The following is a 230686-nucleotide window of genomic DNA, read 5'->3' on the forward strand; positions in this document are numbered from 1 at the left end:
GGTCCACGATGCTTTCGAAGGTTTCCGGAGTGACCGCATAGGCGAGGTTGAAGCCGTCCACACCGGTCTCCTCCACCCAGGCCTGCAATTCGTCCGCAACCGTCTTGGCAGAACCGACGACCACCGGACCCATGCCACCGATACCGCCCCATTCCGCCAGTTCGCGAATGGTCCAGCGCTTGTTCGGATCACCTTCCGAAAGGCTTTCGATGGCGGAATGGATCGCGTTCGTCTCCACCTTGCGCACCAGATCCTCCGGTGCGTATCGGGAGAAATCGACACCGGTCCAGCCGGACATGAAGGTAAGAGCCCCATCATAGGAGACGTAATCGAGATAGTCGCGGAACCGGTCGCGCGCCTTCTCGTCCGTTTCGTCCACGATGACCGTCAGCAGGTTGTAGATGCGGATGTCGGCCCGCGAACGGCCGGCCACCAGCAAACGCTCCTCGATATCGCGGATGTAATTGCGCAGGATGGTCTTGGTCTGGGCCGCGACGAACACGCATTCGGCATGGTCGGCTGCGAATTTCTTGCCCGGGCCAGAAGCGCCCGCCTGATAGAGAACCGGCGTCCTCTGCGGCGAAGGTTCGGTCAACGCATAGCCCGGCACGTGGAAATGCTTCCCGTGATGGCCGATCTCGTGCACCTTTTCCGGAATGGTGAACACCCGGGCGTCGCGATCGCGCACGACCGCGCCTTCCTCCCAGGAGCCTTCCAGCAGCTTGTAGACCACCTCCAGATATTCGTTGGCGATCTCGTAGCGATTGTCGTGGCGCTGCAGGCCCGTCTGGCCGACATTCTTGGCCCCGCTTTCGAGATAGGAGGTCACGATGTTCCAGCCGATGCGGCCCTTGGTATGGTGGTCGGCCGTCGCCAGACGGCGCGCGAAGGTGTAGGGATGCTCGAAGGAGGTCGACGCGGTAATGCCGATGCCGAGATGTTCGGTTGCCAGCGCAATCGGCGCGGCAAGCTGGATCGGATCATTGACCGGGATCTGCGCTGCCTGATGGATCGCGTGGTAGTTGTTGCCCTTGTAGACGTCGTAATAGCCGATCACATCGGCGATGAAGATGCCATCAAAAATACCGCGTTCAAGGGTTCGCGCCAGGTCCTGCCAATAGTCGAGATCCTTGTATTTCCACGATCTGTCCCGCGGATGGGCCCAAAGGCCGGGGGACTGGTGGCCAACGCAGTTCATGTCGAAGGCGTTGAAATGAATCGTCTTTGTCATTTCTCTCTCCACGCCGGCCAAGGGCCAGATGAAGAGAGCATGCCAGAAAAATAATAAGTCTATAGGAAAAGTAGATTAATCAGCGCCGAAGGGGAGGAAGATTTTTGCGCCGGACGCGCGGACCGGGGAAACAGGGAATGGCTCTCCGAGCCCCTCCCCTTTTCCAGATCACGGCCGTGGTGTTGTCATCCGCCGTATTCGATGATTTCCAGCCCGGCATTGTAATCGGTCGCGTAGATCAGCCCCTTCGCATCGACGAACACATCGGCGGACTGGATGACCTTGGGCCGGCCGGGGCGGCGATCCGTCATGACGGTCGGCCCGGCCGGGACGAGCGCTCCGGTCTCGACCGGATGATAGGGATCGGAAATGTCGAAGGCGCGAATGCCGGCATTCTGCCAGGTGGCGAAGATCAGGGTTTCCGACTGGAAGCTGCCCGGGCGGTTCTCATGCAGGTTGTGCGGGCCGAAGTGACCGCCCTTCGTGACATAATCCGCTTCGTTCGGGATGGGGAAGGTCGAGATGCTGATCGGGTTTTCCGGCACGCGGATATCGAAGACCCAGGTGTGCTTGCGGCCATCCTCCTCGTTGTCGAGCACGGCTTCGTCCGCCACCACCAGCAGATCGCGACCGGGAAGCGGCAGCGGCGAATGGGTTCCGCCGCCGTAAGGGGGGCACCAGTTGTGATGCTTGATCAGCTTCGGCGCCGCATGATCGGTAATGTCGATGAGCGTCAGCCCACCGTCGCGCCAGCAGGCATAGGCAGTGTTGCCGTGAACTAGGGCATGATGAAGTGCATAGCGGCGCCCCTCGCCCCAGTTCGGCTCTTCGCCTGCTGCGCGGTTCATGCCCGGCAGCCACCAGCGACCGACCAGTTCCGGCTTCGTCGGGTCCGCCATGTCGATGGTGACGAAGATATAGTCGGAGAAGCCATCCAGCAAAGCCGAGGCATAGGCATAGCGTCCGCCGACATACCACAGGCGATGGAAGCCGACGCCCTCCACATCCAGCTGGCCGATCTTGCGGGGACGATCCGGCACGGAAATATCGTAGACCGTCATGCCGGCCGTCCAGGCCCTTTCCCGCTTCGTCGCGGCCACCGTCTCGCCGACCGACTTCGTGTAATAGGCCTTCTCGTCAGTGAAGGTGTCCACGTCCGCGAAAAGATCCAGCGCGTTGATGACCAGCAGCAGATCGCCATGGGTCTGCAGGTGGATGTTCCAGGTGTTGGCCGGCGCCTGCACGTAATTCACGGTCTTCGGGTGGGCCGGATCGCGCACATCCACGATGGAGAAGCCTTGCGACCAGGGATGCGCCACATAGGCATGGCCGCGATGCACCATCAGTTGCAGGCCATCGCCACGGCCGCCGATATCGCTATGGCCGATCAGTTTCATGTTGCGGGCATAATCGGGGGTCGGCAATTCGGTCTGGGCCATGACGTTTCTCGTATCGCGGTTATGAAGACGCACCGCCTCTCCGCGAGGCGGTGCTGAGGGCTCGGTTCGCGGTGGTCAGTTCTTGGCGGCCGGAATCCAGCTCGCCGTTGCGGCATCGCTCTTCTGGAAGGCCGGGAACTTCTTCTGCAGATCCTCGATCGTGCCGATGGAGTTCCTGGTGAGATCGTCGCGGGTAATCAGCGTCGGCTTCAGCAGCACCGACTGGCCCGGGAACTGGCCGGCGATATCCAGCGAAACGGCGCGGACGGACACTTCGCCCACGACCGCAGCATTGGTGGCCGCCGTTGCGACCCAGGCACTGTCCGGCTCGATCATCAGCTGGATGTCGGCGGTGGAGGTATCGACGCCGTAGATCTTCACCTTGCTTGCAACGCCAAGCTCGTCGATGGCGAGCTTCACGCCCTTGGCAAACTCGTCCCAGGGGGTAAAGATCACGGAAATATCCGGGTTGGCGCGCAGCACGGCCTTGGTCTGGTCGGCGACAGAGGCCGGAACGGTATCGTTGACCACGCCCCAGACGGCCTTTTCCTTCAGGTTATGCTTGGCGACATAATCCTTCCAGACGGCATAGCGACGGTCAAGCGGCGCAAAGCCGGCCACGTAGACGGCACCGCCGGTAAAGCCATCGCCCTTGTCCTTGATCGCCTGATCGAGAACGAGCGTCGCCATGTCCTTGTCGCTCTGCTCGATCTGGGCAATCTTGGGATTGTCGAGGTTGACGTCATAGGCGACGACCTTGATGCCCTTGTCGAGCGCCTTCTGGGCGACGTCCTTCAGCACTTCGGGACGGCCATTGTTGATGATGATGCCATCGACGCCGAGATTGATGGCCTGCTCGACCAGATTGCGCTGCGTCTCGTTGTCGTTGCGCGCCTGCGAGACGGTCAGCTTTACGCCGAGCGCATCGGCCTGACGCTTCACGCCGGCTTCGAAAGCCTGCAGCCAGTCGCCGCTGCCGAGGAAGCTGACGACGGCAATGTTCACCTGACGCTTGTCGAAAGGCGCCGGCGCACCGGCAATGCCCGCCGCCATGGCTGCCTGGGCGAGGAAGCTTCCGCCGATCACGGCGGCGGCAAAAGTCTTGATCAGTCTGTTCATGGATGTCCCCATAGCTGTGAAAAGGAATGTGTTTACGTGCGGGCGCGGCTGAAGCCGTAAGTGAGCGCCAGGGCCCCGACGAGCACGGCGCCCTTGATGAAATCCTGCGTGTAATAGGGCGCGTTCAGCATGGTGAGCCCGTTGAGAAGCACGCCGACGAAGACCGCGCCGACCGTGGTACCGAGCACGTTCGGGCGCTTGAGGCTCAAAACCGCAAAGCCGATCAGCGAGGCGGCCACTGAATCCATCAGAAGCGACGCGCCCGACGAGACATCGCCGCGCCCGACACGGGCGGCGACGATGATACCGCCCAGCGCCGCCAGGGTTCCGGAGAGGACATAGGCAATGGTGCGGATGCGGGCCGTGTTGCCGCCGGCCAGCCGGGTCGCGATCTCGTTGCCACCGGTCGCAAACAGAAGGCGGCCAAACCGCGTGTGTTCCGTGAGCACGTAAAGGGCAATGGCCACCAGAACCATCAGGATGACCGGCAGCGGCACCGTTCCGAACAGGCTGGAGCGGCCGATCAGCAGGAAGGCCGGATCATATTTGCCGGTGGCCGTCGTCCCATCCGGCAGGATCAGGCCGACGGAGATGGAGCGTCCGGCCGTCGGGATGAGTTGCAGGCCGGTCAGCAGGAACATGGTCGCAAGGGTCGCCAGCAGATCCGGCACCTTCAGTTTGACGATCAGGAAGGCGTTGACGAGCCCGACCAGTGCGCCGAAGGCCAGCACCAGCGGCACGGTCTGCCAGGCGGAAAAGCCGAGTACGATCATCGCATAGCTGGCCGCCATGACGCTGGAGGCCGCCACCGCGCCGACCGAGAGATCGAAGCCGCCGATCGCCAGCGTCACCGTGACGCCGGCGCCGATGATCGCCACGACGGAGACGGCCTGCAGCACGCTCATCAGATTGTTGAGCGTCAGAAAGGCCGGCTGTGCCGCGGTGAACAGCACGAACAGAGCCGCGAGCAGCAGGAAAACAGCACCGCGGCGGACGATATCCTTCAACACGTCGCCCGTGAATCGATGATAGGAGGCCGCGACGGCCTCACCCTGGCTGATCTCGCTCATGCATGTTCCTCCAGCAGTGCAGGCGCACTGCCTTGATGTTCCGGTCTGAGGCTATGGTGGTCCATCACCAGAACCCGATCCGCGACCTCGAGGGCCTCCTCGGTATCGGATGTGGCAATCAGGGTGGCGCGGCTGCGGTCGGCACGGATGGCGGCGATGATGTCCTGGCGCGCGCCGACATCCACCCCCTGGAAAGGCTCGTCCAGCAGCAGGAGACGGCTTGGCTCCGCTTCCCAGCGCGCCAGAACCACCTTCTGCTGGTTGCCGCCCGAGAGCGCCCAGATGGATTGTCCCGGCGATTGCGCCTTGATGCCGAGGCGAGAGATGGCCTTGCCGGCTTCCCGCGTCTCCCGGCCGGACAGCATCAAGCCCTTTGGATACCAGCGCGGCAGGTGCGGCAGGCTGATGGTGGCCGCGATCGTCTCTCCCGGCCAGTCGCGCGGCATCAGGGAGGAGCGATGCCGGTCCTCGGCGGCCATCACGACGCCCGCGGCAATCGCGTCGGCCGGATCGCGCGGCGCATAGGCGCGCCCATCCAGCACTACCTCGCCGCCGGCAAGATGATGCGTGCCAAACAGCGCGGACAACAGGCGGCTCTTGCCGGCCCCGAGCACGCCGGTAATGGCGACAACCTCGCCTTCCCGCACCTGAAGGTCGAAGGGTTGGGCACGCCGATGCAGTTGCACCGCCCGCAGCTCCAGCACGACCCGGCCGCGTGAAGCCCTCGCTTGTGGACGTGCCGCGTTGAGCGGCCTGCCGATCATCGCCGCAATCGCCTCATCGAAATCGATCGGTCGCGTGAAGGTGGCCACATCCCTGCCGCCGCGCAGTACGACGGCGCGGTCGGCCAGTGCCGCGATGTCGGCCGTCCGGTGCGAGATGTAGAGAACCGAAATCCCCCTTGCTTTCAGGCCAAGGACGGTCTGATACAGGCGGCCTGCCTCTTCCGTCGAAAGGCTGGCGGTCGGTTCGTCAAGGATCAGCAGCTGCGCCTTCATGGAGAGAGCGCGGGCAATCGCGATCAACTGCCGGTCCGCAGGCCCGAGTTCCGAAAACCGGCGCTCAAGCGGCAGATCGAAACCCGCCTCGCTGAGGATCGTTGCGGCGGTCCGGCGAACACTGCGGCGCGTGAGGAAGAAGGGTTGGCGGCCATCGACGAAATGGTTGAGCAGCAGCGCATCCGCAACCGTCAGATCCGGGATGCCGACCAGATCCGTCGACTGATGCACGGTGACGACGCCGAGAGCCGCGGCCGCTGCCGGTGTCTGCGGCGCATAAGCCCGTCCGTTCATGCGGATCGATCCGCTGTCTGACGTCTGGACGCCGGACAGGATCTTCACCAGCGTCGACTTGCCGGCGCCGTTCGCCCCCATCAGCGCGACGATTTCGCCCCGCCCGATGCCTAGAGACGCCCCGGCCAAGGCCCGGGTGGAGCCGAAGGATCGGTGAATATTTTCGATCTCGATAAGAGACATGGCGCGGCCTGTGATTGATGCGTGCTGAGTGGTAATCGCAACAGGCTTACGTTCAAGAACGCGACTTGCCTGCCAAAGCGAAACTGTAGAAAAGATTTCTCATTTCAGACGCTTGCCCGTTTTCGTCGCGCGTAATGCCGGCGCTCGCGCAACCACAGCAAGCCATGACTTGACGATAGCCAGATTTTCTCCTGAGCCATCGGCTTCTGAGCAAGAAAACCCGCCTTGCCTCACCAAGACGCAACAATCCGCACTCATTAATCTATAAAAACTATGGATTAATAGGAGCGCCGCTGAGGATAGAGCGGCATAGCCGGTTTTCGCGTCTCGATCGGGCATGTCCCCAGACAGACGCCTCACAAGGGATCGTTCCATGACATCGCTTTTCCACGCATTGAAGTCCCCTGCGGGCGCTGCACTCGCGCTTCTGGCAGCGTCACCGGTCATGGCGGCCGGATTGACCGGGGCGCCCGCGCCGTTCGACAAGGGGGGCGTAAAGATCGCGCTCATCAGCTACATTTCCGCCGGCGACTTCTTCCAGGCCTACCAGGCCGGGGCGCAGTCGCAGGCCAAGGCGCTGGGCGTCGATCTCCAGATTTTCCCCGGCCGGCAGAATGCGGCCGAGCAGCGGGAACAGATCCTGCAGGCAATCAATCTGGGCGCCAAGGCGATCGTGATCGACCACGGACAGCCGGAAGCGCTCTCCGACGTGGTGCAGCAGGCGCTCGACAAGGGCATCAAGGTGGTGGCCTTTGACGTCAACCTCAACAATCCAAAAATCCCGCAGATCGAACAGAGCGACCACAGGCTGGCGGAACTGGCTCTGCAGCAGGCGCTGAAGGATAATGGTACCAGCTTCAAGGCCGGTTACGTCTATGTCGCGGGCTTTGCGCCGCTCGACCGCCGTAACGAGATCTGGGAAAAGGTGAAGGCGGAAAACAAGGGTATTACAGAGACGGCGCGCTTCGGCACTGTCAGCGATACGACGGCGACCGCCACCGCCGATCAGGCAAAGGCCGTCTTCCGCGCCAATCCCGACATCACGGTGGTCTTTGCGCCCTATGACGAATTTGCCCGCGGTGTGAAGCTGGCCGTCAACGATCTCGGCATCGCCGACAAGGTGAAGATCTATTCCGCCGACATCTCGACGGCCGATATCCAGGAAATCACCGAAAAGGGCAGCCCCTGGGTCGCGACCGCCGCCACCAATCCGGCCGTGGTGGGCGCCGTCTCCATCCGGGCTGCCGCCCTTCAACTCGCCGGCGAAAACGTGCCGCACCAGATCGTCGTCGATCCCGTTCTCGTGACGCAGAAGGATCTTCGTGAAGCGGGCGTCAACACCATCGAGGAACTGGCGAAGAAGATCCCCGCCTTTTCAACCAGTACGGCGGTGACCGCCAGCTGGATTCCGTCTGCTGCGTTCTGAGCCGATCCTCCCCGGCACGAGCGCACACGACGGCGGGGGCGGAGACTGGATCATTCCGCCCTCGCCGTCCGGATCACGCCTCCGGATGAGGTCGCGGGGGTTACACCGCGCGCGTTCCAAAATGTTTGTGCAGATCACTCCCCGGCAGCGCACTGAGCGTCATCAGCAGCCAGCGCAGGCCGCTATCGCCTCACGACGTGCCGGCTGCACGATGATCGCAAACCTGCCCTCGATCATCTGCCCTGGCGTCAGCATTCCAAATCCATGACGGATTGCATTTTCCGGGTCGCCGAGAACCCCGGCTCGGTGGGAGACCGGCTCGATGCAGATATAGTCCTTCATCCGGTGGACAGACAGATGTGGCACCCCCTCAAGGGCTTTCACTTCAACCTCCCACCCTGTTGCCATGTCTATTCTGGCGGTCTGCCACCCGGCGAGATGGATGGTATAGGCCGTGGCGGCCGGCAGCGCGCCCGGGGGCCGCGGGATTGCATCTGAAGCTGTCGGAAGGTCTTTGCCATCAAGGGGAAAGGCAAGAGACGCATCCGTTTCCGCTCTTTGGTCCGTAGCGGCCCGGAAATAGGGATGCCAGCCGAGCCCACCCGGCATGTTGCCCTGACCATTGTTGCGCAGACGCAAGGTGACCAGGAGCCGATCCGGGGCGATCGCAAAATGCTGCTGCGCAGTAAAATCGAAAGGCCAGTCCGCATCGGCTTGATGTGCCAGTTCCAGCGACAGGCTGTCGGCACTGTGCTCTACGGCGGTCCACGGCCGTCGATGGGCGGGGCCATGGATAGCGTCCGGCGCCAGGGCCGGATGTGGCGCAATCCGATATTCACATCCCTCAAACGCAACAACACCATCGATCACGCGGTTATGGAAGGGAAACAGGGGATAGGCCCCTGCCTTTGGCCAGTCGAACGGAGCAAAACTCCGGGTGTCCATCGGCACGACAACGTCACCGATAGCCGGATGCACCAGACGGCTCATGCGTCCCCCTGCGCCTGGACGAAAGGCTGCCACAAAGCCGCCTGCTCCGATCTCCAGATCCGCGGGCCCCTGCGCATCAGGCAAAGGCATAGGAACCGTCGGGCCGCTTCGGCACGCGTCGCTGCCAATGGACGTAGCCATCGTCCTGCATCGCCTTTTCGTCCATCTCGACGCCCCAGCCCGCACGCTCAGGCCTCAACTCAAGATAGCCATCCTTCGGCAGGTAGGGATCCACGACGTAGCGGGTCTCGTCCTCGCGGCTTTCCACCTGCGTGCCGCCATAGACGTAACACTGGCCTCTGGGCAGGCGGTATTCGAGAATGCGGAAGTTCTGCGTCGCCGCAGCAAAGTGAACGTTGACCGCCGTGGCCAGCGGCCCCATCGGGTTGTGCGGGGCCATGCTGACGAAATGCGCCTCCGCCAGAACGGCGATCTTGCGCATTTCCGAAATTCCGCCCACGACGCAGATATCCGGCTGAATCCAGTCGGCGCCCTTCACCTGCAGCAGGCGCAGGAATTCGAAGCGGCTGTAGAGGGATTCCCCCGTGGCGAGCGTGCAGTTGAGCCCCTGTTTCAGGTCGCCCCAGGCCTCGATGTTTTCCGGCCGGAGCGGTTCCTCGAAGAACAGCGGGTCATAGGCTGCCAGCGCATTGCCGAGCTGGCGTGCGGCTGCCGGCTCGAAAATCTTGGCATGGGCATCGAAGGCGATCTCGTAATCCGCGCGCACGGTTTCCCGAAGGGAGCGGAAATAGTCGGCCGAGGAGCGGATGACCTCGCCCCAGCGATGGGTGTGGATGTCGATACGCCAGGGGCTGAGCTTGAAGGCGGTGAAGCCCCATTCCTCGTTCAGGCGGTCGAACTCGTCTCTCGCTGCCGGTGCATCCGGCGCCGTGTAAACGCCTGCATAAACGCGGATCCTGTCGCGTACCGCGCCACCCAGCAGCTTGTAGACCGGCACGTTAACGGCCTTCGCCGCCAGATCCCAGAGGCAGTGGTCGATGGCGGAGATGGCAGCAAGTCCCAGAGCGCCCGGCGGAAAGCGGCATTGCTGGATGAGCAGGTTGACGAGGTATTCCACCCGCGCCGGGTCCTGCCCGGCAACAAAGCCGTAGAGGTAGTCGAGCAGCGGCGGCAGCGCGAGATCCGGGCCGTGATTGTAGCATTCGCCCCAACCGGTCAGGCCATCATCGGTGTCGAGGGCAACGATCACGCGCGGACGATCCTTGTCGCGCGTGACGTAGACCCGCATGCGGTCAATCTTCATGTCCCTGCCTCATGCACTGAAATAGGTGCGGCGCTGCAGGCGTGTCTGAACATAGAGACGTTCGCCATAGGTGCCGGGATTGTAGGAATTGGCGCTCTCCTGCACGGGCACGGAGAGATTGCCCTCGCTCGGGAAGCGCGCCACGAACTCTTCATCGATATCGCAGCCGAGACCGGGCGCATCCGGAACGGTCAGGAAGCCATCGCGCTGCACGGGGTGCGGCACGATGGTGTGCGGTCGCCCTTCCCAGTCGTCATCGATCCGCTCGAGGATCAGCGCATTCGGAATGGAGGCCAGCACGTGCAGGGCAGCATATTCCGCGACGGGACCAAGCGAGCCGGAATGCGGCGCCATCTGGATGTGATGGGCCTCCGCCATGGCGGCGATCTTCTTCATCTGCGTGATACCACCGGCTCTGCCCGTATCCGGCTGGATGACATCCACCAGTTCCTGTTCGATCAACTGGCGTTCGCCGAAGATGGTTGCGGTGCGTTCGCCCGACGCCAGCGGAATGTGGGCGGCATCGCGGATGCGGCGGTAACCCTCCACATTGTCGGGGGCGATCGGGTCTTCCACCCACAGCAGTTCGTAAGGTTCAAGAGCACGTACCAGACGGCAGGCGTCAGCGGGCGTCATCCACGGCGGGCCGTGCAGGTCGATGGCAATGTCGATCTCGTCCCCCACGGCCTCGCGGAGTGCGGCAACCTTCCTGACCGGATTGGACACGCCGCCGCACTTGATGGCCTTGATGCCGCGCGCCTTGACGGCCAGTGCCCGCTCCGGTGTATTCGCATGCGAATAGATCGGGATACGGTCGCGCACCTTGCCGCCGAGCAGCATCCAGACAGGCACGCCGAGCGCCTTGCCCTTGATGTCCCAGAGCGCCATGTCGATGCCAGTCATGGCACCGGCCCCCACCGTGCCGAGCATGCCATGCCCCATCATGGCGATCGCCATCTTCTGCCAGAGTTTTTCGATATGGGCGGGATCCTCGCCGATCAAGAGGGGCGCCAGGTCCTTGATGGCGGTTTCGATGACGCGCGGCCAGCCGGAGCACTCACCGATCCCGGTGACCCCCTCGTCCGTTTCGATCTTGAGAAACAGCCAGTTGCGGGTGCCCTCCAGCTTGTGCTGGGTGATGTGGGATGTGTGACCGTCAGATGCCCATTTGGAGGGATCCGGCTGACCGGCATGCATGAGAAAGGTGCGGATCGCAGTAATCTTCATCGGGCGGAACTCCCATTTCTGACAGGGGTGGGTTCGGTGTAGCGGAAACGGCGGGAGCGATCCCGATCGCGCGGATCGGGCCTCGGAATGGCGGAGAGAAGCGCCTGGGTATAGGGATGATCGGGTGCATTGCAGACCTTGTCCGCATCGCCGACTTCCACGATCTTGCCGCGATACATCACGCCGACGCGGTCGCACATGTAGCGGATGACACCGATATCGTGGCTGATGAAGATGTAGGCGAGCCCCAGTTCGTCCTGCAGTTTCATCAGGAGATCGAGCACCTGGAAGCGCACCGAGACATCCAGCGCGGAAGTTGCCTCATCGGCAACGATGATGCGAGGGCTGAGCGTGATCGCGCGGGCAATGCCGATGCGCTGGCGCTGACCGCCGGAAAAGGCATGGGGGTACCGTTCGCGCCCGCGCGGATCAAGCCCCACCTGTTCCATCAGATGGCTGACCCGCTCGTCCAGTTCCTTGCCCCTGGCAATGCCGTTCACCAGCAGCGGCTCGCCGATGACCTGGGCAACCGTCATGCGCGGATTGAGCGAACCGAACGGATCCTGGAACACCATGCGCAGTTCCCGGCGCGCCTCCTTCAGGGCCGCACCTTCGATCCGCGCCAGATCGACCACGCCGCCATCGGCCTTGCGATAGAGCATCTCGCCGGCCGTCGGATCATAAAGCCGCATGATGGCGCGGCCCATGGTGGTCTTGCCGGAGCCGCTTTCGCCGACGATGCCGAGCGTCTCGCCGGGCAGCAGCGAGATCGAGACATCGTCCAGAGCCTTCAGGCTGCCGAAGTGCTGCGAAAGGTTGCGCACCTCAAGGATCGGTTGGGCTGTTCGGTCCAAGGGCGCGCGGGCAAGCCGGATCTCCGCCTTCTGCTCCAGCTTCAGCACCGAGCCGATCAGCATCTTCGTGTAATCGTCCTGCGGCGCGTGGAAAATCTGCTCGACCGGACCGTATTCCCTGGCCACGCCGTGATGCATCACCAGCACGTCGTCGGCGATCTGCGCGACCACCCCCATGTCATGGGTAATGAACAGCACGGCCATGCCCGTCTGCTTCTGAAGCCTTGCAATCAGGTCGAGGATTTCCGCCTGCGTCGTCACGTCGAGCGCCGTCGTGGGCTCGTCGGCAATGAGAAGCTTCGGCTTGCAGGCAAGCGCCATGGCGATCATCGCACGCTGGCGCATGCCGCCGGAATACTGGAAGGCGTAGCGATCGATGGCCTGTTCGGGATTGGGTATTTCCACCTGCCGCAGCAGGTTGATTGCCTCGGCGCGCGCTTCTGCCTTCGTCATCTTCATGTGCAGGCGAAGGGCCTCGGTGATCTGGTCACCGACCGTATGAACCGGAGAGAGAGATGACATCGGCTCCTGGAAGATCATGGCGATGTCGCGTCCACGCACGGCGCGAATGGCCTTGCTGCGGGGATGGAGCTTCGCAAGGTCGACGGACAGACCGTCGGCTGTGTTGAGCATGATCGACCCGGAAGCGATCCGGCCGGGTGCATCGACAATCTGCAGGATGGAGCGCGCCGTCACCGATTTACCAGAGCCGCTTTCCCCAACCACGCAGAGCGTCCTGCCGGCGTCGATCGAGAAAGAAAGGTCATTCACCGCCCGGAATACACCGGTTCTGATTGGAAATTCGGTAACGAGGTTGCGTACTTCGAGCAGGGGTTTGCGGGCCGGCATCGGGAGTATATCGGACATCATCCGGCCCTCACTTGTTGTAGGGATCGGCTGCATCGCGCAGACCGTCGCCGAGCAGATTGAGCGCCATGACGGCGACGACGACCGCCAGTCCCGGCATGAACAGCCAGGGGGCCGTGGCAATCGAGCGGATATTCTGCGCCTCGCGAAGCAAGACCCCCCAGGAAATGGTCGGCGGCTGCAGGCCAAGGCCGAGGAAGGACAGCGACGTCTCGGCCAGGATCATCGCCGGAACAGCAAGCGTGACGGAGGCGATGATGTGGCTGGAAAAGCTCGGCAGCATGTGGCGGAAGATGATGCGGCCCTCCGAGACGCCGTCGAGACGGGCGGCCGCCACGAATTCTTCCGTGCGCAGCGACAGGAAACGGCCACGCACCACGCGGGCAAGCTGTGCCCAGCCCGTGAGCGACAGGATGATGGTGATCATCATGTATTGCAGTGTCGCCGGCCAGCCCTGCGGAAGTGCTGCCGCCATGGCCAGCCAGATCGGAATGGTTGGCAAAGACAGCACGAAATCGATGATGCGCTGCATGACGAAATCGAGGCGCCCGCCATAATAGCCGGAGATGCCGCCGAGGATGATGCCGAGCATCAGCGAGATGAACACGCCGACCAGACCGATCGACAGCGAGATCTGTGCCCCCTGAATCACGCGGCTGTAGACATCGCGCCCCAGTCGGTCGGCGCCGAACAGGTAGATCGGCTGGCGCGGATCGGACGAGGCAAACAGGTGAATGCTGGTGTTGAACAACCCCAGAACCGAATAGTCGTACCCTCGTCCCAGCAGGCTGATCGGCACCTTGCGGCTCCGGTCTTCTGCAAAGATCGCGGCGAGCGTCTGCGGATCGCGCGTCAGCTTCAGGGGATGGAAATAGGGACCGATCGAAAAGCCGTTGCTGGTATCGATCAGATGGATCGGTTGCGGCGGATGGAACGTCGCTCTGGCGTTCTGCTGGTTCGGGTCGTTGACGGCGAAAAAGCCGGGAACGAGGGCCACGAGATACATGGCAACGGTGACCCAGAGTGCCACCATGGCAAGGCGGTGGCGACGAAAGGCCCACCAGATCAGCTGCCATTGCGAGGCAACGGCGGCACGATCCGGCTGGATGCTGGTAATGGCGATATCAACCATGGTCGCGTGTCCTATTCGAGCCGGATGCGCGGATCGACCAGCGCAAGAAGAATGTCGCTAATCAGCGAGCCGATCAGGGTGAGCGCGCAGATCAGCAGCACGAAGGCGCCGGCGAGATACATGTCCTGCGCCATCAGCGACTGGAGCAACAAAGGCGCGGCGGTCGGCAGGTTGAGCACGATGGCGACGACCACCGAGCCGGAGATCAGGTTCGGCAGCAGCCAGGCAATGGTGGAGATGAAGGGATTGAGCGCAATGCGCATCGGGTACTTGGTGAGCAGCCTGAATTCCGAAAGCCCCTTGGCACGGGCCGTCGTCACATAGGGCTTCGGCAACTCGTCCAGCATGTTGGCACGCATCACGCGGATCAGGCTTGCGGTGGACGAGACGGCGAGAATGATCACCGGCAGCCAGAGATGCGCGAGAAGGTCCAGCATCTTGGCGATGCTCCAGGGGGCCGCCTCGAATTCATGGGAAAACAGCCCGCCGACATCCTGCCCGAACTCGACGGCCGCGACATACATCAGCACCAGCGCCAGCAGGAAGGACGGGACGGAAAGCCCGAAAAAGCTGAAGATGGTGAAGGCATAATCGCCGATGGAGTATTTGCGCACGGCCGAGTAGACACCGATCGGCAGCGCGATCGCCCAGGTCGCAAGCAGGCTGGCGATCGCCAGCACCAGCGTCAGTGCCATGCGTTCCCAGATAAGGCCGGAGACCGGCTGCTGCCATTCGAAGGAAATGCCGAAATCGCCGCGGGTGACGATCCCCCAGATCCACTTGAAATACTGAACCAGCATCGGATCGCCGAGCCCGAAGCGCTCGCGCAGGCTGGCGGCCGTATTCTGGTCGATGATCTCGTTGGAGGCCGCCAGCGTGGCAATATAGGTCGTGACGTAATCGCCCGGCGGCAACTGGATCAGCACGAAGGCCAGGAAGCTGACGGCGAACAGGGACGGGATCATCCACAGCAGCCGCTTGGTGATGAATTTCAACATGGCATGCACTCGCAGACATCCGTCCGGTCAAACGGCTCACGGACAAAGCCCGGGCAGCCGATGAAGCGGTGTTGAATGGGGCGCCGCCCGCCTGCGGACGGCGCCGGCGTGTCAGGCTCAGCTCGTGAAGGTGAACTGCTGCGGAAGCGCAGGACCGGGGTTCGGCCAGGACCAGCTGTCCGGCTGCTTTTCGGGCACGTTGCGCAGATTGTTGCGGATCACGCCGAAGCCGCCGACGGCGAGGCAGACGCCGATGGTTTCGAACTCGTCTGCGGTGATATCGAAGAGCTGCTTCATGATGGCGCCGCGCTTGTCGAGATCGGCCGTGGAGCGGGCCTCGTCGAACAGCTTGAAGCGCTTCTTCTGGCTTTCCGGCGGCTCCTCGCCCTTGGCGCCGTTGGAGGTGTACCACAGCGTCCACGGAATGGCGTAGCGGCTGCCCTGCGGGTGAAAGGCGAAGAAATCGCGCGGATCGAGCATCGGATCGAGCCCGCCCGGACCGGGCCATACGGCGGCGTCGTGCGCGTTATCATCGCCGCGCGTATAGTAGAGGGCACGCTCGATGGTGTTGACCTTTACGTCAACGCCGATATTCGCCCAGTGCGACTTCACCAGTTCCAGCGTATCCACGAGGTCGGGATAGAGCGTCGGGATCACGTCGATGGCGAAGAAGACCGGCTGGCCATCGGGACGCAGGCGAATGCCGTTCGCGCCCTTCTTGTCAAAGCCCGCCTTGTCCAGCAGGGCATTGGCCTTGTCCGGAGCGAACTCGGTAAACTGCCGTGCCAGCTTCTCGTGATACCAGGGATGGCTGGGGCGCGGTCCCGCCTGATAGGGCTCGCTTTGCCCGAAATAGACGATATCGATGATTTCCTGCCGGTTGATGCCGAGCGAAAGCGCCTGCCGGAATGATTTGTCGGCGAACATCTTGCGTATCGCCGCGTCCTTGTGGGTGATGTTCAGGTAGATCTGGCACTGCTGCGCAGCGGATGGCACCAGCGACAGCAGCCGGTAACCGCCCTTCTGCATGTTCTGCGACAGGGTCGGCTTGTTGGCCAGCACGCTGATATGGCGCTCCTGGATATCGATCTTGCCGGAAATCACGTTCAGCATCAGCGATTCGACATCCTGGCTGATCCCGAAGTTCAGCTCGTCGATATAGGGCAACTGGTTGCCTTCGGTGTCGACCTGCCAGAAATACGGATTGCGGGTCATCACCACGCGCGTCGCGCCACCGGAATAGGGCTCCTTGACAACCCAGGGATCGAGCACCGGCTTTTCTGGATTGGACCAGCGCGACGGGATTTCGATGTCGCCGCACTTGGCGCGGAAGAGCTCCGTCCAGCTGGAAACGCCGGCCGCCTTCACCTCCGCATCGAGGCTGGCATTGTATTTCGGCAGGAACTTGCTGCAGTAGTGCTTGGCAAACAGCGTCGGATGCTGGCCAAGCGGCGTCGCCAGATTTTCCAGATAAAGCGCGTTCGGCGCGGCGAAGGTGAACCTGACGGTATGGTCATCGACCTTATCGACCACCACCGCCCTGCCGGCGACCGAAAGCTGGGCAGGCGTCGCGCTGTACAATTCCTTGTTCTTCACGCAGTCCTCGATGGCGAAAACGACGTCATCGGCCGTGAAGGGATGGCCGTCAGACCATTTGACCCCTTTCAGCAGATGAAAGGTGAAGACCGTGGCGTTGTCGTTCACTTCCCATTTTTCGGCAAGGTTCGGCAGAACCTCGGTGAATTCCATGTTCCAGCGCACCAGCCCCTGATTTCCGACCATGCGCAGGATGCCGTTGTGGTCAGACGAACCGCGCAGGCCGCGGCGGAGACTGCCGCCATAAGTGCCGACCTTCTCGAACGGTTTCACGACCAACGGACTGGCCGGAAGGCGCTCGGAGAGTGGCGGCAGCTTGCCGTCCTTGACAAGAGCTGCCAGCTGCGGCGCCTCCTTTGCCGCTGCGGCAAATGCACCGCGCGGGGCAATCGAGAGGGCTGCTGCGGCCCCCATACCGGCCAGAACGCCACGGCGCGTGACGCCGCCTGCGTGTGAATCCTTTTCGTGCATCGCATTCTCCTCCCGCGATCCCTCGATAGGCCAGACGACAGGACGGCTCTCCCAAGCCATCGTCCGGCACGGCCCCTCCAAGGCCGGCGGGTGGACCATAGACAGCTTTTCAGATGATGACAAGTATTGACAGATTTTTACAGGATGAATATGCGTAAGCACCAACAGGGTCCGGTTGAGAGGGCCTGCGGGAGGAAAGACATGCCATTATCTGCCAGCGCTCGAGACAAGCTGAAGGCTGTTTCCACGGCGACACTGACCACGGTTCTGTTGAAGCGTGGGCTGCGCAATGTGTTCATCCGCGGCATTCACAAGATTAATCCACAAGCCCCTCGCATGGTCGGCGAAGCCTTCACATTGCGCTACATTCCGGCGCGCGAGGATCTCGATCACGTCGGCGCCTTCAACGACAGATCGCATCCGCAGCGCCGCGCCATCGAGGAATGCCCGCCGGACGCGGTTCTGGTCATGGACAGCCGCAAGGATGCGTCCGCAGCATCGGCAGGCGGCATTCTGGTCACCCGTCTGTGGAAGCGGGGCGTGGCCGGGGTGGTGACGGATGGCGGTTTCCGGGACACGCCCGATATTGCCAAGCTGCCGTTTGCCGCCTATCACGCGGCGCCATCGGCGCCCACGAACCTGATCCGCCATCATGCACTCGACATCAACCAGCCGATCGGATGTGGCGATGTCGCCGTCTATCCTGGTGACGTTATCGTTGGCGACGACGAGGGTGTCGTGGTGGTTCCCTCGGCGATTGCCGAAGACGTCGCCAACGAGGCCTTCGAACAGACGGTGTTCGAGGATTTCGTGGAGGAGAAGGTGAAAGCGGGACGCGGCATCTTCGGTCTTTATCCGCCCAACGCGGAGGCCGAGGAAGAGTATGCCGCCTGGCGGCGGGAAAAGGGACGGTAGATGGACAAACCGGAGTTGATCGCCCCCGCGCGCAACCAGACGCGCTTCAGCGACATCATCTACGAAAAGATCGTGGCGATGATTGCCGATGGGCGTTTTCCCGTGAATGAGCGTCTGCCATCCGAAACCAGTCTTGCGGGCATGCTTGGCGCCTCGCGCCCCGTCGTGCGCGAGGCACTGGAACGGTTGCGCAACGACGAACTCATCGTGTCCCGCAAGGGCTCCGGTTCCTATGTTCGCCAGCGACCAGACTCCTCCGTATTGACCCAGGTGCCCGTTGGTTCTCTGGCCGATGTACAGCGGTTTTTCGAGTTTCGCGCCGGTCTTGAAGCGGAGGCGGCAGCGCTTGCGGCGCGCAACTGGCAGCCGCAGGACAAGGCGCGGATCGAAGCAACCTTCGAGGCGCTGGAGCGATGTCTCCAGCGCAACGATCTCGGAGCCGATGAGGACCAGGCCTTTCACGATGCAGTGGCTCTGGCAACCGGCAACCAGTTTCACACGCTGGTGCGCGAATGGTTCAAGCCCCATATCGCGATCGGCATGTCGGTGACCCGGACCTTGAGCCTGAAGCGGACAACTGCCCATGTGCGTGCGGTCCAGGACGAGCATGCGGCCATCGTTGAGGCCATCTTCGATCGTCGGGAGGCAGAGGCGCATACGGCAATGAAGACGCATATCCTGAATGCACGGGCACGCATGTTCCAGGGTGTGTGACACCAACTCTTGATCACAGGCAGCAGCCGGGAGGGCTGCTGCAGGACCGGCGGCGCCAGCGCCGTACCGGATGGGGGGAAGTCATGCCGTCAACCATTGTTCATCCAGAAGCCCGCCATGTGCTGCGGACGCCACTGCATGTGGGAGAGTCTCCCACCTGGGATGATCGCACCGGCGATCTGTGGCTCGTCGACATTCTCGCCCCGGCGGTCGTCTGCATCCATGCTGATGGTCGCGAGTCCTTCTTTCGCATGCCGGCGCTGATCGGATGTCTTGCCCTGTGTGACAGCGGCCGGATCGCCGTTGCCCTTCAGACCGGTGTGCACCTGATGGACCCGGCCAGCGGCGCGCTCGAACTTCTGTGCAACCCGGACGGCGGACGGCCGAAGAGCCGGCTCAATGACGGCAAGGTGGGGCCGGACGGTCACTTCTGGGTGGGAACCCGGGATGAGACCATTCCGCAGACGACCAATGGACGCCTCTACAGGATTGCCCCCGACGGCCGCTTCACGCAGGCCCTCGACGGACTAAAGACCTCCAACGGCCTTGCCTGGAGCCCGGACGGGCGCACGATGTTCCATTCCGACAGCAGCCAGCAGTTCCTGCAGAGTTTCGATTTCGATCCCGAAAGCGGCAGCCTCGGGCCACCCCGGCGCCTTCTCGATTTTACCAATGCCGAGGGGCGGCCGGACGGGGCGGCAACGGATATGGCCGGCTTCTACTGGAGCGCTGGCGTCCTGGACGGCAAGCTCAACCGGATTTCGCCCGATGGAGAGATTGTCGAAGTCTATCAACTCCCGGTCAGCGGCCCGACAATGCCATGTTTCGGGGGACCGGACATGCGCACCCTTTATGTGACGAGCCTTCGCCGCAAGGACGGCCTCATCGACGAGGAAGGCAGCGTGATTGCCTTCGAGGTCGAGGTTCCCGGCGTTCCTGTTCCCCGCTTTCCCATTTGATGCCGCAGAGCAACGAGAGGACTTCAATGAGCATGGACATGATCAAGGCCGCGCTTCAGGGCATCTCCGGCGTTCCCGTGACAGCCTATGATGCGCAGGGCAATGTCGAGCCGGCAGTAACGGCGAAGGTCTACCGGACGGTGGCGGATGCCGGCATCCACAATATCGTCGCCGCCGGAAACACCGGCGAGTTCTACGCGCTGACGCCCTCGGAAATTCTTGCGGTCTACAAGGCCGCGATTGCTGGCGTCGAGGGCAAGGCGCCGGTCACAGCCGCGATCGGTCGCTCGCTGCGTGAGGCCGCGGAGATGGCACGGCAGGCCAGGGATCTGGGAGCGGCCGCGGTCATGTCGCATCAGCCGGTCGATCCCTTTGCCGCGCCCCATGCGCAGATCGACTATTTCCGGAACCTCGCAGACCTCTCGCCGCTGCCGCTTGTCGCCTATGTCCGCGCGGAGGGCTTCTCCGTCGACGACATGGTGCGACTCGCAGGCCACGCAAACGTCGCGGGCATCAAGTTTGCCACCACCGATCTGATCCTCCTGTCGCGGGCCATCGCAGCAGCGGATCCCGCCGGCGCGATCTTTGTCTGTGGCCTCGCCGAAAGCTGGGCGCCCGCGTTTGCGGCCGTCGGCGCCAGGGGCTTCACCTCCGGCCTCGTCAATGTCGCGCCCCAGTTCTCACTGATGGTCCTGGCGGCATTGCAGAAGGGCGATTTCGAGGCTGCACGCGCGACAGTCTCACGGATAGAAGCTTTCGAGCGCATGCGCACCAAGTATCGCAACGGTGCAAATGTGACGGTGGTAAAGGAGGCGGTGGCCATGATGGGTGTACCGGTCGGGCCCGTTCGCGTCCCTGGCCTGCCGCATCTGGATGCCGCCGACCGCAAGGAACTGGCGGGCCTTCTCGAAACCTGGGGCTTGCTCGGCTGATCACATTGCAACGGCCAAACGGGCGGGGAACCTTGAACGGGTCGGTTCTTCGGCCTTGGTCATGCCTGCAACGCAAACGCCCGTAAGCCGGTCAACGCACTGCCAGGCAAGGCAAAGCCCCCCGCCAGGGCGATGGTGAATGTGGTCCGGTTCACGGGTTCAGCCCCGCGCAGCGGGCGGTGTTGCGGATATGCGTTTCCATCGCGTGTCTTGCCTCCGCACCGTCATTGGCGCGCAGGGCCTCGATGATGCGGCGGTGCTCCGCGATCGATTCGCGCATCCGCTCCGGATCCGTCATCGGGATCGGTTGGCGCTGCGTCTCGGTGATCAGGTCCCGCACGGTCTGATACAAGGCCTGCAGCATCTGGTTCGAGCAGGCGGACACGATGGTCGCGTGAAACGAGAGATCGGCCTCGACGTTCGAGAGAACATCCTGCTTCGCCCAGCATTCCTCCATGGTTTCCGTTGCCGCCTCCATCTCGCTCAGCTGCCGCTGGGTCAGGCGGCCGGAGGCAAGCCGGGCAATTTCCCCCTCGAGAAAGATACGGGTCTGGAATACGTCGAAGGCCGAATAGCTTTGCGAGTAGCGCCACGGCGCCATGTGCGCGGAGGGGCCGGCGGCCCGGTCGGCAGGCGAAGTCACAAAGGTGCCCCGCCCGGCCTCCGTCTTCACGAGCCCCAATGTTTCAAGCGTCAGCAAGGCTTCCCGCAGGGAGGCGCGACTTACGCCGAACCGCTCCGACAGTTCGCGCTGCGACTGGATCCGCTCCCCCGGTTTCAGGGCACCGGTCTGGATCATCGTCTGGATTTCCCGTGCCACCGTCTGCGGCAAAAGCGTCTTGTTGAGCATGTCCTGCCGTTCCCGCAGCCCGTCTCTCGTGTCGGAGCAATCTATTTTCTACAGACCATCTTGCAAAGCGCCAAGAGCCGTGCTTGTCTGGCCTTACTGGTCTGACCAGTTAGACCAATGTATGTGACATCGCGCATCAAATAACAAGGGGAACCTCATGACACGCGTGACTACATTCGCCGCCGCCCTCGTGGCCGGCCTCACCTCTCTCTTCGGCCTGCAGACGGCGCAGGCTGCCGATCTCACCGTCGGCGCCAACATCGGCAACGTTCCCTGGGAGTTTCAGGATGCCAGCGGCAAGGTGGTGGGCTTCGAGATCGATCTCGTCACCGAAATTGCCAAGCGCCTCGGCAAGTCGGTGGAATTCGTCAATACGCCCTTCAACGGTCTCTTCCCGGCCGTCCAGTCGGGCCGCATCAACATGGCCGTATCCTCGATCACCATCACCGAGAAGCGCCTGCAATCCGTCTCCTTCGCACAGCCCTATTACGACAGCGACCAGTCGCTGACGGCGACTGCGAAATCCGGGATCAAGAGCCTGAAGGACATGGGCGGCAAGGTCGTCGGTGTCGATACCGGATCGACCGGCGACATGTGGGCGGAAAAGAACAAGGGCGAATACAAGTTCGGCGACATCCGCCGCTTCGAAGGCCTGTCGCCCGCCATGCTCGACCTCGTCGCCGGCCGGATCGACGGCTATATCAGCGATATCCCGGCGCTTCTCTACTACGTCAAGGACAAGCCGGAATTGAAGGTCGTCGAGCGCATCCCGACCGGCGAGAAATATTCGATCATGTTCAACAAGGGCGATCCGCTGGCCACCCAGGTCAACGACGTCATCACGTCGCTGAAGAAGGAAGGCTTCATCGCCAAGCTGCACGAGACGTGGTTCGGCGCCAAGGCGGAAGCCTCGACCTCGACCGTGATGGTCGCCGACATGCCCAAGGGCAAGTAAGGGCTTGATGCGCCGGCGGATCCGCCAAGGGTCCGCCGGCTTTATGGAGCCAGAACGGCATGAATCTCGTCAATACCTTCTTCAATGCGGGGGTTTTCCTCGAAAGCCTGCCCCAGCTTCTGTGGGGTCTCGTCGTGACCCTGGAAATCGGGCTGGTCAGCATCGTTGCCGGCCTGATCGGCGGGCTCGTGCTGGCGGTGGCGCGCCTCTATAGCCCGGCCGTGATCCGGCTCTTCATCCGCGCCTATGTGGATGTGTTCCGGTCCATTCCACTGCTCGTCCTGCTGATCGTCGTCTACTATGCGCTGCCGTTCGTCGGCATCCGCCTGTCCCCCTTCTTCTCGGCGGTCACGGCGCTGTCGCTTGTATCCGCCGCCTATACCGCGGAAATCTTCCGGGCCGGGATCGAGGCCATCCCGCATGGACAGTTCGAGGCATCGGCGGCGCTCGGCCTGTCGAACCGGCACACCATGGTGGATGTCATCCTGCCGCAGGCGATCCGCATCGTCATTCCGCCGCTGACCAATAACTGCATCAACGTGCTGAAGGACACCGCGCTCGCCTCGGTGGTGGCCATGCCGGACCTGCTGAAGCAGGCAACGCAGGCACAGGCGCTTGCGGCCAACCCGACGCCGCTGATCGGCGCTGCCGCAATCTATGTCCTGCTTCTGTGGCCCATGGTGGCCGTGGTGTCGCGGCTCGAGACGCATTTCAGCCGGGGGAAACGCTGATGACCGTCACCGCACGAACCATCATCTCCGTCCGCGGACTGGTGAAATCCTATGGCACGTTCACCGTGCTGCACGGCATCGATCTCGATATTGCCGAGGGCGAGGTGGTCTGCGTCATCGGGCCGTCCGGATCGGGCAAGTCCACCCTCATCCGCTGCATCAATCACCTGGAAGCCTTTTCGCCGGAGAGCACCATCACGGTCGACGGCATCCGGGTGGAGCCGGGTGCTGCGCTGGCAAAGGTGCGGGCAGAAGTCGGCATGGTGTTCCAGTCCTTCAACCTGTTTCCGCACATGACGGTACTGAAAAACGTCATGCTGGCGCCCATGCGGGTGCGCGGCATGCCGGAGGCCGAGGCCGCCCAAAAGGCCCGCGAGCTTCTGGCGCGGGTCGGCATTGCCGAGCAGGCCGACAAATATCCCGGCCAGTTGTCGGGTGGCCAGCAGCAGCGCGTCGCGATTGCCCGCGCCCTTGCCATGCAGCCGAAGGTCCTTCTCTTCGATGAGCCGACATCCGCACTCGATCCGGAAATGGTCGGCGAAGTTCTCGATGTCATGCGCCGCCTGGCCGGAACGGGCGTCACCATGGTCGTCGTCACGCACGAGATGGGCTTTGCCCGGCAGGTCGCGGACCGCGTCATCTTCATGGATGGCGGACGTCTGGTGGAGATGGGATCGCCATCGACCATCTTCGACACCCCCCGCGAAGAGCGCACCCGCAGTTTCCTGCGCGCCGTACTCAATCACTAGAAACAATCAGGTCCCCGGAGGACAACATTCCATGGCAGAAACCCCATCCCTCGATCTCGGCTTCGTGCGCAGCCAGTTTCCGGGCCTTCACAGAGGCTGGACCTTCTTCGACAATGCCGGCGGCTCGCAGATCCTCAAGGGCGCGCTGGAGCGGATCAACAGCTTCCTGATCGAGCGCAATGTCCAGATCGGCGGCTCCTACGAAGTCTCGCAGAACGCGGCCAAGGCGCTCTACGAGGCGCGCACGGCCGCCATGCATCTCGTCAACGCAAGGCGGCCGGAAGAAATCGTGTTCGGCAGCTCGACCACCGCCCTCCTGCAGAACCTGGCGCGCGCCATGCAAAGCCAGCTTGCGGAAGGCGACGAGATCATCGTGACGATCAGCGATCATGAATCGAACATCGGCCCCTGGGATCGCCTCCAGGCCAATGGGGTGAGGCTGAAGGTCTGGCCGCTGAACAGGGACACGCTGACGCTCGACCTTGCCGATCTCGAGCCTCTGATGAGCGAGCGCACGCGCCTGGTCTGCGTCACCCACGCCTCCAACATCCTGGGCTCCATCAATCCCATCCGCGAGATTGCCGATTTCGTGCATGCACGCGGCGCCCGGCTGTGCGTGGATGCGGTAGCCTATGCGCCACACCGGCTGGTCGACGTGCAGGCCTTCGATGCGGATTACTACGTCTTCAGCCTCTACAAGACCTATGGGCCGCACTATGCGTTGATGTACGGTCGCTACGAGCATCTGCTGGAACTGGATACGCTCTATCACTATTTCTACGGCAAGGATAAGGTTCCGGGAAAGCTGGAGCCGGGCAATCCGAACTACGAGCTGGCCTATTCCACCTGCGGGATCGTCGATTACCTTGCGACACTCGGCGCCATGGCCGGAAATGACGGCAGCATTCGCAGCCGCATCGAAACGGCCTTCACGGCAATCACCGCCCATGAGGACAGGCTGACAGAACGGCTCTTGTCCTATCTGCGCTCCCGCAACGACTGCCGCATCATCGGCCAGAGCCGGAATCGCGGAAGCCTGCGCGTTCCCACGATCGCCTTCCGATTCGACGGGCGCAATGCCGCAGATCTCTGCGCTGCCATGGACCGGGAAAACATCGCCATGCGTTTCGGCGACTTCCACTCGCGGCGGCTGGCCGAATATCTCGATCTCACCGACCACGGCGGGATGCTGCGCGTCTCCATGGTGCATTACAATACGCTGGAGGAGGTCGATCGCTTTACCGCGGCGCTCGACCGCATTCTCTCCGGGGATACGGGGCTTGCCAAGGCCGGTTAAGAGGGACCCTGACCCATGCGTTTCGACACGATCATCCGCAATGGAACCGTTGCAACCGCAAGCGATACCTTCGTCTGCGATATCGGCATAAGAGATGGCCGCATCGTGGCTCTTGCCTCAGGGCTTGAGGACGCGACAGACATCATCGATGCCGCCGGGCTGTTCGTGCTGCCCGGCGGCATCGACAGCCATGTGCACCTCGCCCAGCCCTCCGGCGAGGGGATCGTGATGGCCGATGATTTCGACACTGGCACGCGATCCGCCGCCATCGGCGGCAACAGCACGGTCCTGGCCTTCTGCATGCAGGAAAAAGGCCAGACGCTGCGCGAGGCACTGAAGGCATATCATCGCAAGGCGGAGGACAGGTGCCATGTGGATGTCGCCTTCCACCTGGTGATCACCGATCCGACCCCGGACGTACTTGGACAGGAACTGCCGGCCCTTGTCGAGGACGGCTACACGTCGCTGAAGGTCTTCATGACCTATGAAGGCCTGCGGCTGCGCGACGACGAGATTCTCGCCACACTCGATGCTGCCCGTCGCACCGGCGCCCTGGTGATGGTTCACTGCGAGAACGAGGATGCCATCCGCTATCTGATCGGCCGCCACGAGGAGGAAGGCAAGCTCGCTCCGCGTTATCATGCGACAACGCGCCCGATCCCCGCGGAACGGGAAGCAACGCACCGCGCTCTGTCACTTGCGGAAATCGTCGACGTCCCCATCGTCATCGTGCATGTGTCCAATCGCGAGGCAATGGAGGAAATCCGCCGGGCGCGGCAGCGCGGCCAGAAGATCGCCGGGGAAACCTGTCCGCAATATCTGATGCTGACCGCCGACGACCTCGACCGCGACGCCCTGGAAGGCGCCAAATATGTCTGCTCGCCGCCCCCGCGTGACAAGGCGAGCCAGGAAGCCTGCTGGGAGGGGCTGGAACAGGATGTGTTCGACCTCTTTTCCTCTGACCACTGCCCGTTTCGCTATGACGATGCCGAGGGCAAGCTCAACGAGAAGGGCAAGCGGCATTTCCGCTGGATTCCGAACGGCATTCCGGGCGTTGCAACCCGCCTGCCCATCCTGTTTTCCGAGGGCGTCATGAAGGGTCGCATCACCCTCAACCAGTTCGTGGCGCAGACATCCACCAACCACGCCAAACTCTACGGGCTCTATCCGCGAAAGGGAACGATCGCCGTTGGCGCCGATGCGGACATCACGCTGTGGGACCCGGACAAGCGGGTCCGGATCACCAATGACCTTTTGGCCCATGGCGCCGACTACACGCCCTATGAGGGCCTTGAGGTCAGAGGCTGGCCCGTCCGCCTCCTGGTCCGCGGCCGTACCGTCATGGCCTCTGGAGCAATGGTGGCGGAGGGCACGACAGGCATCTATCTGCCGCGAGACAGATCCGTCCTGGTGCGTCAGCAGAAGCCGGACGCCTCGGTCTGACGCCTCTTGCACAACCCACGGCGGCACAGCATGTCGTGAGGGGCTGGATCAGATGCGTTAACGCGACGGGAATGACAGTTTCCCGTCGTCGCCTGTCGATGCTGGAGCGGACCGTTCCGCTGCCACAGCGGCAGTCCGCTCGGCCTCGCGGCTATTCCTCGACGACCATGTTGCGCAGCGTGCCGAGCCGGTCGATCTCGACCTCGACGACATCGCCGGGCTTCATCCACAGCGGCGGATTGCGCTTGGCGCCAACCCCGCCCGGCGTGCCGCTGACGATCACGTCGCCGGCTTCCAGCCGGGTGAAGCTCGAGCAGTATTCGATCTGGCGGGCAATGTCGAAGATCATCTGCGCGAAGGTCGCATCCTGCACCACCACACCGTTCAGGCGTGTCTGCAGGCGAAGTTCCGGCAGGGGACCAAGCTCGTCCGGCGTCATCATCCACGGACCGAAGGCGCCGGTATCGGGGAAATTCTTGCCCGGCGTGAACTGGTGGGTGTGATACTGGAAATCGCGGATGCTGCCGTCATTGTAACAGGCATAGCCCGCAACATGGTCCATGGCGTCGGCGCGGGAAATGTAACGACCCGGCTTGCCGATGATGACGGCGAGTTCGCCTTCAAAATCGAGATGGGTCGAGACCTTGGGACGCACGATCGGCGCCAGATGGCCTGTCTGGCTGTTGGCGTAACGTCCGAAAATCGTCGGATGCTCAACCTCGGCGCGGCCGGTTTCCTTACGGTGCATCTCGTAGTTCAGGCCGACACAGATGATCTTGTCCGGGTTCGGAATGACCGGCAGCCACGTGACCTCGGAAATGGGTGTCGTTGCAGCCGACGCCACGGCCTCTGCGACCCCCTCCAGACCGGCAGTGACGGCGGACTTCAGGTCAGGGTAGCGCGCGGCCAGAACGGCTCCGGTGTCGTGAAAGGTGTCGCCCTCGACGACGCCCCAGGTGGGGCGTCCCGCAAGCGTGACGGTCGAAAGTCTCATGGAAGTCTCCTTTGTCGGAACGGTGAGGGGCGTCGATCACGACCGCTGCATCTGGTCGGGAAGGTGGCTGATCCGGCGGAAGCGCTCGATCGTCCGATCCGGGAAGATGAGAGCGAATGCGGAGATCGCACCGAGGATCAGGATGGCGGCCGTGAACAGCATGGCATTGGCATAGCCTGCCGAAACATGATCCGGCCCCGCCGCCTGGACGATGGTGCCCGTCAGCGCATTCGAGACGAGTGCCGACGCAGCGTTGGCCGAATAGATCACCACAATCAGGCGGCCGCGCTGCACGGCCGGTGCAATCGCCCCGAGCGTGATCGGGCCATAGATCGTCGTGAGGCTCGGCGCGGCAAAGGCAATGGCGATGCAGGCAAGCTGCAGCGGACCGCTGACATAGCACGAGGCCGCCAGCGCCAGGCCGCTGATCAGCAGCGCATAGCCGGAGGCGCTGCCGAGGGTCACCCGCTTGCTGACACCCTTCTGCAGCATGCGCTGGGCAATCCACGAGCCGAGCAGGAGGAGCGGCGACTGGAAGACGTAGACCGCCGAGATGATCGAACCGGTCTGCGTCTGCGAATAGCCGAGGCCCTGCTGCAGGAAGGGGGGGAGCCAGGTGGCGGACATCCCAACGATCCAGTAGGACATCGTCGACATCAGGATCACGCCGATCACGGTCGGATCGAGCCACAGTTTTGCGGCGGGAACCGGCGACTGGTCAGATTGAGGTCCCTTCTCGACATGCGGCGTGGCATGCGGGCCCTCGCCGCCGATCATCAGCCAGGCGACGATCCAGACAAGGCCGATCAGGCCGCAGAACAGGAAGCCGGTGCGCCATCCATAGGTGACGATGATGTAGGTCAGCAGCGGCCCACCCGCGAGCAGACCGACGCTGATGCCCTGCAGCACGATGGCACTCGGCACGGAGCGCTTGTCGGCCGCAAACCAGTTGTGGCAGGCATGCAGCGCCGTGGGAAGGCCAGGCCCCTCGCCGAGGCCGAGCAGGATGCGGCAGGCCACGAGAACGGTGATGGAACTCGTGAAATAGATCGGGATCTGCGTGAGGGACCAGATGGCGGCGAGGGCGACGAGGATCCATTTGACCGGCACGCGACCGATGACGAACAGACCGACCAGCACACCCGAAATCGAGAACAGCAGGAAGAAGCTGCTGCCGATCAGGCCGAACTGCTGCGGCGAAATGGCCAGTTCCTTCATCATCGGCACGGCGGAAAGGCCGAACACCAGCTTGTCGAAGAAATTGAGCGTTTGAAACAGGAACAGAAGCAGAAGCACGGCGTAGGGACGCCATGTCTGGGTCTGTGATATCTGCGTGTGCGGAATGGTCGTCATGTTCTCCTCCAGAATGACGGATCACACCTTTTGAAGCCGCTCAGGCCGAGATGGCCGTGCAGGCAGCTTCGAGCAGGTCTTGAATGTGCGTGAGATCGGATGCGGCGCCGTAGACGTAATGGTCCGGGCGCACGACGGCGGCGATGGCCCCATGCCTGTCGAACCAGGCAGCCAGAACGCCGTCGCGTTCGCGAAGGACGGCGGCGTCAGTCGTTGCGGCATCCGCCGGCGCGATGAGCCGCGTATCGATGTCCGGGAAACGGGGCGCATGGCCGGCAAGATCGGTTGCCGTCACGTGGCGAGCATCGAGCACGAGGCGCCAGACGGGTCCGGTCAGCCTGTCGAGCAACTGGTCACCGTCCTCCGTCAGCACCGCCGGCTGCGGGAACAGCAGGCCCCGCGCCGGAACCCCTTCGGCGGCGATCAGGCCCTCCTCCAGCGGCGGTACGATATCCTGCCGCGTCAGCCTCAGCGGCTTGCCGCCGCCATCGGCCAGAATGCGCGCGTCGCGCTCGGCGGCGGCCTGCGGATCACGCTCGCAGATCGCCTGACCGATGGCCTTGATCCTGCCGGTCAGCGTCTGCACGTGTTTCTTGCGCTCGACGGTATAGGTGTCGAGCAGCGCATGGGAGGAAGCACCCTTCAGGATGCGGTCCAGACGCCAGACGAGATTGGCGACATCCCTCAGCCCCTGGCACATGCCCTGACCGATGAAGGGCGGCTGCTGATGCGCGGCATCACCGGCGATCACCACGCGACCCTTGCACCAGTCATCAGCGACCAGCGCATGGAACCGGTAGGCTGCGGCGCGCCACAACTCACCCTGGTCCGGCGTCAGCCAGCGCGACAGCAGGCGCCAGACATTCTCCGCTTCGGTCATGACGCGCGGATCCTCGCCCGGCAGCAGCATGATTTCCCAGCGACGATGGTTGCCCGGCCCCATCACATAGCTTGCCGGGCGCGAGGGATCGCAATATTGCGCCGAGCTTTGCGGCAGCCGTTCAAGAGCCTCCTCGTGGACCTTGACGTCGATGACGAGCCAGGGTTCGTCGAACACCAGATCTTCGAGCGTGATACCTGCAAGCTCCCGCACGCGGCTGGAAGCACCGTCGCAGCCGATGAGATAGCGCGCAGCAACATTGCGCGTCGCGCCCTCCGCCGTCTTCAAAGTCACCGTCACGCGCTCGGTACCGGCATCGAAGGCCGTCAGTTCGGTTCCCAGTTCGATCGTCACGTTGTCGAAGCTGTCCGCATGCCGGCGCATCACCGCCTCGACCGGCGGCTGGGTAAACACCATGCTCGGTGTGTAGCCGAGCGGATAGGGCGGTGGCACCATGTCGATGTGGCGGATCAGTTGTCCTTGCGCGCCGAAATGTTCGGAAGCGGTGAAGGGGGCAATGAAGGGCATCACCTCCTCGGCAATGCCCATATTGTCGAAATGCCGGAGGATTTCGTGGTCGATGGCAATGGCTCGCGGCTTGTCATAGATGTCCGTCAGACGGTCGACCACGAGAACCCGGTGTCCGCGGGCGCCGAGCATGCCGGCAGCCACCGCGCCGGCCGGGCCGAAGCCGGAAATGAGGACATCATAGGTCTCGGGAGAGAGGGTATTGTCAGTCACGGCAAGGATCTCTTCAGCGAATAGGGCAAGGCATCAGGCGCGGGCGAAGGGAACGGCAAGCTGGGCCTTCTTGCAGGCCTCGCTCTTCGGCGGGGCGATGCCCCAGTGATCGGTACGGCCAGGCGGCCAGACCCATTCGTCCGGTCCCTTGACGCGGTAGTCATCATCGACCTGCAGCACTTCGGCGGTGTATTCGATGACAACGCCATGGGGATCGACGAAATAGGCAAACACGTTGTCACCCGGACCGTGGCGCCCGACGCCCCAACCGATGGGATGACCCTTGTCGACCACCAGGCCGGAGCCCCGCATGACGGATTCGAGATCAGGCATCAGGAAGGCAATGTGGTTGAGGCCATTGACCGGCGCCTCAGCCAGCACCACGGCATGATGATCGTCATTGCAGCGCAGGAAGGCCATCATCTTGGACCGGTCGGTCAGGCGGAAGCCGAGAACATCGCGATAGAATGCCGAAAGCGCTTCGATGGCGGTGCTGTTGATATTGACATGCGCCAGCCGCTGGACCCGGTTGGCCACGCCCCTGCCCTCCCGCCGCCTGTCGCCATGCACGAATTCCAGAACCGAGCCCTGCGGCTCGCGGATCACAAGGCGGATGCCGCCCGCCGGACCGTCCGCCGGACCGATGTCGCGCAGGATCTCGCACCCCGAATCCGCCGCGCGGGTCCGCAACGCCTCAAGCTCGTCCCGGGCACGGACGCGGAAGGTGATCTTGCGCAGTTCGGAAGCGTCGCCGGCCTTCAGTTCCAGGACATGGAAATCGTCGCCGGTTGCCGCCAGAAACACCTTGCCCTGATGTTCGCCGACCTGTTCCAACCCCCAGATGCGGGTATAGAAATCGACGGAAGCGGGCAGATCGGGCGTTGAGATCTCCACGCTGCGCAGCGCCGTGATCGGAAAGTCTGTCATCGGGATGCCTCTTCGAGCGCCAGGAATGCGGATGCGTTGTCAACGGTGAGCTTTTGCCGGAGGTCAGGCCGATCGAAGGCTTCCTCCAGCCGGGCGAGAGGGTCAGCCTCCCGGAAATTGAAGGGATAGTCCGTGCCGATCACCACGCGGTCCTCGCCGAAAACGGCAACGAGGCGTCGCAGCGTTTCGGTGTCGAACACCAGACTGTCCACGTAAAACCTGCGCGCCAGCTCAACGGGAGAGGATGCCATGCTGTCCTTGAGCGCCGGGAAGCAGGCATGCGCCTGTTGCAGCCGGGGCAGCAGCGACAGAAGTGTGCCGCCGCCATGGCTGAACGCAATCCTCAATCGAGGAAACGTGGCAAGAAGCCCGCCGGTGATGGCAGAGGCCGCGGCAAGCCCGACATCCGTCGGATAGGCGAGCGCCTGCTGCAGCGCGGCAGGCCCCACCAGCCGATCCATGCCGGCGGGACGCACCGCATGGACGAAGACGGCGGCTCCCAGCCGTTCGGCCTCGGCAAAGAAAGGGAAGAACCGGGGATCGCCGATCACGGCGCCATTGATGTTGCTGCCGATCTCCACGCCGCGAAGGCCGAGTTCGCCCATGGCGCGATGCAGTTCGCGGATGGCAAGGTCGATATCCTGCAAGGCCACGCCGGCAAGACCGACAAAGCGGCCCTGCCCTTCCACCACCAACGCGGCAATCGTGTCGTTAACATAGCGGACGAGATCATTGGCGGCATGCGGATCGAGCCAGTAGCCGAACAGTTCCGGCATCGGCGACAGGGCCTGCACCGCGATGCCCATCCGGTCCATGTCCTCGATCCGGCGGCTTGCCACCCAGCAGGCATCGCTGATCGTGCGATAGGGCTTGTCGTCGATGACGACCGTCGCATGACAGGCATCAGCAGGCACAACAGACGGCCAGCCGCGGGTGGGCTGACCGAGCGACGGCAGCGGAAACCGGCCCGGCACCACATGGCAGTGAATGTCGATCCCACGGCATGCGCAGCCACCCGTATGGATCCCGCTCTCCTTCAACCTCTCCGCCATCATCTCCGCCTCCCAGCTTTCCTTCGTCATATTCTGGATATTTCTTCATCGCAAGGCAAAATTTATAAATTTTTTTTGGAACGACAAAGATGTATAGAAAGAGTGGCGAAATGGAATGGGGAAACATGACGACGGAGCTGCAAGCCAAATCCAGCGAGAGCCCGGCAACGCTGGCGACCAGCGTTTACGAACGGCTGAAGACGGACATTCTTGAAACGCGTCTGGAACCCGGCCGGAAGCTGCAGCTGCGCTTTCTGACCGAGCATTACGACGCCGGCCAGACGCCGCTTCGGGAAGCGCTCAACCGGCTGACGACCGAAGATCTCGTCATCGGCAAGGAGCAGCGCGGCTTTTTCGTGAAACCCGTCAGCCTCGAGGAGCTTCGGGAACTGACCAAGACGCGACGCTGGGTGGAAGGCTTGGCACTGAAGGAATCCATGGCCAATGCAACCCCGGAGTGGGAGGAAGCGCTGCTGGTCGCCCACCACCGCCTGGAGCGCACCCCGCGTTCGCTCGATCCGGAAAAATTCGAGAACAGTCCGGAATGGGAGCGTCTTCACCGGATCTTCCATGCGCTTTTGATCGGCAATTGCGGGTCACGGCCGCTGATCGGCTTTTGCGAACAGCTGGCCGACCGGCTGCAGCGCTATCGGGCGCTTTCCAGCCGCAAGGCCTTTCGGGTCCGCAATGTGGCGCAGGAGCATGCCGACATCCTGAAAGCCGTGCTGCAGCGGGATGTCGGCGAGGCCGTGAGACTGTTGGAACACCATTACAGCCAGACCGCCGATTTCATTCTGGAGGATCTGAAGAACGCCGCTGCGCTGCACGGCAAGGCAGCGGCGCTTTAGGATTGAGCGCCGTCAGCCTGGCATGTTTTCCTGAATGAATTGCAGTATGTCGGGTCCGAGGCTTTCATCTGCGGTGCCGACATGCTCGATGATCGAGATGTGGTTGTGCCCTAGTGCCGTCTTGAAGGCCGGCAGCCTGCCGTCGCGGGCAAACAAGGCATCGATCAGACGTTTGTTTTGCCGCTGGATCTGCGGCATGTCGAATTCGGCAACAGCGAGAAAGATCGGCAGCCTGCGATCGCTGACGTGGCGGAGGATCGACATGGCGGGATATCGGCTCGCGTCGTCGCCGTAATAGGCCTTGTCTGCAGGCGAAAGATCCTCGGTATCGGCGGTCGGCACCGAGATGAGGATCAGACCCCGAACCCCGTCATCGGGCTTGCCGGCGGAGGTGATGACGCCATAGGTGGCCGCGTGGGTCGCGCCGGCCGAATTGCCGGAGACGAAGATGGCCGAGATGTCTCCCGGATGCTGGTCCGGATGCTCCCGCAGCCAACGGACAGCCTTTCCGATATCCTCACCGCCGGACGGGAAACGGGCCTGTGGCGCAAAGCCATAATCGACCAACACCGTTTCGATGCCATGGCGGGCAAAATAATAGCCAACATGCGCCACGTCCGCCTTGTCCCCCCGCACGAATCCGCCGCCATGCGCGAAAACCAGAATGGGTGGCTTGGTGCCCGCCGGTACGGTCTGCGGCAGGTAGAGATCCAGCCTCTGCCTCTCACCTTCGCCGTATCGAACATCGCGGACGACGCTCACCCCGTCCTTCGGCGCGGCGTCGTGCAGCGGCCGGTAGAGGTCGCTCACGCCCTTGACCACATCCGGACCGAGCCTGTCGCCGAAGGCACGCACAGCCGCCCCCACCGAGGGCGGATTGGCCGCCATCTGGGCCCGAACACCTCCGCCACCAAGCAGAAGGCAGCCGAGCGCCACCGCCGTTACACAACGTCGCAACATCACGTCTCCTCCTCAAACGGGTTGCGCACCGGCCTCCCCGCCGGTTGCGCAACCGCAAAGCCGAGCACTCCCCTCGGCAGAGCCTTCGAACAGCCTCTGGCCGCAGCGTCAGGCCGGCATTCCCGGCGCGGCGCGGAAACCCGCCTTTTCAATGCCGGCGATTGCGCAGGCCTCGTCCTTGTCGCCGATGTCCCCGGAAATCCCGACGGCCCCGATCACCGTGCCGTCAGCGTCCAGAATAAGCACACCGCCCGGCGAGGGCACCATCCGGCCGGCGCTGACCGAGGCGAGAACAGTGATGAATGTCGGGTTCTTGGCGGCGCGCTCGGTCAGCTCGCGGGTCCCGAACCCCATGCCGAGCGATCCCCAGGCCTTTCCGTAGGCGATGTCGAAGCGCACGATGCCGGCACCATCCTCGCGCTGGAAGGCAACCAGATGGCCGCCGGCATCGAGAACGGCCACGACCAGCGGCGCAAGCGAACGGGAGCGGGCCTCGGAAAGGGCGGTTTCGATGATGGTGATCGCATCGGAAAGTTTGAGCATGTCGGAATGTCCTTGAGAAATGAATCAGCGGTGAACGGCCTGCCAGCGCAGCAGGCGCCGCTCGGCCATGGAAAGAAGACGGCTGCCACAAAGCCCGATGGCACCGAGGATGACGATGCCGGCGAAGAGATCGGCGGACCGGAAGCTGCGGCTTGCCGCAAGAATGCTCTGCCCGAGTCCCGCGCGGCTTGCCAGCATTTCCCCAACCACCGCCAGAACGAGCGAGATGGTGAGGCCGAGCCGCAGGCTGGCAAGGATCATCGGCATAGCGCTCGGCAAGGCCAGCTTCCAGATCACCTGGAACCGGCTGAGGCCCAGCACCGCGCTGACCTCGTAGAGGCGCGGCTCCATGGCGGCAAAGCCATGGATCGTGGCCAGCAGCATCGGCCACAGCGCCCCGAAGGCAATGACGACCAGCACCATCTGGTCGGAGAAGCCGAGAAAGGCGATGGCAACCGGGATCATCGCCGAAGCAGGCAGCGGACGCAGCAGTTCCAGCGTCGGCGCAATGAAGGCGCGTGCCCGGCGCGAAATGCCAATGAGCGCGCCGAGCAACACACCGACGGCGGAGGCCAGCAGCCAGCCATACAGCATGCGTTCCACCGTCTCGACGGTCTGCGCCAGAAGCGGACCACCGGACAAGCCCTTGACGAGCGCGGCATAGGTGCGCTCCGGTCCCGGAAAGAAGATCGGCGAGATCAGCCTGGCGTCGGTCACCAGCTTCCAGCCCAGGATAAAAAGCACGAGCGTAAGAACCCCAAGTGCAAGCTTGCGGAAGGAAAGGCGGTTCATCGCGGCTCTCCCCGTCCATGTGCCGGGAACAGTCGACGCTGGGTCGCATTCAGCAACAGGCTGAGCAGCCAGCCAACGGCACCGATCCACAGCAGGTAGGCAAACATTTCTGCCGGTCGCAGTGCCTGCTGCGCCATCATGATGCCATAGCCGAGCCCCTGCGGATTGGCGGTGATCTCCACCGTCACCGCCACCACCAGCGCATAGCCGGCGGCAAGCTTCAGCGACATGAAAAGTTGCGGCAGAATGGCCGGCAGCACGATCTTCACCAGCCGCGCCGCAAAGCCCAACTGCATGACTCTGGACACCTCCATCAGGCGCGGCTCCACCTCCTTGACCGCCGCCCGCGCCAGCACCACCGAGGGCCACAGCATCCCGAGGGTAATGATGACGATTTCCATCTGCGCTCCGAAGCCGAGCAGCATCATGGTGACGGGAATGAGCGCAACGACCGGCACGGGGCGCAGCAGTTCGATGGTGAGGTCCAGAAGGTCATCGGCAATGCGGAAAAGGCCAAGCAGGATGCCGATGAACGAGCCGAGGCCGACGCCGAGCGCGCAGCCGGCAGCCGCCGCCTTCAGCGTATCCAGCGTCGCCCGTGCCAGCGATCCGTCGGTGAGGATTGCCGCAAGGGCCCGGGCGATGTCGGCAGGGCTGGCCAGGGTGTCGCTCTCAAGCTGCGTCGCGGTTGCGGCAACCTGCGCGGCAAGGATCAGGCCGACGGGCAGCAGGGCCGCACGCCAACCGGTGTGCATAAGACGAGCTACCCTCATTGATGATCATCCTTGATCAGATCGTAGAGATCGCGCCTCAGCCGCAGGAATTCCGGATCCTCGCGGGTCAGCAGCTGGTCGCGCGGCTTTGGCAGGCGCACGTCAACAATGCGGCCGATCCGGCCCGGATTGGGCTGCAGGCAGACGATGCGATCGCCGAGATAGATCGCCTCCTCCAGATCATGGGTCACGAACACCATGGTGGCCCCGGTTGCGGCGGTCAGTGCCAGAACCTCGTCCTGCAAGGCCTGCCGGGTCATGGCGTCCAGCGCGCCGAACGGCTCATCCATCAGGAGAACCTTTGGCTCCTGGGCGAGGCAGCGGGCAATCTGCAGGCGCTGCTGCATGCCGCCCGACATTTCCGAAGGATATTTGTCGGCATGGCGCGACAGGCCGATCTTGGCGAGAAGATCGCGAATGATCTCCGGCCGCTCGCGCGCCGGGCAACCGCGCGCCTCAAGCGCCAGTGACACATTGCCGGCCGCCGTTCGCCACGGCAGCAGCGCCTTGCCGTAATCCTGAAACACAATGGCAACCGAGCGGCTCGGCCCGCTGACCGGCTGACCGTCAAGCACGATTTCGCCGGTGGTCGGCCGGGCAAGACCGGCCAGCATGCGCAGAAGCGTGGTCTTGCCGCAGCCGGACGGACCGATGATCGACACCGTCTCGCCGGGCGCTATGTCGAGGCTGATGCCGCCGATGATCTGCAGCGCTCCGTAGGAGAGGGTCACGTCGCGAATGCCGATGCGAGACTGCACGGCTGGCGAAGCCTGTTCTTCGTGCGGGCGCGAAACCGAGGGGGACAGGCGCGAAACACTCATGTCAACCTCCCTTGACCATGGCGGCATGCGGGCCGCCACTGCCCTGGGCGAAGCCGAAGGCATTCATCCGCGCGAAATGGGGCATGCTCGGATGTGCCTCGAACCGCACGCGACAATCGATGACCGCCGGCAGACCCGAGGCTGCGGCGCGCTCCAGTGCCGGCGCCAGTTCCTCCTCGCGGCGCACCACCTCGCCATGGCAGCCAAAGCCACGGGCGACCTGCGCATAGTCGATGCCCTCCAGATCGGTGCCGAACGAGAAGTCGTAGGTCTTTCGCTGCCCCATCTGGATGACGCCCCAGGAGGCGTTGTTGTGGATGATATTGACGATCGGCAGGCCATAGCGGCGCGCAGTATCGAGTTCGGCCAGCGTGAAGCCGAAAGCCCCGTCGCCGCAGATATTGAAGACCTGCCTCTCGGGATGAAGAAGCTTCAGGGCAACCGCATAGGGCGTGCCGAACCCGAGCTGGCACATGCCGGGTTCATGGAAGCGGGTTCGCTCCTCCAGCGCAGGCGTCAGGTCATTGCTCCAGAAGGAGGTGTGGCCGCCGTCATAGGCCACCAGCGCATTCTCGGGCATCAGGCGCCCCAGTGCCCGCCCAAGCCTTGCCGGATGCATCACGGCGCCCTCATCCTCGCTCATGCGATCGAGCTTGCCGCAATAGCCTTCATAGACCGCACGCATCTCTCCAAGCCATGCGGAACGATCGGGCATCGTCCTTCCCTCAAGGGCGGCGATCAGGTCCGTCAGCGCATGCTTCGCGTCGGCCCAGATGCCCAGTGCATGGCGTGCATTGGCGCCGAGGCTCATCGGATCGATATTGATATTGATGAGATCGGCCGCACCATTGGTCAGCGCCCCCTGGTCGTTCCAGAGCCAGGAGGAAAAGCGGCAGCCTACGGCCAGCACCAGATCTGCCCTCGCCAGCGCCGCAGGAATGGCATCGCCGCCGATGATGCCGCCCTGGCCGATGAAGAACGGGGACGCGGAGGAAACGAGGCCAAGCCCCATCTGGGTGGTCAGCGCCGGGCCCTGGACCCGCTCCATCAGGGCGCGGAACAGGTCGCCGGCACCCGACGCAACCACACCGCCGCCGCCGATCAGAACGGGACGCTCCGCCCCAGCCAGCCGCTCGGCGGCCTGGAGAATGTCGCCCGCGGCCGGCCGCGGCCCCTCCAGGGTCCGGTAGGCCGACGGCGGCAACGCCAGTTCCTCTTCCTCGAAATCGAAGCGCGCCGTAAAAATCTCCTGCGGCACATCGAGATGCACCGGGCCACGCCGGCCGGTCAGCGCCTGGCGGAAGGCCTCGCGCACCAGATCCGGCAGGCGGCGCCCGTCATGCACCACAGCACTCCACTTGGTCAGCGGCTTCAGCAGCGCATGGGTGTCGAGATCCATGAACATGCCGCGATTGGGATAGGACGCGGCATGATGATTGTTGGAGGTGATCAGCAGCAGCGGCAGGCTGTTGTTGAAGGCGGTTCCGAGCCCGCCGACGAGATTGGCCGAGCCCGGCCCCATCTCGCCAAGCGCCACGCAGATGCGCCCGCTCGCCGCCGCAATCGCAGCCCCCATCAGCGGGCCGCTCGCTTCGTGGCGCACGCCGAGGTAACGGATCGACGGCTGGCGCGAGATCGCATGCAGCAGCGGATTGAGCTTGCCGCCGGCAATCCCGAAGACATAGGGAACGCTCTCGGGCAAAAGCAAACGGGTCAGCGCTTCCGCGCCAGTCATCTGGGCCATGATTTTCACCTGTGGATGGACATGGAAGCCGGGGCGAGACCACCCCGGCCATGAAGGCTCAAGGCGCGATCAGCCCTGCCGTGTCGATCTTCGACTGCAGCATGCCGGCATCGCGCATGGCCTTGTCGAAGTAATCGAGGGCGGCCACGGTCGGCACCGTGCGGCATTCCGGCAGCTCGATCTTGTTCAGCACCTCGACAGGCAGGCGCGTATACTTGGAAACGATCTCGCGCGTCTTGTCCGGGCTCGCGGACACGAATTTGGCGGCATCGGCCATCGAGGCGCGGAAGGCCTTCACCGCCTCCGGATTGGCCTTCGCCCAGTCGCGGGTTGCGACGAAGGTGGTGTAGGGCAGGTTTTCCGGCAGATCCGCCATGAAGTTGAATGCAACCTTGCCATTCGACTGGCTGACGGCGCGGCCGAGTGACGGTTCACCTGCAATGATCGCGTCGATCGTGCCGCCCTTCAGCACATCCGCCGTATTGGGGATCGGCACCTCGATGAAGGTCATGGCCTTTTCGGAGACATTCTTCTGCTTCAGCCACTGGCGGAAGAGAATGTCCAGTGTGCCGCCGATGCTGGGCGTTCCGATCTTCTTGCCCTTCAGGTCTTCCGGCGCAGCCAGTTCCACGCCGGAGCGCACGGCAAGGCCTGCGTTTTTGGCGGTGCGCGGCGCCGTGACGCCGCAGTTGGCGATCACCACGAGATCGATGCCGCTATCAACCGCCTGCAAGAGCACGGTGGGCGAGACCGAGACGATCTGGTGCGAGCCGGCAACGAGGGCGGCCACCAGGGTCTGGTTCGATCCCGTCGGCAAAAACTCGACCGCCAGACCATTCCTGGCAAATAGCCCTTCGTCCTTGGCAATGAAGGCCGCCTCCACCTCGGCGATGGGCGGCGTGCCGACGGCAATCTTGGTGTCCGCCCAGGCGGAAGCGGTGCTTCCGGCCAGGATGGCTGCAAGCAGAACTGCCCGCTTGAACATGATGTATCCTCCTCTAAGGCTCCTCAACCTTGGCTCCACTATTTTCCGTCGCTTGACGATCATCAATAGACAGAACGGCAGTTCAGCTATAACCACGAGGTTATAACGCTGTTGGGAGGCGGCCATGAATCTGCGAAAGTGGGAGTATTTCCTGAAGGTCGCCGAATTCGGCAACCTGTCGCGGGTGGCGGAAAAGCTCGATATTTCCCAGCCCGCCTTGTCCCGCCAGATCGCAGCGCTGGAACGGGAGGTCGGCGCCCCCCTCTTCTTCCGCAACGGCCGGGGCCTGACGCTGACCCCGGCGGGCGAAATCTTCCGCACCCGCGCGGAAGCCATCCTGGAGGAGATCGCCCGGGTTCCGGGCGAGGTCATGCACGCGGTCGACACGCCCTCCGGCCGGCTCGCCTTTGGTGCACCACCCTTCATGGGACGCATCCTGACGGGCGAACTGGTGGCGAACTATGTGGAGGCCTATCCGCATGTGCGGCTTCGCGTGCGCGGCGCCCATTCGTTCCAACTGCGCGAGGCGATCTTCTTCCGCGACATCGACATCGGCATTCTGGCGGCGCCGCTGACGGAACCGGATCTTCATACAGAGCCGCTGCTGCAGGAGCAGCTCTATTTCGTCGGCCCGAGCGACAGCGGCCTGTCACAGGATGTTCCGGTGAGCCTGGAGGACGTCGCCGACAAACCGCTCATCCTCACCCCGCGCCCCGACGGCCTGCGCACGCTGATCGACACCGAATTCGCCAGGATCGGCCGTCGGGCGAAGGTGGCGGTGGAAACGGAATATGCCCCGATGGACGACCTGATCCGGCGCAAGGTCGGCTATGCCATCATGCCTCATTGCGGCATGATCAATTCGCCCCTCACCCAGTTTTCCTGGGCGCCTATCCGCGACCTCTACGTCCAGTGGCTGATCGCCTCGCTGGAAAACGTCGAGCGATCACTTGCGGCACGCCGGCTGATCGAGATGCTGAAGACCTCCACACGCGCCAGCATCGCGGCCGGCCGCTGGAAGGCAACCGCCAGCTTTATCCCATAAGCGATCGACCGGAGAGCGGCGCGTTCCGGATCCGCCCGGCGGTGCTTGCTGGCCGTTGCTTGTATGGCTTCCAACCACACGCCTGCGCCGGTGATCGGGTGACTGGCTGCAGGGAGAGCGTCAGAACGCCTCGCGATAGAGCGCCAGCGCATCCTCCTCGCCGAGCGCGACCGGGTTGTTGACGAGAAGTCGGGTCTGTTTCATGGCGTCGCGCGCCAGGACAGGCAGCATGTCCTCCACCACACCGACGTCCCGCAAACGTCGCGGCGCGCCGCTGTCGTTCATGAGCCTTTCCATATGCGCGACAAAAGCGTTTGCGCGCGCAGATGTATCGCCCTCGCCTGCAACGCCGAGCACGGCAGCAAGTTCGGCGTAGAGCGGTGCGGCTTCCCGTGTATTGAAACGCAGGACCGGCCCCAGCATCAGCGCATTGGAGAGGCCATGCGGCACGTGGTAGTGGCCACCGAGCGGATAGGCGAGCGCATGCACCGCCGCGACCGGTGCGTTGGCAAAGGCCTGCCCGGCGAGCATCGCTCCCAGCAGCATGCTTTCGCGTGCCTGCCGGTCCGCGCCATTGCGGCAGGCAGGCACCAGATGGGCACCGAGCAGGCGCAGGGCCTCGCGTGCCAGCGCATCCGACAATGGGTTTTTCCGGATCCGGCTGGTATAGGCCTCGATTGCATGGACCATCGCATCAATGCCGGTGGCGGCTGTATGAAGTGGCGGCAAGCCAAGAGTAAGCTCGGCGTCGAGCAGCACGAAATCGGCGTAGAGCTGCGGCGCGACCACCCCCATCTTGGTGGTTTCGCCGGTCGTGATGATCGCGATGTTGGTCACTTCGGAGCCGGTTCCTGCAGTGGTGGGTACCAGCACCAGCGGCAGGCGAGGTCCCCTCACCTTGTCGATGCCATAGATCTCGGACAGCGGCTGTTCGGACACAAGCAGCACTGCCACCAGCTTGGCGATATCGAGCGACGAACCGCCGCCAAGCCCGACGACGATATCGACACCGGCCTGCCGGGCGGCAGTGACGCAATCGGTGACAACCTGCTCGGGAGGATCGGCGACCACGGCATCGAACACCGCCACGCGAAATCCGGCCTGATCCAGTCCCTCGACAATCGGCGCAATCAGCCCGGCCCGCACGAGCCCCCTATCTGTCACCAGCAGGACATTTCGGGCGGCAAAGCGGCCGCAGAGCATGGTACCAAGCCGTCCGGCACCACCCCACTCGACCTGAAGGGCAGACACCGTGCGAAATTCGAAGGGGTTGATCATGAGGGCTCCTCCCAATCTGCGTCTTGCCAGGCTTCGGATATCGAAAAGGTGAACCGGCATCACGACTGTCACGACACGGCAAATCTTCACGCTTCGCCACGCAAAGCAAGCCCGGTTTCATGTCCACCTGCCGGTCTGCCGTTCAGATATAAAGCCGAGGCCGGGAAGGAAAACACGGCATGTTGCCGGACACAGAGCCTGCAACAACCGCCTTCGGACGCCCCAGTCGGAAACTTCCCTTCATTACGCTCTTGTAATTGGTATTTTTTCGGACTTGTGATTGGTTTGTCGTCTGTTCGTCAGGCAGCGCGGCTACTTGACGTCCACCGGATGCGCTTGCTTGCGGCGCGCGAGGTTGCTTCACCCCACGCATGAGCGGTCATTGATGAGAACACGTACCAAAATCGTCCTGTTCGGCCTCGTGGTTGCCGCAGCAGGGCTTGTCTATGCCGCGCAGCAGCCGCAGGTGAAAACGATGGTTTCCGGCTGGTTCGGCGTAAAGCCGGCAGAGCGACAAGGGGCGCGTGATCGCGCCATTCCGGTGGTTGCCGCGCCCGCCACCATCGCGGATGTTCCCGTCTATTCCATGGGCGTGGGTACCGTTCGGCCCGCCAATTCAGTGGTGGTGCGGGCACAGGTCAGCGGCCGCATCGCCGAAATCCTGTTTCAGGAGGGGCAGGATATCCGCAAGGGCGAGATCATCGCCCGGCTGGACGACGCCCTCTACCGGGCGCAGCTCGATCAGGCCGTTGCGAAGAAGGCGCAGGATCAGGCGCAGCTGGACAATGCCGTGGTGGAGTTCGAGCGCCTGCAGCGACTTGCCGGAAATTCCGCCACCACGCAGCAGCAGGTGGACAATCAGCGCGCGCTGGTCGCCCAGTACAAGGCGCAGGTGCAATCTGACCAGGCGGCGATCGAAGCTGCGCAGGTGCAACTCGACTATACCACGATCCGCGCGCCGATCGACGGGCGCACCGGCATTCGCAATGTGGATGTCGGCAATATCGTTTCCAGCGGCGATTCAAATGGCATCGTGACCCTCTCGCAGATCCGTCCGATCACCGTGGTCTTCTCCGTACCGCAGCAGGATCTGGCCCGCGTCAATGCCGCGAGCGCCAGAGGGCCGCTGAGCGTGGATGCCTTTGCCGATGACGGCAAGACGGTGCTGGCCAGCGGCCGGCTGACCGTTGTGGACAACCAGGTGGACGCGACCACCGGCACGGTGAAGCTGCGCGCCGAATTTGCCAACGAAACGCTGGCGCTGTGGCCCGGCGCCTTCGTCAACGCCCGTCTTCTTGTCGAAACGAAAAAGGGCGTGCTGACGGTACCGTCGGCCGCAGTGCAGCGCGGCCCGGGCGGCACTTATGCCTATATCGTCGAGAACGACGATACTGTTCACATAGAGGCCATCGAGGTGGCAATGCAGGATGACCGCATGGCGGTCATCGCCAAGGGACTGAAGGATGGCGACCGGGTGGTCACCACGGGCTTTGCAAGGCTGCAGGATGGCGCGCAGGTGCGCGTCTCCACCCCGGAGGAGGCCGATCCCTCCAGAATGGCCGTTCCGCTTTCGGATGAAAGCCGCTCACAGCGCCGCAAGGGCGGCGGCAACAGGAACAACCAGAACAAGCCGGCATCCGGAGACCACGCCCCCCAGCACGGCCAGCGGCCGGAACCCGCTGCTCCGGCGCAGGAGGGGGGAGAACAGAGCCCCGGCCACCACCGGCAGAACGGTACCCCTCCTTCGGCCTCCACACCGCCGGAGGCTGGTGGCGGCGACACCCGCAAAGCGGCTGACGCAACGAAATGAGCATCTCCACCCCCTTCATCTCACGGCCGGTGGCAACCTCTCTTCTCGGGGTCGCAACCTTGCTCGGCGGACTGCTCGGCTTCTTTTCGCTGCCCGTCGCGCCGCTGCCGCAGGTGGATTTCCCGACCATCCGCGTCACGACGCAACTGCCGGGCGCCGATCCCGATACCATGACCGCACTCGTCACCGCGCCGCTGGAGCGACCGCTTGGACAGATTCCGGCGATTGCGGCGATGACGTCCTCCAGCGCCTTCGGCATCAGCCAGATCACGTTGCAGTTTAATCTGGACCGCGACATAGACGGGGCGGCGCAGGATGTGCAGGCCGCCATCAACGCTGCCGCCGGAAGCCTGCCGAAGACGCTGCCTTACCCGCCGACCTACGCCAAGGTGAACCCGGCCGATACACCGATCATCACGCTGGCGCTGCATTCGGATACCTATCCGATCCGCGATCTCAGCGATTTCACTGACACCGTGATGTCACAGCGCCTCAGCGAAGTCTCCGGCGTCGGCGACGTCCGCGTGCAGGGGGGCGTCAGGCCCGCCATCCGCGTGCAGGCGGATCTGACGCGGCTGGCGTCCTACGGGCTTTCGCTGGAAGACCTGCGCAGCGGGATCTCCAATGCCAATGTGTCCGGCGCCAAGGGCGCGGTGGACGGCACCTACCAGTCCTTCACACTTTCGGCCAACGACCAGATCCACGATCCCGAAGTCTACCGCCAGACGATCATTGCCTATCGCAATGCCGCCCCGGTACGGCTGAAGGATGTGGCCGATGTGATCGAGGGGCTGGAGAACAGCCGGGTCGGCGCCTGGTATCAGGGCCGCCCCGCCGTCATCGTCGACATCATGCGCCAGCCCGGCGCCAACGTGATCCAGACGGTGGAGGATGTGCGCCGCCAGTTGCCCCGCCTGAAGGCCGCCCTGCCGGCCGGCGTCTCGCTCGACATCGTCAACGACCGTACCGAAACCATCCGTGCCTCGATCCACGATGTGCAATGGACGCTGGTGCTGTCCATCGCGCTGGTCATCCTCGTCGTCTTCCTGTTCCTGCGCACGCTGACGGCCACCATCATCGCCGGCGTCGCGCTGCCTCTGTCTCTCATCGCCACCTTCGGCATCATGTGGTTTGCCGGCTTCAGCCTCGACAACCTGTCGCTGATGGCACTTACCATCGGCACCGGCTTCGTGGTGGACGATGCGATCGTGATGATCGAAAACATCGCGCGCCATATCGAGGAGGGCGAGCATCCGATGCAGGCGGCGCTGAAGGGTGCCGGCGAAATCGGCTTCACCATCATCTCGCTGACGGCATCGCTGATTGCCGTCTTCATTCCACTGCTCTTTATGACCGGCATTGTCGGGCGCATGTTCCGCGAGTTCGCGCTGACGCTGACGATTGCCGTCGTTGTCTCTGCCGTCATCTCCCTGACGCTGACGCCGATGATGTGCGCGCGCATCCTGCGGGCGCCGAAGGAGCGCAATTCGGGTCTTCTCGGTCTCACCGACCGCTTCATGGACTGGATGAACGAGGGCTACCATAAAAGCGTGGTCTGGGCGGTGAACCGTGCCTGGCTGATGCTGTCCCTGACGGCCATTACGCTCGGCGTGACGGTGGCGCTTTATCTGGTGATTCCCAAGGGTTTTCTGCCGGTGCAGGATACCGGCCTGATCACTGCCGTTGTCGAGACGGAACCGACCAGTTCCTTCGACGCCATGAAGGCCACGCAGCAGACCATCGGCGACCGGTTGCGGCAGGATCCGGCGGTGGAAAGCGTGATTGCCGTGATCGGCACCAGCGCCAGCAACCTGACACTCAATACGGCAAGCTACACGATCGTGCTGAAGCCGCGCGAAGAGCGAGACAGGTCGGCAACGGACCTGATCGAGCGCCTGCGTGCACGCGTCGACGGCATTCCTGGCGTGCGCGCGACCTTCCAGAGCGTGCGCGACATCTCGATCAGCACGCGCGCCAGCCGTGCGCCCTACCAGTACACGCTGACCGGCACCAATACCGCAATCGTGGCCGGCTGGGCGGACAGGCTGGCCCGCCGGCTGCAGGCCAATCCGCTTCTGGTCGACGTGACCTCGGAAGTCGAAATGGGTGGCGGCCGTCTCGCCATCGAGGTCAATCGCGAGACGGCGGCCAGGCTTGGCGTCTCGATGCAGGCAATCAGCGACACGCTCTATGATGCCTTCGGCCAGCGGCAGATCAGCACGATCTACGGGCAGGCGAACCAGTACCGCGTCATTCTCGAGGCGGCAGCGCGCTTCCAGGGCGACCCGAAGGCGCTGGAACAGCTTTATGTGGAAGGCGCCAGCAATGCCATGGTGCCGCTGAGCACCGTGGCGACGGTGCGTTTCACGACAGGACCTCTGGTCATCAGCCGCAGCGAGCAGTTTCCGGCGGTCACGCTGAGCTTCGATCTCGCGCGCGGCGCCTCGCTCTCCGAAGCGGTCGATGCGATCAAGGCCGCCGAAAAGGAGATCGGCATGCCGGCCTCCATCCAGCGCCATTACAGCGGCGATACGGAGGAATTCGACCGGTCGCTGGCTGGTGAACCCTGGCTCATCCTTGCAGCGATCATCACCATCTACATCGTGCTTGGCCTGCTCTACGAAAGCACCATCCACCCGATCACGATTCTCTCGACCCTGCCATCCGCCGGCGTCGGTGCCCTCCTGGCGCTGATGCTGTTCGGCCAGGATCTGTCGATCATCGCCCTGATCGGCATCGTGCTCTTGATGGGCATCGTGAAGAAGAATGCGATCATGATGATCGACTTCGCACTCGATGCGGAACGGCAGGACGGGCTTTCGCCACGCGATGCCATCGTCAAGGCGGCCGCCCTGCGTTTCCGCCCGATCATGATGACGACGCTTGCCGCCCTGTTTGGCGCACTTCCCCTGGCCCTGGCGCAGGGCACCGGTGCCGAGCTGCGCATTCCGCTCGGCATTTCAATCATTGGCGGCCTGCTGCTCAGCCAGTTGCTGACGCTCTATACGACGCCGGTGATCTATCTGGCGCTGGACGGTCTGCGTGCGCGCGCAACGGGACGCGCAAAGGCACAAGCCGGTCAGTCGGGCAAGCCCGCATGAATATCTCCGGCCCCTTCATCAGCCGTCCGGTCGGCACCACGCTTCTCGCCATCGGCCTGATGCTGCTGGGGCTGGTCGCCTATCATTTCCTGCCGGTGTCCAGCCTGCCGGCCGTGGATCTGCCGACCATCCGCGTTTCGGCCAGCCGCCCGGGAGCGGACCCGGAAAGCATGGCCTCCAGCGTGGCCGCCCCACTGGAACGTCATCTCGGCGCCATTGCCGGCGTTACCGAAATGACCTCGACCAGCGGGCTCGGCACCACCAACATCTTCCTGCAGTTCGACATTGCCCGCAATGTCGACAGTGCCGCGCAGGACGTGCAGGCCGCGATCAATGCCGCGGTGGCCGATCTGCCGAGCGACATGCCGGGCCTGCCCTCCATGCGCAAGGCGAACCCCGCGGCAGCACCGATCCTGACCCTCGCCCTGACCTCCCCGACACTCCCGGCCAGCGCCATCTTCGATGCGGCCGATACGGTCGTCGTCCAGCGCATTTCGCAGGTAGAAGGGGTTGGCGATGTCAGCGTCAGCGGTGCCGACCAGCCGGCCGTCCGCGTCCGCCTCGATCCGGACCGTCTGGCGGCCTTCGGCCTTTCCGCCAATGATGTGCGCAATACGATCGTGAACGGCAATGCGCTTGCCCCGATCGGCGCGATCGACGGCCCGAACGCCTTCTATGCGCTGTCCGTCAATGCGCAGCTCTCCCGCCCGGAGGATTACGGCCAGCTGATCATCCGCTCCGGAGATGGCACCGCAACGCGCCTTGCCGATATCGCGACGGTGGAGGAAGGCGTCCGCAATCGCCGCTCCGATGCCTGGTTCAACGGCAAGCCGGCGGTTCTGCTGAACATCACCAAGGCGGCCGATGCCAATGTCGTCTCGACCGTCGATTCGGTGCGGGCGCTGATCCCGGAACTCAAGCAGCTGATCCCGGCCGGCATCGAGATCAACGTGCTGAACGACCGCACGACCACCATCCATGCCAGCGTCGAGGACATGCAGTTCACGCTGCTTGCCACCATCACGCTGGTGATGGCGGTGGTCTTCGTGTTCCTGCGGCGAGTGGTGCCGACGATGGCGGCCGGCATGACCGTTCCCCTCTCCTTTGCCGGCGCCTTTGCCGCCATGTGGCTGACTGGCCTGTCCATCGACAATCTGTCCCTGATGGCGCTCGCCGTTGCGAGCGGCTTCGTGGTCGACGATGCGATCGTGATGATCGAGAATGTCTATGCCAATCTCGAAAAGGGAATGAGGCCGCTTGACGCTGCCCGCGAGGGGGCAAGGCAGATCGGCTTTACCGTCATTGCCATCAGCGTCTCCCTGATGGCCGCCTTCATCCCGCTGTTCTTCATGGGTGGCGTGGTGGGCAAGTTCTTCCTCACCTTCTCGCTGACGCTTGCCTTTACCATTCTCGTCTCGACCGTCGTCTCACTGACGCTGACGCCGATGATCTGCGGCCATCGGCTGACAGCGCATGATCCGGCCGACCGCGGCAACCGGTTCGACCGCATTGTCGAACACACGCTCGAAGCGACGGTCGCCTTTTACGACCGGACCCTCAGCAGCGTCCTGCATCACCGGTTTCTGGCGGTGCTCAGCACCGTCACCTGCATCGTGCTGACCGGCTATCTCTATGCCAAGGTGCCGAAAGGCTTCATCCCGCGCGACGACACCGGTTTCGTGATGGGCAACAGCCAGGCCGCAAGCGATATTTCCTATCCGGCCATGGTCGCGCTGCAGCGGCGGGCGCTCGCCATCGTGGAAAAGGATCCGGCGGTGGAGAACATCGGCGCCAGCGTCGGCGGCGGCTTCCTCGGCACCGCCAATCGCGGCCAGATGCAGATCTCGCTGAAACCGCCCGCCGAGCGCGATCCGACCGACGTAGTGATCGAGCGCCTACGGCGGGCGACCGCCGTCATTCCGGGCCTCGACACATCCTTCTTTTCCCCGAGCGACATCCGCATCGGGGCCCGGTCCTCCGATTCCGAGTACCAGTTCACGCTCTGGGATGCCGACTACAACGAGTTGATCACCTGGGCACCGCGCATTCTGGCGCGGCTGCGGCAGGAGCCGCTTCTGACAGACGTCAACAGCGACCGCCAGCCGAACGGTTTGCAGGCGAATGTGGTGGTGGATCGTACCGCCGCAGCCCGTCTCGGCGTCAAGATGAGCGCCGTCGATACAGCCCTCAACAATGCCTTTGCCCAGCGGCAGGTGACGATCGTCTATGGCGAGCGCAACCAGTACAGGGTCATCCTCGAGGCCTATCCTGACTTTGCGAAGGACCCGGAGCATATCCTGAAGATCTATGTGCCCGGCAGCGACGGCACGCAGGTACCACTCGGTGCCTTTGCAAGAGTGGAGCGAACACTGGCGCCGATCGGGGTCAACCATCAGGGCCAGTTCCCATCCGTGACGATTTCCTACAATGTGGGGCCGGAAACTACGCTGTCCCAGGCCAATGAGGCGGTAAAGGCGGCGGTTGCCGGCATGCATCTGCCCGATACGCTGCATGCGGAATTTGCGGGCGATGCCGCCAGCGCCAGCAAGTCCTCCGGCAACCAGCCGCTTCTGATCCTCGCGGCGCTGCTTGCCGTCTATATCGTGCTTGGCATTCTCTACGAAAGCCTCGTGCACCCGCTGACCATCATCTCGACGCTGCCATCCGCGGGTCTCGGCGCTCTGCTGGCGCTGTGGGTCAGCGGCACGGAGCTGACGATCGTTGCCTTCATCGGCATCATCCTGCTGATCGGCATCGTCAAGAAGAACGGTATCATGCTGGTGGACTTCGCGCTGGAGGCGGAGCGGACACTGGGCATGCCGCCGGAAAAAGCGATCCACGAGGCCTGTCTCAAGCGCTTCCGCCCGATCATGATGACGACGCTTGCCGCCTTCATGGGCGCGCTTCCGCTGGTGCTGGCCACAGGCCCCGGTGCCGACCTTCACCGCCCGCTCGGCATCACCATCATCGGTGGTCTGATCGTGTCGCAAGCGCTCACGCTCTATACCACGCCGATCATCTACCTGATCTTTGCCCGCTGGTCGGCCCGGTTTGCGCGTGGCACCGGGGCACGTCAGGCCCAAACCGGGTTTTCCGCCGCATCCTCTTGAAAAGTCCGCTGGTCGTGCTCTCAATATGTCCGACAGAGGCACGCTCTCACCCCGTCAACCTTTTGCCGCTCCGCCACTCCGGCGCGCTCATTGATGTGACAGGGTCCCTGTCAACGACCCGTCGCCTCCGGCGAACCGGTGCGTTCATACCGCAGAAGGTCGCCGGGCTGGCAGTCGAGGAAATCGCAGATCCGTTCCAGCGTTTCGAAACGGACGCCTTTCACATGGCCTTTCTTGAGAAGGGAGAGATTGGCTTCCGTGATCCCCACATATTCGGCGAGATCCTTCGACTTGACATTGCGCTCGGCGAGCATGACTCCGAGGCGGACCTGAATGGGCATTTCGGCTCTCCTCAGACGAACTGATCGTTCTCGGCGGCGATCTCGGCCGCTTCAACGAGAACCCCTGCAATCAGCGCAACCATCGCCGCAAACAGGATCGACAGCAGCGTGTCGGAACCGATGTTCAGCACCAGACTATGCGTTCCAGCCGGCGAGAGCATGCTGAGCAGCAGGCCGAGCGCTGCGCCTGCCACGGGTTTCAGCAGGGCAGATGCACCGACGCCCAGAGCGAAACCACGAAGGCTGCGGGCGGCATCGCCGGAGAAGATCGCACCGGCCGCAAAGCATGTGAAACAGCGCCGGGCACACAGCAGGCCGGCAATCAGCGCGCCAAGCGGAAGCATGGCAACGGCAAAGGCGGCCAATCGTGCGGGAAAGCTGATCGCCAGCGGTGGGGTGAGCATGAGGCCGGCATGGCGAAACAGCATGTCGGCGGGTGTCAGGCACCAGTAGAGCAACATCGCCGCCCCCAGCAGGACGGCCACGGCGACGCTGGCTATCGCCATCATCCGGCTCAGACGGCGAACGCGTCCCAGCCGGATTGCGCGGGGATCATCGTGCCTCACAGACATGCTCATGTCCGACATAACCATGGAACAGCTCCTTTAGTATGGCCAAAACATATCCGAAAATTTCTGTTTTACAATAATATATTTTCGTGAAATGCTCACATCAGTTCACCGGAGGTTACCCATCAATGTCTCGGATCATCCCACTGACGATCGCCGTTTTCGCGTCGTGTCTCGTTCTCGTGCCGGCCCATGCGGCACCATCAACGTCAAAAGGCTCCATATCGGTTGCGCAGGTCAGCCAGATGTTGAAGGAGGCGCCAACCAATCGCATGGCGCAACAGGTACTTACCGCTTATCTCGGGGGTGTCGGCGAGGCGGCTGGCATCATGGTCGATCTTGGCGGCGCACCGTGCAAACGGCCATTCACGCTGACGGCGGAAGACGTTCGCAGGACCATGGACACAGCTCCCGCCGGCACGCCAGCCAGCGAGGTGGCCGCAACACCGCTCCTCGTGCGTGACATGCTGGCGCGTGCCGGATGCCACAGCCGGTAAGCAGAACCACCGAACGTTTGCGGCTGACTTGGCCCTTCATGCGAGAGGGCAGAGCGCCTTTCGGCGCATCTGTCACGCCTGGCTCACACAAACCGACGTTGCGGGGAAAACGGCAAGAGGTCGATCTGCGGCGGCCGACCGGTCAGCAGATCGGCGACCAGGCGGGCGGTGCCAGGTGACTGGGTGAGGCCAAGATGGCCGTGGCCGAAGGCATAGACCACGTTCGGCGTGGCACGCGCCGCACCGATCGCCGGCAGGCTGTCGGGCAGCGAGGGGCGAAAGCCCATCCACTGCGTGCCGCCTTCACTTTTCAGCCCGGGCAGGAAGGCTTGCGCCTTCTTCAACATGGCGTCGGCACGCGCAAAATTCGGCGGACGCTTCAGGCCGGCCAGTTCAACGGCACCGCCGACGCGAATGCCGGTTGACAGGCGGGTGACGACGAAACCGTGACCACCGAAGGTGATCTGCATGCGCAGGTCGAAGGCATCGGCCGGAAGCGTCGTATTGTAGCCTCGTTCGGTCTCCAGCGGAATCCGCTCCCCAAGGGTCGCGGCGAGATGATGGGAGAAGGCGCCGGCGGCAAGCACCACTCTGGCAGCTTTCTGCGTTGGGCCACCAGCGGACAGAATCTCGACCCCCTTCTCGACCGGCCGCAGTGCCGATACCTCGGTACGCTCCATACTGCCGCCCCGCGCCAGAAAACGGTCGGCGAGCGCCAGCGTATAGAGGCGCGGATCGGCAATCGAATACCAGCCGGGCGTGAAGGTTGCGCGGATGAAACGACGGTCGAGGCCGGGTTGCAACCGGGTCATTTCGTTCGCGTCCAGATGCTCGAAGGCGATGCCATGCGCCTGGCGCGCCGCCCAGCCAGGCAAGGAGGCTGCAAATTCCGCGTCGCTTTCGTAGACCTGCAGGTTACCATCCTTGCGAAGCATGGCCAGCGTCCCCGTCTCCGCGAGGAACGGCTCCAGTTCGGCGCGGGACAGATCCATCAGCGCCGTCTGGGCGGCGGTCGATGCGGCAACGCGCGCAGGCTGACACGCCCGCCAGAAGCGGAACATCCACGGCGCGATCTGCAGGGCATAGGCGGGCGGCACCGTCAGCGGGCCGAGCGGATCCAGCAGCCAGCGCGGCGCCTTGCGCAGGATGCCGGGCGAAGCAAGCGGCAGGATATCGGTGAAGGCGAAAGCCCCGGCATTGCCGGCCGAGGCGCCGGCGGCCGGTCCCTCGCGATCCAGCACCGTCACCCGCAGCCCGCGGGCCTGCGCGGCAATTGCCACGGACAGGCCGATGACGCCGGCGCCAATCACGATCACATCAGGAAAATCCGCGTTGCGCACGGTCTGCTCCCCTTCGCTGCAACAGATGCGGCCCTCGCGCCAGGCCGGTTTGCGGGGGCGACACAGGCCACCCCGCCGCCGGATACCGGCAAGTTCGCTCAGGCCTTGAAGGCCTGCACTGCGCCGGGAAGCTGGCTCCATTCGGCATACCAGCTGTTGAACAGGCGGAACTGCGCTTCCACATAACCGCGCTGGCTGTCGGTCAGCATGTCGGTCTCGTTGAAATGCAGCGCGTATTCCGCATCGCCCTTCAAAACCATCATGTGCTTGAAGAACAGCACGAGATCCGGGCCTTCGTCGAAGGAGGAGAGCACGCCGAGCGCCTGCTCGAGTTCCAGCGCCCGCTGGCGGGCATCGGCATTGCCGGCGGCAGCGGCTTCGGCGAGGCGGCACAGGTGCAGAACTTCCTTCGGCAGCACATTGCCGATGCCGGTGATGGCGCCCTTGGCGCCGCAATTGACGTAGCCGTGGAAGACCGCGGTATCGACGCCGATCATCAGCGTGACCTCGTCATCGCGGCTGGTGATGTTTTCCGCCGCATAGCGCATGTCGCTCGGGCCGCCGAATTCCTTGAAGCCGACAAGGTTCGGGTGTTCGGCGCGCAGCGCAAAGAACAGATCGGCCCGCGTGGCAAAGCCATAATAGGGGCTGTTGTAGATGACCGCCGGCAGTTCCGGGGCGGCCGACAAGATGGCCTTGAAATGCGCTTTCTGCGCCGCGATTACCGAGCCGCGTGACAGGACGCGCGGAATGACCATCAAACCCTTCGCGCCCACTTTCTGGGCATGGGCGGCATGGGCGACGGCAGAGGCCGTATTGACCGCACCCGTGCCGACGATCACCGGAATGCCGGCCTCGGTCAGGCGGGCCACGCCTTCCATCCGCTGGGCGTCGGTCAGAAGCGGCCAGTCCCCCATGGATCCGCAGTAGACGACAGCGGACATGCCGGCCGCGATCAGTTCCCGAGCCTTGCGCACCAGCGCGTCGAAATCCGGCGTGCGGTCGGGCTTGCAGGGGGTCATCAGGGCCGGAACCACGCCGGAGAAAATGTTGGCAGCCATGCGTCTCTTCCTCTGGAATGCGCCCTCGCCCGTCCTGAGCCCTGCCCGAAGTGTCGGGCATCCAGCGCGTTGTCAGCGTGAGATAGCATCTTGTATTCTATTTGTCGACAAAAATTCAAGACGTCGAAACGGGGGCGCGCCACTCCGCCGTTCCTCAAGCTAAAGCGTCAGATCGAGCCGTTCTTCCCGCACCAGAAGCTTGCGCACCTGCTCGACAATCTGGTCGGCATGGACGCGGCCGAGTTGTTCGGAAAGCCCCAGGTCGCGCGCGGCGATCGCGGCGATCATCTCCTCATGTTCGCCCACGAAACGATGCGGCAGACGGTCATCATAGGACTGGTAATAGAGGCGCAGAATGCGTCGCCCCTCGTCCAGCAGCCGCTTGAAGAGCGCGGTGAAATAGGGATTGCGGCCGGCTTCCGCGATAGCAAGGTGGAAGGCGGCATTTGTGGCGATCATCGCAAGCGCATCCTGGGCTTCCACGGCGCGGGCAAAATCGGCTTGCAGCGCGGTGATCCGCACGATATCGCCCGGCTTGTGATGCTCGGCCGCCAGCCGGCCCGTCACGCGATACATCAGCGTCAATGCGTCGAAATAGGCATGGATGTTGAGGAAGTCGATGGGCGCTACGAGCGTCGAACGGTTCGGCAGCGTCTCGATCAGCCCTTCGCCGGCCAGCCGCACCAGTGCCTCGCGGATCGGCGTACGCGACATGCCGAAGCGCTCTGCCAGTTCCACTTCGTCGATCGCGCTGCCGGGCGCCAGCACGAGATCCAGAATCTCGTCGCGCAGGGCGTCATAGACCAGTTTCGCGCCTGATCCGCGTCGGCGCTCCACCGCTTCGGGTGCGTCCTTCTCCGTCATACGCCCTCTTCCTTCCATGCTGCACCGTCAGCGGAGGCCGGCGTCGGCCCCGGTCAAGTATCGGATGTCCCATAGAACAGCTGCCCCGTTAGCCTGCAAGCCGCGGCTTCGGACTGGCATCGGCAAGCGCGACAACCTTGCGTTTCGCCAGCATGTCCTGCTCGCAGCGTTCCAGTTGCTGCAGCTTGCCGGCCAGCCAGTCCACGAAGACGCGCACCTTGTTGCTGAGGTGACGCGTCTGCGGATAGACGATGTAAAGCGGAATGGGCGGCCGCTGCCAGTCAGACAGAATTTCCACCAGTTCGCCGCGCTCCACAAGATCGCGGACCATGAAGGAAACGGCTTGTGCAACACCTATGCCCGCCACGGCGGCCGCGATATAGCTGCGCGATTCGTTGACCGATACGATATAGCGCGGCTCGATCTCGATCAGTTCCCCGTCCTTATGAAACTGCATGGGAAAGTTACGGCCTGTATAGGCCTTCATGTAGCCGATGCCGCTGAAATGATGTTCCAGATCGCGCGGATGTTTCGGTTCGCCCACCTTTTCCAGATAGCTCGGGGCTGCATAGGTCCGCAGCGTCAATTCGGCCACCTTGCGCGCCACCAGCGACTGGTCGTTCGGCGTGCCGCCGCGCAAGGCGCAATCGACGTTTTCGGCGATGTAATCAACGATGCGGTCGCCAATATCGAATTCCAGCTGGATCTTGGGATAACGGGTGTGGAAATCGCAGAGGGAGGGCATGATGATCTGGTCGGCGAAGGCGCCGGACAGCGCGATGCGCACCTTGCCGGAGGGCTGCGCCTGCGAACTGGACAGGCTCCCGTCCAGTTCATCCAGATCCGCCAGCAGGCGCGAGGCCCGCTCGTAGTAGAGCGCGCCATCGGTGGTCACCACCACCTGTCGGGTGGTCCGGTTCAGCAGCCGCGTGCCGAGATGCGCCTCCAGCGACTGGACGAGATTGGTCACCGTCGTCTTCGGCATCTTGAGCGACAGCGCCGCCTTTGAAAAATTTCCGGTTTCCACCACACGGGTGAAAACGCGCATAGCCGAAAGCTGATCCATGCCGACCTCCTCGAAGCACCCGCAATATTATCCCGAATTTTCGAACAGAGTTGCCGAAAATGGCAATCTTGTGCATCCGATAGGAATAATAATATGAATCGCGGACAGACGGAAGGCTTTTCAGCCGGAACGTTGCGAGTAGGCATATGACACGGCCATGGCAGATGCAGGCGGAGGGCGAGGGACAGTTTCCACTGGCCTTTCGCCTTTACGAGGCAAAGATGCAGAAACGGGCAGCAGCGCGCGCGCAGCCCGTGGTGCTCTATCTGCGGGGCAATTCCTTTTTGTCGGCACCGCAGCCGGCAGAGGATGCGCCGGCTGCCGTTGCCATGGCAGAGGCCGGAGCGATCGTGGTGGAGGCGGATTACGGCGGTCCGTCCGGCAACGTGTTTCCGCGCACGCTGGAATGCGGGTTCGGTGCGCTGCGCTATCTGGTGGCAAAGCGCCGGCGTTTTGCGGCCACGCGCTCTCCCGTTTTGCTGGCGGGCGATGAGGCGGGCGGCAATCTGGCGGCGTGTCTGGCGCTCAAGGCCCGTGACTACATGCCGAACGAGCTGGCGGGACAGGTTCTCCTGTCCCCTATGATTGATCCGCAGATGGCGACGGCCTCGTTCTTAAAGGCCGACGGGATCGGCATGCGGACACGCTGGTCCGAGGGCTGGAGCCATTATCTGGCATCGGCCTGCAGCTACCAGCACCCTTACGCGGCGCCCTGCTTCTGCTCCCGGATGGCAGGCGCCGCACCCGCTCTGGTCGTGACATCGGATGACGATCCGCTGCGCGACGAGACCCTCGGTTATGCCGCCCGCCTGGAATCGGCGGGCGTGCCGGTCACGCGCCGTATCCTGCCCGCCGACAGCGGCTGGACCGGCCTCTATCACGGCAGAGACGGCGCCTGGCGTGCCGGATTTTCCGCCGATTTTGCGCAGTTCCTCGACGGGCTGCGGACGTAGACGACGGGCAGATGCCCGTCCCCCATCACATGCCGGTCCATTGTGGACCGAAGGAGAGTGTCATGACCGCAAGGATCAAGAACGCGGCCCTGTGGGCCAGCGCATTGGCGACGGCTGTGCTGATTGCCGGCGGTTCGCTTTATCTGGACCAGCCGCGACATGCCGTTGCAGCCTCCACGGCAGGTGCCGCACCAGCCATTCCGGTGACCACCGCCACCGTCAAGCCGCGCCAGGTTGCCGTCTGGAAGGAGTTTTCCGGCCGGCTGGAAGCCGTCGGCCGGGTGCAGATCCGGCCGCGCGTGGCGGGCGTCATCCAGTCGGTGCATTTCCGCGAGGGCGGACTGGTGAAGAAGGGCGATCTGCTGGTATCGATCGATGCCGAACCCTACAAGGCGGCCGTCGATCAGGCCCGCGGCGAGGTGGCGTCTGCCCAGGCAAAGCTCGATCTCGCGCGCACCGAACTGGAGCGCGGCACGACCCTTCTGTCGCGCAACACGATTTCCGCCAGCGATCTGGCGCAGCGGCAAAGCAACAATTCCGCCGCGGTCGCCGCGCTGCAATCGGCTGAAGCCACCCTGCGGCTCGCCGAACTCAATCTCGGCTACACTGAAATCCGCGCGCCGATCGCCGGGCGTCTCGGCCGGCTGGAGGTCACGCCCGGCAATCTCGTCGCGGAAGGCTCGACGGCGCAGGCGCTGACCACGCTCGTTTCGGTCGATCCGATCTATGCGAGCTTCACCATCGACGAAGCCTATCTGCAGCAGATCATTTCCGTTCTGCCGGCCGGCGATATCCAGGCCTCGCTGGACAAGATCCCCGTGCAGGTGACCACGCAGGAAACGGCTGCACCGCTCTCCGGCCGCCTGCAGCTGATCAACAACGAGATCGACGCCTCGACCGGGACGATCCGGGTCCGCGCCGTGTTCGACAATCCGGATGGGCGCCTGATCCCCGGCCAGTTCGTGCGCATCCGCATGGGCCAGCCGAGCGCGGAAGAGCGTCTGGTGATCAGCGAACGTGCGGTTGGCACGGACCAGGACAAGAAGTTCGTCTTCGTGGTCGATGCCAAGAATGCGGTAGCCTATCGCCAGATCGAACTCGGCGCCGAGGTGGACGGGCAGCGGATCGTCGAAAAGGGCCTGAACGCCGGCGACCGCATCGTCGTCAGCGGCCTGCAGCGGATCCGCCCCGGTGCCGTCGTCCAGCCGCAGGAAGAGACCGCGCTCAACAACTGACGGACTTCGGCGGGAACCCGCGCCGGGTCCCGCCAGAACCCTCCCGTCGAAAGGACCCGACGCCGCCGGCCCGCAGAGGGCGGGCTGGCAGCGCATCCTTGCCATTTGCCCATTCCATCCGATGCCACCCGCTGACCGACGGTCGCGGGGATGCCTCCCCCTTGTCCTCCGTGAGGGTCTTGCCCCATGAACATTTCCCGCTTCTTCATCGACAGGCCGGTCTTCGCGGCCGTGTTGTCGATCCTCATCGTGGTCGCCGGCCTGATCGGGCTGCGCGCCCTGCCGATCTCCGAATATCCCGAGGTTGTTCCGCCCTCCGTCGTGGTGCGCGCCACCTATCCCGGCGCCAACCCGACCGTGATTGCCCAGACGGTGGCCACGCCGCTGGAAGAACAGATCAACGGCGTGGAAGGCATGCTCTACATGTCGAGCCAGGCGACGTCGGACGGCGTGCTGACGCTGACCGTCACCTTCCGCCTCGGAACCGATCCGGACAAGGCGCAACAGTTGGTGCAGAACCGCGTGGCCCAGGCAGAGCCCCGCCTGCCGACGGAAGTCCGCGCACTTGGCGTCTCCACCGTCAAGAGTTCGCCGGACCTGATGATGGTCGTTCATCTAGTTTCGACCGGCGATCGCTACGATCTCACCTATCTGCGCAATTACGCGACGCTGAACGTGAAAGACCGGCTGGCCCGCATCGATGGCGTTGGCCAGGTGCAGGTGTTCGGCGCCGGCGATTATTCGATGCGCATCTGGCTCGATCCGCAGAAGGTGGCCGAGCACGGGCTTGCCGCGAGCGACATCACCACCGCCATCGGCCAGCAGAACGTACAGGCGGCAGCCGGCATCATCGGCGCCTCTCCCTCGCTGCCCGGCGTCGACATGCAGCTGAACGTCAATGCCCGCGGCCGTCTGCAGACGCCGGAAGAATTCGGCGCCATCGTGGTGAAGACCGGCGCGTCCGGTGAAGTGACCCGCCTCAGCGACGTCGCCCGCATCGAACTCGGTGCTGCCGATTACTCGCTGCGTTCCCTGCTCGACGGCAAGCCGGCAGTCGCCATCCCGGTATTCCAGGCACCGGGCTCGAATGCCATCGCCATTTCCGATGCCGTGCAGCAGACCATGCAGGACCTGCAGAAGGCGATGCCGGACGGCGTGCGCTACGAAATCGTCTATGACACCACCAAATTCGTGCGCTCTTCCATCGAGAAGGTCGTCGATACCCTGCTGGAAGCCATCGCACTCGTGGTTCTCGTCGTCATCCTCTTCCTGCAGACCTGGCGCGCCTCGATCATTCCGCTGATCGCCGTGCCGGTCTCCATCATCGGCACGTTCGCGGTGATGTATGCCTTCGGCTTTTCGATCAACGCGCTGACCCTGTTCGGCCTCGTTCTCGCCATCGGCATCGTGGTGGACGATGCGATCGTGGTGGTGGAAAACGTCGAGCGCAACATCGAGAACGGGCTTTCGCCGCGGGAGGCGACCTACCGCGCCATGCGGGAAGTGTCCGGCCCGATTGTCGCGATCGCCCTGGTTCTGGTTGCCGTCTTCGTGCCGCTGGCCTTCATCACCGGCCTCTCCGGCCAGTTCTACCGGCAGTTCGCGCTGACGATTGCAATCTCGACGGTAATCTCCGCGCTGAATTCGCTCACTCTGTCGCCGGCGCTCGCGGCCCTCCTCCTGAAGGATCACCATGCTCCGAAGGATGTGGTGACGCGCGTGATGGACCGCTTGCTCGGCTGGTTCTTCCGTGGCTTCAACCGTGCCTTCGGCGCGGCGTCGCGCGGCTATGGACGCACCGTTGGCGGGCTGCTCGGCCGCAAGAGCATGGTGATGGTGATCTATCTGGCGCTCGCCGCCGCCACCTTCAGCATGTTCAATGCGGTGCCCGGCGGTTTCGTGCCGGCGCAGGACAAGCAGTACCTGATCGGCTTCGCGCAGCTTCCGGACGGCGCCACCCTTGACCGCACGGAAGAGGTGATCCGCAAGATGAGCGACATTGCGCTCAAGCAGCCGGGGGTCAAGAATGCGCTCGCCTTCCCGGGCCTGTCGATCAACGGCTTCACCATAGGTTCCAATGCCGGCATCGTCTTTGCCGTGCTGGACGATTTCGAGGAGCGCAAGGATCCGTCGCTGTCGGGTGGTGCCATCGCCATGGCGCTGAACCAGAAATATGCCGCCATCGGCGACGCCTTCATCGCCATGTTCCCGCCGCCGCCGGTCAACGGCCTCGGCTCGACGGGCGGCTTCAAGCTGCAGATCGAGGATCGCGCCGGCTTCGGCTACCAGACGCTGGACGAGACGACGAAAGCGGTGATCGGCAAGGCCTACCAGACGCCCGAACTCGCCGGCATCTTCTCGAGCTTCCAGATCAACGTGCCGCAGCTGTTTGCCGATCTCGACCGCGTGAAGGCACAGCAGCTCGGCGTCTCCGTCACGGATGTCTTCCAGACGCTGCAGATCTATCTCGGCTCGCTCTATGTCAACGACTTCAACGCCTTCGGCCGCACCTACAGCGTGCGCGTGCAGGCGGACGCGAAGTATCGCGCCAAGCCGGAGGATATCGGGCAGCTGAAGGTGCGCGCCCAGAGCGGCGAGATGATCCCGCTCTCGGCGCTCCTGAAGATGAACACGTCCGCCGGGCCGGAACGCACGACGCGCTACAACGGCTTCCTCGCCGCCGACATCAATGGCGGTCCGGCGCCGGGCTTCTCGTCCGGCCAGGCGCAGGCGGCGATGGAGAAGATCCTGCGCGAAACCATGCCCGCCGGCATCGATTTCGAGTGGACGGACCTCACCTACCAGCAGATCCTGGCCGGCAATTCCAGCATCATCGTGTTTCCGCTGGCGCTGCTGCTCGTCTATCTGGTGCTGGCTGCCCAGTATGAGAGCCTGACCTTGCCGCTCTCGATCATCATGATCGTGCCGATGGGCGTGCTCGCCGCGCTGACCGGCGTCTGGTACACGGGCGGAGACAACAACATCTTCACCCAGATCGGGCTTGTGGTGCTTGTCGGGCTCTCGGCGAAGAACGCGATCCTCATCGTGGAGTTTGCCCGTGAGCTGGAATTCGAGGGACGAACGCCCGTGCAGGCGGCGATCGAGGCGAGCCGGCTTCGCCTGCGGCCGATCCTGATGACCTCGATGGCCTTCATCATGGGCGTCATTCCGCTGGTCGTCTCCACCGGTGCCGGCGCCGAAATGCGCGCGGCCATGGGGGTTGCGGTGTTCTCCGGCATGATCGGCGTGACGTTCTTCGGCATCTTCATGACGCCGGTGTTCTACATCCTGGCCCGCCTGCTGACGCGAAACAGCCCGCTTCGCCAGCATGGTGATGCAATGACACCGGATCGCGAGGCGCATCACGCCGCTTGACTCCAGTCCTCGTGGTCGCGGGCTTGCCTGCGGCACCGAGGGGTCCGGCGGGCCCTTCCCTCCCCGCAAGACCTGCAAAGCCGGCAGCTTCACCGCTGCCGGCTTTGTCATGGGCGACACAGAGCATTGTGGAAATTAAAAGAGGGTCGTCCAGGCTGCGGCTCACGCGCGATCCCGGACCGTCAGAGCAGTTGTGCGGCAAGTCCTGCCTTGGCGCGAAACGCCTTGAAATCACCAAGCGCCCGCAGCGATCGCCCGTCATCGATGGCAGCGAGATCGAGGATCACGGCGTTGGCAATCGTCATCGGCACGACCAGGGACTGGGATTCGCCAGGATCGCCCCGAGAGATCGAGATCTGATGATCGGGCGCGGGGTCCATTCGGGCGGCGTGGAGATCGGTCAACGCCAGAACGCGCGCGCCGCGTTCGGCCGCAATGCTGCGCACCTCCCCCATGAGGGACGAGGGACGACGAAAGGCAAAGAGCCACACCACGTCATTCTCGCTCATCGTCGACAGGGCTTCCGGTAACTGGTGCATCTGGCTGCCGAGATCGCAGGCCTCGTAGCCGGATCGCGTCAGCCGCAGCGCCGTCAGCGCCGAAAGGCTGGCGGAATGGCCGCGTCCGAAAACGTAGATCCGGCGACTGTCGCGCAGGCTTGTCGAGAAGGCGCGGATATCGGCATCGGAAACGCTGGTGCGCACATTGTTGAGCGCGGTGATTTCACTATCGAGCACGGAAGCGAGCAGGCCACCCTCCTCCGCCCGAACCAGACGTGCGGCCATGCGGGCCGCAGGGCTTTCGAAATCGCCGGATCCTTCGATCAGGCTCGCCTGCAGAAAGCTGCGAAATTCCGGATAGCCCTTGAAGCCGAGACGGCGGGCGAGCCGCACCGCAGAGGCCGGATGCACACCCGCACGGGAGGATACGTCCTTGCCGTTCTCCATGGCGCCGCGGATCGGGTCCTGGATCAGCACGTCGAGCAAACGGGTATCGGCATCGGTCAGGCGGCTCGAATGGCGGCTGATCAGATCGCCGAGCGCCTGTGGTATCGCGTCCTGCCTGTCCATCGGCTCTTCACTCTCCTCATCGGATCTGGCGATCGCCGGGAACGTAATCCACGCGCGCCCCACTTTGGTTATCGAAAAACAGTGCGCGGTCAAGATCATAGGAAATCCACACCTGCTCCGTTCCACCGCCGAGTGCAAGGCGGGGTGCCAGCGCGGTCAATCGACCGGCAGCAGTGTCGCAATGCAGCAACAGATCGGAGCCGGTCATTTCTGCCATGACGACCCGTGCGGCAAGCGAGGGACCGGCAGGCTGCGCGGTATGGACGGCGAGAATATCGGGGCGTAAACCCGCCGTCAGATCGTCCGAACCGGCCAGTCCCGCGCAACCCGGAAGCTTCTCCGTCGGCAGGAAATTGATGGGCGGCACGCCCAGAAAGCCCGCGACGAACCGGTTGGCGGGGCGGTCGTAGATCACGTCTGGCCTGTCGAACTGCAGCAGGTGGCCATCCTTCATCACCGCCACCCGGTCGGCGAGCGACAGGGCCTCGGTCTGGTCATGCGTGACATAGACGATGGTGGCGCCGAGCTGGCGATGAAGATCCTTGATCTCGGTGCGCATCGCGACCCTGAGCGCGTTGTCGAGGTTCGACAGCGGCTCATCCATCAGGAAGGTCGAGGTGTTGCGGGCCATGGCCCGGCCCATGGCGACGCGCTGGCGCTGGCCGCCCGACAGCGCGCCCGGCTTGCGCTCCAGATAGGGTTCGAGCTGCAGCATGCGCGCCACCTCCTCGGCCCGCCGGTTGCGCTCGGCCTTCGGCATGCCGCGCAGCTCCAGCCCGAAGGCGATGTTTTCGCGCACGCTCATATGGGGATAGAGCGCATAGTTCTGGAAGATCATAGCGATATCGCGGTCCTGCGGCGGAAGATCGTTCGCCCGCCTGCCGGCAATCTTGATCTCGCCCGCATCGGCGCGCTCAAGCCCGGCGATCAGGCGCAGCAGGGTGGATTTTCCGCATCCGGAGGGACCGACGATGACGATGAACTCTCCCGGCTGGAATTCCATCGACACGTCGTGCAGCACGGTCGGTCCACCCGGATAGGCCTTTCGAATGTTTCGCAGGGAAATGCCGCTCATGCCGCGACCTCCTTCTCGCGAAAGGCATCGCGGAGCGCAATCGCCAGCGTCGGCCGGTCGGTGGTGAACACCTTGACGCCGAGCGCCAGCGCCTTGTCGATCTGGGCCGGCGTATGCGCCGCCCAGCAGCCGAAATCGAGGCCCGCAGCCCGCACGGTGGCGGCGGTGTCTGCATCGGCGGTGTCGATATGCACGCCGATCTCCGGCACGCCATGCGCAAGGCACAGCTCAATCACACCCTCCACGCCGACCTGCTTCAGAACGGCGGGGCTGACCAGCCACAGCCGGGGCCGGTCCGTGGCGGCCGCAAGCTCGTCCAGCGAGGCAAGCAGGAAGGAGGAAAAGGTGGTGCGCGCCAGCATGCCGTAGCGGGCCAGCAGATCGATCACCTTCGGCACGAAATCCGCATAGGCGCGGCCATCGGCGCCCGGCTTGATCTCGCAGCGGAAATCGACGCTGGAACCGGCATAGAGATCGCACAGTTCCGCAAGCGTCAGCGGATGGCCGCCGGCACTGTAATGAATGGTGGCGGCCTTCACCTCGGCAAGCGTCAGGCCCGCAATCGCACCGCTGCGATCCGTCGTTCCCTCCAGCGTCGGATCGTGGTGGACGACGATCGCGCCATCAACGGTCGGATGGACGTCGAATTCCACCTCGTCCAGCGGCATGTCGGCGGTGGCGGCAAAGCCGCGCGGCGTGCTGTCGCCATATTCGAGCGTACCGCCGCGATGGGATGCGATGCGTGTCATCAGTCTGGTCTTCCCCGTTTCGTCTTTTGACAGGTTCATTTCACGGCGCCCATGGTGATGCCGCGCACGAGATGGCGCTCCACGGCGAGAAAACCTAAGAGCACCGGCAGGATGGTGATGGTGGAGGCGGCCATGACCAGCGGCCAGTCGATCAGCCCCTCCCCCGGATTGATGCGGTAGAGCCGGGCAAGGCCGATCTGCAGCGTGTAGAGATCCTGCTTGCCGACCGCGACCAGCGGCCAGATGTAATTGTTCCACTCGGCGATGAAGATGTAGAGCGCCATGGAGGAGATCGCCGGCCGGGACAGCGGCACGATGATGCGCCACAGCACCTGCAGATGCGTTGCGCCATCCATATAGGCCGCCTCGTCCAGCGCCTTCGGAATGCCGCGCATGTATTGGCGCAGGAAGAAGCAGGCAAAGCCGTTGGAGATCGCCGGCAGGATGAGGCCGGCATAGGTGTCGAGCAGCCCCGCCTTCGCCAGCGTCAGATAGTTGGGGATGAGGCTGATATGGCTCGGGATCATCAGGGTTGCGACCGTTGCGCCGAACATCAGGTCGCCGCCGGGAAACCGGAAGCGGGCAAAGGCGAAGGCGGCCAGCGTTGCCACGGTGATGCCGAGCACGGTGACGAGGCCGGACACGATCAGGCTGTTGATCAGGTAACGGGCGAAATTGAACTGGCCGATGGCCCGCTCGTAATTGTCGAGCGTGAAGGTGACGCGGCCGGCATAGAAGTCGTCCGCCGTCTGGAACGACATCCAGATGGAATAGAGCACCGGCGACAAGAACAGCAGGCCGACGAGGAGCGACAGCAGCGCGACAAAGGGGTTTTCAGGCTTCATAATGCACCTTGCTGCCGATGATGCGGGATTTGAGAAGGGCAAGCCCGACAAGCAGGACGAAGAGGATGACGGCGAGCGCCGAGCCGCGGCCGATGTCGAACAGTTCGAAGCCGATCTCGTAGAGCAGGTTGACCAGCATGTCGGTGGCGCCGGCCGGTCCGCCCCTGGTCATCACGTTGACGATAGTAAAGACCTGGAAGGCCTCGATGACGGCGATGATCAGCAGGAAATAGGTGGTGGGCATCACCAGCGGCAGCGTGACGCGGCGAAACACGTGGAAGCGCTGCCCGCCATCGACGGCTGCGGCATCGTAAAGCTCCTGCGGGATCGCCTGCAGGCCGGCAATATAGATGACGATGTCATAGCCGAGCTGACGCCAGGTGTTGACGATGATCAGCACCCAGAGCGCCAGATAGGGATCCTGCAGCCATTGCGGCCGTCCGAGGCCGACCAGATGGAGGATGGCGTTCACCATGCCGTAATCGGTGGCGAAGACCCAGGAGAACACCACGGCGATCGACACCGTGGAGGTGACGGAGGGCAGGAAGAAGGCGCCGCGCAGCAGGCGGGACGAAAGGGTTTCGCGGAGCAGACGGCTTGCGATGAACAGCGCCGCCCCAAGCCGCAGCGGTACCGACAGAACCGCAAACAGGACCGTGACCTTCAGCGAATTCCAGAATTCGGCGGACGCGAACAGTTCCTCGTAATTGTGAAGCCCGACGAAGGGCATGTCTGGCGTCAGGAAGTTCCACTGGCGCACACTGAGGTTCAGGCTCGTCAGGATCGGAACATAGGTAAACACCGCGATGAAGATCATCAGCGGCGCGACGAAGAAATAGGGCGTCAGCTTGCGGAGCATTGTTTATCTGCGCCGGTCGGAGGTTTGCCCGACCGGCGCCCCTGAGGGTTGGAGCGATCAGTTTCCGGTGCGCTGGCTTTCCTTGCGCGTCTGTTCGGCAAAGTCCTTCAGCGCCTCGTCGGCCTTGCGCTGGCCAAGCGCAATCGACTGCCACACCTTGTATTCGGTGGTGCGCATCCAGGTGACGAAGGTCGCGCGGGCGCGGCCATGGGCGTAAGGCAGGGAATTGATCGCCACATCGATGCCCGGCTGGCTTTCCAGCGCCTTGACGGCAACGGGAAGGGCAGCGCTCTTCTTGTTGATCGGCAGATAGCCGGTGGCGGCAAACCAGGCGGCATTGGCTTCGGGCGAGGCGGCGTAGCTGACGAATGTGTAGGCCGCATCCTGCACCTCCTTCGGCGAAGACGCCATGATGCCGATGCCGGCGCCGCCGATCGGAACCGAGCACACCTTGTTGCAGGGCATGGGCCGCACGAGGAGATTGTCGCCCAGCGCTTTCTTGCGGCCGCCATAGCTGCCGGTCGAATCCATGTCGATGCCGACCTTGCCGGCCATGAACATGGCATTGCCCTTGTCCTCGTCGGTCACGCCATCGGGCGAGGCCACCTTGTGCTGGCTGACCAGCGAGGCCATCCACTGATAGGCTTCAATGGTGTTCGGCTTGTCGAGCAGGATCTCGTTGGTCTTCGGATCGATCAGTTCGCTGTCATTGGACATCACAAGGCCCCAGCGGGCGAACTGGCCGGGCGCACCGATGCCGGAAATGCCCTCCGCACCAAGCTTGTCCTGAATGGTCTTTGCGGCCTTCAGAACGTCGTCGAAGGTCTTCAGCGGTGTATCGGCGGATAAGCCGGCACGGGCGAAAATATCCTTGTTGACGTAGAGAACCGGCGTCGAGGAGTTGAACGGCACCACATAGTTCTTGCCGTTGATTACGCCGATCTCGCGGGCATAGTCGTAGAGGTCGTCCTTCAGCGGATCGGCGGCGAAATAGGGGGTGAGATCGGTCAGCACATTGTTGTTGGCGAACAGGCCGTAGCGGGTGATTTCGAGGATTACCGCATCCGGCGTGCGGCGCGCCGGTATGCCGGCCTGCAGCTTGGCCACGAGATCGTTGTAGTTGCCGACGAATTCGGCCTCCACATGGATATCGGGATGGGCCGCCTCGAAGCTGGCAATGATCTTGTTCAGCGCCTCCCCATTCGTCTTGCTGAACGTATGCCAGAACTTGACGGTTGTGGCCGCCTCCGCGGTGCCGACGGCGGCAAACAGGGCGAAAGCGCTGGCTGCAATCGTGGAATGCAATTTGCGTATCACTTCTCTCTCCTCTGCAAGTTAAATTGCATACCGCCGATGTATCCCGCCTGCAAGACAGTTTGTTGACCCCTTTGCAAAGCTTTTGTGAAGCTTCCGCTGGCCGTCTGCCACTGACCCCCACTGGCTCGCATCCAGGTCCAATGTGCCACATCGACCGGCGCGACTCGATGACGGACGGCAACGGTTTTCGCGTATCGACGCCGAGCGGACACCAGCCCCGCCAATGCGATGATAGATCACGTTCCAAATTTTTCCGGCACAAGATCGGGGCAGGTCTCCGATCGGTAGCTCTGAGGACGATGATGGTCGGCCATACGAGTTGCGGCCGGATAACAGACGTGCACAACGCATCGCTGGCGATTGCCTCAGCGGACCCAGCGCAGAAAAAGGCAGAATCCGAGCGGATTTTGCGCGACACACATCCCGTTCACCTTGCGGCATCATCTGACAAATCGAATTCGCCTGCAGCAGAAAGCATTCGACAGAAATAATTATAATAAATTCAGTTATTTATAATATTTTATTCATAATAAAATTCAAGTTCTAGAAATAGAACCATGCGAGGCCGTGCCCTCTCGGACTCAATTTGCCATTTCGAAATGGTCTTCCCTTGTCACCATTTGATGAGCTGCGCGACAGACAGCAATCGATCTCATCTTCGCTGCATGTCCTCGGCTTGCCTCGGCGTCGGAAGCTTATCTGAACCGGAATATTCCCGCCGAGATGGATACCGCACCACAAACTGCCCCTCGCGCCACGAAGGAAACCAACACGCTCTTGCGCCTGGCAATGTCGCCGCTGATGCGACGGAAAACAGCGTTCGCGCCGACGTCAAGCTGCGCTTCTGAAACGGACAGGCATCTGAAAAAGATGCCTGACAACGACGGGGCGCCGGATCATCGACGGGGTGATCCGGCGCCCCTTGTTGTTTTGCCAGTGACGAGGCCCGCTGCTCAACGCTCCGGATTGGCGATGGCGGTGAGGACGCGCGCCGGTGCAAGCGTCGCGCGTCCGATCAGGCTGCGGCCGATGCTTGGCGAGGTCTCGAGGCTCTGTTCGGACAGTCGCGCCGTCAGCGATTGCAGCATTTCGGAGGATTCCGCGAAGGCATTGTGGCCGAGCGGATCGATCTGCTTGGCATCGGAGGCATCGATGAAGGAAATGTTGTGCTCGGCCAGGATCTTTTCATAAGGTCGCAGATCAGCGCCCCCGAGCCTGTCCACATCGCCGGCGAGGAAGGTGGACACCTTCAGCGCCTTGTCATTGCGCGAGGAATAGATCGTGATCCGGGGATGTTGCTTGCCGAGTTCCAGCACCTGGCGGCGGAACACATCCACATCGATATCCGGTGAGGCCAGCACGACATTGCGGATCTTCGGCGAGACGCGGCCATGGCGGATCGCCAGTTCGCGCAGCGCTTCCATGGTGAGCCATGAGCCCATCGAATGGGCAAGAATGGTCACGTCGGCGACGTCCGGCGCAGCGGTGGCCTTTTCCAGCGCCTCGACCAGGCCGAAGCGCGAATAGATCGTGCTTTCCCGGTCATAGACATAGTCCAGCGTGTTGGCGCGAGACGGCCAGGTGAAGAGGACCGGTGCAGCATCCACCTTGATGTCATGGGCGATCTGGGCAAAGCGGAAAACGGCTTCGGTATAGTTGTTGTTGAAGCCATGCACGAACACCAGAACCCGGCGCGAGGGCTTGCCGGTGCGCTTGAACCAGGCTTCGGCACCGCGATCATCAACCGCTTGAGCCTTTGTCACCACGAAGGATTTTTGCGGGTCCGGCCTGCCGGTGCTGGGGGGCAGTTCGATGGCTCCCACTTCCCGCGCATGAAGCGGAGGAATGGAGACGACAACGTTGTCGAGCCGCAATGTCTCGCCCCGCTCCCCGCTGTAGCGCACGGCGGGATCATCCGACGGCGCCCGGGTGGTGGCCACCAGCATGTCCACCTTGCTGTCCGGCGGGGGATCGTAGGCAACGGGAATCATGGCATCCGGACGATGACCACAGGCAGCAACCGCCAGAGCCAGAACCACCAGCAGGCCCGTTCTGACGCACCATCCCCCGCGCCCGACCCGTGGCGATCTCTTCCCGGAAGGCGATCTGCGGCGGCATTCTATACGGCTGTCTTCGAAACGCACATCGCCCTGCAAGGCATTTCCCTTCGTTTGCAGCCCTTGGAACCCGTCCGCCGGGCATAACACTGCCCACGCCCCTCCTGTCAATTGCCACGGCGACCGCCACGGCATCCCACCTTGCTGGAACTGCGCCCTTGACAAGGTCCAATGCCCGAATCCATACTTCGTCAAGTTGCCGAACAAATTAGGCGGCGGCTTCGCCACCAGGGGACGAGAGATTGGAGGCACGCATGGAACGGCTGGACCAGGCAAGCGCTGAGGAGGCTTCCGCTGAAGCCGGCCCCGGCCTTTCCGTCGCCGCCCGGGCTTCCTCGATAAACGGTTCCCGTCCGAGGCCGCTTTCCGGCACAGATGTTTCCCGGGCCCATGGCGCCCGACGGAAAACGCCTGCGCTCCTCCCAGGACAGGCCGCGAACAACAAGAAATGCCAACTCCAGAGAAGGAAGACCGAAATGAATAGGTTTTTGTACGGCTCGCTGATGGCCGCCGGCCTGCTCGCCGGCATGCCTGCGCATGCGTCCGAACTGAAGATCATGTGGTATCTCGGCACGGATGCCGAGGAGCAGGCGATCAAGGATGTGCTTGCTGCCTATACGAAGCTCAATCCGAAGACGACCTTCAACCTGCAGATCGTTCCCTATGATGACATCGACAACCGCTTTGCCCAGCTGGCAGCGGCCGGTACGCTGCCGGACCTGTCGAAGACCTCGTCGATGCGCCCCTTCATCCGTCCGTATCTCACGGATTTCGCGCCGGTTTTCGGGAAGGATTACCTGAACGACTTCGTGCCCGGCTGGGCGGCTGGTGCCAAGCTCGGCGAGCAGATCATTGCAGCCCCCCTCCAGGTGACGGCGACCGGCATGCTGATCAACCGGTCCGCCTTCGACAAGGCCGGCGTTGCGATCCCCGACATCAAGACCTCCTGGACCTGGGATGAGTTCCTCGCCAAGACCAAGGAAGTGGCAGACAAGGCCGGCGTGCGTTACCCGCTGGTCTGGGACGTCTCCCAGAGCCGCTGGCTGACCATGGAATTCCAGTACGGCAACCACATCTACTCGGAAAACGAACCCTACAAGGTTGTCTTCGACCACGACAAGGCCACCGCTGTTCTCGACAAATTCATCGGCATGACCAAGACGCACATGCCGCCGGGCCTGTGGTCGGGCTCCAGTTCCGACAACCCGAAGCAGCTCTTCACCAGCGGCCAGGCGGTTGCCTGGATGTCCGGCAACTGGCAGGCCGGCGGCCTCGCTGAAAACGCCAAGTTCGACTGGCAGGCCGGACCCACGCCCTATGGCACCGTCAAGTCCAGCATGGTCGGCGGCGATTACGTGATCGGCTTCAACACCAGCGAGCATGTGGATGAAGCCAATGCCTTCATCAAGTGGCTGACCACCGATCCGAAGGCGCAGGAACTCTACACCAAGCCGCTGATGTACATCCCGGCCAACCTGAAGGTGCCGCCGATCGACTACGGCAATGCCAAGGCTTCCGCGGCCCTGCAGGCCTTCAAGGAAGAGCTGGCCGCCAGCCCCAACTATGCCGCCACCGACCAGGCAAACCCGGCCATGCAGTATGTCTGGGGTCCGATGCGCCAGACGCTGTTCCAGGCCACGACCGGCCAGATCAGCAGTGCAAAGGCGATCGACCAGATCATCAAGACGGCGCAGGACTCCTTGACGGAAGCGGGACAGTGAGCAGCATCCAATCCACCATCGAGACGACGCCGGGAGCAATCCCGGCGTCCACCGGCAAGGCGCCGGGCAACACACCCTGGACGAAGCGGCTGTTTCCCTACCTGCTGCTGACGCCAACAGTCGGGCTGCTGGCGATCTTCACGCTCTATCCGCTGGTCCAGGGCCTGTGGATGTCCTTCTTCAAGCGCGGCATCGTCGTCGTGGAGCGGGCGCCGGCCACCTGGCCGAAATTCGTCGGCATCGACAATTATATTCGCCTGTTCAACGATCCCGACTTCTTCAACACGCTGGCAAAGACCGTGGGCTTCGTGGTGATCGCGGTTCCGGCCGTCACCGCCGTCTCGCTCGGGCTCGCCATCCTCCTGAAGAACCGCTTCTTCGGCGTTGGCGCCGTGCGCGCCATCGTCTTCTTTCCCTCGATGATCAGCCTTCTGATCACCGGCGTCGTCTGGAAATGGATGTTCGGCCTCAATTCCGGCCTGATGAACTATCTACTCTCCCTCATCGACGTGGCACCGGTTCCGTGGCTCGACAATGGCACCATGGCGCAGATCGCCGTCGTCATCGTCTGGGTCTGGGCAAGCGCCGGCTTCTACATGATGATCTTCATCGCCGGTCTCACCACCATTTCCGAGGATCTTTACGAGGCTGCCCGCGTCGATGCCGCCAGCACCTGGCGCATCTTCACCCGCATCACGCTGCCGCTTCTGAAGCCAAGCATCTCTCTGGTCGTGATCCTGTCCTCGGTCGAGGCCTTCAAGGTCTACGAACTGGTCGTCTCGCTGACCGGCGGCGGTCCTGGCCGCTCGACCGTCTACCTGATCCAGACCATCTACGAGACGGCCTTCACCAAGGCGAACCAGGCCGGCGTTGCCGCCGCGCAATCGGCTGTCCTGTTCCTGATCCTGCTCGTGCTCACCGCCATCCAGCTTCGCATCAGCAAGGAGAAAGCATGACCACCGCCCTCCTCTCCAGCCGTGCCGCCCGCGACTGGGCCTTTCGCGGCCCGCTGATCGCCCTCGTCCTGATCCTCTTCCTGCTGCCGCCGCTCTGGCTGCTGGCAAGCGCGCTGAAGGCCCCGAACGACATCTTCGCCTGGCCGCCGACGCTTCTGCCCTCGCCGGCAACGCTCGTGAACTTCGCCACCGCCTTCGATCAGTCCGGCTTCGGCCTGTTCTTCCAGAACTCGCTGTTCGTCTCCACCATCTCGGCTGCGATCTCGGTGCTGATCAGCCTGATGGCGGGCTATGCGCTGGCAAAGTTCCGCTTCAAAGGCGAAACCTTCTTCTTCATGCTGATCATGTCGGCACTGATGATCCCGCTGCAGATCATTCTCATCCCGATCTTCATCGTGCTGAAGGATCTGGGTCTCCTCAATTCGCTGTGGGGCGTGATCCTTGCGCCGGCCGCCACTCCGTCCGGCGTGTTCATCATGCGTCAGTACATCCGCAGCATTCCCGACAGCCTGCTGGAGGCCGCCCGCATCGACGGCACGCCGGAATGGCGCATCCTGTTCCGCATCATTCTGCCGCTGTCGATCCCGGCCATTGCCGCACTTGCCGCCTTCAACTTCGTCTGGCGCTGGAACGACTATCTCTGGCCGTACCTGATCATCACCGATCAGTCGAAATGGACCGTTCAGCTGGCGCTCGCCAACAATGTGGGCCAGTGGGACATCAACTGGCCGCGACTGCTGGCCATGTCGGTCCTGTCGGTCATTCCGACGCTGGTGCTGTTCGTGAGCCTGCAACGCTATTTCATGAATGGCCTGCTCTCGGGCGCGACCAAGGAATAGCGCTGACGAACATCTGCCCGCGGGCGGCGCCGGATCCCAACCATCCGGCGCCGCTGCCTTTCTCTTTCTGGTCTCTTTTTTGGCCCTCTCCTGCCCCGATGGATGTGTGACATGCTTGGCGTCTGCTATTACCCAGAACACTGGCCGGAAGAGATCTGGGCCGAAGACGCACGGCGCATGGCCGAAGCCGGGATAGGCGTGGTGCGGATTGCCGAATTCGCCTGGGCGCGGCTGGAACAGGCGCCGGGTGTTTTCGACTGGGCCTGGCTCGACCGCGCCATCGAGGCCCTTGCTGCGCAGGGCCTGAAGCTGGTGCTGGGCACCCCGACCGCCGCACCGCCCCGCTGGCTGGTGGATCTCCATCCGGACATTCTGCCGGTCGATCGCAACGGGCTGCCGCGCCTGTTCGGTTCGCGCCGCCACTACACACCGGCAAGCCCGGCCTTCATCGAAGCAACGCGCCGGATCGTCACCGCCATGGCGGAGCGCTACGGCAACCATCCCTCCGTCATCGGCTGGCAGGTGGACAATGAATTCGGCTGCGATGACACGATCTTTTCCTGGGGTCCGCTCGACCGCGGGCATTTCCAGAACTGGCTGAAGGTCCGCTACACGACTGTGGACGCCCTCAATGCGGCCTGGGGCAATGATTTCTGGTCGATGGCCGTCAGCGATTTTGCCGAGGTGGAGCTTCCCACCCGTCAGGTCTGCGACATCAATCCGTCCGTGCAACTCGATTTCATGCGCTGCCGCTCGGACCTCTTCATCGATTATTTTCGCCTGCAGGCCGAGATCATTCGCACCCACGCGCCGGACCGCTTCGTCACCCACAACTTCATGGGCTTCTCCCACACCTTCGACCATTTCGAAATGGGCCGGCAGATGGACGTGGCAAGCTGGGACTCCTATCCGCTGGGCCGGATCGAAAGCCTGCCGTTTGCGGAAGACGAGCGCAATCGCTGGGCGCGCACAGGCCACCCCGATGTCACCGCTCTCCAGCACGATCTCTACCGGGCCGTCGGCAGGGGGCGCTTCTGGATCATGGAACAGCAGCCAGGACCGGTGAACTGGGCGAACTGGAATGCGGTGCCGGAACGCGGCATGGTGCGGCTGTGGACTTGGGAAGCGCTGGCGCATGGTGCCGAAGCCGTCGTCTATTTCCGCTGGCGGCAGTATCGCAAGGCGCAGGAGCAGATGCATGCCGGCCTGCTGCGCCCCGATCACGCGCCGTCGGCGGGCGGCAAGGAAGCCGTCCGCGTGGCCGGAGAACTGGCCCGCCTCGGCGATCTGCCTGCCACCACGCCGGCACCGGTCGCACTCGTGTTCGACTATGCGGCAGCCTGGGTCACGCAATTTCAGCCGCAGGGCAAGGATTTTGATTACCGCATCCTGAAGCTGCGCTGGTACGAAGCCTTCCGCCGGCTGGGGATCGACGTGGACATCGTGGAACCCGGTGCCTCGCTTGCCGGCTATCGTCTCGTGCTGGTACCGACGCTGCCGATCCTCTCTGAAGCGGCCCTGAAGGCATTCGAAGAGACGGACGCGCTGATTCTGTTCGGCCCGCGCACGGGCTCGAAGGACGAAAACTTCGCAATTCCGGTGTCACTTCCACCCGGTCCGCTGCTGCAAAAACGTCTGCCGCTGAAGGTGGCGGAGGTCGAGAGCATGCGGCCGGGCCTCTCTGCCGCCGTCGCCGGCACGGTGTCCGGCACCGTCACCCGCTGGCGCGAAGTTCTCGAAACCGATCTCAATCCCCTCGCCCGCTTCGCGGATGGCGCTCCTGCCATGGTCACCGCCGGACGCTTCCACTATCTCGCCGGCTGGCCGGAGAGGGACCTGCTTGATTCCGTCGCGCGGCATCTGCTGGCAAGCGCCGGTCTTCCGGTTCTCGACCTGCCGGAGCATGTCCGCCTGCGCCGTCGCGGAGATCTGACCTTCGCCTTCAACTACGGCCCCGACAGCTTTGCACTGCCAGTTGCCGCCGACAAGCTGCTACTCGGCGAACCGCTGCTGAAGGGCTATGACGTCGCCTGCTGGCGGACGTGAGGAGAGGCAGCGACCTTCGCCCCTTTGTCCGGCCCCGCAGTGGAGTTCGGGAAACGATCCGCCCTGCCGCGTCACGTGCCAAAGACGGCCCGCACCTGATGGCAAAAATGCCCTGACTCAGTCCCTGGCCTGTGGCAGGCGCATTTCGCTCGGCAGTTCCTGCGGCGAGAACAGCGCGTTGTGCAACTGGTTGAGAGCAATCGCAATGGCGCCGATCAGGGTGGCGCGGGGGCCGAGCGCGCTCGGCTCGAGGCTGATCATGCGACGGGTCAGCCGGGGCAGTTCGGCACGGATCAGCGACAGAAGAAACGGGTGGCGACCAACATTGCCGCCAAGCACGATCTTTTCCGGATCGATCATCGCATCAACCGAGACGATGAGAAGGGCGGCCAGCCGCGCCGTCTCCCGGATGACCGACAGCGCCGGCTCCTCGCCGGCTTCGGCTGCCTCCAGAATCTGCCGGGTATCGGCCTCTCCGCCGCCGGCGGCGCGATAACGGAACACGATGCCCTGAGCGCCGATGGCGCTTTCCAGCGCGCCGCGCTCCAGACTGTCTTCGCGATAGGGATCTGCGCCGAAGGGCAGGTAGGAGATTTCACCGGCAGCCCCCCGCGCGCCCTTCACCAGCTTGCCATTGACCAGCATGCCAAGGCCGATGCCAGTGCCGAGCGCGATGAAAGCAGCCGTTTCGAGCCCGGCGGAACAGCCCTTCCAGGTTTCGCCAAGCGCTGCAGCATTCACGTCGTTTTCGATCACCACTTCGCAGCCCAGCGCCTCGCCGAGCCTTCGCACCACATCGAGGCTGCCCGTCTCGGCCATGTTGGGCGCGAGCGCCAGATGCCCGGAAACCGGATCGACCACGCCGGGTGTCGCGACCGCACCGAGCAGCACCTTCTCGAAGGGGATGCCGGCACGGTGCAGGCACTTTTCCACGAGATCATGCATGTGGCCGATCAGCGCCTCGCCGGCGCGCCCGCCCGTCGGGTGCTCGCTTTCATGCACGATACTGCCCGAGATCGACACGACGGCAATGCGGATCGTCGTTGCGCCGAGATCGACACCCACGGCATAACCACTGTCTTCCGCCACCTCGTAGGTAATGGCGCTGCGCCCCACCTTGCCGCTGACAATGCCGTTGACCCGCACCCAGCCCGATTCCTCCAGCGCGCGGATCACCTCCGACATGGTCTGCTTGGACAGACCGGTCTTCTTGGCCAGCGTCGCCCGGGAGGTGGGGCCTTCCTGCAGCAGCACATCCATGGCGGCGCGAACGGAGATCTGGCGAAGAACGGGAGGCAGGCTCTGGCGTAAGGTCATCAATGCGCTCTAAGGGTGAATCGGCAGAAAGCTTCCACCGCCTTGTTCCTACACAATGGCGGCGAACCTGCATAGTGTTCGGACAGGTGACGAACTATTGCACTGCAATACACGTCAGCCTACAACAGAGTGACAATCCCGCGCGGCATTTTCAACGGGTGCCAATCCCGGAATTTATGTTCGGCACCTTGACGAACTATAACAAAAGCCGCAAAGTGCCGATGTTCCGCCGCATGAGGAAAAGGTGCGGCGGCGCGCTGAGAAGGACAGGTACAAGGGGTTCGCAATGGCAGGTCTCACACTGAACGGCGTGGTGAAGCGCTACGGCACGCATCCGGTCATCCACGGTGTCGATCTCTCTGTGAAAGACGGCGAGTTCGTCGTGCTGGTCGGCCCGTCCGGCTGCGGCAAGTCCACCATGCTGCGCATCATTGCCGGCCTTGAAGAGACGACCGCCGGCAGCGTGAAGATCGGCGAGGAGGATGTGACCGCCCTTCCCCCCGGCGATCGCGGCATTGCCATGGTCTTCCAGTCCTACGCGCTTTATCCCCACATGACCGTCCGTCAGAACCTGTCCTTCGGGCTGGAAAACCTGAAGATGGGCAAGGCGGAAATCGACCGCCGCATTACGGAAGCCGCCCGCATGCTGGCCATCGAGCCGCTTTTGGAGCGCCGCCCGAAGCAGCTTTCCGGCGGACAGCGCCAGCGCGTTGCGATCGGCCGCGCCATCGTGCGCGATCCCAAGGTCTTCCTGTTCGACGAGCCGCTGTCCAACCTTGATGCGGCGCTGCGCGTACAGACCCGCGGCGAGATCAGCCGCCTGCACAAGCGCCTCGGCGCCACCATGATCTATGTGACGCATGACCAGATCGAAGCCATGACCATGGCCGATCGCATCGCGGTCCTGAATGCCGGCGTGCTGGAGCAGTTCGGCGCACCACTTGATCTCTTCGAATTCCCCGTCAACAAGTTCGTCGCCGGCTTCATCGGCTCGCCGCAGATGAATTTCTACGAAGGCACGCTCACCGCCACGGGTGCCGAACAGGTGAATGTCGAGGTGCCGGGCTTCGGCATCGTCGAGGCTCCCGTGGATGGTTCCACTGCCAAGGTTGGCGACAAGGTCATCCTCGGTGTACGGCCCAATCATTTCCACATGCTGAAGGGCCAGCCGGGCACCTATCATCGTGTGCGCTTCACGGTGACCTACACCGAAAGCGTCGGCACCGAGACCTACATGTTCGGCAAGGTCGAGGGCAACGAGATCGACACCGTACTGCACCTGCCCGATCACGTGCCCGCCAAGGAAGGTGATGTGATTGAGTTCGGCATCCAGCCGGACCGTTTCCATGTCTTCGATGCGAAGACGGAAAAATCCTTCCCCAAGCGCCGCGCCGACGGAAGCCGCATCGCCAACGCAGCCTGATGTCCCGATGCATTAGCCCTGCTCATGCCGCACAGGCAGCGGGCGGGCTGTCGCCCTTTGCCCCATTGCGGAATACAGACATGACGCCCCTCATCCTTGCCAACGCAACGGAGGCGGCCAATGCCGTCGCCGAACGTATCATCACGCTCCTGCAGGATAAGCCCGATGCGGTGCTGGGCCTTGCCACGGGTGCAACAATGGAGCCGGTCTATCACGCCTTGATCGGCGCGCACCGCGCGGGTCGCGTCAGCTTTTCCCGCGCCCTGAGTTTCAATCTTGATGAATATGTGGGACTGCACCCCACTCACCCCGGCAGCTACCGCTCGACCATGAACCGGCTGCTGTTTGACCATGTGGATATCGATCTGTCCCGCACTCACGTGCCGGACGGCATGGCGAGCGACATCGAAAGGGCGGCGGCAGACTACGAGCAGCAGATTGCAGAGGCCGGCGGCATAGACCTGCAACTGCTCGGCATCGGTCGCAACGGCCATATCGGCTTCAACGAGCCGGGCTCGCCGCTTGAAAGCCGCACCCGCCAGGTACGGCTGCATGCCGAAACACTGACCGCCAACAGGACCTTCTTTGCCGATGCCCGCGTGCCGGAAACGGCCATCACCATGGGGATTGCCACCATCCTGTCGGCCCGCTCCATCGTGGTTCTCGCCACCGGCGCCGCCAAGCAGGCGGCCGTTGCAGAGGCGCTTGCCGGCCGCTTCGATCCCGCCTGCCCGGCCTCCGCACTGTCGGCCCATGGCGACGTGACCTGGATCCTGGACAGCGCAGCAGCCCCCGGCGCCCGTGCGGCCTGAGGCAAGACGGATTTTGGCCCCGGCTACATTTTCAGGCCTCGTCTCTACGGGCATGAAAACGTAGCCGGGGCCAATTGCTTGGCATACACAGCCATCTGGTATACGAGGCTCCGCTGCCGCTCGACGCGACATCCAGCATGACGTCGCCCCGGTACAGGTTCTGTCGAGGAATTCGGGACAGACTGAGCCTGTCCCGTGGATATCTCAATCGGCTACACGACCCGCCGCGATCGCCGTCTCGATGGTGGCGCGATGTTCGAGGATGGCGGCGGCGTGCATGCCGGTCCAGCCCTGCAGCAGCGAGCCGCGCGCAAACGGCGGCGAGAAATATTCGACCGAGCCGATCCAGCCGTTCTCGAGGCTCGTTCTCCACCAGCGGGTCAGCGGATAATCCCAGCCGTCGAGGCCGAATTTCAGGCGCTGTTCGGCATAGAGGCCGGAGAGATAGGGCCAGTCCGCGCCGTTGTGGTAGCGATAGGCGAAGGCGGATTTGGCGCGGGTATCGGCCGGGCGTTTGAAGGGCGGCCATGCGCACATCACGCCCCAGTCACCATAGGGCTGGCGGTCGTTGTTGCGGGTTTCGAGCAACCGCTCGGCATGGCCCAGCACGGTGCGGGCACGATCGGCAGAGACCGCATCGAAGCGCAGCAGCGTCAGGCTGTCGAGCGTCAGATGGTCCTCGACGAACTCGCCCTTCAGGCCGTAATCCTGATACCAGCCGTCCGGTGTCAGCATTGCTTCATCGAGATTGGCGCGCGCCTTTTCGGCAAGCGCCCGGGCTTCCCCGGCGAGGGCGGCGTCCAGCGCAGCGCCCTGCGTGGCGATCACGTCGAGCGCACCGATCCAGAGCCCCACGTCATAGGCGACATAACCGTGGCGATAGACATTGTCGGCCCAGTCCCGGTCATGGCGCGGCTTGACGGCCAGCCCTGTGCCATAGACATCGAAGCCCTGATAGCGGCGGAAGATTGCCGCCACCGTCTTCCAGTGGTCGGACAGCGCCGTCACATCGCCGGTGACGCGGACATAGTCGCCGATGGTCAGGATGAAGAACAGCGGGCTGTCGAAGTGGTCGCTCCACCAGTCGGTGGAGCGCAGGTGCTCCATCTTGTACTCGGCGGAGTTGACGCGGAACCTTTCCCATTCCTCGCCCTGCTTCGGCCCGGTGAGGATGACGCCGCTCGGCGCCTCGCCATCCGGCTGGATGCCGGTCGCCAGCAGATCGATCTGGTCGCGCACCACCTGCGGCTCCAAGAAGAGCAGCGCCTGAAGTGTCCAGTAGCCGTCACGGTAATAGGTGCGGGTCGGGGCCGAATAGGCCTGACCGGCCGCAAGCCCCAGGAAGCGGCCATCCTCGGCGCGGCGGATCGAAGACAGCGAGGCATGCGCGCTCTGCACGGCCATGGAGCGCATCAGCGGCCCGGCCGAGGGCAGGATATCGCAGCGCGCCACATGCGCCGCGCATTCGGCGATGATCTCCGCGGCGGAAAGCGCAAGGCCGCGCTCGGCCTCCGCACGGCTGGCACCGGCCGCAATCACGATGTCGCCGCCCTCGCGGATTTCCACGATGGTGACGCCCCAGGGTGTGGTGGCCATGCGGCGCGCCCCTTCGCGGCGCACCTTTTCCGGCGTCGTCAGCGTGCCCCACCAGGCGCAGCGGCGGGCGGGACGCACCGCCTTCAGCCCCGCGCCGCGCAAAAGAAGCACCGGCGCCGTCTGCGCCACATGCACGGAACGCGGGCCGGCCACCAGCCGGTTCGGCGCATGCACGAAGGGGCCATCCCATGCCTCGACGAAGATATTGGCCATGTGACCGCAGCCCCAGAGCGACAGCTTCAGCCGCCCTTCGTCGGGAAAGAAATCGCCCTGCAGGCGCGGCGCCATGAAGGCCATCTGCATCGGGTGGGCGGTCTCGACCAGCCCGTCGGGCCGCGCAAAGGCAAGAGTGGTCTCGGTCATCGGGGTCTCCTCAGAGAGCATGGGCTGCGGCGCGGGTGGCGGCGAGATGCGAGGCCAGCATCACGGCGCCGGTCAGGCCGGCGCGGGCACCGAAGCGGCTGGGTTCGACGGGGCAGTCAAAGGGCAGAAGCGGGACAAGATGATGGCGCAGCCGCTCGAGAAACATCGCCTGCGAACCGATGCCGCCGCCGACCACGATACGGGCGGGATCGATCAGCGCCTGGACCGCGGCAAGGCCGAGCGAGGCATCCTGCGCCAGCGTGTCGATGGCCGCGACCGCCTGCCCATCGCCGGCTGCGGCGCGGCGAAACAGATCAGCAACGCTTGCCTGACCGAGATCGAAGCGCTGGCGAATGCCGGCCGTGCCGACGATATCTTCGAAAAGGCCGTTTTCGGACGCCGGCGCCGTCGCATGCGGCTGAGGCCCGACCGGCAGATAAGCGATCTCGCCGGCCCGTCCGAAGGCGCCGCGCACCAGCTGGCCGTTGATCACCATGCCCATGCCGACACCGGTCCCAAAGGAGATGAAGACCAGCGATCCGACCACGTCTGCAAGGCCGGAAGCCTCGCCATAGGCGGCCAAATTCACATCGTTTTCGACCGCGACCGGAAACGGCAGCCGCTCGCCCACCAGTGCAGCCAGCGGCCGGTCGGCCGGCAGAGCAAGGTTCGGTGAAAGGGAGGCAAGCCCGGTCTGCGGCGAGACGGCACTCGGCACGCCGATCACCAGCTGGGCGATCTCTTCGGCGGCAAGGCCCGCCTCGCACGCCAAGGCCCGCGCCATCTCGGCAATCTGGCCAAGCACGGGGGCATCCACGCCATGGCGGGTCGGTTCCTCACGGGACAGGAGAAGCGTGCCATCGGCATCGGCAAGCCCTGCCAGAAGCTTCGTACCGCCGAGGTCGATACCGATCACATGACCGCCCCTGCCTTTGCCCAGACCGAGCCCCGGCTCAGCGGGCTGCCGTTCGTCCGGCGACGTCGTTGTCCCGGCAGCGGTCGAAACGACGGGCGCGGTCGCAATATCGACTGACACGAATGGCATTCCTTCTATTTGTTCGGCACGTTGACGAATTTATTAAGCGGTGCCGCCGCCGGGTGTCAAGCTGGTCATTGGTCGGAGCGGGAGACCTCGTCGCGGGCGCGCCGGGCAATCACCCGCTCCCGGTGCCAGATGTAGAGGCCGGAGCCGATCAGGATCAGCGCGCCGACAAAGGTCCAGAGTGTCGGAATGTCGCCGAAGAAGACGAAACCGAGGATGAGGACGGCGAGAAACTGGAAATATTGCAGCGGCGCCAGAAAGCTTGCCGGCGCGAACCGATGGGCCTGGATATAGAAGTAATGGCTGAGCGCTCCGAAGAAGCCGGCACCGAAAAGGGCAATCCAGGTCTCAGGGTGTGCCGGCCACACAAAGACGAAAGGGATCAGGGGTGTCAGGATCGCGGCCGGAAGCGCTGCCATGATCAGCAGCATGCTGCCGGGTGATTCGGTCCCAGCCAGCCGGCGCGTCATGATGGAATAGCTGGCGCCGATGATGACCGAGAGAAGAATGATGCCGAAGGCCGGCTCGATGCTGCCGGGCGCCGGCCGCGTGATGACCAGCACGCCGAGAAAACTCACCCCGATCGCCGTCCAGCGATAGCGCCCCACCTTCTCCCCCAGCCAGAAGATGGAAAGGAGCGTGATGAAGGCAGGTCCCGTGAACTGGATGGACAGGGTCTGGGCGATCTGCAACTGGCTGAGCGCCAGGAAATTGAGCCCGGTGCAGACGATCTGGATCAGTGCCCGCAGGGTCTGCAGGCGCGGCTGCTTCGTTCGCCAGGCCTCCGGTGCACGCCATGGATTGAGAACGAGCGCCACCAGCACGAAATGGATGGCGAACCGGAACCAGACGGTTTCGATGGCGGGCAGTTCGCGGCTGGCCATCTTGGCGGAGCTGTCCAGGCAGGCAAACAGCGTGACCGCCACCAGCATCATCACCGCTGCCCTGCCCTTGTTGATGCCCTGCCCTTCTAGGCTTGCGGCGACAGATGCCGCCTTTGCGGCGGAGGAGGGAGAGGCTGTGAGGGCGGCCATGGCAGATACCTTGATTGACGATACGCACCTCCCGCCTTCTCCTTATCACGAATTTCGATTTAGTCACCCTGCCGAACCAATCAGCGCGCTGATTTGCGGTCCTGTCCCCCATATCGGGCGGTCAGTTGGTCTGGCCCCTTGCCGCCGTTGCAGCCACCGGAACAGGCAGGGTGCACCCCGTCAGCGTGCGCGCCCGCTCCGTCAATCCGGCATGGAAGGCACCGAAGGCATGCTTGAACTTCTCCTCTTTCGTAACGCCGACTTCCGGAACGCGGGAAAAGCCATCCGCCAGCAGCCAGCTGCATTCCTCTCCGAACACGGTCACGACACGGCAGAAGGCGCGGTCATCGGCCCAGACCTTCGCATCGGCCAGCAGCTTTTCACAGAAATCGAGACGGGCCTGCTTGTCCTCGGTTTCCGTGCGGCTGCCGGCGCCGGCGGCATAGCCGAGCCCGAGCGACAGTGCGAAGGCGGCCGCACAGACGGAGGCAACGAGCCCCTTGGAGCGATCGACGCCAAAGAGATAGGCCGAGACGCCGCCGACCAGACCAAGGGCGGCCGGAATGACATCGCCCACCACGCCGACCCGGCTCGAGCCGCCGGCCACGCCGGACACGGCGCCAAGCACGGCCAGCCCCACAATCAGCACGAGGATGTTCGACCGCTCCCCCTTCTGGGTGAAGGCGAGCGTCAGCAAGAAGACGACGATGCTCGACAGGCTGGCCGATGCGGCAATCATCGGAAGATCGATGGTGAGACTCTGCAGCCATGGTGACATAGGCAGCTCCTTCAGGGGTTTTCCGCTTATTTCCTGACATTCTGCGGCACACCGCCCATCAGCCAGTCGACCGGTACCTCCAGTTTCGGCGAGGCGGTGGCGCCACCGATCCCGCGCACCAGGGTCGGCACCGTCGGCTTGCAGCAGCAGTCGGCGGCAAGCCCGGCGGCAGCCCCGGCCTCAGGCTTTGCGGCTTCCATCGCTGCAGCGACGGCGGATGCAGTTGCAGCGTCAAGGCCGCGCGCCGGCGGCAGGCCCTTGCCGATGCCTTCAACGGTGCCGGTGATAGCCGGGTCCTGATCCAGAAACCTTTGCAGCACCAGATCCCTGACCTTTGCCCGATCCGTCAGGGGGGCGGGGGCGGACGGCCCGCGCACCGCACCCAGCAGCTGCAGCGTCTCATTCGCCTCCGCATCCGGCATCCGGGCAAAGGCTTCGAGATCGACGGTCAGGCGCGGCGAAAGCTTATAGGTGGAACCGGTCGGACGCCCCGGACCGCGGGTGATGTCACCACAGACGAGCTGCCTTCCCGGCGTGAGGGCAATGCCGGGCGCCGGCACGGGGGCGGCAACCATGCCGGCCGCATTCGTGCCGATCTCGACCTCCTGCCTTGCGGGATAGAGCTTGTAGAAGGCGTCACCGGGTGCTGCCCGGTCGATGGGCTTGTCCAGCAGGGACTGCTTCACGGCCGCTTCGGCGAGACACAGCATCAGGGCGTGGGCCGCCTTGGAAATATCCTCGAGATTGGACGCATCGGCGAATGTCGCAACCTCCGCCACGCATTGATCATGGCGGAAAGACACCGCGCCTGCCGCCCCTTTTGCCATTGCGGGCCATAACGCAAGAACAAAGACCCACACACCGATAGAACAGCGCATGGAAAACCCCCTGAAACTATTTAAAATACTAGATCAGGTTGAGAAAATATTCAATACAACATTAAGACTGTTGCAGTTGATTCTTCCGGATACTGCCGCTCATTCGGGCCGCATGCGGCCATCGGCGGGATTGCAGCGCACAGGCTGTGGATGCAGGGACAGCAGGGTTTCCAACCCGCAATTGGCCGAGACGAGGTCCTCAAGCGTAACACGGTCCATCTCACGGTAGAAGGCATTCACCGCCCCGACGAGAAAGCCGCGCAGCCGGCAGTGCGGCGCCAGCGGACAGGTATTGCTGTCGGGATCGAAGCATTCGGCAAGCGGCACGCCGTTTTCGAACAGGCGCAGCACCCGGCCGATCACGATCTCGCCGCTCGGGCGCGCCAGCCGCAAGCCGCCGCTTCGCCCCCGCAGCGTCTCGATCAGCCCATGCGCCTGCAGCACGCTCACCACATGCAGGAGATGGTTCAGCGAGGCATTGCATTTTTCCGCAATGTCGGCGGTACGCACGGTCAGGTCCGCGTTGACGGCGCAGACCATCAGGATGCGCATGGCCAGGTTGGTGCGGATCGTCAGGCGCATCGGAACTCCACGAAGGGTTGTGTCGCTCCTTCTATGCCCTGCACAATCTCACGCGTATGTGATCTGGATCAGTTTCTCTTCGGAATTTACGGTTTAAGTCGCATCCCGCATGCGAGTTTCGAGAATGGAAAAGTGATGATGCAGACAGCAGATCGGGGCGCGGCGCGCGCCGCCTTGGCGCGCCTCATGCAGGCGGCGAAGCGGGATCTCAAGCGGGCCGGCGCGCTCTCGGTGCTGGCAGCGCTTGTCTGGCCGCTGCAGGCGGCCCTCGTCGCCCATGCGCTGGCCGCGCTGCTCACCGCACAGCCGGTTTCCGCCCCGGCCATCGCCGCCGGCTTTGCAGCCCTGGGGCTCGTGCGCGCCCTGCTGTCGCGCGCGGCAGAAGCGGCCGGGCAGACGGCAGCGGATGCGGTGATGCGGACGACCCGCCGGAACATCGTGACGCGCGAGGCGGCGCGCGCCGCCGACACGCCGTTCGGCGGACCGGGCGCCATCGCCGCGCTCGCCGCGGAAAAGATCGATCTGCTGGGGCCCTACATCACCCGCTATCTGCCGGCGCAGATGCGGGTCGGCGTGCTGCCGCCGGTCATTCTGGCGCTCGCCTTCTGGCAGTCCTGGGCGGTCGGCCTCGTGCTCCTGGTCAGCGGCCCGCTGATCCCCGTCTTCATGGCGCTGGTCGGCATGGCGGCCAAGGAGGCGAGCGAGCGACAGATGGCCGAGATCGGCGGCATCAACGACATGCTGGTGGAGCGGCTCTCCGGGCTCGTCGATATCCGCCTGCTGGGCGCCGGCCGTCTGGTACATCGGGGTTTTGCCGCGCGCGCCGCCGAACTGCGCCGCCGCACGCTGGCGGTGCTCGCCATCGCCTTCCTCTCCTCGACCGTGCTCGAACTGTTTGCCGCGATCGGGGTGGCGATGGTCGCGGTCTATGTCGGCTTCTCGCTGCTCGGCACCCTCCATTTCGGCAGTTGGGGCACGCCGCTCTCCCCGCAGGCCGGCATTTTCCTGCTGCTGCTGGCGCCCGACTTCTACCAGCCGCTGCGCGATCTCGCCGCCGCCTGGCATGACAAGGCGTCCGCCAGTGCTGTTGCGGACGAGGTGGCCCGCTGGGAGGCATCCCGGACGCCAGAGATCGCGGGGCGCGGCGGACGGGCAGAACCGCTGCCGGGGCCGGCCAGCATCCGCCTCACCGGTTGCCGGGCGCCGAACGGACACCCCCTGCCGGACATCCATGTGGCACCCGGCGAAAGCGTCGCGCTCGTCGGCCCGAGCGGGGCGGGCAAGACCTCGGCGCTCAGGCTGATGGCCGGGCTTTCGCTGCCGGAGACCGGCCGTATCGAGGTCGCCGGCGTCGCCCTCGACGACGGGAACGCCGATCGCTGGCGCGCCCGGCTTGGCTGGATGCCGCAGGCGCCGCATTTTCTCAACACCAGCCTGCGCCGCAACATCACGCTGGGGCGTCCCGGCAGCCCGGACGAGGCGCTGCGATCCGCCGGCGTCGAGGCGGTGGCGGCCGCCCTCCCCCGTGGTCTTGCCACCCGGCTTGGCGAAACGGGTGCCGGGCTTTCCGGCGGCGAGGCGCGGCGGCTGACCCTGGCGCGCGCCATCCATGGACGGCCCGACATCATTCTTGCCGACGAGCCGACCGCCGATCTGGATGCTGAAACCGCCGGGATCGTGACGGACGGCCTGCTGGCGGAAGCCGCGCGCGGCGCAACCCTGGTCATTGCCACCCATGATGCGGCGCTCGCCGCCCGCATGGACCGGATCATCCGCATCGGAGGCGAGGCATGAGCGCGCTGTTTTACATCTTCCGCCTGATCCTTGCCGACCAGAAGGCGGCGCTGGCGCGCGGCGCCCTGCTCGGCATGGTGGTTCTCGTGATGGGCGCTGCCCTGCTCGGCCTGTCCGGCTGGTTCATCACGGCTGCCGCCGCCGCCGGTCTTGCCGGTCTCGGCACCGTCTTCGATGTGTTCCGCCCCTCCGCGCTGGTCAGGATGCTGGCGCTGGCGCGCGCCGCCGCGCGGTACGGCGAACGGCTCCTCACCCATGAGGCAACGCTTCGGGCACTGGAAAGCCTCAGGCTTCGCCTTCTCTCCGGCTATCTTGCCGCATCCTATGAGCGGATGCTGGCCGTCAGGGGTCCGCAGGCGCTGAACCGGCTGATGGCCGATATCGATGCACTGGACGGCGTGCCGCTGCGTCTCGTGTTGCCGATTGCCTCGGCGGTTGCCGTGCAGGCGCTCGCCGGCCTTCTTCTGTGGTGGCTGGTGACGCCCGCCATCGCGCTGTGGATCACGCTCGGCTGGCTGTGCGGTGCGGCCCTGATCCTCCTGCCGGTGCTGAAGCGTGCCGCCTCGCAATCGCGACGGCGGGAAGCGGCGGCGCAAACCTTCCGCGCCCGCTTCATCGATCTCATCCGCGCCCGTCGCGACCTGGCCATCCATGGCGAGCTGCAGGCGCAGCTGGAGCGCATTCTCGACGCGGACGGCCGGCGCTTTGGCGTGGATCTCGACCGCATCGAGCGCGGCGCCGGCTTTTCGCTGTCGCTGCTCGGCACGCTGATCGCGGCCGGAACGCTTTATGCGGGCATCACCGCCGTGCAGGCCGGCCGGCTGGAACCGGCCTTTGCGGCACTCGCCTTCTTCGCCGCGCTGGCGCTTGCGGAAACCGTGGCGCCGCTGCGCCGGGCTGCGGCCGATCTTGGCCGGATGGCGGAGGCAGCCCGGCGCGTGCGGCGCGATCTGGTCGCAACGCCCGAGGCCGGGCCTGTCCCGGCGCCCCTCGCCGCCCCGGCGCTCCCGTCCGGCGCTGTCGCCGAGACGGCAATGGCGACACTCCGGATCAAAAACCTGTCGCTTGCCCGCCCCGGCCGCCCCGAGCCGCTGATCGAGCACCTGACACTTTCTGTCGCACCCGGCGAGACGGTGGCGCTGACGGGGCCGAGCGGCTGCGGCAAATCGACCGTGCTGCTGGCGGCCTGCGGGTTGCGTCCGCTTGCGGCCGGAACGATCCGCCTCCTCTGCCGCGATCTGGCGCTGTGGCCGGAGGCGGATCTGCGCGGCGCCCTGACCCTTCTGCCGCAGCGCAGCGCGCTGATGGCTGGAACGGTGGCCGAAAATCTTCGGCTTGCCGCCCCCGATATGGATGAGGAACGCCTGTGGCAGGTGCTGGAAGCTGTTGAGTTACAGGCACTTGTGCGCGAACGCGGCGGACTTTCCGCAAGGCTCGGGCCACGTGGCGAGGGCTTTTCCGGCGGCGAGGCCCGGCGCCTCACGCTCGCCCGCGCGCTGCTGCGGCAGCCGCATATGCTGCTGCTCGACGAGCCGACGGAGGGTCTTGACCAGCCGACGGCAGAGGCGGTGCTTGCCGGCATCCGCGCCGTGCTGCCGCGCGCCGCGATCCTGATGGCCTCGCACCGGGCGGCGGAACGGGCATTTGCCAACCGTCTCGTGGCGCTGCCTTAACTCGTATCCTGGATATGACTTATTGATCCTGATCAAGGTTCGCGGGAACCCGCGGGCCTAGACCGATAGCCAGACTTGACCTTTCGGACGGCACAGAGCCGCCGTCTCTGGAGTAAGCGCTATGGATATCGGAATCGTCGAGCTGTCACGGCTGCAATTTGCCATGACGGCCATGTATCATTTTCTCTTTGTGCCTTTGACCCTTGGCCTATCCATCCTCGTCGCCATCATGGAGACGGTCTATGTGATGACCAGGCGTCCCATCTGGCGGCAGATGACCAAGTTCTGGGGCACGCTGTTCGGCATCAACTTCGTGCTGGGTGTCGCCACCGGCATCACCATGGAATTCCAGTTCGGCATGAACTGGAGCTACTACAGCCACTATGTCGGCGACATCTTCGGGGCGCCGCTGGCGATCGAGGGGCTGATGGCCTTCTTCCTCGAAGCCACCTTCGTCGGCCTGTTCTTCTTCGGCTGGGACAAGCTCAGCCGCGTGCAGCATCTCGTCGTGGCCTGGCTGGTGGCGCTCGGCTCCAACCTCTCGGCACTCTGGATCCTGATTGCCAATGGCTGGATGCAGAACCCGGTCGGGGCGCAGTTCAATCCCATGACCATGCGCATGGAGATGACGGACTTTTACGAAGTGCTGTTCAACGAGGTGGCACAGGCAAAGTTCGTGCACACCGTCAGCGCCGGCTATGTCACGGCCTCGGTCTTCGTGATCGGCGTCTCGGCCTGGTATCTGCTGAAGGGCCGGCACGTGGCGCTCGCCCGCCGCTCGATCACCGTTGGCGCCGCCTTCGGGCTTGCCTCGGCCTTCTCGGTCGTGCTGCTCGGCGACGAATCGGGCTATTCGGCCACCCATAGCCAGAAGATGAAGCTCGCCGCCATCGAGGCCATGTGGAACACGGAACCGGCACCGGCCCCCTTCACCGCCTTTGGCTTTCCCGACCAGGAGGCGCGCAAGACCCATTATGCCGTCCACATTCCCTTTCTGATGGGCCTGATCGGCACCCGCTCGCTGACCACCGACATTCCGGGCATCAACCAGCTGGTCAATCAGGCAGAGGGGCGCATCCGCTCCGGCCTCATCGCCTATGAGGCGCTGATGACGGTGCGCGAACAGCGCGATGCCACGCCGCCGGAGGTGATGAAGACCTTCGAGGCCCATTCGCGCGATCTCGGCTTCGCCTTCCTGCTGAAGAAGTATATCGACAACCCGCTGCAGGCCTCGCAGGAGCAGATCCGCATGGCCGCCAACGACACCGTGCCGGAAGTCTGGCCGCTGTTCTGGGCCTTCCGCATCATGGCCGTACTCGGCTTCGGCTTCATCGCCACCATGGCCTATTTCTTCTACCGTGCCTCCTTCCGCGGCATGCGCTACCCGCGCTGGGCGCTGTGGGTTGCCGTGGTGATGATCCCGGCCCCGTGGATTGCCGCCGAAATGGGCTGGTTCGTCGCCGAATTCGGCCGGCAGCCCTGGACGGTGGACGGCATCCTGCCCACCGCCATGTCGGCCAGTTCGCTGTCCGTCACGGAGCTTGCGCTGACGCTGTTCGGCTTTATCGCCTTCTATACGGTGCTCTTCATCATCGAGATGGGCCTGATGCTGAAATACATCCGCAAGGGCCCCTACATCGACGTGGCCGAGACCGATGACTGGCTGCGTGCCCGCCAGGAGGTTCTGGCACCCGTTGCCCGCACCGCCCCCACTGCCATTCCCGCGGAGTAAGGACCATGATCCTGCACGAACTTCTAAGCTATGAACTGCTGCGCATCATCTGGTGGCTGCTGCTCGGCGTGCTGCTGATCGGCTTTGCCGTCACCGACGGCTTCGACATGGGCGTTGGCGCGCTGATCCCCTTCGTCGGCAAGGGCGACGTGGAGCGCCGCATCGCCATCAACACCGTTGGCCCCGTCTGGGAGGGCAACCAGGTGTGGTTCATCCTCGGCGGCGGCGCCATCTTCGCCGCCTGGCCGCCCCTCTATGCGGTCAGCTTCTCCGGCTTTTACCTTGCCATGTTCGTGGTGCTCGCCTCGTTCATCGTGCGCCCCGTCGCCTTCAAGTATCGTTCCAAGCGCGACGACGCCACCTGGCGCAATGCCTGGGACTGGGCGCTGTTTGCGAGCGGCGCTGTTCCGGCTCTTCTGTTCGGCGTTGCCGTCGGCAATGTCATCCAGGGCGTGCCCTTCCACTTCACGGCGGATCTGCACAGCGTCTATGAAGGGGCCTGGTACACCAAGTTCTTCGGCCTGCTGAACCCCTTTGCGCTGCTCTCCGGCGTCGTCTCGCTCAGCATGCTGATCATGCACGGCGCCGTCTGGCTCACCGTCAAGGCCGAAGGCGTGGTGCAGGCGCGGGCCCGCGCCATCGGCTCGGTTGCCGCCCTCGTCGCCGTCATCGCCTATGCGCTGGCCGGTGTCTGGATGGCCTATGGCATCGAAGGCTTCCGCATCGCCGGTCATTACGTCACCGACGGCCCCTCGAACCCGCTCTACTTCCAGGTGGAACGCACCGCGAGCTGGTTCACGGCCTATGCCGAGCGTCCGTGGATTGCCATCGCGCCGCTGCTCGGGATCGGCGGCGGCCTGCTGACCTTCCTCGGCTTGCGCGCCCGCCGCGAGGTCTCGACGCTGATTGTGTCGAAGCTTGCCATCCTCGGCGTCATCGCATCGGTGGGGCTGACGATGTTTCCCTTCATCATGCCCTCCTCCAGCGATCCGAAATCCTCGCTGATGGTGTGGAACAGCTCGTCCTCGCACCTCACCCTGTTCATCATGCTGGTCTGCGCAGTGATCTTCATGCCGATCATCCTTGCCTACACCGCCTGGGTCTACAAGGTGCTGTGGGGCAAGGTCACCGACAAGGACATCACCGAACACAGCCACTCGGTCTACTGACCGAAGCCCAACAAGGAGATTGCCATGTGGTATTTTGCCTGGATCCTCGGCCTCCCGCTCGCCGCCATCTTCGCCGTGATGAACGCGATGTGGCTGGAAATGAAGGAAGACGAAAAGACCATCGCCGACAATCAGCGCTGACCCGTCACGCCCGATTGCCCCTCGAAGGCCCGCCCGCGCGGGCCTTTTTCGGTTCGCCACCGTAGCACGGCAACGCATCTGCAAAATGACGACAGTGCGTCTGCGAACAGAAATCAGAAAAACGCTTGCATTTTGCCAGATCCTCTTCCTATCTTACCAATGTTCTCAGGGCGGGGTGCAATTCCCCACCGGCGGTATCGGGTCTTTGCCCGGAGCCCGCGAGCGCCCGACCGGGAAACCGGCCGGGGTCAGCAGATCCGGTGAGAGGCCGGAGCCGACGGTATAGTCCGGATGGAAGAGGACAGCAGGAGACGCTCTCGCGCCAGCGAGGCGGCGATCTCGTTCCTGTTCGCCCAAGGGCAGTTTACGGTGCAGCGCTTGTGCTGCGCATGAACAGGGCCGGTTCTCCGGCCAGAACCCTTGAAAGGCCAAGTGCATGCAATTTTCTACGATTGAAGCAGCGATCGCAGCGATCGGACGAGGCGAAATGATCGTCGTCGTCGATGATCACGACCGCGAAAACGAAGGCGACATCATCGTCGCGGCCGATTCGGTGACGCCGCAGCAGATCGCCTTCATGATGAAGGAAGCCCGCGGCCTGATCTGCATGGCCATGGAAGGCGAGCGCCTCGACGCGCTGGATCTTCCGCTGATGGTTCCCAACAATACCGAACTGCACAAGACGGCCTTCACCGTCTCGGTTGATTATCTGCCCGGCACGACGACCGGCATTTCCGCCGCCGACCGTGCTGCAACCGTGAAGGCGCTCGTGAGCCCGACATCCCGACCGGAAGATTTCGCCCGCCCCGGCCACATGTTCCCACTGCGCGCCAAGCAGGGCGGCGTTCGCGCCCGCCCCGGACATACGGAAGCCGCCGTCGATCTCGCCCGCCTTGCCGGTCGCTTCCCCGCCGGCGTGATCTGCGAAGTCGCCAAGGACGATGGCACCATGGCCCGCCTGCCCGATCTCATGCAGTTCTGCGAAACCCACAAGCTGCCGCTGATCGCCATCGAGGACCTGATCGCCTATCTCGATGCCCGCGACGCCAAGACCAAGGTCCGCGCTTTCGAAGCGGCCTGACAGAATGCGACCTTAGAACGGTCTGATGCATTGTTCCGATCGTCCGCCCAAATGGGGCGGACGATCTTCAAGGTCCTTTAGATCCGCGTCTCCTCGCCCGGTCCGACGACTGCCGGCCGCAGCGCCTCAGCGCAACTCCGCACCACCTCGGCAATGCCGGACAGCTGCGGCGCGATCGGGCTCGTCTTGCGCCAGATCATGCCGATGGTGCGGGTGGGTTGCGGGTCCTCGAAACGGGCGATGGAGACGGGTGCCGAGCGGGTTTCCACCGGGACCGCGATTTCCGGGATGAGGGTGATGCCGATGCCGGCGCCCACCATCTGCACCAAAGTCGTCAGCGAGCTGCCGTCCAGCAGTTCGCGGGGACGTACAGTGCCTGCGCCGATATTGCAGAAGGACAGCGCCTGGTCGCGAAAGCAGTGTCCCTCTTCCAGCAGCAGCAGGCGCATTTCGCGCAGCGTCTCGCGGTTCGGCACCGGCTTTCCGGCGTCTTCGGCCGGCCGCACCAGCAGAAAGCTCTCCTCGAACAGCGCCACCTCGGTCAGTTGCGGTTCGGAGACCGGCAGCGCGACGATTGCCGTATCGAGCCGCCCGTCCAGCAGTTCCTCGATCAGCTTCGGCGTCACCGTCTCGCGCAGGTGGATATCGAGCGCGTCATTGTCGCGCGTCAGCCCCGCCACCATGGCCGGCAGCAGATAGGGCGCGATGGTGGGGATGATGCCGATGCGAAGCCGCCCGACCAGTTGCCGGCGCGAGGCACGCGCCAGATCGCCGAGTTCGTCCACCTGCCGCAGGATTTCGCGCACCCGCAAAACGAATTCCTCGCCGAAACCGGTCAGCCGCACCTGCCGCGAACTGCGCTCCAGCAGTTCCACGCCCAGCATCTCCTCCAGTTCCTTCACCTGCACCGACAGCGCGGGCTGCGAGACCGAACAGGATTCCGCCGCCCGGCCGAAATGGCCGTGGCGGGCGAGCGCCTCGAAATAGCGCAATTGCCGAAGCGTGGGACTGATCATAACCCTAGCCTATCAAACCAATCATCAAATACTAATTACACTAATGGAACCCTTTTGATAGGGTTGTTCAAGATGAAGATCCGGGGACGGGTTTTCTTCACCCGCGGCGCGCCTTTCGCACTGGCGTCGCATTTAAGGCCGACCATGGCCAACGAGAACAGCAACTCTTGGAGGGTTAAAATGGACGTAACCAAGGCAGCAGGCGCGGGCGGCAAATGTCCCGTTGCCCATGGCGCAACCAGCCTCAGCATGCGCGGCAATCGCGACTGGTGGCCGAACCAGCTGAACCTGCGCATCCTGCACCAGAACACGGCGCTTTCCAGCCCGATGGATGCGGCCTTCAGCTATGCCAAGGCCTTCAAGGGTCTGGATCTGGCCGCCGTCAAGCAGGATCTCTACGCCCTGATGACCGAGAGCCAGGACTGGTGGCCGGCCGATTACGGCCATTACGGCCCGTTCTTCATCCGCATGGCCTGGCACAGCGCCGGCACCTATCGCACCGCAGACGGTCGCGGCGGCGCCACCTCGGGCACGCAGCGCTTTGCGCCGCTGAACAGCTGGCCGGACAATGGCAACCTCGACAAGGCGCGGCGCCTGCTCTGGCCGATCAAGCAGAAATACGGCAACGCGCTCTCCTGGGCCGACCTGATGATTCTCGCCGGCAATTGCGCGATGGAATCCATGGGCTTCAAGACCTTCGGCTTCGGTGGCGGTCGTGCGGACGTGTGGGAGCCGGAAGAGGACATCTACTGGGGCTCCGAGAAGGAATGGCTTGCCACCAGCGACAAGGAACACAGCCGTTACACTGGCGACCGCGTTCTGGAAAACCCGCTGGCGGCCGTGCAGATGGGCCTCATCTACGTGAACCCCGAAGGCCCGGACGGCAAGCCGGATCCGCTCGCATCGGGCCGTGACGTGCGCGAAACCTTCGCCCGCATGGCCATGAACGACGAGGAAACCGTAGCCCTCGTGGCCGGCGGCCACACCTTCGGCAAGATGCATGGCGCGGGCGATGCCGCCCATGTCGGCCCTGAGCCGGAAGCGGCCGGCATTGCCGCCCAGGGCCTCGGCTGGCTCAGCACCCACAAGAGCGGCAAGGGTTCCGACACCATCACCAGCGGCCTGGAAGGCGCCTGGACGCCGAATCCGACGCAGTGGGACATGGGCTATTTCGACGTTCTGTTCGGCTATGAATGGGAATTGGTGAAGAGCCCGGCCGGCGCCTGGCAGTGGCATGCCAGGAACCTGGCCGAGAAGGACCATGCGCCGGACGCCGAAAACCCGGACAAGAAGGTGCCGATCGTCATGAACACCGCCGACATGGCGATGCGCATGGACCCGGCCTATGAGAAGATCTCGCGCCATTTCCATCAGAACCCGGAGGCCTTTGCCGACGCCTTTGCCCGCGCCTGGTTCAAGCTGACCCATCGCGACATGGGCCCGAAGGTTCTCTATCTCGGCCCGGAAGTGCCGGCCGAAGACCTGATCTGGCAGGATCCGGTACCGCCGGTCGACCATGCGCTGGTGGATGCCGCCGACATCGCAGCCCTCAAGGCCAAGCTTCTGGCATCCGGCCTCACCGCGCAGGAACTGATCCAGACCGCCTGGGCCTCGGCCTCCACCTTCCGCGGCTCCGACAAGCGCGGCGGCGCCAATGGCGCGCGCATCCGGCTTGCCCCGCAGAAGGACTGGGAGGTAAACCAGCCGGAACAGCTGTCCAAGGTGCTGTCGGTTCTCGAAGGCATCAAGGCCGAGTTTGACGCCGGCCAGACGGGCAAGAAGGTTTCGCTCGCCGATCTGATCGTGCTTGGCGGTTCCGCCGCCGTTGAACAGGCCGCCAAGGCTGCCGGCTTCGATGTCGAGGTGCCCTTCGCCGCGGGCCGCACCGATGCCACCGCCGAACAGACGGATGCGGACTCCTTCTCGGTTCTGGAACCGGTCGCCGATGGCTTCCGCAACTACCAGAAGACGGAGTTCACGATTTCGGCGGAAGAACTGCTGCTCGACCGCGCCCAGCTTCTGACGCTGACCGCGCCGGAAATGACGGTCCTCGTCGGCGGCCTGCGCGTGCTTGGCGCCAATTACGGCGGCGCCGCACACGGCGTCTTCACCGACCGCGTCGGCACGCTGACGAACGACTTCTTCGTCAACCTGGTCGACATGGCCTATAGCTGGACCCCGGTGACGCCGGCGGAAAACCTGTTCGAGATCCGCGACCGCAAGACCGGCGCGGTGAAGTGGACCGCCACCCGCGTCGACCTCGTCTTCGGCTCAAACTCGCAGCTGCGGGCGCTTGCCGAAGTCTATGCCCAGTCCGACAACGCGGAAAAATTCGTCCGCGACTTCGTCGCCGCCTGGGTGAAGGTGATGAACGCCGACCGTTTTGACCTTAAGGCCTGAGGGCAGGCGCTGTTTTGACCACAGAGCCCCCGGTGCAAGCCGGGGGCTTTTTCACATGGCGCACCATGAAGCGCGCGCGTTAACGTTGACGCATCAACACGCTGTCAGCCTACCTACCTGTGTTTCACGCCGCCTGCGGGAAGAAGATCGCGCGGGCCGGATCGAAGCCGTAGGCGGCGCGGAATTGTCCGGCGTCGCTGGCAAGCTGTTTGACGCTGTTCAGGATGAAGTCCACCTTGTCCGGCGTCAGCAGCACCGAAAAGTTCAGGCGGGTGAAACCGGGCTTGGCCATTTCGTCGCCGGAGAGGATCGCGGTGCGCAGGCGGGCGGACTGGGCTTCGTCGATATCCAGCAGGCGGTGCACGTAAGGGCCGGCGCAGGCGCAGCCGCCGCGGGCCTGGATGCCGAAACGGTCGCTCAGCATGCGGGTCACCAACTGCTGGTGCACGAAGCCACCTTCGCCATCGCGCACCCGAAAGGAGAAGATCGGCAGGCGGCCGGCGTCACGGGGCCCGAGCAGTTGCAGGTCGGGGTGATCCTGCCAGGCTGCGAAAGCCGCAGCGGTCAGTGCGGCGTTGCGCGCCGCCATGCAGTGCTCACCGATCGCATCCTTGACGAGGAAGGCAAGGGCTGCGCGGATATCGCCCACCACGTTCGGCGTGCCGGCCTCCTCGCGCGCCTCCAGGCTGTCGGCATAGTCATGGCCGGTGGAGGAGACGAATTTCACCGTGCCGCCGCCGCTCCAGCTGGGGGTCCTGGTCTCGACGGCGTCGCGGCGCAGGATCAGGATGCCGGACGCACCGGGGCCGCCGATGAACTTGTGCGGCGAGACCACGATGGCATCGATCTCGGCATCCGGTGCGGGCCGCATGGCGATCGGCAGATAGGGGCCGCCGCCGGCATAGTCCCAGATCATCTGCGCCCCGGCCCGCTTCACCAGCCGGGTCACGGCCGCGACATCGGTGACGATGCCGGTGACATTGGAGGCGGCGGAGAAGGAGCAGATCACCTGATCGAAGCCGCGGGAGGCGGCCAGCGTTTCGGTGAGCGCCTCGCGATCCGGGCCACCTTCCGGCCCTTCCGGCAGTTCGATGATGTCTGCACCCGCCTCGCGCCAGGGCAGGATGTTCGAATGATGCTCATAGGGGCCGATCAGCACGCGGGTGGATGTTTTCGCCGCACCGAACAGAGAAACCAGCCGGTTGATGCCGGCGGTGGCGCCAGAGCCCGCAAAGATCACCGCATGGGCCGCATCAGCACCGCAGAGACGGCCAATCACGGCGCGGGCCTCGCGCCGCAGCCGTGTCATCATGCCGCCGCACCAGGAGGCTTCGGTATGGCTGTTGGCGTAATAGGGCAGCACCTCGGTAAGGATGAACTGTTCCACCTGCATCAGCGCCCGGCCGGAGGCCACGTAATCGGCATAGACCAGCGGCTTGTCGCCGAAGGGACCGCGCACCATGGCATGCTGGCCGATCAGGCCGGCGCGCAGATGCTCGATGATATCATCCCGCTGAAGGCGCTGGCGAAACTCAGCCAGAAGCTCCGTCATCTGTCCATCTGCCGTGGCCATGCGTGTCGTTTCCTTTTTTGCCGCTTCGACAGCATAGGCATTGCGCCGGTGGGACTTCATCTCCTATCTTTGCGTGAAACGGGCAAATATTGGGTCAAATGAACGACAAAATCATCAAGATTGACGCGATTGATCGACGCCTGCTGACGGCCCTGCAGCGCGACGGCTCTCTCTCGCAGCGCGATCTCGCCGAACAGGTGGGGCTGTCGCAAAATGCCTGCTGGCGCCGGCTGCAGCGGCTGCAGGAGGCGGGTGTGATCCGCGGCTCGCAGACCGCCGTCGATCTGCCGGCGCTGGGGCTGGATCTTACCGTGTTCGTGATGATCCGCACCCGCCACCATTCGCGCGAATGGGCGGAGAGCTTCCGGCAGCACGTGGAGAAGCTGCCGGAAGTCGTTGACTTTTATAGAATCGGTGGCGACTGGGATTATCTCCTGAAGGTCGTCACCAATGGCATGCGCGGCTATGATGCCTTCTACCAGAAGCTGATCACCGGCTTCGATTTTTCTACCGTCACCGGTTTCTTCTCGATGGAAGCGCTGATGCAGAACCGGCCAACGGACCTGACGCGGCTCTAAACCGGCGCCCGTCAGCCGGAAAGGGCGCCGGCCGTGGCGTGAAAGCGGATATGGCAGGTGCCATTTTCCTGACGCTCCACCGCGGCCTCCACGCCGAACACCTCGGCGATCAACCGCTCGGTCAGGACCTCCACAGGCGTTCCGAGCGCCACGAGACGGCCGGCCTGCATCACGGCGATGCGGTCGCAGAACAGGGCGGCGTGGTTGAGATCGTGCAGCGCAGCGATCACCGTCAGGTCCAGCCGGCGCACGAGATCGAGAATGCCGATCTGGTGGCGGATGTCGAGATGGTTGGTCGGCTCGTCAAGCAGCAGAAGGCGCGGCTCCTGCGCCAGCGCCCGGGCAATGTGCAGCCGCTGGCGCTCGCCGCCGGACAGCGTGTGCCAGCTGCGGGCGGCCAGATGCGTCATGTCCACCTGCGCCAGCGCACGCGCAACGATCGCGTCATCGCGTTCGGACCAGGGCTGGCCGAGGCCGAGATAGGGCGTGCGGCCGAGTTCGACGGCCTGCCGCGCACTCATCCGCTCAGCCGTCTCGGCCTGCTGCTCCACCAGCGCCAGCTTCTGCGCGAGATGACGGCGCGACAGGGCGGAGAGCGGCACACCGTCCAGTTCCACCGTGCCGCGGCGCGGGCGGCGTAAGCCCGCCAGCATGGCGATCAGGCTCGTCTTGCCAGAACCGTTCGGGCCGATGATGCCGAAAAATTCGCCGGGTTCGGCCGAGAGCGATACGCCATCGACGATGGTGGCGGGGCCGACCGCCCAGGTCACCTCCTTGGCAGCAAGCCTCACAGCCGCGTCCTCCTCTGGCTCATGATCACGGCAAAGGCCGGCGCCCCGAACAGGGCGGTCACCACGCCGATCGGCAGCACCTGACCCGGCACGATGATGCGCGAGAGAATATCGGCAAGAATCATGAACACGGCGCCGACGATGGCGGACGCCGGCAGCAGCACGCCGTGGCGCACACCCACCAGCATGCGGGTGGCATGCGGAATGACAAGGCCGACGAAGCCGATCGAGCCGACCAGCGCCACCATCACCGCCGTCATCATCGCGGTCACGCCGATCAGCAGAACATAGGTCCGGCGCACCGCAATGCCGAGCGAGGCGGCGGAATCGCGGCCGAAGGCAAAGGCATCCAGCGCGCGGGCCTGCGAGAAACAGAGCGCGAGGCCGACCAGCGCCGCCGGCAGCGCCAGCGTCACATCCGGCCAGCGCACGCCGGACAGATTGCCGAGCAGCCAGAACATGATGCCGCGCGCCTGTTCCGCATTGGCGGCCTTGGTCACCACGAAGGCGGTCAGTGCATGAAACAGCTGCGAGCCGGCAACGCCCGCCAGAATGATGGCCGCCGCCCCGCTTCCGGCCCGCCAGGCGAGCAGGCTGACAAGACAGAAGGCGATCAGCGCACCGGCAAAGGCGCCGAGCGGCAGGCCGACCAGCCCGCCGCCGATGCCGAGGATCGCGACCGACACGGCGCCCGTGGAGGCGCCGGCGGAAATGCCGAGCACGTAGGGATCCGCCAGCGGATTGCGCAGCAGCGACTGCAGCACCACGCCCGACAGCGAAAGCGCCGCCCCGCAGCAGGCGGCCACCACCACCCGGCTCAGCCGGTAGCTCCAGACGATGCCCTCATCGATGGGATCGAGCGGATAGGCGGCATGAAACAGCCGGTTCGCCACCGTCTTTGCCACCACGTCGAGGGGAATGGCCGTTTCGCCGATCGCCGCCCCCAGCCAGAGGGCGGTGGCGAGAAGAGCCACCGCAGCCAGCGTGAAGGACGCGCGGGTCGACAGGCGCCTCACCGTCACCGGCCAAGGCCCGATTTTGCAATGCCGTCGGCAAGCGCCTCGATGCCGTCGATGGTGCGCACTGTCGGGTTCATCGTTTGGGCATCGAGTTCCACCACATGGCCCTCGCGCACCGCCGGCATCAGGCTGGTCACCGGATCGGTCTTCAGGAAGTCCCGCTTGACGGCGATGTCATCGGCGGGAAAGCGGCGGCGGTCCATGCTGGCGGCCACGATCAGGGTCGGATTGGCGCGGGCAATGGTTTCCCAGCCGATCGTCGGCCATTCCTCGTCGCTGTCGATCACGTTGCGGATGCCGAGCGCCTGCATGATATAGCCCGGCGCGCCGTTGCGGCCGGCAACGAAGGGATCGGTGGCAAGCTTGGCGCTGGAAAACCAGAAGACGGCCGAGATGCCCTTGCCCGCCGCGGCAACCTTCGCACGGGCCGCCGCCTCGCGGGCCTTAAGCTCCGCCACCACGGCCTCGCCGCGATCCTGCACATCGAAGATGGCGGCGAGATCGCGGATCTCCTGATAGACGAGGTCCATGGTGAAGGCCTCGACGCGCACGCCATCGCCGCCGCCGGAATTGTCCTTGCCGATGCAATCGGCCGGCGAGGTGTAGACCGGTACGCGGAGATCCTGAAACTGCGCCACCGTACCGACCGTACCCTTCGGCCCGACATGCCATTGATATTGCACGGCGACCAGATCCGGGCGCGTGGCAATGACGCGCTCGAAACTCGGATCGTTGTCGGCCAGCCGCGGCACTTTTGCGTTGATCGCTTCATACGGCTTCAGCACCGGCCCCACCCAGACGGCAGTGCCGACCACGCGCTCGCCAAGGCCGAGCATGTAGAGAATTTCGGCGCTGTTCTGGCCAAGCGCCACGGCACGCTGCGGCGCCTTCTGGAAAGTGACGGCCTGCCCGCAATTCTGCAGGGTCAGCGGATAGCTGGTCGCCGCGGCGAAGGCGGAACCGGCGGACAAGAGACCGGCGGTGATCGAAAGGCCGAGAAAGCCTGTGCGCAGGCGCGATGCGAAAGCGTGGTTCATGATGTTGAAAAATCCCGGAAAGGCCAAGAAAGGCAGAGAAGAACAGTCAGCGGGGGCCATCAGCCGTGGCGCCGACAGGATAAGATCAGCAGTCCGGGGATTGCCGGAAAAGCGGGCGGGCATCCGCCGCCGCAAGGGTCAGTCATAACAGGCTCCTGTTCCGGGCATCCCCGCCCGTGACGTTGGACATGATCGATGGCAGGTCTCCTGGCTCACGGTTCAGCGCCTCTCATCTGCCTTCCCGCGCGGCTCAGGCGCAGTGGCATGATGCCTTCAGGCATCACGAGGATGATCGGCAACCGCTTACAGTTGCGGGGGCAGCCACGGCCTTGATCCCTTGAAAAAAGGACGCACCGTGTTCCCTATTAATCCCTCTGGCCGCGACCGGCGCCGAGGGAACCATCGGGCGGAGTTAATCCGGCGGAAGAGCCGGCGTCAAGCGCAAGGCTATGGCGGAAGAGGCAGGATGCGAAGTCATCGTCACTCGATACCCATGTAATGTAATATCATTACGAATAGCCTGTATGGGTTCGGATGTCCAGCGATCCATAATGCGCTTCAGGCAGATTGCTGTGGAAGGCCCTCCCGCCCACCTCACGGCAATACGCAAGCAGACTTGGCGGCATGACGAGGGGGAGGAAAAAGCCGAGCATGCATCATGAAATACGCATGTAATTCCGCGTTGTCGCGCAGCCCCTTTACACGCCATCAAGCGAAGTTTACCAGAGGATTCGGGGGATCTTCACGAAAGACCACGGTGCCTGCTGGCGCGCGGACAACAGTTTGCCTTGTTTTGCTGTTCATGCGGCGAAACGGGCCGGCTTGCCTCACCCAATCTGTGGCGGATGCAGGAGGCATTCAGGTTCGTGTCAGCTTTTTGAAGCACCAGCGGAGGTTCGCATGCAGGGCACCCCGATGTGCCGTTCGTGAAGGGTCAATTGCCTTGAGTTTCCATGTCTTCTTCGCCAGACGTCCGCGTCTTGGTAGCGTGACGCTCAGCATCATTGTCGCGCTCTATATTCTGGTGCTCCTCAACCAGACCTTCTGGTCGCAGTCGCTGACGGTGCTATCCGGCCAGCATGTGGCGCTGGCGGGTCTTGCCGTGGCCCTGACAGGGGCCTTCATCGCCTTTTTCGTCAGCTTCTCGGTCAAATACCTGATGAAGCCGCTGCTTATCTTCTTTGTGTTCATCGCAGCGGGAGCCGCCTGGTTCATGGATCAGTTCGGCGTCATCATCGATTCCGACATGATCCGCAATGCGGCCGAGACGACGAGCGCAGAAGCCGGCCACCTGATCACCGCCGGCTATCTCCTGCACATGGCGGTCTATGCCGTGCTGCCCTCTCTTCTGATCGCCTGGGTGCGCGTCGCCCATCGCACCTTCCCGAGGAAGGTGATGATGAATCTCGCAGTCATCGTGCCTGCACTGTTGGTCTTCGGGGCAGCCGCGCTGGCCAATGCCGGCACCTATGCCTTTACGATCCGCCAGAACCGGGAATGGTTTGCAACGCTCAATCCCTTCATGCCAATCGCAAACGCGGTCGCATACCTGGAGAAGCTGAAGCAGGAGCGTGGCATCGTGGTGCAGCCCTATGGCACCGATGCCAAGGTGGCCGATGGCGCAAAAGCGAAGGACCGCAAGCCGCGCGTCACCATCATCGTCGTGGGCGAGACCGCCCGCGGCTCCAATTTCTCGCTGGGCGGCTACGAGCGGCTCACGAACCCCGAGCTTGCCAAGCGCGACATCTTCTATTTCGACAAGGCGCAGAGCTGCGGCACGGCCACCGCCATTTCGGTTCCCTGCATGTTTTCGGGCCTCGGACGATCCGATTACAGCCATGCAGGCGCGCTGGAACGGCAGAACCTGATGGACGTGCTGGTGCATGCCGGCATCCGCGCCGAATGGTGGGACAACAATACCGGCAGCAAGGGCGTTGCCGCCCGCATTCCCTACAAGGAACTCTACCGCTCGACCGACAGCCGCTACTGCGAAAACGGCGAGTGCAAGGATGACATCCTGCTCGACCAGTTCGACGCGTGGCTGTCGTCCGTGACCGGAGACAGCGTGCTGGTGCTGCACCAGCTTGGCAGCCACGGTCCGGCCTATTATGCACGGTATCCGGATGCCTACCGCACCTTCCAGCCCGATTGCCGCAGTGCCGAATTCTCCAAGTGCCACCGGCCGGAGATCATCAACGCCTACGACAACAGCATCGTCTATACCGACCACATCCTCGCAACGATCATCGACAAGCTGACCGCCGTCGAGGGCAAGGTGTCGCCCAGCATGATATACATGTCGGACCACGGCGAATCGCTCGGCGAAAAGGGCCTGTTCCTGCATGGCGCCCCCTGGGTCGTGGCCCCGGAACAGCAGACGCACATTCCCTTCCTGCTATGGCTCGGAAAGGATGCGAAGGCCGGCATCGATACCGCCTGCATGGACAGGCGCAAGACCGAGCCGGTGTCGCATGACAATCTCTTCCACACGGTGCTTGGCCTGATGCATGTTCAGACCAAGGTACGTGAGGCCGAGCTCGACCTGACGGCAGCCTGTCCGCCGAAGCCGGCAAGCTGACAAACAAGCGCCCCCGGCCCGCCGCCTCGGCCTACTCCGCGGCGGCGGCGAGCTTTGACTGGCGCATGTCGCCACGGTCGCGGCTGTTGAGATGCCAGGAGAAGGCCTCTTCCAGCAGATGCGGCGTGTGGCCGCCGCGCGCGGATGCACGCTCGAAATAGCTGCGCAGCGCCTCGCGGTAATCGGGATGGGCGCAGTGCTCGATGATGCGTTCGGCCCGCTCGCGCGGCGCAAGCTCGCGCAGGTCCGCCAGTCCGTTTTCCGTCACGATGATATCGACGTCATGCTCGGTATGGTCCACATGCGGCACCATCGGCACCACGGAGGAAATACGGCCGCCCTTGGCAAGCGATTTCGTCACGAAAATCGAGAGATAGGCATTGCGGGCGAAATCGCCCGAGCCGCCGATGCCGTTCATCATGTGCGTGCCGTTCACATGGGTCGAGTTGATGTTGCCGTAGATATCGACCTCAAGCGCCGTGTTGATGCCGATGACGCCGAGGCGGCGGATCACTTCCGGATGATTGCTGATTTCCTGCGGGCGCAAAACCAACCGGTCCTTGTAGCGGCGGAAATCCGCATAGACGCGCGCGGCACAGGCCGACGACAGCGTGATCGACGAGCCGGAGGCAAAGCTCAGCTTGCCGGCCTCAAAGAGATCGAAGGTACTATCCTGCAGCACCTCGCTATACATGCGCAGGTGATGGAACGGCCCGTCGGCAAGGCCGGACAGCACCGAATTGGCAATGGTGCCGATGCCGGCCTGCAGCGGGTTCAGCGTCAGGTCCAGGCGCCCGAGGCGCACCTCCTCCTCGAAGAAGCGGATCAGGTGGCCGGCAATCGCGCTGGTCTCGGCATCGGCCGGCTCAACGGTCGAAAAACTGTCCTGCTCCTGCGTGATGACGATGGCGGCGATCTTCTCCGGATCGACCGGGATATAGGGCAGCCCTGCCCGCGTATCGCAGCCCACCACCGGGATCGCCTCGCGCGTCGGCCGCTTCGTCGGAATGTAGATGTCGTGCAGGCCTTCCAGATCGAGCGTCTGGCTGAGATTGATCTCGATGATCAGCTTCTTCGCCAGAATAGCGAAGCTTGCGGAATTGCCGATCGAAGTGGACGGAATGATGCCGCCATCCAGACGGATCGCGGCCGCCTCGATGATAGCGTAATCAATTGGTCCAAGCTGGTTCGAACGCAGATGTTCGACGGTTTCCGAAAGGTGCTGATCAACGAACATCACCTCGCCGCGGTTGATTGCGGCGCGCAGCGTCGGATCGGTCTGGAACGGCATGCGGCGGGCAAGCACATGGGCTTCCGTCAGCATGCGGTCGATATCATGGCCGAGCGAGGCACCGGTCAGCAGCGTGATCTTGAACGGGTCGGTCCTTGCCCGTTCCGCCATGGCGACCGGCACGGCCTTGGCATCGCCGGCGCGGGTAAAGCCGCTCATGCCGATGATCATGCCATCCTGAATGAGGCTCGCGGCCTCCTTCGGCGTGACGATCCGGTCCAGAAGGGAGGGGCGTCTGATGCGATCTTCCAGCATGGTCTTGTCCTGCGTTGTGTCCTGACGGTCCATCATGTTTTCCTCCCGACCGTGACCTTAGCGGCGGATCGCGGCCTCACCTTGACCGAAATCAAGGACGCTGCCCGATGGTACGGCGGGGATGGGCGCATCGAGGGCGCAACCGGAACGGCGCTTTGCCCGCCCGCCCGTAATCTCCCTCTGCCGTGACGCGCAGACAGACGCTTCCCAAAACGAGGCTTGATCTCCTGCAGATCTCGGCTATTGCCAGAAGTCCCAGCGGACGCCGTCCGCCGGAGGCCAGACCACACGATGGGCCCGCAACGGGCCTGAACGAGAGTGATGACGATGAAGAGCTATGTGCTGACCGTTTCCTGCCCGACCTCCCGCGGCATCGTCGCCGCGCTTTCCGGCTATCTGGCGGAAAAGGGTTGCAACATCGTCGATTCCTCGCAGTTCGACGATTTCGATACGCAGACCTTCTTCATGCGCATCTCCTTCATATCAGAGGAAGGCATCGATGGAGCAAGCCTGATCCAGGGGCTGAAGCCGATCGCGGAAAAATTCTCCATGCAGGCGGACATCTTCGATGCAGCCGAGCGGATGAAGGTGCTTCTGATGGTCTCGCGCTTCGGCCACTGCCTGAACGACCTGCTCTACCGCTGGCGCATCGGCGCGCTGCCGATCGAGATCGTCGGCGTCGTTTCCAACCATTTCGACTACCAGAAGCTGGTGGTGAACCATGACATTCCCTTCCACCACATCAAGGTAACGAAAGAGAACAAGCCGAAGGCCGAGGCCCAGCTGATGGATCTGGTGGAGCAGACCGGCACGGAACTGGTGGTGCTGGCACGCTACATGCAGGTTCTCTCGGACGATCTCTGCCGCAAGATGTCCGGCCGCATCATCAACATCCACCACTCCTTCCTGCCGAGCTTCAAGGGCGCCAACCCCTACAAGCAGGCCTATGAGCGCGGCGTGAAGCTGATCGGTGCCACCGCCCACTACGTCACCGCCGACCTCGATGAAGGCCCGATCATCGAGCAGGATACCGTGCGCGTCACCCATGCGCAGTCGCCGGAAGACTATGTGTCGATGGGCCGCGACGTGGAAGCGCAGGTGCTGGCGCGGGCAGTGCACGCCCATATCCATCACCGCACCTTCATCAACGGCAACCGTACCATCGTCTTCCCGCCGAGCCCCGGCTCCTATGCTTCCGAGCGGATGGGCTGACGTAGACCGCGCCCGACTTGCCACGCTGAAACGGGTGAGCTCGGCCCCTCAGGCAGATCGCAGCATCAGGGGAATGCAGAACCGAATTCGGGAGGGACGCCGAAACGTCACCTCCCGTGCCGCATCTCCCTGGGGAAGGGGATGATCTTTTCGCGCCAATTCGGCGCAGGATCGGGCGTCCGCAATGGACTTCGGATAGAAACGACGCAATGTGACCAGGGAAACAGACTTGGGAAAACGCAATTCCTACAGAACTGAGAGCACAAATGTGTCACAAACTCAGGAAGTCAACAATCAAAAAATGAAAAGCATGCGTCACCGGATTTGATCCTCGAAACGCTCGCGACACAGGTTCAGCCCGGCCCGCCGAACACCGACCATCCGGTCTTTGCCGCCAGCATTTCCAGCGCCAGTGACCCGATCAGCGAGTTTCCATTGCGGTTGAGGCCCGGCGACCAGACGGCAACGGAGGCCCTGCCCGGCGCCACCGCCAGAATGCCACCGCCGACCCCGCTCTTGCCAGGCAGGCCGACATGATAGGCAAAGTCGCCGGATCCGTCATAATGACCGCAAGTCAGCATCAGCGCGTTGATGCGCCGCGCCCGCTGGCTCGAAACCACCGTATGGCCGGTCAGCGGATTGCGCCCGTTTCCGGCAAGAAACAGGCCGGCGCGGGCAAGCTGAACACAGTTCATCGCCAGCGCGCACTGGTGGAAATAGACACCGAGGACATGATCGACCGGATGCGTCAGCTTGCCGAACGACTTCATGAAATGTGCCAGGGCCTCGTTGCGATGGCCCGTTGCCGCTTCTGAACGCGCCACCGCAGGATCGATGCCGATGGTTGCGTCATCCGCCAGATACTGCACGAAGCGGACGATTTCACCGATCGCCTCGCGCGGCGTGTGGCCTGCCATCACGAGATCACTGACGACAATCGCCCCGGCATTGATGAAGGGATTGCGCGGCTTGCCGTTCTCATGCTCCAGTTGGACGATGGAGTTGAAGGCCGAACCCGAGGGTTCACGTCCCACCCGGTTCCAGGTAGTCTCACCATGCTTTCCAAGCGCCAGCGTCAGCGTGAAGACCTTGGAAACGCTCTGGATGGAAAAGGCCTCGTCGCAATCGCCCGCCTTGAAGACATTCCCCTCCAGATCGATCACGGCTATACCGAACTTTTCCGGGTCAACCTTGGCGAGTTCAGGGATGTAATCCGCGACCTTGCCTTCGCCGAGACGTGGCTTCAGCGTCCGGTGAATGTCCTCGATGATTGCCTGAAGGTCGCCCGTCACCGCTGCACACATCTCCTTGCCCCAGTCCTGTCGCGCATCTGCACCCTTCTTCTATTGTCCATCCCGCAGTGCAGCGCAAGATGACGGCCAGATCTGCGTCATTCCTCGGGCGGGCCGGACAGGTGGTTCGTTGCCGATGTCTTTACCCGGCCAATCTCGTGCCAGAGACTGGTGATCATTCCAGGATCCACGTCGCTCATCAGATCCCGCAACCAGGCTTCGTGGGCATCCGCCATGGCCGCGAAGGTGCGCAGACCTGCCTCCGTCAGGCGTGCAACGGTGACGCGACGATCATCGCTCGGAGTTTCGCGCACGACGAGGCCGTCAGCCTCCAGCCTTTCGACCAGACCGGTGATGTTGCCGTTCGTGACCATGGTGCGACGCGACAGCTCGCCGAGCCGCAATCCCTGCCGCTCCCGGTAAAGCTGCGCCATAAGGTCAAACTGCGGCAGTGTCGCGCCGAACTCGGCGCGCAGCCGCTTGCGGATTTCCGTCGAAATCAGCTTGGTGGTGGAGAGCATCCGCAGCCACAACCGTGTTTCCGGCTTGTTGCGGCCATGCGGCCCCTCGGCAATGATTTCCAGATCAACCTGCGCGTCGTCCTGCTCGCTCATGCGGCCTCGCTTCCCCCGGCTCTTATCGCTCCAGCTGTACGAACAGGTATTTGAAATGTCAAAGGCCGGCTGCGGCTGCCCACGCCCGGCTGCAAGGCGAGTGAAATCTGCTCCGGGCGGCTCTGGAAACGAGCCGGGTTTTCCAGTTTGACCACCCGATCTGCAAAAGCCTCCCTCGAATCGTCGTACAAACAGCCTATCTTCTCAATCCAATGGAACGGCTATCAGGAGGTTTGCCCTTGTCCCTGCGCATCAACGACATCGCCCCGGATTTCACCGCTGAAACAACCGTCGGCCCGCTCCATTTTCATGAGTGGATCGGCAATGGCTGGGCCGTCCTCTTCTCGCATCCGAAGAACTTCACCCCGGTCTGCACCACGGAACTGGGCGCCATGGCCGGTCTCGAAGGCGAGTTCCGCAAGCGCGGCGTCAAGATCATCGGCATTTCCGTCGACCCTGTGGACAGCCATGCCAAGTGGAAAGCCGATATCCGCACCGCCACCGGCTATGACGTGGACTATCCGCTGATTGGCGACCGTGACCTGAAGGTGGCAAAGCTCTATGACATGCTGCCGGCCGGCGCCGGCGAGAGTTCCGAAGGCCGCACGCCGGCCGACAACGCCACCGTGCGTTCGGTCTACATCATCGGCCCGGACAAGAAGATCAAGCTGATCCTCACCTATCCGATGACCACGGGCCGCAATTTCGCGGAAATCCTGCGCGCGATCGATTCCATCCAGCTGACCGCGAAGCACCAGGTGGCAACGCCGGCCAACTGGCAGCCGGGCGAGGACGTGATCATCACCGCCGCAGTCTCCAACGAGGATGCCATAGCCCGCTTCGGGAGCTTCGACACCGTCCTGCCCTATCTGCGCAAGACGAAGCAGCCAGCCGCCTGAAGCCCTCTTCTACTCTATGCCCCGCAGGTCTCCACCTGCGGGCATGGAACCTGATGCACCAGGACATTCAATATCACTGAAACGTGAAGTGCACAGACTGCGCGGGCATCGCCCTCGGAAAAGACCGTGTTACAGTTTTGCGGTCCGGTTCTGGAGGTGATGGGAATGCCGATGCTTGCCAGCCTTGCCCTGCTCACGACGCTCCTTGCCGGTCCTGCGACGCCGCCTTCGGCCGCACGTTCTGCGTCCGGCGATGTGGATGTCGAACTGGTGCTTGCCGTCGATACGTCCCGCTCGATGGATTACGAGGAGATGAGGGTCCAGCGCGAGGGCTATGTCAGCGCCCTGCAGCATGCCGATTTCATCAATGCTGTGCGTGGCGGACTGATCGGCCGCATTGCGATTACCTATTTCGAATGGGCCGGCGAGGTGGATCCGGCATCCGTGCTGGACTGGCAGATCATCGAGACGCAAGCCGATGCCCGCGCCTTCGCCGAAAAGCTCGCCGCCCGCCCGATCGCCACGCAGCGGCGCACCTCCATCTCCGCTGCGATCGCCTATGGCACGCAGACCATTCTCACCAACAGCTACCGCGGCATGCGGCAGGTGATCGACGTGTCCGGTGACGGACCCAACAATATAGGTCTGCCGGTGGAAGGCGTGCGCGACAAGGCGATCGAGGCCGGCATCATCATCAATGGACTGGCGATCATGCTGCGCCCGACGGGTGCCGCAGCCTTTGGAAGCAGCGCCGGCCTGGACGATTATTACGGCGACTGCGTGATCGGCGGCCCCGGCGCCTTCGTAATGCCCGTACACAAGCCGGAAGACTTCGACACCGCGATCCGCCGCAAACTCGTGCTCGAGGTCAGCGGCCTTGCACCCGACGCCACACTCCATCGTATCGCCGCCCGCACCAAAACCGATTGCATGATGGGCGAACTGCAATGGCAGCAGTTCCAGGACCGGTAGAGGCTTACCAAGCGAGAAACATAACCCTCGGAACTCGCATCTTATCAATCTGACAAACAGGCGCTCATTCTCTTGGGCAAGCTGCCGACCGGCTTTTCTGCCGGGTCGATGCTCGCCTCTTTCGGCCGCCCGATCATCAACGTCAACAGCCGCGCCGATATTTGACCAAACTGGAGCGAGCGACATCTGTTCAAAAAGGCGGAGGAGGCACACGCAAAGCCAAGGAGAACGGGTCCGGTTTCGTAAAAAACGAAGACAGGCCCCGCCGGATGAACCGGCGGGGCCTGTCTTCGTCACACGGGCTGGCTGCGGGTCGCTTGCATCGGCGGCGTTGGCGGGACGCTGCCGGCAGGATGCAAGGACCCGCAAGGAAACCGCGCCTCCCTTCCGCTCAAGCCGCCAGACAAGGCCTTTGCGGAAGTGCCGGTCCCGGTGGGTGGATCCATCGGGACCGGTCTGGGCGGGGCGGGAACTGAGCCGGGCCGGGAGAAACCTCCCTCAGGCGTGGTCCGGCGTTGCGGCTTGGCTCTCTTCCGGCTTCTTGACCCGGAACCAGACGATGTAGAGCGCAGGCAGGAAGAGCAGCGTCAGCACCGTGCCGACAATGATGCCACCCATCATCGCGTAGGCCATCGGACCCCAGAAGATCTCGCGGGAGATCGGGATCAGCGCCAGCGAGGCGGCCGCCGCCGTCAGCATGATCGGTCGCATGCGGTGCTCGGCCGCCTCCTGCACGGCATGCCATGCCTCCTTGCCGGACTTGCGCAACGTATCGATCTCCACGACCAGAATGACAGAGTTGCGGATCAGGATGCCGATCAGGGCCAGCACGCCGAGGATGGCGACGAAGCCGAGCGGCGCACCCGAGGGAAGCAGGGCCGCCACGACGCCGATCAGACCAAGCGGCGCGACGATCACCACCATGAAGAGGCGCTGGAAGCTCTGCAGCTGGAACATCAGGATCGTCATCATGGTCAGCAGCATCAGCGGAACCACCGCGGCAATCGGGGCCTGGCTCTTGGCACTGCTTTCCACGGTGCCGGCCGGTGCCACGCTGTAGCCGGGCGAAAGCCTTGCGGCAAAGGCATCGATGGCCGGCTTCAGGCTCTGGTCGATGGTGGCCGGCTGCGTGCTGTCGCCGATGCCAGCCTTGACGGTGATGGTCGGAATGCGGTCGCGCCGCCAGATGATCGGCTGCTCCAGCTCGTAATGGAAGGTGGCAATCGCGGCAAGCGGCACGGACTGGCCGTTGCTGCTCGGAAGCTGCAGGTCACGCAGCGTCTCGATCGACTGGCGCTCGTCCTTCGTCGCCCGCGCCACCACGTTGACCAGGTAGATGCTGTCGCGGATCTGGGTGATGGTAGAACCACCGGTGATGTTGTTGAGCGCGGTCGCGATATCGGACGAGGAGACGCCGAGCTGGCGCGCCTTGTCCTGCAGCACATCCACCTTCACCACACGAGCCGGCTCGTTCCAGTCGAACACGATGCGGGTGAGGCGCGAGTCAGAGCCCATGATTGCGGCCAGTTCCTGCGCGTAGGTACGCACCATCTGCGGATCAGGGCCGCTGACACGGTACTGGACGGGACGGCCGACCGGGGGCCCGAGTTCCATCTGCTTCACGAAGACGTCGGTGCCGGGATATTCCTTGGCGGACGCCTCCTCCAGCTTGGCCATCAGGCGGTTACGCGCCTCGATGCTCTTGGTCACGATCACGATCTGACCAAAATTGTTGGTGGAAGCCTGGACGTCGAAGGAGAGAACGAAGCGCTTGGCACCCTGACCGACATAGGATGTCCAGTGATCGACGTCCGGGTTGCCGGCCACATACTTGGCCTCGAAGGCATCCATGTCAGCCTTGGTCTGCGCGATCGTGTAATTCTGCCGCGCCGTCCAGTCGACGATCAGTTCCGGACGATCGGAGGCCGGAAAGAACTGCTGCTGCACGAAGCCCATACCATAGATCGAGGCGCCGAAGGTCAGGGCAGTCACAAGGATCGTCATCTTGGGCCAGTGCATGCAGGCGCTGAGGATGCCGGCAAAACCACGGGCCACGATGCCCTTCTGCTCGTGATGCGCCTTCATCGTCTTCGGCAACATCAGCACACCCAGCAGTGGCGAGAACAGCACCGCAACAATCCAGGACACGATCAGCGACACCGCGATCACGACGAAGAGCGTGAAGGTGAACTCGCCGGCCGCGCTGTCATTGAGGCCAACCGGCATGAAGCTTGCGACAGTGACGAGCGTGCCCGTCAGCATCGGGAAGGCGGTCGAGGTCCACACGGCGGTCGCCGCCTTCTCCAGCGGCTGACCGTGTTCCAGCTTCGACACCATCATCTCGATGGCGATCATCGCGTCGTCCACGAGAAGGCCGAGTGCAATGATGAGCGCACCGAGCGAGATGCGCTGCAGCGAGATCCCGAGATATTCCATGAAAACGAAGGTGATCGCCAGAACCAGCGGAATGGAAACGGCCACCACGAGGCCGGCGCGCATGCCAAGACTGACGAAGCTGACCACGAGAACGATGACGATGGCTTCGAACAGGGCCTTGGTGAAGCCGCCGACGGCCTCTTCCACCACAACGGCCTGGTCCGCCACATGATGCACGCCGATGCCGACGGGCAGATCTGCGATGACCTTGTCCATCTTGACCGACAGGGCCTCGCCGAAATGCAGGAGGTTGGCACCCGGCTTCATGCCGATCGCCAGGCCGATGGCCGGCTGGCCGTTGACGCGAAACAGTGGCTGCTGCGGGTCGGAATAGGTGCGGGTGATCTTGGCGACATCGCTCAGGCGGAAGAAGCGATCGTTGACGCGCAGGTTGATGTTGCGCAGCGCCTCTTCCGACGCGAACTGGCCGGAGACACGCAGATTGATGCTTTCCGCGCCGGTACGCAGCGTACCGGATGCCACGACGGCATTCTGGTTCTGCAGCGTCTCGATGATCTGGTTCTGGGTGATGCCAAGCGCCGCCATCTGCTTGGTGGAGAATTCCAGATAAACCACCTCGTCCTGCGCGCCCACCAGATCCACCTTGCCGACATTCGGAACGGACAGGATCTGCTGGCGGGCCGTCTCCAGATAGTCCCTCAGCTGGCGCTGCGTCAGGCCATCGGCGGTAAAGGCGTAAATGTTGCCATAAACGTCGCCGAAGCTGTCGATGAAGGTCGGCCCCTGCACGCCGGACGGCAGGGTGGACGCAATATCGCTCACCATGTTGCGAACCTTGATCCAGGTCGGCTTGACGTCCTTGGCCTTGGTGTTTTCCAGAAGGTTCACATAGATCGTGGTCTGGCCTGGCGTGTTGATGCTCTTCGTATAATCGAGCGATTCAAGCTCCTGCAGCTTCTTCTCGATGCGGTCAGTGACCTGGCTTGTCATCTCGTCGACCGATGCGCCCGGCCAGGAGGCCTGGATCAGCATGGTCTTGATGGTGAAATCCGGGTCTTCCTCGCGGCCGAGGTTCATGTAGGACAGAATGCCCGCGACACTGGCGAGGATCATGAAATACCAGACAAGCGACTTGTGCTGGAGCGCCCATTCGGACAGGTTGAATTTCGTGTTCATGGGGCAATCTCACCCGAGAGTCGGACTGGTTGATTTTCAGTGAGCGAGTTAACACCCGCCGTCACAACGCGCTCGCCATCCTTGAGGCCGGTGAGCACGTCGACACCACCGGCGGCGGACGGCTGAATGGTGACGCTTCGGCGCTGCACCGTTTTGGCCGCGGGATCGACGATCCAGACGAATCGGGCGCCATCCTCTCCACCGATCGCCGTTTCCGGCAGCCACAGATGGCCTTCGCTGGGGGCGACCGGCGTTGCCGTCACCGTACTGCCGAACCGATAGCTCTGCGGTGGGTTGTCGAGCGCAATTTTCGTGCGGCGGGAACGGGTTGCGGCATCGGCCTGCGGTGCGGCCTCGCGGACCGTACCCGTTACCTTCACCTCCGGATTGGCCTGCAGGGTGACGAGGAAGGGCGTACCGATCGCCGTCAGCTGGACATAGCTGTCGGGAATGTCGACCTGCGCGTCACGCGCTTCGAGGCGAGCGATCGTCAGCACGGTCTGGCCGGCGGTCACGACCTGTCCCACTTCTGCCGAAACGGTAGAGACGACGCCATCGGATTCGGCCTCCAGCGTGGCATAGCCAAGCTGTTCCTTCGCCTTGGTCAGATCCGCCTGCTGCTGCTGCACGGTCGCGTCGGCCGCCTCGCGGGACTGGACGGCCTCTTCCAGCTGCTGCTTGGTGGTGGCGTTGGAGGCGAGAAGAGTCTGCTGGCGCTGCTCATTGACACGCGCCAGATCGGCCTTGGCACGGGCAGAGGCCAGATCTGCCTCTGCCTGCCGCACCGCCAGTTCCAGACTCGTGGCATCGAGACGGGCCAGGACATCGCCCTTCTTGACGAGATCGCCGACGTTGACGCTTCGCTGGACGATGCGCCCCAGAACCTGGAAGCCAAGATCGGTGCTGAACTTGGGCTGTACCGTTCCGGTGAAGCCGAAGGCCGTCGCCTCACGCGGTTTGGCGAGCATCGACAGAACCGGGCGCACCGGCGCCTCGGCTTTTTTCTCCTCCGAGCACGCGGCAAGTCCCGCCGCCAGCAGGACAAGGGGAATGACAGTCAGCAATTTCATCGGGCAGCCTCCAGGCTGTAGGATACCGGCTGGTTTTCGCGCAGGAACTGGCCGCCATCGACGACGATCAGTTCACCCGACGTCAACCCGTTCGCCAGAACGACCCGCGACGCATCATAGCGTTCGACGGCGATGGTCTTCAGGCGCGTGACCTTCTTGTCGGGGTCAACCACCCACACCGCCGGCGTGCCGGCCTTGGAGAACATGGACTGCCACGGGATCGAGATCCGCTCCTGCCGTTCCAGCACCACATTGGCGCTGATGGATGCGCCAAGCGTCATCTCCGGCGGGGGATTTGTGATCGCGAGCTTCACGCGCACCGTACCAAGCGACGTATCGAGCGCGGGGCTCACCTCGCGAAGCGTGGCAGCGGCACGGATCTTCGGATTGGAAATCATCGCAACTTCAAGCGAGAGCGGCGTCATCTTGCCGCTGAGAGCCGATTCCTGCACGTTGAACACGGCGTCACGCTCGCCGTCATGGGCCAGCGTAAAGACGGTGGTCGAGGCCTGAACGACCTGACCGACCTCGACGCTGCGCGCGGTGATCGTACCGTCCGCATCGGCACGCAGCTCGGTCTGCTGCAACGCCTCGACGGCGGTTTCCAGCTTGGCGCGCGCGGCATCCAGATCCTTTTCGGCCGACTGGTATTGCTGCTGGGCGCTGTCGAGATCCTGCTGCGACATGGCGCCGGTCTGGGTCAGCGCCTTGCGACGGGCGAGAAGCGAGCTCGTCATGCGCAGCGTGGCCTCCTGCGAGGCCACGGCAGCCTGCGCCGATTCAAGATCCGCCTTCTGCTCGACGGGATCGAGCATCGCCAGGATCTGGCCGGCTTCGACATGATCGCCCACGCTCACACTGCGCGAAATGACGCGCCCGCTGTTCTTGAAGGAGAGATCGCTCTCCACGCGCGCCTTGATCTCGCCCGTGCCGGAAGCGCGGATGAGATCGGGCTGCATCTCGGCCTTTTCCACGCCGACATGGGCACGATAGGGCTCGGCATCCTTCTTTTGCCCGTCGCAGGCAGACAGGGCCAGCGCGGCAAGGACCGCTGTGGCTGACAGCAGTCGGGATCTTTTGGTCGTCTGCACGCTTTCTTCCGGCGTGGCGGCACTTTGGGGCATGACCGTGTTCCAGGATCGGTTTCTAGGGAGCTGCTATTTATTCATCAGGTGTTGAATAGATGCCTTCACGGCGGTATGGTGTCAAGACGTGAGAAGGAGAATGCCTTGACGATTTGCAAAATCAGCACAGAACGAGGACGCGGCCGGCCACGCAAAGGCGAGGAACATGATGGCGAAGCTCTTATCGGAGCGGCCCTTGCCTGCTTTGCCGAGAATGGCTTCGACAAGACGACCCTGCGCACCATCGCAGCCCGCGCGCGCGTCGATGTCGCGCTTCTCTCCTACCGCTTCGGCTCCAAGCTCGGACTCTGGACGGCTGTTCTGGATGCGATGGCCGAGGATACACTGCAGCGCCTCGATGACTGGACCTCCACGAAAGAGGGGCTGACGACGGAGATGCAGCTGCAGAGGCTCTGCTCCAACATGGTGACCATGGTTACGGAACGTCCGCTGTTTGCCCAGTTGCTGATCAGCGAGATCATGACGGGGGCCGACGAGGAACGGCAGTCGCTGATCGAGGCGCGGATGGTGCATCCCATTCATCATCGTCTCGTGGACTACACGGCGAAACTGCGCAATCTGACGAGCGAAGACGCCCTGGCAAAGCTTGCGCTGTCGCTGATGGCATCCATGTCCATGATCGGCGTTCTGGTGTCCACGCGCCATTTTCTCTCCCGCCTTGCCCCCCTTGCGGAAGATGACGAGGCCTTCAGGGCCCGGCTCACCTCCCTCATGCACCACATCCTGACCCAGCCCTGAAACCGGTGGTTTTGCACGGGGCTAAACCCGTGCGGTCTTTACATGCGCGGAGGGCATCCTGCCCGAAAGCGGCCCATGATCGGCCGGCCATGTCATTGACGGGCCGACACCTGCGAGGTTCGGCCCTTCGGTACGCGCCTGCGCGCGACCTCGGCTTCCATGCGAGAGAACGGAACCTGCACAAGGCCCGGAGCGAATGCCCAAAGACCCTTGCCCGTTCGTGCCTCGACTATCGCGCCGAGACTTTACTCAAGGCTTAAGAACGGCACACCCGCACCGTCGGAGGAAACTGAAGACGAGAAAACCCCTTGAAATCGGGAGGGGCTGCTGCACATACCCGCATAATTTGCAGACCGACAGTGAGACGAGGCCTTCGGTTGGACATGCCTTTCCACGCTCCCCGCCCCCGCATTCTGGTGCTGGAAGATGACATGCTTTTGGCGATGGACATGGAAGACCACCTTGTCAGCCGCGGCTATGAGGTGTGCGGGCCCTACGGTCGCGTAGGCCAGGCCCTTGAGGCCATCCCGCAGCTTTCGCTGGCAGGCGCCATTGCCGACCTCAACCTTGCGGGGGAGCTGTCCTTTCCGGTCATCGACTGCCTGCGGCAGCACGGTGTGCCGGTCATCGTCTGCAGCGGTTATGCGGAACTGCCCCAGGTCAAGGCCAGGCTCGACGGCCTTCCGCTCATCGCCAAGCCCTGGAGCCCGGAACGCCTCGACGACCTGATTGCACAGACCTTCCATCACGAGCCGATGCGCGTGCGCCGCCGCTGAAACGGCGGCACAGGCCAAACGCGTCCAAGACACCCTTTGGCGCGCACTGGTCGATCAACACGACTTCGCAGAATTCAGCCAGGATGGCGATGGATCGGGTCCACCCAATACACGTCCTCCGGCGCCTCAACCGGATCGACATCCGTGATATTAACCACCACCGCCTCGTTGTCTGAACGGACCAGCACGCATTCCAGCACCGCATCCGGATCGGCGTTGATCTCCTGGTGGGGAACGTAGGGCGGCACGAAGATGAAATCGCCGGGGCCGGCCTCGGCCACATATTCAAGCCTCTCGCCCCAGCGCATGCGCGCCCGCCCACGGATCACATAGATCACGCTTTCCAGCGCGCCATGATGGTGGACACCGGTCCTGGCGTTCGGCTCGATGGCGACGGTGCCGGCCCAGATCTTCTGGGCGCCGACCCGGGCATGATTGATCGCCGCCTGCCGGAACATACCGGGCGTCTGGGCGGTATTGGGATCAAGCTGGTCACCCTTGATCACCCTGACGCCATCATGCTTCCAGCGCTCGGCTTCACCCTCATGATGATGGTCCATCCTGCTCTGCTCCCGGTTTCATCCGCGCTGCGGATAGCGCGTCGCTCTTCGGCGACAGGATGAACACCACGCGCGGCAGCTGACAAGCCCTGTTTTCGGTAGGCCCCACGACCGGGCCGGCGGCAGAGCAAGCCTGTGCCATTCCCGCATTCCCGGCAGAGACCGCCCCCACGAAGCCACCCCTTTGGCACTCCGGGAAGTCAGGGGTGTGCACGGCATGCTAAATTCGACAGGTCATGGCTTTACAACTAACATGTCAGATGTATATTCGCCATAACTCAGTCGGAGGAGTAATGACGTTGACGCGCAAGTTTGGCCTTTCGGCCGCATTGACCACGCCGTTTCAGGAAAACGGTGACATCCTTCTGTCCGTGATGACAGACCACGCAAAGCGCTGCCTTGCCGGCCATTGCGACAGCGTCACCCTGTTCGGCACGACGGGCGAAGGCAGCTCGATCGGCCACCGCGAGCGCGGCGATGTTCTCTCGGCCTTTGCTTCCGCCGGCATTGCCGGCAACAACATTGTCGCCGGCGTCCTCGTCGACAGCGTGGCAGATGCCGTAGACCAGTCGGCGCAGGCGCTGGATGCCGGCGCCCGCAACATTCTTCTCGCCCCGCCCTCCTACTTCAAGAACGTCTCGGACGATGGCCTGTTTCACTGGTTCTCGGCCGTCTTCACGCAGCTTGGGCCGAAGGCGCGTGACATCATCGTCTACAACATTCCCTCGGTGACGATGGTGAAGATCTCGGTGGATCTGGTGGAGCGCCTGCGCCGCGCCTTCCCGGGCGTCGTCACCGGCGTCAAGGATTCCGGAGGCGACTGGTCGCATACGGAGCAGCTTCTGAAGCGCCACGGCGATCTCTCGATCCTGATCGGCGACGAGCGGCATCTGGCGCAGGGAACGCGCTTGGGTGGGCAGGGTGCCATTTCCGGCATGGCCAACCTTCTGGGCGCCGAGGTGCGCGCGATGGCCGTGGATGGTCGCGACGACACGCGCGTGACGGGTCTGGTCGAGGTGCTTCTGAACTATCCTGTTACTCCCGCGGTCAAGGTTCTTGTGGCGCGCACCACCGGTGACGCAGTATGGCTGCCGGTACGCCCGCCGCTGGTGACGATTGGCGCGGAAGACCGCGAACGTCTCGGCCAGGCGTTCGACCGGCAGTTTTCATCGCAGGCGGCCTGAGGGCCGGGACGGAGGATCCGGATGGCAGGGAGCATGGACGAGACCGGCGAACAGGTCACGTTGCGGGAAAAGGCGTATGAGAGCTTCACACGCCATCTTCTCGCGCGGGATGTGCGCCCGGGCCAGTTCATCTCCCAGCGGCAGCTGGTGGAACTGACCGGGCTGACGCTCGGCGCGATCCGCGAGCTGATCCCCCGGCTGGAAACGGAAGGGTTGATCAAGACGGTGCCGCAGCGCGGTCTGCAGATCGCCCATATCGACCTCAGCCTGATCCGCGAGGCCTTCCAGTTCCGCATCATCATGGAAAAGGAGGCGGTCGCCTTCTTCACCCGCAATGCCCGCGATGCGGAGGTGGAGCGTCTGCTGCGCCAGCATCGGGACATTCTCGAACGGGCCGAAGCCGGCGACGCCTCGCCGGAACTGGAGCAGCATGCCCAGGCAACCGACTGGGGCATGCACAACGCCTTTGTCGACGCCATGGGCAATTCGATCCTGTCGAACGCCTACCGCGTCAACGCCATCAAGATGCGGCTGATCAACCAGGAGAGAATTCGCATCGACGGCCGGGTGGCGCCGGTCATGAAGGAACATCTGACGGTTCTCGAAGCCATCGAGCGCCGATCGGTTGAAGACGCGGTCCAGCGCCTCGTGGCTCATATCGGCCATGCAAGGGACCGCGCACTGGCAGTCTGATATCGTCAACCGGTCGCGCAGGGAGGTGCGGCCGCGAAAGGGAGGACCATTTTATGACGACTTCTATCCTGAAGCCGACCCGTCGCACGTTTCTCGCGGCAAGTGCCGCCATCGGCGGTTCAGCCCTCATCGGCGGACGCCCCGCCTCGGCAGCCGTTGACTGGAAACGCTTCAGCGGCACCACGCTCAGCGTCAATCTCGTCAAGAGCCCGCGCAGCGAGACGCTGATCAAGTACCTGTCGGAATTCGAAAGCCTGACCGGCATCAAGGTGAATGCCGAGGCGACGCCCGAGCAGCAGCAGCGCCAGAAGACGGTGATCGAGCTCAGCACCGGCAAGCCGAGCTTCGACGTCGTGCACCTGAGCTACCACGTCCAGAAGCGTCAGTTCGAGAAGGGCGGCTGGCTGGCCGACATCGGCGGCTTCCTGAAGGATCCGTCGCTCACCGACCCGTCGCTCAATGAAGGCGACTTCGCCGAAGCCGGCCTGCTGTTTGCCAAGGATGCCAAGGGCACGCTGCGCTCCCTGCCGTTCTCCGTGGACTACTGGATCGTCTACTGGAACAAGGAGCTCTTCGAAAAGAAGGGACTGACCTATCCGAAGACCTTCGAGGAACTGGTTGCCGCCGCCGAAAAGATCACCGACCCCTCGACCAACACCTATGGCTTCGTGGCCCGCGGCCTGAAGAACGCCAACACCCCCGTCTGGACCTCGCTGATGCTCGGTTACGGAGCGGCCCCCATCAACGCCGCCGGCAAGGTCGACACGCTGTCGAAGGAAGCCGTCGAGGCCGCCAAGCTCTACCAGCGACTGATGACCAAATCCGCACCGCCCGGTGTCTCCGGCTTCAACTGGGCCGAAGCCCAGTCTGCCTTCCTGCAGGGCAAGATCGGCATGTGGTTCGATGGCGTGGGCTTTGCACCGCCAATCGAGGATCCGCAGAAGTCGCGCGTCGTCGGCAAGGCCGGTTACGGCGTGATGCCGAAGGGCCCGGCCCAGCAGGCGGCCGGCACGTTTGGCGACGGCCTTGGCGTGGTGGAAGCCTCCACCAAGAAGGAAGCCGCCTACCTGTTCTGCCAATGGGCCATCTCGCATGACATGGGCGCCCGTCTGCTGCAGGCCGGTGCCGGCGTACCCTTCCGCCAGTCGATCCTGACCGATGCGAAGGTACGCGAAGGCGTGAAGATGCCGGGCGCCTGGCTGGATGCGGTCGCAGGCTCCGGCAAGGTCTCCAAGCTTGCCCTGCCGGTCGTCATCCCGGTCACCGAATTCCGCGACATCTACGGCGTTGCCCTCACCAACATGATCGGCGGCGCGGACGCGGAAACCGAACTCAAGAACGCAACGGCGCAGTTCGAACCGGTTCTGGCGCGAAGCGAGGGATAATGGCATCCGTGAGCATCGACAACCCGATCGACGAGACGACGGAACGGAGGAGCAAGCCCGCGCGGCTTGCTCCCAATTACTGGCCCTTCGTCATGCCGGCCCTTCTCGTGGTTTCGGCCGTCATCGTCTTCCCCTGGCTCTTCACCCTGTGGATGAGCGTCAACAGCTGGACGCTCGGCCAGCCGCGAACCTTCATCGGTTTTGCGAACTACCTGCGCCTGGCACAGGACATGCGGTTCTGGGAATCGCTGTGGCATACCACCACCTACACGGTTCTTTCGGTGGTGCTGCCGCTGTTCTTCGGCACGCTGGCGGCGCTGGTTTTCGATGCGAAGTTTCCGCTGCGCGGTTTCCTGCGCGGCATCTTCGTGATGCCGATGATGGCAACGCCGGTGGCGGTCGCGCTCGTCTGGACCATGATGTTCCATCCACAGCTCGGCGTGCTCAACTACCTGCTCTCCCTCGTCGGGATCGGTCCGCAGGAGTGGATCTACAACCAGACGGCCGTCATTCCCTCGCTGGTTCTGGTCGAGACCTGGCAGTGGACGCCACTCGTCATGCTCATCGTGCTGGGCGGTCTTGCCGCCGTCCCGCGCGAACCCTATGAAAGCGCCGAGATCGATGGCGCCACCGCCTGGCAGAAGTTCCGCTACCTAACGGTGCCGATGATCGCCCCCTTCCTGATGATTGCGGTGATCATCCGCTCCATCGATGCGATCAAGAGCTTCGACATCATCTATGCGATGACGCAAGGCGGACCGGGCACGGCCTCCGAAACCATCAACATCTACCTCTACAACACCGCCTTCGCCTATTACGACATCGGTTACGGATCGGCGATGGCCGTCGTGTTCTTCCTGATCATCATCGCGCTCTCCTTCGTGCTGCTGATGGTCCGGGCACGCGCCAACTGGTCCGACATGGAGGAACGCTGATGACCCGTCCGCTCATCACCCACCGGACGCTGGACCGGATCGGCCTGCTGTTCGTCGCGCTTGTCATGATCTCGCCGGTCATCCTGTTCTTCCTGTGGATGATCTCGCTCTCCCTGAAGTACGAGATCGACAACGGCGCCTATCCGCCGATTATCATTCCGGAAAACATCGCCTGGTCGAACTATGTGAAGGTGTTCGAGGAGAACAATTTCCTCCTCTATTTCTGGAATTCGGTTCTGGTTACCGGCACGGCGACGCTGCTCGCGCTTGTGATCGGCGTTCCCGCAGGCTTCGGCATCGCGCGGCTGAAGGCGGAAAAATCGGCGGTCGTCATCATGATCGCCCGCATGACGCCCGGCCTTTCCTTCCTGATACCACTGTTCCTGCTGTTCCAGTGGACCAACCTGATCGGCACGCTCTGGCCGCAGATCATCATCCATCTCGTGGTCACGGTTCCGATCGTGGTGTGGATCATGATCGGCTATTTCGAGACGACGCCGAAGGAACTGGAAGAGGCCGCCAGCATTGACGGCGCCACCACCTGGCAGGTCTTCCGCCTGGTCGCGCTGCCGATCGCCAAGCCCGGCATCGTCGTTTCCTTCATCCTGGCGTTGATCTTCTCCTGGAACAACTTCGTGTTCGGCATCGTGCTGGCCAACCGCGAAACGCGCACGCTGCCGGTCGCCGTCTACAACATGCTGTCCTTCGAACAGGTCAGCTGGGGTCCGCTGGCCGCCGCCGCACTGATCGTCACGCTGCCGGTGCTGCTGCTGACCATGTTTGCCCAGAAACAGATTGTCGCGGGTCTTACCGCCGGCGCCGTCAAGGGAGGTTGAGGGCGAAAGCCCTCCCTCCTCAATCCCCCCCGCTTCTTGTCAGGACACATCATGGCAACCGTCAATATCCAGAACATCCAGAAGAACTACGGCGCGGTGAAGGTCATTCACGGCATCGATATCGACATCGCCGACGGCGAATTCGTGGCGCTGGTCGGTCCCTCCGGCTGCGGCAAGTCCACCCTGCTGCGCATGATCGCGGGGCTGGAGGAAGTCACCGGCGGCGCAATCCGCATCGGGCCGCGCGAGGTGTCGCATCTTCCGGCGCGTGACCGCGACATCGCCATGGTGTTCCAGAACTATGCGCTCTATCCGCACATGACGGTCGCTGACAATATGGGCTTTGCGCTCAAGCTGAAGAAGGCCGATCCCGCCGAGATCAAGACCAAGGTTCAGCGTGCAGCGGGCATCCTCGGACTCGAAAAGCTTCTGGACCGCTATCCGCGCCAGCTGTCCGGCGGCCAGCGCCAGCGCGTTGCCATGGGCCGCGCGATCGTGCGCGATCCGCAGGTCTTCCTGTTCGACGAGCCGCTGTCCAACCTCGATGCCAAGCTGCGCGTGCAGATGCGCGGCGAGATCAAGACCATGCATCAACGCATCGGCACGACGACGATCTACGTGACCCACGACCAGGTGGAAGCCATGACCATGGCCGACAAGATCGTGGTGCTGCATGATGGCCACATCGAGCAGATCGGCGCGCCGCTCGAACTCTACGACCGCCCGTCCAATCTTTTCGTTGCCGGCTTCATCGGCTCTCCCGCGATGAACTTCATCGATGGCCGCATCGAGGAAGGCGCCTTCCGCACCAAGAAGGGCCTGATCCTGCCGCTGCCGCAGGGCGTGGCCGCCGCCGGCGGCCGTGATCTGGTCTATGGTGTGCGTCCGGAACATATCCGGGCGGCAACCCACGGGATCGAGGGCCGTGCGACGCTGGTCGAGGGAACCGGCTCGGAAATCTACGCCAAGCTTGATGCCCGCGGCGAGGAAATCGCCTGCCTGTTCCGCGAGCGCCTGGACGTGCGGTTCGGCGACACGGTCTCTATCGACATCGATCCGGCCCGGATCCACCTGTTCGACAAGCAGACCGGCCTTCGCCTCTGACGACCATGACCAAGCAGGTTCTTTGCGTCGGCGCGGCCGTCCTTGACACGATCTTCCGCGTCCGCACCTTGCCGACAGGGGAAGGCAAGGTTCTGCCCTATGACATGGTGCAGATCCCCGAGGGCATGGCGTCGAGCGCCGCTTATGCCGTGGTGCGGCTCGGCGGCGCGGCGACGCTCTGGGGCGCTGTCGGCGATGATGAGAGAGGCCACCGCATCCGGCAGGGTCTTGCGGCAGACGGGATAGACACAGACGGCATGCGCATTGCACCGGGAGCGCCCTCGGCGCTGTCGACAATTCTGGTCGATGACCACGGCGATCGGCTGATCATACCCTTCTATGATCACCGATTGCACGCCGAACCGCCACGCGTGACGGAAGACGACCTTGCCCGCTTCGATGCCGTGCTGGTGGATGTGCGCTGGCCGGCGCTGGCACGTCAGGTGCTGCGGGTCGCAACTGGCCTAGGCATTCCGGCCATCCTCGACGGGGATGTGGCGCCGGTTGACACGCTGCGCGATCTCGCCGCCTTCGCAACCCACATCATCTTCTCCGAGCCTGCCGCCCGCTCCCTGAGCACCGAACGGAACGAGGCAGCGCTCGTGCGCGACCTTGCAGAACAATTCGGCACTGCACTGGTGTCCGTCACCTTCGGCGAACGAGGCAGCTACTGGCTGGAGCCGGAGGGTAGAACGCTGTGCCATCAGCCGGCGCTTGCCATCGACGCTATCGACACGCTCGCCGCCGGGGATGCGTTTCACGGCGCCTTCGCCCTTGGTCTTGCCGAGGAGATGTCGGTTGCCGATGCCATCCGCCTTGGCTCGGTGACGGCTGCGCTGAAATGCACCGTTTTCGGAGGCCGCCGCGGTATGCCGCTGCGTGCCGATGCGCAAGCCGCGCTACGACGTCTTTCGCCCGTACAAACTGGCCTCTGACGTTCGCGGAAACACCAGACCCAAGTCGTTGTATTCGAAACAACCTTGGCGAGACAGGATACATACAGCTCAACACCGCATCGCCTTACCCGAAACGCAATATTTCATAAGAATTATTCAGCACGGCTCGAAGTAAAGCAATGCCGCTTTCCAGCATCTTCATCCGCATCACCATCGCATCGCTTCTTGCAGCATCAGCCCTGCCCGCGAAAGCTGCCACGATTGTCGCCATCGGCGCCAGCCAGACCTACGGGCACGGTGTGTCGCGCGGGGAAGATTACCCATCTCAGCTAAAGAAGATGCTCGCGGAAAAGGGCTATGCGGTTTCCGTTGCGAATGCTGGCGTTTACGGCGGTGAAACGACCGCCGCCATGCTCTCAAGGCTAGACAGCACCCTCGGGAGCGACACGAAGGTCGTGATCTTCCAGCCAGGCCGCGTGCGGGATTCCGATACGGATCGATCGGACAATGTGAAAGAGATCAAGCAGAAGCTTGCCGCACGGCATATCGCCTTCATCAAGATCCCGAACTCCTGGTTCAAGGACTTTCCGCGACAGTCGGACGGGCAGCATCTGACCGCCGGCGGATACCAGAAACTCGCAGAGCGCCTGCTGCCCTCGGTCATTGACGCACTGAAAAAGAAATGACGGCCGTCATCGGCAGTGCGGAGTGATGGTCTCTGACCGTTTGACGGGTGCTTTTCCGGCAACAGGGAACCGCCAGAAACCATCTATCTCTCTGTTTCCAGGCGCTTCCGGACGCAAAAGCCGGTCTCCGCTTTCGCTGGTATCGCTCTATTGCCCGGCGGCGCGTCCCATACCGGCATCAATACCGTAACGGGCGAGGATCTCTCGGATCTTGTCGTCCTGTAGCGGGTCCGGCAACAGTGCCGGCTGGCGGCTGGCACCAACCGAGGCGTCCTGCAGGTAAAGCGCCCGTTTGACCATGGCCGGCGCAAATCCCAGCGCATAGAGATCGGTGCGGAAAGCCGTATAAATTGCCTGCTGCCGTTCGGCTTCGGCGATGTCGCCCCGGTTGAAGGCATCGAGAATGCCGGCCAGAACATGTGGCAGGGCATTGCCGAGACCGGAAATGCAGCCGGCGGCACCGTTCTGCAGCGACCAGAGAACAAGATGATCCGGCCCGGAATAGACATTGAAGCCGGGCACATCATGCGCCACCTGCAGATAGGCTTCAAGCGTCTGCTGCGCGCCGCCGGAATCCTTGATGCCGGCAATGTTGCCATGGCGCGCCAGCGTGCGGGCCGTTTCCGGCTCGATATGGTTCTGCGTGCGCGCCGGAATGTCGTAGAGATAGACCGGTGTCCGGACCGCATCGGCAACCGTCGAGAAATGACGGATGAGGCCATCCTGCGTGCAGGCGATGAAAAAGGGGGTAATGACGGCAATGCCATCGACGCCGATCCGGTCGAATGCGCGGGCCAGCTTCAGCGTTTCGAAGGTGGCGGGCATCCCGGCGTTGACGATGACCTTCACCTTGCCGGCTACCTCGTCCACCACTTCTTCGGTCAGCCGCACCTTTTCCTCGAAGGTCAGCGCCGTGAAATCGCCATTGGTGCCGGCGCACATGATGTTGTTGCCGGCTGCCACCTGCCGGCGCACCTGCGCACGGGTGGCTTCGAAATTGATTGTTTCGTCCTCGTTGAAACAGGTGACGAGGGCGACAAAAGCCTGGGCGGACATGAAAGAAAATCTCCGTTGATGGAAATAGCGGCCGTCAGGCCCGTATGGCGCGATGGGCGGCCTGAACATCCGGATCGGGATCGAGGCTCGCCGCCAGAAGTGCCTGTGTATAGGGCTCGCGCGGCGCCTCGAAAATCTGCCGCACGCCGCCAAGCTCGACGATCCTGCCCTTCTGCATCACCATCACCTGATCGGCAAAGTCCCGCACCACCGGCAGGTCATGGGCGATGAAGATGAAGGAAATGCCGGTCTGGCGCCTGAGCTTGTCCAGCAGTTCGATCACCTGCGCCTGAACCGAGACGTCGAGCGCCGACACCGCTTCGTCGCAGATGATCAAGCGCGGTTCCAGCGCAAGCGCCCGGGCAATGGCAATACGCTGCCGCTGGCCGCCGGAAAACTGGTGCGGATAACGCCGCATATGATCGGGCGAAAGTCCCACCTGCTGCAGCAGTTCGGCAACCCGCTCGCGCCACTTCGCTCTTGGCAGAATGTCTGGATGGATCACCCAGGCTTCGGACACCAGCTGGAAGACGGTCATGCGCGGATTGAGCGACTGGGTCGGATCCTGGAACACCATCTGCAGATCGCGCCTGAGCCTGTAAATCTCTCTTGGCGACAGCTGGAAAAGGTCCCTCCCCTTCCAGATCGCCTGACCGGAATCCGGCTTGTCGAGGCGCAGGAGAACACGCGCCAGCGTCGATTTCCCGGAGCCGCTCTCGCCGACGATTGCAAGCGTCTGGCCGGCCATCAGGTCGAAGGACACGCCCTTGAGGGCCTGGAATGCTCCGTAATTCTTGCAGACATCGCGCACCGAGAGCAGGACCTCACCCTGTATCTCCCCCTCGTGCATGACGCCCTTGCCGGGAGCGGCCGCGATCAGCCGGCGCGTATAGGGATGCTTCGGGTTCTTGTAGACCTCGCGCGCCGTGCCGCTTTCAACCAGCGCACCCTTTTCCATCACCACCACGCGGTCAGCGATTTCAGCCACCACGCCAAGGTCATGGGTGATGATCAGCACGCCCATGCCGATTTCCCGCTGCAACTCTTTCAGAAGCGCCAGCACATCGGCCTGGACCGTCACGTCGAGCGCGGTGGTGGGTTCGTCGGCGATCAGGAGATCGGGGCGCAGCGCCAGCGCCATGGCGATCATCACGCGCTGGCGCTGGCCGCCGGAAAACTGGTGCGGATACTTGTCCATCGCCGCCTGCGGATCGGGAATGCCGACACGCCCGAGCAGGCGGATGGCTTGCGCATCCGCTGCATCCTTCGGGAGCCCGTGCGTGGTCATTGCCTCGCGGATCTGCCAGCCGACGGTGTAGACGGGATTGAGATGGCTGAGCGGATCCTGAAAGATCATGGCGATCCGCTTGCCGTTCACCTCACGCCGCTCGTCCGGCCTCATCGTCAGCAGATCCTCGCCATCGAGAAAGATCTCGCCGGAGGTGATGCGGCCAGGCGGCATATCGATGAGGTTCATGATCGCGGCCGAAGAGACGGACTTGCCGGAGCCGCTTTCGCCGAGGATGGCGAGCGTTTCGCCGCGATCGAGGTGGTAGGAGATATTGCGCACCGCCTTCACCACCCCGGATGCGGTGTGGAACTCGACGGAGAGATTGCGCACGTCCAGCAGATGCTCAGCCATTTGCAGGCCCCTTCATTTCCAGCCGCCAGCGCTGCACGGGATCGAGCGCGATGCGCAGCCAGTTCGACAGCAGGTTGAGCGAGAGAGTGGTGAGAATGATGGCCAGGCCCGGCCAGAAGGACAGCCACCAGGCATTGGTCAGGTACTGGCGTCCCTGCGAAATCATCAGGCCCCAGGTAATGTCAGGGGGCTGGATGCCGATGCCGAGGAAAGAGAGCGCGCTTTCCGCCAGCATCACATAGGCGAAGTCCAGCGTGGCAAGCGTTGTCAGGGTTGGAAAGACGATCGGCAGGATGTGGCGGAAGAGGATGCGGTTGCTGGAGGCCCCCATCACGCGGGCCGCCTGAACGAACATGCGCTCGCGGATTTCCAGAACCTCCGCCCGGGTGGTGCGCAGATAGACGGGGATGCGGGTGATCGACAGCACCACCATCAGGTTCACGATGGAGGAACCCAGCAGATAGAGCACGATGACTGCGATCAGCAGCGACGGGAAGGACATGATGACGTCAGCGAGCCGCATGATGATCTGGCTGATGCGCGGCGAGGAAAAGCCGGCCATCAGGCCGAGAAAGGTGCCGATCGCGGCCGATAGAACAACGGCACCTGCGGCCACCATCAGGGTGTTCTGGGTTGCGACGATAATGCGGGCAAACAGCGGCCTTCCCAGCGCATCGGCCCCCATCCACCAGATCCAGCCACGCGACCAGTCGAAGGGCGCGAGATTGCGTCCGCGCAGGTTCTGCCTGACCGCCTCCTCGCCAAGCCATGCCGGGCCAGCCAGGGCGAGAATGACCATCACGACAAGGAAGAGGGCTGCCACCAGCGCAAACTTGTCCGCCAGCAGCATACGCCCCATGCGCACGCCAAGAGACGGCTCCTCGCGCAGCGCCGGATCGGTTTCGGTGGATGACAGGCTCAACGGGTAGCCTCCTCAGTGGCGGATACGCGGATCGAGCAGTGCGTAGCAAAGGTCGATCAGCAGGTTCATCAGAAAGATGGCAAGTGCCGTGACGAGAATGGCCGCCAGCACCACGTTGAAATCACGCTGCAGGATGGAGTCGATCATCAGCTTGCCGACGCCGGGGAAGCCGAAAATCGTCTCGACCACGACGGCACCGTTCAGCAGGCTCGCCGCCTGATCGCCGATCACGGTGATAACAGGCAGCATCGCATTGCGCAGCGCATGGATGAAGATGACCGGTCCGGAACGGACCCCCTTGGCCCGCGCCGTCTTCACATAGGCCGAAGAGAGCGCGCTGATCATCGAGCCGCGCACCACCTGCACGATGATGCCGAAGGGGCGCACGAAGAGAACGCCAATCGGCAGGATCCAGTGGAGCACCGATCCCGTGCCTGACGTCGGCAGCCAGGCCAGATTGACGGAGAAGAGAACGATGGCAACGATCGCCAGCCAGAAATCTGGCACCGATGCGCCAATCAGCGACAGCATCGAGGCAATGCGATCGAAAAAGCCGCCGGAGCGGAAGGCAGCCAGCGAACCGACGACAATGGCGGCGCTGGTGACAAGGCTCATGGTAATGAGGGCCAGCCACAGTGTCCAGGTGAAGGCTTCCGTCACGACATCAAGCGCCGGCCGCGCCTTGCGGTAGGATTCGCCGAGGTCACCGGTCACCAAATCGCCGACGTAGCGACCGAACTGGACGAGCAGCGGATCGTTCAGCCCGTGCAACTCCCGGAACTGCTGTTTCATTTCCGCAGACGCCTCGACAGGCAGGAAGAGCGAGGCCGGATCCCCGGTCATGCGCGACAGGAAGAACACCATCACGATCAGTCCGACCAGCGAGATCAGGCTGGCGACAGAGCGTTTGCGGATGAAACTGAGCATGATCGTCCTCCCCTTCCCACGGATGGCGACGGCTGAAAGCGGGCAGCGGGTATGGCCCGCCGCCACGAAGATGCCGGACGCCGCGAAGCGGCATCCGGCGGGCCACCGCCTTACCTGATGCCGATCTCGGAGAGCTGCAACATGCTGTTGGTGGCGATCGTCGGTTTGAAGTCGAGCTTTTCCGAGACACGGGCAAAGCCCACCATGTGGAAGAGCAGGACATCCGCCACGACATCGTCATGCAGGTAGGCGATCAGCTGCGACCACAGCTTGGCCCGCTCATCGCCCACGGCTGCAGAGGCGCGCTGGATCAGATCGTCCACCTTCGGATCGGAGAAGCCGGACTGCGTTCCCTTCGAAGCATATTTGAAGAACATCGAGAAGGACGGGTCGCCCTTGGAATTGTCGTGCATCGCGGCAACCAGCTGCGGCCCGCGCCCGTCCTTGAACGGCTTGGAATAATAGGTCTCGTGTTCCGCCACCTCGACGAACTTCAGCTCGACCTTGAAGCCCGCTTCCTGAAGCTGCGCCTGGATGGCTTCCATGATCTCGGTCACGTTCGGAAAGTTCGCCGTGCGCGCGATGATCGTGATCGGCGTCTCCACCGGCACGCCGGCCGCCTTGGCCTCTGCAAGCAGCTTCTTGGCAGCCGACACATCATGCGGGAACTGCTTCACATCCGGGTTCCAGCCGAGCGTCGTCGGCGGAACGATCGCGGTTGCCAGAACCGCCCCCTCCGGCACCAGCGTACCGAGGAAGGCCTGACGGTCGATGGCAAGGTTCAGCGCCTTGCGTACCCGCACATCGTTCAGCGGTGCAATGTTGTGATCGATACGCAGATAGACCGTCTCGCTGTCGAGATAGGAGAAATCGGTCTTCGGGTTGGTGGCATCGAGCTGCGAGATCGAGGGTGACAGATCCGCTTCGCCGGTCTGCACCATGGCGGCACGCACCGAGGGGTCGGCGCGGAACAGATAGGTGGCCTTGGTCACGGAAGGCTTCTTGCCCCAGTAATCCTCGCGGGTTTCGAGAACGATCTGCTGGCCCGGCGTCCAGTTCGTCAGCTTGTAGGGCCCGGTCCCGACCGGCTCGCGAACAAACTGCATCGGTGTGCTTTCCGGCACGATCGTGACGAGCGACATCAGGAGCGGCAGGATCGGCTGGACAGGCTGCGTCTTGATGTCGATCGTATTGTCGTCCACCACATTCGTGGTGATCGTCATGCCGCCGAAGTAGCGCTTGGCTTCGCAGGTGATCTTGTCGCTCATCACGCGGTCGAAGCTGTGCTTGACATCCTTGGCATCGAAGACGGTGCCGTCGGAAAATTTCACCCCCTGACGCAGATGAAAGCGCCAGCTGCCATCGGCATTCTGCTCCCACTTTTCCGCCAGGCGCGGCATGACACCCTTCTTGCCACGCACGTCCAGTTCGGTCAGCGTCTCGCTGACATTCTCCATGATGATGCGGCCGATATTGGAACGGGTCGCCATGCAGGGTTCGAGCAGGTCCGCTTCTTCCGGCAGCACGATCTTGATCGCGCCGGACGCCGCAAGCGCGGGCGACAAGGCCGAAAACAGCGTGGCACCCGCAATCAGGGCACCGGAAATCAAGGTCTTCTTCACGTCATACTCCTCCCAGGTTGCGACGTATCATCATGTCCCGCCATCAGCCAGCCAACCCGGCGGACAGGTCTTCCTCACGCAGGCTGCACCCCTGCCCTCCCCAAGGCCACATCAGGAAAAGATGCAGCGACCGACCGGTCGCACGAGCCCACACGCCAAACTCGCCGGTTGCTGCCCCAACCATCGGACTTCCAGACAAGTTTGTCAAATTATTTCAGACAAACAGACACATACAATTTTCTGACTTCTAAAAAAATCATTTATTTTCAATATTTTATTTCCAATTCTCCGAAGCGACAGAAGACGATCCGATAATTATAAAACTTGACAACTTTGGCAAAATGGCAATCCTTGCGCCAGAGAGGAGAGGCTTATGACACCTGAGGAAATAGCCTTCGGCATGACCGGGGCCATCCATGCGACAGCGACGGGACGCCGTGAAGCGCTGCTGCCTTCGCCCATGGTCCAGAACCATGCGAGCTTCCTTCACGCGACGACCGATGGCGCCTTGATCTGTACCTGGTTCGGTGGCTCGCTGGAGGGCAAATCCGACATCTCCATCTTTGCAAGTGTGCTTGCGCCGGGCGCGGACAACTGGGGAGAAGCCCAGAGGCTGAGTTTCGATCCTCTCCATTCGGAGCAGAACCCGGTGCTGTTTGCTGCGCCGGACGGCCGCCTGCTTCTGTTTCACACCTCGCAGCCTGCCGGAAATCAGGACGAATGCCGCATCCGCATGGCCGAGGTGCGTCGCGATCCGGCAGCCCCGACACGGTTGAAGGCAGACGAAGGGCGCTATCTGGATCTTCCGCCCGGCTGCTTCATTCGCGCGCCGCTCGGCGTGCATGATGATGGCGCCTGGCTTTTGCCGATCTTCCGCTGCGTGCAACGCCCCGGCCAGAAATGGAACGGGAGCCATGACGTGGCAGCCATCGGCATTTCGACGGATTCAGGAAAAAGCTGGCACCTGAGCGCGGTGCCGCAGTCCACAGGCTGCGTGCACATGAGCCCGGTCGCGCTTTCCGGCAACCGTCAGGCGGCCTTTTTCCGTCGCCGCCAGGCAGATTTCGTCTATCGCACCGAAAGCAGCGATGGCGGCCGCACCTGGTCGGCGCCGCATGCGAGCGACGTCCCGAACAACAATTCCTCGATTGCAGCCGTGGCGCTCCGGGATGGCCGGATCGCGGTCATCTGCAATCCGGTCAATGCGACCACCTCCACCGACAGGCGCGCATCGCTCTACGATGAACTCGGCCTGGAGGATGATCGTCCGGACGCCGATCCCGCCGGCGGCTGCATCCCGGTCTGGGGCGTGCCGCGTGCACCGGTCGCAGTCTGCCTGTCCGAGGATGGAGGCAGAACCTTCCCGATTCGTATCCTGATCGAGGAGGGCCCCGGCACCTGCCTTTCCAACGATTCGACAGATGGCCGCAATCTGGAAATGTCCTATCCCTGGCTGCTGGAGGACGCCGACGGCAGCCTTCACATCAGCTACACCTACCATCGACGCGCGATCAAATATGTCCATCTTGCCCCCGGCTGGGCAGGTGCCGCAGACGGGAGACAAGCATGAGCAGGATCATCGGCATCACCATGGGCGACCCGTGCGGCGTCGGCCCGGAAATCACCGTCCGGGCGCTTGCCGACATGTCTGACGCTGATCGCGCAGCAACCCGCATCTACGGCAACCTGGCGACGCTGGAAGCCGCCCGCGCGGCGCTTGGCCTCCCGGTCGATCTTGCACCATCCGTTGTCGACCTGCCGGTCGAGGGCGCCCCGCTTGCCTGGGGAACGCTGTCTCCGGTGGCGGGCGATGCCGCCTTCCGCTTCATCGAGAAGGCAGTTCGCGATGCCGAAGCGGGCGTGATCGGCTGCATCGTCACCGCTCCCATCAACAAGGAGGCGCTGAATCTTGCCGGCCATCACTACGACGGACATACCGGCATGCTGCGCAGCCTCACCGGCTCCTCCGCCGCCTACATGCTGCTTGCCTCCGAGCGTCTGAAGGTCATCCATGTCTCCACCCACGTCTCCCTGCAGGAGGCCATCCGGCGGGCGACGACAGAGCGAGTGCTGGCGACCATTCGCGCGGGCGACCGCCACCTGAAGCGTATCGGCTACGAGCGCCCCCGCATCGCCATTGCCGGCATCAACCCGCATTGCGGCGAAAACGGCCTGTTCGGCACGGAAGATGAGGACCAGATCGCCCCGGCCGTCGCCGCCGCACGCACGGAAGGCATCGATGCCTACGGGCCGATCTCCGCTGACACCGTGTTCCATCGCGCCTATTCCGGCGCCTTCGATCTGGTGGTTGCCCAGTATCACGACCAGGGCCATATCCCGATCAAGCTCGTGGCCTTCGATACGGCGGTCAATGTCTCCGTCGACCTGCCGATCGACCGCACCTCCGTGGATCACGGCACCGCCTTCGATATCGCGGGCAAGGGCATTGCCAACCACGGCAACATGCTCTCGGCGATTGCTTATGCGCGCAAGCTCGTCGCCGGCCGCGCGGGCAAGGAGTAAACCCGATGGCGATTGCCCCGATTACCCTTCACCAGCCGCGGCGCCTCGCCATCGGTGCCGGCACTGTGGCAACTGTTGGCGGGTGGGCCGGCGATGCCGGCTCGACGCTTGTCATTGCGACCCCCGTCACGGCAGGCTTTGCCGATAAGCTGCAGATCCGTGGCCGCATGCGCATCTTCGATGCCATTCCCGGCGAACCTGACATGGCGACCCTGGACGCCGCACTGGCAGCCGCACGCGAGGCAAAACCGGACCTCGTCGTTGGTCTGGGCGGCGGCTCCGTGCTGGATGTCGCCAAGTTGGTTGCCGCCCTCTGGGACAGCGAACAGACGCTCGCGGATGTGGCAGGCCCAAACCGCGTGGCCGGGCGAAGGACACGGCTGGCCCAGGTTGCCACAACCGCCGGCACCGGCTCGGAGGCCGGCATCCGCTCACTGATCACCGACATGGAAAAGGGCAGCAAGATTGCGGTCGAAAGCCCGCATCTGATTGCGGATCTGGCGGTCCTCGATCCAGAACTCACCTTCTCGGTTCCGCCGGCCGTGACGGCGGCAACCGGCGTGGATGCCATGGCGCATTGCGTGGAGGCCTTTACCAACCGTCGCGCCCATCCGATGATCGACGGCTTTGCCCGCATGGGCATCGCGCTTGTCGGACGGTATCTCAAGCGCGCGGTACGGGACGGCAGCGACACGGAAGCCCGCGAGGGGATGATGCTGGCCTCCTATTACGGCGGCATCTGCCTCGGGCCCGTCAACACGGCGGCAGGCCATGCCATCGCCTACCCTCTCGGCACGTTGCTGCATCTGCCGCATGGCCTCGCGAACGCGATTGTCTTTCCGCATGTGCTGGCCTTCAACCAGCCGGCTGCGGAGGGCAAGACGGCGGAAATCGCGGCCGCTCTCGGCCTGGGCGAGAGCCTCGGCCAGAACGCGCTTTGCGTGGCGGCCCATGACTACTGCGCCGAACTCGGGATCGAAATGTCGCTTGCCGCCCACGGCGCCCGCGCGGAGGATCTGCCCCGCTTTGCTGCGGATGCCCATTCCATTCGTCGCCTGATGGACAACAACCCGATCGACATGTCGATTGAGGACGTGACGGCAATCTACGAGGCAGCCCTCTGACGGGCGGCGACATCAAGCGAGAAGCCGGGGGATCAGTCCCGTCGGGGAGACTGGAAAAGGCGCTCGCGCGAACCGGTGAGGTGGTCATGCATCAGTTGCCTGGCAGCCTCCGGATTGCGCGCCGCGATCGCCCCGGCAATCGCTTCATGCTCGCTGAAGACACGTGATAGACCGGAGGCTTCCCGCTTCACCGAGGCGCCGTGAAACTTCATGCCGACGGCGATATGATCCTTGAGCGCTTCCATTGCCGTGAAGAAGTAGCTGTTCTGTGCCGCACGCGCGATGGCCAGATGGAACTGATAGTCGGCATCTTCGCGATGCGACTGGCGGTTCGTGGCGTCCCGGAGCAGTTCCAGAGCCTGGCGGATGCTGGCAAGGTCACCCGCATCGTGGCGAAGTGCGGCAGAGGCTGCGGCGGCAGGCTCCAGCGTCAGCCGGAACTCGTAGCAGTTGAGCAGATCGGCAACATTTTCCAGCTGGCCGAAACCCAGGGGCTCCTTGAGACCGAGCGCCCGCACGAAGCTGCCGGCGCCGCGCCGCGAATAGATCAGCCCCTGATCGCGCAGACGCCGCAGGGCTTCGCGAATGACAGGCCGCGACACCTCGAATTCGGCCGCCAGATCATGTTCCGTCGGCAGGCGCTCATCCGGCGCATAGGAACCGGACTTGATCGCCCGATGCATGCGCTCGAATACGATATCCGGCAATGCCTTGCGCGCCGCGCCGTCTGTCAGCCCCATCTCAGCCCGTCTTCCCGAGAATTATGGTTGCGATTTCCCTCAGCGTATCGGGTTGCCCGAAACCGCCCGATTTTGCAATGATGCAGTGCTGGCCGGTCTGCGCAAGCCCCAGCCCCGGCAGACATTCCCCCAACAGGCGGAACCGGTGAATGCCCATGCGGTGCAGAACGGCTTCCGCCGTTGCACCACCGCACAGAAGCAGGGTCTTCACCTGATCGACCAGCCCGGGAACGACACCCTCCGCAAGATGGTCAGATACCTCTTTGGCGCTGCAAACCTCGGCGCCGTCGACGGCCTGGATTAGGGTGATGCCTTTTGCGATGGCAGAGCGGTTGACGAGCCGCCCGTTTTCCGCCGGTCGATCATCGATCTCGACGGACTGTCGCAACCGCTCGATTTGCCGAAGCGTAATCGGATCGCGCGATCCGATTACAAGGAGGGCTGCCCCCGCCGGGATGCCCGCCTGCTGCGGCAGCACATTGCGCATCGATTGCGCAAGGGCGTCGGCAAGGCCTCGCGCGCCCACCCAGAGATCACACCCCTCCCGTTGGCCCTGGGCAAGCGCCTCGATCATATCCACCTGCGACACCGTATCAGGAACATCGCAGGCTCTGACGTGGCGACCAAGCGCTGCTGCAATATCAATCGGCGTCTCGACGCCGAAGCCCCTGACCGCGCCGTCCGTCACGATCCGGCCAAACTCGGGAATGGCGGGGGCAACGAGGGCGCGCGAGAACGGAATCGCATCAAGAACAGCCTCGACATGCCCCTTCATTCGGGAATCGATCTTCACGAAGATCGTTGACTCGCCAGGCAACAGGCGAAGTGCCGACGTGGCGAGCGCTCGTGCCTGCTGCGCCGTCTTTTCGCGGCAGGCAAGATCTATGGAAAGAACGTCCGGCCGCTCTGCCAGTGCAGGCGCGATGCCCTCGAGGGTCAGGGCGACCTCAGCATGCAAGCCCCGCCCGGCAAAAGGCGCCGCTGAATCCAGCGCGCCCGTAAGGTCGTCGGCAATGACCAGCAACAAGACCGCACCCCGCAATTGTTGTCATGTTTTATTATGGCAAAAAACAAGTGATTTCAAAATAATAATTTTCCAGTTCACCAATTGCATGGTGACAGTCCATCAAGAGTGCGCGTCCCTGAAACAGGCATCTGCGCCCCAACCGGAGCACCCCTCCTGTCGCTCGGATCCGGGATCGGTGCCAACACGGCAGGATACGGCTCAGGCGACCCTCCATCTCAGCCACACTATTGTCCGGGCGTTTCCTACGTCTTCGTACGCTCCGCCCCCTCCCCGCGGTTTCCGCCGCCAGGGAACACACGACAATCCGGCGCGTCGTTTTCCGGTGTGCAACGCACAAAAAAAGGCGTTATGACATCATCTATCTGGTGCACTGCGATATCTTCTCCGCAAGACATTGCCAGCACCACCATCCGGGACCATGCGACGACAATGAGTTACCAGACAACGATCGAGCAGACGGTTTTTCGCTTCGATGACCTGAAGACGCTGCTTGCCAAGGCAAGTCCGGAGCGATCCGGTGATCAGCTGGCGGGCCTTGCCGCCGAGGGGCCGGTCGAACGGCTGGCCGCACAGATGGCGCTCGCCGACCTGCCGCTCAAGGCCTTTCTCGGCGAGGAACTGATCCCGGCCGAGGACGACGAAGTCTCCCGCCTGATCCTTAAGCAACATGATCCGGCAGCCTTTGCGCTCATCTCGACGCTGACTGTCGGTGAATTGCGGGAATGGCTGCTGCGGCCGGAGACGACGCAGAGGCAGCTGGAAGCCGTCACCTGGGGGCTGACACCGGAAATGGTCGCGGCCGTCTCGAAGATCATGCGGCTGCAGGACATGATCACGGTCTCGGCCAAGCGCCAGGTGGTCACCCGCTTCCGCAACACGATCGGCCTTTCAGGGCGGCTTTCGACGCGCAATCAGCCAAACCACCCGACCGATGACAGCCGCGGCATTCTCGCCTCCGCCATCGACGGCCTGCTGATGGGCTCGGGCGATGCGGTGATCGGCGTCAACCCTGCCACAGACAGTACGCAAGACTACATCCGCATTGTCTCGCTGCTCGACGAATTGCGCGAGAAGCTTGCGATCCCGACCCAGACCTGCTGCCTCGGCCACGTGACGACGGCCATAGAGGCGATGGAAAGACGCGCGCCCGTCGATCTCGTCTTCCAGTCGGTTGCGGGGTCAGAGAAGGCCAATCGCGGCTTCGGCGTCGATCTTGCCCTGTTGCGGGAGGCGCACGAGGCCGGCCGGTCGCTGAAGCGCGGTCTGCCGGGCGCCAGCATCATGTATTTCGAGACCGGCCAGGGCGCGGCACTCTCTTCGGATGCGCATTTCGGCGTGGACCAGCAGACCATGGAAGCCCGCGCCTATGCGGTGGCGCGCGAATTCGATCCGCTGCTGGTCAATACGGTCGTCGGTTTCATCGGTCCGGAATATCTCTTCAACGGCAAGCAGATCATCCGGGCCGGCATCGAGGATCACTTCTGCGGCAAGCTGCTCGGCCTGCCGATGGGGGTGGATGTCTGCTACACCAATCACGCCGATGCCGATCAGGAAGACATGGATACGCTGCTGACGCTGCTCTGCGCCGCCAATGTCAATTTCGTCATCACGGTGCCCGGCGCCGATGACATCATGCTGAACTATCAGTCGCTGTCGCACCACGACGCGATCTATTGCCGCGAGACACTGAAGCGGCCGCCGGCGCCGGAATTCGAGACGTGGCTTGCCGAGATCGGACTGACGGACCAGGACGGCAGGCTGCGCGGCGCGCCGGCCGCCCTGTCCCACTATGTTCAAGACAGCCTGCAGATCGGAGCCTGACATGGGACGGATGATTGACGTGCGGAAAACCGCAGCCTCGGAACACGAACCCGTGCTCGACCTTCGGGCGATGACCAATGCGCGCGTGGCGCTGGGACGCCACGGCTCAGGGCAACCCACACGGGCGCAGCTGTCCTTCCAGCTCGACCATGCCAGAGCCCGCGAAGCCGTCTGGCGCAGCGTCGATACGCAGGCGCTTGGCGAGCGGCTGAACCGTGCTGACCTCTCCGTCATCAAGGTGGAAAGCCGGGCCGCCGATCGCAGCATCTATGTGCGTCGGCCCGATCTCGGACGGCTGCTGACTCAGCAATCGGCGGATCGCCTCCATAAGGCAGCCGCAGACAGCACGTACGATATCGCAATCGTCGTGGCGGACGGGCTGTCATCAAGCGCGGTCGATCTCAACGCGGTTCCGCTGATCGAGGCGCTCGTGCCGAAGCTTGCCTCTCTCGGCCTCGCAATTGCACCGGTCGTCCTGGCGAACCAGGCCCGCGTTGCACTCGGCGACCCCGTCGGCGAGGCGCTGGGCGTGCGGCTGACGATCCTCATGGTCGGCGAGCGCCCCGGGCTTTCGGCCGCAGACAGCCTCGGCGTCTACCTCACCTATGACCCGAAATCCGGCACCCCCGATTCCGCTCGCAACTGCATCTCCAACATCCGCGAGGGCGGCATGGCCATCGGCGAGGCCGCAGACCTGATCACAGGCCTCATCCGCGACATGATCCAGACCCGGGTCAGCGGTGTCGCGTTGAAGGCTGCGACGAAGCAGCTGAGCGCAGCCGAATAGGTTCGGAGCAAGATCCTTACGCATAAACGGCAAATGCCCCACGCCGCGCACGCGAGGCATTCCGACAACGAGATGATCGGCGTCCGGAATAGCCGGCCCGGTCGAACCGGGCGTGACCGGGCGGCCCCCCGTTACTTGCAGGGATCGGCAGGCGCCTCGTCGTATTTTGTCCACTTGCCATCCTTGATCTCGATGACATAGCCGGGCAGTTCGGCGTCATGGCCGGCAAAGCAGATATTGTTGCCGAGAATGCCCGAGAAGGTCACACCTTTCATCTGGTCGGCAACCGCCTGACGCTCGGCGGAAAGCTTAGACGGATCTCCGGTGACGCCGGCCTTTTCCATGATCTGCTTCATCAGGAACAGGGTGTCATAAGTCTGGGCATCCGAATGGTGGGCGCCGAGCTTGTGGATGCCGCGCTTTTCGGCCGCGGCCACGAAGGTGTCGTTGAAAGCCTGCGCGCGCGGGCTGAAGCCCTTCCAGAAGCTTGCTGCCATGATGACGCCCTCGCCTTCCGGCCCGAACAGTTCGACGACGTTCGGATCGGCAAAGATCTGCGAGCCGATGATACGACCCTTGTAGCCCTGGCGGCGCAGCTCCTTGATGACCTTGGAGGCCGATTCCGGCAGCGCGGCAATGGCGACGATGTCGGGATTGGCCTGCAGGATCTGCGCTGCCTGGGCCGACATGTCGAAGCTTTTGTACTGGACCGGAATCGGCGGATCATACTTGATGCCGAGCTTGTCGAAGATCATCGGGTAGAGCTTGGTGCCGGACGCATTGGAGACGACTTCTTCGGAGATGTAGACGATGGCGGCCTTGTCCATCTTCACGCCATGCGCCTTCAGCGAATTCAGCATGCGCGTGAACTGCTTGGATTCGTCTTCCGTCAGACGCCAGGCATAATTGCGGTTGTCGGTGAGCCCCGGCGTGGATGCCGAGTTCGGCATCATCAGAACCTTCAGGCGTTCGCCATCATTGAAGGCCACGGAAGCCTCGCCCGAGGAAAAGGGACCGAGAATGGCGAGCACGCCATCATCCTGGATCAGCTTGCGGGCACCGACAGAGGCCTGTTTCGGATCGGAGCCGGTATCGAAGCGCACCAGTTCCACCTTCTTGCCATTGATGCCGCCAGCGGCATTGATCTCGGCGACCGCGATATCGGCCGATACGACGGCCGGTTCGGCAACGCCCTTCAGCGTTCCCGACGTGGCGACGATGTTGCCGATCTTGATCGTATTATCCGCCAGCGCAGAACCGGCCAGCAGGGCCGGCAGCGCAACAGTGGCAAGGAAACGAAACCCGACTTTCATGGCACTCTCCTGATGATGATGGGGTGATCTTTGTTGGCTGGATCGGTCAAAGCGTCTGGATGGCGGCCGGGGCTGCCGCGTGGCCTCCGAGATAGGCGGCGGCAAGCGCGGGATCGCCCGCAAGCGCCTCGGCTGTATCGGCCAGCACCACGCGTCCGAGTTCGAGCACATAGCCACGGCTGGCGGTTTCCAGCGCCATGGCCGTGTTCTGCTCGACCAGAAGAATGCTGATGCCGCCGCGATTGAGCTCGCGGATCAGCTCGAACAGGTTGTTGACGAACAGAGGCGAGAGACCGAGCGAGGGCTCGTCCAGCATGATCAGACGCGGGCGGCTGACCAGGGCGCGACCGATCGCCAGCATCTGCTGCTCACCGCCCGAAAGCACGCTTGCCTTCATGTCGCGCCGTTCGGCGAGATTGGGAAAACGATCATAGACCTCCTTCAGGTCACGCATCCAGTCGCCATCGCTGCGCAGATAGGCGCCCATCATGAGGTTCTCATGGACGGTCATCGAGACGAAGATCTGCCGTCCTTCCGGCACCAGCATCATGCCGCGGCGCACCCGGTCGGCGGGCGAGGCATGGGTGAGGTCCTCGCCTGCGAAGCGGATCGAACCGTCGGCTGCGCGCACCGCGCCCTGCAGTGCGCGCAGCAGGGAGGTCTTGCCCGCCCCGTTGGCGCCGAGCACGGTGACGATCTCACCTTCGGCCAGATCGAGATCGACCGACCGCACGGCATGGGTGCGTCCGTAGCGTACATCAAGACCGCGAACTTCAAGCAACATGGGCAGCTCCTTGCCTGTCCTTTGACGCATGGCGCGGCCCGAGATAGGCCTCCAGCACCAGCGGATTGTCCTGAACCGTGGCTGTCGGCCCGTCATAGATCTTGCGGCCGAAGTTCAGCACGACGGCATCGTCGCAGAGCCGCCGGACAAGGCCCATGTCGTGCTCGACGACAAGCAGCGTGACGCCGGTCTCGCTGATGCGCTTGAGGAAGGCCGTCAGATTGTCGGTCTCGGCCGCATTGAGACCGGCCGCCGGTTCGTCCAGCAACAGCAGCTTCGGACGTGCCGCAAGAGCCCTGACGACCTCGATCTTCTTGCGCACGCCGTATGGCAGGGTGGCGACGACCTCGCCCGGATAGGTGGGAAGGTCCATGTCGGCCAGCAATTGTTCCGCCTCCCGATGCCAGGCGGAGCGACCGAACAGCGACAGCGGCTTCAGCATGTCCAGAATGCCACCGGCACGCGCCTGCTGGCCGAGCATCACGTTCTCCACCACGGAGAGATGCGGCATCAGCCGGATATTCTGGAAACTGCGGGCGACGCCGAGACCAATGCGCTTGCGCGACGGGATGCCCTGGATCGCCCGGGATTCGAGCAGGATCTCGCCCTCGTTCGGCTGGTAGAAACCGGAAATCAGGTTGAAGATCGTTGTCTTGCCGGCCCCGTTCGGGCCGATCAGCGCCATGCGGGCACCGGCCGGCACATCGAAACTGACATCGGTGATCACCGAAAGCCCGCCGAAGCGCTTGGAGACATTGCGCAGGCTCAGAATGTTGCGGTCCGTGGTGTGCGTCATGCCGAGGCCTCCTCTACGGTCGCGCTGGCCGGATGACGGCCGGGCTTCAGTCTTTCGATCAGCGTGCGCGTGATAAGGCCTTCGGAACGGTACATCATCATCAGCACGGTCAGCACGCCCAGGATGACGAAGCGCCAGCTTTCATCGGGTGGAGAAAGGGCTCCCTGAATGCCGAACAAGCCGGCCAAGGCACCCTTCACCTGCGGCAGCACGGCCCGCAGCACTTCCGGCAGCAGCGTGAAGAAGGCCGCACCGAACAGGGGCCCGAGTGCCGACTGCGTGCCGCCGAGCAGGACATAGAGCAGAACATAGATGGAGAGGGAGGCGTTGAAGCTCTGGATCTCGACAAAGCTGAAGGTGTGGGCATAGAGCGCTCCGGCGAGCCCGGCAAGCGCACCGCCGATGGCAAAGGCTGCCACGCGAACCCCGCGGATCGACACGCCGAGCAGATCCGTCACCACATCGTCGTCATGACAGGCCCGCATCGTCAGCCCGAACCGCGTCGCCATCAGATAGAAGACAAAGAGGGTCACAAGGATCGCGGCGATGATGGGCACGGGATAGTCGAGATATTCGGGAACGGAGAGCCCCATGGCACCGCCCAGTTCGGACGTGTTGAGGATCGCCCCGGCCACGACCTCGGCGAAGGCGAAGGTGGCGAGAACGAGATAGACGCCCCTGGTGCGCAGCAGCGGAAAGGCAATTGCCATGCTGACAACACCGCCGACCGCCATGGCGGCCGGAATGGTGGCCCAGGCGGACTGCCCCGCAACAGCCGACAGAAAGGCAGCCGTATAGGCGCCGAGCGCCTGAAAGCCTGCGCCTCCCAGATTGAGCTGACCCGTCGCGACCGGCAGAAAGATCGCATAGGCCATGATGACGTTGATCGAGAGGATCGTCAGGATCCCTGTCCAGTAACCGCTCATGGTCAAAGCTTTCCCTTGCCGATGGAATGGTGGCCGAGCAGGCCCTGCGGACGCACGAAAAGCGCAATCAGCAACAGGCCCCAGACGGCGACCTGCACGGTGTCGGCGCCGAAGAAATGGATCGTCAGCATTTCGGCGATCCCGATGATCAGGCCGCCCAGAACAGCACCCCAGATCGAGCCGAGTCCGCCGATCACCATGCCGGCAATCGCCTTGGAACCGATATCCTCGCCCATGGTCGGCGAAACCTCGCCATAGTTGATCGCAAAGAGAATGCCGGCCAGACCGCAGAGAACGCCGGTCAGCGTGAAGATGACGGGCACGAGGCGGCGCGAATCCACACCGAGAATGTTGGCGGCATCGGGATTTTCGGCGATGGCACGCAGCCCGCGGCCGATGCGGCTATGCTTGAGGACCCAGTTCAGCCCGGCAACAAGAAGCAGCGCGAGCAGCAGGCTGACCAGCTGCGGCACCCTGAGAAACAGGCCGCCGACGGTGATCGTATTGTCCCAGTCGAAGGCAGCGATCCGCTGCGCTTCCGTGCCGTAGCCGATCCGCATCAGGTTCTCGATGATCAGCAGGAAGCCGAGAGAACTCACGAGCGGGATCGCATGCTCGGTCGCATCGCCATATTTCGTCTTCATGTAGCGAAAGGTGAAGCGCTCCACGACCAGCGAGGCACAGATTGTTACGACAATCGCAAACAACAGAGCCATGGGCCAGGGAAACGGGGGCGTATGAACCAGCGGCAGCCCCCACTTCGTCAGCGCCCATGCGCCCATGCCCGACAGCATGAACAGCGTGGGAATGGTGAAGTTCAGAAAATTCAGGACGCCGATGGTCAGCGTAAAGGCCACGGCAACCGTGACATAAACGCTCCCCAGCATGACGCCGTTCAGCAACTGCTGCAGCAACAACATTGGATTTCCCGCAATTTTGTATACAAATATCGTCCGAAAGCAAAAGGTCGATCACCGGAATCGCCACACCTCGACACGGAGGCGGGAAAGTCGGCGACAACATCAGCGACTGACGATCGCGGGAAAACCCTCCAGAATATAAGATTTCAACGCTTTTGTTCCCACTTTGAGCGCCTTCTGGCGCTTCGTTTGTTCACTCTTCATGCGCAGCTCTCATAGAGCCGGCCCATGGGAGCCATCGAAAATCGCGACATTTTCAAATTTGTCTCTTTAAATGTCGTGACATGTTGTACACAATGAGTTAGCACTTGACCCTTGTCAAGGAAAACATTGGCGGAGACACATTGGTAATGAAGGCGTACGAGCATCGCGTTCTCATCGTCGGAGCCGGGCCGGTGGGCCTGGTTGCGGCCTGCTGCCTGTCGCAGGCCGGGATTCCCGTAACCATTGTCGAGACAAGTCGCGACCTGCCGCGCGACCTGCGTGCCTCGACCTTTCATCCCCCGACACTCGACATGCTCGATCGCTTCGGTGTAACCGGAACCCTTGTGGAACGGGGGCTTGTCTGCCCGACATGGCAGTTCCGCGATCGCCAGGAAGGCGTGATCGCCACCTTCGATCTCGGCGTTCTCGCCGGCGAGACACGCCATCCGTATCGCCTGCAATGCGAGCAGTGGAAGCTCTCGGAGGAACTGCGCAAGCTGATCGATGCGGACGACCAGATCGAAATCCGCTATGGTGCAAAGGCCGTGACCGTCACCCAGGACGAGGCACGGGTCACGCTGACGATCGAGAATATCGAGGACGGATCACGCGAGGATTTGTCCGGACAATATCTCATCGCCTGCGACGGCGCCCACAGCGTGGTGCGCAAGGCGCTTGGCATCTCATTCGACGGCCTCACAATTCCGGAGATCTTCCTGTCCATGTCGACCACCTTCCGGTTCGACGAGGCGATCGGGGACCTCGCGCCCATCGCCTACCTGACCGACCCGACGGAATGGGCCGTGCTTTTGCGGACGCCCAGCCTCTGGCGCGTGCTCCTGCCCACCGATCCCAGCCAGACCGACGAAGAGATCAAGGATCCCGACGTCATGGAGCGTCGCCTGCAGGCGCTCTGCCAGAAGGACGGGCGCTACGACGTGGTGCATGCCACCGCCTATCGGGTTCACCAGCGCGTGGCCGCAACCTACGTGGCCAACCGCATCTTTCTGGCGGGTGATGCGGCGCACCTCAACAATCCGCTCGGCGGCATGGGCATGAATGGCGGCATTCATGATGCCGTGAACCTGTGCGACAAGCTGGTGGAGGTCTGGAACGGCAGAGCACCGCTGGAGATCACCGAACGGTACGATCGGCAGCGGCGCAAGGTCGCGATCGAAACGGTGCAGGAGCAATCGCTCCGCAATCGCAAGATGATGGCGGAAAACGACCCTGCGGCGCGCGCGGCCTATCACGACGAGCTTCGCCGCATCGTCGGAGATCACGCCCGGCACAAGGCCTATCTCATGCGCTCCTCGATGATCCAGTCGCTGCGTGACCTGGAAAACGTTGCCTGACCTCAAGAACTTTCAGCATCAAGGAAAATTTCAAAATGGTGGATAGTCTCGGCTACCGAAAGAAGTTTGGCGTGATTGCGCCTTCGACCAACACCTCCGTGCAGCCGGAATTCGATTCCATGCGCCCGGTCGGCGTGACCAATCATTTCTCCCGCATCACCATCCCGGATGATCCCGTCCATAGCGACGAGGACTTTCTGAAGCTGATCGACAATATCCGCGCGGCGATCATGCAATCGATCGACTCGCTGATGACCTGCAGCCCGGACCATCTGGTGATGGGGATGTCGGCAGAAACCTTCTGGGATGGCCTCGATGGCTCCGTGCAGTTGCAGAAGCGGGTGGAAGCCCGCGCCGGCGTGAAGGTGACGATGGGGTCGGATGCCTGCCAGGCCGCCCTCTCGAAATACGGCGATATCAAGCGGATCGGCGTGGTAACCCCCTACATGCCCGTTGGTGACCAGCAGGTGATCAAGTTTTTCACCGATTGCGGCTACGAGGTCGTGCATCTGAAGGGTCTGAAGTGCCAGAGCCCGATGCTGATTGCCCATGTCAGCGAACAGGAACTGCGTGACAGCATCAACGAGGTCAACGATCCCAGCGTCGAGGCCATCATCCAGGTCGGCACCAACCTCGCGATGGCGCGGGTTGCCGGCATTGCGGAGTTCTGGCTGGACAAGCCGGTGATCGCCATCAACACCGCGACCTACTGGTATGCGCTGCGCCAGAACGGCATCGAGGACAAGGTGCAGGGCTTTGGCTCGCTCCTGTCGCACCACTGAAATCCGGGAGCGCCTTTTCCATGAACTATGACTTCATCCCGATCAGCCAGCGCAAGCCGCTGAGATGGCCGAACGGCAAGCGCCTCGCGATCATCCTCACCACCAATTTCGAATACTGGGATGCGGTGCGCGACACGCCGAAGCCCTATTATCCCGGCGGCCCCAGCATCGTCGGCGGCGATCTGCCCGGCAATGTCTATGACAACGCCAACTATACCTGGCGCGAATATGGCCAGCGCGTCGGTGTCTGGCGCATGTTCGACATCTTCGATGCCGAAGGCGTGCCCTCCAGCTGCACCATCAATGCGAAAATGGCGCTGGAGCGGCCACAGGTCGTACAGGCAGCCCTGGACCGCAAGTGGGAAATCGTAGCCCACAACTACGTGCAGACCGAGCTTCTGACCGACAATATGTTCGACGAGGATGCAGAGCGCGACGTTATCCGCTCGACGCTGAAGGTCTACGAGGAATTCTGCGGGTTCAAGGCGAAGGGCTGGCTGTCCAGTTCGCTGCGTTCGACGCTGAACACCATCGACATTCTGGCCGAGGAAGGTCTGATCTATATCTGCGACCTCCTGAACGACGACCAGCCCTACATGGTGCAGACCCGCAGCGGCAAGCCGATGGTCTCCGTCTCCTACACGTCCGAAGTCAACGACTTCAGCTTCCTGCGCCAGGGTCTTGGTGCGGAAGGCGGGCTTCAGATGTTCAAGGAACAGTTCGACTGGCTCTATGCCGAAAGCGCCCATACCGGCAAGTTCATGAACATTGGCCTTCACCCGCACGTCATCGGCCAGCCGTACCGGATCCGCGCCCTGCGTGACTTCATCCGCTATGCCAAGCAGTTCGAGGACGTGTGGTTTGCCACGCGCGAGGAAATCGCGACCTGGTATATGCAGAACCACGAAAGCCACATCGAGACGGGACGGGCATGAACAGGACTTCCGACGATGAGACGGCAGACCGCATCACCGGCGAGACGGAGGATGCGGAGCAGCAGCGACCGGTGGACAAGGCCTATCGCGGCATCCGGCAGGCAATCCTGCGTGGCGAACTGAAGCCGGGCGATCATCTGGCGGAAGAACAGCTTGCCACCATGACCGGCACCAGCCGCACCCCGGTCCGCGAGGCGCTTCAGCGGCTCGCGGCCGAGGGGCTTGCCACCGTCAGCAACCGCCATCGCTTCGTCACGCATTTCTCGCACGAGGAAGTGTCGATAATGTTCGACATCCGCGCGCAGCTCGAAGCCTATGGCGCAGCACTGGCGGCGCAGAAGATCACGCCAGCCGAACTGGCGAAGCTGCAACACCTCATCGATGCCATGGCCGAGATCGAGAACGAAACGAGCAGCGACGTGGCCGAGCGGTTTCTCGCTCTCAATGGCGAGTTCCATGACATCATCATCAATGCCACCCGCTCCACGCAGTTGAAGCGGCTCACGGCGCCGGCAACGTCTCTGCCCCTCGTCCTCCTGAAGCAGTTCGTGATGGAGCAACGGATCGACGTGGCACGTTCCAATCGCCAGCACCGCGACATTCACGCAGCACTCGCCGCCCACAACAGCGAATGGGCGGCCGCCGCCATGTCCGGCCACATTCTCTCCACCAAACCCAAGCCGCGCGATCCTGCCCGCGGCACGAAGCGATAAACACAGCCGAGGAACACGCGCGTGTCGAGCTTTCGCGACCAACTCATCCACTCTCCCCTGACGATCACCGGCTATGTCGACGGCACCTTTCTCAAGCCACCGCCGGCCGACGAAATACCGGTCATCGACCCCACGACCGAGCGACGGGTGGCAACACTGCTGGAATCCTCTGTCGATGAGGTGGACCGGGCGGTGACGGCCGCAAGGGCGGCCTTCGACCGAGGGCCATGGCGGCGCTTGACGGTTGCCGAGCGGCAGACGGCGCTGATGGCAATCCATGACGTCATCCTTGCCCATGCCGACGAACTGGCCATGCTGGAAACGATCAACACCGGCATTCCGCTCAGCCAGACACGCAACGTTCACATTCCACGCGCGGCCTATAATTTCCGCTTCTTTGCCGAATACATCAACCAGGCGGGCGGCGAGGTGTTCACGCAGGAGCCAGGCCTCCTCAGCATGGTCACCTACGAACCGATCGGCGTGTGCGCGCTGATCGGACCATGGAACATGCCGCTTGGCCTGACCGCCATGAAAATCGCCGGCGCGCTCGCCTTCGGCAATACCTGCGTGGTCAAGCCCTCCGAACTCACACCGCTGACAGTGACGCGGCTCATGGAGCACATCGAGGGCGTGCTGCCGCAGGGCGTCATCAACCTCGTCAACGGACGTGGCCAGGTGACCGGCCATGCGCTGGTTTCGCATCCCGGCATCGACATGGTTTCCTTCACCGGCGGCACGGTCACGGGTGCCGCCATCCTGACTGCACTGGCGAAGGGCATCAAGGGCTCGGCCATGGAGCTCGGTGGCAAGTCGGCCAACATCGTCTTCGCCGATGCCGATTTCGATCGGGCGCTTGATGCGGCGATGATGAGTTCCTTCATGAACAACGGTCAGATGTGTCTGGCCGGCAGCCGGATCTTCGTGGATCGCAGGATTGCCGATCGCTTCATCGACACGTTCAGCCGGCGCGTGGCAGCGCTGAGGATCGGCGACCCCTTGGCGGACGGCACCGAGGTCGGGCCGATGATCAACCATGCGCAACGCGAGCGCATGACGCGCTATGCCGAAAGCGGCCTCTCGGAAGGGGCAAGCCTGCTGGCCGGCGGACACCGCTACAGCAATATCAATACCGGCTACTTCTTCGAGCCGACCGCCATGCTGGCGCCATCCAACGACATCGCCATCTGCCGCGAGGAAATCTTCGGGCCGTTTGCCGCCCTGCAGATTTTCGATGACGAGGAAGAGGTGATCGCCAAGGCCAACGAAAGCGATTTCGGGCTGGTCGGCTATGTCTGGACGCAGGATCTCGACCGCTCCATGCGGGCCGCCGCTGCGTTGCGCACCGGTACCGTTCTCGTCAACACACCGATCGTCCGCGACCTCAGAACCGGCTTCGGGGGCTACAAGCAATCCGGCCTCGGGCGAGAGGGCGCCAAAGGATCGCAGGCCATGTTCACGGAAATGAAGACGACGATCGTTGCACGCGAACCGCGCCGCATGCCGCGCATGGGACTTGCCGCATCATGACCAGCACGGGTGAACTCTATTCTTCGCTGCGCTATCGCGTGGTTATCGTCACCGGCGGGTCGCGCGGGCTCGGGCGTGAAATGGTGCTGGAACTGGTCTCTGCCGGCGCACATCTCGCAGTGATCGGTTCGCAGGCAGGCCCGGCGCTCGACGACACGGTGGCGGAGGCCAACCGTTCAGGTCCCGGTCGCGCCATGGCGCTCGTCGCCGATGTCTCGGACAATGACCAGTGCGAAGCTGCAGTTGCCGCCACGCTGGCTGCCTTCGGGCGCGTCGATGTACTCGTCAACAATGCCGGCCTCGGCATGCGCCGGATTTCGGAACGGTTCAATACGACGCCCACCCGGTTCTGGGAAACCGATCCGGCCGCCTGGCGGGACATCATCGACACCAATGTCAACGGTCCTTTCCAGATGGCGCGGGCCGTCGTGCCGCATATGCTGGCGCAGGGCTTCGGCAAGATCATCAACATCTCGACCAGTGACCAGACCATGGTCCGGCGGGGTTACGCGCCCTACGGGCCGAGCAAGGCCGCGCTGGAGGCGGCATCCAGAGTCTGGGCGCAGGATCTGGCCGGAACCGGCATCGATGTGAATGTCTATCTGCCGGGCGGCGCCGCCGATACCGATCTTCTTCCGCCAAGCCCGGACAAGAAGGGGGCGGACGGCAATCTGCTGCCCGCCACCATCATGCGGCGCGCAATCCGCTGGCTGGCAGCCGATGAATCCAACGGCATCACGGGAGCCCGCTTCATCGCACGGCTATGGGACGAGACGCTGCCGCCCGCCGACGCCGCGCACCTGGCACGCTCGCCCGCCGTCGACAAGCCGGCAATTCTCTAGGAGATCCGCCCGATGCTGCGTTTGGGATCCGCCCTTATCCAGACCGTCCACGATCTCGATCCTTTTGCCCTTCCCGTCGACCTGCTGTTTCCCGGCCGCACGGTCGAGGACTTGCGGGAGCATGCCGACCTGCTTGCTCCCCATCATGTCGACTTCGACGCCGGATCGATCCTGCTTGGCGTGCAAAGCCATGTGGTGCGTATCGGCGGGCTGGTGATCCTCATCGATACCTGCATTGGAGAGCACAAGCCGCGGGCACAGCGGAGAGACTGGCACCAGCGGCAGGCAACGGGTTACCTCGAAAGACTGTCCGCACTCGGTCTCACGCCTGACGACGTCGATATTGTTCTGTGCACCCACCTGCATGCAGATCACGTGGGCTGGAACACGCAGTGGGTGGATGGACGCTGGGTGCCGACCTTTCCCCGGGCGCGCTATCTCATCTCGCGCGACGAATTCGAGCAATGGCAGGCCGCGGAAACCGAGGAGGCCGGCCGGCACAATCACGGCTCCTTCATCGACAGCGTCGCCCCGATCGTCGAGGCGGGCCAGGCGGATCTGGTGGAGGACGGCTTTGCGCTGGCCGACGGGGTGACGCTGATGGCGCTGCCCGGTCACACCCGCGGACAACTGGGGCTCTGCCTCTGCCATGGCGAGCGGCGTGCTGTCTTCTCGGCGGATGCCGTCCACACACCGGTTCAGGTCTTCCGGCCGGACTGGGCAAGCCGCTTCTGCAGCGACCAGGATCGCGCAATCGCCACCCGCCGGTCGCTGTTCGAGGCGGCCGCCGATCGCGACGACCTTCTGCTGCCCGCGCATCTGCGCCATGTCTCGGCCATGCGGATCCGCCGCACCGGCGGCGGCTACCGCCCGGAATTCGTGCCATGACGGCGGCCTTTTCAGTCCGCCGCCGCTTCCCTGGTGCGGTGAATGTGCATGACATAGGCCATCTGGTCGGCGGGATGCCAGTTGAACGAGGCTATGAGAACGCCGCCCTCGGTGACGTAGCGCCGCAGCAATTGCAGCGACCACGCCCCCGGCTTCAACCCGAGCTGGCGGGAAAATTCGGGCGGCATGGGAAGCGCGCGGATTTCCTGCACGGCCTCCTCGATCGGACCGTCGGCATGGCGTTCGAGAAGCGAGAAGAACGGACCTTCGTGATCCGGCAACTGATCCACGACATGTTCGAAGCGTTTCGGGATGTAACTCTGGATATAGCAGATCGGCTTGCCGCCCGGCTCCGTCCACCGCACGCCGTTGACGAGAATCCAGTCTTCGCCTGCCAGCCCGCCGACAAGCTCGGCCGTTTCCTGGTCCAGCACCACCGTCTTCACCTCCATCACGACGTAATAGGTCTCGACGGCAACCTGGAACAGTTCCTCCAGCGAACCGAAGGACTGGAAGAAGGTGGAGCGGGAAGTGGCGGAGATCACCCGGGTGCCGACACCTTGCCGACGTTCGACATAGCCCCGCTCGCGCAGATAGCGCAACGCCTCGCGGATGGTCGTTCGGCTGCTGTTGAATTCGACCGCCAGCTCCAGTTCCGGCGGCATCAGGCTGCCGATCGGATAGACGCCCTCGATCAGCCTCTCCTCGAGAATTTTCTGGATCTGCGCATAGCGCGGCAATCCTTCGCCGGCGCGATCCGCAGCGGGACGTTCCTCACGGGCGGTCATAGGCCTCTCCCTGTTCATTCCTCAGACGCATCACGACGTCTCGCCGCCCTGCCCTACAGGAAAAGCAGGCAGCGCGACACTGCCAGACCCCGCGGAAGATGGGGACAGGGCACAAGAGATGCGCACATGTCTGGACAAATACAACATTATCTCGCTATCAAGTACGCACATAACGAGGACAAGATGCGCGAACGTCACCAATCCGTCTACTCCTTCCGCGCCAAGCTTGGCCTCATCACGCCACCCACCAACACCGTGAACGAGGCGGAATGGAGCCGCATGCTGCCCGAGGGCGTCACCTTCCACACACACCGGATGCCGCTGCATCCCGACAGCAGCTCGGAAAAGGGCAAGACCGGATTGATGCGCGATCTTCAGTCGGTGTGCGGCCTGCTGAAACAGGCGCGCGTCGATGCGATTGCCTATGCCTGCACCGCCGGTTCGATGATCAACCCGGTCGAAAGCCTGCCAACGGCGCTGACCGCGGCCGTCGGCGTGACCGCCGTGACGACATCCGCCGCCATCGTCCGGGGGTTAAGGGCTCTCGGGGCGACGGTTCTTTCGGTTGCGACCCCGTACCACGAGGCGCTCAATCATCATGAGACGGTGTTTCTGAGGGAAAATGGCTTCGAGGTCGCCAGTCTCGTGGGCCTTGGCATCGGCGCCGGCGGTCCCGCCGAATATGTGCAGATCGCGGAAACATCCCTGGAACGCATCACCGCACATGTGCGGGCCGCCTTCGTGCCCGGCAGTGATGCCATCCTGATCACATGTACGGACTTTCCCATACTGCCGCTGATTGCGACACTCGAGGAGGAATTCGGCGTTCCCGTCGTCACATCCAACCAGGCAACGCTCTGGGCCATGCTGCGTGCGGTTGGCATCGACGACAGGCTGTCCGGCTGCGGGCGCCTGGCTGCACAGCACTGATCACCACAACGACAACACAAGGAGGATACACCATGGCAGATGCACGCTTGAGAGAAGCCCTGGAGGCAAGGGAATTCATTCTGGCGCCGGGGGTTTTCGACCTCATCTCGGCACTGATGGCCGACCGGCTGGGCTTCAAGGCGCTTTATGTGACCGGCTATGGCACGGTCGCCTCCTATCTCGGCCTGCCTGATGCCGGCATCGCCACCTATCGCGACATGATCGAGCGCATTGGCCAGATTGTGAAGATGACGAAGACGCCGGTGATCGCCGATGCCGATACCGGCTATGGCGGGCTCCTCAACGTGCGCCACACGGTGCGCGGCTATGAGGAGGCCGGGGTGACCGCGATCCAGATCGAGGACCAGGAGTTTCCAAAGAAGTGCGGGCACACGCCGAACCGCCGCGTGATTCCGCTGGAAGACATGGTGCGCAAGGTGAAGGTGGCGAGCGACGCCCGCTCCAGTCGCGATTTCCTGATCATTGCCCGCACCGATGCCCGCACCGGTCTTGGGCTGGACGAGGCGATCCGGCGCGGCGAAGCCTATCGCGAAGCCGGTGCCGACATCGTCTTCGTCGAATCCCCTGAAAGCGAAGCGGAAATGCAGACGGTGGCGGAACGGATCAAGGCGCCGCTGTTTGCCAACATGGTGAATGGCGGACGCACACCGCTCCTCTCGGCCGAGCGTCTGCAGGCGCTCGGCTATTCCATTGCCATCCATCCGGCACTCGGCTTCCTCAGCGTCGGCGCCGCGCTCGACAAGGCCTATCGCGACCTCAAGGAAAACGGCATCACCTCGCCGGAGATCGACCTCTATTCCTTTGCAGAGTTCAACAAGCTGCTGGGTTTCGAGGACGTGTGGAATTTCGAACGACGCTACGCGGAAATCTGAAACAGCCAACGGAAGGAACGGCCATGGCCGAGAACCTCGACGACAATTACAGGATTGCCTATGGCAACAGGGCCGGCTTCGGCAAGCGGCCGGCGCTGGTGCTGATCGATTTCGCCGAGGCCTATTTCGACCCCGACTGCGTTCTCTATGCCGGGGTCGATGATGCTCTGGCCTCTGCGCTGCGCATCCGGGCCGTAGCGCACGAGGAAGGCATCCCGGTCATCCTGACCGAGGTCACCTATCAGCCGGGCGGGATCAATGGCGGCCGCTTCTTCGAAAAGGCGAAGCCGCTTGCCTCCTTTGTCAAGGGCCGCAAGACGGCGGAATTTGCCAGCGGACTTGTGCCGCGCGAAGACGAGATCATCGTCTCCAAGCAGTACCCGTCGGCATTCTTCGGCACCTCGCTTGCCTCGACACTGACCGCGATGGGCATCGACAACGTGGTGCTGACGGGCCTGACGACCAGCGGCTGCGTGCGCGCCTCCTGCGTCGATTCCATGTCGCATGGCTTCATCACAACCGTGGTCCGCGAAGCCTGCGGCGACAGGCATCCCGCCCCCCATGAAGCGAACCTGTTCGACATGAATGCCAAGTATGCGGACGTGGTCTCTGAAGCGGAGATCATCGCCTTCTTCCGCTCGGTCGCGCAGAAGGAACAGGCGCATGGCTGACAACGCCGGACCACGCCGCATCGCCGTGCTTGGCGGTGCCGGCGGCATCGGCCGCGCGCTCGTCGCCTCGCTGCTGGACCAGGGCGACGAGGTGATCGTGCTGGACCTGCAAGCCTCTCTCATGCGCCACGCACTGGCAGCACCGGGCATTGCCATCGACGTCTGCGACGCGGCCTCCGTCACCCGGGCCTTCGCCGATCTTGCCGCTCGATGGGAGACCATGGACGGCTTCGTCAATCTTGCAGGCTACAACAGCCAGCTGCTGCCACTTGCGGAAACGCCGGGCGACTATTTCGACGATGTCATCGCCGGCAACCTGCGGGGCGTATTCCTTGCCTGCAGGGCAGCCATTCCCCTGATGGCGGAGGGCGGTTCGGTCGTGAACGTGGCATCCGGCCTTGCCGCCAACATCCGCCCCGGCTACGGCGCCTATTCCGCCTCGAAGGCCGGCGTCATTGCCATGACCAAGACTTTTGCGGTGGAAAATGCGCCGCGCCTGCGTTTCAATGCGGTCGCTCCCGGCCTTGTGGATACCGCCTTCCTGCGCGGCGGCACCGGCCGTTCTGACGAGGATCAGGCCTCCATCGTCCCGCTGGAGGCCTACCGCGCCATGACGCCGATGAAACGGCTGGCGCTGCCGGACGACATTGTCGGTCCCATCGCCTTTCTGCTGTCGCAGGCCAGCGGCTTCATGACCGGGCAGGTGCTGTGGGTCAACGGCGGCGGCTATATGCCCTAACCCCGGGCCGGGGCAGGTTCGGACTGCCCCGGCCGTTTCCTGATCCTGAATGCGAGGCGGATCTCGACCTCTGCAGCTGTCCTGGACGAGCCATCCAGACACGCGACATTGGAGCCCGTCGCGTGCCAAGCAGACTTTGGCTCCGGATCAGACGGGAAAATCCTCGCAATCATCCACACACTGCCACAATCAGCGTTTTATTGTGCACCGCAGCAACGTCTGCATGGCGGATGCGTTATACCTTGTCATCGCCACTCCGGCCGATGCTGAAAGGATGATTTCATGAGATCGATGTCCGATACGCTGGCGCGGCTGGCCAGGCTGCAGGCGCTGCAACACGAGCCGGCACCGTCCAATGCGCCACTGGTCGAACTGGACGGTTTCGGCTCCAATCCGGGCCGCCTTCAGGCGCGCCTGCATGTCCCGCAGACTGTGGCGAAGCATCCGGCCCTGGTGGTGGTACTGCATGGATGCACGCAGACCGCTGCCACCTATGACGACGGCACAGGCTGGTCCCGTCTTGCCGACGACCATGGCTTTGTCGTGCTCTACCCGCAGCAGACTCGGCAGAACAATCCCCATACCTGCTTCAACTGGTTCGTGCCGGGCAATATCCGCCGGGGAGCGGGTGAAGCCCTGTCGATCCGTCAGATGATCGACGCCGTGGTGAAGCGACATGCCATCGATGAGACCCGCATCTTCATCACGGGGCTGTCGGCCGGGGGCGCCATGGCCAACGTGATGCTGGCAACCTATCCCGAGGTGTTTGCTGCCGGCGCCATCATCGCCGGCCTGCCCTACGGGATTGCCGGAACCGCGTCCGAGGCTTTCGACCGCATGCGCGGCCATGGTCTTCCGGATGCCGCACGGCTTCAGGCCATTCTCCGCGCCGCCTCCTCCCATCAGGGGCCGTGGCCAAGGATCAGCGTCTGGCAGGGCGCGCGCGACACAACCGTCGTCCCGGCCAATGCCGATGCGATCGTGACCCAATGGCAGGGTGTCCATAGCATCGACGGCGCAATGGCGCGCCATGAAGCGGGCGACGGCTACACTGTCACCTCCTGGATGGACGCCAAGGGTCATGTGGCAGTAGAACATGTTGCTTTGGCCGACCTTGCCCACGGCACGCCGATCGATGCGGCAGACGGCTATGGCAAAAGCGGTCCCTACATTCTCGATGCCAGGCTATCCTCCACCATGCAGATGGCGCGCGCCTGGGGCCTCATCCCTTCAAACGAAAGATACGGCCTGCGGCCGCGCCGCACAGCATCCCTCGCGAAAGAACCGGACAATGTTCACAAGGACGATGGCCCAAAGAGCATTCAGCACGTCATCGAATCCGCCCTGCGCTCCGCCGGCCTGATGAAGTGAGGGTGCAAGCGGCGACCGCCCGGATCCGACCGCCGGACATCAGGCGCGATCGGCCCGTCACGACGCCGCCCCACCTGCCCCTCGCTCGCGGCGCAATAGCGCGTGTGGATTTGGCAAGTGTGACCAACTTGCACAGATTTCTGGCGAAATGCCCCCAAAAAGTGCGGGGCCTTTGCAAAATTTCTTAGAAAAGTGGCATAAGCTTCGCGCCAGTGCAAAACTTTAGCCTCAAACCCGCCGCATCGCTTTCGTCAGGACAACATCTTGAGACTATACAGTCCCAACGCGTAGCCCTAGAAGCGAGGCCTCGCCGTTCCGGCAAGTGCGTATCATGGCAAGGCCGAAGTTCGCAGCGTAAATGACAGCAGGATAGGGATGATGAACGAAGCAGCGACCCACAGGCGCGGCGTCGCGCGAGGCGTGACGGTGGCCGCAGACAGCACCATGTTGCCGATCCTCTACGGCGCCGGCGCTCCTGCCACCGCACGCCCCGGAGAGCGGTTGTCCGATCTTTTCGCGGATCGGGCCCTCAACCATGCAGACCTGACTGCCGTCATGGAACCGGGCCGGACCTGGACCTATCGAGCCATGGATGACGAAGCGAACCGATTCGCGCGTCTTCTGGTCGAGCGTGGCGTGAAACCCGGCGACCGCGTTGCCCTCCTGCTGGACAGGTCCGCACAGACCTACATCGCAATCCTTGCGGTGATGAAGGCAGGCGCCGCCTTCGTGCCGCTCGCCCCGGCCTTTCCCGAGGAGCGGATGTCTCTCATCATCGAGGATGCCGGCGTCAGCCTGGTGATCACGATCGAGGACTATGCGACCCGCGCGGCTGCGCTTTCCGTTCCGCATCTGGTCATAGGAGCCGGCGGAGAGGACGTCTCCACCCATCCCGCAGAGCCGCTCCAGATCACCGTTTCGGACGAGGATCTCTGTTATATCCTCTATACGTCCGGCACCACCGGGCGGCCGAAGGGCGTGGCGGTGCGGCATCAGAGCATCTGCAACTTCGTGCGCGTTGCCGCCGAATCCTACGGCTATCGCCCCGGCGACCGGGTCTACCAGGGCATGACGATTGCCTTTGATTTCTCCACCGAGGAAATCTGGGTGCCCTTTGCAGCGGGCGCGACGGTCGTTCCGTCGCCGGGCCGCATGACGCTGGTGGGCGAAGAACTGGCGGAGTTCCTGCGTGAAAACGCCATCACCTGCATGGCCTGCTCCCCCACGCTTTTGTCCTCGATCGACAGCGAAGTGCCGAGCCTGCGCACCATTCTTGTCGGTGGTGAGGCCTGTCCGTACAATCTGGTGACGCGCTGGTCGCGTCCGGGCCGTCAGATCCTGAACACATACGGACCGACCGAGGCCACGGTGACGGCCACCATGGGGCGGCTGAGTCCCGACCGGCCGGTGACGATCGGGGCGCCCCTGCCCACCTATTCCATTGTCATCCTCGATCCGGATGCGCCGCAGTTGATGACCGGCGGCGACCTCGGCGAAATCGGCATCGCCGGTATCGGGGTGGCGGTCGGCTACCTGAACCGGCAGGATCTGACCGAGCAGAAGTTCATCCCCGATTTCATCGGCCTGCCCAATAACCCGTCGCGGCGCATCTACCGCACGGGTGACCTCGGGCGTATCAATGCCGATGGCGAGGTGGAGTATCACGGCCGCATCGACACGCAGGTAAAGATCCGCGGCTATCGCGTCGAGCTCGGGGAAATCGAGGCAATCCTGCTCGATCAGCCCGAGATCGCCCAGGCGGCGGTGACGACCTGGGAGATCGAACCCGGTCGTGTGGAGCTGGTTGGATATTACGCACTCAAGGCCGGACAGGCATCGCTGTCGCGCGTCGATCTCGCCCGCGAGCTTCGCCGCCGGCTGCCAGACTACATGGTGCCGTCCTTCCTGGAAGAGCTTCCGGCCCTGCCGATGACGGTGTCGGACAAGATCGACACGCGTCGCCTGCCGAAGCCAACGAGCCTTCGGCTGACCTCCGAGCGGCAGCATGTTGCGCCGTCAAGCGGCGATGAGCGCGCCATCGTGGACGTTCTGAGCGACGTACTGAAGATCGATGACATCTCTGTCGAGGACCATTTCTTTGACGATCTCGGTGCCAACTCGCTTCTGATGGCCCGCTTCTGTGCGCGGCTGCGCATGCGCAGCGATTGGGCCACCACCTCCATGCGCGACATCTACCTGCATCCGACGGTGGCAGGGCTTGCCCGCCACCTGAGAGGACCGGAAGAAGACAAGCCAGCGGTCGAGGAGCCGCTGCTCACGCACCGTGCGTCGAATTTTGCCTATTGGGCCTGTGGCGCGGCGCAGCTCGCCTTCTACGGTCTCTACAGCTATTTCGATCTCTGGGCGCTGAACTACGGCCTCAACTGGGTCTATGCGAAGCTTGACCATCCACTGCAGCTTTACGTGCGCTGCGCCATCCTGTCCGCAGCCGCCTTCTTCGGGATGTCCGCCTTTGCCATTCTCATGAAATGGCTGCTGGTCGGTCGCTGGAAGGCGGAAAGCTTTCCGATCTGGGGGCTGCGTTACTATCGCTTCTGGGTGGTCAAGACGCTGATCCGCACCGCACCCGTCGTGCTGTTCCGGGGTAGCCCGCTCTACAGCCTCTATCTGCGCCTGCTCGGCGCGCGGCTTGGCCGCAGCACCACCATCGAATGTCGGGCGATCCCCGTCTGCACCGACCTGATTACGATTGGCGAGAATTCGATCCTGCGCAAGGAATCCATCGTGCTCGGCTACCGCGCCGAGGCAGGCTACATCCATACCGGTCCGATTGCCATCGGCCGCGATGCCTTTGTCGGCGTCGGCTGCGTCATCGATATCGACACCTCGATCGGCGATCGCGCCCAGCTCGGCCATGCCTCCTCCCTGCAGCGCGGCCAGCATATTCCCGATGATGCGCACTGGCACGGCTCGCCGGCCGTTGCGACGACCGCGGACTATTGCAAGGTTCCCGTCGTCACGCTCTCCAAGGCCCGCCGAATCCTGTACGAAGCGGTGCAGATCTTCACGCTGTTTGCCCTGGTCACCCCTTTCCCGCTGCTGTTCCACAGCTATTGGCAAAATGTGAGCGACGACTATCAGGAGACGATCGGCATCGTCGCGATCGGCACGACGATCAGCCTGTTCGGTCTCATCATCGGCCTGCTGTTTGCCGCGCTGGTCCTGCCACGCCTCTTCGGATTTGTCCTGAAGCCAGGCCGTACCTACCGGCTCTACGGTTTCCATTTCTGGCTGCAGTCGATCGTCGAAGTGGCCACGAACATCCGCCTGCTCAACGTGATGTTCGGCGACAGTTCCGCCATCGTGCACTACATCCGCGCGCTCGGCTGGAACCTCAACACGGTGGTCCAGACGGGATCGAATTTCGGCAGTAACCAGCAGCAGGACAACCCGCTGTGCTGCGAGATCGGCACGGGCACCATGGTGTCCGACGGACTGTACATGATCAACGTCCACAAGTCGGCCTCCGCCTTCCGGCTGGAGCACACGAAGGTGGGCGAGCGGAACTATTTCGGCAACAACATCTTCTATCCGCCGGATGGCCGCACCGGCGACAATGTTCTTCTCGGGACCAAGGTGATGGTACCCGTCGACGGTCCGGTGCGCGAGAATGTCGGCCTGCTCGGCTCGCCGCCGTTCGAGATCCCCCGCATGGTCAAGCGTGACAAGGAACTGATCCAGGGCGTCAGCGAGGAAGAGCGCCGCGCGCGCCTGCCGCTCAAGAACCGGCACAATTTCGTCACCGCCCTGATGTTCCTCGCAGTGCAATGGGTCATGCTGTTCGTGACGCTCGCCATCTGGGATCGCGCGCTGAACTACTATACGGAATGGGGACACACGGCGCTGTTCGTGGCGGTGCTGCTTACCGCCGGCGTGGCCATTCCTTTCTACATTCTGATGGAATGGGCGAGCCTTCGCTTCCGCAAGCTGCAGCCGCAGATGACGACCATCTACGACAAGACCTTCTGGAGCCACGAGCGCCACTGGAAGGTGGCGGATTCTCCGATCGTGCGCCTGTTCCCGGGGACGCCGTTCAAGCCGATGATCCTGCGCGCACTCGGAGTGAAAGTCGGAAAGCGTGTCTTCGATGACGGCTCGAACCTCACCGAACGCTCTCTGGTCGAAATCGGCGATGATGTGACACTGAACGAGGGCTGCGTCATCCAGGCGCACTCGCTGGAAGAAGGCGCGTTCAAGTCCGACCATATCCGCATCGGCAATGGCTGCACCTTAAGCCCTGCCGCCTTCGTCCATTACGGCGTCGTGATGGGCGATGGCTCGGTGGCGGATGTCGACAGCTTCATCATGAAGGGGGAGATCCTGGAGCCCAACTCGATCTGGCGCGGCAACCCCGCAAAGCTGCACGGCTTCGTGCGACCGGTTTCGACGCCGTGATCAAGGAGGCGGGCGAGGCGGCCTTGCATGAGGCAATGCAGGGCCTCACCTTGCCCTGCATTCGTCTGGGCTGTCGCCGCATCCGCGCTGGCGACGCCGGTCTTCTCCTGCCGGAGGAGACAGCAACGATTGCCGCACGCCAACCGTCTGCCCGGCAGGCCAGTGGCGCGGCACGGGCACTTGCGCGCCATCTGATGGAAGAGGAAGGGCTGGAAGCCGGCGCGATCATCCGGTCTGCTGCAGGATCCCCCGTCTGGCCTGCGGGCGTGACCGGTTCGCTCGCCCACGATGACGAGATGGCGGTTGCCGTCATTGCCCGAAGGTCGGCTGTCCTGTCGGTCGGCATCGATGTCGAACCCGCCGCCCCCTTGCCGGACGATGTCGTCGCCCTCGTCCAAACGGCAGCCGATGTCGTGACCGGCACAGCTCGGAATCTCGCCACCCGCCTTCTCTTCAGCGCGAAGGAAGCGGTCTACAAGGCCTGCTATCCGCTGCACGAAACCATTCTGGATTATCCCGATATCCGTATCGACCTCGCGCGGGGCGAAGCCATCACCATCACAGGCTTCCGGGCGGGCCTGAGGTTCTGCCTGTCGCCCCGCATCGTCGTTCTCGCAGTCGCCTTCGACCCTGCGTGAAGCATCGCGGACCGGCGGCGGCGCGCGGCGCATTGGACGGAACACCGTCCTTGCCTCATAAACGCGCGGGCCGGCGAACGTGACGGTTCGTCGGCCCGCATCGGTTCAGCCGTCAGGCGTCAGTTCTTCACGGTATCTTCCAGGAAGAAGCGGCCGAGCGGGTTCTGGTAGAAGTTGGTGACGTTCTTGCGCATCACGTTGATATAGGGGCTGTAGTAGAGGTCGATCCAGTTGACATCGGCCTTGGCCATTTTCTGCAGGTCGACATACATGGCCTCGCGCTTGGCCGGGTCGGTTTCCAGACGGGCGGCGGCGACAAGATCCTTCACCTTGTCGTTCTTGTAGCGCGTCATGTAGTTCAGGTTGGTATCATGACCCAGCACGAAAGTGGTCTTCTGGTCGGGGTCGAGAATGTCGTTCGTCCAGTACATCACCGAGATGTCGTAATCGCCGGTGATCAGCATGTCCCAACTCTGGCTCGGATCGACTTTTTGCAGATTGGCCGTGACGCCGGCCTTGGCGAGCTGCTGCTGGATCAGAACGGCAATCTGTTCATCCGTTTCCTTTCCGGCATTGACGACATAGTTCAGCGTGAGACCCTCGGCACCGGCGGCCTTCAGCAGCTGCTTGGCCTTTTCCGGATCATAGGGGCGCTGGAGGTTGTCGGCATAATGATAGAGCGCGCCCTTGGGAATGTAGGAGTTGGCCACTTCACCAATGCCAAAGGTGGCAGCCTCGACGATCGCCTTCTTGTCGATGGCGAGATCGAGCGCCTCACGCACGTCCTTCCTGGCAAGCGCGCCATGCTCATGGTTGATCAGCATGTGGTCCTCGCGCGTCGAGGGGTCCATGCGCACCGTCAGGTCCGGGTTCTTCTTCATTTCGGCAACGCGCGAGAAGGGAACGGTGATCGCAACGTCGATCTGCCCGGTCTGGACGTTCAGCATCCGCGTATTGTCGTCCGGAATGACGATCCATTCGACGCCGTCGAGGCTGACATGGCCGGCATCCCAGTAGTTGGGGTTCTTCTTGAGGATGATGCGGTCGCCACGGCGCCATTCGGCAACGGTGAAGGCGCCGGAACCGACCGGCTTTTCGGCAAAGGCGTCCACATTGGCCTCGACCACCTTCTTCGGCAGCACCGACGCATTCGGCAACGCCATCATCGAGATGAAGGGAACCGACTTGCCCTTCAGCTTGACGACGAGCGTCTTGTCATCGGAGGCCGTCGCCGTGTCGATGATCTTGAAGCTGTCGGACCAGAGTGACCCCTTGTCATCGCGGATACGGGTCAGCGAGAAGGCGGCATCGCCGGCCGTTACCGGACTGCCATCGGAGAATTTCGCGTCACGCAGCTTGAACGTATAGGTCAGGCCGTCGTCGGAGACGGTCCAGCTTTCGGCAAGGCCCGGCACCAGCTTGGTGCCGGAGGCATCGACACGGACCAGAACGTCGAAGACGTTGGAGAAGACCCAGTTGTCGACGTTCTGGGCCGACTTGATGGGATCGAAGGTGGTGGAATCCTCGTTGCGGCCGATGGTCAGCACACCCGTAGCATCCGCATAGGAGGCCGAAAGGGACAGGATGGCCGCAAGGGCAGCGATTTTGGCTTTCTTCATCGTGAACTGCATGGATCGATCCTCTGGTGGTTGTTTTATGGGGTGGAACGGCCCGAAAGCGGCCTGTCGGGGTCGATATCGGGAATGGCGTCGATCAGGCCCGCGGTATAGGCCTCACGCGGATGCGCGAACACGTCTTCGGACAGGCCTTCCTCAACGATGCGGCCGTGATGCATGACGATGACCCGCCGGCAGAGCGAGCGAACCACCGGCAGGTCGTGGGCGATGAACACCAGCGTCAGGTCCATGGTCGCAACCAGCTTGCGGAACAGGGCGACGATCTGCGCCTGAATGGTGACGTCGAGGGCGGCAATGCATTCATCGGCCACGATGACGCGGGGATCGATGGCAAGCGCGCGGGCGATGCCGGCGCGCTGGCACTGGCCGCCGCTCATCGTGCGCGGCTTGCGCTGCGCAAAGCTGCGGTCAAGTTCCACAAGATCGAGAAGCTCGCCCACCCGCTCCTGTATCTGGGCAGCCGGGATCTTCTTCTGCACACTGAGGACTTCCGCCAGCGTTTCGCCAATCGTCATGCGCGGATTGAGCGAATTGTAGGGGTCCTGGAACACCATCGCAGCCTGTGTCCGGAGCGCGCGCAGCGCCTCCGCCCGCTGCAGACCAAGGCTCGCGCCATCGAAACTGACATGGCCGGAGGAGGCCGGCGTCAGGCCGAGCATCGCCCGCGCCAGCGTGGATTTGCCAGAGCCGCTTTCGCCGACAATACCGACCGTCTCGCCAGGCCAGATCTGAAGCGATACGCCTTCCACGGCGCTAAAATTGCGGCGTTTCGAGAAGAGACCGCCACCCGCAGGGAAGCGCACGGCGAGATCATCGATCTCGATCAGCGGCCTGCCGGCCCCCTGTCGTGCCTCACCGGAATGAGCAACTGCAAGGCCTGCATCCAGCTTCGCTGGCATGGAGGGATGGCTGGCAATCAGCGTCCGCGTATAGTCCGCCTGCGGGTCCTTCAGAATCTGCCGCTTCGCGCCCGTTTCGACGATCCGGCCATGGCGCATCACGGCAATGCGGTCGCAGGTCTGGGCGACGACGCCGAGATCATGCGTCACAAGGATGAGCGAGAGACCGCGTCTGGTCCTCAGATCCAGCAGCAGATGCAGGATCTGCGCCTGAATGGTGACATCGAGCGCCGTCGTCGGCTCGTCGGCAATCAGGATTTCCGGATTGCAGGCCAGTGCGATGGCAATCATCGCCCTCTGTCGCATGCCGCCCGAAAACTCGTGCGCATAGCTTGAAAACTGACGAGGCGGATCGGTGAAGCCCACCTGCTCCATGATGTCGAGCGCGAGCGATTTTGCCGCCTCGCGCGAAAGCCCCTGATGAAAGCGGATGCCTTCCACAATCTGGTCGCCGATGCGCATCACCGGATCGAGGTGGCTGGTCGGGTTCTGGAAGATCATGCCGATGCGCGCGCCGCGGATCGCCTGCAGGGCCGTCTCATTGGCGCCGGCAATCTCCTGCCCGCCAAGCAGGATCGACCCGGCTGTGCGACGTATGGCGGTCGATGGCATCAGACCGACCAGCGTGCGGCAGAGCAGGCTCTTGCCGGAACCGCTTTCGCCGACGAGGCCCAGCACCTCGCCGCGACCAATCTCGATCGACACGCTGTCGAGCAGGGTCCGCAGGCCCTCCGGGGCGTCGACGGCGACCGAGAGATCACGGACGGCAAGAAGCGGTGTTGCGGGAGACAAGGTCGTCGTCATCCGTTCACTCCCAGCCACTTCGCAAGACCATCGCCGAGAAGGGAAAAGCCGAAGGCGAGGACCACGATCGACAGGCCTGGAAACAGCGTGATCCACCAGGCCTGCGTGACAAAACCCTGTCCCTCCGCCACCATCACCCCCCATTCGGCGGTTGGCGGCTGGACGCCGAGACCGAGATAGCTAATCGCGGCACCGGACAGCAGCACCAGCACCACATCCGACATGGAAAACACGATCGAGCCGGCCACCGCATTGGGCAGCAGATGGCGAAAGAGGATGCGTGCCTTCGAAAAGCCGAGGCTTTCGGCGGCCATCGCATAATCGCTGTTCTTCAGGACAAGGATCTGCGCGCGGATCAGCCGCGCATAGGACACCCAGCCGACCAGCGCCATCGCGATGTAGAAACTGCCAAGGCCCGGCCCGAGGATGGCAATGATCGACAGCATCAGGACAAGAAAGGGGAAGGCGAGGATGACGTCGATCAGCCGCATCAGCACTGCGTCGACGAGACCGCCCAGGAAGCCGGAAATGGCGCCGACGACCGTTCCGATCGCAAAGGGAAAGGCGACGCCGATCAGCGCCATCTGCAGATCGATGCGCGCCGCATGGATGACGCGCGAAAGGATGTCGCGACCAAAATTGTCGGTGCCGAACGGATGGGCGAGGCTTGGGGCTTTCAGTCGCGCCGCCGCATCCTGAAAGATCGGATCATAGGGCGCAACAAGCGGAGCCAGCAGCGCCATCAGCACGAAGACGCCGAAGATGGTGAGCCCGGCATAAAGCGTTGCGTTACGTGACCTGACCATGGCGCCGCTCACAGCTTCACCCGCGGATCTGCGGCGACGGTTGCGATGTCGGCGAGGAAGTTGACGAAGACGGTGGCGCAGGCAAAAACCATCGCAACGCCCTGAACGACCATGTAATCGCGCGAGAAGATGGCGCGGACGAGCAGTTGCCCCATGCCGGGCAATGCAAACACGCTCTCCACCACCACTGTTCCACCAATCAGCCAGCCGATGTTGACGGCGAGCAGGTTGATCGTCGGCACCACGGCATTCGGCACCACATGGCGCCAGAAGACGATGCCTTCCGGCATGCCGCGGGCGCGGGCGGCCGTCGCCACATCCGATGTCAGCCAGTCGATCATGGCGGCCCGCAGCGAGCGCATCAGCACGGTGGAGAGCGACAGCGCGATGGTGAGCGACGGCAGCACGAGATGGACAAGCTTTTCGCTCAGCGTGTTGCCATAGCCGGAGACGGGCAGAAGCGGGATGCTGACCGAAAACAGCAGGATCAGCATCAAAGCGAGCCAGAATGAGGGAAAGCCGATGCCGAAGGTGGAGATGATGCGCACCGCGTGATCCACGGCATGGCCTTCGTTGCGCGCGGCAACGGCGGCCAGCGGAACGGCAATCAGAACCGACAGGAGAACGGACGAGAAGACCAGCGCCAGCGTCGGCTCGATGCGGGTCGAAATCAGCTGCAGCACATCGATCCGGAAGGTGATCGAGCGCCCCATCTCGCCCTGCAGCAGGTTTTTGACGAAATAGAAATATTGCTGCCAGATCGGCTGGTCGAGGCCGAATTGCGCGCGAATGTTGGCGATCGCCTCCGGCGTCGCTTTCGTCCCCAGCAGCACACGGGCAGGATCACCGGGAATCAGGCGGACAAGCACGAAGGTGATGATGGAAACGCCGAGGATCACCGGCAGGAACTGCAGGGGTCTCGTCAGGATGAAGCGGTAGCGATGCAGCATCAGCCCGTCACGCTCTCAAGGAAGGAAAGCAGCGGCGGGTAATAGCCCTCCGGGTTTTCATAAAAGGGCATGTGGCTGGCATTGCGTACGACATTGACGCGCGCACCTTCGGGCAGGGCGTTCTTCATGCGCAGCGCGCAGGCCGGTGTCAGTTCGTCGTGCTCGCCGACGACGATCAGCACGGGCGCGGAAATATTCGGGAGGTCCGGAATGCGGTTCCAGGTCTTCAGGTTGCCGGTGTAGAGAAACTCGTTCGGCCCCTGCATGGTCATGTACGGCCCCATGTTCCAGTCCGCGAGCGAGCGCCTGACCGGGGCCGGCCACTCCGGCAGGCGGCAGACATGGCGGTAATTCAAGAGCGTGATCGCAGCCAGATATTCGGGATGGTCGTAGGTGCCGGCCGCCTCGTGCGCCTGCATCATGGCCACCGTCTCGGGTCCGAGTGCGGCGCGCAGGCGCTCGAGTTCACTGACGAGATGGGGCATGTCGGCGACGGTATCGGCGAGAATGAGGCTCTTGACCGCCTCCGGGTGGGTCAGCGCATAGTCGATGGCCAGCCATCCGCCCCAGGAATGTCCGAGGAGGTGAACCGGCCCGAGCCCCAGCGCCTGGCGCACCGCTTCCGTCTCGGCCACATAGCGTTCGATGGTCCACAGACGTGCATCGTCAGGCCGCTCCGAGGCGCCGGTACCCAGCTGGTCGAAGGCCACGACGCGAAAGCCGCGCTCGGCCAGACAGGAATGCGCCTCACGCAGATAATCACAGGGAAGCCCAGGTCCGCCATTCAGGCAGAACAGCGTTTCCGGTCCGGAGCCGAAGACATAGGCCACGACGCGAAAACCGTGGATCGTCAGCTCCAGCCTCTCGTCCGGCTCGATTTCGCGCCACATGATATATCTTCGCTCCTGCACAACATTTATGCAGGCTTATTTCTAAAGCAAATGAGGCTCTACACCAGCTATCAGAAGTGATAGGGTGAAGATCCCTGACGCGATGCCGGGCGACGGACCCGGCGCAGGGCGGCGAGAGGTTGGCATGGACATGATCGGCATCGAAGAACGGTTTGCAGCGGCCGGGAGCCTGTCCGGCCAGATCGACGAGCTTTTCGTGGCCATGCAGGATTACGGGTTCGATACGCTGATCTACGACTATACGCCGGGCCGCTATGATCTCAGCGGTCAGCTGATGATCCCGACCGTGCTGGAGCTGCGCAATGTCGATGAGACGATGCGCGATTACTGGTGCAGCCGCGGCTATTTCCGGCATGACCCGGTGCAGCATGCAGCGCTCGGCACCACCGCGCCCTTCTTCTGGAACTATGACCCGAAGGCGCAGACGCTGATTCACGCCTTCATGAACGAGGACTCGGCGCCGGTGGCCGAGTTCCTCTGGGCGCGCGGGCTGACGGCGGGCGTGACGGTGCCGATTCACCTGCCGGGTGGCGACTATGCCACCGTGACCGGCATTCGCGCCGGCGATCCCGCGCGGCTGGAGCGCGACGCCCGCCAGTGTCTTGGCGATTTCAGCCTGGTTGCCCATCTCTTCCAGCGGGCGGCGGCACGTCGCATTGCCCGCGAACAAACGCTTTCCGGCCTGCCACGCCTGACGACACGCGAGCGCGAGTGCCTGCGTTATTCAGCCGAAGGCTATTCCGCCAAGGAAATTTCCCGTCTCATCGATCGCTCCGTACCAACCGTGGTGATGCATCTGAATGCGGCGACCCGCAAGCTTGGCGCACGAAACCGCACCCAGGCGGTGGCACGCGCAGCGCATCTGCGGATGTTCGACCAGCCGCGCGGCTGACCCTTCACACCCTATCAGTTGTGATAGCTGCCGCGCCGACAGAGGCCAGCCTATGGTGGGCTCCGAAGATGTCCCAATCCAAGGAGCACAGAGTGCAGTCCGTCGAAACGCGTGAAGGTTTCCTGCCATTTCGCGAGTACCAGACCTGGTATCGCATCACCGGCACCCTCGAGAGCGACCGCCTGCCGCTCGTCGTCGCGCATGGCGGGCCTGGCTGCACGCATGACTATGTCGACAGCTTCAAGGGTATTGCCGGGCTCGATGGACGCGCCGTGATCCACTACGACCAGCTCGGCAACGGCAAATCCACCCATCTGCCGGACAAGGGACCGGACTTCTGGACCGTCTCGCTGTTCCTTGAGGAGCTGGACGCCCTGCTCGCCCATCTCGGCATTTCCGACCGCTATGCCTTCCTCGGCCAATCCTGGGGTGGCATGCTGGGGGCCGAACATGCGGTGCGCCAGCCCGCCGGCCTGAAGGCGCTTGTCATCGCCAATTCGCCGGCGAACATGCACACCTGGGTGACGGAAGCCAATCGCCTGCGGCGTGACCTTCCCGCAGATGTGCAGGCGACGCTGCTCGCCCATGAGGAGGCCGGCACCCTGACCCATCCCGATTATATCGCGGCCTCCCGCGTGTTCTACGACCGGCATGTCTGCCGCGTAACACCCTGGCCAGAGGATGTGGCCCGCACCTTCGCCGCCATGGACGAGGACAACACCGTCTATCGCAACATGAACGGCCCGACGGAATTCCACGTGATCGGCACAATGAAGGACTGGACCATCGAGGACCGGCTCCACAAGATCAAAGCGCCCACGCTTCTGATTTCAGGCGCCCATGACGAGGCAACGCCGGAGGTGGTGCGCCCCTATCGGGAGCGTGTTCCCGATATCCGCTGGGTGCTGTTCGAACAATCCAGCCACATGCCGCATGTGGAGGAAAAGGAACTGTGCCTGAAGACGGTCTCAGCGTTCCTGCGCGAGCAGGATTGAGACGGCAGAGCCTGATCTCTATCCGGCGTCTTCGGGAGAAGCAGGCGTCGTCGCCTGTATCTCCCGCTGCGGCCATCGCAGCAAGGCCTCCCGGCCGGCAGTCGTCAGGCCGTAGACGCCCCGGTCGAGGCGCTCGAACCAGCCATAGACATTGGCAAGCAGGATCTTGCCGGCGTCCGGGGCGCTGGACCTGATCTCGCGCACGCGCAAGGGGCCGGCCTCCAGTGCCGCCGCGCAGGAAAGAGCCTGCTGACGATATGCCGTCATCAGCGGTGCGCGGGTGCTTCCGCCAACGGCGGGGTCGCCGCGCCGCCGCTGATGTTCCCGCATGAGGCGCGAGCGCCGCTTGCGATCGGCGCGCGGCATTGGCGAGATGGAGCCGACGATGACGGAGACCTCTCCGCCGTCAGACACGCCGAGCATTCCGATCCCGAGCCTGCGACAGAGATCGCGGTAGCGTTTGTCGGCCTCGCGCCCCCTGCCCTTCGCCGAGATGCGCGCCGCGATCCAGACCTCGTCGGCGACCGCCGCCCGATCGACGGCCTGCAGGATGAGTTCCAGATTGAATGTCAACTTCAGTTCGCAGACCACCGCGACGGGCGGATCCTCGTCGCTCAGCCCCACGAGATCGCAGCCGCCGACTTCGCCCTTGACACTGTAGCCAGCCGCTTCGAGGAAGCTTTTGACGGGAAGATAGAGGGAGGTTTCCATGGGCCTGCCGGTTTCATGCTGGACGCGAAACACCTTCCTAGATCAATCCGGCCGATCCGGACAGCCTTTCTCGCCCCGCAGGAGGGAGGGTCTGCGCTCGCTTCCCTCACCCGGCAGCCGACAGGTAGGAAAGGCCCATCCGGTGTCAAACGCCGTCAGACGGCGGCGCGCGCATCCTTTCTCGCAAGGCGCGCCAGGAGGTAATCGACTTCAGCGCGGGCGGCAGGCGTCAGGGAGACTGCGGGCTTGCGCTGGGCGTCGCTGGTCATCACGCCGCGGCGCATCAGCACATGCTTGCGCACAGCAAGGCCGATCCCGATTTGCTGCTCGTAGCGGATGAGCGGCAGATGGGCATCGAAGAGATCATGCGCCTCCTCGCGGCGACCGCTCGCGTGGAGGCCGATCAGCTCCACCAGCATGTCCGGGAAACCGTAGCCGGTCATGGCGCCATCGGCCCCACGTTCCGGTTCGAAATCGAGGAAGAGCCCGCCATTGCCGCAGAGGATCGAGACCGGCCGCAGTTCCCCCCGCGCCTGAAGGGCACGCAGCTTGGAGATCTTTTCGAGCCCCGGCCAGTCCTCGTGCTTCAGCATCAGGCAGGAGGGATGGTCGTTGATGATCCGCGCCACGACGCCGGCCGACATCACGACCGACAGTGTCAGCGGATAGTCCTGCAATACGAAGGGAACATCGGTGCCGACCGCTTCCACGGCCTGGGCGAAATAGCCGAGAATCTGTTCGTCGGTGCGAAGCGCCGGCGTCGGCGCGATCATCACGCCGGCGGCCCCCATGTCCATCGCGTCACGCGCCAGCGAGCGCATCGCGGCAAATCCCGGCGCCGACACGCCGACGATCACCGGCACTTTCGCGCGCGAAACGACCTGGCGGATGATGGCACGCGATTCCGAAGGCTCGAGCTTCGGCGCTTCCCCCATGATGCCGAGGATGGTGATGCCGGTGCAGCCGCTGTCCTCATAGAAATCCGTCAATCGATCGATCGAGGCGTGGTCAAGGCTTCCGTCATCAAGGAAGGGGGTTGTGGCGATGGCGTAGACGCCCTTTGCCTGCGGTCCGAATGTCATGGGCGTGTCTCCTCTCGGCTCTTGCGGCCTTGTTTTCTGATGTCTGTCGTCGTGTCAGGCGGGTATTCTCTCTTCCGGAGGCAGATCGATCCACCGGCGCGATGCCGTCGCGTCCAGGACCGCGTCCAGCACCCGCTGGTTCGCCAGTCCGTCGAAGAAGGTCGCCCCCTTTGCCAGCCGCCGCCCGCCGGTGATGGCCGCCGCCACTTCCCGCAGGGCCGCGACGACGGACACGTTCCAGATGCCCTTGTTCAGCCCCGGCAGCGCAGCATTCGGATCCTCCACCGAAATATCCTCGAACGACTGTCCGGCGCGCGCATAAAGCAACCTTTCGGTCTCGTTGTCGAGAAGGAGCGTGCCGCGGGAGCCGAAGACCTGTGTCACATTGCCCATGTTGTGGGCGGCAACGCCGCTCATGAAGATCTGCGCCAGTGCCCCGCTTTGCATTTGCAGCGTCAGGTGGGAAACATCGTCGGCGGTCGCCGTCCAGCTTTCGCCGGTCCGCTTGTCGGTCCGATCGGGAACCATGGTCAGGGCCTGTCCGATCACGGAGGCGACGGGCCCCAGCCACCAGCGCACGAGATCCACCTGATGGCTGCCATTGGCGCCCAGCCGCCCGCCGCCCTTTTCCGCCAGCGACCACCAGTCGCCCTTAGGCCGCGAGGCGGGATCGGCCCAGGACGAACCGATATTGGCGATATTCACGTGACGGATCTCGCCGAGCGCGCCCTCGCCGATCAGTTCCGCCATCCGCTGGCGGTTCGGGTTGAAGCGCAGTTCGTGGTCGATCATGTGAACGCGTCCGAGCGTCTCCGCCTTTTCCAGCATGGCAGCCGCTTGCGTGGCATTCATGGCCGTCGGCTTTTCGCAGACCACATGCGCGCCGGCCTCCAGTGCTGCGAGCGTCATTGGCGCATGCGTATCGGTCGGCGTCGAGATCAGAACGAGATCAAGGCGATGGGCGCCAAGCATCGCGCGCCAGTCGTCATAGGCATGCGGGACCGCAAAAGCCTCTGCCGCATCGCGGGCACTTTCGATCCGGTTTGCGGCGATGGCGACCACCTCGGCGCCTTCCACGTGGCGAAGCGCCGGCAGATAGGCGGCGCGGGCGAAACTCGCGCCGATGATTCCAACTTTCATGAGGGATGTCCTTGGGGTCAGCCGAGCGTCTTCAGGCGCGGATCGAGGAAATCGCGCAGCCAGTCGCCCAGAATGTTGAAGGAAAGCACCGTCATGACGATGGCGATGCCGGGATAGAAGGCCAGCCACCACTTGTTGGCCAGAAGCTGGTCGCGGCTCTCCGCCAGCATCGATCCCCAGGTGGGAACAGACGGCGGCACACCGAGGCCAAGGAAGGAGAGCGAGGCTTCCGACAAGATGACGCTTGCCACGTTGAAGGAGGCAATCACCGTCAGCGGTGCCATGATGTTGGGGAGGATGGTGCGGAATATGACGGAGACCGTGCTGTCGCCCAGCGCGCGCGCCGCCTCGACATATTCCTTTTCACGCAGCGATAAAGTCTGCGCTCTCACGATGCGGGCATAGGTCACCCACTGCCCGACGCCCAGCACCAGAATGATGTTGGCAAGCCCCGGCCCCAGGATGACGAGGAACATGATGGCAAAGAGGATGAAGGGGAAGGCCAGCTGGATGTCGCCGAGCCGCATGATCACGTCATCGATCCAGCCGCCGAAATAGCCGGACACCAGCCCTGCCACCACGCCGATCGTACCGCCGACCAGGATGGCGCTGATGCCGACCAGAAGCGAGACGCGCGCACCATAGAGAAGGCGCGAAAAGACATCGCGCCCGAGGCCATCGGTGCCGAGCAGGAAGAGCGTCTTGCCACGGCCCTCGGTCATGGGGCCGGCGAGCCGCAGCATGATGTTCTGGCGGTTGGGATCAAGCGGCGCGATCTGCGGGCCGAAGAGGGCAGCGAAGATGACGCAGACGAGGATGAGCAAGGCCAGAAGCGGCCATTTCGCCGCGACCATGCTGCGCCAGGCGCGCCTGAATTCCCGGCGTCGATAATTCATGGCCGGTTGCGGGAGGCCTTGGGTTGCTGAAGCCATGGTTCGGACCCTTACAGTTTCACGCGCGGATCGATCCGCACATAGATCAGATCGACAAGGAGATTGAGGCTGATGAAGATGACCGAGAGCATGATCACGCAGGCCTGCACGACGGGAATGTCGCGCTGGTTGATCGCGTTGAACACCAGCCGGCCGATGCCGGGCCAGGAGAAGATCATCTCGACGACCACGACACCGCCAAGCAGGAAGCCGAATTCCAGCCCGACCATGGTAACGACCGGCAACCAGGCATTGCGCAGCGCGTGGTGAATGATGACGGCGGCTTCCGGAATGCCCTTGGAGCGGGCGGTCCTGACGAAATCCTGCCCCAGCACTTCGAGCATGGAAGAGCGCACCAGCCGCGCATTGCGCGAGAGCGAATAGAAGCCCACCGCGACACCCGGCATCACGAGATAGTAGAGCGCCATCGGCAGCTGGCTGAAGGCTTCCACCACATGGCCCTGCAGCAGCGGCACCAGGAACGGCACATGGCCCGAGATCGGCAGCCAGCGCAGATAGAGCCCGAAGAACATGATCATCATGATGCCGAGCCAGAAGCTCGGAATCGACTGTCCCAGCATGCCCATGGTCATGATCGACCCGTCGAGGGCCGAGCCACGATAGAGCGCCGCAAACACGCCAAGCGGAATGGCGAGCACGATCGCGAAGATCATGGCAAACAGCGTCAGCTCGATGGTCGCCGGCAGCGCCTCCAGCACCGCCTCGAGCGCCGGCCGCTTGTAGGAGAGCGAAGTGCCGAAATCGCCATGCAGCAGATTGCCGATGAAGGTGAAATACTGCTCGTAGAGCGGGCGGTCGAAGCCGAGCGCCACGCGCGTCTGCTGGATTTCTTCCGCCGTCGCCCGCTCCGACACGTAAAGATAGGTCGGGTCACCACCGATCTGCAGCGCCACGAAGCTGATCGCGGTGACGCCGAAGATCACGATGATGCTCTGAAGCAACCGGCGAATGATGAAAGTCCACATGCCACGTCCTGTCTCGTCTGTGATGGCTTGCACTGCGCAGGCTGATCCTGCGCAGCGCGGGGGCTGCTATTTCAGGGAGGCGTCGAAGAGATCGATTTCCTCGTCACGCCGCGGCTTCCAGGCGACGCGCTTCGACACGCCGTAGAAATCCGGCTGGAAATAGAGTTGCAGCCAGGGGCCTTCCTCATAGAAGAGTTTCAGCATGCGATTGATGACCGGCCGGGCTTCGGCCACGGAAGGTGCGGCCAGCGCCAGCTTCCAGTCGTCGAACCAGCGCGGATCCGTCCAGCTCTGGTAGTTGGTGGTGGCGTCCGGCGTGGAAAACAGGCTCATGTCGTAGAGCGGGTTCCAGGTGACGCCGCCCTGCCCCAGGAAGAACAGCGGCGCCATTTTCTTCGCCCGCAGCAGCGGCGAGTAGACGGAGGCCCATTCGAGAAGCTCGACATCCGTCTGTACGCCCACATCCGTCAGGTATTGACCGATGGCCTGCACGACATTGGCGTCGTTGAGATAGCGGCCGCGCGGTCCCTGCAGGCGGATATGGAAACGCACCCCATCGGCACCGCGCGGATAGCCGGCCTCGTCCAGAAGCTTTTCGGCCATGGCGGGATCATAGGGCACCGCCTTCAGGTCCGGATTGCCGTTCGGCGGGTTGACGAGGCTGGTGGCCCGCTCGCAGGTGGTGCCGAGCAACTGGCTGCAGATGCCCGGCACATCCACCGCATATTGCAGGGCAAAGCGCACCTTGGGGTTCTGGATTTCGGCCGCACCCGGCATGCCGGCGGCATTGGGACTGAGGTTGTAGCCCACCTGCATGCGGCGCGTGCCGCTCACCTTTTCCACCGCTGCCGTGCCGGACGCATCGATCGCGCCGATCTGGTCGGGCGACACGTTGGTGATGATGTCGACATTGCCGGCGATCAGTTCGGCCGTGCGGGTCGAGGCCTCGGGAATGATCCGCCACACGATCCTCTTGAAACGGCCGGGATCCTTGACCTTTTCCAGAACGATCTGCGAGCCGCGTTGCCAGGACACCAGCCGGTACGAGCCGGAGCCGACCGGGTTCGTGGACGCCTGCTCCAGCGTCATTGCCTCGTAGGCATCCTTACAGTGGATGTAGATCTGCGCCATCATGCCAAGCGCGAGCGTCGTCCTCGCCGACAGGTTGATACGCACCGTCAGGTCGTCCACCACCTCGGCGGACTTGAAGCCGAGCGTCGGAAACACGAAGCCTGCCGAATTGCCGGTGAACTTCTTGGACTTGTCCGCCGGCCTGTTGAACGAATAGGCGACATCCTCTGCCGTCAGCGCCTCGCCATTGTCGCAGGTGAGGTTCGGCTTGATCTTGATCAGATAGGAGAGACCGTCGGCGCTGACCTCCGTCTTGTCCGCGAGATACGGCTTGATCTCGCCCTCGAAGTTGACGGTGTAAAGCGTTGCGAAAATGTGCTTGGCGATATTGGCGTTGTCCCGGCTTGAAATCTGGGCGGGATCGAATGTGGAGGCGTCGGCGCTGAGGCCGACCACCAGTGTGTCCGGCGGCGGTGCGGCCTGCGCGGCGGCAAGGCCGCAGAGCAAGGCGCAGCCCGTTGCCAGGATGCGGATCAGGCTTGTCATCGTGGGTTCCCCTTCAAGACGTTTTTGTCTTTGATTATGCCCATGCAGTCCCGATCGCCGCCGCCCCTGACGAAAAGGGGCGGCGGCGACTGTCATCCGATCACTTGTTCAGCTTGGCGTCGAAGAGATAGACCTTCTCGTCACGCCGCGGCGCAAAGGCGACGCGCTTCGACACGCCGTAGAAATCCGGCTGGAAGTAGAGCATCAGCCACGGCGGGTCGTTGTAGAAAACGTCCAGCATCTGGTCGATGATCTTGCGCTGGTCGGCAGCCGAGCCGGCGGCAGCAATCTTCGCCCAGCCGTCGAACCAGGCCGGATTGCTCCAGGACGTGTAGTTCGTGCCGGCATCCGGCGTGGAAAGATCGGTCATGTCGTAGAGCGCCGACCAGGTGGCGCCGCCGCTGCCGAGGAAGAACAGCGGGCCTGCGTCATGCTTGGAAATCAGCGGCACATAGACCGAGGACCACTCCAGCAGTTCGACATCCGTCTTGACGCCGACATCGCTCAGATACTGGCCGATGGCGAGCGCCACATTGGCATCGTTCAGATAGCGGCCGCGCGGGGCCTGCATCTTGATCGTGAAACGGGTGCCATCGGCGCCCCGCGGATAGCCTGCCGCATCCAGCAGCTTTTCCGCCTGGTCGGGATCATAGGGATAAGGCTTCAGCGCCGGATTGGCATTCGGCGGATTGACGAGGCCGGTGGCGCGGGTGCACTCGAAGTTGAGGAGCTGCTTGCAGATCGCCGGCACGTCGATCGCGTATTGAAGCGCCTTGCGGACATCCGTCTTCTGGATGGCCGCGCCGCCCGGCGTCTTGGCAAAATCGCCGCGCAGGTTGAAGCCCACATACATGCGGCGCGTACCGGCAACGCCCTTGACCTCTGCGACGCCGGACTTGTTGATGGTACCGATCTGGTCGGGTGCGACATTGGTGATGATGTCGACATTGCCGGCGATCAGTTCGGCGGTGCGCGTCGAGGCTTCCGGGATGACCCGCCAGACAATGGTCTTGAAGGTTGCCGGCTCCTGGCGCTTTTCCAGCACGATCTTGGAACCGCGATCCCAGGAGACGAGGCGATAGGAACCGGATGCCACCGGCTTGGTGGCGGCATCCTGCAGGCTCATCTTCTCGTAGCTGTCCTTGCAGTGCATGAAGACTTCGGCAATCAGGCCGAAGGAAACCGGGTTCTTCTGGCCAAGCTTGACCTTGACCTCGAGGTCCGACACCGCTTCCGCGCCCTTGAAGGCGATGGAGGAATAGACGAAGCCCGGCGTGTTGCCGGTGAACTTGTTGGCGGGGTCTGCCGCGCGGTTGAAGGAATAGGCGGCATCTTCTGCGGTGAAGGCCTCGCCGTCCTCGCAGGTGAGGCCTGGCTTCAGCTTGTAGGTATAGGACAGGCCGTCCGGCGCTTCCTTGTAGGATTCGGCCATCTGCGGCACGATTTCGCCGGTAGCGCTCACCTCATAGAGCGTGCCGAAGATATGCTTGGCGATGTTGGAGTTGTCGCGGCTGCTGATGGCGGCCGGATCGAAGGTGGTCGCGTCCGCGGAAATGCCGAGGACGAGCGTGTCATCCGGCGGTGCGGCGGAGGCGATGCCGGCGGAGGCCATAAGGGCCGCCAAGCCGGCAATGAAAAGACCGTTCTTTCCCATTTCTGAAGTTCCTTGCCCTCTGTGGTTATTCTTGGCTTTGTCTGCTTTGGCCGATCGATCGCCCCGTCACGTCATGAGATCGGCAATCTGGATGGCTTGCCCCGTCCGGGAGGACTGAATGCAGGCTTCCACCATCTGGAGCGAATGGAGATGGTCGCGGCCCGAACACTCGAGCGGGCCTTCGCCCCGAAGGGCTGCGACGAAACGGATGAGGAGTGCGGAGGCATCGTCGATCCACTGCCGGTAGGCCGGCAGCGGCACCTCGGTCAGGGCATCCTCAGCACGCCGGGCAAAACCCAGCGATCCGAACTGATCCTTCTGGATCACGACGCCTTCTGCGCAATCATGGCGCCATTCGAAGCCGGGTACGCTCCAGTTGCCCTGCCAGGTGCCCTGGTATTCGGTGACGACACCATTGGCGAAGGTGATGATGGCGCTGACATTGGCGTCATCGGCATACATCGACCACGGCGGATTGAAGGTGCGGGCATAGATCGACACGGGCTCCGCGCCGTAGACGAAGCGCATCAGGTCGAAATGATGGATCGACTGCTCCCAGAGCATCGGATGCTGCATGGTGAGCGGGTACTTGTTGAGATGCGGCAGGTAACCATCCCGCCAGCGCTCGTAGGTGAAGCGCGAGAAGGCGGGTTGCCCGACCTCGTCGGAAAACAGACGCAGCGTCTGGCGCGTGACCGGCAGATAGCGGAAGTTCAGCACCACCATCAGCGGCACGCCGGCGGATTCCGCCATGGCGACATAATCTCGCGCGCGCGGCACGCTGTCCGCCAGCGGCTTTTCGGCAAGGATCGGCAGGCCTGCACGGCAGCAGGCCTCGATCTGCGCTTCACGCCCGGCAGGCGGCGTGCAGAGCAGCACCGCATCGGCCGGAAGATGGTCGATCAGCGTCAGATCCGCGCCGGTCACCGCATCCGGGCACTGATCTGCGGCGCGGGTGCGGTTGGCCTCCAGCGGGTCGATGAGGCCGACGATCCGGCAATCGGCATTCGCCTGCAGGACCTTGATCCAGTACTGGGCGCGGGCGCCGAGGCCGACAATGATGAAACGCAGCGGCGTCATGGGCGGACCTCCGACATCAGGTGCAGGCCGCGCGCCAGCGGAGTCCAGGCAAAGCCCTTAAGATCCGGGCGCCGCGACACCATCGGCACCCGCTTTGGCCCGGTTTCGTCTGCACGCTCCGCGACCAGGCCGGGCGTGCGCGCGGCAATCGTTTCGGCAAGCGCAAGATCGGAGATGATCTCCCCGGAGGTCAGATGCATGAGGCCACGTGCTTCCGAGCGGATCAGCCGGTCGATCGCTGCGGCCAGATCCGGCAGGAAGGTCCAGTCGCGCCGCGATTGCGGACTTGCGACAACGAGCGGCATTCCCTTCTGCGCAGCGTCCAGCCATTGCCGGATCGGCGAGACGAAACGGCGCGTCGGGCGGCTTTCCTCGTGCGGTCCGTAGAGCGGCCCAAGCCTGAGCACGAGCGTTTCCGGCCGCGCCAGCGCGATCACTTCGCCGGCGCGCTTGCCCAGCGCATAGGCGGACGTCCCCTGCGGTGCGACGGCCTCATCCAGCAGATCGGCCTCATCGAAGGCGAAGACACCGGACGAGGAGAGAAAGATGAAGCAACCGATCCCCCGCGCCACGGCCTGATCAAGGCAATCGATCAACAGGGTGACGTTGTCCCGCACATGGGCAATCTCGGAGATCCCAAGGCATTCCGGCGGCGTCGTCAGCGCCGCGCCATGGATGACGATGCCGATGGTCTCGTCCATCGCGGCCCGCAGTGTTTCGGCGGTCAGCTCCGCCTCGATCAACTGGATGCCGGCAAGCCGGCTTCGCGTCGCGGCATCGAAGGCGCGATCGAGCGCCGTGACCGGATAGCCCAGCGCCGAAAGCCCATCGACCAGATGCGAGCCGACAAAGCCGCCGCCACCGGTGATGAGAATACCGGGCCGGGTCATGGCGCAACCTCCAGCCATTTCAGGTCGATCTCCGAGGCAGACCGGCTGTGCTGAGATACAAGAGAGAGCACACGGTCCAGATCGCGGGCGGCAAGCGCGTCCACGATTGGCGGATGATTGGCCGCAACCTGGCGCAGGTCCGCATTGGCGCGATTGCGCAGGGCCATGATCTGCCGGATGCGCAGCGCCAGATGATCCCAGAGCGTCAGCAGCAGGCCGTGATCGGCAAGCCGGATGAGGGTGCGATGAAAGGCGGCATCCGCCGCGATCAGGGCCACGAGATCGGCCGCATCGGCTGCGGCAAACATCGCCGCCACATGCGCGTTGAGCGGGCTGACATCCGCGCCGCTGTCGATGATGCGGCGAACGGCAAAGGCCTCGAACTGCTCGCGGATGCTGTAGATTTCCTCAACGGATTTGGCCGTCAGCGGCTTCACCCGCTTGCCCTTGTAGGGAAGGTTGTCGATCAGGCCATCGGCTTCGAGGATCTGGATCGCTTCGCGGACCGGCGCGCGCGACACGTTCAGCTGTTCCGCCAACGCTGCCTCGACGATCGGCGTGCCGGGCCGCAACCTGCCCTCCACGATTCCGGTGCGCAGCATGTCGGCCACCACCAGCCTCAGCGGCAGGCTTTCGATGCGGGCGATATCGGCCTGTGGCTCAACCATGCGCGCCTCCTACCATCGCCTTCTCCGGGTCCGGGCCGACGAGCAGCGGCGCGATCGGCAGATGCACGTCGTCGTTTTGCGAACCGCGCCACATCAGCACGGCGAAACTGCCCTCGCGATCCAGAACACGGGCGCCCGCGTGCCAGACGCCGGGCCGGTAGACGACACCGAGGGAGCCCGGCATCACGAAGGCCCTGAGCGCGCTGATGAGGGGCCGACCGTCCGCATCGGAGGGCGCTACCATCACCAGATAGCGCGATACATCGAGAGGCAGAAAAACCTGGGCCGCGTGCGGGTGATGTTCCAGGCTGTCGAGAGCGACCGGGCATTCGCTGGGCGCGATGCGGTTGGTGTGCAGCACCGGTGCGCATTCCGGCCGGTCTGCGCCCAGCCAGTCCGAATAGAACCGCCGATCGCCGATCACGCCCGGCCTGTCGATAAAGCCGCCGAACGGCGCAAAATCCTGCGCGGATAGTCCCTGCTCCAGAGGCACGAAATTCATGTGCTCTCCTTTGCAGCCAGCGCGTCAAAGGGCATTTCGGCCTTCCAGTGGCGGGCGATATCCTGCCGCCGCGCCATCCAGACGCCCTCACAGCCCGCCACGTGATCGAGAAAGCGTTCGAGACCGGAGGCGCGGCCCGGATGCCCGATGACCCGCGGATGCAGGCCGACCGACATCATGCGCGGCTGCGACCGGCTTTCCTTCAGCAGCATGTCGAAGGATTCGATGAGGAATTCCGCATAGCTGCGGCCCGTCACCCAGCCGCCCTGTACGAACTTGGCGTCATTGGTGACGAGAGAATAGGGAACGACGAGGTGCGGGCGTCCATCGACGCGGACCCAGTAGGGCACCTCGTCATTATAGGCATCGCTGTCATAGTCATAGCCGCCATGCTCGACCACCAGCCGCCGGGTCGCGGCACTGCGGCTGTAGCGGGAATACCAGCCGGCGGGCGGACGGCCCACGGTCGCAACGATGCTGTCGAAGGCGCGGGCGATGTGCTCGCGCTCGGTCGCCTCGTCCAGCCGGTAATGCTCGACCCACCGCCATCCGTGGCAGGCAATGTCCCAGTCGGTGCGAGCAATGGCCGATGCCACCTCTGCATTGCGTTCCAGCGCCTGGGCGCTGGCAAACACTGTCAGCGGCAGATTGCGCTCGGTAAACAGCCGGTGCAGGCGCCAGAAGCCGACGCGGCTGCCATATTCATACATGCTTTCGGATGCGAGATCGCGATCGCCGGGGGGGACGCGCGGCTGGTTGATCTCCAGCAGCGCCGTTTCCGAACGGCCATCGCCGTCCGCGACCGAATATTCCGATCCCTCCTCGTAGTTCAGGACGATGTTGACCGCGAGGCCGCTGTCACCCGGCCAGCGGAACTGAGGAGGTCGATTGGCATATCCGATGAAATCTCGCATGGTGCCCCCTGACGTCGCACCGGCTTACGCCGACCAGACGCGCGCTCCCTCGACCTTGTTGAAGAAGCAGCACCAGTCGCCGGTGTTGACGTTGGGCAGGGCTCTCAGACCAAAGATCATGCCATCGGCAGGCGCCACGAGTTCGGCCAGTTCATCCCCGAAGATGTTGACGATCCGGGCAATCGACTGCCCCTTGGTCATGGGCTTGAGGAAATCCACGCCGAGCGTCGGAATGAAGATGCCGGAGGCAGGCGCGAGCAGCGCCTCCTGCTGGCCCTTCGTCGCATCCGTCGGATAGGTCGCGGTTCCCGGATACATCTTGTAGTGCCTGAGGATGTTGAGGATCGAGTTCGCCAGTTCGCGTGCGACATGGGCAAAGCGTTCCGGCGAGGTGGCGGAGCGTCCGCCAAGCTCGACGGTGATGCCGGTCTTGCCGATCTCCTTCATCTGCGCCATGGGCGAGCCCTTGGGCAGGAAGTTGGACATGATGCAGCCCCAGCCCTCGCCCATCGCCATGGCCAGTTCGACCGAGGCCGGGCTTTCGTCCACGAAGATGGCCTTGGCGAGGAAGGAATGGGCGCCGCCGGAATGAATGGAGATCTCGAAATCGGCGACCTTGCTCATCCATTGCGAATGCGCCCAGGCCACCCGTTCGGAGAGATAGCCGTTGGCACGGCCGGGATAGATACGGTTCATGTCGAAGGAGAAGGTGTCGAGCGGATTGCCGCGATTGGCGTTTTCGAACGCCATCACGTTCATGACCGGCACCATCACGAGCGTGCCGGACAGCTGCTGCGGATCGACTTCCTTCAGCGCGATGGCGCAGGCAAGCGGTCCTTCCGGCTCGTCGCCATGGATCGCGCCATCCACCCAGAACACCGGGCCGGGCTTGACGCCGTTGACGATGACCAGCGGGATTTCAACCTTCGAGCCGCCGGCAAGTTCGGTGACGGGAATGACCCCGCGCACCACTTCGCCCGGCCTTGCGGTTGCAGTACCAACGGTAACGGTCTTGGCTTCCGACATGCTCAGATACCCTTGTACTGGTTATACTTTTCAAGCTCTTCGGGCGTGTAGACCTGCATGAACTCGATCTCGATGCCGCCGGCATCATTGTCGAGGAAGGCGACATAGCCTTCCGGATGCGGGTGCGAGCCATAGACGCCGCAAGCCTTGCAGATGCGCAGTTCCGCGCCCTGTTCCTTGGCATGGTCGAGCGCCTGGTCGATGTTCTCGACCTCGTAGCAGATGTGATGCAGGCCCTCGGCGCCGCGCTCCTTGATCCACGCATCGAAGCGACCGCCCTCCTCCAGCGATTGGCAGAGCTGGTATTCGATGCCGCCGAGATTGAAGAGCGCCACGCGGTTCTTCGACTTCGGGTAGTCGATCAGCGCCGTCTCGGCGGGCACGTCGAGGAACTTGGCGTAGTTTTCCAGCGCGGCCTTGGCGTCGCGCACGGCAAAGGCCATGTGCTTGATGGACTTGACGTTGGGATTGTCTGACTTGACGGACATGAGAACCTCTCTTCAGGCGGCCGGCGCGGAGCGCTCGGACCGGATGGCATGGACGACGGTCTGGATGCGGGTCATTGCCTCGCGGATGCGTTCCACGGGCTGGGTCAGCGACATGCGGACGAAATCGTCCGTGTAGTCGCCGTAAATGCGGCCGGGATAGATCATCACCCGGCCTTCGGCGAGCAGGCGCTCGCAGAAGAGACTGGCCGGGATGCCCACCACCGAGACATTGGCATAGACATAGAAGGCGCCCTGCGGCTCGGCATAGGGAATGCCGATGCGATCAAGGCCCTCGCAGAGCGCCTTGCGGCGCTCGTCGTAGATCAGGCGCATCTCCTCGACGCAGTCCTGCGGGCCGGTGAGCGCCGCAAGGGCGGCGTGCTGGCTGACGGATGCCGTCGAAATGGCGAAGGCATGGTTGATCTCGGCCATGGCCGTAATCAGCGCCTTCGGCCCCGCGAAATAGCCGACGCGCCAGCCGGTCATGGCATAGGCCTTGGAAAAGCCGGAGAGCGTGATCGTGCGCTCGCGCATGCCCGGCAGCGCCGCCACCGGCTGGATGCGCTGGTTGCCATAGACGAGGCGGGCATAGATTTCGTCAGAAATGACGATCAGGTCATGCTTGATCGCGAGTTTGGCGATCCGCTCCACCTCGTCCGGCGGCGTCACCGTGCCGGTCGGGTTGTTCGGATTGATCAGCACCAGAACCTTGCTGCGCGGCGTGATATGCGCCTCGATCATCGCCGCCGTCAGCGTGAAATTGGTGTCCATGCTCATGCGCACCGGCACCACTTCGGCCGAAGAGAGTTCGGCGGCCTGGCTATAGGGATTGTAGCCCGGGCACGGCACGATGATCTCGTCGCCGGGGTTCAAGAGGGCAAGCGCGATGACGAACATCGCATGCTGGCCGCCGGGGGTGACGACGATCTCGTCCGGCGCGTATTCGGCGCCGCCATGCGCCCTGATGTTTTCCGCAATTGCCTGGCGCAGCGCAGGCAAGCCGAGCGGATGGCCGTAATGGGTCTCGCCGCGCCCGAGCGCATCCTGCCCCGCCTTGACGATATGGGCGGGTGTGTCGAGATCGGGATCGCCGCGGCCAAGACGGATCACATCCGTCAGCTTTTCCGCGATATCGGCCATGCGGGTAATGACATGCTCTTCCCGAAGCTTCACGCGGTCGGCAAGGCGTCCGGACAGTGGCTGGTTCTCGGACATGGCTGCCCTCCCTTACAGTTCGTAGAGCTCGGAATATTTGCGCGTGAGGTGGGCGATGTAGGGTTCCGGATCGAGCGGCCGGCCGGTTGCCTTGACGAGCAGCGTGTCGCGGGAATAGCGGCGACCGTGCTGGTGCACATGCTCCACCATGAAGGCGCGCAGCGGATCGTAATTGCCGCTGGAGAGCCCTTCGGCTATGACGGGATCGCGGCTTGCGGTCTCGAACAACTGGCCGGCCATCACATTGCCGATCGTATAGTTGCAGAAGGTGCCGATCTGCCCGGACGACCAGTGCACGTCCTGCAGCACGCCCAGCGTGTCATTCTGCACGTCAAGACCGAGATACTCCTTGATCTTGGCGTTCCAGGCCTCCGGCAGGTCCTTCACCTTCAGCGAACCGTCGATCAGCGCCGCCTCGATGTCGGTGCGCAGCATCACGTGGAAATCATAGGTCAGCTCATCCGCCTCGACCCGGATGAAGCCCGGCTTGCAGCGGTTGATGGCCCGGTAGAATTCCTCGGCCGTGACATCGCCAAGCTGCTCGGGATAGAATTCCTGCGCTGTTGCAAAGTGGATGTTCCAGAAAGCGCGGGCGCGGCCGACATGGTTCTCCCAGAGGCGCGACTGGCTTTCATGCGCGCCGAAGGAGACGCCGCCCACCGCATAGAGGCCCACGAGATCCGTGGCGAACGGAGTGCGCGTATAGGCATCGTCGACGCCCTGCTCGTAAAGTCCGTGGCCTGCCTCATGCAGCGCGCCGAACAGGCTTGCCGGCATGTAGGTCGGATTGAACCGCGTGGTGATGCGCACGTCGTTGCGGGTGAAGGATACCTCGAACGGGTGGACGGTGGTGTCGAGGCGACCGCGGTTCAGATCATAGCCCACCGTCTCCGCCATCTTCAGCGCAAACTGATGCTGCCGGTCGACGGGATAGTGGCGCCTCAGGAAATCGAAGCGCGGCTCCGGCTTCTCGCCGATGGCGCGGACCAGCGGCAGAAGCGCCTCGCGCAGGCGGCCAAACAGCGTCTTCAGCGTCGCCACCGTCTCGCCCGGCTCAAAGCGAAACATCAGTGCATCATAGGGATGCTCCGCATAGCCGATCACCTCGGCCATCTCGCGGTTCAGCGCCACCGTCTGCTCGAGGATCGGCGCGAAGGAGGCAAAATCGTTCTCCGCCCGCGCCTTCGCCCAGACCACCTGGCCAATGGAGCCGAGTTCAGTGCGCCGCTGCAGAAGGCTTGCGGGAATGGCGAGATGGTAGTCGATCGCCGCGCGGGCCTGGGCGATCATCACCTGCTCGACGGCATCCTCCGGCTTGGCCGCCATCTCCCGTGCGGCCGCGTCGAGCTTGCGACGGGTATCGTCTGACACCAGGAGGTCGCGGGCGAGGACCGCGAGCGTCGAGACCTGCTTGCCGCGTGTCACGGCGCCGCCGGGCGGCATCATGGTCCGGGCATCCCACTTCAGGATCGATTCCGCGTTCAGCAGGTCGTTGACCCTGCCCATCGCGTCCATAAAATCCGCATAACTCATTGTTTCTACGAGACGATCGCCTCGCACCCCTCTGTTATTTGCATTTCTTTATCGTGGCCAACTGGACGCTTGACGTCTAAATTTCAATATGCATTCTGTGTGCTTGTATACAGTCGACAATCGATGTGCAGATACTGATCCGGAAAATCACCAGCTGTCAAGCGAGCGCTCCGGAACTTTTTCGAACGGCGGAAAACAGCCGAAGGGGAACGGAAATTGAGTGACCTGAAGAGCAACGAGGACACCCTCGTGGAGATGGCCGTGTGCGGCTATGTCAGCCAGCCGGCGCTGCGGCCCGGCGGTTATCTCCACCATCCCGACGGCCGCGGCGTCATGCTGCCCGGCATGTACGGGGTCACCTACAATGCCCGCGTCGGCGATCGCGCCTTCGGCTGGGCGGGCGACCATGTCGAGCCCGGCGTCTCCATTGCCCACCCCGACGAAAAGTCCGATTTCGCCCTGCACTACCTCACCTGCATCGGCAACGAAGCCATGGTGACCTCGGGCCTTGCCAAGGGGGCGCGCGGCGTGGTGACCGGCGAGCATGCGCGGCTGTTGGTCGATTTCCCGGACGAGGTGAACGAGAAACTCAACATCGGCGACCAGATCCAGATCATGGCCAAGGGGCGCGGCATCGCGCTTGCCGATTTTCCCCATGTGGAATTCAAGAAGACCAGTCCGCGCCTGCTGCAGGCGCTGCGCCTGACGCGCGGCGAGGACGGCACCCTGCATGTGCCGGTTGCCATGGAACTGCCGATCGACATCATGGGATCGGGCGCCGAACTCAACTCCGAATATGTCGACCAGGACCTGATGAGCGGCGACCGCCAGCTGATGGCCGATCTCGGCATCGACCGGATGCGGCTCGGCGATCTCATCGCCATCCGCCATGCCGACCACCATTTCGGCCGATCCTACCGCGAAGGGGCAGTGTCGATCGCGCTCTGCATCCACGGCGATTCCGTGATGACCGGCCATGGCCCCGGCATTCTCACCCTGATGACGGCCGCCATCGGCGGCATCAGCTTCCACATCGATCCCACCGCCAACATTGCCGACTATTTCTCGATCGGAGCCCGCGCATGAGCATTGAGTTGAACGAGGCCGATCTGGTTTCCGTCTCGGTTGGCGGCGCCATCGCGCATCCGGGCTTTCCCGGGCTTCCGGCCGAACCCTATCGGCTCGCAGCCGACGGGACGCCCTTCCTGCTGCCGACCTTCGGCGGCATCGTCTACAATGTCTCCGTCGGCGACCGCGCCTTCGGCTGGGCGGCCGACTGCATCCATCCCGGCGTCTCGATCAAGGGCGCCGATGACCTGAAGAACCGCGGCCTCAACGTCTTTGCCTGCCTTGGCAACACGGCCGTGGTGATGACCGGCCAGGCACAGGGTGCGAAGGGCGTGGTGACCGGCAAGTCGGGCCGCTTCTCCGAACAGGTGATCGTACATTTCCCGGTCGAGGTGCGCCGGAAGATGGCGGTCGGTGACCAGATCGTGGTCCGCGCGCTCGGCACCGGCATGGAGATCCGCGGTCATGCGGCGGTCGCCTGCAAGGGCCTCTCTCCGGCGCTCCTGAAGGCACTGCCGAAGAAGGTGGAAGACGGTGTGTTGAAGATCGGCACCGTCGCGACCGTTCCGGCCCATCTCGTTGGTGCCGGGGCCGGCCTCACCAGCGAAGGCGGCAGCCTGCACATCCAGACCACGGATCGCGCCGAGGTGGAAAAGGCCGGCCTTTCCTCGCTGCGGCTCGGCGATGTGGTGGCGATCGAAAACACCGACAGCCGCTACAATCACGGCTATCTGCGCGGTGCGCTCGGCATCGGCGTCGTTGGCCAGACCGACGGTCCGCGCGCCGGCTACGGCCCGGGGCTCACCGTCATCATGACGGCCCCGAAGGGCGAACTCGGATCGTTTGCGGCGCCCGGCACCAATATCGCAACGCTTCTTGCGCTGGAGCCCTGAGCCATGCCGATTTCTATGACCAGCGTCGACAGACAAAGCCTGTCCGCCTTCATGACCGAGGGGTTCGAGGCTCTCGGGCTGAGCGCTGAGGACGCACGGATCTTTGCCGATGCGTTGATCTTTTCAGAACTGCGCTTTCACCCCGGCCATGGCCAGGGCGTGCGGCGGTTGCGCCGCTATCAGGAACGCATCAGCCAGAAGCTGGTCGATCCGCGCGCGCCCTTCGAAGTCGTCAAGGAAAGCCCGGCGCTTGCTTTGGTGGATGCGCATAACGGCATCGGCACCGTTGCGGCGGCGCGCGCCATGAAACTCGCCATCGAGAAATCGAAGACCTGCGGCATCGGTCAGGTGATCGTGCGAAATTCCACGCATTACGGTTCGTCTGCCGTGCATGCCTGTCAGGCGGAGGAAGCCGGCTGTATCGGGATCGCCTATACGAACGCCGGACCGGAAATGGCCCCCTGGGGTGCCCGCGAGGGTGCGGTGGGCACCAATCCGTGGGGGATTGCCGCCCCGACCGGCCTCGGCTTCCCCGTCGTGATGGACTTTGCCCTGACGACCGCCGGCAAGGGCATGATGCTGTGGCGCTCGCGCGAGGGCCGTAAGATGCCGCTCGACTGGGCGCTGACCCCGGACGGAGAAGTGACCGACGATCCCGATGCCGCCATGAAGGGCGCGCTGCTCGCCATCGGCGAATACAAGGGCTACGGCCTTGCCTTCATGACCGACGTTTTGACCGGCGTGATCGGCGGCGGCGGCTTCGGGCTCACCCCTTACGCCGATCCGGCGCGGCTCGATGTTTCCCATGCGCTCACCGCCATCGACATCGAATGGTTCATGCCGATCGAGACCTTCAAGGCGCGCATGAACGACTTTGCCGGCATGGTGAAGAGCCGCAAGACGCGTCCCGGTTTTTCCGAAATCCTGCTGCCCGGCGAGCAGGAGGCACGCCGCGTCTCCCGCAAATCCGAGCAAGGCGTGCCGCTGGACGACGAGGTTCTGGCCGACCTTCTGGCGCTTGGCCGCGAACTCGGCATCTCGGCCGCCATCGATATTCTCGGCCCCTATCGCGAGGACGTGCTGTGAGCCCGCCCGCCTATGCGGCGCCCACAGCGGCGCTTCAACGAAACACGCGCGACCGCGCATTCCCATCCTTTTGGAGGTTTTGACCATGCCCGAACCCGCAGCCTGGCGTTACACCAAGATCATCAAGCCGATGTTCGACATCCCTGCCCCGCACCGCCTGCTCCTGGGGCGCATCATCACCGCCGTCGGTGACGAGATCATCGAGGACGGTTTCGTCGAGGTGCAGGGTGGGCGCATCACGGCGGTCGGACGTCGCGCCGATCTGGCGGCGATGCCCGTGGGCGCCGAGGTGATCGACACCGGGGCGAAGACGATCATGCCCGGCATGATCAATTCCCATGCGCACCTCTCCTGGGACGGCATTCACGAACTCTCCTTCCAGTCCATGTATGACAGCCCGGAAATCCGCGCCTACAAGGCGGCCGGCAACATGCTGCGCAGCCTGCAATCCGGCATCACGCTGGTGCGCGATCTCGGCGTCCACAATGCCAACCTTTTCACCAAGCAGGCAGTGGAACAGGGCATCTTCCCCGGACCGCGCCTGAAGGTGTGCGGGGAAGCCATCATCCAGACCGGCGGCCACACCTATTGGGTCTGCCGGGAGGCGAGCGGCGCCGACGAGATGCGCCGCGCCGTGCGCGACCAGCTGAAGGGCGGCGCCGACCTCATCAAGATCATGGCCTGCCACGACACGCTGGAATTCACCGATGCGGAGCTGGAAGCGCTGATCGACGAGGCGCACCGGCACCGCCTGCCGGTTACCGCGCATGCGACCTACGACGCCTGCATCCGCCGTGTGGCCGAATTCGGCGTGGACTGCGTCGAGCATGGCGGCTCGATGAGCGACGAGACGATCCAGATCCTCCTCGACAAAAAAATCCCGATCGTCACCACCTTCTCGGCGCTGGTCATGCAGTCGAAGCCGGACATCGCCCGGAAATTCGGCATCCCGGAATGGAAGATCCTCGAGCGGCAGAAGGCGGTCGCCGACAAGTCGCGCTTCGGCGGGCTGGTGCGGGCGGCGAAAGCCGGCGTGCCGATCGTCTTCGGCACCGATGCGGGAAGCCCCGCCGTGGAACACAGCTCGATCGCGCCGGAACTCGATTTCATGGTCGAAGTCGGCGTCTGCCCCGACCGGCTGGATGCTTTGCGCGCCATCACCATCCGCGGCGCAAAACTGTCGAAGATGGACCACCTGATCGGCACCGTGGAGACGGGCAAGGACGCGGACCTGATCGTCGTCGACGGCAAGCCGGACGAGGACCTGTTCGCGCTCGAAAAGATCGCCATGACCTTCATCGCCGGAAAACGGATGCACTGAGCCCATGAGTTTCGTTACAGACTGCCTCACCGACCGCATCACCGAGGAAGATGGTGCCTTTCGCAGCAAGATGCTCGCCATCGCCGCCGGCCTGCCGGACGTGATTGCCATGGGGCGCGGCGACCCGGATTTTCACACCCCCGCCCATATTGCCGAGGCCGCGATCCGCGCGATCCACGACAACCAGCACCATTATACCGGCCCCACCGGCATTCCGGCGCTGCGCGAGGCGATCGCTGCCGATCTCAACCGGCAATACGGGCTTGCCTACGGCGCTGACGACATCGTGGTGACCGCCGGCGTGCAGGAATCGATCACGCTGATCATGCTGACGCTGATCGGCGCCGGCGACGAGGTTCTCATCACCTCGCCGCGCTTCACCACCTATGACACGGCGGTGCGGCTGGCGGGCGGCGTTCCGGTTCCGGTTCCGACCTATGAGGCCGATGATTTCGCGCTCGACGTTGCCGAGATCGAAAAGCGCATCACGCCGCGCACGAAAATGTTCGTGCTGGTCTCCCCCAACAACCCGACAGGTGCGGTGACACCGCCCGACGTCATCCGGGAGATCGCCGATCTCGCGGTCCGGCACAATCTCCTCATCGTGTCCGACGAGATCTATGCCCGCATCATCTATGAGGGCCATGAGCATCTGGCGATCGCCAGCCTGCCCGGCATGAAGGAGCGGACGATCACGCTGAACGGCTTCTCCAAGACCTATGCGATGACCGGCTGGCGGGTCGGCTATCTGGCGGCCCCCTCGGATTACGTCGCAAAGATCGTGGAGGTGCGCCACACGCTGTCGATCAATACCTGCACCATCTCCCAGCACGCGGCCCTCGCCGCGTTGACCGGACCGCAGGAACCGATCGAGGCGATGATTGCCGAATATGCGGCGCGCCGCGCCTATCTGCTGCCGGCGCTGGACGAGATGGGGCTGACCTATGGGGATCCAGGCGGCGCCTTCTACGTCTATACCAACGTCTCCTCCACCGGCATGCCGACACCGGAATTCTGCGAAAGGCTGCTGCGCGAAACGGGCGTGATGCTGTTTCCCGGCACCATGTTCGGCGATGCGAACCCGGACTACATCCGCATTTCGTTCCTGCAGCCGCTGCCGCGCATCAAGGAAGCCGTCTCCCGCATGAAGACCTTCATCGCCAGCCATGGAAAGGCCGCGGCATGACCGGAAAACCCGATCCGAACCAAAAATTCGTCGGCATCCAGATCAGCCCGATCAGCTTTCTCGACGAGGGCGTCGAGGCCGTTCTCGACACGCTGCAGAACCGGGTGGGCGTCAACGTGCTGATGCTCGGCACCGTCTCGTGGCTCGGTCTGAAGACCGGCCGCTCGATTTCCTGGCAGCTCGACGGCTGGCCGGACCATGGCGTGCCCGAACCCTTCGCGATGACGGGCGGTGCCTATTTCGACCCGGACCCGGCCTATTACGGCGGCACCTTCATGAAGGATTATCGCACCCGCGACCCGCAGTTTGACGGCAAGGATATCCTGAAGATGGTCCTGCCGGCGGCCCATGCGCGCGGCATGAAGGTCTATATCGAACTGATGGAGCCATTCTTCAAATATACCGGCCACGGCTCCGTCAACACCGTCGATATTCCGAACCTCGCCCAGGCGATGGAGATCGACATCTTCGGTCGCATCGGCTCCGATCCCTCGACCAGCCATCCCGGTTATCGCAACTGGATTCTCTCGATGATCGAGGATCAGGTGCGAAACCATCCGATCGACGGCGTGATGTGGTGCAACGAGCGCAACTCGCCGCTCGACACGCTGATCCAGGGCGGTGCGCCCGGCGATTTTTCCAGCCATGCCCGACGCGAGGCGATGGAACGCGGCATCGACGTGGAGGCCTGCCGCAAGGCCCTCCTCAACCTCTATGACTTCATGCAGGAGGCGAAGGCCGGCAAGAGTTTTGCGGACGGCGCCTTCATCACCTTCCTGCGGACCCTGCTTGCCAATCCCGAGGCGCTGATCTGGGAGCGTTTCTGGCTGGAGCGCAACAAGGATCTGGATCGCGAGCTTTATGGCCTCGTCAAATGGTGCAAGCCCTCCCTCCCCTTCGGGCTCAATGTCTGGAACCGCAACCATTTCAACATCTTCCGCAAGGCGCAGTGGCCCTGGGAAGAACAGACGCTCTATGCGGACTGGGTGAAACCCATCACCTACCAGCATCAGGCCGGTGAGGTGTTCGCCAAGGAACTCGGCTTCTTCCAGAAGACCATCCTGCGCGATTTTTCGCCGGACGAGGCAACCGCCGTGCTCTACCGGCTGCTCGGCCTGAAGGAGGCGCCCTATGTGAGCGTCATCCAGACGGGCATGGATCCTGATACCTATGTGGAGGGCCAGTGCGCCGATGCGGTGCGCGGGGTGAACGGCAAGGCGAAAGTGTTCATGGGGATCGGCGTGGATGCCCCCCGCACCCGCGCCGATCAGGCGCAATGCACGCCCGACATTGCCTATCGCAGCGTGATGGCAACCTACCGGGCCGGCGGAGATGGCATCGTTCTTGCTCCCAATTATGCCAGCATGAAGCTGACCAACCTGGATGGCGTGGCCAAGGCACTGACGGAACTGGGTCTGAAATGACGGCTGCATACGAGACCCTGATCCGCAATGCCCACATCGTGTCTTCCGATGGCATCGCAGCAGCCGACGTCGCGCTCGCGTACGGCAAGATCGCAGCCATGGTGGCACCCGGCACCCCGGTTGCAGCAGACCACGTGATCGATGCCACCGGACTGCATCTCCTGCCTGGCGTCATCGACATTCACTGCCATGTGCGCGCACCCGCCTTTCCCGAGCGCGGCAGCGTGGAAAGCGAAACCCGGGCAGCAGCCGCCGGTGGCATCACCACGCTGTTCGAGATGCCGATCTCGAAACCCTGCTGCAACAGCGCCGAGCGCGTGATGATCCGGCGCGATCATTTCGCCGACCGGGCGCTGGTGGATTTTGCGCTCTATGCCGCGCCGGGAGATCTCTCGGCGAAGGCGCTGGAAGCGAGCGCGAGCGCCGGCGCCATCGCCTTCAAGATCTTCACGACCGCCGCCCCGCCCGGACGCGATGACGAGTTCGCCGGCCTGTCCTTTCCAGACGAGGGAAGCCAGCTTGCAACGCTTGAGGCGCTGGCGCGCACCGGCCTGCCGGTGGTGGTGCATGCCGAAAGCGAACAGCTGCTGGCCCATTATGCCGCGGAGGCGGCCGGTCTCGATCCGTCGCTTGCCACCACGCATTGTGCGCTTCGGCCCGAGATCTGCGAGGCCGTCGCCGTTGCCAAGCTGCTTTTGATGAACATGCAGGCCGGGGCCCGCCTGCATATCGCGCATGTCACCAGCGCGCTTACCGTCGACGTGCTGCGCCGCTTCAAGGGAACCTCCGACTTTTCAGCGGAGACCTGCCCGCATTATCTCGTGCGAACCGTGGAAGACGTGCAGGCGGCAGGCGTGTTTGCAAAAATCAATCCGCCGGTGCGCGGCAAGGCCGATCAGGATGCGCTGTGGGCAGCGCTTGCCGATGGCACCATCGATCACGTAACGACGGACCATGCCGCCTTCGCCTTGGCGGAAAAGCAGGCCCATCTCGGCAATTTCCCGAAGGCCCCTCCCGGCTCGCCCGGGCTCGAAACCATGCTGCCGGCCATGCTGGATGCGGTCTGCAGGAAAAGGCTGGATCTGCCGCGCATGGTGGCACTGCTGTCGGGCAACGCCGCCCGCCGCTTCAACCTGCCGGACAAGGGTGCAATCCGCGTCGGGGCCGATGCCGATCTGGTGCTCGTGGATCTGAAGGGCCGCACGCGCATTACCCCGCAGACGCTCTTCACCCACGCACGCGACATTTCGCACCTCTACCAGAACGCCGAATTCGAAGGCGCCATCCGTCGCACCCTGGTGCGCGGACGCACCGTGTTCGAGGACGGAAAGATCAGCACAGACCCCGGCTGGGGCCGCTACACGGTCCCGACAGGCGCGATGGCGGCGAGGGCCGTGGCATGACAGGCAGACAGGAGACGCGACGATGAGCGAGACCGCAGCCCCCACTCTCGCATCCGCGCCACCGCTTCTGGAGGTGACGGGCCTGCAGACCAGCTTTCTGGCAGGCGAAGGGCAGATCATCCGTGCGGTCGACGGCGTGAGCTTCAGCGTCAACGGCGGCGAAACGCTGGCCATCGTCGGCGAAAGCGGTTCGGGCAAGTCGGTCACGAGCCTCTCCATCATGCGGCTCCTGCCGAAGAAGACGGGCTTCGTGTCGGGCGGCGACATCCGTCTGCGCGGCAAGAGCCTGCTTGACCTTTCGGAGCGGCAGATGCGGGACGTCCGCGGCAACGACATCGGCATGATTTTTCAGGAGCCGATGACGAGCCTTAATCCTGTCCACACGATCGGCCGGCAGATCGCCGAAGTCGTCATCCAGCACCAGAAGCTCAGCAAGGCACAGGCCCGCGCCCGTGCCATCGAGATGCTGGAACTCGTCGGCATTCCCGAACCACAGCGCCGCGCCGACAGCTATCCGCATGAAATGTCGGGCGGCATGCGGCAGCGGGCGATGATTGCCATGGCGCTCTCCTGCGAGCCCTCCGTGCTGATTGCCGACGAACCGACGACGGCGCTCGACGTGACCATCCAGGCGCAGATCCTCGACATCATGCGCAACCTGCAGCAAAAACTCGGCATGGCGATCGTGTTCATCACCCACGATCTCGGCGTGGTCGCCGAAATGGCGGACCGGGTGGTGGTGATGTATGCCGGCCAGGTGGTCGAGACCGGCAGCGTGCGCGACATCTTCGCCGGCCCCCTGATGCCCTATACGGCAGGCCTGATGCAGTCGATCCCGAGGCTTGGCTCGACGGACCGTCGCGAAAAGCTGCAGACCATTCCCGGTTACGTGCCGCCGCTGACGCGGCTGCCGAGCGGCTGTCGCTTCCGCACCCGCTGCAGCTTCGCCACGGACCTCTGCGCCGCCGCCGAACCGGAACTGGACATGCCGGAACCGGGCCGCGCCGTGCGCTGCGTGCGCTGGCGGGAACTCCAACTCATGACAAGGAAGGTTTCGTGATGCAGGCTGCAAACGTGCCGGATCGATCCGAAGCCCTGTTGATCGTCCAAAACCTGAGAAAGGTCTTCCCGCTGCGGGGCGGCATCCTCAACCGCGTCGTCCGTTCGGTGCACGCCGTCAACGATGTCAGCTTTCGTGTGGACCGTGGCGAGGTCGTCGGGCTGGTCGGCGAATCCGGTTCCGGCAAGAGCACGGTCGGCCGCACAATCCTCCGGCTTCTCGAACCGACCTCCGGGACGGTGGACTTCGACGGCACCAATCTCAACCTCCTGTCGCGGCCGGAGATGCGACGCTTCCGCAAGAGGATGCAGATCGTCTTCCAGGACCCTTATGCCAGCCTCAATCCGCGCGAGAAGGTCCGCACCATCCTGTCGCATGCCCTTTCCGTGCACGGGATCGGCGCCCCCAGCGAGCGGCAGGACCGGGTCGTGGCGCTTCTCGAACAGGTGGGCCTCTCGGCGGACTATCAGGACCGTTTCCCGCACGAATTCTCCGGCGGCCAGAGGCAGCGCATCGGCATTGCGCGCGCGCTTGCCGTCGAGCCCGATTTCATCGTCGCGGACGAGCCGGTCTCGGCGCTCGACGTGTCGATCCAGGCCCAGGTGATCAACCTTCTCGATGACCTCAAGGAACAGTTCAACCTGACCATGCTGTTCATTGCGCATGATCTGGCGGTCGTGGAGCACATCTGCGACCGGGTGATCGTGATGTATCTCGGGCGGATCATGGAGGTGGCGCCGACCAGGGCGCTCTACAGCCGTCCGAACAATCCCTATACCCAGGCGCTGCTGTCGGCCGTTCCGAAGCCGGATCCGGATGCGCCGAAGAACCGCATCATCCTGAAGGGCGATATTCCGAGCCCGCTGAACCCGCCGAGCGGTTGCGTCTTCCGCACCCGCTGCCCCATGGCGATTGCGGATTGCGCGAGCGTCGTGCCGGCCCTCAACGAGATCGCCCCCGGCCATTTCAGCGCCTGCATCCGCACCGCCCCCTGACGCCCTGCAACACAAGTTTCCGGATGGACACGACATCATGAGCCTGGCTGACATCGCCTTTGACCGCTACTATACCTATGACGAGATGACGGAGCGCCTGAAGGCGCTCGCCGCTGCCTATCCCGAGCTTGCAACCCTCTCCTCCATCGGAAAGAGCCTGCAGGGCCGCGATGTCTGGCTGATGGAGATCGGCAATCCGAAGACGGGGCCGGCGCTCGAAAAACCGGGCTATTACATCGATGCCCAGATCCACGCGGAAGAACACGCAACCAGCGCCACAGCACTTTACGCCATCTGGCACCTGCTGACGCAGTATGGTCGCGACGAGGAGGTGACGAGGCTGGTCGATAGCCAGGCCTTCTACATTCTGCCGCGCATCAATCCGGATGGGGCGGAACTGTCGCTGCAACCGCCCTATTACAACTGGTGCGGCAACGGGCGCTTCCTGCCGGGCTTCGACCGGATCGAGGGCCTGATCCCCGACGACATCGACGGCGACGGCTTTCTGGTCTGGATGCGCGTTCCCGACAGCCGGGGCGAATGGAAGAAGAGCGAAAGCAATCCCGACATCATGGTGCAGCGGCGCCCCGGCGAGGAAGGCGGCCAGTATTACCGTCTCTACCCGGAAGGCACGATCCGCAATTTCGATGGCGTGAACGTGCCGATCGAAAAACCCTTCGACGGCAACATGAACCGCAACTTCCCCACCAACTGGTCACCGCAGGAATATGGCGCCGGTACGCATCCGCTCTCCGAACCGGAGGCGGCGGCCATGGCGAAGCTGATCCTCGACCATCCCAATATCTGCGGCATGTGCGCCTATCACACCCATGGCGGCATCATCATGCGCCCCTCGATGACCAAGCCGGACAGCGCCATGAGTGCGGCAGACATCAACCTCTACAAGGAAATCGGCAAGGTGGGCACCGAACTCACCGGTTATCCGACCGTTTCGATCTACGAGGATTTTACCCCCGACAAGACCAAGGTGCGGCGCGGCGGGCTGATGGATTGGACCTATGAGGAGATGGGGATCATCAGCTTCGGTACGGAACTCTGGGATCTCGAACGGACGGCCGGGGTGCCGAAGGAAGGCTATTACAATCTCTATCCCCGCAACGAGGCCGTGCAGCAGAAGGTCTATGACTATGTGAAGACCCACATGGCGGACAAGGGCTGGCGGGACTGGAAGCCCTTCGACCATCCGCAGCTCGGCCCTGTCGAAATCGGCGGCATGGTCAATATCTGGACCTACCGCAATCCGCCGGGTTTCCTGCTGGAAGAGATCTGCCGCACCAATGTGCTGTTCAACCTGAAGCATGCCGCCGCAGCCCCCCGCGTGAAGATCGATCACGTTGCGGTGGAGCCGCTGGGCGCCGGCCTCTACAAGATCCGCGCCGAGATCAGCAATCACGGCTATCTGCCAACCAACCTCTCCAGCGTCGCAATTGCCAACAACGTGGCAAAACCTGTCATCGCCACAGTTGAAATCGAGGGCGGCGAACTGGTGATGAACCCGCTTCGCGCCGATCTCGGCCACCTCGCCGGTCGCAACGAACGGCTTTATCCGTGGTCGCCCTGGGGCCAGCAATGGTCTGCCACGGCAAAGCCCGTGGAATGGCTGGTGCGCATCGAAGGCAAGGGCCGCGTCACCGTGATCGCCCAATCGGAAAAAGGCGGCACGCACCGCGTCGAAACGAGCATCGGATAGGCTTGAGGGCGGTGGGTCGATATCCACCGCCCTACCCGTTGCCGAAGACGAAAAAACAAAAGAAAGGCGGGCGGTTCACCCGCCCTTGCCAAGCTCCACCACCATGTCCCAGGCGCGGATGCGCTGGTCGGTTATGCCGGAAGCATCCTGCAGCGCCAGATGAACGAAGGCCGGCGTCAGCTCGATCGGGTCCTTCCAGATCTTGCGCAGTTCCGCGCTGTAGGTGATCTCGCTCATCGCCGTGTGCATGGGATGGCCGGGCGTGATCGAATTGACGGAGACATTGTAGGGGGCAAACTCCACGGCCAGCGCCCGGGAGAGACCTTCCAGCCCGAATTTCGAGGCACAATAGGTGCTTTCGTCCGTATCGCCCTTGATGCCGGCATTGCTCGACACGTTGATGATGGCGCCGCTGCGCCGTGCCTTCATGCCCGGTGCCACCGCCCGGCAGCAGAGAAAGGCGCCGCGCAGGTTGATGTTCATCAACAGGTCCCAATCGGCAAGCGACACCTCTTCCACCGGCTTGAAGAAGATGATGCCGGCATTGTTGACGAGTACGTCGACCCGCCCCGCCTCCGCCTCGATCGCCGTCATCACCTGCTCGATATCGGCAGGATCGGCCAGATCGAGACGACCGGGACGCAGATCACCCGGCTCTGTCGCCAGCGTCGCCACTTCGTCCTCCAGCACATCGAGGGCGTAGACGACCGCCCCCTCCGCCGCATAGGCCTTGGCAACCGCGCGGCCGAGGCCACGGGCAGCACCAGTGACGACCGTCACCTTTCCCTGAAGAACCCCGCTCATGTTGCAATCCTCCCGCCATCGATGACGAGACCGATCCCCGTGACGAAGGAGGACTGGGGAGAGGCAAGAAACAGCACGGCCTCGCCGATCTCGTTGCCCGTGCCCATGCGGCCCATCGGCGTGATGCTCCGCCACGTCTGCTCGACGGCATCCGGGTCGCTGGCAAGCGCCTTGTTGCGACGGTTCATGTCGGTATCGATGACGCCGGGATTGATCGCGTTGCAGCGGATGTTGCGCGCGGCATATTCGATGGCGATCACCCGCGTCATCGACATGATGCCGCCCTTCGATGCGGCATAGGAGAGGTTGCCGCCCACATTGGCAAAGGCGCTGACGGAGGAATTGTTGACGATGGTGCCGCCGCCATTGCGCAAAAGCGCCGGCAGCGCATGCTTGCAGCCGAAGAAGGTCCCCTTTAGGTTGATCGAGGTGACCCGGTCGAAGAGGTCTTCCGACACCTCCGTGGAGGGCGTGACCGGCTGCTCCACACCGGCATTGTTGAAGATGGTGTCCAGCTTGCCGAACCGGGTTTCGGCTGTGGCAATCAGATCGACGACATCCTTTTCCTTCGAAACATCGCAGTGAACATAGGCAAGCCGTCCACCCGCTGCAGCCACCTCGCCGGCAAGCGCCTGACCCGCCGCGTCATTGACATCGCCCACCACCACCGCGGCACCTTCGCGGGCAAACAGCAGCGCCGTATCGCGCCCCATTCCGCCGGCGCCACCCGTAATGACGGCCACCATTCCTTCCAGTCTCACCGGTCTGCTCCTCGTGTTTTGTGATGCAGCCACCATAATTTTTGTATACTTGTATTACAATCTATTTTTCGTAAGCTTCCTGTCACGAGAGAGACGGGGGAGGAGCATGGGATGCATGACGGAGTGACCCTGACCAGCCCGGCGGATATCAACCGCGTGGCAGGATACGAACATGTGGCGCTGGCCGGAGGTTTTGCCTTCGTGGCGGGACAGGTGGCGCGGGATGTCGATGGCAACTGGGTCGGTGGCGAGGATGCGGGCGCCCAGGCAGCACAGATCTATCGCAATATCGACCGGATCCTCGCCCATATCGGCGCCCGCCGCGAAGAGGTGGTCCGGATCAGCACGCTGCTGGTCAACCGGGAGGATGCGCCGGCGGTGACGCGCGAGCGGCAGGCCTTCTTCGGGGATCATCGCCCGCCGCACACCGGCATGATCGTGGCCGGCCTCGGCTCCGCCCATGTCAAGGTCGAGGTGGAGATCACGGTCTATGTCGGGACGCCCGCGACAGCGTGACGGCACGGGCGGGACTGGCGCCGCCCGTGCTACCGGTCATGAATATTGACCGTTGCGGCGCTTGGTTCGCTCGATCAGCAGCATGTGATCCTCGAGCGCCTTGGCAATGTCGCCGAAGCGCGAGGACGGCTTGGCGACCTCCGCCAGGATGAACTGGCGAAATTCCTCGTGCTGCTTCGGGATCGCCTCGAGATCGTTATCGCGGTAGCGGTCCAGATTGAAGACGATCATCACGTGCCGGGCAATCGTATCCCACAGCGTGCCGACAATCGTGTTGCGGGCGGCAAGGCGGATGCTTCTGTGAAACTCCAGATCCGCCAGCAGCGAGGCACGCACGTTGCCGGCTCTGGCGGAGGTGCGCATCTCGTCGATCGCCTTCTGCAGCACGCCGACGTCTTCAACGCCGCTGCGCCAGTTTTCGATTGCGTCGCGCAGGAGGATGGATTCCAGTGCAAGCCGCGCTTCCATAACCTGCTGGGTCACTTGCGGATCGAAGGCCGCGATGCGATAGCCCTTGTGGCCGCCACCGCTCAGGATGCCCTGCGCATGCAGCACCTTCAGGGCCTCGCGGATCGGAACGCGGCTGACGCCGAGCTTTTCCGCAAGCGTCGTTTCGACCACCCGCTCACCCGGCTGGATGACGCGCGTGGAAATGGCTTCGGCAATGGAATCGGCGACACCCTCGGACAAGGAGATCCGTTTGGGCTGCCTCAGGGTTTCCACGGGTCCGGTATCCGGTCCGTCCTGATTCATGGTGTTTCCCCCAATGATGCATGTGTTGGCTTTTACCGCAGCGCTTAGCATCATGTATGATTGTATTCAAATGCCCGGCGAGCGCAATGAGGGTTGATAGGGAGGTCCTGTTGGGTCCCTCCCCGCAAATCCTTGTGAAAACCGTTATATTCGCGGACACGAAGATGTCCTATAAGCCCGCTCAGGAACCGACCGGACACCGGCGTATCGGCTTTGCACGAAGGCGAACCAGTTGCGGAACAGTCCGACCGGCCATGTCAGACGCCAATACCAGCATGGGAATGATGGATGAATGCACCAATTGTCGTCTGGCCGGAGATCTCTTCCCTCAGCCTTGCCGAACTGCTTGCGGCCCTGAGCCAGGCGCTCGACATCACGGAAGGCCAGCCGGCAGGCCATTGTTCGCGCTGCTGCTTCATCGGAACCCGGATCGGCGAGCAGCTGGAATTGCCCGCCGCGGAGATGCGGGATCTCTATTTCACCCTGCTGCTGAAGGATCTCGGCTGCTCCAGCAATGCCGCACGTCTCTGCGAACTCTATCTGACGGATGACCTCTCCTTCAAAAGCGATTTCAAGACGCTGGGGGACAGCGTGCCACAGGTGCTGCGCTTCGTGCTGCGCCATACCGGGATGAAGGCCGGCATGGCACAGCGTTTCCGTGCAATCGTCAACATTCTCCAGAACGGCGGCACCATTGCGCGGGAACTCATCGAGACCCGCTGTCACCGCGGCGCTGCGATCGCGCGACGCCTGCGTTTCTCCGATGCTGTTGCCGACAGCATCCAGAGCCTGGACGAGCACTGGAACGGCGGCGGAAAACCGCTTGGCCTCAAGCAGACCGACATCCCGCTATACTCGCGCATCGCGCTGATGGCGCAGGTGGTCGATGTATTCCAGCGTTCCGGTGGCGCGAAGGCCGCGATTGCCGAAGTCGAACGACGCTCCGGCACCTGGTTCGACCCCGACCTTGTAAGGATATTCCGGCAGATTGCGGAAAGCCCCGATTTCTGGACCTTCCTGCAGAACGAAGACCTTCCCCGCTTCATCCTGACGCTTCCACCCGCCCTTCATGCGGCACCGCTCGATGACGATTATCTCGATGATATCGCGGCGGCCTTTGGCGAGGTCGTCGATTCCAAGAGCCCCTACACGGCAGGCCATTGCAGCCGCGTCGCCCTGTTCACGGATATGATTGCCGAGGAGCTTGCATTGCCGCTTGCCGATCGCCGCTGGCTGAACCGTGCGGCCCTGCTGCACGATATCGGCAAGCTTGGGGTGAGCAACAGCGTGCTGGACAAGCCCGGCAAGCTGGACGACGCCGAATGGACCGAAATGCGCCGCCACCCGCTCTACAGCGCGGAAATCCTGTCCCGGATATCCGCCTTCGGCGAGGTTGCCCGCATCGGGGCCGACCACCATGAACGGCTCGACGGCAAGGGTTATCCGCGCGGCATCGCCGGAGACGAGATCTCGCTTGCAACGCGGATCGTGACCGCAGCCGATGTCTTCGATGCGCTGACGGCGGACCGGCCCTATCGTGCCGCCATGTCCGTCGACAAGGCCATGTCCATCCTCGAAGACATGCGGGGGACCGCGATCGATCCGGTCTGTCTCGATGCGTTGAAGCGCGCTCTGGACAGAACAGGCGCACCGTCCGGAAGCGCAGCCCCGGATGAAGGATGAAGACAGCGCGCGAAGAGCCGCCATACCGGTAAGGCGCCTACGCCACCTGCGACTGCATGGCTGGGCTGATATCTGTGATCGCCCGGCATATCGGGGCCGTCGAGCGGTCGGAGGTTCTTCCGATGACGGCGTCCGTCCTCACGGCTGCGGATGAGGCCCTTCGTTGCGATCAACGACCAGCGGCTGGTCGGCATCGATCGTTCCGGACCAGCCACCACCGAGCGCCTTGTTGAGTGAAATGAAGTAGGTGGCCGTATTGGCGGTGCTCTGGATATAGTTTTCCTGGGAAGAATAGAGAGACGTCTCCGCGTCGAGCACGTCGAGGAAACCCGAGGCGCCGGACTGGAACAGCGTGCGCGAAAGTTCAGCCGCCTGTCGGTAGCCCGCCACCGACTGCCGCAGCTTGTCCTGCCTCAGACGGGACTGGGTCAGGCCGATCACGGCGTTTTCAGTATCCTCCATCGCCGTCATCACGGCCGACTGATAGGCCACGAAATACTTGTCGCGCGTGGCCTTGGCCTCATCGACGGCAGCCTTCAACTGACCGCCCTGGAACAGCGGAATGGACACGCTCGGACCCAGCGTCCAGCCGATGGTGGATTTGCGCGCAAGATCGGAAACGCTGGCGGCGGATGTGGTCACGGCACCGCTCAGACTGATCGAGGGATAGCGCGCGGCCTCCGCCACGCCAATCTTTGCCGTATAGGCCGCAAGATCACGCTCCGCCGCCCTGACATCCGGCCGGTTGAGCAGGATCCCGGCCGGAATGGTCGAGGGCATGGCCCGCCGTGGCACGGGGATCGGCGCCGGTTTCGTCAACCGGGCCTCGACCGCGTCAGGCGTCCGGCCAATGAGAATGCCGAGACGATGGACCGCCTGCGCATAGGAAATGCGATAGGACGGGATATCGGCCTGCGTCGAGGCCGCGGTTGCGGCGGCCTTGGCCACATCCATGCCCGTCGCCTCGCCCGCCTCGAACTGGCGGCGGGTCAGCGCCAGCACCTGCAGCTGTGATTTTGCGGATCGTTCGGCAAGATCGATCAGTGCCTGATACTCCCGCGCCTCCACGTAATAGGAAGCGACGTCGCCGACGAGTGTCACCAGCGTCTGGCGCAGCGTTTCCTCTTCTGCCTGTTCGCTGGCGCGTGCAGCTTCCACCGAACGGCGATTGCCGCCGAAGAGATCGATCTCCCAGCTGGCATCGAAGCCCGCCTTGTACTGGGTGCTGTAGGACACATCCTCGCTGGCGCTGCGGGTTCGCGTTGCACTGTCCGACTGGCTGAGGCTTGGCAGAAGGGCACCTTCGGCACTGCGGGTGGTGGCGCGCGCCAGCCGCAGGTTCGCCTTGGCGGTCGCCACGTCGAGATTGCCCCGGACCGCCTCCTCGACAAGTTTGTTCAGCAGCGGATCATCGAGCCCCTTCCACCAGCCCGCAAGCTGCGTCGGCTTGAGCGCCTGCTTGCCGGCTGCAGCCGGCCAGTTCTTGAGGATCGGCAGGTCCGGCATCTTGTAATCGGGCCCCACGACGCAACCGCCCAGCATCGAGGTCGCCATCAGCACCACGACAAGCAGGCTGCGGCGGACGGGGGGACGATCGGAAGGGCGGAGCTCGGCATCAATCAACGTCATGGCGCACCTTCAATGGCTGGATGCGGAAGGGGTTTGTGCAGCTTCGGCAGATAAAGGAGGTGCATCCACCTCGTCCTCGACCGGCCCGACGTGTCCCTTGAAGACCTGACGCACGGCGACAAACAGCAGCGGGATCAGGAAGATGCCGAGCACGGTTGCGGCCAGCATGCCGCCCATCACGCCGATGCCGATGGAATTCTGGCTGCCGGAGCCCGCTCCATTGGCCGTCGCAAGCGGCAGAACGCCAAGAATGAAGGCAAGCGAGGTCATCAGGATCGGGCGCAGGCGCTGGCGCGCCGCCTCCAGCGTGGCCTCGATGATATCGAGGCCACGACGCTGCTGCTCGATGGCAAACTCGACGATCAGGATCGCGTTCTTTGCCGCAAGGCCGATCGTGGTGAGAAGCCCGACCTTGAAATAGACGTCGTTCGACTGACCGAAGATTTTCGCCGCGAGCAGCGCACCAAACACCCCGATCGGCACCGACAACATCACGGCGAACGGGATGGACCAGCTTTCGTAAAGCGCCGCCAGCGCGAGGAACACCACGAGGATGGAGATCGCATAGAGCTGTAGCGCCTGACTGCCGGACAGGCGTTCCTGCGCCGACAGGCCCGTCCATTCGTGCGAGAAGCCCTGCGGCAGCTTGGCAACCAGCGCATCGATCTCGTTCATCGCATCGCCAGAGGACACGCCCGGCGCCGGCGAGCCCTGGATTTCAACGGCAGAGGAGCCATTGTAGCGTTCCAGGCGCGGAGAACCGAAGGTCCACTGGCCGCTCGCAAAGGCGGCGAAGGGCACCATGTCACCATCGGAATTCTTTACGTACCAGCGCTTCAGATCCTCCGGCTGCATGCGGGAATCGACATTGCCCTGCACATAGACCTTCTTGACGCGGCCACGATCGATGAAGTCGTTGACGTAGTCTCCGCCCCAGGCCGCCGACAGGGTGCTGTCGATATCGGCAAGGTCGAGATTGAGGGCGCTTGCCTTGTCCTGGTCAATCCTGATCGAGTATTGCGGCGTGTCGTCCTGCCCGTTCGGTCGGGTGCCGACAAGCTTGCTGCTCTGCCCGGCGGCACCAAGCAGCTGGTTGCGTGCCTCGATGAGTTTCTGGTGGCCCGCACCGGTCACGTCCTTCAGGTAAAAATCGAAGCCCGCATTATTGCCAAAACCGGGAATGGCCGGCGGGGCGAGCGCAAAGACATTGGCATCGGTGATCCTCGCGAAGGCCATCCGGGCGCGTTGCGCGATGGCCTGCGCCTTGGCCTCTGACGCCTTTCGCTCGGCAAAGTCCTTGAGCCGGATGAAGGCGATGCCGACATTCTGCCCTTGTCCGCTAAAGCCGAAGCCGACAACGCCCAGCACACCGGACACATAGTCCTTTTCGTCTTTCAGATAGTGATCCGTCACCTGCTGCAGCACCTTCATGGTGCGATCGGCAGTTGCCCCCACGGGAAGCTGGACACTGGTGATCAGCGTTCCCTGGTCCTCTTCCGGCAGGAAGGAACTGGGAAGGCGATTGAACAGGTAGCCGACGCCCGCGGCGATCAGCACAAACACGATCAAAAAGACAAAGCGTCGTTTCAGGATACCGCCAACACCCTGCCGATAGGCACGGGTGCCGCGGTCGAACAAGCGGTTGAACAGGCCAAAGACACCTTTGGACTTGGCATCGTGGCGGGGCGCCTTCAGGATCGTGGCGCACAGGGCCGGCGTCAGCACCAGGGCGACCAGCACGGACAGCAGCATGGCGGAGACAATGGTGACCGAGAACTGCCGGTATATGACGCCGACGGAGCCGGAGAAGAAGGCCATCGGAATGAAGACCGCCGACAGCACTGTGGCGATCCCGATCAGCGCGCCGGTGATTTCCTGCATCGACCGGATCGTTGCAAGACGTGGCGACAGCCCCTCCTCCTCCATCACGCGCTCGACATTTTCCACCACGACGATGGCATCATCCACGAGCAGGCCGATGGCCAGCACCATGCCGAACATGGTGAGCGTGTTGATCGAGTAGCCAAGCGCAGAGAGCACGGCAAAGGTGCCGAGCAGCACCACGGGCACGGCGAGCGTCGGGATCAGCGTGGCCCGCAGGTTCTGCAGGAAGACGAACATGACGACAAAGACGAGAACAATCGCCTCGAACAGCGTCTTCACGACCTCCTCGATCGACAGCTGCACGAAAGGCGTCGTGTCGTAGGGATAGACGACCTCGACATTGGCGGGCAGCGTTTCCTTGAGCCCGTTAATGGTGGCACGCACGGCTTCTGCTGTGTCGATCGCATTCGCCCCTGAGGCAAGCATGATGGCGAGACCCGCCGTCGGCTTGCCGTTGTAGATGCTGGCGGTGTTGTAGCTCTCTGCCCCGAGTTCAACACTCGCCACATCGTTCAGCCGGACCAGCGAACCGTCGCTGTTGCTCTTCAGGATGATGTTTTCGAACTGCTCCGGCGTCTGGAGGCGACTCTTGGCGGTCACCGTCGCGTTCAGCTGCTGGCCCTTGCGCTGCGGCAGCGCACCGAGCTGTCCCGCCGCAACCTGCGTGTTCTGCGCCTCGATGGCCGAGGTGACATTGCTGATCATCAGATCATATTTCTGCAGCTTGTCCGGATCGACCCAGATGCGCATGGCATAGCCGGAACCGAACAGCTGGGTGTCACCCACGCCTGCGACGCGCTTGATCGTGTCGTTCAACGTGCTGTTGACGTAGTCGGCCAGGTCGGTCGTGGTCAGCTTGCCATCGCTCGAGACGAAGCCGATGACCATCAGGAAGTTCGAACTGGACTTGCTGACCGTCAGACCGGTGCTCTGCACACTCTGCGGCAGCTGCGATTCCACCAGCTGCAACTTGTTCTGCACCTGCATCTGCGCCACATCCGGATCGGCAGCGTTGGTGAAGGTCAGCGAGATCGAGGCCTGCCCATTCGACTGGGAGGTCGAGGTCATGTAGTCGAGATTGTCGATTCCGGTCATGCCCTGCTCGATGATTTTCGTCACCGAGTTCTCAACGGTCTGGGCATCGGCGCCGGAATAGGTTCCGGAAATGCGCACGGTGGTGGGGGCGATCTGCGGATATTGCGACACCGACAGCGTGCGGATCGACAGCAGGCCGGCCATCATGATGATGATGGCGATGACCCAGGCGAAGATGGGTCTTGCAATGAAGAAGCGGGACAAGCTGCACCTCAATCGATGGAATGCGGGGCGGCGGCATCCTTGGCCGGCGCGGCCGAGGCAACCTGGCGGATATCGCCCGTCGCCTCGTCGATCTGCACCTCGGCGGCCGTCACGGCCTGGCCGTCGCGGATACGCTGTCCCCCCTCGACAACGACGCGGTCGCCATCCGTCACACCGCCTGCCACCAGCCAGCTGTTGCCGACACTGCGACGGACAGAGATCTCGCGCTGGTGCACCGTTCCATCAGCATCAACGAAGAAGGCGACGGGGGCACCCTTCAGGTTACGCGTCACGGCGCGCTGCGGCACGAGGAAACTGTTGGGGGCCACCCCCTCCTCAATCGTGGCGCGGACATACATGCCGGGCAGCAGCAGCCGGTCGGGATTGGGGAATGTGGCGCGCGCGGTTACCGTACCGACGGTCGCTGCGACCGAGGCTTCGGCAAACTGGAAGGCGCCAGCCTCATCGTAGCGCGAACCATCCTCCAGCCGCAGGGCGACCGATACATTGGTGCCGGAAGACTTGATCTGGCCGCTCGCGATGGCACGTCGCAGTTCCAGCAGATCGGTGCTCGACTGTGTGACGTCCACGTTGATCGGATCGAGCTGGTTGATCGTGGCCAGCGCCGTCGTCTGCGCCTCCGTCACCAGCGCGCCGACCGTGACGGAGGAAGCGTCGATGCGGCCGGAAATGGGTGCGCGGATCTTCGTGTAGTCCAGATTGATACGAGCGGAATCGACTGCGGCCTTTTCCGCAGCAACTTCGGCCTGCGCCTGCGCCAGCGTGGAGGCCGCATCGTCGAGATCCTGCCTGCTGACGGCGTCCTGAGAGGTGAGGCTGCGATAGCGATCAACCTTGGCCTGCGCGCTCGGCACTGCGGCCTCCGCCTTCTTCAGGGCCGCCACAGCACTGTCATAGGTCGCCTGATAGACTGCGGGATCGATCTCGTAGAGAACATCCCCCGCCTTCACCTCGCTGCCCTCCCGGAAGTTTCGTGCGCGGATGATGCCCGTCACCTGTGGACGGACCTCTGCAACCAGCGAAGCCGCTGTCCGGCCCGGCACATCCGCCGTCAGGACAACCGCTTGCGGATGCAGGGTCACCACGCTCACCTGCGGGCGAACATTCGCCGTGGGCGGCCCGCTTTGCTGCCCGCCATCGCTGCAGCCGGCAAGGGCGATCAGCGACACAACGGCAAGAGCGCCCGGCAGGCGAATCATCATTGCCAAGGACCGGGAACGGAGCGGGAGACTGGTAAACATCGACACGATAAACCGATCCAACCAACAAGGGCGGTGTGGAACGGGAGCAACCGGTCTCCAGTCCACGTCACGCCCGACGCGAAGGGAGCTGGGAAGAGAGGACGAAAGCCTTCATCTCAGCCGGTGATATTCCCTTGCTTACAGGCCGCCCGTTTCCGGGTTTGGGCTGGTCGTGTCCGAACGTCTCGCGCGTCGGCATTTTTGTAACGTCATGTTTCCAAAACCGGCCAAGACATGTTCCGTTACAATTTTTCTGAACGTGAAAGGCGCGCGAAGACGACCGCTGCGGGCATGCGACGTGTCAGTCGCACTCGTGACGCATCACCTCCAGGACAGACCTGTGGCAGATCAAGGCAGGAGACGAGCTATCGCGCGTTTCTGGCTGCCCACAGCGAATGCCCGATGTCTGCTCTTCGCCTTCCGTCACCGCGCCTCTTGATCCGGGGCAGTTCCACCCGCTTCTGATCCCCGGAGAGATCCGCTTGCGGTGCCACTGGAATGCCAGCCCTTAACCGCGACGCAGATCAATGCGGCTCGTGACAACCGATCTGCCGGTTCCGGGATCGGTATCGATCGTGGTGAGACGCAGGGCGGAATTGCCGATCTTCTCGATCGTCATCACGGCCCGGCGATCGCCATTGACCTCCTTCGCCCAGGTGACGCCAAGATTGATGGTATTGCCGGCACGCTGCCCACCGAGGCCGGCAGGCCCCGTTCCCGCGCCGATATAGGAGCCGGCATACTTCGAGCCGGTCGCCCTCAGGCTTGCGCTGATGGACCGCGAGAAGATGGCAAGACTTGTGCATTTTCCGTTCAACGACAGGGATTGCGGCGTCGTGTTTGCCTGGAAACGGCAGGTTACACTGACTGTTGGCGATGTGGTGCGAACCTTCACAATTCCCTTGCCACTCCAGGTACCGGCCATGGATCTGAGAAATGCGGCCTCGTCGGCATAGACTGTCTGTCCCGAGGCGAACACGCACATTGTCGTCGCCGCGAGCAACCATGCGGAAGATCTGTTCATGGGTTTGTCTTTCAAACACGGACCGCTACCGCTTGCTGGAAGAGGTCCCGCAGGAGGATCGACAAATCAACCCGCAGGCGGCGGCGAAGTTCCAGGAGCGGGGCTGATTGCGTTACCTTGCAATCCGTCTTGTCCGAGACGACGGAAAGGTACGGCGCGCCGGAGATGAACAGGCATGATAGAGATGGCAATACGTGACCTGCTGAAGACGGGCCAAAGACACCAGGCCTGAAAACGCCGCGTCGCGGGCTCGGTACGGAATGTAACGCACCAGGGACACAATGTAAGTCGTCGACGAAATATTTCGCCGCCCCACGATTGACCACTCGGCGTTCCAACCCTAATAAAACCCATGAGTGAAAAAGATTTGGCTACAACAACGCTGTCTCGATAAGCCAAGGCTGCATCGATTTTACGCCATTATATCCCAGTTCTGGGATAACCGGCCCAACATCGGGATTGTCTACGATGAGCCAACGCGAACACTGTGTTTCGATTGTGAACGGCTCCGTCAGCGCCCGAAGGTCACGTCCTTCTCTCCCGATCGCACTTCTTGCCTCGACGGCGCTGGTTGCACCCTATCTGCCGGGCCGGTCAGCGCAGGCGGGAGAGCCATTGCCAAACGGCGGCCAGGTGGTGTCCGGCTCCGTTGCGATCGGGACATCCGGCTCAGCAATGACGCTCACCCAGGGTTCCGACAAGGCAATTGTCAACTGGAATGGATTTTCCGTCGGACAGGGACATTCGGTTACCTTTGTCCAGCCAAGCTCTTCGTCCGCCATCCTCAACCGGGTCACCGGCAACACCACATCGACGATTGCCGGGACAGTGACCGGCAACGGTCAGGTGTACCTCATAAACCCGAACGGCATTGCCATCACGTCAACAGGCGCCGTCAATGTCGGCGGTGGCTTCGTTGCCTCCACGCTCGATGTGTCCAACGAGGATTTCCTGAACGGCCAGTACAGCTTCAAGGGCAATGGCGCCTCGGCAGGTGTGTCGAACGAGGGCATCATCACTGTCGGACGCGGTGGTTACGCAGCGCTGATCGGCGGCACCGTGAAGAATGACGGCGTGATTGCGGTACCGCTGGGCAAGGCCGGCCTTGGCTCCGGCGAGCAGGCAACGCTTGACCTGTCCGGCGATGGTTTCCTGCAGGTCGCGCTGCCGACCAAGAACGGCGCGGAGGGCGATGGCGCCCTCGTTGAAAATGCCGGCGCCATCGCGGCGGAAGGCGGAACCGTCGTGATGAAGGCCGCTACGGCCCGCAATGCGGCACGCCACGCGGTCAACATCTCCGGCTCGATCGAAGCAGACAGCGTGTCAGGTCGAAACGGCGAGATCGTGATCGGCGGCGGCGACGGCGGGCATGTCGCCATCTCCGGAAAGGTCTCCGCGAAGTCCCAGGCAGCCCGCGGCGGCAAGATTGCCGTCACCGGAAAGTCGGTGGCGCTCAACGGGGCACGCGTGACGGCCTCCGGCGCAAAAGGCGGCGGAACAGTCAGGATCGCGGCTGCGACGGACACGGCGGATGGCGCCACCGTGATCGGTTCAAATACGACAATCGATGCAAGTTCCACCGGAACGGGATCGGGCGGCACGGTGCTCGTCACCGGCAATCGCGTGTCGGCGGAAAGCGGATCCCTGATCGATGCGAGCGGCCAGACGGGGGGCATCGTGCTTCTGGGTGGCGATTATCAGGGCGGGCATAACGCTGCCACCACATTCGCACCGGAAGCCCTGCCCAATGCCGACAAGACCTTCATGGCCGAAGGTGCCGTGATCCGGGCCGACGGGACCGCGGGCGCGGGGGGCAAGGTCGTCCTCTGGTCCGATGATACGACCATCTTTGCCGGTGCCATCTCGGCGACTGCGACGGGTGACGCGGCCGGCGGCACGATCGAGACATCCGGGCACAATCTGCTTCTTGGAGACAACCTCTCCGTTTCAACCCTTGCCCAGAGCGGAAAAGCCGGCCTCTGGCTGATTGACCCCTACAACGTCACCGTTTCATCTTCGGGCAGCGGCAATGTCTCGATCGCGGTATCGGGCAACCCGTGGAACATTGCGCCAACGGCCAGCGGCGCCAATATCAACAGCAGCACGCTGAATGCCTATCTTGCGTCCAGCAACGTTGCAATCACCACGAACGGCGGTGGAGCCGAGGCGGGCAACATCACGGTGGCTGCCGCCGTGTCGTGGAGCGCCGCCACCACCTTGTCCCTGCTTGCGGATGCCAGCACCGGTGGCGTCTTCATCAACGCCGATATCTCGGGAAGCAATGCCGGCAGCGGACTGGTGCTGAGCGCCGGTTCAGGCGGCATCAGCCAGGCCGGTGGCACAGCGATCCGGGCCGGAACGCTGACAGCAGCGGCGGCCAATGGTGGCGCCATCACGCTCACGAACACCGGCAATCTCGTAGGCGCGCTGGGGACATCGAGCGCGGCCGGATCCTTTGCCCTCACAAACGGTCAGGCCCTGACGGTTTCCGGCAGTGTCACGAGCAATGGTGGGCTGTCGCTGGTCACCACCTCCGGCGATCTCACCATAAACGGTGCGCTGATCGACACCCACGCGAACTCCAGCTTGACCCTTTCCGCCGCCGGCAATCTGATCATCGCGAAGGACATTACCCAAAGCGGCTCCAACGCATCTGTCAGTCTCTCCTCTGGCGGCAGCTACAGACTCACCAATGGCGCCCGCGTTTCCCTGCCGGATGGCGGAGCTTCGCTCTCCATCAACGGCACTTCCTATACGCTGATCCATGACGTCACCGGCCTTCAGGCCATGAGCGGCGCCGGAAACTATGCCCTCGGCAACGACATCGACGCCTCGGCCACATCCAGCTGGAACAGTGGTGCGGGCTTTGCTCCGGTGGGTGTTTTCGGCGCGGGCTTCTCGGGTACCTTGACAGGGCTCGGGCACTTCGTCGACGGCCTGACGGTCAACCGCCCCGGCACATCCCAAATCGGACTGTTCGGCTACACAACGTCCGCCACGGTCCGGGACCTCACGCTGTCCAATGTCTCGATGAACGGCTCCTCCCGCGTGGGTGGCCTGGTGGGCTGGGCCGACACGTCCATCTTCTCCAACATTCATGTGACCGGCGCCATCGGAGCGTTCCAGGAGGCCGGCGGCGTTGCCGGCTGGTTCGTGGATTCAAACTTATCCAACGCCTCTTCCGCCGCATCGGTGACGGTCTCGGCAAACGGCGCCGGCGGACTTGCAGGCTACATACTCTACAGCAGCGACATTTCCGATTCCTACGCCACCGGATCGGTGACGGGGGCGACATATGTCGGCGGGCTCATAGGGCAGACCTTCAGCGTCACCCCCCTGACGCTCACCAATGTCTATGCCAGCGGCAAAGTGACAGGAACGAGCGCGGGCGGCCTGATCGGCTTCGACGATCCTGCGTCTCCCAGTTCCTTTACGCTCAACAATGCCTATTGGGATGCCAATTCGACGGGGCAGGCGTCCGCCGTTGGCAGTGCCTCCAGCGCGACCATCACTGGAACAGCGACCGATATTTCCAGCGCTCCGCGCACTCAATCAATTTACAGCGGTTTTGATTTCACCAATACTTGGGTGATGATCGCGGGCGAGACGCGGCCCATGCTGCGCAGCGAATATTCCACAGTGATCGCGACCCCCACGGCATTGCAACTGATGTCGCTGGACTTGTCCGCCAGCTATGAGCTGGGTGCCAATATCAACATGACGAGGGCGCAGGCCGTCGATGGCAACGGCAATTATGGTGGCCTGTGGGGTGCCTCCGGCTTTTCGCCAGTCGGCACCACTAGCTCCGGCTTCACCGGCAGCTTCGATGGCCAGGGCCATACCATCACGGGCCTGACTATCAGCCGCGCTTCGACCAATTATGTCGGTCTGTTCGGCTATACCAACGGCGCGACCATCAGCAACGTGACGCTCTCTGGCGGCAGCATTGACGGCAATGACAACGTGGGACCGCTGATCGGATACATGTCCGGCGGTTCCGTCTCCTCCGCGTCCGCCAGCACGACCGTGTCGGGCCTGAGCACGAACGAGGTCAATACGGGCGGGCTCATCGGCACGGTCGACGGCGGCAGTCTCAGCGGCTCGTCTGCGTCCGGCGACGTGACCGGCGTGGGCTGGGATGTTGGCGGGCTGGTCGGCTATCTCATCAACGGCGGCACCATCACGCAGTCCTATGCCACCGGAAACGTCACCGGCACCGGGACCAGCGCCACCGTTGGCTACGTGGGCGGCCTTGTGGGGTCGAACGGCTATATCTCGAACGATGGCGGCACCATTTCCCAGTCCTATGCCACCGGCACAGTCACGGGCACGATGGGGCCGGTCGGCGGCCTTGTCGGACATAACGAGGGCACGATCACCGATGCTTATGCTTCCGGCCGGGTGATCGGTCTTTCCGGCGCGAGCAATATCGGCGGCTTTGTCGGCGTGAACTATGTCCATGGCACGATCACCAACGCCTATTCGACGGGATATGTGACCGGCAGTTCGCTAGTCGGCGGCTTCGCCGGTTACAACAACAACATCAGTTCGGCCATCACCTCGGCCTATTGGAACAGCGAGACCAGCGGCCAGTCGAGCGGTATCTTCGGCGGCAGCGGCGGGATCACCGCACGCACCACCGCGCAGTTGCAAGGCAGCCTTCCCCCCGGGTTTTCGTCTTCCATCTGGAGCACGGGCACAAGCCTTTATCCCTACTTCGGCTGGCGCTATCCCACGACCCCGGTTGCCATTTCAGGAGTCGCCTACAGCGATGCAGGCTTAACGCAGCTTCCCGGACAGATCGTGACGGCGGTTTCCGGCGGCAACAGCATCGGCAGCGCAGTCACTGGGAGCAATGGCTATTATTACATCCTGACACCCGCCTCTTCGCTGGCCGCCACCGGCGTCATCACCTATCTCGACAACAGCAGCACCCAGGGTGCGGCGTTCTCGGATGTGCCAGGCTCGAACGGCGTTCAGAACGTTGCGATCTATGGCACCGCCGCTCACGTCATCACAGGCCAGTCGACGCTGTCCGCGACGCGCACCAATTATCTCGCAGCGCGTGGCAGCTATTCAGATGCCGACCTGTCCTTCCTCTCGTCCAGCTCTTTCGCACCCCTCACCACCTCGGCGGGCTACGGGGTCTATCTGAACACTACGGGCAGTTATACGCTCAATGCCAACATCGGCTCTTCCGGTCTCCTGAACATAGACAGTGGCGGCACCCTGGGCGTGAACGGCGCGGTCACGCTCTCGGCGGCCGGGGCCCTTACCATCGCCGATGCGCTATCGTGGACGACGGCTTCGAGCCTGGCCCTTTCCACCACCTCCGGGGGAAACATCAGCCTCGGCGGCGCAGTCACAGGCAGCAACGGCACGCTGATCGTGAATGCCAGCGGCACGGCCACCACCTCCAGCGCCGTCGATGTGGGCACGTTCAACCTCTCCGGCGGCACCTGGAGCCAGACCGCGGCGACACTTCCTTCGTTTGCCGCCACCCATTTCACGCTCGGCAGCGGAACCACCTTCCTGCGCGCGACAAGCGGCGACGGGTCGGCGGCAACCCCTTATCAGATTGCCGACCTCTATGGCCTTCAGGGGATCGGCTCCAGCAGCCTGCTGTCGCAGAACTTCGCACTTGCTGGCGACATCGACGCATCGGGCTCGGCGAACTGGAATTCAGGTATGGGCTTCAACCCCATCGGCACCAATCTTGCAAATTTCCTTGGCAATTTCGATGGCGCCAACCACACGATCAGCGGTCTTTTCGCGGATAACTCCGGTCGGGCCGGTCTGTTCGGCGTGATCGGTGCCGGCGCCACCGTCAGCAATCTCACGGTCGACGCGAGCGTGAACGGCGTCGTCGCCGGCGTGCTGGCGGCCTCCAACCTGGGCACCATTAACAATGTCAAAACCTCAGGCACCGTCCTCAACACCGGAAATCCGAACGCTGGCTCCGGTTATCTCGGGGGCCTCGTCGGCAACAATCAGGGCAACGGGGAGATCATCAACTCGTCCTCCTCGGCGACCGTGACCAATTCCCAGGCCAACGTGAGTGCGGGTGGTCTTGCCGGCGCGAGCCAAAATGCCAGCGCCTCGATCAGCAATTCCTTTGCCACCGGCACGGTGACGAGCAGCACTGCGACCAACACGACAACGGCGGGCCTCGTGGCGGTAAATTCGGGCACCATCACCGGCTCCTACGCTACAGGCAATGCATCGGGCGGCCTGTATTCCGGCGGCCTTGTTGCCGTGAACTCCGGTGACATCTCCAACACCTTCGCCACGGGCGCGGTGAACGGCACCACCTATGCCGGTGGCCTTGTCGGTCGCAATAACGCAGACATTTCAGAGTCCTACGGGACCGGCAATGTGTCTGCCGGAAGCTATGCCGGGGGCTTCGTCGGATACAATGACGGCGCGGTTTCGAACAGCTATTCAACCGGCTCAGCCAGCGGCGCCACCTACGGCGGTGGGTTCATCGGCTATCTCAATTCGGGGCCCGTCACGGCAAGTTTCTGGAACACGTCAACATCTGGAAGCGCGCTCGGCATCGGAGCGGGGTCCTCCACAGGCGTGGTCGGACTTGCAACCCCGCAGATGACCGCTCTTTCCACCTTCACCGGCGCCGGCTGGAACATTGATGACGATGGCGGAACATCCTCCATCTGGCGCATCTATGATGGCTATACCGCCCCCTTGCTGCGCAGCTTCATGACCGGCCTCACGGTGACGGGCGGCAATGGCAGCAAGACCTATGACGGAACCACGACGTCCTCCAGCCTGGGCACGGTGACCTACAGCCCATCCGGCTACACCGCGGGCCTGGTCTCGGGAACAGCCATCTACACCGCATCGAGCGATGATGCCGGCACTTATTCCGGCAGCAACCTCAAGCTCTCCGGGCTCTATTCCGGTCAACTCGGCTACGATATCGATTTCGTGGCCGGCTCCCTCACCATTGACCGGCGCGCCATCACCGTTGCGGCAGATGCCGGCGTCATGGTCTATGGGGATGCGGTGCCCGGCCTTACATATCGGGTGACCAGTGGCAGCCTTGTGATCGGCGACAGTCTCTCGGGCACCCTCAACACCACCGCGACCTCCCTCTCCGATGTCGGAACCTACGGGATCGCGCAGGGCTCCCTGTCCAATGCCAACTACGACATCACCTATGTCGGTGCGGATGTGACCATCAATCCAGCAACCCTGACGATTACCGCGCAGAACGGCCGCATGCCCTATGGCGGACCGGTGCCTTCGCTGAGCTACGGCGTCACGGGCTGGAAGAACAGCGACAATGCCACCATGCTGTCCGGCGTTACGGTATCGACAGACGCGACCGCCACCTCACCTGCAGGCGGAGGGTATCTGACCTTCGCCGCGGGTGGCGTCCTCAGCGGAACAGCTGTCGGCAATTATCTGCTGAACTACGTCGACGGAACCTTCCAGGTAGATGGGCGCGTGACCCCCACCGGCTTTGCAACGGCGGGCCATCTTCCGGATCCGCCGATCGTCGCGCCTGCGTCAATCAACACTCTCCAGGGTGTTCTCTATACCTGGGAGTCCGCAGGAACGGCGAGCCTTGAGGAGAATGTCCTCATGAGCGTGGAACATCGCCAGCTTCGGGGCCCCGTCTGTGCATTGCAGGATCGGCAGGGGGCAACATGCGGCTTGAACTGATGACCTTTTGGCATGCCCTCTTCGCGGGATCGGGCGAACCGCGGCCGACACCGAACCGTTCCGCAAGGCGTCAAGACCCTGTTTCCAGGCCAACGCCTTCGACAGCCCGCCTCCAACCCACAGGACAGGCACCCCGCCAGGCGCCCTCATCCGGTCAATGACAGTAGCACTGCACATGATGAAGTCGATTATGACGGCGGGTATGGGTTCCGTGGTCCTTGCGGCCGCGCTGGTCACACCTGCAAACATTGCAAAGGCCCAGACGGCAGGCCAGCTGGTTGCGCCGAGCTATGCGCCGCCGGTGGTGCGCCCCATCGAGGGCGGCTTGTCGCTGGATGGCTCCACCGGGCAGGACGCACCGAAAGGGGCCGAAAAGCTGACGGTAACGCCCTCGGGTCTGGTCGTCGAAGGCGGACGGCCCGAGCTTGCCGCAGAAACCGCAGCCGTGGAAGCCTGGCTCAAGGGCCGGCAGGTGACGGGCGCGGATCTGTTTGCCGCCGCACGCAAGCTGGAAGAGGCCTATGCGAAGGCTGGCTATCTCCTGGTGCGCGTCAGCCTGCCGCCCCAGACGGTGAAAAACGGCAGGCCGCTGCGCCTCGTCGTCACGGACGGACAGGTGGAATCCGTCGACAGCTCCGCGCTGCCGCAGGCAGTACGCGCGCGGGTCGATGCCATGCTTGCTCCGCTTGTCGGCAGGTCGGGCCTGACGAAGGCCGAACTGGAGCGCCGTCTGCTTCTGGCGGGAGACATTCCCGGCGTCATGCTGCGATCAACGCTGAAGGCCGGGACGAGCCCAGGGGGCACCATCCTCGTCATCGATGGCCGGTACGACGCCGTGACCGCAACCATGACGCTGGATAACAGCCTGGCCCCCAATCTGGGCCACTATAGCCTTGGGCTCGGTCTGGACTTCAACAACCCGCTGGGGCTTGGCGACGTCGGCTATCTCCGCATCAACGGCTATCCCGGCCTCAATCAGGGCATCTTCAGCGACGATCCGCGCAACCGCCAGATCATCGCCGGCTTCACCCTTCCGCTGGGAACCGATGGGGCATGGCTGAACATGGAAGCCGTGGATAGCCGCACGCACCCCACCTCCGCGCTGGCCTACACACTCGAGGATCACTATCAGCGGCTTTCCACCAAGCTTGGCTACAGCTGGCTGCGCAGCCGGGACATCAATGCGAGTTCTGCCGTTTCCCTGGATGTGACGCAGGAACAGCAGCGACTGGATCTCGGCGGCATCACGACGCCTTTTACCGAGGATCAATTGCGGATCTTCCGCCTGACCCAGACGGCGGATGCCATCCTGCCATGGGGCGGCTCTATATCCGGCAGCCTCACCGCGTCGTTTGGCCTCGATGCCCTTGGCGCCCGTTCCGGGACGTTTGTCCTGCCTCTATCACGCGACGGCGCGGAGCCGGATTTCCGCAAGCTTGAACTCTCGCTCGGCTATGGCCAGTCCTTCCTGAACGAACAGGTCCATCTGTCCGTCTCGACCAAGGCACAGACTTCGTTCGGCGACGCCCTGGCATCCTCCGAGCAGTTTGGATTGGGCGGTTTCGACTGGCTGTCCGCCTTCGACAGCGGCAAGCTGCAGGGGGACGCAGGTGCCGCATTGCGCGCGGAAATCTCCTTCCCCATGCAACTCGCCCTTGCCGATCCGTTTGGCGGCGCATTTGCGCCCTATCTTTTCGCCGCGGCCGGCATTGCGAAGCTCGAACAGCCAACGTCCGTCGAAGATGGCATCACGCGCGCCACGTCCGTCGGCATCGGCGCCCGTTTCGGGCTGTCGCAAATTGCAAGTCCGCATGCGGCAACGCTGACCCTTGAATATGCGCACGGAACTGCAACGGACCTCGACACGGAAAACCGTTTCAACATGCGTTTCATCGCAAGCTTCTGAGGCGACGCGGCGGCCTGGACGGCAGCCCCGGCCGCATCAGCAGGATTGACGCTCTCGTGGCATGAAGGAGAGGGCGCGATCGGAGGATTGCGACCGTTGATGAGGGTCCGACGAGAACGCCGGACCCAGGATGTTGCGTCGCGGGCTTGTCCCCCCTGCGTTTGCGGCGATGGCCCGCTTCCCGACAGAAGGCGGCCTCTATCGCAGCGTCAGGCCGCCATCGACGGTGATCACCTCGCCAGTGGTAAACGACCCTGCATCGCTGGCAAGGTAGACAACGGATCCGGCAAGCTCCTCCACGGTGCCGATCCGGTTCTGTACCGCGCCCCTTGCCCAATGATTGGCAACCACATCCGGATGCTCGCGCAGAACTTCGTCGGTCAGTTCCGTGCGGATATAACCGGGCGCAAGCGCGTTGACGCGAATGTTGTGCTCGGCCCATTCGGTTGCAAGCGCCTTTGTGAGCATATGCACGCCGGCCTTGGACACGTTATAGGCGGCATGGCGGAAGGGCCAGTTGACGATCCGCCCCGACATGGAGCCGATATTGATGATCGAACCGCTCTTCTGCGCGATCATCTGCCGCCCGACATGCTTGGAGACCAGGAAGACCCCATCGAGATTGACGGCCATGGTCTGCCGCCATTGGTCGAGGCTGCAGTCTTCGGCGGGCGTCGGGAGCACAATACCGGCATTGTTGATGAGGATGTCGATTCGGCCGAAGCGATCGACCACGGCCTGCGTCATGCGTTCGACATCGCCTTCATCGGACACGTCGGCCTGAACAGCAAAGCTGTCGCGCCCCTGCGCCCTCAGACCGGCAGCCACGTCCTCGGCACGCTCCATCGTGGAGCGGACAACGATGGCGACATCCGCGCCATGGGCGGCCAGTGCCTCGGCCAGGGCCTTGCCGATACCGCGCGACCCGCCGGTGACGATGGCCCTGCGGCCCGTGAGATCGAACAGGCGGCGATAGTCTGTTGCCGTGTTGGACATTGTCTTTCCTCCCAGAAAATTGGATGTTTCAGGCAGCCGTCGGCGATGCTTCGGGCGTGGCGGTCACGGTTTCGCCCCAGCGGGCGAGAATATGTTCGGCGGTGCGCTGCGCCTGTGCGACGATGGTGAGCGACGGGTTAACCGCCGTCGAGGACGGCAGGAAGGAGGCATCGACAACATAGAGATTGTCGATATCCCAGACCTTGCAATGCGGGTCCAGCACCGAGCTTTCCGGCACCTTTCCGAAGCGCACGGTGCCGCACTGATGCATGGAGACCTTGATATCCATCTTGTTGGTGATGATCAGCGGATAGCCGAGCGACCGCATGATACGCGACCAGACCTTCACCAGCTCATTGTGGGATTTCAGGTTGTTGGCGGTATAGCTGAGGCGGATGCGACCATCGGGATCGACGGTCACGCGGTTGTCCGGGTCGGGCAGGTCCTCCGACATAAGCCACCAGTCCACGCTGCGATCGGCAAAGGCCGACATCAGCCATTCCGGCGCCCAGGCGGCACTCGCCGTCAGCATGCCGCCCTGCAACTTGCCAAGCCCCTGCACATTGCCGAGCGGATAGGGCTTCTCGCTGTTGGCGAGGTAGAAATCATTGATGGCCATCGACTTCTGGAAGACCACGCGATTTTTCTTGAACGGCGAGATCGCCATCATCGCCGTGTTGTTATGGGCCATGTAATTGCGGCCAAGCTGATCGGACATGTTGTTGCCGAGACCGCGCTTGTGGGCATCATTGGCCGAGCGCAGCAAAAGTGCTGCCGAATTGATGGCGCCGGCACTGGAGACGAAAAGATCGGCCTCGACCACCTGCCGCTCCCCCCTGTGGGTCAGTTCCACGCCGGTGACGCGCTTGCCGCCCGGATCGGTCAGCAGGCGATGCACGAAGGTTTCGGTGATCAGTTCGATCTTGCCCCTGGCCCTAGCCAGCGCCGGATTGACCAGGCGCACTTCCGCATCGCCCTTCGCGCCCAGTTTGCAGGCGAAACCGTCGCAGGTGCGACAGCGGATACAGCTGCCACCCTGATGGTAATCGATGGCGATCGGCAGCGGAAACGGATTAAGTCCACGCGCCTTCAGCTTCTTCTCGAAGAAGGCGATTTCGGGTTCATGGCCGATGGCCGGGTGCGGCATCGGACCAGAGCGCGGCGGCTCGGTCGGATCAAGCCCCGCCGTGCCATGGGTTCCCATCAAACGCTCGGCGATAGCGTAATAGGGCTCGAACTCGTCATAGGAAACCGGCCAGGCCGGCGCCACGCCCGCCTCGTGCTGCAGGTCCTCGAAATCCTCCCGGCGAAAGCGCAGCGTCGCCGCGCCGAAGAACTTGCTGTTACCCCCCACATAGTAATAGGTGCTGGGATTGAAGAGCTGGCCCTGCCTGTCGCGCCACTCCTCCTTTGTGGCATATTTCTTCTTGTGAAAAACGGCGTCGACGCTCCAGTTGTCGTCCTCGCGGACCAGGCGCGGCCCGCGTTCGATCATCAGGATGCTGCGGCCGCTATCGGCCAGGCGATTGGCAAGGGCACCACCACCAACGCCCGCTCCCACGATGATCACATCGTAAAATGTCTTCAACTCACTCATGTCTCTCTCCCGTGCCTGCGTGTCCTTCCTCCGAAGGGCGCTCCTCACATGATTGCGCCCACCTGCCAGGGCACGAATTCGTTATCGCCATAATTGTAGGTTTCACTCAGCGTTCGCGCGCCGGACGCTGTGGCGATCACCGCCTCGAAGATGCGCCGGCCGACCTCCTCCACCGTCTCGTCACCGGTGACGATGGTGCCGCAATTCAGGTCCATGTCCTCCTGCATCCGCTCATACATCGGGGTGTTCGTGGCAAGCTTCAGCGATGGCGCGGGCTTGAAGCCCGAGACCGAGCCACGCCCGGTGGTGAAGCAGATGACCGTGCAGCCGCCCGCCACCTGCCCGGTCACAGCAATCGGATCGTAGCCGGGCGTATCCATGAACACGAACCCGCTTTCGGTAATCCGCTCGGCATATTCGTAGACGGCGTTGAGCCGCGTCGTGCCGCCCTTGGCGACAGCACCCAGCGATTTTTCAAGAATGGTGGTCAGGCCGCCCGCCTTGTTGCCATGCGAGGGATTGTTGTTGAGCTCTGCCTGCCCGCGTTCGGCGTAATCGCGCCACCACTCGATGCGCTGCAGAAGCTTCTGCGCCACCTCCGGGTTCCTCGCGCGGCGTGTCAGCAGATGTTCGGCACCGTAGATTTCCGGCGTCTCCGCCAGACAGGCCGTGCCGCCATGGCTCACCAGAAGATCGGCCGCATGGCCGAGCGCAGGATTGGCCGAGATGCCGGAATAGCCGTCCGATCCGCCACATTCCAGCGCGAGCTTCAGCTTCGATACCGGCTGCGGCGTGCGCTCCAGCGCATTGACCGCAGGCAGCATCGCGTCGATTGCGGCGATGGTCGCCTCGATCGATTTACGCGTGCCGCCGGTTGCCTGGATGGTGAGTGTATGGAACCGTTCTCCCTCCTTGAGGCCATGCGCGGCAAGCAGGGCGGGGATCTGGTTGGTTTCGCAGCCAAGACCGATCATGACCACGCCGCCAACATTGGCATGGGTGGCATAACCGGCCAGCGTGCGGGTGAGATAGCGATAGCCTTCCGCCGCCGTGTTGATGGCGCAGCCGCCCGCATGGGTGAGCGCAATGACGCCATCGACATTGGGATAGGCCTCAAGCCGCCCCGGCAGGGCATAATGCTGCGCAACGGCCTTGGCGACCGTGGCCGAACAGTTCACCGAGGAAACGATGGCAATGTAGTTGCGCGTTCCCGCCTCGCCGTTCGGCCGTTCGAACCCCAGAAATGTCGCCGGGGCGGGGACAAGCGCCACCTCCCTGGCATCCACACAGAATTCATGGGCAAGCTCCACGTCCCGCATGGCCATGTTGTGGGTATGAACATGGTCGCCAACGCGGATTTCGCGAGTCGCGAAACCAATGACCTGTCCGTATTTGACGATGGCATCGCCAGGTGCCAGGGACACGATTGCAACCTTGTGGCCCTGCGTGATCCTGCTGCTCGGGCTTGCACCCCCAAGCTCCGGAAGTGCGGCCGGCTCAAGCGTTATGCGGGCAACCGCCACGTTATCGAGCGCATTCAGCCGCAACAGAGGCGACGAAGCCGAATAGATCGTCATTCTCATTCCTTTCCGTCAAAGAGGGCGCCCTGCTCTTCATACATTCGCGCCATGACCGCGAAGGACGTGTCGAGATGGATGCGCATGGCCAGCTCCGCCTGATCGGCATTGCGGCTTGCCAATGCCCGCACGATGGTGTCGTGCTGCTCTGTCACCATCGCCAGATGGCCGGGAACCGGTGCGCTCAGTTGGCGCATGCGATCGAGATGCACCTTCGCAAGGGTGATGAATTTCCAGATCCGCGGATAGCCGCTGATGCCGGCAATCGCGCTGTGGAACATGTCGTCGCAGTCGAGATACTTCTCGAGCTCATTGCTCGCGAGAATGCCTTCCATCTGGGCGATCAGCGTCTTGAGACGGTCGATCTCGGCGTCGGTGACATTGGCCACGGCCTTGCGCACGCTTTCGATCTCGAGCGCGCGCCGAATGACGAAACCTTCCTCTGCCACCTTGAACGAGATGCGGCTGACATAGGTGCCGGAGTGCGGAAAGATGTCGACGAGCCCCTCGTCCGCAAGCCGCTGCAAGGCCTCACGGACCGGCGTGCGGGATACGCCGAACTCGGCGCAAAGCTCCTTCTCGGAGATCACCGCCCCTGGCTGCATCTCTAGATGGACAATCGCCTGCCTCAACAACCAATATATTTGTTCAGCCTTTGGGACAGGTCTTACTTTGTCTGTATCCATATCAATCTCACGAAAATCAACATTTTAGGAGGTTCACAGGAAGTTTCAGAACCATGTTGACAGCTGCTTTTCGATCTGCATTTATATAACTCATATATTAGTTTGGGGCGCAAGAGGAAATTTGCAGACCTCAAGGGAGCGAACGCCCGGGCTGGCGAGGAGGCCGGCCCGGGCCATCATCAGCATAAAAGACAGTGACATCGCACCGGCAAGGCGCAGCCATATCGGCTCGCGCGCAGAGCCGATGGCCGAAAGACAGGCAGCACATGGCGACCATCAATTATCTCACGCGCATCGAATTCGATGCGGGCTCCATCTCAAGGCTTCCGGGCCTGCTGGCCGAACTTGGTGTGCGTCAGCCTCTGATCGCGACGGACAAGGGGCTGGTTTCGACAGGCCTCGTCGACCAGGTCCTGGCGCTCTTCGACCGGAGACCGGTCGTGTTCGACGCGACACCGGCCAATCCGACTGAGGATGCCGTCATGGCCGCTTACGCCCTTTATGATGCGGAGAAGTGCGACGGCATCGTCGGTCTGGGCGGCGGGTCGTCTCTCGACCTCGCCAAGGCCGTACGGCTGCTGACCGGCCATGCTGCGCCGCTTGCGCAATATACGGCCGTGGAAGGCGGCGCCGCGAAGATCCATGGCAGGATATGCCCGATGATTGCCGTGCCCACCACCTCGGGCACGGGGTCCGAAGTCGGCCGCGCCGCCGTCATCATCACGGCGGAGGGGCGCAAGCTCGGCATCCTCAGCGCTCACATGCTGCCGTCGATTGCGCTTTGCGATCCGGAACTGACCTACGGGCTGCCACCGTTTCTTACCGCAGCGACGGGCATGGATGCGCTCTCGCACTGTCTCGAAACCTATATGGGGCCATCGATCAACCCGCCCGCCGATGCGATTGCGCTCGACGGGTTGAAGCGCGGCTTTCCCGCGATCCGCAAGGCGGTGGCCGATGGCCAGGACTGTAACGCCCGCTGGGACATGATGATGGCAGCGCTCGAGGGGGCCATGGCCTTCCAGAAAGGTCTCGGCGCCGTGCATGCGCTGACCCATCCACTCGGCGCCATTCGCGAACTCAACCTGCATCACGGCACGCTGAATGCCGTGCTGATGCCGGCCGTGCTGCGCTTCAACCGCCCGGTGATCGGCGAAAAGTGGGATGTGATGACCGAAATCCTCAGCGGTCAGCCGGATGAGGTCATCGCCGCGTTGAACCGCGATATCGGCATGCCCTCCGGCCTCACCGCAATGGGCGTGACGGACGCAATGATGGACAAGGTTTCCGGCGAAGCGCTGATGGATCATTGCCATGCCACCAATCCGCGGCGCGCGAGCCGGGAAGACTACCGGATGCTTCTGCAGGAATCGGCCTGAGGCCATTACGGCGCATCCCCAATCCAGGAATTGAAGAACCATGAAAGCGACTGACAAACGTCCCGTTGGCAAAACCGGCATCAGCGTCACCGCCCTCGGCGTGGGCAGCGCGCCGCTGGGTGGCCTTTACGCCCCCGTGGCGAAAGAGGATGCCACGGCCATGCTGACCGAAGCCTGGAATGCAGGACTTCGCTATTTCGACACGGCGCCGATGTACGGCAACACCCGCGCCGAACATCTCGTCGGGGAATTGCTGAGGGAAAAGAGCCCGGAAAGCCGCGACTGGGTGATTTCCACCAAGGTCGGTCGCCTGATGACCACCGAGCGGGCCGGCCGCACACTGCCCCCCGCACCCCCGAAGAACCCCCTTGATCCCGGCTGGTGGAACGGGCTCGATTTCCGCGAGGTGTTCGACTACAGCTACGACGGCGTGATGCGCAGCTTCGATGATAGCCAGCAGCGTCTCGGTTTTCCCCGTCCCGACCTTCTCTTTGTGCACGACATCGGTCGCGTCACCCATGCCGATCTGCATGAGCATCACTGGACCGCATTGACCAGGGGCGGCGGCTTCAAGGCGCTCTCCGAACTGCGCGATGCCGGCGACATCAGGGGCTTCGGCCTTGGGGTCAACGAGTGGCAGATCATCCGCGATGCGCTGGAGGAGGCCGATCTCGACTGTTCCATGCTGGCCGGTCGCTATACGCTTCTCGATCAGGATGCCGAGGAGGAATTCCTGCCGCTGGCCGAACGGCGCGGCATGGCGCTGGTGGTGGCCGGCGTCTTCAATTCCGGGATTCTGGCTTCAACCTCCGGCCGGCGAAAGTTCAACTATGCCGACGCGCCCGCCGATATGATCGAGCGCGCCGAACAGCTGCGCGCTGTCTGCGACAGCTTCAGCGTGCCGCTCCCTGCCGCCGCCATCCAGTTTCCCTTGCGCCATCCGGCGACCACCTGCGTCGCAATAGGCGCGAAGACGGCGGCGCAGATCGCCGCCAACATCGAATGGTTCGAACAGGACATTCCCGAGGAGCTTTGGGCGACGCTGAAGTCCAGGGGCCTGACCAACCGCTGATCGATACAGTCCGGGAGACATAGCATGCTGAAGACCATCCATCCCCTTCTGACCGGCGATCTTCTGGCCATTCTGGCAGAGATGGGCCATGGCGACGAAATCGTGATCACGGACGCCAATTTCCCCGCCGTGGCGGTGGCGGAACGTCTCGTCCAGATGCCGGGTATCGATGCCTGCGCGGTGCTGGAAGCGATCCTCTCCCTGCTGCCGCTCGATGACTTTGTCGATTTTCCTGCTGCCGTCATGGATGTGCCCGGGGAGCGCCCCGCCATCTATGCCGAGTTCGAAACCCTGATCGAACGTGCCGAGCATCGCCGCATCGACCTCCAGCCCATCGATCGCTTTGCCTTCTACGACCGCTCGAAGACCGCCTTTGCCGTGGTGTCCACGGGCGAGCGGCGGCTCTACGGCAACATCATCCTCAAGAAGGGCGTGGTGCGTCCCGCCTGACGCGCCACCGGGGAGGAGGCCCTTATGCTCGACAGTCACCAACACTTCTGGAAGGTGGAGCGCGGCGATTACGGCTGGCTGACACCCGAACTCGGCCCCATCTACCGGGATTTCCTGCCAAGCGATCTGGCGCGGGACATGCGGCGGGCGGGCATCACCCGCACCATTCTCGTTCAGGCGGCGCAGACGGAAGCCGAAACCGATTTCCTGCTGGAGGTCGCGGAGAAAACGGATTTCGTCGCCGGTGTCGTCGGATGGATCGACATGGAGGCGACCGACTTTGCCGCACGTCTCGGCCGCTACCGGCAGCACCCGAAATTCGTCGGCATCCGGCCCATGCTGCAGGGGCTTGACGATGACGCCTACATCTTGCGGCCAAGCGTGCTCGACAGCCTGAAGACCGTTGCAGAGCATGGTCTACCCTTCGACATCCTGACCTTTACCCAGCATCTGCCGCATGTAATTGCCGCGCTGAAAGAGGTTCCGACACTCAGAGCCGTTGTGGACCACATCTCCAAGCCCGACATCGCAAACGGCATTCTCGATCCCTGGCGGGCGCATATCGAGGAGATCGCAACCTTCCCGAATGTCTCCTGCAAGGTCTCGGGCATGGTCACGGAGGCGCGCGCCGACTGGGGGCTGGCGGACTTTGCCCCTTACGTTGATCACGTCGCCCGCTGCTTCGGGGCCGACCGGCTGATGTTCGGCAGCGACTGGCCGGTCTGCACGCTCGCAGCGCATTATTCTGAAGTCGCCAATCTCGCCCGAACCCTGCTCTCCAGGCATTTCGGACCGCAGGCGTTACGCCAGATTTTCGAGGATAACGCCGCCCGCTTCTATGGCGTCTGACATCGGCCGGTCGGGAAACCGGTTATCATGAGGAGGAATGAGTTGTCGTCCAATCTTGAGGAGCAGAGCCGCACGCCGCCCTTCGTCCGGCTTGCAGGGATTTCCAAATCCTTCGGCCCGGTGAAGGTGTTGAAGGACATTTCCTTCGACGTTCGGCCCGGCGAAATCCACGCACTGCTCGGTGAAAACGGCGCGGGCAAATCGACGATGATCAAGATCCTCTCCGGCCTTCACCAGCCGGATGGCGGCCGGATGGAGATCGAGGGCCAGCCGATGCGGTTTGCCTCCGCCAGGGATGCCAATGCGGCCGGCATCGCAACCGTCTACCAGGAACTGCTGCTGTTTCCCGAGCTGACGGTCGCTGAAAACATCTTCCTCGGTCACTATCCGCGAAAGGCCATGGGCCGCATCGACTGGGCCGCGGCCCGGGCCGGGGCCCGCGCGCTGCTGGACAGCCTCGACTGTCATGATCTCGATGTCGATACCCGCATCGCCACGCTTTCGGTGGCACAGCGCCAGCGCGTCGAGATCGCCAAGGCGCTCTCGCACAAGGCCCGCATTCTGATCATGGACGAGCCGACAGCCTCGCTCACCGAAAAGGACGTGACCCGGTTGATGGAGGTGGTGCGCAGCCTGAAGGCGCGCGGCGTCGGTATTGTCTATGTCAGCCATCGCATGCCGGAAATCTTCGCACTGGCGGACCGCGTCTCGGTGCTGCGCGACGGCATGATGATCGACACGCGTGCGATCGCGGATGCAGACGAAGCCACCCTGGTCTCGCTGATGGTGGGGCGCTCGATCGAGCAGCTTTTCCCCAAGGGCGAGGCAAAGATCGGCGAACCGGTGCTGGACGTATCCCGGCTCAACCATGGCCGTCTGGTGCGCGACATTTCCTTCACCCTGAAGCGTGGCGAGGTGCTGGGCATTGCCGGGCTCGTCGGCTCGGGCCGCACGGAGCTGGCGCTGACACTGTTCGGCATCACGCCCGCCACATCGGGGGAGATCCGGGTCATGGGCAAGCCGGTCTCGATCCACACGCCGCGCCAGGCCCGCGATCTCGGGCTCGCCTATGTGCCGGAGGACCGTGGCCTGCAGGGTCTCGTGAAGTCCATGACCATCAATGAAAACCTCTCCATGGCAACGCTCGATCGCATCGCGCCCGGCCTCTTCCTGAATTTTGCGGAAGAAGCCAGGCGGGCCGTCGATGCCATCAGGCGGCTGGGCGTTCGGGCGCGCGCCGGCATCCACCAGCCGGTCGGCGAGCTTTCCGGCGGCAACCAACAGAAGGTGGTCATTGCCAAATGGCTGGAAACCCGGCCGGACATCCTCATTCTCGACGAACCCACGCGCGGGGTCGACGTCGGGGCCAAGGCGGAAATTCACGCCATGATGAGTGATCTTGCCGCCAAGGGCCTCGCCATCATCATGATCTCCAGTGAACTGCCGGAAGTGATCGGCATGAGTGACCGGATTCTGGTGATGAACAACGGTCAGGTCACCGGCATGATCGACCGGGCGGACGCCACACCGGAAACCGTCGGCGCGGCCATGACGGCACAGACGAAGTCGAAGGAGGCCGCGTGATGGCCGCTGTTCAGACGAGCATCCCCGTGAGCGCCCACAAGCTGCAACGACCCCGTCCCCTGTTCGCAAGGCTGATGAGCGACTATGGACAGGAATGCGTGATCATCGCCGCCATCCTGCTGCTTTTCGTGGCTGTCGGGCTTTACAATCCACGCTTCCTCAGCGCCTCGAACCTCAACACCATCTTCGCGGGCAATGCCTATATCGCGGTCGCGGCCATCGGCATGTCCATGGTGATCATCACCGGCCATATCGATGTGTCGATAGGGGCACTCATCGGGGTACTGGCAACGATCTCCGGCACCC

General features: G+C 63.4%; 191 protein-coding genes and 2 riboswitches (2 of these 193 only partly in view). Of the genes, 88 read left to right on the forward strand and 103 right to left on the reverse strand.

Features of this window, described 5'->3' with window-relative positions:
- The 5 genes from F3H95_RS10900 to F3H95_RS10920 form a co-directional block, all read right to left on the reverse strand.
- Nucleotides 1–1231, reverse strand: partial view of an LLM class flavin-dependent oxidoreductase gene (locus tag F3H95_RS10900; RefSeq protein ID WP_149745986.1) — the 5' portion only. Its footprint begins 176 nt before the window's first position; the window shows 1231 of its 1407 coding nt (coding positions 1–1231); its start codon is at nucleotides 1229–1231; its stop codon lies beyond the left edge, outside the window.
- A gap of 185 nt (nucleotides 1232–1416) precedes the next feature.
- Nucleotides 1417–2670 (reverse strand): hypothetical protein, encoded by a 1254-nt coding sequence (locus F3H95_RS10905; RefSeq protein ID WP_142880674.1) that lies wholly within the window; start codon nucleotides 2668–2670, stop codon nucleotides 1417–1419.
- Between the two features lie 75 nt (nucleotides 2671–2745).
- Complete coding sequence (locus F3H95_RS10910) at nucleotides 2746–3789, reverse strand: substrate-binding domain-containing protein (RefSeq protein WP_142880675.1); 1044 nt, start codon at nucleotides 3787–3789, stop codon at nucleotides 2746–2748.
- A gap of 32 nt (nucleotides 3790–3821) precedes the next feature.
- Nucleotides 3822–4859, reverse strand: coding sequence for an ABC transporter permease (locus tag F3H95_RS10915; protein WP_149745987.1), 1038 nt, complete (start codon nucleotides 4857–4859; stop codon nucleotides 3822–3824).
- Nucleotides 4856–6334, reverse strand: a complete 1479-nt coding sequence (locus tag F3H95_RS10920; RefSeq protein ID WP_149745988.1) for a sugar ABC transporter ATP-binding protein — start codon at nucleotides 6332–6334, stop codon at nucleotides 4856–4858. Before F3H95_RS10920 ends, F3H95_RS10915 begins: the two co-directional genes overlap by 4 nt.
- A 373-nt stretch (nucleotides 6335–6707) precedes the next feature.
- On the opposite strand from F3H95_RS10920, the gene F3H95_RS10925 reads away from it, so the two are divergent.
- Entirely contained in the window at nucleotides 6708–7760 is a 1053-nt protein-coding gene (locus F3H95_RS10925) for a substrate-binding domain-containing protein (protein WP_188134358.1), read from the forward strand.
- Between the two features lie 162 nt (nucleotides 7761–7922).
- Here F3H95_RS10925 and F3H95_RS10930 read toward each other — a convergent pair whose 3' ends face one another.
- The 7 genes from F3H95_RS10930 to F3H95_RS10960 all read right to left on the reverse strand — a co-directional run bounded on the left by F3H95_RS10930 (nucleotide 7923) and on the right by F3H95_RS10960 (nucleotide 17159).
- Nucleotides 7923–8891: an aldose 1-epimerase gene (locus F3H95_RS10930; protein WP_149745989.1), complete on the reverse strand. Its 969-nt coding sequence runs from the start codon at nucleotides 8889–8891 to the stop codon at nucleotides 7923–7925.
- On the reverse strand, nucleotides 8827–10014 hold the full coding sequence (locus F3H95_RS10935) for a galactarate dehydratase (RefSeq protein ID WP_149745990.1): 1188 nt from the start codon (nucleotides 10012–10014) through the stop codon (nucleotides 8827–8829). The genes F3H95_RS10930 and F3H95_RS10935 overlap by 65 nt, the downstream gene beginning before the upstream one ends.
- Before the next feature lie 9 nt (nucleotides 10015–10023).
- A complete protein-coding gene (locus tag F3H95_RS10940) occupies nucleotides 10024–11241 on the reverse strand; it encodes a mandelate racemase/muconate lactonizing enzyme family protein (protein ID WP_143127249.1) in 1218 nt (405 codons plus the stop codon).
- On the reverse strand, nucleotides 11238–12962 hold the full coding sequence (locus tag F3H95_RS10945; protein ID WP_188134359.1) for an ABC transporter ATP-binding protein: 1725 nt from the start codon (nucleotides 12960–12962) through the stop codon (nucleotides 11238–11240). The genes F3H95_RS10940 and F3H95_RS10945 overlap by 4 nt, the downstream gene beginning before the upstream one ends.
- Before the next feature lie 10 nt (nucleotides 12963–12972).
- Nucleotides 12973–14094: an ABC transporter permease gene (locus F3H95_RS10950; RefSeq protein WP_149745991.1), complete on the reverse strand. Its 1122-nt coding sequence runs from the start codon at nucleotides 14092–14094 to the stop codon at nucleotides 12973–12975.
- An 11-nt stretch (nucleotides 14095–14105) separates the two neighbouring features.
- The gene (locus F3H95_RS10955) at nucleotides 14106–15092 is read right to left on the reverse strand and encodes an ABC transporter permease (protein ID WP_149745992.1); all 987 of its coding nucleotides are present in this window, start codon (nucleotides 15090–15092) and stop codon (nucleotides 14106–14108) included.
- A gap of 117 nt (nucleotides 15093–15209) precedes the next feature.
- On the reverse strand, nucleotides 15210–17159 hold the full coding sequence (locus tag F3H95_RS10960) for an ABC transporter substrate-binding protein (protein ID WP_149745993.1): 1950 nt from the start codon (nucleotides 17157–17159) through the stop codon (nucleotides 15210–15212).
- Between the two features lie 201 nt (nucleotides 17160–17360).
- Between F3H95_RS10960 and F3H95_RS10965 the strand changes: the two genes are divergently transcribed.
- The 4 genes from F3H95_RS10965 (at nucleotide 17361) to F3H95_RS10980 (ending at nucleotide 20679) form a co-directional block, all read left to right on the forward strand.
- A complete protein-coding gene (locus tag F3H95_RS10965; protein WP_143127253.1) occupies nucleotides 17361–18074 on the forward strand; it encodes a ribonuclease activity regulator RraA in 714 nt (237 codons plus the stop codon).
- Nucleotides 18075–18788 (forward strand): FadR/GntR family transcriptional regulator, encoded by a 714-nt coding sequence (locus F3H95_RS10970; RefSeq protein WP_149745994.1) that lies wholly within the window; start codon nucleotides 18075–18077, stop codon nucleotides 18786–18788.
- An 83-nt stretch (nucleotides 18789–18871) separates the two neighbouring features.
- Nucleotides 18872–19747: an SMP-30/gluconolactonase/LRE family protein gene (locus tag F3H95_RS10975; RefSeq protein ID WP_149745995.1), complete on the forward strand. Its 876-nt coding sequence runs from the start codon at nucleotides 18872–18874 to the stop codon at nucleotides 19745–19747.
- Between the two features lie 26 nt (nucleotides 19748–19773).
- Nucleotides 19774–20679 (forward strand): dihydrodipicolinate synthase family protein, encoded by a 906-nt coding sequence (locus F3H95_RS10980; protein ID WP_149745996.1) that lies wholly within the window; start codon nucleotides 19774–19776, stop codon nucleotides 20677–20679.
- A 151-nt stretch (nucleotides 20680–20830) separates the two neighbouring features.
- Here F3H95_RS10980 and F3H95_RS10985 read toward each other — a convergent pair whose 3' ends face one another.
- On the reverse strand, nucleotides 20831–21529 hold the full coding sequence (locus tag F3H95_RS10985; RefSeq protein ID WP_149745997.1) for a FadR/GntR family transcriptional regulator: 699 nt from the start codon (nucleotides 21527–21529) through the stop codon (nucleotides 20831–20833).
- A 157-nt stretch (nucleotides 21530–21686) separates the two neighbouring features.
- On the opposite strand from F3H95_RS10985, the gene F3H95_RS10990 reads away from it, so the two are divergent.
- From F3H95_RS10990 to hydA, 5 genes are read left to right on the forward strand one after another with little or no spacing between them, the layout of a single operon-like run.
- Nucleotides 21687–22484, forward strand: a complete 798-nt coding sequence (locus tag F3H95_RS10990) for a transporter substrate-binding domain-containing protein (protein WP_149745998.1) — start codon at nucleotides 21687–21689, stop codon at nucleotides 22482–22484.
- A gap of 59 nt (nucleotides 22485–22543) precedes the next feature.
- A complete protein-coding gene (locus F3H95_RS10995) occupies nucleotides 22544–23215 on the forward strand; it encodes an amino acid ABC transporter permease (RefSeq protein WP_149745999.1) in 672 nt (223 codons plus the stop codon).
- Nucleotides 23215–23964 carry an amino acid ABC transporter ATP-binding protein gene (locus F3H95_RS11000; protein ID WP_149746000.1) on the forward strand — a complete coding sequence of 250 codons (750 nt, stop codon included), beginning with the start codon at nucleotides 23215–23217 and terminating at the stop codon, nucleotides 23962–23964. Before F3H95_RS10995 ends, F3H95_RS11000 begins: the two co-directional genes overlap by 1 nt.
- A gap of 31 nt (nucleotides 23965–23995) precedes the next feature.
- Nucleotides 23996–25261, forward strand: a complete 1266-nt coding sequence (locus tag F3H95_RS11005) for a cysteine desulfurase-like protein (protein WP_143127261.1) — start codon at nucleotides 23996–23998, stop codon at nucleotides 25259–25261.
- Nucleotides 25262–25276: 15 nt separating this feature from the next.
- Nucleotides 25277–26704: a dihydropyrimidinase gene (hydA, locus tag F3H95_RS11010; protein WP_149746001.1), complete on the forward strand. Its 1428-nt coding sequence runs from the start codon at nucleotides 25277–25279 to the stop codon at nucleotides 26702–26704.
- A 151-nt stretch (nucleotides 26705–26855) separates the two neighbouring features.
- Here the strand turns inward: hydA and F3H95_RS11015 are convergent, their stop codons facing one another.
- From F3H95_RS11015 to F3H95_RS11035, 5 genes are read right to left on the reverse strand one after another with little or no spacing between them, the layout of a single operon-like run.
- Complete coding sequence (locus tag F3H95_RS11015; protein WP_149746002.1) at nucleotides 26856–27698, reverse strand: fumarylacetoacetate hydrolase family protein; 843 nt, start codon at nucleotides 27696–27698, stop codon at nucleotides 26856–26858.
- 36 nt (nucleotides 27699–27734) lie between these two features.
- Nucleotides 27735–29051, reverse strand: coding sequence for an MFS transporter (locus tag F3H95_RS11020; protein ID WP_149746003.1), 1317 nt, complete (start codon nucleotides 29049–29051; stop codon nucleotides 27735–27737).
- A gap of 40 nt (nucleotides 29052–29091) precedes the next feature.
- Nucleotides 29092–30672 (reverse strand): bifunctional 3-(3-hydroxy-phenyl)propionate/3-hydroxycinnamic acid hydroxylase, encoded by a 1581-nt coding sequence (locus F3H95_RS11025; RefSeq protein ID WP_149746004.1) that lies wholly within the window; start codon nucleotides 30670–30672, stop codon nucleotides 29092–29094.
- A gap of 33 nt (nucleotides 30673–30705) precedes the next feature.
- The gene (locus F3H95_RS11030; protein ID WP_149746005.1) at nucleotides 30706–31599 is read right to left on the reverse strand and encodes a VOC family protein; all 894 of its coding nucleotides are present in this window, start codon (nucleotides 31597–31599) and stop codon (nucleotides 30706–30708) included.
- Nucleotides 31596–32681 (reverse strand): amidohydrolase family protein, encoded by a 1086-nt coding sequence (locus tag F3H95_RS11035; RefSeq protein ID WP_244617976.1) that lies wholly within the window; start codon nucleotides 32679–32681, stop codon nucleotides 31596–31598. The genes F3H95_RS11030 and F3H95_RS11035 overlap by 4 nt, the downstream gene beginning before the upstream one ends.
- A 95-nt stretch (nucleotides 32682–32776) precedes the next feature.
- On the opposite strand from F3H95_RS11035, the gene F3H95_RS11040 reads away from it, so the two are divergent.
- Entirely contained in the window at nucleotides 32777–33499 is a 723-nt protein-coding gene (locus F3H95_RS11040; RefSeq protein WP_149746006.1) for a GntR family transcriptional regulator, read from the forward strand.
- Nucleotides 33500–33511: 12 nt separating this feature from the next.
- On the opposite strand, the gene F3H95_RS11045 is transcribed toward F3H95_RS11040, so the two are convergent.
- The 7 genes from F3H95_RS11045 to F3H95_RS11075 all read right to left on the reverse strand — a co-directional run bounded on the left by F3H95_RS11045 (nucleotide 33512) and on the right by F3H95_RS11075 (nucleotide 40117).
- Entirely contained in the window at nucleotides 33512–34459 is a 948-nt protein-coding gene (locus tag F3H95_RS11045; RefSeq protein ID WP_149746007.1) for an alpha/beta hydrolase, read from the reverse strand.
- A 108-nt stretch (nucleotides 34460–34567) separates the two neighbouring features.
- Nucleotides 34568–35002, reverse strand: a complete 435-nt coding sequence (locus tag F3H95_RS11050) for a heme-binding protein (protein ID WP_143127269.1) — start codon at nucleotides 35000–35002, stop codon at nucleotides 34568–34570.
- Nucleotides 35003–35026: 24 nt separating this feature from the next.
- Complete coding sequence (locus F3H95_RS11055; RefSeq protein ID WP_143127270.1) at nucleotides 35027–35794, reverse strand: ABC transporter permease; 768 nt, start codon at nucleotides 35792–35794, stop codon at nucleotides 35027–35029.
- A complete protein-coding gene (locus F3H95_RS11060) occupies nucleotides 35791–36549 on the reverse strand; it encodes an ABC transporter permease (RefSeq protein WP_244617977.1) in 759 nt (252 codons plus the stop codon). Before F3H95_RS11060 ends, F3H95_RS11055 begins: the two co-directional genes overlap by 4 nt.
- A 14-nt stretch (nucleotides 36550–36563) precedes the next feature.
- Nucleotides 36564–37388, reverse strand: coding sequence for an ABC transporter ATP-binding protein (locus F3H95_RS11065; protein WP_143127272.1), 825 nt, complete (start codon nucleotides 37386–37388; stop codon nucleotides 36564–36566).
- A 1-nt stretch (nucleotide 37389) separates the two neighbouring features.
- Entirely contained in the window at nucleotides 37390–39132 is a 1743-nt protein-coding gene (locus tag F3H95_RS11070) for a thiamine pyrophosphate-binding protein (RefSeq protein ID WP_149746009.1), read from the reverse strand.
- 58 nt (nucleotides 39133–39190) lie between these two features.
- Complete coding sequence (locus F3H95_RS11075; RefSeq protein WP_188134360.1) at nucleotides 39191–40117, reverse strand: ABC transporter substrate-binding protein; 927 nt, start codon at nucleotides 40115–40117, stop codon at nucleotides 39191–39193.
- Nucleotides 40118–40241: 124 nt separating this feature from the next.
- On the opposite strand from F3H95_RS11075, the gene F3H95_RS11080 reads away from it, so the two are divergent.
- A complete protein-coding gene (locus F3H95_RS11080) occupies nucleotides 40242–41162 on the forward strand; it encodes a LysR family transcriptional regulator (RefSeq protein WP_149746011.1) in 921 nt (306 codons plus the stop codon).
- Nucleotides 41163–41282: 120 nt separating this feature from the next.
- On the opposite strand, the gene F3H95_RS11085 is transcribed toward F3H95_RS11080, so the two are convergent.
- Nucleotides 41283–42440, reverse strand: coding sequence for an iron-containing alcohol dehydrogenase (locus tag F3H95_RS11085; protein ID WP_188134361.1), 1158 nt, complete (start codon nucleotides 42438–42440; stop codon nucleotides 41283–41285).
- Between the two features lie 385 nt (nucleotides 42441–42825).
- Here F3H95_RS11085 and F3H95_RS11090 point away from each other — a divergent pair, with 385 nt between their 5' ends.
- The 3 genes from F3H95_RS11090 to F3H95_RS11100 are packed head-to-tail and all read left to right on the forward strand — an operon-like array spanning nucleotide 42826 to nucleotide 50461.
- Nucleotides 42826–44250 carry an efflux RND transporter periplasmic adaptor subunit gene (locus F3H95_RS11090; protein WP_149746013.1) on the forward strand — a complete coding sequence of 475 codons (1425 nt, stop codon included), beginning with the start codon at nucleotides 42826–42828 and terminating at the stop codon, nucleotides 44248–44250.
- Nucleotides 44247–47351, forward strand: coding sequence for a multidrug efflux RND transporter permease subunit (locus tag F3H95_RS11095; protein WP_149746014.1), 3105 nt, complete (start codon nucleotides 44247–44249; stop codon nucleotides 47349–47351). The genes F3H95_RS11090 and F3H95_RS11095 overlap by 4 nt, the downstream gene beginning before the upstream one ends.
- A complete protein-coding gene (locus F3H95_RS11100; RefSeq protein ID WP_149746015.1) occupies nucleotides 47348–50461 on the forward strand; it encodes an efflux RND transporter permease subunit in 3114 nt (1037 codons plus the stop codon). The genes F3H95_RS11095 and F3H95_RS11100 overlap by 4 nt, the downstream gene beginning before the upstream one ends.
- Nucleotides 50462–50571: 110 nt before the next feature.
- Here the strand turns inward: F3H95_RS11100 and F3H95_RS11105 are convergent, their stop codons facing one another.
- Both F3H95_RS11105 and F3H95_RS11110 read right to left on the reverse strand, forming a co-directional pair.
- Nucleotides 50572–50802, reverse strand: coding sequence for a helix-turn-helix transcriptional regulator (locus tag F3H95_RS11105; RefSeq protein WP_149746016.1), 231 nt, complete (start codon nucleotides 50800–50802; stop codon nucleotides 50572–50574).
- 11 nt (nucleotides 50803–50813) lie between these two features.
- Complete coding sequence (locus F3H95_RS11110; protein WP_244617978.1) at nucleotides 50814–51374, reverse strand: DUF2975 domain-containing protein; 561 nt, start codon at nucleotides 51372–51374, stop codon at nucleotides 50814–50816.
- Nucleotides 51375–51499: 125 nt separating this feature from the next.
- On the opposite strand from F3H95_RS11110, the gene F3H95_RS11115 reads away from it, so the two are divergent.
- Nucleotides 51500–51868, forward strand: a complete 369-nt coding sequence (locus F3H95_RS11115; protein ID WP_149746017.1) for a chlorophyllide reductase — start codon at nucleotides 51500–51502, stop codon at nucleotides 51866–51868.
- A gap of 83 nt (nucleotides 51869–51951) precedes the next feature.
- Here F3H95_RS11115 and F3H95_RS11120 read toward each other — a convergent pair whose 3' ends face one another.
- The 4 genes from F3H95_RS11120 to F3H95_RS11135 form a co-directional block, all read right to left on the reverse strand.
- Nucleotides 51952–53208, reverse strand: a complete 1257-nt coding sequence (locus tag F3H95_RS11120; RefSeq protein WP_244617979.1) for an FAD-dependent oxidoreductase — start codon at nucleotides 53206–53208, stop codon at nucleotides 51952–51954.
- Nucleotides 53209–53306: 98 nt separating this feature from the next.
- Entirely contained in the window at nucleotides 53307–54269 is a 963-nt protein-coding gene (locus tag F3H95_RS11125; protein WP_149746019.1) for a dihydrodipicolinate synthase family protein, read from the reverse strand.
- A gap of 159 nt (nucleotides 54270–54428) precedes the next feature.
- The gene (locus tag F3H95_RS11130) at nucleotides 54429–55133 is read right to left on the reverse strand and encodes a GntR family transcriptional regulator (protein WP_143127284.1); all 705 of its coding nucleotides are present in this window, start codon (nucleotides 55131–55133) and stop codon (nucleotides 54429–54431) included.
- 88 nt (nucleotides 55134–55221) lie between these two features.
- Nucleotides 55222–56199 carry a LysR family transcriptional regulator gene (locus tag F3H95_RS11135; RefSeq protein ID WP_143127285.1) on the reverse strand — a complete coding sequence of 326 codons (978 nt, stop codon included), beginning with the start codon at nucleotides 56197–56199 and terminating at the stop codon, nucleotides 55222–55224.
- A 146-nt stretch (nucleotides 56200–56345) separates the two neighbouring features.
- Here F3H95_RS11135 and F3H95_RS11140 point away from each other — a divergent pair, with 146 nt between their 5' ends.
- From F3H95_RS11140 to F3H95_RS11150, 3 genes are all read left to right on the forward strand, one after another.
- The gene (locus F3H95_RS11140) at nucleotides 56346–57152 is read left to right on the forward strand and encodes an alpha/beta hydrolase (protein WP_244617980.1); all 807 of its coding nucleotides are present in this window, start codon (nucleotides 56346–56348) and stop codon (nucleotides 57150–57152) included.
- Between the two features lie 62 nt (nucleotides 57153–57214).
- Nucleotides 57215–58387 (forward strand): efflux RND transporter periplasmic adaptor subunit, encoded by a 1173-nt coding sequence (locus tag F3H95_RS11145; protein WP_149746020.1) that lies wholly within the window; start codon nucleotides 57215–57217, stop codon nucleotides 58385–58387.
- A 186-nt stretch (nucleotides 58388–58573) separates the two neighbouring features.
- Nucleotides 58574–61762: a multidrug efflux RND transporter permease subunit gene (locus F3H95_RS11150; RefSeq protein ID WP_149746021.1), complete on the forward strand. Its 3189-nt coding sequence runs from the start codon at nucleotides 58574–58576 to the stop codon at nucleotides 61760–61762.
- Between the two features lie 182 nt (nucleotides 61763–61944).
- Here F3H95_RS11150 and F3H95_RS11155 read toward each other — a convergent pair whose 3' ends face one another.
- The 7 genes from F3H95_RS11155 to F3H95_RS11185 form a co-directional block, all read right to left on the reverse strand.
- Complete coding sequence (locus F3H95_RS11155; protein WP_149746022.1) at nucleotides 61945–62832, reverse strand: MurR/RpiR family transcriptional regulator; 888 nt, start codon at nucleotides 62830–62832, stop codon at nucleotides 61945–61947.
- 16 nt (nucleotides 62833–62848) lie between these two features.
- Nucleotides 62849–63907: an ABC transporter ATP-binding protein gene (locus tag F3H95_RS11160; RefSeq protein WP_149746023.1), complete on the reverse strand. Its 1059-nt coding sequence runs from the start codon at nucleotides 63905–63907 to the stop codon at nucleotides 62849–62851.
- Complete coding sequence (locus F3H95_RS11165) at nucleotides 63904–64656, reverse strand: glycerophosphodiester phosphodiesterase family protein (RefSeq protein ID WP_149746024.1); 753 nt, start codon at nucleotides 64654–64656, stop codon at nucleotides 63904–63906. The genes F3H95_RS11160 and F3H95_RS11165 overlap by 4 nt, the downstream gene beginning before the upstream one ends.
- Nucleotides 64657–64691: 35 nt before the next feature.
- Complete coding sequence (locus tag F3H95_RS11170; RefSeq protein ID WP_143127291.1) at nucleotides 64692–65501, reverse strand: carbohydrate ABC transporter permease; 810 nt, start codon at nucleotides 65499–65501, stop codon at nucleotides 64692–64694.
- A complete protein-coding gene (locus F3H95_RS11175) occupies nucleotides 65491–66360 on the reverse strand; it encodes a sugar ABC transporter permease (RefSeq protein ID WP_149746025.1) in 870 nt (289 codons plus the stop codon). Before F3H95_RS11175 ends, F3H95_RS11170 begins: the two co-directional genes overlap by 11 nt.
- 57 nt (nucleotides 66361–66417) lie before the next feature.
- Nucleotides 66418–67677: an ABC transporter substrate-binding protein gene (locus tag F3H95_RS11180; RefSeq protein WP_149746026.1), complete on the reverse strand. Its 1260-nt coding sequence runs from the start codon at nucleotides 67675–67677 to the stop codon at nucleotides 66418–66420.
- A gap of 953 nt (nucleotides 67678–68630) precedes the next feature.
- Nucleotides 68631–69668 carry an alpha/beta fold hydrolase gene (locus tag F3H95_RS11185; protein WP_188134362.1) on the reverse strand — a complete coding sequence of 346 codons (1038 nt, stop codon included), beginning with the start codon at nucleotides 69666–69668 and terminating at the stop codon, nucleotides 68631–68633.
- A 602-nt stretch (nucleotides 69669–70270) separates the two neighbouring features.
- Here F3H95_RS11185 and F3H95_RS11190 point away from each other — a divergent pair.
- The 4 genes from F3H95_RS11190 (at nucleotide 70271) to F3H95_RS11205 (ending at nucleotide 75356) form a co-directional block, all read left to right on the forward strand.
- The gene (locus tag F3H95_RS11190) at nucleotides 70271–71515 is read left to right on the forward strand and encodes an extracellular solute-binding protein (RefSeq protein WP_149746028.1); all 1245 of its coding nucleotides are present in this window, start codon (nucleotides 70271–70273) and stop codon (nucleotides 71513–71515) included.
- Nucleotides 71512–72471 (forward strand): sugar ABC transporter permease, encoded by a 960-nt coding sequence (locus tag F3H95_RS11195; protein WP_244617981.1) that lies wholly within the window; start codon nucleotides 71512–71514, stop codon nucleotides 72469–72471. The genes F3H95_RS11190 and F3H95_RS11195 overlap by 4 nt, the downstream gene beginning before the upstream one ends.
- The gene (locus F3H95_RS11200; protein ID WP_143127296.1) at nucleotides 72468–73310 is read left to right on the forward strand and encodes a carbohydrate ABC transporter permease; all 843 of its coding nucleotides are present in this window, start codon (nucleotides 72468–72470) and stop codon (nucleotides 73308–73310) included. The genes F3H95_RS11195 and F3H95_RS11200 overlap by 4 nt, the downstream gene beginning before the upstream one ends.
- 111 nt (nucleotides 73311–73421) lie before the next feature.
- Nucleotides 73422–75356, forward strand: coding sequence for a beta-galactosidase (locus F3H95_RS11205; protein ID WP_149746029.1), 1935 nt, complete (start codon nucleotides 73422–73424; stop codon nucleotides 75354–75356).
- Nucleotides 75357–75473: 117 nt separating this feature from the next.
- Here the strand turns inward: F3H95_RS11205 and F3H95_RS11210 are convergent, their stop codons facing one another.
- A complete protein-coding gene (locus F3H95_RS11210) occupies nucleotides 75474–76673 on the reverse strand; it encodes an ROK family transcriptional regulator (RefSeq protein ID WP_149746030.1) in 1200 nt (399 codons plus the stop codon).
- Between the two features lie 286 nt (nucleotides 76674–76959).
- Here F3H95_RS11210 and ugpC (F3H95_RS11215) point away from each other — a divergent pair, with 286 nt between their 5' ends.
- On the forward strand, nucleotides 76960–78096 hold the full coding sequence (ugpC, locus tag F3H95_RS11215) for a sn-glycerol-3-phosphate ABC transporter ATP-binding protein UgpC (protein WP_149746031.1): 1137 nt from the start codon (nucleotides 76960–76962) through the stop codon (nucleotides 78094–78096).
- Between the two features lie 80 nt (nucleotides 78097–78176).
- Nucleotides 78177–78908: a glucosamine-6-phosphate deaminase gene (nagB, locus tag F3H95_RS11220; RefSeq protein ID WP_210248554.1), complete on the forward strand. Its 732-nt coding sequence runs from the start codon at nucleotides 78177–78179 to the stop codon at nucleotides 78906–78908.
- Between the two features lie 204 nt (nucleotides 78909–79112).
- Here nagB and F3H95_RS11225 read toward each other — a convergent pair whose 3' ends face one another.
- The 6 genes from F3H95_RS11225 to F3H95_RS11250 form a co-directional block, all read right to left on the reverse strand.
- A complete protein-coding gene (locus tag F3H95_RS11225; RefSeq protein WP_149746032.1) occupies nucleotides 79113–80867 on the reverse strand; it encodes a GH116 family glycosyl hydrolase in 1755 nt (584 codons plus the stop codon).
- Between the two features lie 10 nt (nucleotides 80868–80877).
- A complete protein-coding gene (locus F3H95_RS11230; protein WP_244617982.1) occupies nucleotides 80878–81903 on the reverse strand; it encodes an ROK family protein in 1026 nt (341 codons plus the stop codon).
- A 74-nt stretch (nucleotides 81904–81977) separates the two neighbouring features.
- A complete protein-coding gene (locus F3H95_RS11235; RefSeq protein WP_149746034.1) occupies nucleotides 81978–82943 on the reverse strand; it encodes a DMT family transporter in 966 nt (321 codons plus the stop codon).
- Between the two features lie 121 nt (nucleotides 82944–83064).
- Nucleotides 83065–83721, reverse strand: coding sequence for a hypothetical protein (locus F3H95_RS11240; RefSeq protein WP_149746035.1), 657 nt, complete (start codon nucleotides 83719–83721; stop codon nucleotides 83065–83067).
- Nucleotides 83722–83747: 26 nt separating this feature from the next.
- Nucleotides 83748–84500, reverse strand: coding sequence for a hypothetical protein (locus tag F3H95_RS11245; RefSeq protein ID WP_149746036.1), 753 nt, complete (start codon nucleotides 84498–84500; stop codon nucleotides 83748–83750).
- A 198-nt stretch (nucleotides 84501–84698) separates the two neighbouring features.
- Nucleotides 84699–85181, reverse strand: coding sequence for an Rrf2 family transcriptional regulator (locus F3H95_RS11250; RefSeq protein WP_149746037.1), 483 nt, complete (start codon nucleotides 85179–85181; stop codon nucleotides 84699–84701).
- Between the two features lie 135 nt (nucleotides 85182–85316).
- Between F3H95_RS11250 and cydD the strand changes: the two genes are divergently transcribed.
- The 6 genes from cydD (at nucleotide 85317) to ribB (ending at nucleotide 92771) form a co-directional block, all read left to right on the forward strand.
- The gene (gene cydD, locus F3H95_RS11255) at nucleotides 85317–86975 is read left to right on the forward strand and encodes a thiol reductant ABC exporter subunit CydD (protein WP_244617983.1); all 1659 of its coding nucleotides are present in this window, start codon (nucleotides 85317–85319) and stop codon (nucleotides 86973–86975) included.
- Complete coding sequence (locus F3H95_RS11260) at nucleotides 86972–88648, forward strand: ATP-binding cassette domain-containing protein (RefSeq protein ID WP_149746038.1); 1677 nt, start codon at nucleotides 86972–86974, stop codon at nucleotides 88646–88648. Before cydD ends, F3H95_RS11260 begins: the two co-directional genes overlap by 4 nt.
- A gap of 121 nt (nucleotides 88649–88769) precedes the next feature.
- A complete protein-coding gene (locus F3H95_RS11265) occupies nucleotides 88770–90380 on the forward strand; it encodes a cytochrome ubiquinol oxidase subunit I (RefSeq protein ID WP_149746039.1) in 1611 nt (536 codons plus the stop codon).
- 5 nt (nucleotides 90381–90385) lie between these two features.
- Nucleotides 90386–91549, forward strand: coding sequence for a cytochrome d ubiquinol oxidase subunit II (cydB, locus tag F3H95_RS11270; RefSeq protein ID WP_149746040.1), 1164 nt, complete (start codon nucleotides 90386–90388; stop codon nucleotides 91547–91549).
- Nucleotides 91550–91573: 24 nt separating this feature from the next.
- On the forward strand, nucleotides 91574–91690 hold the full coding sequence (gene cydX / locus F3H95_RS11275; RefSeq protein WP_143126912.1) for a cytochrome bd-I oxidase subunit CydX: 117 nt from the start codon (nucleotides 91574–91576) through the stop codon (nucleotides 91688–91690).
- Nucleotides 91691–91847: 157 nt separating this feature from the next.
- A riboswitch (FMN riboswitch) is annotated at nucleotides 91848–91997 on the forward strand.
- 129 nt (nucleotides 91998–92126) lie between these two features.
- Nucleotides 92127–92771, forward strand: a complete 645-nt coding sequence (ribB, locus tag F3H95_RS11280; RefSeq protein WP_149746041.1) for a 3,4-dihydroxy-2-butanone-4-phosphate synthase — start codon at nucleotides 92127–92129, stop codon at nucleotides 92769–92771.
- 77 nt (nucleotides 92772–92848) lie between these two features.
- Here the strand turns inward: ribB and F3H95_RS11285 are convergent, their stop codons facing one another.
- Nucleotides 92849–93787 (reverse strand): LysR substrate-binding domain-containing protein, encoded by a 939-nt coding sequence (locus tag F3H95_RS11285; RefSeq protein ID WP_149746042.1) that lies wholly within the window; start codon nucleotides 93785–93787, stop codon nucleotides 92849–92851.
- 180 nt (nucleotides 93788–93967) lie between these two features.
- On the opposite strand from F3H95_RS11285, the gene katG reads away from it, so the two are divergent.
- A complete protein-coding gene (gene katG / locus F3H95_RS11290; protein WP_149746043.1) occupies nucleotides 93968–96187 on the forward strand; it encodes a catalase/peroxidase HPI in 2220 nt (739 codons plus the stop codon).
- 124 nt (nucleotides 96188–96311) lie between these two features.
- Here the strand turns inward: katG and F3H95_RS11295 are convergent, their stop codons facing one another.
- Entirely contained in the window at nucleotides 96312–97760 is a 1449-nt protein-coding gene (locus F3H95_RS11295) for an aminotransferase class V-fold PLP-dependent enzyme (protein WP_149746044.1), read from the reverse strand.
- 98 nt (nucleotides 97761–97858) lie between these two features.
- Between F3H95_RS11295 and F3H95_RS11300 the strand changes: the two genes are divergently transcribed.
- Nucleotides 97859–98338, forward strand: a complete 480-nt coding sequence (locus F3H95_RS11300) for an Lrp/AsnC family transcriptional regulator (RefSeq protein ID WP_149746045.1) — start codon at nucleotides 97859–97861, stop codon at nucleotides 98336–98338.
- A gap of 11 nt (nucleotides 98339–98349) precedes the next feature.
- Here F3H95_RS11300 and F3H95_RS11305 read toward each other — a convergent pair whose 3' ends face one another.
- From F3H95_RS11305 to F3H95_RS11315, 3 genes are read right to left on the reverse strand one after another with little or no spacing between them, the layout of a single operon-like run.
- On the reverse strand, nucleotides 98350–99129 hold the full coding sequence (locus F3H95_RS11305; protein ID WP_149746046.1) for an ABC transporter ATP-binding protein: 780 nt from the start codon (nucleotides 99127–99129) through the stop codon (nucleotides 98350–98352).
- Nucleotides 99126–100151, reverse strand: a complete 1026-nt coding sequence (locus F3H95_RS11310) for an iron ABC transporter permease (protein WP_244617984.1) — start codon at nucleotides 100149–100151, stop codon at nucleotides 99126–99128. Before F3H95_RS11310 ends, F3H95_RS11305 begins: the two co-directional genes overlap by 4 nt.
- Entirely contained in the window at nucleotides 100148–101161 is a 1014-nt protein-coding gene (locus tag F3H95_RS11315) for an ABC transporter substrate-binding protein (protein WP_348530055.1), read from the reverse strand. Before F3H95_RS11315 ends, F3H95_RS11310 begins: the two co-directional genes overlap by 4 nt.
- A 203-nt stretch (nucleotides 101162–101364) precedes the next feature.
- Nucleotides 101365–101604, reverse strand: a riboswitch (cobalamin riboswitch).
- A gap of 524 nt (nucleotides 101605–102128) precedes the next feature.
- Between F3H95_RS11315 and F3H95_RS11320 the strand changes: the two genes are divergently transcribed.
- Nucleotides 102129–103763, forward strand: a complete 1635-nt coding sequence (locus F3H95_RS11320) for a phosphoethanolamine--lipid A transferase (protein WP_244617985.1) — start codon at nucleotides 102129–102131, stop codon at nucleotides 103761–103763.
- A gap of 31 nt (nucleotides 103764–103794) precedes the next feature.
- Here F3H95_RS11320 and F3H95_RS11325 read toward each other — a convergent pair whose 3' ends face one another.
- A complete protein-coding gene (locus tag F3H95_RS11325) occupies nucleotides 103795–105309 on the reverse strand; it encodes an acetyl-CoA hydrolase/transferase family protein (RefSeq protein WP_149746215.1) in 1515 nt (504 codons plus the stop codon).
- Between the two features lie 327 nt (nucleotides 105310–105636).
- Between F3H95_RS11325 and purU the strand changes: the two genes are divergently transcribed.
- Nucleotides 105637–106521 carry a formyltetrahydrofolate deformylase gene (gene purU, locus F3H95_RS11330; RefSeq protein ID WP_143126929.1) on the forward strand — a complete coding sequence of 295 codons (885 nt, stop codon included), beginning with the start codon at nucleotides 105637–105639 and terminating at the stop codon, nucleotides 106519–106521.
- 353 nt (nucleotides 106522–106874) lie between these two features.
- Here purU and F3H95_RS11335 read toward each other — a convergent pair whose 3' ends face one another.
- Nucleotides 106875–107813: a glutaminase gene (locus F3H95_RS11335; RefSeq protein WP_244617986.1), complete on the reverse strand. Its 939-nt coding sequence runs from the start codon at nucleotides 107811–107813 to the stop codon at nucleotides 106875–106877.
- Between the two features lie 98 nt (nucleotides 107814–107911).
- Nucleotides 107912–108427 (reverse strand): MarR family transcriptional regulator, encoded by a 516-nt coding sequence (locus F3H95_RS11340; RefSeq protein ID WP_143126924.1) that lies wholly within the window; start codon nucleotides 108425–108427, stop codon nucleotides 107912–107914.
- 239 nt (nucleotides 108428–108666) lie between these two features.
- Between F3H95_RS11340 and F3H95_RS11345 the strand changes: the two genes are divergently transcribed.
- Both F3H95_RS11345 and F3H95_RS11350 read left to right on the forward strand, forming a co-directional pair.
- A complete protein-coding gene (locus tag F3H95_RS11345) occupies nucleotides 108667–109326 on the forward strand; it encodes a peroxiredoxin (RefSeq protein WP_143126925.1) in 660 nt (219 codons plus the stop codon).
- Nucleotides 109327–109497: 171 nt separating this feature from the next.
- The gene (locus tag F3H95_RS11350; RefSeq protein ID WP_188134375.1) at nucleotides 109498–110298 is read left to right on the forward strand and encodes a DUF1194 domain-containing protein; all 801 of its coding nucleotides are present in this window, start codon (nucleotides 109498–109500) and stop codon (nucleotides 110296–110298) included.
- 498 nt (nucleotides 110299–110796) lie between these two features.
- Here the strand turns inward: F3H95_RS11350 and F3H95_RS11355 are convergent, their stop codons facing one another.
- Genes F3H95_RS11355 through F3H95_RS11365 form a run of 3 tightly spaced genes read right to left on the reverse strand, consistent with a single transcriptional unit; the run spans nucleotide 110797 to nucleotide 116065 of the window.
- Nucleotides 110797–113871, reverse strand: a complete 3075-nt coding sequence (locus F3H95_RS11355) for an efflux RND transporter permease subunit (protein WP_149746049.1) — start codon at nucleotides 113869–113871, stop codon at nucleotides 110797–110799.
- Nucleotides 113868–114941 carry an efflux RND transporter periplasmic adaptor subunit gene (locus F3H95_RS11360; protein WP_142881093.1) on the reverse strand — a complete coding sequence of 358 codons (1074 nt, stop codon included), beginning with the start codon at nucleotides 114939–114941 and terminating at the stop codon, nucleotides 113868–113870. Before F3H95_RS11360 ends, F3H95_RS11355 begins: the two co-directional genes overlap by 4 nt.
- Nucleotides 114938–116065 (reverse strand): efflux RND transporter periplasmic adaptor subunit, encoded by a 1128-nt coding sequence (locus F3H95_RS11365; RefSeq protein WP_149746050.1) that lies wholly within the window; start codon nucleotides 116063–116065, stop codon nucleotides 114938–114940. The genes F3H95_RS11360 and F3H95_RS11365 overlap by 4 nt, the downstream gene beginning before the upstream one ends.
- Nucleotides 116066–116170: 105 nt before the next feature.
- Between F3H95_RS11365 and F3H95_RS11370 the strand changes: the two genes are divergently transcribed.
- Nucleotides 116171–116824, forward strand: coding sequence for a TetR family transcriptional regulator (locus F3H95_RS11370; protein WP_185969717.1), 654 nt, complete (start codon nucleotides 116171–116173; stop codon nucleotides 116822–116824).
- A 431-nt stretch (nucleotides 116825–117255) separates the two neighbouring features.
- A complete protein-coding gene (locus F3H95_RS11375; RefSeq protein WP_244617987.1) occupies nucleotides 117256–117600 on the forward strand; it encodes a response regulator in 345 nt (114 codons plus the stop codon).
- A gap of 74 nt (nucleotides 117601–117674) precedes the next feature.
- Here the strand turns inward: F3H95_RS11375 and F3H95_RS11380 are convergent, their stop codons facing one another.
- The gene (locus tag F3H95_RS11380) at nucleotides 117675–118160 is read right to left on the reverse strand and encodes a cupin domain-containing protein (protein ID WP_142881096.1); all 486 of its coding nucleotides are present in this window, start codon (nucleotides 118158–118160) and stop codon (nucleotides 117675–117677) included.
- 299 nt (nucleotides 118161–118459) lie between these two features.
- On the opposite strand from F3H95_RS11380, the gene F3H95_RS11385 reads away from it, so the two are divergent.
- The 8 genes from F3H95_RS11385 (at nucleotide 118460) to F3H95_RS11420 (ending at nucleotide 125879) form a co-directional block, all read left to right on the forward strand.
- Nucleotides 118460–119344 carry a dihydrodipicolinate synthase family protein gene (locus F3H95_RS11385; protein ID WP_149746218.1) on the forward strand — a complete coding sequence of 295 codons (885 nt, stop codon included), beginning with the start codon at nucleotides 118460–118462 and terminating at the stop codon, nucleotides 119342–119344.
- A 33-nt stretch (nucleotides 119345–119377) separates the two neighbouring features.
- Complete coding sequence (locus tag F3H95_RS11390; protein WP_143124044.1) at nucleotides 119378–120037, forward strand: GntR family transcriptional regulator; 660 nt, start codon at nucleotides 119378–119380, stop codon at nucleotides 120035–120037.
- 53 nt (nucleotides 120038–120090) lie between these two features.
- On the forward strand, nucleotides 120091–121422 hold the full coding sequence (locus tag F3H95_RS11395; protein WP_149746051.1) for a sugar ABC transporter substrate-binding protein: 1332 nt from the start codon (nucleotides 120091–120093) through the stop codon (nucleotides 121420–121422).
- Nucleotides 121422–122357 (forward strand): sugar ABC transporter permease, encoded by a 936-nt coding sequence (locus F3H95_RS11400; protein WP_142881098.1) that lies wholly within the window; start codon nucleotides 121422–121424, stop codon nucleotides 122355–122357. The genes F3H95_RS11395 and F3H95_RS11400 overlap by 1 nt, the downstream gene beginning before the upstream one ends.
- Nucleotides 122358–122371: 14 nt before the next feature.
- Nucleotides 122372–123193: a carbohydrate ABC transporter permease gene (locus F3H95_RS11405; protein WP_185969736.1), complete on the forward strand. Its 822-nt coding sequence runs from the start codon at nucleotides 122372–122374 to the stop codon at nucleotides 123191–123193.
- 51 nt (nucleotides 123194–123244) lie between these two features.
- A complete protein-coding gene (gene ugpC / locus F3H95_RS11410; protein ID WP_149746052.1) occupies nucleotides 123245–124297 on the forward strand; it encodes a sn-glycerol-3-phosphate ABC transporter ATP-binding protein UgpC in 1053 nt (350 codons plus the stop codon).
- A gap of 5 nt (nucleotides 124298–124302) precedes the next feature.
- On the forward strand, nucleotides 124303–125232 hold the full coding sequence (locus F3H95_RS11415) for a sugar kinase (RefSeq protein ID WP_149746053.1): 930 nt from the start codon (nucleotides 124303–124305) through the stop codon (nucleotides 125230–125232).
- A 140-nt stretch (nucleotides 125233–125372) separates the two neighbouring features.
- Nucleotides 125373–125879 (forward strand): acyl-CoA thioesterase, encoded by a 507-nt coding sequence (locus F3H95_RS11420; protein WP_149746054.1) that lies wholly within the window; start codon nucleotides 125373–125375, stop codon nucleotides 125877–125879.
- A 147-nt stretch (nucleotides 125880–126026) separates the two neighbouring features.
- On the opposite strand, the gene F3H95_RS11425 is transcribed toward F3H95_RS11420, so the two are convergent.
- From F3H95_RS11425 to F3H95_RS11445, 5 genes are all read right to left on the reverse strand, one after another.
- Nucleotides 126027–126935: a dihydrodipicolinate synthase family protein gene (locus F3H95_RS11425; RefSeq protein WP_149746055.1), complete on the reverse strand. Its 909-nt coding sequence runs from the start codon at nucleotides 126933–126935 to the stop codon at nucleotides 126027–126029.
- 34 nt (nucleotides 126936–126969) lie between these two features.
- Nucleotides 126970–128577: an ABC transporter ATP-binding protein gene (locus F3H95_RS11430; RefSeq protein WP_149746056.1), complete on the reverse strand. Its 1608-nt coding sequence runs from the start codon at nucleotides 128575–128577 to the stop codon at nucleotides 126970–126972.
- A complete protein-coding gene (locus F3H95_RS11435) occupies nucleotides 128570–129499 on the reverse strand; it encodes an ABC transporter permease (protein WP_188134363.1) in 930 nt (309 codons plus the stop codon). The genes F3H95_RS11430 and F3H95_RS11435 overlap by 8 nt, the downstream gene beginning before the upstream one ends.
- A 12-nt stretch (nucleotides 129500–129511) precedes the next feature.
- Nucleotides 129512–130426 carry an ABC transporter permease gene (locus F3H95_RS11440; RefSeq protein WP_149746057.1) on the reverse strand — a complete coding sequence of 305 codons (915 nt, stop codon included), beginning with the start codon at nucleotides 130424–130426 and terminating at the stop codon, nucleotides 129512–129514.
- A gap of 110 nt (nucleotides 130427–130536) precedes the next feature.
- Nucleotides 130537–132048, reverse strand: a complete 1512-nt coding sequence (locus F3H95_RS11445; protein ID WP_149746058.1) for an ABC transporter substrate-binding protein — start codon at nucleotides 132046–132048, stop codon at nucleotides 130537–130539.
- Nucleotides 132049–132421: 373 nt separating this feature from the next.
- Between F3H95_RS11445 and F3H95_RS11450 the strand changes: the two genes are divergently transcribed.
- From F3H95_RS11450 to F3H95_RS11460, 3 genes are read left to right on the forward strand one after another with little or no spacing between them, the layout of a single operon-like run.
- Nucleotides 132422–133618, forward strand: a complete 1197-nt coding sequence (locus F3H95_RS11450; RefSeq protein WP_149746059.1) for an exo-alpha-sialidase — start codon at nucleotides 132422–132424, stop codon at nucleotides 133616–133618.
- Nucleotides 133615–134571: a 4-hydroxythreonine-4-phosphate dehydrogenase PdxA gene (pdxA, locus tag F3H95_RS11455; RefSeq protein ID WP_149746060.1), complete on the forward strand. Its 957-nt coding sequence runs from the start codon at nucleotides 133615–133617 to the stop codon at nucleotides 134569–134571. The genes F3H95_RS11450 and pdxA overlap by 4 nt, the downstream gene beginning before the upstream one ends.
- Nucleotides 134572–134576: 5 nt before the next feature.
- Nucleotides 134577–135695, forward strand: a complete 1119-nt coding sequence (locus tag F3H95_RS11460; protein WP_149746061.1) for an iron-containing alcohol dehydrogenase — start codon at nucleotides 134577–134579, stop codon at nucleotides 135693–135695.
- A 32-nt stretch (nucleotides 135696–135727) separates the two neighbouring features.
- On the opposite strand, the gene F3H95_RS11465 is transcribed toward F3H95_RS11460, so the two are convergent.
- Complete coding sequence (locus F3H95_RS11465; protein WP_149746062.1) at nucleotides 135728–136435, reverse strand: FadR/GntR family transcriptional regulator; 708 nt, start codon at nucleotides 136433–136435, stop codon at nucleotides 135728–135730.
- 1 nt (nucleotide 136436) lies between these two features.
- On the reverse strand, nucleotides 136437–137462 hold the full coding sequence (locus F3H95_RS11470; RefSeq protein ID WP_149746063.1) for a four-carbon acid sugar kinase family protein: 1026 nt from the start codon (nucleotides 137460–137462) through the stop codon (nucleotides 136437–136439).
- Between the two features lie 429 nt (nucleotides 137463–137891).
- Between F3H95_RS11470 and F3H95_RS11475 the strand changes: the two genes are divergently transcribed.
- Nucleotides 137892–139283 (forward strand): ethanolamine ammonia-lyase subunit EutB, encoded by a 1392-nt coding sequence (locus F3H95_RS11475; RefSeq protein ID WP_149746064.1) that lies wholly within the window; start codon nucleotides 137892–137894, stop codon nucleotides 139281–139283.
- A gap of 10 nt (nucleotides 139284–139293) precedes the next feature.
- The gene (gene eutC / locus F3H95_RS11480; protein WP_149746220.1) at nucleotides 139294–140070 is read left to right on the forward strand and encodes an ethanolamine ammonia-lyase subunit EutC; all 777 of its coding nucleotides are present in this window, start codon (nucleotides 139294–139296) and stop codon (nucleotides 140068–140070) included.
- Nucleotides 140071–140201: 131 nt separating this feature from the next.
- Here eutC and F3H95_RS11485 read toward each other — a convergent pair whose 3' ends face one another.
- Genes F3H95_RS11485 through F3H95_RS11505 form a run of 5 tightly spaced genes read right to left on the reverse strand, consistent with a single transcriptional unit; the run spans nucleotide 140202 to nucleotide 144809 of the window.
- A complete protein-coding gene (locus tag F3H95_RS11485) occupies nucleotides 140202–141383 on the reverse strand; it encodes an ABC transporter substrate-binding protein (protein ID WP_185969719.1) in 1182 nt (393 codons plus the stop codon).
- Between the two features lie 46 nt (nucleotides 141384–141429).
- Nucleotides 141430–142167, reverse strand: a complete 738-nt coding sequence (locus tag F3H95_RS11490) for an ABC transporter ATP-binding protein (protein ID WP_185969720.1) — start codon at nucleotides 142165–142167, stop codon at nucleotides 141430–141432.
- A complete protein-coding gene (locus F3H95_RS11495; RefSeq protein ID WP_149746066.1) occupies nucleotides 142157–142963 on the reverse strand; it encodes an ABC transporter ATP-binding protein in 807 nt (268 codons plus the stop codon). The genes F3H95_RS11490 and F3H95_RS11495 overlap by 11 nt, the downstream gene beginning before the upstream one ends.
- Nucleotides 142960–143889, reverse strand: coding sequence for a branched-chain amino acid ABC transporter permease (locus F3H95_RS11500; RefSeq protein ID WP_142881115.1), 930 nt, complete (start codon nucleotides 143887–143889; stop codon nucleotides 142960–142962). The genes F3H95_RS11495 and F3H95_RS11500 overlap by 4 nt, the downstream gene beginning before the upstream one ends.
- 2 nt (nucleotides 143890–143891) lie before the next feature.
- Entirely contained in the window at nucleotides 143892–144809 is a 918-nt protein-coding gene (locus F3H95_RS11505; RefSeq protein ID WP_142881116.1) for a branched-chain amino acid ABC transporter permease, read from the reverse strand.
- A gap of 350 nt (nucleotides 144810–145159) precedes the next feature.
- Here F3H95_RS11505 and F3H95_RS11510 point away from each other — a divergent pair, with 350 nt between their 5' ends.
- From F3H95_RS11510 to F3H95_RS11540, 7 genes are read left to right on the forward strand one after another with little or no spacing between them, the layout of a single operon-like run.
- Nucleotides 145160–146368: an FAD-dependent monooxygenase gene (locus F3H95_RS11510; RefSeq protein WP_149746221.1), complete on the forward strand. Its 1209-nt coding sequence runs from the start codon at nucleotides 145160–145162 to the stop codon at nucleotides 146366–146368.
- Nucleotides 146369–146403: 35 nt separating this feature from the next.
- Nucleotides 146404–147150: an arylmalonate decarboxylase gene (locus F3H95_RS11515; protein ID WP_142881117.1), complete on the forward strand. Its 747-nt coding sequence runs from the start codon at nucleotides 146404–146406 to the stop codon at nucleotides 147148–147150.
- 20 nt (nucleotides 147151–147170) lie between these two features.
- Nucleotides 147171–148085, forward strand: coding sequence for a polysaccharide deacetylase (locus F3H95_RS11520; protein ID WP_142881118.1), 915 nt, complete (start codon nucleotides 147171–147173; stop codon nucleotides 148083–148085).
- The gene (locus F3H95_RS11525; RefSeq protein ID WP_149746067.1) at nucleotides 148082–148798 is read left to right on the forward strand and encodes a GntR family transcriptional regulator; all 717 of its coding nucleotides are present in this window, start codon (nucleotides 148082–148084) and stop codon (nucleotides 148796–148798) included. The genes F3H95_RS11520 and F3H95_RS11525 overlap by 4 nt, the downstream gene beginning before the upstream one ends.
- Nucleotides 148799–148819: 21 nt before the next feature.
- Nucleotides 148820–150328, forward strand: a complete 1509-nt coding sequence (locus tag F3H95_RS11530) for an aldehyde dehydrogenase (RefSeq protein ID WP_149746068.1) — start codon at nucleotides 148820–148822, stop codon at nucleotides 150326–150328.
- Nucleotides 150325–151170, forward strand: a complete 846-nt coding sequence (locus F3H95_RS11535; RefSeq protein WP_149746069.1) for an SDR family oxidoreductase — start codon at nucleotides 150325–150327, stop codon at nucleotides 151168–151170. Before F3H95_RS11530 ends, F3H95_RS11535 begins: the two co-directional genes overlap by 4 nt.
- A gap of 12 nt (nucleotides 151171–151182) precedes the next feature.
- Nucleotides 151183–152058 (forward strand): MBL fold metallo-hydrolase, encoded by an 876-nt coding sequence (locus tag F3H95_RS11540; RefSeq protein WP_210248557.1) that lies wholly within the window; start codon nucleotides 151183–151185, stop codon nucleotides 152056–152058.
- Between the two features lie 11 nt (nucleotides 152059–152069).
- On the opposite strand, the gene F3H95_RS11545 is transcribed toward F3H95_RS11540, so the two are convergent.
- Nucleotides 152070–152846, reverse strand: a complete 777-nt coding sequence (locus F3H95_RS11545) for a GntR family transcriptional regulator (protein ID WP_149746071.1) — start codon at nucleotides 152844–152846, stop codon at nucleotides 152070–152072.
- A gap of 183 nt (nucleotides 152847–153029) precedes the next feature.
- Between F3H95_RS11545 and F3H95_RS11550 the strand changes: the two genes are divergently transcribed.
- The 7 genes from F3H95_RS11550 (at nucleotide 153030) to F3H95_RS11580 (ending at nucleotide 162504) form a co-directional block, all read left to right on the forward strand.
- On the forward strand, nucleotides 153030–153776 hold the full coding sequence (locus F3H95_RS11550; RefSeq protein WP_188134364.1) for an aspartate/glutamate racemase family protein: 747 nt from the start codon (nucleotides 153030–153032) through the stop codon (nucleotides 153774–153776).
- 32 nt (nucleotides 153777–153808) lie between these two features.
- Complete coding sequence (locus F3H95_RS11555; RefSeq protein WP_142881125.1) at nucleotides 153809–154669, forward strand: isocitrate lyase/PEP mutase family protein; 861 nt, start codon at nucleotides 153809–153811, stop codon at nucleotides 154667–154669.
- Nucleotides 154670–154692: 23 nt separating this feature from the next.
- A complete protein-coding gene (locus tag F3H95_RS11560) occupies nucleotides 154693–155340 on the forward strand; it encodes an isochorismatase family protein (RefSeq protein WP_149746073.1) in 648 nt (215 codons plus the stop codon).
- Complete coding sequence (locus tag F3H95_RS11565) at nucleotides 155333–156079, forward strand: SDR family NAD(P)-dependent oxidoreductase (RefSeq protein ID WP_185969722.1); 747 nt, start codon at nucleotides 155333–155335, stop codon at nucleotides 156077–156079. Before F3H95_RS11560 ends, F3H95_RS11565 begins: the two co-directional genes overlap by 8 nt.
- A gap of 282 nt (nucleotides 156080–156361) precedes the next feature.
- The gene (locus F3H95_RS11570) at nucleotides 156362–157450 is read left to right on the forward strand and encodes a PHB depolymerase family esterase (protein WP_149746075.1); all 1089 of its coding nucleotides are present in this window, start codon (nucleotides 156362–156364) and stop codon (nucleotides 157448–157450) included.
- Between the two features lie 444 nt (nucleotides 157451–157894).
- Nucleotides 157895–161866 (forward strand): Pls/PosA family non-ribosomal peptide synthetase, encoded by a 3972-nt coding sequence (locus tag F3H95_RS11575; RefSeq protein ID WP_244617998.1) that lies wholly within the window; start codon nucleotides 157895–157897, stop codon nucleotides 161864–161866.
- Nucleotides 161863–162504, forward strand: a complete 642-nt coding sequence (locus F3H95_RS11580; protein WP_244617988.1) for a 4'-phosphopantetheinyl transferase superfamily protein — start codon at nucleotides 161863–161865, stop codon at nucleotides 162502–162504. Before F3H95_RS11575 ends, F3H95_RS11580 begins: the two co-directional genes overlap by 4 nt.
- Before the next feature lie 119 nt (nucleotides 162505–162623).
- Here the strand turns inward: F3H95_RS11580 and F3H95_RS11585 are convergent, their stop codons facing one another.
- The 5 genes from F3H95_RS11585 to F3H95_RS11605 are packed head-to-tail and all read right to left on the reverse strand — an operon-like array spanning nucleotide 162624 to nucleotide 168490.
- Entirely contained in the window at nucleotides 162624–164135 is a 1512-nt protein-coding gene (locus F3H95_RS11585; RefSeq protein ID WP_149746077.1) for an ABC transporter substrate-binding protein, read from the reverse strand.
- A gap of 23 nt (nucleotides 164136–164158) precedes the next feature.
- On the reverse strand, nucleotides 164159–165844 hold the full coding sequence (locus tag F3H95_RS11590; RefSeq protein WP_149746078.1) for an ABC transporter ATP-binding protein: 1686 nt from the start codon (nucleotides 165842–165844) through the stop codon (nucleotides 164159–164161).
- Nucleotides 165841–166650 carry an ABC transporter permease gene (locus F3H95_RS11595; protein ID WP_149746079.1) on the reverse strand — a complete coding sequence of 270 codons (810 nt, stop codon included), beginning with the start codon at nucleotides 166648–166650 and terminating at the stop codon, nucleotides 165841–165843. The genes F3H95_RS11590 and F3H95_RS11595 overlap by 4 nt, the downstream gene beginning before the upstream one ends.
- A gap of 8 nt (nucleotides 166651–166658) precedes the next feature.
- Nucleotides 166659–167597, reverse strand: coding sequence for an ABC transporter permease (locus F3H95_RS11600; protein ID WP_149746223.1), 939 nt, complete (start codon nucleotides 167595–167597; stop codon nucleotides 166659–166661).
- A gap of 2 nt (nucleotides 167598–167599) precedes the next feature.
- Complete coding sequence (locus F3H95_RS11605; RefSeq protein WP_142881133.1) at nucleotides 167600–168490, reverse strand: proline iminopeptidase-family hydrolase; 891 nt, start codon at nucleotides 168488–168490, stop codon at nucleotides 167600–167602.
- 145 nt (nucleotides 168491–168635) lie between these two features.
- On the opposite strand from F3H95_RS11605, the gene F3H95_RS11610 reads away from it, so the two are divergent.
- A complete protein-coding gene (locus tag F3H95_RS11610) occupies nucleotides 168636–169403 on the forward strand; it encodes a LuxR family transcriptional regulator (protein ID WP_188134365.1) in 768 nt (255 codons plus the stop codon).
- 68 nt (nucleotides 169404–169471) lie between these two features.
- The gene (locus F3H95_RS11615; RefSeq protein ID WP_188134366.1) at nucleotides 169472–170398 is read left to right on the forward strand and encodes a proline iminopeptidase-family hydrolase; all 927 of its coding nucleotides are present in this window, start codon (nucleotides 169472–169474) and stop codon (nucleotides 170396–170398) included.
- An 18-nt stretch (nucleotides 170399–170416) separates the two neighbouring features.
- Here the strand turns inward: F3H95_RS11615 and F3H95_RS11620 are convergent, their stop codons facing one another.
- From F3H95_RS11620 to F3H95_RS11695, 16 genes are all read right to left on the reverse strand, one after another.
- Nucleotides 170417–171109: a DUF2161 domain-containing phosphodiesterase gene (locus F3H95_RS11620; RefSeq protein ID WP_149746081.1), complete on the reverse strand. Its 693-nt coding sequence runs from the start codon at nucleotides 171107–171109 to the stop codon at nucleotides 170417–170419.
- Between the two features lie 155 nt (nucleotides 171110–171264).
- The gene (locus tag F3H95_RS11625; protein ID WP_149746082.1) at nucleotides 171265–172191 is read right to left on the reverse strand and encodes a dihydrodipicolinate synthase family protein; all 927 of its coding nucleotides are present in this window, start codon (nucleotides 172189–172191) and stop codon (nucleotides 171265–171267) included.
- A gap of 54 nt (nucleotides 172192–172245) precedes the next feature.
- Complete coding sequence (locus tag F3H95_RS11630; protein ID WP_149746083.1) at nucleotides 172246–173331, reverse strand: Gfo/Idh/MocA family oxidoreductase; 1086 nt, start codon at nucleotides 173329–173331, stop codon at nucleotides 172246–172248.
- Nucleotides 173332–173348: 17 nt separating this feature from the next.
- Entirely contained in the window at nucleotides 173349–174227 is an 879-nt protein-coding gene (locus tag F3H95_RS11635) for an ABC transporter permease (protein WP_149746084.1), read from the reverse strand.
- A gap of 47 nt (nucleotides 174228–174274) precedes the next feature.
- Nucleotides 174275–175249, reverse strand: a complete 975-nt coding sequence (locus tag F3H95_RS11640; protein WP_142881138.1) for an ABC transporter permease — start codon at nucleotides 175247–175249, stop codon at nucleotides 174275–174277.
- A 66-nt stretch (nucleotides 175250–175315) separates the two neighbouring features.
- Entirely contained in the window at nucleotides 175316–176866 is a 1551-nt protein-coding gene (locus F3H95_RS11645; protein WP_149746085.1) for an ABC transporter substrate-binding protein, read from the reverse strand.
- A 100-nt stretch (nucleotides 176867–176966) separates the two neighbouring features.
- Nucleotides 176967–178520 carry an ABC transporter substrate-binding protein gene (locus tag F3H95_RS11650; RefSeq protein ID WP_188134368.1) on the reverse strand — a complete coding sequence of 518 codons (1554 nt, stop codon included), beginning with the start codon at nucleotides 178518–178520 and terminating at the stop codon, nucleotides 176967–176969.
- A gap of 66 nt (nucleotides 178521–178586) precedes the next feature.
- Nucleotides 178587–179600: a Gfo/Idh/MocA family oxidoreductase gene (locus F3H95_RS11655; RefSeq protein WP_149746086.1), complete on the reverse strand. Its 1014-nt coding sequence runs from the start codon at nucleotides 179598–179600 to the stop codon at nucleotides 178587–178589.
- Nucleotides 179597–180490: an NAD(P)-dependent oxidoreductase gene (locus F3H95_RS11660; RefSeq protein WP_188134369.1), complete on the reverse strand. Its 894-nt coding sequence runs from the start codon at nucleotides 180488–180490 to the stop codon at nucleotides 179597–179599. The genes F3H95_RS11655 and F3H95_RS11660 overlap by 4 nt, the downstream gene beginning before the upstream one ends.
- A complete protein-coding gene (locus tag F3H95_RS11665; protein ID WP_149746088.1) occupies nucleotides 180487–181158 on the reverse strand; it encodes a GntR family transcriptional regulator in 672 nt (223 codons plus the stop codon). The genes F3H95_RS11660 and F3H95_RS11665 overlap by 4 nt, the downstream gene beginning before the upstream one ends.
- Nucleotides 181151–181660, reverse strand: coding sequence for an ureidoglycolate lyase (locus tag F3H95_RS11670; protein WP_149746089.1), 510 nt, complete (start codon nucleotides 181658–181660; stop codon nucleotides 181151–181153). Before F3H95_RS11670 ends, F3H95_RS11665 begins: the two co-directional genes overlap by 8 nt.
- Nucleotides 181657–182574: a polysaccharide deacetylase family protein gene (locus tag F3H95_RS11675; RefSeq protein WP_149746090.1), complete on the reverse strand. Its 918-nt coding sequence runs from the start codon at nucleotides 182572–182574 to the stop codon at nucleotides 181657–181659. The genes F3H95_RS11670 and F3H95_RS11675 overlap by 4 nt, the downstream gene beginning before the upstream one ends.
- 24 nt (nucleotides 182575–182598) lie before the next feature.
- Nucleotides 182599–183600 carry a M14 family metallopeptidase gene (locus F3H95_RS11680; RefSeq protein ID WP_149746091.1) on the reverse strand — a complete coding sequence of 334 codons (1002 nt, stop codon included), beginning with the start codon at nucleotides 183598–183600 and terminating at the stop codon, nucleotides 182599–182601.
- Between the two features lie 2 nt (nucleotides 183601–183602).
- Nucleotides 183603–184088: a VOC family protein gene (locus F3H95_RS11685; RefSeq protein WP_149746092.1), complete on the reverse strand. Its 486-nt coding sequence runs from the start codon at nucleotides 184086–184088 to the stop codon at nucleotides 183603–183605.
- A 12-nt stretch (nucleotides 184089–184100) separates the two neighbouring features.
- Nucleotides 184101–185303 (reverse strand): pyridoxal phosphate-dependent aminotransferase, encoded by a 1203-nt coding sequence (locus F3H95_RS11690; protein WP_149746093.1) that lies wholly within the window; start codon nucleotides 185301–185303, stop codon nucleotides 184101–184103.
- 12 nt (nucleotides 185304–185315) lie between these two features.
- Complete coding sequence (locus tag F3H95_RS11695) at nucleotides 185316–186809, reverse strand: carboxypeptidase M32 (protein WP_244617989.1); 1494 nt, start codon at nucleotides 186807–186809, stop codon at nucleotides 185316–185318.
- 243 nt (nucleotides 186810–187052) lie between these two features.
- Here F3H95_RS11695 and F3H95_RS11700 point away from each other — a divergent pair, with 243 nt between their 5' ends.
- The 10 genes from F3H95_RS11700 to F3H95_RS11745 all read left to right on the forward strand — a co-directional run bounded on the left by F3H95_RS11700 (nucleotide 187053) and on the right by F3H95_RS11745 (nucleotide 198983).
- Entirely contained in the window at nucleotides 187053–187922 is an 870-nt protein-coding gene (locus F3H95_RS11700) for a DUF4438 domain-containing protein (RefSeq protein ID WP_244617990.1), read from the forward strand.
- The gene (locus tag F3H95_RS11705) at nucleotides 187919–188797 is read left to right on the forward strand and encodes a DUF4438 domain-containing protein (RefSeq protein WP_149746094.1); all 879 of its coding nucleotides are present in this window, start codon (nucleotides 187919–187921) and stop codon (nucleotides 188795–188797) included. The genes F3H95_RS11700 and F3H95_RS11705 overlap by 4 nt, the downstream gene beginning before the upstream one ends.
- A 3-nt stretch (nucleotides 188798–188800) precedes the next feature.
- On the forward strand, nucleotides 188801–189883 hold the full coding sequence (locus tag F3H95_RS11710) for an Ldh family oxidoreductase (protein WP_149746095.1): 1083 nt from the start codon (nucleotides 188801–188803) through the stop codon (nucleotides 189881–189883).
- Between the two features lie 85 nt (nucleotides 189884–189968).
- Nucleotides 189969–191204: an amidohydrolase family protein gene (locus F3H95_RS11715; RefSeq protein WP_149746096.1), complete on the forward strand. Its 1236-nt coding sequence runs from the start codon at nucleotides 189969–189971 to the stop codon at nucleotides 191202–191204.
- Nucleotides 191205–191208: 4 nt separating this feature from the next.
- A complete protein-coding gene (locus F3H95_RS11720; protein WP_149746097.1) occupies nucleotides 191209–192390 on the forward strand; it encodes a pyridoxal phosphate-dependent aminotransferase in 1182 nt (393 codons plus the stop codon).
- Entirely contained in the window at nucleotides 192387–193814 is a 1428-nt protein-coding gene (locus F3H95_RS11725) for a hypothetical protein (RefSeq protein ID WP_149746098.1), read from the forward strand. Before F3H95_RS11720 ends, F3H95_RS11725 begins: the two co-directional genes overlap by 4 nt.
- Nucleotides 193811–195217 carry a dihydroorotase family protein gene (locus tag F3H95_RS11730; RefSeq protein WP_149746099.1) on the forward strand — a complete coding sequence of 469 codons (1407 nt, stop codon included), beginning with the start codon at nucleotides 193811–193813 and terminating at the stop codon, nucleotides 195215–195217. Before F3H95_RS11725 ends, F3H95_RS11730 begins: the two co-directional genes overlap by 4 nt.
- Before the next feature lie 22 nt (nucleotides 195218–195239).
- The gene (locus tag F3H95_RS11735; protein WP_149746100.1) at nucleotides 195240–196277 is read left to right on the forward strand and encodes an ABC transporter ATP-binding protein; all 1038 of its coding nucleotides are present in this window, start codon (nucleotides 195240–195242) and stop codon (nucleotides 196275–196277) included.
- Nucleotides 196277–197272, forward strand: a complete 996-nt coding sequence (locus F3H95_RS11740; protein ID WP_149746228.1) for an ABC transporter ATP-binding protein — start codon at nucleotides 196277–196279, stop codon at nucleotides 197270–197272. The genes F3H95_RS11735 and F3H95_RS11740 overlap by 1 nt, the downstream gene beginning before the upstream one ends.
- A 37-nt stretch (nucleotides 197273–197309) precedes the next feature.
- Nucleotides 197310–198983 (forward strand): M14 family metallopeptidase, encoded by a 1674-nt coding sequence (locus F3H95_RS11745; RefSeq protein WP_149746101.1) that lies wholly within the window; start codon nucleotides 197310–197312, stop codon nucleotides 198981–198983.
- A gap of 75 nt (nucleotides 198984–199058) precedes the next feature.
- Here F3H95_RS11745 and F3H95_RS11750 read toward each other — a convergent pair whose 3' ends face one another.
- Both F3H95_RS11750 and F3H95_RS11755 read right to left on the reverse strand, forming a co-directional pair.
- The gene (locus F3H95_RS11750) at nucleotides 199059–199787 is read right to left on the reverse strand and encodes an SDR family oxidoreductase (RefSeq protein WP_149746102.1); all 729 of its coding nucleotides are present in this window, start codon (nucleotides 199785–199787) and stop codon (nucleotides 199059–199061) included.
- Nucleotides 199784–200548 carry an SDR family NAD(P)-dependent oxidoreductase gene (locus F3H95_RS11755; RefSeq protein ID WP_188134370.1) on the reverse strand — a complete coding sequence of 255 codons (765 nt, stop codon included), beginning with the start codon at nucleotides 200546–200548 and terminating at the stop codon, nucleotides 199784–199786. The genes F3H95_RS11750 and F3H95_RS11755 overlap by 4 nt, the downstream gene beginning before the upstream one ends.
- A 111-nt stretch (nucleotides 200549–200659) precedes the next feature.
- On the opposite strand from F3H95_RS11755, the gene F3H95_RS11760 reads away from it, so the two are divergent.
- On the forward strand, nucleotides 200660–201064 hold the full coding sequence (locus F3H95_RS11760) for a RidA family protein (protein ID WP_149746104.1): 405 nt from the start codon (nucleotides 200660–200662) through the stop codon (nucleotides 201062–201064).
- 36 nt (nucleotides 201065–201100) lie between these two features.
- Here F3H95_RS11760 and F3H95_RS11765 read toward each other — a convergent pair whose 3' ends face one another.
- The gene (locus F3H95_RS11765) at nucleotides 201101–201817 is read right to left on the reverse strand and encodes a GntR family transcriptional regulator (protein ID WP_185969729.1); all 717 of its coding nucleotides are present in this window, start codon (nucleotides 201815–201817) and stop codon (nucleotides 201101–201103) included.
- Between the two features lie 288 nt (nucleotides 201818–202105).
- On the opposite strand from F3H95_RS11765, the gene F3H95_RS11770 reads away from it, so the two are divergent.
- Nucleotides 202106–203500 (forward strand): HD-GYP domain-containing protein, encoded by a 1395-nt coding sequence (locus F3H95_RS11770; RefSeq protein ID WP_149746105.1) that lies wholly within the window; start codon nucleotides 202106–202108, stop codon nucleotides 203498–203500.
- 138 nt (nucleotides 203501–203638) lie between these two features.
- Here F3H95_RS11770 and F3H95_RS11775 read toward each other — a convergent pair whose 3' ends face one another.
- The 4 genes from F3H95_RS11775 to F3H95_RS11790 form a co-directional block, all read right to left on the reverse strand.
- Nucleotides 203639–205129, reverse strand: coding sequence for an efflux transporter outer membrane subunit (locus tag F3H95_RS11775; protein ID WP_149746106.1), 1491 nt, complete (start codon nucleotides 205127–205129; stop codon nucleotides 203639–203641).
- A 9-nt stretch (nucleotides 205130–205138) separates the two neighbouring features.
- Entirely contained in the window at nucleotides 205139–208312 is a 3174-nt protein-coding gene (locus F3H95_RS11780) for an efflux RND transporter permease subunit (protein ID WP_149746107.1), read from the reverse strand.
- An 8-nt stretch (nucleotides 208313–208320) separates the two neighbouring features.
- Complete coding sequence (locus F3H95_RS11785; protein ID WP_149746108.1) at nucleotides 208321–209535, reverse strand: efflux RND transporter periplasmic adaptor subunit; 1215 nt, start codon at nucleotides 209533–209535, stop codon at nucleotides 208321–208323.
- A gap of 547 nt (nucleotides 209536–210082) precedes the next feature.
- Nucleotides 210083–210559: a hypothetical protein gene (locus tag F3H95_RS11790; RefSeq protein ID WP_244617999.1), complete on the reverse strand. Its 477-nt coding sequence runs from the start codon at nucleotides 210557–210559 to the stop codon at nucleotides 210083–210085.
- Between the two features lie 507 nt (nucleotides 210560–211066).
- On the opposite strand from F3H95_RS11790, the gene F3H95_RS11795 reads away from it, so the two are divergent.
- Nucleotides 211067–218284: a GLUG motif-containing protein gene (locus F3H95_RS11795; RefSeq protein ID WP_149746110.1), complete on the forward strand. Its 7218-nt coding sequence runs from the start codon at nucleotides 211067–211069 to the stop codon at nucleotides 218282–218284.
- Between the two features lie 175 nt (nucleotides 218285–218459).
- A complete protein-coding gene (locus F3H95_RS11800) occupies nucleotides 218460–220190 on the forward strand; it encodes a ShlB/FhaC/HecB family hemolysin secretion/activation protein (protein WP_210248558.1) in 1731 nt (576 codons plus the stop codon).
- A gap of 198 nt (nucleotides 220191–220388) precedes the next feature.
- On the opposite strand, the gene F3H95_RS11805 is transcribed toward F3H95_RS11800, so the two are convergent.
- Genes F3H95_RS11805 through F3H95_RS11820 form a run of 4 tightly spaced genes read right to left on the reverse strand, consistent with a single transcriptional unit; the run spans nucleotide 220389 to nucleotide 225046 of the window.
- Nucleotides 220389–221186 carry a glucose 1-dehydrogenase gene (locus tag F3H95_RS11805; protein ID WP_149746111.1) on the reverse strand — a complete coding sequence of 266 codons (798 nt, stop codon included), beginning with the start codon at nucleotides 221184–221186 and terminating at the stop codon, nucleotides 220389–220391.
- 28 nt (nucleotides 221187–221214) lie between these two features.
- Complete coding sequence (locus F3H95_RS11810; protein ID WP_149746112.1) at nucleotides 221215–222783, reverse strand: GMC family oxidoreductase; 1569 nt, start codon at nucleotides 222781–222783, stop codon at nucleotides 221215–221217.
- A 44-nt stretch (nucleotides 222784–222827) separates the two neighbouring features.
- Nucleotides 222828–224360: an altronate dehydratase family protein gene (locus F3H95_RS11815; RefSeq protein ID WP_142881168.1), complete on the reverse strand. Its 1533-nt coding sequence runs from the start codon at nucleotides 224358–224360 to the stop codon at nucleotides 222828–222830.
- A 2-nt stretch (nucleotides 224361–224362) separates the two neighbouring features.
- A complete protein-coding gene (locus tag F3H95_RS11820) occupies nucleotides 224363–225046 on the reverse strand; it encodes a GntR family transcriptional regulator (protein ID WP_149746113.1) in 684 nt (227 codons plus the stop codon).
- Between the two features lie 266 nt (nucleotides 225047–225312).
- Here F3H95_RS11820 and F3H95_RS11825 point away from each other — a divergent pair, with 266 nt between their 5' ends.
- The 6 genes in view from F3H95_RS11825 to F3H95_RS11850 are tightly spaced (at most 42 nt apart) and all read left to right on the forward strand, a layout consistent with a single transcriptional unit that may run on beyond the window.
- Nucleotides 225313–226425, forward strand: coding sequence for an iron-containing alcohol dehydrogenase (locus tag F3H95_RS11825; RefSeq protein ID WP_149746114.1), 1113 nt, complete (start codon nucleotides 225313–225315; stop codon nucleotides 226423–226425).
- 40 nt (nucleotides 226426–226465) lie between these two features.
- On the forward strand, nucleotides 226466–227497 hold the full coding sequence (locus tag F3H95_RS11830) for an aldo/keto reductase (RefSeq protein ID WP_149746115.1): 1032 nt from the start codon (nucleotides 226466–226468) through the stop codon (nucleotides 227495–227497).
- A gap of 24 nt (nucleotides 227498–227521) precedes the next feature.
- Nucleotides 227522–227947: an RbsD/FucU domain-containing protein gene (locus F3H95_RS11835; RefSeq protein ID WP_149746116.1), complete on the forward strand. Its 426-nt coding sequence runs from the start codon at nucleotides 227522–227524 to the stop codon at nucleotides 227945–227947.
- A gap of 24 nt (nucleotides 227948–227971) precedes the next feature.
- On the forward strand, nucleotides 227972–228796 hold the full coding sequence (locus tag F3H95_RS11840; protein ID WP_149746117.1) for an amidohydrolase family protein: 825 nt from the start codon (nucleotides 227972–227974) through the stop codon (nucleotides 228794–228796).
- A 42-nt stretch (nucleotides 228797–228838) separates the two neighbouring features.
- On the forward strand, nucleotides 228839–230380 hold the full coding sequence (locus F3H95_RS11845) for a sugar ABC transporter ATP-binding protein (protein ID WP_244617991.1): 1542 nt from the start codon (nucleotides 228839–228841) through the stop codon (nucleotides 230378–230380).
- Nucleotides 230380–230686, forward strand: the beginning of a protein-coding gene (locus tag F3H95_RS11850) for an ABC transporter permease (RefSeq protein ID WP_149746119.1). It continues 695 nt past the right edge of the window; only the first 307 of its 1002 coding nucleotides appear in the window; its start codon is at nucleotides 230380–230382; its stop codon lies off the right edge, out of view. The genes F3H95_RS11845 and F3H95_RS11850 overlap by 1 nt, the downstream gene beginning before the upstream one ends.

The organism is Rhizobium sp. RU35A (assembly GCF_900156005.1).
GTDB lineage: Bacteria > Pseudomonadota > Alphaproteobacteria > Rhizobiales > Rhizobiaceae > Neorhizobium > Neorhizobium straminoryzae.

Bases quoted from the DNA above. Each gene is read 5' to 3' on its own strand.
- F3H95_RS11515 (WP_142881117.1), top strand. From the start codon at position 146,404: ATGGTGGATAGTCTCGGCTACCGAAAGAAGTTTGGCGTGATTGCGCCT.
- F3H95_RS11325 (WP_149746215.1), bottom strand. From the start codon at position 105,309: ATGCTGGAAGATCGCATCAGACGCCCCTCCCTTCTGGACCGGATCGTC.
- F3H95_RS11660 (WP_188134369.1), bottom strand. From the start codon at position 180,490: ATGACCCGGCCCGGTATTCTCATCACCGGTGGCGGCGGCTTTGTCGGC.
- F3H95_RS11750 (WP_149746102.1), bottom strand. From the start codon at position 199,787: ATGAGCGGGGTTCTTCAGGGAAAGGTGACGGTCGTCACTGGTGCTGCC.
- F3H95_RS11590 (WP_149746078.1), bottom strand. From the start codon at position 165,844: ATGACGACGACCTTGTCTCCCGCAACACCGCTTCTTGCCGTCCGTGAT.
- F3H95_RS11505 (WP_142881116.1), bottom strand. From the start codon at position 144,809: ATGTTGTTGCTGCAGCAGTTGCTGAACGGCGTCATGCTGGGGAGCGTT.
- cydD (WP_244617983.1), top strand. From the start codon at position 85,317: ATGATGCAGACAGCAGATCGGGGCGCGGCGCGCGCCGCCTTGGCGCGC.
- F3H95_RS11240 (WP_149746035.1), bottom strand. From the start codon at position 83,721: ATGTCACCATGGCTGCAGAGTCTCACCATCGATCTTCCGATGATTGCC.
- F3H95_RS11430 (WP_149746056.1), bottom strand. From the start codon at position 128,577: ATGGCTGAGCATCTGCTGGACGTGCGCAATCTCTCCGTCGAGTTCCAC.
- F3H95_RS11075 (WP_188134360.1), bottom strand. From the start codon at position 40,117: ATGTTCAAGCGGGCAGTTCTGCTTGCAGCCATCCTGGCCGGAAGCACC.
- ugpC (WP_149746052.1), top strand. From the start codon at position 123,245: ATGGCAACCGTCAATATCCAGAACATCCAGAAGAACTACGGCGCGGTG.
- F3H95_RS11690 (WP_149746093.1), bottom strand. From the start codon at position 185,303: ATGTCCGAGAACCAGCCACTGTCCGGACGCCTTGCCGACCGCGTGAAG.
- F3H95_RS11130 (WP_143127284.1), bottom strand. From the start codon at position 55,133: ATGACGGAGAAGGACGCACCCGAAGCGGTGGAGCGCCGACGCGGATCA.
- F3H95_RS11555 (WP_142881125.1), top strand. From the start codon at position 153,809: ATGGCAGATGCACGCTTGAGAGAAGCCCTGGAGGCAAGGGAATTCATT.
- F3H95_RS11565 (WP_185969722.1), top strand. From the start codon at position 155,333: ATGGCTGACAACGCCGGACCACGCCGCATCGCCGTGCTTGGCGGTGCC.
- F3H95_RS11235 (WP_149746034.1), bottom strand. From the start codon at position 82,943: ATGGCCGCCCTCACAGCCTCTCCCTCCTCCGCCGCAAAGGCGGCATCT.
- F3H95_RS11415 (WP_149746053.1), top strand. From the start codon at position 124,303: ATGACCAAGCAGGTTCTTTGCGTCGGCGCGGCCGTCCTTGACACGATC.
- F3H95_RS11635 (WP_149746084.1), bottom strand. From the start codon at position 174,227: ATGAATTATCGACGCCGGGAATTCAGGCGCGCCTGGCGCAGCATGGTC.
- F3H95_RS11105 (WP_149746016.1), bottom strand. From the start codon at position 50,802: ATGCCCATTCAGGTCCGCCTCGGAGTCATGCTCGCCGAGCGCAATGTC.
- F3H95_RS11390 (WP_143124044.1), top strand. From the start codon at position 119,378: ATGGACGAGACCGGCGAACAGGTCACGTTGCGGGAAAAGGCGTATGAG.
- F3H95_RS11085 (WP_188134361.1), bottom strand. From the start codon at position 42,440: ATGATCAACCCCTTCGAATTTCGCACGGTGTCTGCCCTTCAGGTCGAG.
- F3H95_RS11475 (WP_149746064.1), top strand. From the start codon at position 137,892: ATGAGTTACCAGACAACGATCGAGCAGACGGTTTTTCGCTTCGATGAC.
- F3H95_RS11815 (WP_142881168.1), bottom strand. From the start codon at position 224,360: ATGACGATCTATTCGGCTTCGTCGCCTCTGTTGCGGCTGAATGCGCTC.
- F3H95_RS11800 (WP_210248558.1), top strand. From the start codon at position 218,460: ATGATGAAGTCGATTATGACGGCGGGTATGGGTTCCGTGGTCCTTGCG.
- F3H95_RS10915 (WP_149745987.1), bottom strand. From the start codon at position 4,859: ATGAGCGAGATCAGCCAGGGTGAGGCCGTCGCGGCCTCCTATCATCGA.
- F3H95_RS11630 (WP_149746083.1), bottom strand. From the start codon at position 173,331: ATGAAAGTTGGAATCATCGGCGCGAGTTTCGCCCGCGCCGCCTATCTG.
- F3H95_RS11170 (WP_143127291.1), bottom strand. From the start codon at position 65,501: ATGAAGCCTGAAAACCCCTTTGTCGCGCTGCTGTCGCTCCTCGTCGGC.
- F3H95_RS10930 (WP_149745989.1), bottom strand. From the start codon at position 8,891: ATGGCTACGTCCATTGGCAGCGACGCGTGCCGAAGCGGCCCGACGGTT.
- F3H95_RS11100 (WP_149746015.1), top strand. From the start codon at position 47,348: ATGAATATCTCCGGCCCCTTCATCAGCCGTCCGGTCGGCACCACGCTT.
- F3H95_RS11485 (WP_185969719.1), bottom strand. From the start codon at position 141,383: ATGAAAGTCGGGTTTCGTTTCCTTGCCACTGTTGCGCTGCCGGCCCTG.
- F3H95_RS11640 (WP_142881138.1), bottom strand. From the start codon at position 175,249: ATGTGGACTTTCATCATTCGCCGGTTGCTTCAGAGCATCATCGTGATC.
- F3H95_RS11670 (WP_149746089.1), bottom strand. From the start codon at position 181,660: ATGAATTTCGTGCCTCTGGAGCAGGGACTATCCGCGCAGGATTTTGCG.
- katG (WP_149746043.1), top strand. From the start codon at position 93,968: ATGGACGTAACCAAGGCAGCAGGCGCGGGCGGCAAATGTCCCGTTGCC.
- F3H95_RS11095 (WP_149746014.1), top strand. From the start codon at position 44,247: ATGAGCATCTCCACCCCCTTCATCTCACGGCCGGTGGCAACCTCTCTT.
- F3H95_RS11795 (WP_149746110.1), top strand. From the start codon at position 211,067: ATGAGCCAACGCGAACACTGTGTTTCGATTGTGAACGGCTCCGTCAGC.
- F3H95_RS11190 (WP_149746028.1), top strand. From the start codon at position 70,271: ATGAATAGGTTTTTGTACGGCTCGCTGATGGCCGCCGGCCTGCTCGCC.
- F3H95_RS10910 (WP_142880675.1), bottom strand. From the start codon at position 3,789: ATGAACAGACTGATCAAGACTTTTGCCGCCGCCGTGATCGGCGGAAGC.
- F3H95_RS11070 (WP_149746009.1), bottom strand. From the start codon at position 39,132: ATGGCCCAGATGACTGGCGCGGAAGCGCTGACCCGTTTGCTTTTGCCC.
- F3H95_RS10995 (WP_149745999.1), top strand. From the start codon at position 22,544: ATGAATCTCGTCAATACCTTCTTCAATGCGGGGGTTTTCCTCGAAAGC.
- F3H95_RS10935 (WP_149745990.1), bottom strand. From the start codon at position 10,014: ATGAAGATTGACCGCATGCGGGTCTACGTCACGCGCGACAAGGATCGT.
- F3H95_RS11340 (WP_143126924.1), bottom strand. From the start codon at position 108,427: ATGAGCGAGCAGGACGACGCGCAGGTTGATCTGGAAATCATTGCCGAG.
- F3H95_RS11710 (WP_149746095.1), top strand. From the start codon at position 188,801: ATGCCGATTTCTATGACCAGCGTCGACAGACAAAGCCTGTCCGCCTTC.
- F3H95_RS11615 (WP_188134366.1), top strand. From the start codon at position 169,472: ATGTCCCAATCCAAGGAGCACAGAGTGCAGTCCGTCGAAACGCGTGAA.
- F3H95_RS11625 (WP_149746082.1), bottom strand. From the start codon at position 172,191: ATGACATTCGGACCGCAGGCAAAGGGCGTCTACGCCATCGCCACAACC.
- eutC (WP_149746220.1), top strand. From the start codon at position 139,294: ATGATTGACGTGCGGAAAACCGCAGCCTCGGAACACGAACCCGTGCTC.
- F3H95_RS11830 (WP_149746115.1), top strand. From the start codon at position 226,466: ATGAAAGCGACTGACAAACGTCCCGTTGGCAAAACCGGCATCAGCGTC.
- F3H95_RS11805 (WP_149746111.1), bottom strand. From the start codon at position 221,186: ATGTCCAACACGGCAACAGACTATCGCCGCCTGTTCGATCTCACGGGC.
- F3H95_RS11740 (WP_149746228.1), top strand. From the start codon at position 196,277: ATGCAGGCTGCAAACGTGCCGGATCGATCCGAAGCCCTGTTGATCGTC.
- F3H95_RS11145 (WP_149746020.1), top strand. From the start codon at position 57,215: ATGACCGCAAGGATCAAGAACGCGGCCCTGTGGGCCAGCGCATTGGCG.
- F3H95_RS11730 (WP_149746099.1), top strand. From the start codon at position 193,811: ATGACGGCTGCATACGAGACCCTGATCCGCAATGCCCACATCGTGTCT.
- F3H95_RS11745 (WP_149746101.1), top strand. From the start codon at position 197,310: ATGAGCCTGGCTGACATCGCCTTTGACCGCTACTATACCTATGACGAG.
- F3H95_RS11300 (WP_149746045.1), top strand. From the start codon at position 97,859: ATGAACGACAAAATCATCAAGATTGACGCGATTGATCGACGCCTGCTG.
- F3H95_RS11520 (WP_142881118.1), top strand. From the start codon at position 147,171: ATGAACTATGACTTCATCCCGATCAGCCAGCGCAAGCCGCTGAGATGG.
- F3H95_RS10985 (WP_149745997.1), bottom strand. From the start codon at position 21,529: ATGCTCAACAAGACGCTTTTGCCGCAGACGGTGGCACGGGAAATCCAG.
- F3H95_RS11355 (WP_149746049.1), bottom strand. From the start codon at position 113,871: ATGAACACGAAATTCAACCTGTCCGAATGGGCGCTCCAGCACAAGTCG.
- F3H95_RS11545 (WP_149746071.1), bottom strand. From the start codon at position 152,846: ATGACCGCCCGTGAGGAACGTCCCGCTGCGGATCGCGCCGGCGAAGGA.
- F3H95_RS11400 (WP_142881098.1), top strand. From the start codon at position 121,422: ATGGCATCCGTGAGCATCGACAACCCGATCGACGAGACGACGGAACGG.
- F3H95_RS11540 (WP_210248557.1), top strand. From the start codon at position 151,183: ATGCTGCGTTTGGGATCCGCCCTTATCCAGACCGTCCACGATCTCGAT.
- F3H95_RS11295 (WP_149746044.1), bottom strand. From the start codon at position 97,760: ATGGCCACGGCAGATGGACAGATGACGGAGCTTCTGGCTGAGTTTCGC.
- F3H95_RS10950 (WP_149745991.1), bottom strand. From the start codon at position 14,094: ATGGTTGATATCGCCATTACCAGCATCCAGCCGGATCGTGCCGCCGTT.
- F3H95_RS11770 (WP_149746105.1), top strand. From the start codon at position 202,106: ATGAATGCACCAATTGTCGTCTGGCCGGAGATCTCTTCCCTCAGCCTT.
- F3H95_RS11175 (WP_149746025.1), bottom strand. From the start codon at position 66,360: ATGCTCCGCAAGCTGACGCCCTATTTCTTCGTCGCGCCGCTGATGATC.
- F3H95_RS11150 (WP_149746021.1), top strand. From the start codon at position 58,574: ATGAACATTTCCCGCTTCTTCATCGACAGGCCGGTCTTCGCGGCCGTG.
- F3H95_RS11055 (WP_143127270.1), bottom strand. From the start codon at position 35,794: ATGAACCGCCTTTCCTTCCGCAAGCTTGCACTTGGGGTTCTTACGCTC.
- F3H95_RS11395 (WP_149746051.1), top strand. From the start codon at position 120,091: ATGACGACTTCTATCCTGAAGCCGACCCGTCGCACGTTTCTCGCGGCA.
- F3H95_RS11090 (WP_149746013.1), top strand. From the start codon at position 42,826: ATGAGAACACGTACCAAAATCGTCCTGTTCGGCCTCGTGGTTGCCGCA.
- F3H95_RS11685 (WP_149746092.1), bottom strand. From the start codon at position 184,088: ATGTCCGTCAAGTCAGACAATCCCAACGTCAAGTCCATCAAGCACATG.
- F3H95_RS11465 (WP_149746062.1), bottom strand. From the start codon at position 136,435: ATGGGGCTGACAGACGGCGCGGCGCGCAAGGCATTGCCGGATATCGTA.
- F3H95_RS11350 (WP_188134375.1), top strand. From the start codon at position 109,498: ATGCTTGCCAGCCTTGCCCTGCTCACGACGCTCCTTGCCGGTCCTGCG.
- F3H95_RS11765 (WP_185969729.1), bottom strand. From the start codon at position 201,817: ATGAATCAGGACGGACCGGATACCGGACCCGTGGAAACCCTGAGGCAG.
- F3H95_RS11720 (WP_149746097.1), top strand. From the start codon at position 191,209: ATGAGTTTCGTTACAGACTGCCTCACCGACCGCATCACCGAGGAAGAT.
- F3H95_RS11725 (WP_149746098.1), top strand. From the start codon at position 192,387: ATGACCGGAAAACCCGATCCGAACCAAAAATTCGTCGGCATCCAGATC.
- F3H95_RS11500 (WP_142881115.1), bottom strand. From the start codon at position 143,889: ATGAGCGGTTACTGGACAGGGATCCTGACGATCCTCTCGATCAACGTC.
- F3H95_RS11655 (WP_149746086.1), bottom strand. From the start codon at position 179,600: ATGACGCCGCTGCGTTTCATCATTGTCGGCCTCGGCGCCCGCGCCCAG.
- F3H95_RS11450 (WP_149746059.1), top strand. From the start codon at position 132,422: ATGACACCTGAGGAAATAGCCTTCGGCATGACCGGGGCCATCCATGCG.
- F3H95_RS11760 (WP_149746104.1), top strand. From the start codon at position 200,660: ATGCATGACGGAGTGACCCTGACCAGCCCGGCGGATATCAACCGCGTG.
- F3H95_RS11550 (WP_188134364.1), top strand. From the start codon at position 153,030: ATGCGCGAACGTCACCAATCCGTCTACTCCTTCCGCGCCAAGCTTGGC.
- F3H95_RS11420 (WP_149746054.1), top strand. From the start codon at position 125,373: ATGCCGCTTTCCAGCATCTTCATCCGCATCACCATCGCATCGCTTCTT.
- purU (WP_143126929.1), top strand. From the start codon at position 105,637: ATGAAGAGCTATGTGCTGACCGTTTCCTGCCCGACCTCCCGCGGCATC.
- F3H95_RS11840 (WP_149746117.1), top strand. From the start codon at position 227,972: ATGCTCGACAGTCACCAACACTTCTGGAAGGTGGAGCGCGGCGATTAC.
- F3H95_RS11360 (WP_142881093.1), bottom strand. From the start codon at position 114,941: ATGAAATTGCTGACTGTCATTCCCCTTGTCCTGCTGGCGGCGGGACTT.
- F3H95_RS11525 (WP_149746067.1), top strand. From the start codon at position 148,082: ATGAACAGGACTTCCGACGATGAGACGGCAGACCGCATCACCGGCGAG.
- F3H95_RS11080 (WP_149746011.1), top strand. From the start codon at position 40,242: ATGAATCTGCGAAAGTGGGAGTATTTCCTGAAGGTCGCCGAATTCGGC.
- hydA (WP_149746001.1), top strand. From the start codon at position 25,277: ATGCGTTTCGACACGATCATCCGCAATGGAACCGTTGCAACCGCAAGC.
- F3H95_RS10920 (WP_149745988.1), bottom strand. From the start codon at position 6,334: ATGTCTCTTATCGAGATCGAAAATATTCACCGATCCTTCGGCTCCACC.
- ugpC (WP_149746031.1), top strand. From the start codon at position 76,960: ATGGCAGGTCTCACACTGAACGGCGTGGTGAAGCGCTACGGCACGCAT.
- F3H95_RS11015 (WP_149746002.1), bottom strand. From the start codon at position 27,698: ATGAGACTTTCGACCGTCACGCTTGCGGGACGCCCCACCTGGGGCGTC.
- F3H95_RS11125 (WP_149746019.1), bottom strand. From the start codon at position 54,269: ATGGCTGCCAACATTTTCTCCGGCGTGGTTCCGGCCCTGATGACCCCC.
- F3H95_RS11510 (WP_149746221.1), top strand. From the start codon at position 145,160: ATGAAGGCGTACGAGCATCGCGTTCTCATCGTCGGAGCCGGGCCGGTG.
- F3H95_RS11110 (WP_244617978.1), bottom strand. From the start codon at position 51,374: ATGTCTGTGAGGCACGATGATCCCCGCGCAATCCGGCTGGGACGCGTT.
- F3H95_RS11605 (WP_142881133.1), bottom strand. From the start codon at position 168,490: ATGTGGCGCGAAATCGAGCCGGACGAGAGGCTGGAGCTGACGATCCAC.
- F3H95_RS11020 (WP_149746003.1), bottom strand. From the start codon at position 29,051: ATGACGACCATTCCGCACACGCAGATATCACAGACCCAGACATGGCGT.
- F3H95_RS11460 (WP_149746061.1), top strand. From the start codon at position 134,577: ATGGCGATTGCCCCGATTACCCTTCACCAGCCGCGGCGCCTCGCCATC.
- F3H95_RS10940 (WP_143127249.1), bottom strand. From the start codon at position 11,241: ATGAAGATTACTGCGATCCGCACCTTTCTCATGCATGCCGGTCAGCCG.
- F3H95_RS10945 (WP_188134359.1), bottom strand. From the start codon at position 12,962: ATGTCCGATATACTCCCGATGCCGGCCCGCAAACCCCTGCTCGAAGTA.
- F3H95_RS10990 (WP_149745998.1), top strand. From the start codon at position 21,687: ATGACACGCGTGACTACATTCGCCGCCGCCCTCGTGGCCGGCCTCACC.
- F3H95_RS10970 (WP_149745994.1), top strand. From the start codon at position 18,075: ATGGACAAACCGGAGTTGATCGCCCCCGCGCGCAACCAGACGCGCTTC.
- F3H95_RS11705 (WP_149746094.1), top strand. From the start codon at position 187,919: ATGAGCATTGAGTTGAACGAGGCCGATCTGGTTTCCGTCTCGGTTGGC.
- F3H95_RS11495 (WP_149746066.1), bottom strand. From the start codon at position 142,963: ATGACGCACACCACGGACCGCAACATTCTGAGCCTGCGCAATGTCTCC.
- F3H95_RS11265 (WP_149746039.1), top strand. From the start codon at position 88,770: ATGGATATCGGAATCGTCGAGCTGTCACGGCTGCAATTTGCCATGACG.
- F3H95_RS11200 (WP_143127296.1), top strand. From the start codon at position 72,468: ATGACCACCGCCCTCCTCTCCAGCCGTGCCGCCCGCGACTGGGCCTTT.
- F3H95_RS11365 (WP_149746050.1), bottom strand. From the start codon at position 116,065: ATGCCCCAAAGTGCCGCCACGCCGGAAGAAAGCGTGCAGACGACCAAA.
- F3H95_RS11030 (WP_149746005.1), bottom strand. From the start codon at position 31,599: ATGACAGACTTTCCGATCACGGCGCTGCGCAGCGTGGAGATCTCAACG.
- F3H95_RS11045 (WP_149746007.1), bottom strand. From the start codon at position 34,459: ATGTTGCGACGTTGTGTAACGGCGGTGGCGCTCGGCTGCCTTCTGCTT.
- F3H95_RS11440 (WP_149746057.1), bottom strand. From the start codon at position 130,426: ATGCTCAGTTTCATCCGCAAACGCTCTGTCGCCAGCCTGATCTCGCTG.
- F3H95_RS11715 (WP_149746096.1), top strand. From the start codon at position 189,969: ATGCCCGAACCCGCAGCCTGGCGTTACACCAAGATCATCAAGCCGATG.
- cydX (WP_143126912.1), top strand. From the start codon at position 91,574: ATGTGGTATTTTGCCTGGATCCTCGGCCTCCCGCTCGCCGCCATCTTC.
- F3H95_RS11575 (WP_244617998.1), top strand. From the start codon at position 157,895: ATGTTGCCGATCCTCTACGGCGCCGGCGCTCCTGCCACCGCACGCCCC.
- F3H95_RS10905 (WP_142880674.1), bottom strand. From the start codon at position 2,670: ATGGCCCAGACCGAATTGCCGACCCCCGATTATGCCCGCAACATGAAA.
- F3H95_RS11570 (WP_149746075.1), top strand. From the start codon at position 156,362: ATGAGATCGATGTCCGATACGCTGGCGCGGCTGGCCAGGCTGCAGGCG.
- F3H95_RS11260 (WP_149746038.1), top strand. From the start codon at position 86,972: ATGAGCGCGCTGTTTTACATCTTCCGCCTGATCCTTGCCGACCAGAAG.
- F3H95_RS11790 (WP_244617999.1), bottom strand. From the start codon at position 210,559: ATGTGCGTGTTCGCCTCGGGACAGACAGTCTATGCCGACGAGGCCGCA.
- F3H95_RS11620 (WP_149746081.1), bottom strand. From the start codon at position 171,109: ATGGAAACCTCCCTCTATCTTCCCGTCAAAAGCTTCCTCGAAGCGGCT.
- F3H95_RS11585 (WP_149746077.1), bottom strand. From the start codon at position 164,135: ATGCAGTTCACGATGAAGAAAGCCAAAATCGCTGCCCTTGCGGCCATC.
- F3H95_RS11490 (WP_185969720.1), bottom strand. From the start codon at position 142,167: ATGTTGCTTGAAGTTCGCGGTCTTGATGTACGCTACGGACGCACCCAT.
- F3H95_RS11160 (WP_149746023.1), bottom strand. From the start codon at position 63,907: ATGAGCGGCATTTCCCTGCGAAACATTCGAAAGGCCTATCCGGGTGGA.
- F3H95_RS11155 (WP_149746022.1), bottom strand. From the start codon at position 62,832: ATGGACAGGCAGGACGCGATACCACAGGCGCTCGGCGATCTGATCAGC.
- F3H95_RS11050 (WP_143127269.1), bottom strand. From the start codon at position 35,002: ATGCTCAAACTTTCCGATGCGATCACCATCATCGAAACCGCCCTTTCC.
- F3H95_RS11115 (WP_149746017.1), top strand. From the start codon at position 51,500: ATGTCTCGGATCATCCCACTGACGATCGCCGTTTTCGCGTCGTGTCTC.
- F3H95_RS11375 (WP_244617987.1), top strand. From the start codon at position 117,256: ATGCTTTTGGCGATGGACATGGAAGACCACCTTGTCAGCCGCGGCTAT.
- F3H95_RS11680 (WP_149746091.1), bottom strand. From the start codon at position 183,600: ATGTCGGAAGCCAAGACCGTTACCGTTGGTACTGCAACCGCAAGGCCG.
- F3H95_RS11665 (WP_149746088.1), bottom strand. From the start codon at position 181,158: ATGGTTGAGCCACAGGCCGATATCGCCCGCATCGAAAGCCTGCCGCTG.
- F3H95_RS11205 (WP_149746029.1), top strand. From the start codon at position 73,422: ATGCTTGGCGTCTGCTATTACCCAGAACACTGGCCGGAAGAGATCTGG.
- pdxA (WP_149746060.1), top strand. From the start codon at position 133,615: ATGAGCAGGATCATCGGCATCACCATGGGCGACCCGTGCGGCGTCGGC.
- F3H95_RS11675 (WP_149746090.1), bottom strand. From the start codon at position 182,574: ATGCGAGATTTCATCGGATATGCCAATCGACCTCCTCAGTTCCGCTGG.
- F3H95_RS11210 (WP_149746030.1), bottom strand. From the start codon at position 76,673: ATGACCTTACGCCAGAGCCTGCCTCCCGTTCTTCGCCAGATCTCCGTT.
- F3H95_RS11140 (WP_244617980.1), top strand. From the start codon at position 56,346: ATGACACGGCCATGGCAGATGCAGGCGGAGGGCGAGGGACAGTTTCCA.
- F3H95_RS10965 (WP_143127253.1), top strand. From the start codon at position 17,361: ATGCCATTATCTGCCAGCGCTCGAGACAAGCTGAAGGCTGTTTCCACG.
- ribB (WP_149746041.1), top strand. From the start codon at position 92,127: ATGCAATTTTCTACGATTGAAGCAGCGATCGCAGCGATCGGACGAGGC.
- F3H95_RS11425 (WP_149746055.1), bottom strand. From the start codon at position 126,935: ATGTCCGCCCAGGCTTTTGTCGCCCTCGTCACCTGTTTCAACGAGGAC.
- F3H95_RS11225 (WP_149746032.1), bottom strand. From the start codon at position 80,867: ATGACCGAGACCACTCTTGCCTTTGCGCGGCCCGACGGGCTGGTCGAG.
- F3H95_RS11135 (WP_143127285.1), bottom strand. From the start codon at position 56,199: ATGGATCAGCTTTCGGCTATGCGCGTTTTCACCCGTGTGGTGGAAACC.
- F3H95_RS11650 (WP_188134368.1), bottom strand. From the start codon at position 178,520: ATGGGAAAGAACGGTCTTTTCATTGCCGGCTTGGCGGCCCTTATGGCC.
- F3H95_RS11040 (WP_149746006.1), top strand. From the start codon at position 32,777: ATGACGACGGAGCTGCAAGCCAAATCCAGCGAGAGCCCGGCAACGCTG.
- F3H95_RS11285 (WP_149746042.1), bottom strand. From the start codon at position 93,787: ATGATCAGTCCCACGCTTCGGCAATTGCGCTATTTCGAGGCGCTCGCC.
- F3H95_RS11060 (WP_244617977.1), bottom strand. From the start codon at position 36,549: ATGCACACCGGTTGGCGTGCGGCCCTGCTGCCCGTCGGCCTGATCCTT.
- F3H95_RS11185 (WP_188134362.1), bottom strand. From the start codon at position 69,668: ATGATTCCCGTTGCCTACGATCCCCCGCCGGACAGCAAGGTGGACATG.
- F3H95_RS11785 (WP_149746108.1), bottom strand. From the start codon at position 209,535: ATGATGATTCGCCTGCCGGGCGCTCTTGCCGTTGTGTCGCTGATCGCC.
- F3H95_RS11165 (WP_149746024.1), bottom strand. From the start codon at position 64,656: ATGACACGCATCGCATCCCATCGCGGCGGTACGCTCGAATATGGCGAC.
- F3H95_RS11035 (WP_244617976.1), bottom strand. From the start codon at position 32,681: ATGACGAAGGAAAGCTGGGAGGCGGAGATGATGGCGGAGAGGTTGAAG.
- F3H95_RS10960 (WP_149745993.1), bottom strand. From the start codon at position 17,159: ATGCACGAAAAGGATTCACACGCAGGCGGCGTCACGCGCCGTGGCGTT.
- F3H95_RS11810 (WP_149746112.1), bottom strand. From the start codon at position 222,783: ATGAGTGAGTTGAAGACATTTTACGATGTGATCATCGTGGGAGCGGGC.
- F3H95_RS11645 (WP_149746085.1), bottom strand. From the start codon at position 176,866: ATGACAAGCCTGATCCGCATCCTGGCAACGGGCTGCGCCTTGCTCTGC.
- F3H95_RS11775 (WP_149746106.1), bottom strand. From the start codon at position 205,129: ATGACGTTGATTGATGCCGAGCTCCGCCCTTCCGATCGTCCCCCCGTC.
- F3H95_RS11820 (WP_149746113.1), bottom strand. From the start codon at position 225,046: ATGGATACAGACAAAGTAAGACCTGTCCCAAAGGCTGAACAAATATAT.
- cydB (WP_149746040.1), top strand. From the start codon at position 90,386: ATGATCCTGCACGAACTTCTAAGCTATGAACTGCTGCGCATCATCTGG.
- F3H95_RS11250 (WP_149746037.1), bottom strand. From the start codon at position 85,181: ATGCGCCTGACGATCCGCACCAACCTGGCCATGCGCATCCTGATGGTC.
- F3H95_RS11065 (WP_143127272.1), bottom strand. From the start codon at position 37,388: ATGAGTGTTTCGCGCCTGTCCCCCTCGGTTTCGCGCCCGCACGAAGAA.
- F3H95_RS10980 (WP_149745996.1), top strand. From the start codon at position 19,774: ATGAGCATGGACATGATCAAGGCCGCGCTTCAGGGCATCTCCGGCGTT.
- F3H95_RS11835 (WP_149746116.1), top strand. From the start codon at position 227,522: ATGCTGAAGACCATCCATCCCCTTCTGACCGGCGATCTTCTGGCCATT.
- F3H95_RS10975 (WP_149745995.1), top strand. From the start codon at position 18,872: ATGCCGTCAACCATTGTTCATCCAGAAGCCCGCCATGTGCTGCGGACG.
- F3H95_RS11825 (WP_149746114.1), top strand. From the start codon at position 225,313: ATGGCGACCATCAATTATCTCACGCGCATCGAATTCGATGCGGGCTCC.
- F3H95_RS11000 (WP_149746000.1), top strand. From the start codon at position 23,215: ATGACCGTCACCGCACGAACCATCATCTCCGTCCGCGGACTGGTGAAA.
- F3H95_RS11560 (WP_149746073.1), top strand. From the start codon at position 154,693: ATGGCCGAGAACCTCGACGACAATTACAGGATTGCCTATGGCAACAGG.
- F3H95_RS11005 (WP_143127261.1), top strand. From the start codon at position 23,996: ATGGCAGAAACCCCATCCCTCGATCTCGGCTTCGTGCGCAGCCAGTTT.
- F3H95_RS10955 (WP_149745992.1), bottom strand. From the start codon at position 15,092: ATGTTGAAATTCATCACCAAGCGGCTGCTGTGGATGATCCCGTCCCTG.
- F3H95_RS11610 (WP_188134365.1), top strand. From the start codon at position 168,636: ATGGACATGATCGGCATCGAAGAACGGTTTGCAGCGGCCGGGAGCCTG.
- F3H95_RS10925 (WP_188134358.1), top strand. From the start codon at position 6,708: ATGACATCGCTTTTCCACGCATTGAAGTCCCCTGCGGGCGCTGCACTC.
- nagB (WP_210248554.1), top strand. From the start codon at position 78,177: ATGACGCCCCTCATCCTTGCCAACGCAACGGAGGCGGCCAATGCCGTC.
- F3H95_RS11380 (WP_142881096.1), bottom strand. From the start codon at position 118,160: ATGGACCATCATCATGAGGGTGAAGCCGAGCGCTGGAAGCATGATGGC.
- F3H95_RS11735 (WP_149746100.1), top strand. From the start codon at position 195,240: ATGAGCGAGACCGCAGCCCCCACTCTCGCATCCGCGCCACCGCTTCTG.
- F3H95_RS11595 (WP_149746079.1), bottom strand. From the start codon at position 166,650: ATGGTCAGGTCACGTAACGCAACGCTTTATGCCGGGCTCACCATCTTC.
- F3H95_RS11695 (WP_244617989.1), bottom strand. From the start codon at position 186,809: ATGGGCAGGGTCAACGACCTGCTGAACGCGGAATCGATCCTGAAGTGG.
- F3H95_RS11535 (WP_149746069.1), top strand. From the start codon at position 150,325: ATGACCAGCACGGGTGAACTCTATTCTTCGCTGCGCTATCGCGTGGTT.